151 protein-coding genes, 13 pseudogenes and 2 riboswitches (1 of these 166 cut by a window edge) are annotated in these 163,182 nt (G+C 72.3%); of the genes and pseudogenes, 72 read left to right on the top strand and 92 right to left on the bottom strand.

What is annotated here, in order from left to right:
- Both ABT154_RS09680 and istB read left to right on the top strand, forming a co-directional pair.
- Positions 1 to 893 (top strand): Mu transposase domain-containing protein (locus ABT154_RS09680; RefSeq protein ID WP_502969473.1); only part of this gene is annotated, 893 nt, incomplete at its 5' end.
- The gene (gene istB, locus ABT154_RS09675) at positions 890 to 1,687 is read left to right on the top strand and encodes an IS21-like element helper ATPase IstB (RefSeq protein WP_351855067.1); all 798 of its coding nucleotides are present in this window, start codon (positions 890 to 892) and stop codon (positions 1,685 to 1,687) included. The genes ABT154_RS09680 and istB, both read left to right, overlap by 4 nt.
- A gap of 341 nt (positions 1,688 to 2,028) precedes the next feature.
- Here the strand turns inward: istB and ABT154_RS09670 are convergent, their stop codons facing one another.
- On the bottom strand, positions 2,029 to 2,334 hold the full coding sequence (locus ABT154_RS09670; protein WP_351855064.1) for a DUF6404 family protein: 306 nt from the start codon (positions 2,332 to 2,334) through the stop codon (positions 2,029 to 2,031).
- A gap of 569 nt (positions 2,335 to 2,903) precedes the next feature.
- Positions 2,904 to 3,341 carry a DUF6228 family protein gene (locus ABT154_RS09665; protein ID WP_091285271.1) on the bottom strand — a complete coding sequence of 146 codons (438 nt, stop codon included), beginning with the start codon at positions 3,339 to 3,341 and terminating at the stop codon, positions 2,904 to 2,906.
- 160 nt (positions 3,342 to 3,501) lie between these two features.
- Between ABT154_RS09665 and ABT154_RS09660 the strand changes: the two genes are divergently transcribed.
- On the top strand, positions 3,502 to 3,753 hold the full coding sequence (locus ABT154_RS09660; protein WP_351855062.1) for a DUF7660 family protein: 252 nt from the start codon (positions 3,502 to 3,504) through the stop codon (positions 3,751 to 3,753).
- Between the two features lie 110 nt (positions 3,754 to 3,863).
- Positions 3,864 to 4,277, top strand: a complete 414-nt coding sequence (locus tag ABT154_RS09655) for a hypothetical protein (protein ID WP_351855060.1) — start codon at positions 3,864 to 3,866, stop codon at positions 4,275 to 4,277.
- Positions 4,278 to 4,328: 51 nt separating this feature from the next.
- Here ABT154_RS09655 and ABT154_RS09650 read toward each other — a convergent pair whose 3' ends face one another.
- From ABT154_RS09650 to ABT154_RS09625, 6 genes and pseudogenes are all read right to left on the bottom strand, one after another.
- On the bottom strand, positions 4,329 to 4,826 hold the full coding sequence (locus tag ABT154_RS09650) for a hypothetical protein (protein WP_351855058.1): 498 nt from the start codon (positions 4,824 to 4,826) through the stop codon (positions 4,329 to 4,331).
- A 19-nt stretch (positions 4,827 to 4,845) separates the two neighbouring features.
- Complete coding sequence (locus ABT154_RS09645) at positions 4,846 to 6,123, bottom strand: site-specific integrase (RefSeq protein WP_351855055.1); 1,278 nt, start codon at positions 6,121 to 6,123, stop codon at positions 4,846 to 4,848.
- On the bottom strand, positions 6,093 to 6,989 hold the full coding sequence (locus ABT154_RS09640; RefSeq protein ID WP_351855053.1) for a hypothetical protein: 897 nt from the start codon (positions 6,987 to 6,989) through the stop codon (positions 6,093 to 6,095). The genes ABT154_RS09645 and ABT154_RS09640 overlap by 31 nt, the downstream gene beginning before the upstream one ends.
- Positions 6,986 to 8,743: a hypothetical protein gene (locus tag ABT154_RS09635; RefSeq protein ID WP_351855050.1), complete on the bottom strand. Its 1,758-nt coding sequence runs from the start codon at positions 8,741 to 8,743 to the stop codon at positions 6,986 to 6,988. Before ABT154_RS09635 ends, ABT154_RS09640 begins: the two co-directional genes overlap by 4 nt.
- Positions 8,743 to 10,188 (bottom strand): site-specific integrase, encoded by a 1,446-nt coding sequence (locus ABT154_RS09630; protein ID WP_351855101.1) that lies wholly within the window; start codon positions 10,186 to 10,188, stop codon positions 8,743 to 8,745. The genes ABT154_RS09635 and ABT154_RS09630 overlap by 1 nt, the downstream gene beginning before the upstream one ends.
- Before the next feature lie 356 nt (positions 10,189 to 10,544).
- Positions 10,545 to 11,314: pseudogene (locus tag ABT154_RS09625) on the bottom strand (transposase family protein); the annotation flags it as partial.
- A gap of 119 nt (positions 11,315 to 11,433) precedes the next feature.
- On the opposite strand from ABT154_RS09625, the gene ABT154_RS09620 reads away from it, so the two are divergent.
- Positions 11,434 to 12,183, top strand: a complete 750-nt coding sequence (locus ABT154_RS09620; RefSeq protein ID WP_351855048.1) for a transposase family protein — start codon at positions 11,434 to 11,436, stop codon at positions 12,181 to 12,183.
- A 38-nt stretch (positions 12,184 to 12,221) separates the two neighbouring features.
- Here ABT154_RS09620 and ABT154_RS09615 read toward each other — a convergent pair whose 3' ends face one another.
- Positions 12,222 to 12,587 carry a hypothetical protein gene (locus ABT154_RS09615; RefSeq protein ID WP_351855046.1) on the bottom strand — a complete coding sequence of 122 codons (366 nt, stop codon included), beginning with the start codon at positions 12,585 to 12,587 and terminating at the stop codon, positions 12,222 to 12,224.
- Between the two features lie 302 nt (positions 12,588 to 12,889).
- A complete protein-coding gene (locus ABT154_RS09610) occupies positions 12,890 to 13,435 on the bottom strand; it encodes a hypothetical protein (protein ID WP_351855099.1) in 546 nt (181 codons plus the stop codon).
- Positions 13,436 to 13,947: 512 nt separating this feature from the next.
- Here ABT154_RS09610 and ABT154_RS09605 point away from each other — a divergent pair.
- Positions 13,948 to 15,351 carry a CLIPPER-2 domain-containing protein gene (locus ABT154_RS09605; RefSeq protein WP_351855044.1) on the top strand — a complete coding sequence of 468 codons (1,404 nt, stop codon included), beginning with the start codon at positions 13,948 to 13,950 and terminating at the stop codon, positions 15,349 to 15,351.
- A 228-nt stretch (positions 15,352 to 15,579) separates the two neighbouring features.
- On the opposite strand, the gene ABT154_RS09600 is transcribed toward ABT154_RS09605, so the two are convergent.
- Complete coding sequence (locus ABT154_RS09600) at positions 15,580 to 16,227, bottom strand: ribonuclease FAU-1 family protein (protein ID WP_351855042.1); 648 nt, start codon at positions 16,225 to 16,227, stop codon at positions 15,580 to 15,582.
- Positions 16,228 to 16,485: 258 nt separating this feature from the next.
- Between ABT154_RS09600 and ABT154_RS09595 the strand changes: the two genes are divergently transcribed.
- Positions 16,486 to 17,043, top strand: a complete 558-nt coding sequence (locus tag ABT154_RS09595) for a GNAT family N-acetyltransferase (protein ID WP_351855040.1) — start codon at positions 16,486 to 16,488, stop codon at positions 17,041 to 17,043.
- 37 nt (positions 17,044 to 17,080) lie between these two features.
- On the opposite strand, the gene ABT154_RS09590 is transcribed toward ABT154_RS09595, so the two are convergent.
- From ABT154_RS09590 to ABT154_RS09575, 4 genes are all read right to left on the bottom strand, one after another.
- A complete protein-coding gene (locus ABT154_RS09590) occupies positions 17,081 to 17,452 on the bottom strand; it encodes a fic family toxin-antitoxin system, toxin component (protein ID WP_351855038.1) in 372 nt (123 codons plus the stop codon).
- 13 nt (positions 17,453 to 17,465) lie between these two features.
- The gene (locus ABT154_RS09585; RefSeq protein ID WP_351855036.1) at positions 17,466 to 17,687 is read right to left on the bottom strand and encodes a hypothetical protein; all 222 of its coding nucleotides are present in this window, start codon (positions 17,685 to 17,687) and stop codon (positions 17,466 to 17,468) included.
- A 147-nt stretch (positions 17,688 to 17,834) separates the two neighbouring features.
- Positions 17,835 to 18,353: a hypothetical protein gene (locus ABT154_RS09580; protein WP_351855034.1), complete on the bottom strand. Its 519-nt coding sequence runs from the start codon at positions 18,351 to 18,353 to the stop codon at positions 17,835 to 17,837.
- A 6-nt stretch (positions 18,354 to 18,359) separates the two neighbouring features.
- Positions 18,360 to 19,025, bottom strand: a complete 666-nt coding sequence (locus tag ABT154_RS09575; protein ID WP_351855031.1) for an ATP-dependent endonuclease — start codon at positions 19,023 to 19,025, stop codon at positions 18,360 to 18,362.
- Positions 19,026 to 19,154: 129 nt separating this feature from the next.
- Between ABT154_RS09575 and ABT154_RS09570 the strand changes: the two genes are divergently transcribed.
- Positions 19,155 to 19,373 carry a hypothetical protein gene (locus tag ABT154_RS09570; RefSeq protein WP_351855028.1) on the top strand — a complete coding sequence of 73 codons (219 nt, stop codon included), beginning with the start codon at positions 19,155 to 19,157 and terminating at the stop codon, positions 19,371 to 19,373.
- A 111-nt stretch (positions 19,374 to 19,484) separates the two neighbouring features.
- A complete protein-coding gene (locus ABT154_RS09565; RefSeq protein WP_351855025.1) occupies positions 19,485 to 19,652 on the top strand; it encodes a hypothetical protein in 168 nt (55 codons plus the stop codon).
- A gap of 85 nt (positions 19,653 to 19,737) precedes the next feature.
- Here the strand turns inward: ABT154_RS09565 and ABT154_RS09560 are convergent, their stop codons facing one another.
- The 16 genes from ABT154_RS09560 to ABT154_RS09485 all read right to left on the bottom strand — a co-directional run bounded on the left by ABT154_RS09560 (position 19,738) and on the right by ABT154_RS09485 (position 38,299).
- Positions 19,738 to 20,562 carry an ABC transporter permease gene (locus ABT154_RS09560; protein WP_351855023.1) on the bottom strand — a complete coding sequence of 275 codons (825 nt, stop codon included), beginning with the start codon at positions 20,560 to 20,562 and terminating at the stop codon, positions 19,738 to 19,740.
- The gene (locus tag ABT154_RS09555) at positions 20,559 to 21,584 is read right to left on the bottom strand and encodes an ATP-binding cassette domain-containing protein (RefSeq protein WP_351855021.1); all 1,026 of its coding nucleotides are present in this window, start codon (positions 21,582 to 21,584) and stop codon (positions 20,559 to 20,561) included. Before ABT154_RS09555 ends, ABT154_RS09560 begins: the two co-directional genes overlap by 4 nt.
- 563 nt (positions 21,585 to 22,147) lie before the next feature.
- A complete protein-coding gene (locus ABT154_RS09550; RefSeq protein ID WP_351855018.1) occupies positions 22,148 to 22,984 on the bottom strand; it encodes a DUF4097 family beta strand repeat-containing protein in 837 nt (278 codons plus the stop codon).
- A 122-nt stretch (positions 22,985 to 23,106) separates the two neighbouring features.
- On the bottom strand, positions 23,107 to 23,637 hold the full coding sequence (locus tag ABT154_RS09545) for a hypothetical protein (RefSeq protein ID WP_351855016.1): 531 nt from the start codon (positions 23,635 to 23,637) through the stop codon (positions 23,107 to 23,109).
- Between the two features lie 165 nt (positions 23,638 to 23,802).
- Positions 23,803 to 24,999, bottom strand: coding sequence for an MFS transporter (locus ABT154_RS09540; RefSeq protein ID WP_351855013.1), 1,197 nt, complete (start codon positions 24,997 to 24,999; stop codon positions 23,803 to 23,805).
- Positions 25,000 to 25,079: 80 nt separating this feature from the next.
- Positions 25,080 to 26,111 (bottom strand): LacI family DNA-binding transcriptional regulator, encoded by a 1,032-nt coding sequence (locus tag ABT154_RS09535; protein ID WP_351855011.1) that lies wholly within the window; start codon positions 26,109 to 26,111, stop codon positions 25,080 to 25,082.
- 60 nt (positions 26,112 to 26,171) lie between these two features.
- A complete protein-coding gene (locus ABT154_RS09530) occupies positions 26,172 to 28,292 on the bottom strand; it encodes an alpha-galactosidase (RefSeq protein ID WP_351855008.1) in 2,121 nt (706 codons plus the stop codon).
- Positions 28,293 to 28,297: 5 nt separating this feature from the next.
- A complete protein-coding gene (locus ABT154_RS09525) occupies positions 28,298 to 29,113 on the bottom strand; it encodes a carbohydrate ABC transporter permease (protein WP_351855005.1) in 816 nt (271 codons plus the stop codon).
- Positions 29,110 to 30,171 (bottom strand): carbohydrate ABC transporter permease, encoded by a 1,062-nt coding sequence (locus tag ABT154_RS09520; RefSeq protein WP_351855003.1) that lies wholly within the window; start codon positions 30,169 to 30,171, stop codon positions 29,110 to 29,112. Before ABT154_RS09520 ends, ABT154_RS09525 begins: the two co-directional genes overlap by 4 nt.
- Before the next feature lie 2 nt (positions 30,172 to 30,173).
- On the bottom strand, positions 30,174 to 31,508 hold the full coding sequence (locus ABT154_RS09515) for an extracellular solute-binding protein (protein ID WP_351855000.1): 1,335 nt from the start codon (positions 31,506 to 31,508) through the stop codon (positions 30,174 to 30,176).
- Entirely contained in the window at positions 31,493 to 32,716 is a 1,224-nt protein-coding gene (locus ABT154_RS09510; RefSeq protein ID WP_351854998.1) for an aminotransferase class V-fold PLP-dependent enzyme, read from the bottom strand. Before ABT154_RS09510 ends, ABT154_RS09515 begins: the two co-directional genes overlap by 16 nt.
- Before the next feature lie 135 nt (positions 32,717 to 32,851).
- Entirely contained in the window at positions 32,852 to 33,454 is a 603-nt protein-coding gene (locus tag ABT154_RS09505) for a TIGR03086 family metal-binding protein (protein ID WP_351854996.1), read from the bottom strand.
- Positions 33,455 to 33,596: 142 nt separating this feature from the next.
- A complete protein-coding gene (locus ABT154_RS09500) occupies positions 33,597 to 33,890 on the bottom strand; it encodes a hypothetical protein (RefSeq protein ID WP_502969472.1) in 294 nt (97 codons plus the stop codon).
- A gap of 158 nt (positions 33,891 to 34,048) precedes the next feature.
- A complete protein-coding gene (locus tag ABT154_RS09495; protein WP_351854991.1) occupies positions 34,049 to 35,659 on the bottom strand; it encodes an FAD-dependent oxidoreductase in 1,611 nt (536 codons plus the stop codon).
- A 136-nt stretch (positions 35,660 to 35,795) separates the two neighbouring features.
- On the bottom strand, positions 35,796 to 36,758 hold the full coding sequence (locus ABT154_RS09490; protein WP_351854989.1) for an AurF N-oxygenase family protein: 963 nt from the start codon (positions 36,756 to 36,758) through the stop codon (positions 35,796 to 35,798).
- A 20-nt stretch (positions 36,759 to 36,778) separates the two neighbouring features.
- A complete protein-coding gene (locus tag ABT154_RS09485) occupies positions 36,779 to 38,299 on the bottom strand; it encodes a flavin-containing monooxygenase (protein WP_351854987.1) in 1,521 nt (506 codons plus the stop codon).
- A 315-nt stretch (positions 38,300 to 38,614) separates the two neighbouring features.
- Between ABT154_RS09485 and ABT154_RS09480 the strand changes: the two genes are divergently transcribed.
- The 5 genes from ABT154_RS09480 to ABT154_RS09460 all read left to right on the top strand — a co-directional run bounded on the left by ABT154_RS09480 (position 38,615) and on the right by ABT154_RS09460 (position 47,360).
- Positions 38,615 to 39,379, top strand: coding sequence for a TetR/AcrR family transcriptional regulator (locus ABT154_RS09480; RefSeq protein ID WP_351854985.1), 765 nt, complete (start codon positions 38,615 to 38,617; stop codon positions 39,377 to 39,379).
- A gap of 322 nt (positions 39,380 to 39,701) precedes the next feature.
- Entirely contained in the window at positions 39,702 to 40,679 is a 978-nt protein-coding gene (locus ABT154_RS09475) for a hypothetical protein (protein WP_351854983.1), read from the top strand.
- Positions 40,680 to 40,821: 142 nt separating this feature from the next.
- A complete protein-coding gene (locus ABT154_RS09470; protein WP_351854980.1) occupies positions 40,822 to 42,684 on the top strand; it encodes an HSP90 family protein in 1,863 nt (620 codons plus the stop codon).
- The gene (locus ABT154_RS09465) at positions 42,685 to 45,738 is read left to right on the top strand and encodes a hypothetical protein (RefSeq protein WP_351854977.1); all 3,054 of its coding nucleotides are present in this window, start codon (positions 42,685 to 42,687) and stop codon (positions 45,736 to 45,738) included. It abuts the gene before it with no gap.
- Positions 45,739 to 45,926: 188 nt separating this feature from the next.
- Positions 45,927 to 47,360, top strand: a complete 1,434-nt coding sequence (locus ABT154_RS09460; RefSeq protein WP_351854974.1) for a hypothetical protein — start codon at positions 45,927 to 45,929, stop codon at positions 47,358 to 47,360.
- Between the two features lie 8 nt (positions 47,361 to 47,368).
- Here the strand turns inward: ABT154_RS09460 and ABT154_RS09455 are convergent, their stop codons facing one another.
- Positions 47,369 to 47,938 carry a DinB family protein gene (locus tag ABT154_RS09455; RefSeq protein WP_351854971.1) on the bottom strand — a complete coding sequence of 190 codons (570 nt, stop codon included), beginning with the start codon at positions 47,936 to 47,938 and terminating at the stop codon, positions 47,369 to 47,371.
- A 177-nt stretch (positions 47,939 to 48,115) separates the two neighbouring features.
- On the opposite strand from ABT154_RS09455, the gene ABT154_RS09450 reads away from it, so the two are divergent.
- Both ABT154_RS09450 and ABT154_RS09445 read left to right on the top strand, forming a co-directional pair.
- Complete coding sequence (locus ABT154_RS09450; RefSeq protein WP_351854968.1) at positions 48,116 to 48,487, top strand: PadR family transcriptional regulator; 372 nt, start codon at positions 48,116 to 48,118, stop codon at positions 48,485 to 48,487.
- Positions 48,484 to 49,044 carry an HAAS signaling domain-containing protein gene (locus ABT154_RS09445; protein ID WP_351854965.1) on the top strand — a complete coding sequence of 187 codons (561 nt, stop codon included), beginning with the start codon at positions 48,484 to 48,486 and terminating at the stop codon, positions 49,042 to 49,044. Before ABT154_RS09450 ends, ABT154_RS09445 begins: the two co-directional genes overlap by 4 nt.
- Positions 49,045 to 49,173: 129 nt before the next feature.
- Here the strand turns inward: ABT154_RS09445 and ABT154_RS09440 are convergent, their stop codons facing one another.
- From ABT154_RS09440 to ABT154_RS09425, 4 genes are all read right to left on the bottom strand, one after another.
- Positions 49,174 to 50,055 carry an alpha/beta hydrolase family protein gene (locus tag ABT154_RS09440; protein WP_351854962.1) on the bottom strand — a complete coding sequence of 294 codons (882 nt, stop codon included), beginning with the start codon at positions 50,053 to 50,055 and terminating at the stop codon, positions 49,174 to 49,176.
- A 207-nt stretch (positions 50,056 to 50,262) separates the two neighbouring features.
- The gene (gene gap, locus ABT154_RS09435) at positions 50,263 to 51,261 is read right to left on the bottom strand and encodes a type I glyceraldehyde-3-phosphate dehydrogenase (protein WP_351854959.1); all 999 of its coding nucleotides are present in this window, start codon (positions 51,259 to 51,261) and stop codon (positions 50,263 to 50,265) included.
- Between the two features lie 126 nt (positions 51,262 to 51,387).
- On the bottom strand, positions 51,388 to 52,347 hold the full coding sequence (locus tag ABT154_RS09430; protein ID WP_351854956.1) for a GlxA family transcriptional regulator: 960 nt from the start codon (positions 52,345 to 52,347) through the stop codon (positions 51,388 to 51,390).
- Positions 52,348 to 52,489: 142 nt separating this feature from the next.
- On the bottom strand, positions 52,490 to 53,758 hold the full coding sequence (locus ABT154_RS09425; protein ID WP_351854953.1) for a ricin-type beta-trefoil lectin domain protein: 1,269 nt from the start codon (positions 53,756 to 53,758) through the stop codon (positions 52,490 to 52,492).
- 281 nt (positions 53,759 to 54,039) lie between these two features.
- Here ABT154_RS09425 and tpx point away from each other — a divergent pair, with 281 nt between their 5' ends.
- Positions 54,040 to 54,540 (top strand): thiol peroxidase, encoded by a 501-nt coding sequence (gene tpx / locus ABT154_RS09420; RefSeq protein WP_351854950.1) that lies wholly within the window; start codon positions 54,040 to 54,042, stop codon positions 54,538 to 54,540.
- Positions 54,541 to 54,623: 83 nt separating this feature from the next.
- On the opposite strand, the gene ABT154_RS09415 is transcribed toward tpx, so the two are convergent.
- A complete protein-coding gene (locus tag ABT154_RS09415; protein ID WP_351854947.1) occupies positions 54,624 to 55,034 on the bottom strand; it encodes a Fur family transcriptional regulator in 411 nt (136 codons plus the stop codon).
- Between the two features lie 169 nt (positions 55,035 to 55,203).
- Here ABT154_RS09415 and katG point away from each other — a divergent pair, with 169 nt between their 5' ends.
- Both katG and ABT154_RS09405 read left to right on the top strand, forming a co-directional pair.
- Positions 55,204 to 57,423 carry a catalase/peroxidase HPI gene (gene katG, locus ABT154_RS09410; RefSeq protein WP_351854945.1) on the top strand — a complete coding sequence of 740 codons (2,220 nt, stop codon included), beginning with the start codon at positions 55,204 to 55,206 and terminating at the stop codon, positions 57,421 to 57,423.
- A 285-nt stretch (positions 57,424 to 57,708) separates the two neighbouring features.
- A complete protein-coding gene (locus ABT154_RS09405) occupies positions 57,709 to 58,956 on the top strand; it encodes a serine hydrolase domain-containing protein (RefSeq protein WP_351854943.1) in 1,248 nt (415 codons plus the stop codon).
- Between the two features lie 20 nt (positions 58,957 to 58,976).
- Here ABT154_RS09405 and ABT154_RS09400 read toward each other — a convergent pair whose 3' ends face one another.
- From ABT154_RS09400 to ABT154_RS09385, 4 genes are read right to left on the bottom strand one after another with little or no spacing between them, the layout of a single operon-like run.
- Positions 58,977 to 59,510: a GNAT family N-acetyltransferase gene (locus tag ABT154_RS09400; protein WP_351854940.1), complete on the bottom strand. Its 534-nt coding sequence runs from the start codon at positions 59,508 to 59,510 to the stop codon at positions 58,977 to 58,979.
- 60 nt (positions 59,511 to 59,570) lie between these two features.
- Complete coding sequence (locus ABT154_RS09395) at positions 59,571 to 60,149, bottom strand: hypothetical protein (RefSeq protein ID WP_351854938.1); 579 nt, start codon at positions 60,147 to 60,149, stop codon at positions 59,571 to 59,573.
- 55 nt (positions 60,150 to 60,204) lie between these two features.
- Positions 60,205 to 61,200 (bottom strand): serine/threonine dehydratase, encoded by a 996-nt coding sequence (locus ABT154_RS09390; protein WP_351854936.1) that lies wholly within the window; start codon positions 61,198 to 61,200, stop codon positions 60,205 to 60,207.
- 45 nt (positions 61,201 to 61,245) lie between these two features.
- The gene (locus ABT154_RS09385; protein WP_351854934.1) at positions 61,246 to 62,022 is read right to left on the bottom strand and encodes an alpha/beta fold hydrolase; all 777 of its coding nucleotides are present in this window, start codon (positions 62,020 to 62,022) and stop codon (positions 61,246 to 61,248) included.
- 101 nt (positions 62,023 to 62,123) lie between these two features.
- Between ABT154_RS09385 and ABT154_RS09380 the strand changes: the two genes are divergently transcribed.
- Entirely contained in the window at positions 62,124 to 62,561 is a 438-nt protein-coding gene (locus ABT154_RS09380; protein ID WP_351854932.1) for a nitroreductase family deazaflavin-dependent oxidoreductase, read from the top strand.
- On the opposite strand, the gene ABT154_RS09375 is transcribed toward ABT154_RS09380, so the two are convergent.
- Entirely contained in the window at positions 62,558 to 63,517 is a 960-nt protein-coding gene (locus tag ABT154_RS09375; RefSeq protein WP_351854929.1) for a DMT family transporter, read from the bottom strand. The two genes, ABT154_RS09380 and ABT154_RS09375, sit on opposite strands and share 4 nt — an antisense overlap.
- 71 nt (positions 63,518 to 63,588) lie before the next feature.
- On the opposite strand from ABT154_RS09375, the gene ABT154_RS09370 reads away from it, so the two are divergent.
- Positions 63,589 to 64,467, top strand: a complete 879-nt coding sequence (locus ABT154_RS09370) for a LysR family transcriptional regulator (RefSeq protein ID WP_351854927.1) — start codon at positions 63,589 to 63,591, stop codon at positions 64,465 to 64,467.
- A 95-nt stretch (positions 64,468 to 64,562) separates the two neighbouring features.
- Here the strand turns inward: ABT154_RS09370 and ABT154_RS09365 are convergent, their stop codons facing one another.
- Positions 64,563 to 65,399 carry a class II fructose-bisphosphate aldolase gene (locus ABT154_RS09365; protein ID WP_351854924.1) on the bottom strand — a complete coding sequence of 279 codons (837 nt, stop codon included), beginning with the start codon at positions 65,397 to 65,399 and terminating at the stop codon, positions 64,563 to 64,565.
- Between the two features lie 40 nt (positions 65,400 to 65,439).
- Positions 65,440 to 66,363, bottom strand: coding sequence for an SIS domain-containing protein (locus tag ABT154_RS09360; RefSeq protein ID WP_351854923.1), 924 nt, complete (start codon positions 66,361 to 66,363; stop codon positions 65,440 to 65,442).
- A 149-nt stretch (positions 66,364 to 66,512) separates the two neighbouring features.
- Between ABT154_RS09360 and ABT154_RS09355 the strand changes: the two genes are divergently transcribed.
- Positions 66,513 to 67,319, top strand: coding sequence for a DeoR/GlpR family DNA-binding transcription regulator (locus ABT154_RS09355; protein WP_351854920.1), 807 nt, complete (start codon positions 66,513 to 66,515; stop codon positions 67,317 to 67,319).
- Between the two features lie 167 nt (positions 67,320 to 67,486).
- Positions 67,487 to 69,511, top strand: coding sequence for a phosphocholine-specific phospholipase C (locus ABT154_RS09350; RefSeq protein ID WP_351854918.1), 2,025 nt, complete (start codon positions 67,487 to 67,489; stop codon positions 69,509 to 69,511).
- 12 nt (positions 69,512 to 69,523) lie between these two features.
- On the opposite strand, the gene ABT154_RS09345 is transcribed toward ABT154_RS09350, so the two are convergent.
- A complete protein-coding gene (locus ABT154_RS09345; RefSeq protein ID WP_351854916.1) occupies positions 69,524 to 70,186 on the bottom strand; it encodes a DUF6197 family protein in 663 nt (220 codons plus the stop codon).
- 369 nt (positions 70,187 to 70,555) lie between these two features.
- Positions 70,556 to 70,712, top strand: a riboswitch (cyclic di-AMP (ydaO/yuaA leader).
- 4 nt (positions 70,713 to 70,716) lie between these two features.
- Here ABT154_RS09345 and ABT154_RS09340 point away from each other — a divergent pair.
- On the top strand, positions 70,717 to 71,646 hold the full coding sequence (locus ABT154_RS09340; protein WP_351854913.1) for a LysM peptidoglycan-binding domain-containing protein: 930 nt from the start codon (positions 70,717 to 70,719) through the stop codon (positions 71,644 to 71,646).
- Here the strand turns inward: ABT154_RS09340 and ABT154_RS09335 are convergent.
- The 3 genes from ABT154_RS09335 to ABT154_RS09325 all read right to left on the bottom strand — a co-directional run bounded on the left by ABT154_RS09335 (position 71,640) and on the right by ABT154_RS09325 (position 74,885).
- Positions 71,640 to 72,926 (bottom strand): phosphoribosyltransferase family protein, encoded by a 1,287-nt coding sequence (locus tag ABT154_RS09335; RefSeq protein WP_351854911.1) that lies wholly within the window; start codon positions 72,924 to 72,926, stop codon positions 71,640 to 71,642. The two genes, ABT154_RS09340 and ABT154_RS09335, sit on opposite strands and share 7 nt — an antisense overlap.
- A gap of 98 nt (positions 72,927 to 73,024) precedes the next feature.
- Positions 73,025 to 73,990: a universal stress protein gene (locus tag ABT154_RS09330; protein WP_351854909.1), complete on the bottom strand. Its 966-nt coding sequence runs from the start codon at positions 73,988 to 73,990 to the stop codon at positions 73,025 to 73,027.
- Positions 73,991 to 74,120: 130 nt separating this feature from the next.
- Positions 74,121 to 74,885, bottom strand: coding sequence for an alpha/beta fold hydrolase (locus ABT154_RS09325; RefSeq protein WP_351854906.1), 765 nt, complete (start codon positions 74,883 to 74,885; stop codon positions 74,121 to 74,123).
- A 133-nt stretch (positions 74,886 to 75,018) separates the two neighbouring features.
- On the opposite strand from ABT154_RS09325, the gene ABT154_RS09320 reads away from it, so the two are divergent.
- The 3 genes from ABT154_RS09320 (at position 75,019) to ABT154_RS09310 (ending at position 79,043) form a co-directional block, all read left to right on the top strand.
- The gene (locus ABT154_RS09320) at positions 75,019 to 77,616 is read left to right on the top strand and encodes a SpoIIE family protein phosphatase (protein WP_351854904.1); all 2,598 of its coding nucleotides are present in this window, start codon (positions 75,019 to 75,021) and stop codon (positions 77,614 to 77,616) included.
- Between the two features lie 215 nt (positions 77,617 to 77,831).
- On the top strand, positions 77,832 to 78,098 hold the full coding sequence (locus ABT154_RS09315) for a type B 50S ribosomal protein L31 (protein ID WP_351854902.1): 267 nt from the start codon (positions 77,832 to 77,834) through the stop codon (positions 78,096 to 78,098).
- Positions 78,099 to 78,206: 108 nt separating this feature from the next.
- Positions 78,207 to 79,043 (top strand): SDR family oxidoreductase, encoded by an 837-nt coding sequence (locus ABT154_RS09310; RefSeq protein ID WP_351854899.1) that lies wholly within the window; start codon positions 78,207 to 78,209, stop codon positions 79,041 to 79,043.
- Positions 79,044 to 79,162: 119 nt separating this feature from the next.
- On the opposite strand, the gene ABT154_RS09305 is transcribed toward ABT154_RS09310, so the two are convergent.
- From ABT154_RS09305 to ABT154_RS09280, 6 genes are all read right to left on the bottom strand, one after another.
- Positions 79,163 to 79,660 carry a peptidylprolyl isomerase gene (locus ABT154_RS09305; protein ID WP_351854896.1) on the bottom strand — a complete coding sequence of 166 codons (498 nt, stop codon included), beginning with the start codon at positions 79,658 to 79,660 and terminating at the stop codon, positions 79,163 to 79,165.
- A 124-nt stretch (positions 79,661 to 79,784) separates the two neighbouring features.
- Positions 79,785 to 79,997 (bottom strand): hypothetical protein, encoded by a 213-nt coding sequence (locus ABT154_RS09300; protein ID WP_351854893.1) that lies wholly within the window; start codon positions 79,995 to 79,997, stop codon positions 79,785 to 79,787.
- Positions 79,998 to 80,027: 30 nt separating this feature from the next.
- Positions 80,028 to 80,636, bottom strand: a complete 609-nt coding sequence (locus ABT154_RS09295) for a DUF6629 family protein (protein ID WP_351854891.1) — start codon at positions 80,634 to 80,636, stop codon at positions 80,028 to 80,030.
- A 116-nt stretch (positions 80,637 to 80,752) separates the two neighbouring features.
- Positions 80,753 to 81,256, bottom strand: coding sequence for an NUDIX domain-containing protein (locus ABT154_RS09290; protein WP_351854889.1), 504 nt, complete (start codon positions 81,254 to 81,256; stop codon positions 80,753 to 80,755).
- 139 nt (positions 81,257 to 81,395) lie between these two features.
- Positions 81,396 to 82,076, bottom strand: coding sequence for a response regulator (locus tag ABT154_RS09285; RefSeq protein ID WP_351854887.1), 681 nt, complete (start codon positions 82,074 to 82,076; stop codon positions 81,396 to 81,398).
- Complete coding sequence (locus ABT154_RS09280; protein ID WP_351854885.1) at positions 82,073 to 83,323, bottom strand: sensor histidine kinase; 1,251 nt, start codon at positions 83,321 to 83,323, stop codon at positions 82,073 to 82,075. Before ABT154_RS09280 ends, ABT154_RS09285 begins: the two co-directional genes overlap by 4 nt.
- 133 nt (positions 83,324 to 83,456) lie before the next feature.
- On the opposite strand from ABT154_RS09280, the gene ABT154_RS09275 reads away from it, so the two are divergent.
- Complete coding sequence (locus tag ABT154_RS09275; RefSeq protein ID WP_351854883.1) at positions 83,457 to 84,365, top strand: ABC transporter ATP-binding protein; 909 nt, start codon at positions 83,457 to 83,459, stop codon at positions 84,363 to 84,365.
- Positions 84,362 to 85,222, top strand: coding sequence for an ABC transporter permease (locus tag ABT154_RS09270; protein WP_351854881.1), 861 nt, complete (start codon positions 84,362 to 84,364; stop codon positions 85,220 to 85,222). Before ABT154_RS09275 ends, ABT154_RS09270 begins: the two co-directional genes overlap by 4 nt.
- A gap of 6 nt (positions 85,223 to 85,228) precedes the next feature.
- On the opposite strand, the gene ABT154_RS09265 is transcribed toward ABT154_RS09270, so the two are convergent.
- Both ABT154_RS09265 and ABT154_RS09260 read right to left on the bottom strand, forming a co-directional pair.
- Positions 85,229 to 86,098 carry a YhjD/YihY/BrkB family envelope integrity protein gene (locus ABT154_RS09265; protein ID WP_351854879.1) on the bottom strand — a complete coding sequence of 290 codons (870 nt, stop codon included), beginning with the start codon at positions 86,096 to 86,098 and terminating at the stop codon, positions 85,229 to 85,231.
- Between the two features lie 79 nt (positions 86,099 to 86,177).
- Positions 86,178 to 86,492, bottom strand: a pseudogene (locus tag ABT154_RS09260) (winged helix-turn-helix transcriptional regulator); the annotation flags it as partial.
- Between ABT154_RS09260 and ABT154_RS09255 the strand changes: the two are divergent.
- A pseudogene (locus ABT154_RS09255) lies at positions 86,479 to 86,832 on the top strand (PaaI family thioesterase); the annotation flags it as partial. The pseudogenes ABT154_RS09260 and ABT154_RS09255 sit on opposite strands and share 14 nt — an antisense overlap.
- Positions 86,833 to 86,922: 90 nt before the next feature.
- On the opposite strand, the gene ABT154_RS09250 reads toward ABT154_RS09255, so the two are convergent.
- The gene (locus tag ABT154_RS09250) at positions 86,923 to 87,288 is read right to left on the bottom strand and encodes a luciferase domain-containing protein (RefSeq protein ID WP_242427196.1); all 366 of its coding nucleotides are present in this window, start codon (positions 87,286 to 87,288) and stop codon (positions 86,923 to 86,925) included.
- 135 nt (positions 87,289 to 87,423) lie between these two features.
- The gene (locus ABT154_RS09245) at positions 87,424 to 88,692 is read right to left on the bottom strand and encodes a PP2C family protein-serine/threonine phosphatase (protein WP_351855096.1); all 1,269 of its coding nucleotides are present in this window, start codon (positions 88,690 to 88,692) and stop codon (positions 87,424 to 87,426) included.
- 235 nt (positions 88,693 to 88,927) lie between these two features.
- Between ABT154_RS09245 and ABT154_RS09240 the strand changes: the two genes are divergently transcribed.
- From ABT154_RS09240 to ABT154_RS09225, 4 genes are all read left to right on the top strand, one after another.
- Complete coding sequence (locus ABT154_RS09240) at positions 88,928 to 89,797, top strand: AAA family ATPase (RefSeq protein WP_351854876.1); 870 nt, start codon at positions 88,928 to 88,930, stop codon at positions 89,795 to 89,797.
- Complete coding sequence (locus ABT154_RS09235; protein ID WP_351854873.1) at positions 89,794 to 91,203, top strand: VWA domain-containing protein; 1,410 nt, start codon at positions 89,794 to 89,796, stop codon at positions 91,201 to 91,203. Before ABT154_RS09240 ends, ABT154_RS09235 begins: the two co-directional genes overlap by 4 nt.
- 168 nt (positions 91,204 to 91,371) lie before the next feature.
- Complete coding sequence (locus tag ABT154_RS09230) at positions 91,372 to 91,581, top strand: helix-hairpin-helix domain-containing protein (protein WP_351854870.1); 210 nt, start codon at positions 91,372 to 91,374, stop codon at positions 91,579 to 91,581.
- Between the two features lie 51 nt (positions 91,582 to 91,632).
- Positions 91,633 to 92,217, top strand: a complete 585-nt coding sequence (locus ABT154_RS09225) for a nucleosidase (protein ID WP_351854868.1) — start codon at positions 91,633 to 91,635, stop codon at positions 92,215 to 92,217.
- 38 nt (positions 92,218 to 92,255) lie between these two features.
- Here ABT154_RS09225 and ABT154_RS09220 read toward each other — a convergent pair whose 3' ends face one another.
- From ABT154_RS09220 to ABT154_RS09200, 5 genes and pseudogenes are all read right to left on the bottom strand, one after another.
- Positions 92,256 to 94,208: an alpha/beta fold hydrolase gene (locus ABT154_RS09220; protein ID WP_351854865.1), complete on the bottom strand. Its 1,953-nt coding sequence runs from the start codon at positions 94,206 to 94,208 to the stop codon at positions 92,256 to 92,258.
- Positions 94,209 to 94,385: 177 nt separating this feature from the next.
- Positions 94,386 to 95,525 carry a PP2C family protein-serine/threonine phosphatase gene (locus tag ABT154_RS09215; protein ID WP_351854863.1) on the bottom strand — a complete coding sequence of 380 codons (1,140 nt, stop codon included), beginning with the start codon at positions 95,523 to 95,525 and terminating at the stop codon, positions 94,386 to 94,388.
- A gap of 1 nt (position 95,526) precedes the next feature.
- Positions 95,527 to 95,961 carry an MFS transporter gene (locus ABT154_RS09210; RefSeq protein WP_351854861.1) on the bottom strand — a complete coding sequence of 145 codons (435 nt, stop codon included), beginning with the start codon at positions 95,959 to 95,961 and terminating at the stop codon, positions 95,527 to 95,529.
- Between the two features lie 307 nt (positions 95,962 to 96,268).
- Positions 96,269 to 96,517, bottom strand: a pseudogene (locus ABT154_RS09205) (MFS transporter); the annotation flags it as partial.
- 72 nt (positions 96,518 to 96,589) lie between these two features.
- Positions 96,590 to 97,258 (bottom strand): TetR/AcrR family transcriptional regulator, encoded by a 669-nt coding sequence (locus tag ABT154_RS09200; protein WP_351854858.1) that lies wholly within the window; start codon positions 97,256 to 97,258, stop codon positions 96,590 to 96,592.
- A 309-nt stretch (positions 97,259 to 97,567) separates the two neighbouring features.
- Here ABT154_RS09200 and ABT154_RS09195 point away from each other — a divergent pair, with 309 nt between their 5' ends.
- From ABT154_RS09195 to ABT154_RS09185, 3 genes are all read left to right on the top strand, one after another.
- Complete coding sequence (locus tag ABT154_RS09195; RefSeq protein ID WP_329286377.1) at positions 97,568 to 98,152, top strand: TMEM165/GDT1 family protein; 585 nt, start codon at positions 97,568 to 97,570, stop codon at positions 98,150 to 98,152.
- Between the two features lie 86 nt (positions 98,153 to 98,238).
- Complete coding sequence (locus ABT154_RS09190) at positions 98,239 to 99,534, top strand: M20 metallopeptidase family protein (protein ID WP_351854856.1); 1,296 nt, start codon at positions 98,239 to 98,241, stop codon at positions 99,532 to 99,534.
- A 104-nt stretch (positions 99,535 to 99,638) separates the two neighbouring features.
- Positions 99,639 to 99,956 (top strand): cupin domain-containing protein, encoded by a 318-nt coding sequence (locus ABT154_RS09185; protein ID WP_351855093.1) that lies wholly within the window; start codon positions 99,639 to 99,641, stop codon positions 99,954 to 99,956.
- Between the two features lie 43 nt (positions 99,957 to 99,999).
- On the opposite strand, the gene ABT154_RS09180 is transcribed toward ABT154_RS09185, so the two are convergent.
- Together ABT154_RS09180 and ABT154_RS09175 are read right to left on the bottom strand one after the other, a co-directional pair.
- Complete coding sequence (locus tag ABT154_RS09180) at positions 100,000 to 100,503, bottom strand: tetratricopeptide repeat protein (RefSeq protein WP_351854854.1); 504 nt, start codon at positions 100,501 to 100,503, stop codon at positions 100,000 to 100,002.
- A gap of 256 nt (positions 100,504 to 100,759) precedes the next feature.
- The gene (locus ABT154_RS09175; RefSeq protein WP_351854851.1) at positions 100,760 to 100,990 is read right to left on the bottom strand and encodes a hypothetical protein; all 231 of its coding nucleotides are present in this window, start codon (positions 100,988 to 100,990) and stop codon (positions 100,760 to 100,762) included.
- Between ABT154_RS09175 and ABT154_RS09170 the strand changes: the two are divergent.
- A pseudogene (locus ABT154_RS09170) lies at positions 100,904 to 101,593 on the top strand (ABC transporter permease); the annotation flags it as partial. The gene ABT154_RS09175 and the pseudogene ABT154_RS09170 overlap by 87 nt on opposite strands.
- A 63-nt stretch (positions 101,594 to 101,656) precedes the next feature.
- Here ABT154_RS09170 and ABT154_RS09165 read toward each other — a convergent pair.
- The 3 genes from ABT154_RS09165 to ABT154_RS09155 form a co-directional block, all read right to left on the bottom strand.
- A complete protein-coding gene (locus ABT154_RS09165) occupies positions 101,657 to 101,965 on the bottom strand; it encodes a CU044_2847 family protein (protein WP_351854849.1) in 309 nt (102 codons plus the stop codon).
- Between the two features lie 16 nt (positions 101,966 to 101,981).
- Positions 101,982 to 103,346 (bottom strand): L,D-transpeptidase, encoded by a 1,365-nt coding sequence (locus ABT154_RS09160; RefSeq protein WP_351854846.1) that lies wholly within the window; start codon positions 103,344 to 103,346, stop codon positions 101,982 to 101,984.
- A gap of 183 nt (positions 103,347 to 103,529) precedes the next feature.
- A complete protein-coding gene (locus ABT154_RS09155) occupies positions 103,530 to 104,015 on the bottom strand; it encodes an SRPBCC family protein (protein ID WP_351854844.1) in 486 nt (161 codons plus the stop codon).
- Positions 104,016 to 104,191: 176 nt separating this feature from the next.
- On the opposite strand from ABT154_RS09155, the gene ABT154_RS09150 reads away from it, so the two are divergent.
- From ABT154_RS09150 to ABT154_RS09120, 7 genes are all read left to right on the top strand, one after another.
- On the top strand, positions 104,192 to 104,812 hold the full coding sequence (locus tag ABT154_RS09150; protein ID WP_351854841.1) for a PadR family transcriptional regulator: 621 nt from the start codon (positions 104,192 to 104,194) through the stop codon (positions 104,810 to 104,812).
- 105 nt (positions 104,813 to 104,917) lie between these two features.
- Positions 104,918 to 105,367 (top strand): peroxiredoxin, encoded by a 450-nt coding sequence (locus ABT154_RS09145; protein ID WP_317875305.1) that lies wholly within the window; start codon positions 104,918 to 104,920, stop codon positions 105,365 to 105,367.
- Positions 105,368 to 105,484: 117 nt separating this feature from the next.
- Positions 105,485 to 105,886 (top strand): SHOCT domain-containing protein, encoded by a 402-nt coding sequence (locus ABT154_RS09140; protein ID WP_351854837.1) that lies wholly within the window; start codon positions 105,485 to 105,487, stop codon positions 105,884 to 105,886.
- A 36-nt stretch (positions 105,887 to 105,922) separates the two neighbouring features.
- Positions 105,923 to 106,894 carry a hypothetical protein gene (locus tag ABT154_RS09135; protein ID WP_351854834.1) on the top strand — a complete coding sequence of 324 codons (972 nt, stop codon included), beginning with the start codon at positions 105,923 to 105,925 and terminating at the stop codon, positions 106,892 to 106,894.
- Positions 106,895 to 106,930: 36 nt separating this feature from the next.
- Positions 106,931 to 107,374, top strand: a complete 444-nt coding sequence (locus ABT154_RS09130; protein ID WP_351854831.1) for an RrF2 family transcriptional regulator — start codon at positions 106,931 to 106,933, stop codon at positions 107,372 to 107,374.
- A gap of 119 nt (positions 107,375 to 107,493) precedes the next feature.
- Positions 107,494 to 108,681, top strand: coding sequence for a globin domain-containing protein (locus tag ABT154_RS09125; RefSeq protein ID WP_351854829.1), 1,188 nt, complete (start codon positions 107,494 to 107,496; stop codon positions 108,679 to 108,681).
- Between the two features lie 140 nt (positions 108,682 to 108,821).
- Positions 108,822 to 109,589 carry a rod shape-determining protein gene (locus tag ABT154_RS09120; RefSeq protein ID WP_502969471.1) on the top strand — a complete coding sequence of 256 codons (768 nt, stop codon included), beginning with the start codon at positions 108,822 to 108,824 and terminating at the stop codon, positions 109,587 to 109,589.
- 50 nt (positions 109,590 to 109,639) lie between these two features.
- Here ABT154_RS09120 and ABT154_RS09115 read toward each other — a convergent pair.
- The 8 genes and pseudogenes from ABT154_RS09115 to ABT154_RS09080 all read right to left on the bottom strand — a co-directional run.
- Positions 109,640 to 109,750: pseudogene (locus ABT154_RS09115) on the bottom strand (transcriptional regulator); the annotation flags it as partial.
- A gap of 804 nt (positions 109,751 to 110,554) precedes the next feature.
- Positions 110,555 to 110,926, bottom strand: a complete 372-nt coding sequence (locus ABT154_RS09110; RefSeq protein WP_351854824.1) for a peptidase inhibitor family I36 protein — start codon at positions 110,924 to 110,926, stop codon at positions 110,555 to 110,557.
- Positions 110,923 to 111,636 (bottom strand): hypothetical protein, encoded by a 714-nt coding sequence (locus tag ABT154_RS09105; RefSeq protein WP_351854821.1) that lies wholly within the window; start codon positions 111,634 to 111,636, stop codon positions 110,923 to 110,925. The genes ABT154_RS09110 and ABT154_RS09105 overlap by 4 nt, the downstream gene beginning before the upstream one ends.
- Positions 111,637 to 112,079: 443 nt before the next feature.
- Entirely contained in the window at positions 112,080 to 112,868 is a 789-nt protein-coding gene (locus ABT154_RS09100; RefSeq protein WP_351854818.1) for a polysaccharide deacetylase family protein, read from the bottom strand.
- A 193-nt stretch (positions 112,869 to 113,061) separates the two neighbouring features.
- Positions 113,062 to 113,439, bottom strand: coding sequence for a hypothetical protein (locus ABT154_RS09095; protein WP_351854815.1), 378 nt, complete (start codon positions 113,437 to 113,439; stop codon positions 113,062 to 113,064).
- A gap of 119 nt (positions 113,440 to 113,558) precedes the next feature.
- On the bottom strand, positions 113,559 to 115,106 hold the full coding sequence (locus ABT154_RS09090) for an ATP-dependent DNA ligase (protein ID WP_351854813.1): 1,548 nt from the start codon (positions 115,104 to 115,106) through the stop codon (positions 113,559 to 113,561).
- An 81-nt stretch (positions 115,107 to 115,187) separates the two neighbouring features.
- A complete protein-coding gene (locus tag ABT154_RS09085; protein WP_351854810.1) occupies positions 115,188 to 116,300 on the bottom strand; it encodes a DUF6397 family protein in 1,113 nt (370 codons plus the stop codon).
- A gap of 164 nt (positions 116,301 to 116,464) precedes the next feature.
- Entirely contained in the window at positions 116,465 to 116,878 is a 414-nt protein-coding gene (locus ABT154_RS09080; protein WP_351854808.1) for a roadblock/LC7 domain-containing protein, read from the bottom strand.
- A gap of 151 nt (positions 116,879 to 117,029) precedes the next feature.
- Between ABT154_RS09080 and ABT154_RS09075 the strand changes: the two genes are divergently transcribed.
- A complete protein-coding gene (locus ABT154_RS09075) occupies positions 117,030 to 117,455 on the top strand; it encodes a PPOX class F420-dependent oxidoreductase (RefSeq protein WP_351854805.1) in 426 nt (141 codons plus the stop codon).
- A gap of 30 nt (positions 117,456 to 117,485) precedes the next feature.
- Here the strand turns inward: ABT154_RS09075 and ABT154_RS09070 are convergent, their stop codons facing one another.
- The 5 genes from ABT154_RS09070 to ABT154_RS09050 all read right to left on the bottom strand — a co-directional run bounded on the left by ABT154_RS09070 (position 117,486) and on the right by ABT154_RS09050 (position 122,973).
- Positions 117,486 to 118,103 (bottom strand): GTP-binding protein, encoded by a 618-nt coding sequence (locus ABT154_RS09070; protein ID WP_351854803.1) that lies wholly within the window; start codon positions 118,101 to 118,103, stop codon positions 117,486 to 117,488.
- Positions 118,084 to 118,500, bottom strand: coding sequence for a DUF742 domain-containing protein (locus ABT154_RS09065; protein WP_351854801.1), 417 nt, complete (start codon positions 118,498 to 118,500; stop codon positions 118,084 to 118,086). Before ABT154_RS09065 ends, ABT154_RS09070 begins: the two co-directional genes overlap by 20 nt.
- A gap of 13 nt (positions 118,501 to 118,513) precedes the next feature.
- Positions 118,514 to 118,948 (bottom strand): roadblock/LC7 domain-containing protein, encoded by a 435-nt coding sequence (locus tag ABT154_RS09060; protein WP_351854798.1) that lies wholly within the window; start codon positions 118,946 to 118,948, stop codon positions 118,514 to 118,516.
- A complete protein-coding gene (locus tag ABT154_RS09055) occupies positions 118,945 to 122,022 on the bottom strand; it encodes a sensor histidine kinase (RefSeq protein WP_351854795.1) in 3,078 nt (1,025 codons plus the stop codon). The genes ABT154_RS09060 and ABT154_RS09055 overlap by 4 nt, the downstream gene beginning before the upstream one ends.
- A gap of 117 nt (positions 122,023 to 122,139) precedes the next feature.
- Positions 122,140 to 122,973: an MHYT domain-containing protein gene (locus ABT154_RS09050; protein ID WP_351854793.1), complete on the bottom strand. Its 834-nt coding sequence runs from the start codon at positions 122,971 to 122,973 to the stop codon at positions 122,140 to 122,142.
- A gap of 151 nt (positions 122,974 to 123,124) precedes the next feature.
- On the opposite strand from ABT154_RS09050, the gene ABT154_RS09045 reads away from it, so the two are divergent.
- From ABT154_RS09045 to ABT154_RS09020, 6 genes and pseudogenes are all read left to right on the top strand, one after another.
- Complete coding sequence (locus ABT154_RS09045; protein ID WP_351854791.1) at positions 123,125 to 123,733, top strand: class I SAM-dependent methyltransferase; 609 nt, start codon at positions 123,125 to 123,127, stop codon at positions 123,731 to 123,733.
- Between the two features lie 283 nt (positions 123,734 to 124,016).
- A pseudogene (locus tag ABT154_RS09040) lies at positions 124,017 to 125,107 on the top strand (serine/threonine-protein kinase); the annotation flags it as partial.
- A 22-nt stretch (positions 125,108 to 125,129) separates the two neighbouring features.
- Positions 125,130 to 125,549, top strand: a complete 420-nt coding sequence (locus tag ABT154_RS09035) for a type 2 periplasmic-binding domain-containing protein (RefSeq protein ID WP_351854789.1) — start codon at positions 125,130 to 125,132, stop codon at positions 125,547 to 125,549.
- 206 nt (positions 125,550 to 125,755) lie between these two features.
- On the top strand, positions 125,756 to 126,091 hold the full coding sequence (locus ABT154_RS09030; protein WP_351854786.1) for a hypothetical protein: 336 nt from the start codon (positions 125,756 to 125,758) through the stop codon (positions 126,089 to 126,091).
- 113 nt (positions 126,092 to 126,204) lie between these two features.
- Positions 126,205 to 127,107, top strand: coding sequence for a hypothetical protein (locus tag ABT154_RS09025; protein ID WP_351854783.1), 903 nt, complete (start codon positions 126,205 to 126,207; stop codon positions 127,105 to 127,107).
- 186 nt (positions 127,108 to 127,293) lie between these two features.
- Positions 127,294 to 128,670 (top strand): tannase/feruloyl esterase family alpha/beta hydrolase, encoded by a 1,377-nt coding sequence (locus ABT154_RS09020; protein ID WP_351854780.1) that lies wholly within the window; start codon positions 127,294 to 127,296, stop codon positions 128,668 to 128,670.
- Between the two features lie 53 nt (positions 128,671 to 128,723).
- Here the strand turns inward: ABT154_RS09020 and ABT154_RS09015 are convergent, their stop codons facing one another.
- Together ABT154_RS09015 and ABT154_RS09010 are read right to left on the bottom strand one after the other, a co-directional pair.
- On the bottom strand, positions 128,724 to 129,269 hold the full coding sequence (locus ABT154_RS09015) for an MOSC domain-containing protein (RefSeq protein ID WP_351854777.1): 546 nt from the start codon (positions 129,267 to 129,269) through the stop codon (positions 128,724 to 128,726).
- A gap of 97 nt (positions 129,270 to 129,366) precedes the next feature.
- The gene (locus tag ABT154_RS09010) at positions 129,367 to 130,455 is read right to left on the bottom strand and encodes a fatty acid desaturase family protein (RefSeq protein WP_351854775.1); all 1,089 of its coding nucleotides are present in this window, start codon (positions 130,453 to 130,455) and stop codon (positions 129,367 to 129,369) included.
- 251 nt (positions 130,456 to 130,706) lie between these two features.
- Between ABT154_RS09010 and ABT154_RS09005 the strand changes: the two genes are divergently transcribed.
- Positions 130,707 to 133,730, top strand: coding sequence for an SCO1167/SCO6262 family helicase (locus tag ABT154_RS09005; RefSeq protein ID WP_351854772.1), 3,024 nt, complete (start codon positions 130,707 to 130,709; stop codon positions 133,728 to 133,730).
- Complete coding sequence (locus tag ABT154_RS09000; protein WP_351854769.1) at positions 133,727 to 135,163, top strand: SWIM zinc finger family protein; 1,437 nt, start codon at positions 133,727 to 133,729, stop codon at positions 135,161 to 135,163. The genes ABT154_RS09005 and ABT154_RS09000 overlap by 4 nt, the downstream gene beginning before the upstream one ends.
- Before the next feature lie 87 nt (positions 135,164 to 135,250).
- Here ABT154_RS09000 and ABT154_RS08995 read toward each other — a convergent pair whose 3' ends face one another.
- Together ABT154_RS08995 and ABT154_RS08990 are read right to left on the bottom strand one after the other, a co-directional pair.
- Positions 135,251 to 136,135: a hypothetical protein gene (locus ABT154_RS08995; protein WP_351854767.1), complete on the bottom strand. Its 885-nt coding sequence runs from the start codon at positions 136,133 to 136,135 to the stop codon at positions 135,251 to 135,253.
- Between the two features lie 419 nt (positions 136,136 to 136,554).
- On the bottom strand, positions 136,555 to 137,409 hold the full coding sequence (locus ABT154_RS08990) for a bifunctional 5,10-methylenetetrahydrofolate dehydrogenase/5,10-methenyltetrahydrofolate cyclohydrolase (protein WP_351854765.1): 855 nt from the start codon (positions 137,407 to 137,409) through the stop codon (positions 136,555 to 136,557).
- 28 nt (positions 137,410 to 137,437) lie between these two features.
- Positions 137,438 to 137,543, bottom strand: a riboswitch (ZMP/ZTP riboswitch).
- Positions 137,544 to 137,636: 93 nt separating this feature from the next.
- Here ABT154_RS08990 and ABT154_RS08985 point away from each other — a divergent pair.
- Positions 137,637 to 138,286 (top strand): annotated as a pseudogene (locus tag ABT154_RS08985) (hypothetical protein); the annotation flags it as partial.
- Between the two features lie 177 nt (positions 138,287 to 138,463).
- On the opposite strand, the pseudogene ABT154_RS08980 reads toward ABT154_RS08985, so the two are convergent.
- Positions 138,464 to 139,065 (bottom strand): annotated as a pseudogene (locus ABT154_RS08980) (IS5 family transposase); the annotation flags it as partial.
- On the opposite strand from ABT154_RS08980, the pseudogene ABT154_RS08975 reads away from it, so the two are divergent.
- A pseudogene (locus ABT154_RS08975) lies at positions 139,063 to 139,696 on the top strand (transposase); the annotation flags it as partial. The pseudogenes ABT154_RS08980 and ABT154_RS08975 overlap by 3 nt on opposite strands.
- Here ABT154_RS08975 and ABT154_RS08970 read toward each other — a convergent pair.
- From ABT154_RS08970 to ABT154_RS08955, 4 genes are all read right to left on the bottom strand, one after another.
- Entirely contained in the window at positions 139,693 to 140,490 is a 798-nt protein-coding gene (locus ABT154_RS08970) for an FAD:protein FMN transferase (protein WP_351854763.1), read from the bottom strand. The pseudogene ABT154_RS08975 and the gene ABT154_RS08970 overlap by 4 nt on opposite strands.
- Positions 140,483 to 140,938, bottom strand: a complete 456-nt coding sequence (locus tag ABT154_RS08965; protein ID WP_351854761.1) for an FMN-binding protein — start codon at positions 140,936 to 140,938, stop codon at positions 140,483 to 140,485. Before ABT154_RS08965 ends, ABT154_RS08970 begins: the two co-directional genes overlap by 8 nt.
- A gap of 8 nt (positions 140,939 to 140,946) precedes the next feature.
- Positions 140,947 to 142,317 carry a ferredoxin reductase family protein gene (locus ABT154_RS08960; protein ID WP_351854759.1) on the bottom strand — a complete coding sequence of 457 codons (1,371 nt, stop codon included), beginning with the start codon at positions 142,315 to 142,317 and terminating at the stop codon, positions 140,947 to 140,949.
- A gap of 125 nt (positions 142,318 to 142,442) precedes the next feature.
- Positions 142,443 to 142,958 (bottom strand): DUF2231 domain-containing protein, encoded by a 516-nt coding sequence (locus ABT154_RS08955; protein ID WP_351854756.1) that lies wholly within the window; start codon positions 142,956 to 142,958, stop codon positions 142,443 to 142,445.
- Positions 142,959 to 143,132: 174 nt separating this feature from the next.
- On the opposite strand from ABT154_RS08955, the pseudogene ABT154_RS08950 reads away from it, so the two are divergent.
- The 10 genes and pseudogenes from ABT154_RS08950 to ABT154_RS08905 all read left to right on the top strand — a co-directional run.
- Positions 143,133 to 143,508 (top strand): annotated as a pseudogene (locus ABT154_RS08950) (response regulator); the annotation flags it as partial.
- Positions 143,509 to 143,935: 427 nt separating this feature from the next.
- Positions 143,936 to 144,628 (top strand): response regulator transcription factor, encoded by a 693-nt coding sequence (locus tag ABT154_RS08945; RefSeq protein ID WP_351854754.1) that lies wholly within the window; start codon positions 143,936 to 143,938, stop codon positions 144,626 to 144,628.
- On the top strand, positions 144,625 to 145,998 hold the full coding sequence (locus ABT154_RS08940) for a sensor histidine kinase (protein WP_351854751.1): 1,374 nt from the start codon (positions 144,625 to 144,627) through the stop codon (positions 145,996 to 145,998). The genes ABT154_RS08945 and ABT154_RS08940 overlap by 4 nt, the downstream gene beginning before the upstream one ends.
- A 155-nt stretch (positions 145,999 to 146,153) precedes the next feature.
- The gene (locus ABT154_RS08935) at positions 146,154 to 146,369 is read left to right on the top strand and encodes a hypothetical protein (protein WP_351854748.1); all 216 of its coding nucleotides are present in this window, start codon (positions 146,154 to 146,156) and stop codon (positions 146,367 to 146,369) included.
- Positions 146,366 to 147,325, top strand: a complete 960-nt coding sequence (locus ABT154_RS08930; protein ID WP_351854746.1) for an FAD:protein FMN transferase — start codon at positions 146,366 to 146,368, stop codon at positions 147,323 to 147,325. Before ABT154_RS08935 ends, ABT154_RS08930 begins: the two co-directional genes overlap by 4 nt.
- Positions 147,322 to 148,104, top strand: coding sequence for a ferric reductase-like transmembrane domain-containing protein (locus tag ABT154_RS08925; protein WP_351854744.1), 783 nt, complete (start codon positions 147,322 to 147,324; stop codon positions 148,102 to 148,104). Before ABT154_RS08930 ends, ABT154_RS08925 begins: the two co-directional genes overlap by 4 nt.
- Entirely contained in the window at positions 148,101 to 149,402 is a 1,302-nt protein-coding gene (locus tag ABT154_RS08920) for an NADH-ubiquinone oxidoreductase-F iron-sulfur binding region domain-containing protein (RefSeq protein ID WP_351854741.1), read from the top strand. Before ABT154_RS08925 ends, ABT154_RS08920 begins: the two co-directional genes overlap by 4 nt.
- Positions 149,399 to 149,644, top strand: coding sequence for a ferredoxin (locus tag ABT154_RS08915; protein WP_351854739.1), 246 nt, complete (start codon positions 149,399 to 149,401; stop codon positions 149,642 to 149,644). The genes ABT154_RS08920 and ABT154_RS08915 overlap by 4 nt, the downstream gene beginning before the upstream one ends.
- Before the next feature lie 908 nt (positions 149,645 to 150,552).
- Positions 150,553 to 151,296 (top strand): annotated as a pseudogene (locus ABT154_RS08910) (IS5 family transposase); the annotation flags it as partial.
- Between the two features lie 147 nt (positions 151,297 to 151,443).
- The gene (locus tag ABT154_RS08905; protein ID WP_351854737.1) at positions 151,444 to 151,824 is read left to right on the top strand and encodes an FKBP-type peptidyl-prolyl cis-trans isomerase; all 381 of its coding nucleotides are present in this window, start codon (positions 151,444 to 151,446) and stop codon (positions 151,822 to 151,824) included.
- A gap of 595 nt (positions 151,825 to 152,419) precedes the next feature.
- Here ABT154_RS08905 and ABT154_RS08900 read toward each other — a convergent pair.
- Positions 152,420 to 153,198: pseudogene (locus ABT154_RS08900) on the bottom strand (IS5 family transposase); the annotation flags it as partial.
- Positions 153,199 to 154,176: 978 nt separating this feature from the next.
- Between ABT154_RS08900 and ABT154_RS08895 the strand changes: the two are divergent.
- From ABT154_RS08895 to ABT154_RS08875, 5 genes are all read left to right on the top strand, one after another.
- Complete coding sequence (locus ABT154_RS08895; RefSeq protein ID WP_351854734.1) at positions 154,177 to 156,168, top strand: ATP-binding cassette domain-containing protein; 1,992 nt, start codon at positions 154,177 to 154,179, stop codon at positions 156,166 to 156,168.
- Entirely contained in the window at positions 156,165 to 156,353 is a 189-nt protein-coding gene (locus tag ABT154_RS08890) for a hypothetical protein (RefSeq protein WP_351854732.1), read from the top strand. The genes ABT154_RS08895 and ABT154_RS08890 overlap by 4 nt, the downstream gene beginning before the upstream one ends.
- Positions 156,350 to 156,874, top strand: coding sequence for an NUDIX hydrolase (locus ABT154_RS08885; protein ID WP_351854729.1), 525 nt, complete (start codon positions 156,350 to 156,352; stop codon positions 156,872 to 156,874). The genes ABT154_RS08890 and ABT154_RS08885 overlap by 4 nt, the downstream gene beginning before the upstream one ends.
- A gap of 223 nt (positions 156,875 to 157,097) precedes the next feature.
- A complete protein-coding gene (locus ABT154_RS08880; RefSeq protein WP_351854726.1) occupies positions 157,098 to 157,370 on the top strand; it encodes a GNAT family N-acetyltransferase in 273 nt (90 codons plus the stop codon).
- Positions 157,371 to 158,347: 977 nt separating this feature from the next.
- A complete protein-coding gene (locus ABT154_RS08875) occupies positions 158,348 to 160,231 on the top strand; it encodes a GDSL-type esterase/lipase family protein (RefSeq protein ID WP_351854723.1) in 1,884 nt (627 codons plus the stop codon).
- On the opposite strand, the gene ABT154_RS08870 is transcribed toward ABT154_RS08875, so the two are convergent.
- Positions 160,207 to 161,364, bottom strand: a complete 1,158-nt coding sequence (locus tag ABT154_RS08870; RefSeq protein WP_351854721.1) for an aminoglycoside phosphotransferase family protein — start codon at positions 161,362 to 161,364, stop codon at positions 160,207 to 160,209. The genes ABT154_RS08875 and ABT154_RS08870 overlap by 25 nt on opposite strands.
- Before the next feature lie 360 nt (positions 161,365 to 161,724).
- On the opposite strand from ABT154_RS08870, the gene ABT154_RS08865 reads away from it, so the two are divergent.
- Positions 161,725 to 163,182: the 5' portion of a ricin-type beta-trefoil lectin domain protein gene (locus tag ABT154_RS08865; protein WP_351854719.1), read on the top strand. 75 nt of this gene lie beyond the right edge of the window; the window shows 1,458 of its 1,533 coding nt (coding positions 1-1,458); it begins with the start codon at positions 161,725 to 161,727; its stop codon lies beyond the right edge, outside the window.

Below are 163,182 nucleotides of genomic sequence, written 5' to 3'. Positions count from 1 at the left end.
ACCCCGTCGAACCGCCAACTCCGCCTCTCAACGAACCCACAACACCCCAGGCCACCAACGACCCGGCACACCAACAAACCCCCCACCGAGCGTTAGTCGAGCAGTGGGACCGGCAGGACGACGCCCGCCGCATCGGTTGCAGGTCCAGGACCATTGCCGAGGACTTCGCGCTCGAACAGCCGCTGCTGATGCCGCTGCCCCAGGAGCCGTTCGAGACCGGCCGGCTGTTCACCCCGCGGGTCGACCGCTACGGGCAGATCCCGGTCCGCACGAACCGCTACTCGGTTCCGATCCGGCTGATCGGCAAGCGGGTGCGGGTCATCCTTCACGCCTCTCACCTGGTGGTTTACGACCAGAACGTGGAAGTGGCCCGGCATGAGCGGCTGATCGCCAAGGGCGCCGTCCGCCTGGAACTGGATCACTACCTGGAGGTTCTGGTCCGCAAGCCCGGCGCTTTCCCCGGTTCGACCGCTCTCGAACAGGCCCGTTCGGCTGGCAAGTTCACCCCGGTCCACGACGCCTGGTGGACGCAGGCCATGAAGATCCACGGTGAACGGGACGGCACCCGCGCGTTGATCGAGGTGCTGTTGCTGGGGCGGCATCTGCCGCACGAGCACGTCGTCGCCGGCCTGGCCGCGGCTCTGCGGGCCGGGGCCCTGACCGCGGACGCGGTCGCTCTGGAGGCCCGCAAGGCCGCCCAGGCCGAGACCGAGACCGCACCGGAGGCCCGGGTTCCCGGTCAGCCGTCGGCGACGGTGACGTCCCTGCACGAGTGGCGCCTCGCACACCTTCCGCCGGACACCAGGCCGCTTCCGTCGGTGTCTCACTACGACCAGTTGCTCCGACGTCGTCGCACCAGCGGCGGTGACCACCGAGAGGGAGAAGCCCAGTGACCATGCCCCGCCAGCGAGGCTTGACCGAGCAGGCCGCCGACGCCGCGATCGACTCCGCCTGCCGCCTGTTGCGGCTGCCGTCGATCAGGAACGAGTTCAACGAGATCGCCGACCGGGCGATGAAGGACCAGATGACCTACCGCGGGTTCCTCGCCGAGCTGCTGATGGCGGAGTGCGATGATCGGGCCCGCCGCAGGTCGGAGAGGCGGATCAAGGCGGCCGGCTTCCCTCGGGAGAAGTCCCTGCGGAGCTTCGACTTCGACGCCAACCCCAACATCGACGCGGCCACCATTCATACCCTCGCCAGCTGTGAGTGGATCAAGAAGAGCCAGCCGCTCTGCCTGATCGGCGACTCCGGCACCGGCAAGTCCCACATGCTCATCGCCCTGGGCACCGAGGCCGCGATGAAGGGCTACCGTGTCCGCTACACACTCGCCACCAAGCTCGTGAACGAGCTGGTCGAGGCCGCCGACGAGAAGCAGCTGAACAAGACCATCGCCCGCTACGGCCGCGTCGATCTCCTCTGCATCGACGAGCTGGGCTACATGGAACTCGACCGCCACGGCGCCGAACTCCTCTTCCAGGTCCTGACCGAACGCGAGGAGAAGAACAGCGTCGCCATCGCCTCCAACGAGTCCTTCGGCGGCTGGACCAAGACCTTCACCGACCCCCGCCTCTGCGCGGCCATCGTCGACCGCCTCACCTTCAACGGCACCATCATCGAAACCGGCACCGACTCCTACCGCCTCGCCAGCACCCGAGCCCGAGCCGAGGAACCCGCCAAGGCCGGCTAAAACCGCCCTCACCCCGACGGCCCACCGCCCTCACAGACGGCGGGTCGTCCACAGCATCGCCATCTTCAAGATGCCGGTTCATCCGGGTGCTCAGAAGACCTACGGCCACGGGCACGTCGCAAAAGGTGCCTCGTCAGCAGCATCACCCAGACCGCCAGAAGCAGCGTCGCGACAACCCTCAACCAGGGGGCGGTGCTGCTACTGGCCGCTGTCCACCCATAGAACACGATGCTCAGGCACATCCCGCCCGGGCCATTGAAGAACTCGACCCTCGGGTTTCGTGACATCCCCGCCCTCCTCCTGCTTTCGCATGTCCCCGCCCAGGCCACTCCGGGCCGTGCTCAGGATCCGTCCCATATCCCCAGACGCTTGAGCCTGCGCTGCCGGAGCCGCTCGGATGCTGCCGTGAGGCCGAAGACGACCCCCATGACCAGCCCGAAGAGCACAGCGAACAGGAGATCTTCGGGTTCCTCGCCGTCAGGCGACAGCACCAAGAAGAAGAGCACGAAGGGGGTGGCCATAGACAGACCGGCTTTGATCGGATGTCGAGCCGCCCACTTCTGGAACCGAGTCGGGCGCCGCTGCCCGCCCAGGGCCCGATCCAGAGCCCAGAACGCCTGCCCGAAAGACCGCCACCAGTTCGCCACGGAAGAAGGATATGGCAGCTGATCTGCTGCCCTTTGACCGAGGGCTCATGGCCGGTATCGGTCAGCCACCAGGCTCGGACACTGACGTCATTTCTCGTGGACATCCACGAGCCTCAAGATCGCCAACTGCTGCCCAAACCGGCCGACAAACGCTGTTGCTTGAAGTGAACGAAGCCATCCGGCCCGCTTGCCCGCGGTCGACCAGGCCGGGCAGGGCGGGGAGAGGTTGACACCGACGGTCCAGCGCAGCGCGGAGTGCTCGGGGTCGAGCCGGGTGATGTCGATGATGATGCGGCGGCGCCCTGCCCGCTCGGCGGTGGCGCAAGCGTCACCGGAGAGGTCGAGGCCGACGGCGTCATACCGGGCACCGAGGGCGGCGAGGCCCTCGTCCCAGCCGCCAGGGCCGTTGTGTCGGCAGACGGTGTGTCCCGCGCAGGTCGTGTCGCTCTACGGGAGGCCCGACGGTGGTCGGCGTGTCGCCTCTCTGCGCATCAGCGTGTTCCTTTGCGGAGCCTGGCATGTGACTGACGTCACGGCATGTGGTGCCCGGGGCACGATTACCTCTCGGCCTATCCCTGCCCGAGGAATGCCCGCAGATCGGCAGCGAGCGCCGTCATCTCCTCGCCGCCCTCGACCACGGTCGACACGGTGCACTCCCAGCCGTTGTTGAAGACATCAGCCCGGAGCGTCCAGCTCACGCGCACGTGGCCACCACGGTTGAAGGTGGCAGCGACAACAAGGTGGTTGTTCGTCCAGACCCTCTCGCCGTCCCAGCCGCGGAAGTCCTGCGCGAGGCCGTCGAAGAAGTCGTCCAGCTTGTCCCAGACCGTCACCCCGACGGTCTCGACGCGGGCCTGCACACCGGCATCTGCGGCCTCGACTCCGAATACAACGTGGTACTCGTCTTCCCTCGCCCAGTCGAACAGTCGTACCCGCGCATCCGGCGAACCCGCTGCTCCGCGAACGTCAAGCTCAACCCGGCCAGAACCCACCTCGATCAGACTCACGCCCGAAGGATACGCATGCAGCCGCAGCATGTCGGCCGTCGGCGTACTCGCGAATGTGCAGAGCCGAGTAGGTACGAACCGGGTCTGTCGCAGATCGTGTGATCGGGCCTGCGCTGGTGGTTGCTTCTGGCCACCGGCATCGGTCAGCTACGGTCCTCTCATGCCGCTTACTTCCGATGACGAGATCCGCAGCCGTGAAGAACTGGTCGCGTTCATTCGCGACCTGCACCAGGACTACCTCCGCCGAGGGCAGGACTGGGAGAACTCCACCCTCGACCGCTTCCTCGAAGCCCTGGCTGCCTGGACCGAGTCTTCCGACGGCTGGTACCGGAACTTCGGCAAGGACCTTCCGGCCAATGGGGACTGGACCTTCATCGCGCGGGCCCTCAGCGCGGCCACCGTCTACGAGTAGCGGAGTGAGTGGCCGCACCCACCACCACACGATCTGCGACAGGCCCTACGAACCTGCAGAACAAGGCAGGCACCTGAAGACCGTTGCTCGCCGTTCGAGATGATGGGGGTGTGTCCCTTCGCTATTTCAATCAGACTGGCTGGATCGCGATCTTCAACGGCACCGAGACCGAGATCGGTCGCATGGTGCGCGTAGAGGGCTGGGAGCCGACCACCGGGACAGCTCTGGTGGTTGACCGCAAGCGAGGTGCCCTGCGCCCGGTCACGGACTACGAGGACTTCTCTCACCTGGAGCCGGCCGACCAGGTCGTTGCGGCGGTGCCCGGCGGAGGATGGCGGGCTCACTGGACGGATCAGGGCCCCGGCGGGACGCCGCTGACCGAGCAGGTCCTCGCATGGCTCATCACGTCGAACGGGCGGGCGACCGCTATCACGGTCGACGCTTACGGCCATGTCGAGGACGCCGACAGCGCCGACATCTTCATCCCACCGGGCGAGGAACTGGAGCCGTCAGCGGAAGCCTGATCGGGCTGTAAACGATCTCACTCCTGACGGCCAACAGGGCGATTTCCCTTCTCAGTTGCATGAACCGAACTGTGCTGTGCTGCTGGGTACTGCCGGGAGTCGGCGGAGGTTGGTTACCTTCGCCGACTGCTGTCGCAGGCGCTGGATTTCGTCGTGCTGCGCGGCCAGCCGGGAGATGGCCAACTCCTTGAAGGCGGTCAGCTCGGCGACAGTCTCGTCACGTCTGGCGAGGCGCTCTTTCAGCTCGGCGACCTGGGTCTTGAGCCGTTCGACCTGGGCGGCCCGCGGATCGGTGACGTGTCCGGCCGCTTGCAGAGCTCGCAGACGCCGCTCGAACTCTTCGGCGAGGTGCTGGTAGGGGCCGGGGCGCTTCGTGCCGTCGCGGTTCTGCTTCGCATAAAACGCGGTGCGGGACACGCCGGCCTGGGCGGCCAGCGTCTTCAGGTCGCATCCGCCGCTGGGCGGGATGTCGCCGCTCAGCAGCCGGTCCATGGCCGCCCGGATGGCGTCTTCGTTGCGGGCGCGGGTCTGCGCGCTGATGCGTGCCATGTAGTGGTCGGTTTTCCTTTCACATGCTGGCGTCGATGGCGGCCAGTACCTTCATGTCCCGGTCCAGAGCGGCCTGGAGACGAGTCCTTTCGGTCTTGTGGGTGCGGCTGATCGATCCGATGAACACCTGCTTGGCTTGAACGCTCTCGGCCCAGACGGGGCGGTGGCAGGGGTGGTGGGTTGCCTGCGGGCAGCGTGCCGAGTCGCACATGCCGATCAGCGGTTTCGTCGCGTTCGGGGTGCCGGCGAGCTTGAGGCACAGGGCTCTGGAGGGGTCGGTGAACCAGCAGTAGTTCGCCACGCCGAGGTGCAGGACCTCGGCGCGTTCTGCCAGGAGCGCGCGGACCTCCTGCTCGCTGCCCAGGACATTGGGGTCTTGCGCGGCCGTGCGGGCGAGCTTCCCATCGACGCTGGCGAAGAAGGAGAGCAGGTCCCGGGCTCCGGGGCCCGAGGGCAGTCTGCCTTCCTGGTAGTGCCGGTACTCGGTGAGGAGGAGGTCCTGGTTGCGCTCGGTCTCCTCAGCGTTGACTTCCGCGAGGAACTTGGCCTGTGCTCCTCCCGGGCGGTTTGCGTAGCCCTCTGTTGTCACCACGGACAGGTGCTTGAGCTGCACCTTTGCTGCGAGCAGTCCTCCGGGGCGGTAAGCGATCTCCAACGCGAGCGTCCTGCGGAGCATCCTCGCGTTTATTGGTCCGGCCGGGATCGGATCCAGGCCCAACGCCCGGCCGGCCGCGCTGTTGACCCACTGGCGGAAGGTGGTGAAGCGCGTCCGTCCGAGGGGTGAGCTGAGCAACGGGTCACCGGTCACGGCCTCCGGACCCAGCAGCGCCTCGGCGACGCCTGCCGCCTGGTATGCCTCCCAGACGACCACCCACTCGTCGGGGACGCCGCCGAGCGGCTTGCCCTTGACGACGCGGCTGGCGAGCTTGTAGCGATTCAGCCCCGGGCCCACCTCGATGGGCGGTATCCGGCAGCCGACGTGCATTTCCAGCAGCTCGCTATGGCGCATCCCGGACAGGGCCAGGACCGCCAGGTGCGAGGCGGTCCTCACCACGCCCGTGAGTGTGCGCAATTCACGCTCGAACAAGGACGTCGACCAGGGAACCTGCCCTTGACCGTTGGCTCGCTCCACGAGATCGGCAGCGCGGCAGAACGGCTTCTCCAGTCCCACGATCGCGAGCGCTCGCTCCAGTTGATCGCGCACCTGCTCAAGGGCAGCGGCAGGAAGTTCTCCCCGTCCGGCCTCGGCGGCGAGCGCGTAGACGTTCACCTTCGCCAGCGGGTCATCCTTGGCCATCCACTCCCGAGGCTTCCCGGTCCCGGGGAGGCAGTCGAAGGGCTGCCCGAATCTTCGACGTGGCGCCGGATGATCTCCCTGAGCGCGTCCAGGTCCACGGCGCTCCTCGGTAGGCTCGCCCGCCGCGCGTCCCCCTCGCGCTTGGCCGCCAGCTCCCGCAGCAGCAGGGGCGCGATCGTCTGGACCAGATAGAGGGCGGCGGCCAGCATCGGCTGGAAAATCGTGTCGGGGACCGGCTGGGTCTTGTTCTCAGTCTTGCCGCCGGACACTTCACTGGCGGTCGCGGCGAACGGCCGCAGGCCGGGGTCGTAGCGGTCCATGGTGAACAGCTCGCCGTAGCGCGCCAGCCCAATGATCACCAGCTCGACCATCCGGCGCACGCTCGGGCGATCGCGGGTCTTCGTGCCGTTGGGCCGGTGGGTGGCCCGATACTGGGCGAAGGACACGCAGTGGTGTTCGGTCACCTCGCCGAGTTCGTCAATACCCTGGGCCGTGAGCCAGTTCAACCAGCGCACCAGCTCCAGAAGTTCTGCGTAGAGACCGCCAATGGCCCGCACCGTGCGGTTGGCGTGCGGGAGTGTGCGCACGGCGTCGTGGCCGGGCGCCATCTGCGCGGCGACGTACTCCTTGGCCACCGTCTTCCAGCGTGGGTTGGCGATGGCGGAGAAGTCCAGCCGACGCGCGCACCGAGACACGTAGGCGGGGATGCCGATGACGTGGGTGAAGTCCCACAGGTCGTCCTCGAACACCGGCCCGCGCGCCCCGAGGGGGACGACGAATCCGGCCAGGCCGCACACGTCCGCGCCGGCGAACGGCGACGGGGCGGCGGAGACGGCGTGGGGATGCGGAAGCGGGAAGTCGTTCACAGTGTGGCCTCCTCGGGCAGGAGCGGGAGCTCAGCGTCGGTGTCGGCGACCTGCCCGGCGAGCTGGGCCAGGTGCGCGGGGTCGTACTTGCCCAGCACCTCCTCGATTCGCTGGGCGTAGTGTCCGAAGACGGCCATGAACTGCGCGGCGGGCATCAGCTGCCACTGCCGGGCGAAGAACGCTTTCATCCGCAGCAGGTTCGCCGCGTGGCGCGGCGCGAACAGGGCCAGCGGACACAGCAGGCACACCCACGGGCGGGCCGGACACGGCTTGCCCTTCGGACCGTGCAGCCCGGCGGTCGGATCGGCGCACGCGGCCACGAACACATCGCGCTCGCCACCCACCAGCTCGGCGATCGCAGCATCGTCGAGCTCCAACTCGCTGACCAGTTGCGGAAACTGGTCAGCGAGCTCGGCGATCTGCTGATCGGTCAGCACCATCGGGGGCCTGGCCCGGCGCAACAGATCGCCTTGGGCCTGCTCGACGATGTCCTCCAGCGCGGCGCGCTGGGCCTTGGTCGTCGTGCTCAGGTAGCGGTCGCCCTCGATGGCTGGGGAGTGGTTGGGGTCGATCGTCGAGCGGCGGCTGCCGAACCAGGTGGCCCGGTCGCGGTGGGACTCGAAGGTCGTGCGGATCCGGTGCCGGTGCAGCTGGACCGTTGTCCCGTTCGCGTCCACGACACCCAGGTCGCGCATCCACTCGGTGACGGTGGTCTTGTAGGGGCGCCCGGACCGCCACGGTCCCCATCCCTCGCCGGCGGGGGGCTGCCTGCTGTAGGCCAGCCACAGCCACAGGCTGTTGTGCAGCTCGGGCGGGCAGTGCTCCCGCGCGATCGCCGAGTGCTCCAGCCAACGCTCCAGCAGGCGCACCGCCTTCGCCGAGAGGGTCAGGCTCTCTTCGGACGTGCGGCCCTTGATGTAGCGGACCAGCACGGCGCGGTCGCCCGCCCAGTCCAGGCCGTCGAGGCCGAGGTCGGCGATGCCGTCGGGCACGATCCCCGTGTAGATACCGAAGAGCACCTGGTAGGCGATCGCCAGCCGCGCTGTCGGGAAGAGCGCTTCGCGCGCTGCCGCGACGAAGTGGCAGCGGTCCCGCCCGATCCGATGGCGCATCTGCTCGTAGGACAGACCGACGAGCTCGCCCAGTTCACGGGTGTTCGCGGATCCGCGCCGGACCATGTGCCAGTGGACGTTCTCCTCGGTCCAGCCATGGACGAACGGGTCACGGCCTGCCTCCGCGACGGAACGCGCACGCTGGTAGGACGCCCAAGCCTCCTTGATCGCCTGGCGGCTCGCACTGGTCAGAGACTCCCAGGCCACCTCGTCGTAGGGCTGCAGCGGCTCGGATAGTGGGTACCGGTTGAAGTGGCGCCCGCCCACCAGCTGGCGGACATCCGGAGCCAGGACGGAGCACTCCGCGTCCAGCGCTTGCAGCAGCCGGCGGCTCTCCGACTCCCTGCGGTTGTCCGCCTCCCACCACAGCGCGGCCAGTCCCGCCCGGGTGAGCCCCTCCACGCCGCCTGCGTGGCCGCGCTGGCCGAGTGCCTCGACGAACCAGTCGATCGTCCCCTTGTACTTCTCCACCGTGCGGCGCGAATCGCCTGGTCCGTGGGGATGCATGAGGTGGACCAGGCCCGTCAGCAGTTGGCGGATCAGCACGGGGTTCGCGGAGTCATCGACTCGCACGGTCGCGGTTGTGCCGCGCGTGAACGCGCAGACCAGCCGCAGCGGGTTCTCGGCTATGTCCGCCGGCATCAGATGTCGTCCTCGTCGAACTCGGTGTCGGCCTCACGTTCGGCGTCGGCGAGCAGGCCCTGGTCGTGGCCGGCCCGCTCGTAGGCGTCGCGGTAGATCCGGGTGGTGTCCAGGCGCGAAAGGTAAACCTCCGTGGTCAAGGTGCTGCTATGGCCCAGTAGGTCACGAAGGATCATGATCGGGTCGTTCTTGCGCAGGTAGAGGCCCAGGGCCGCGTCCGCGTCGGTGTCCTTCACCAGCCTCGCGGCCTGGGCGTAGTAGCCGCCGACCAGGAGTTCGAGCGTCCTGATCGCGAACGTGTGCCGGCATCGGTGCGGGCTGGTGTGCGGGAAGCGGGAGTCGAACCGGTCCCTGATCCGCTCGGAGTTCCGCTTGAAGACCGTGGGCCAGTCGCGGAACGGGCTTCCGTCGCTCTGCACGGCCAACAGCATCGAGCTGCCCTCAGCCGTCACCAGGCACCGACGCTCTCGCGGCGTCAGCTCCGCCCACAGCACGCGCTCGCCGTTGACCCGGCCACCGAGAGCGTCGACCTCGGTCGCCACCAGCGGCTGCCCCCAGTGGGACGGAGGCGTCCACGAGGACCGCTCGACGGCCAGGGCCCGCTGCAGCCGTAGGTACTGGTGGAGCCTGGCGAGCGGCCCGTACGTCGTCCACGTGGTCCGGAACTTCCGACCCTTGGTGACGCCGGCCGGAACCGGCAGCCAGATCGGCAACGCGGTCGGGCGGGGCGGCAGGGGCGGCACCTCGCACTCCAGGAGATACGTGAACTCCTGCCGCCGCAGCCCGCTGGACAACACGAAGCCCCCGACCGCCGAGTTGCGGGCCGTGGTCCGGCCCCGATACAGGCAGTCCTCGCTCCCGTCCGGACGCAGACCGCCGAGCCCCTGCACGAACAAGTCCTCGAAGTCCTTCTCGAAGTACTTGATCGTCACGTGCGGCTTCGGCATCCGCCGCCTGCCCAGGTTCACCGCCTGCTCGCGTACTTGGTCGCCGTACGCGGTGAGAGCCTGCCGGTACGTGAACGGCACCGCGGACGTGTACTGCTCGGCCTCGGCCCAGCCGTAGAGCTGCGACAGAACGCTCACGTGCTGGTTCCAGGTCGAGGCGGCGAACCGCGCCTTCAGCGGCCCGTGCGAGCGGTGGACGGCGTACGCGCTGAGCCCGCGACGCAACTCCTCCCGGGAGTCGAAGAGTTGGATGCCGCGGTCTGCGAGGAAGACCGTCCAGTCACGAGCGATCCACGCATAGGCTTCCCAGGACTCCGGGGACTTGCAACCGTTCCCCGGAAGCTCCTGGAGCCAGCGGTTGAGCACCGTCGTGATCCGCGGGCCGGCCCCGTCTTCGAAGAGGAGATCGTCGTCGACGAGTACCGGCATCAGGTCCGGGATGATCGGCTTGCTCGCCAGACCCCACGACTCCCAGCCGGCGGATGAGAAGAAGGTCATCAGCACGCCCGGGACGGTATCTATGGGACGCGTCTCACCGCAAAGCACAAACGCCCAGCTCGCGGCCGCACAGACGTGGAAAGAGACGCGGCAGTTCTGCCCACAGAAGGGCCGGCGAAGACGCCGACGACGCGCTCGCGGTCGCCCTCGCAGGGGCGCAGGAGCCAGCGGCCCGGCCAGGGCGCGGCAATCTCGTCCAGCTCGGCGAGGACATCCGCGGGGATCTCGGCGCCGAAGTCGAGCGCGAGGTCGGCGAGGCACACGGGGCAGGTGCGCTCCTCGAACCAGTCGACACAGGTCACGTAGCTGTGCCAGTCAGTGAAGCCGCAGCGGGCGGTGGTGTCGCCATGGTCGGGCAGCAGGTGCACCAAGCCCTGGACGATGGTGCTGATGCGGCGGGTGGAGCATCTGGCTCGGCGGAGGATTCGCCAGGACTTCAGCAGGGCGAAGGCGCGTTCGCCGGGTGCCCGGAGTCGGGCGTGGTCGCGGTTGAATTGCTGGTAGTGCTCGGGTTGTTCGCGGTGGCGATGGTAGGGGGTGCGGACGGTGGCGCCGGCACCTTGGTAGGCGCGGTCCGCGAGTACGAGGATCTGCCGGGTGAGACAGGCCTGGACGATGCCGTGGGCACGCGCGGCGGTGAGGTCGTGGGTGCGGCCCGGTATGGCCCGGGAGAACCAGAGCGGTGTGCCGTCCGGCCGGGCGATGACCTGGACGTTCATGCCGTGCTGCTTGTGCTTTTGGGAGTAATACGGCTCGTCCGCCGCGATGCGGTCGGTGGGGATCAGGGTGCCGTCGACGATGACGAAGTCGCCCTCGCCCAGCCCGGTCAGGGCCTCATGCAGGCCCGGCGCCCACGCTGCGAGAACATCCAGGGTCTCGTCGACGTAGCGCCAGGCCGTCGCGGTCGAGACACCGAAGCCTGCCGCGAGCTGGGCGAACGTCTCGTTCTTCCGGAGGTGGGCCACAACGAGCAGTGCCTGCTTGAAGCAACCGAGCCGCCTCCACGGCGAGTTCAGTTCACGCCTTCGGGCGTAGATCAGCCAGGAGACATGCTCGACCAGCTCGTACGGGACGTCGAGCATCGAAGGATACGGAACCAACAGGGCCCCTCGGTCGCCGGTGTGATGAGTGAGCTCTTTCAGAGTGGCCACTGATCGGGTGACGGGCTTGGGTCCGCAACGCACGAGGCTCCCGTGCCGTTGAGAGAGGTGTTCGACGTCTCAACTCATCAGCTCAGGAGCCTCGTTGGTTCCATATCCTGCCGCACTCGACCTGCCTCACGCCCTGGTCGAGTGGGTAACCATGCTCATCGTCACCCGGGAGGGTGACCGCCGCTGCAAGCTCCCGCCTCACCAGCGAGCCCTCGTCGGCCTGGTCTACCTCCGCAGGCACGACACCCTCACGCAGATTGCCGCAGGCTTCGGCATATCCGTCGGCACCGCCCACGCCTATGTCACCGCCGCCGTCGACCACCTGTCCCGCCGAGCACCCGGACTGCTGCGGATCCTGCGGGAGACCGATCCCGAGTACGTCCTGCTCGACGGCACGCTCGCAGAGTGCGACCGCGTAGGTGACAGCCGGGCCGACTTCTCCCAGAAGCATCGCCGCCACGGGGTGAACGTGCAGGTCGTAGCCGATCCCTCGGGAAAGCTGCTGTGGATCTCACCCGCGCTGCCCGGCCGCACCCACGACCTGACCGCGGCCCGTACCCACCACATCATCCGGATCTGCGAACGCCAGGGCGTTCCCGTCCTCGCCGACCGCGCCTACATCGGAGCCGGCCCCTGGGTGACCACACCGCTCAGACGCCCGCCCCTCGGAGAACTCTCCCCCACCCAGCGGACGGTCAACCGAGCCCTGTCGGCAGCGCGGGCGCCTGTCGAACGAAGCATCGCGAGACTGAAGTCCTGGCGGATCTTCCGCCGGGCCCGGTGCAGCCCGAACCGCCTCACGTCAATCGCCGCCGCCATCCTCACCCTGGAGAGGCAGCGCTGAAAAGGCTCAGTGAACCCAATAAGTTTCTGATCAATAGGTCAGTCGCCAGCTGGGCGGAGGAAGTCGGCGCCGACCGAGCGGGCCGTTTCCTCGACCGCTTCTTGGTTCTTGTCCGCAGCCGTGAACAGGACCATGCCGAGGCTTCCCTTGTCGGCCCACACGCACATCGCCCGCAGCGTGCCGGTGGCCACCTCGGTGTACCGCAGACACCGCATCCAGCCCCCGTACGGGCAGGCCCCAGCAGGCCAGGTGTCGTGGACGAAGCCGACACCCGCCGTGTCCTCAGGCACGAGTCCGTTGCCGTCGTACACATAGGACTCCCGCATCTGGTGGAAGTCTCCGGTCGTGACGGCCACCAGGTACTCGGCGGCGGCGTCCGCAGGGGCGTCCTCGGCGACGTACACCCGAGCCGTCGATCCCTTCGGGTCACGGTCGAGCACAGTGCCGAAGGGGTCGAGCTCCTCCCGCAGGTCGAAGCCTTTCAGGCCTCGGAAGGTGTCGTGGGCGACGAGGCCGTAGCGGGGATAGGCGAGGGAGGAGACGTCTGCCGTGACGCCGACAGCCAGCGGGAGCGCGAGTCCGGCTCCGGCGAAGTGACGCGCGGCACGGGCTGAAGCTCCGGCGGCCCGAACCCTTCGCCCCTACTCCTGCTTCGTCACCGGGTGCGGGCTCGGCCACGGCTGCGGCCATCCGCTCGGCAGCCCGCTCACGGGCGGCCCGTAGCAGCCCGAGCAGCAGTCCCACTCCTGTCGCCACGCCGTAGGGCACCACCGGCAGGACGGTGATGCGCAGGGCGATCAGCGAGGCGACGACCGCGCCGACTGCGAAGCGGTACTCGAGGCCGCGGCGCAGCACGCGCGACCAGGTCCGGCCGGAGGCGGCGAGAGCTCTGGTCGTCTCGGCAAGCACGGTGAGCCGCCGATCGTGCGGGGTTCCTGGCGCTCGGGGAAACGGAGGTCCCCGCAGCCTCGACCTCCAGCAGCGTCGGAGAGTCCGGAGCGATTTCTCGCAGACGGGCGAGGAGCACCGGGCCCCGCGCATGCCGCCCCGGTCGGTCCAGCGCATCGGTGCGGGCGCAGAGTTCCGCGTGCCCGGCAATCAGGCCTATGTCGTCCGGGACGTCGTCCAGGCCCTCGCGGAGGACCCGCTCGGCGTCGTCGTCGTGGTCATCGTCGTCCTCGGCCATGTGGGCGCGGGCGAGCGCGAGGAGCAGGTCGGCGTCGGGCCCGTCCGCGTCAAGCGCACCCCGCACCACGGCCCGCGCGTCGGCAGGACGACCGGCGGCGACAAGTGCGGCCGGTCAGCGGCCCCGATCGGCTGCCGCTCGATCCGAGGCAACTTCCTGAGCCGCCCAGGCGACCTCAGCTGATGCTCGGCGTGTATCCAGCACGCCCTCCGTTCGTCGAGAGACGGTCCAGTCAGGGCCGAACCGTGCGTCAACTCGACAACCCTCGGTTCGTTCCTTCGGGTGGCGTGTGGGCGCCAGAGGGCGGTGTCATCCGGTCAGTGCGGGAGGTGTGCGCGTGGGCGGTGGTTCAGGGGTGGTCGGCGGGGTCCCTGGAGGTGGGGCCGCCGAGGGCGGTAAGGCTGTAACTCGTGGTGTTCGTGCGGGTAAACCCGCCGGTCGGTGGTGGCCGGGACCCCTCCGGCGCGGCTGTACCCGGTGCCGCGGGTGCGCTGAGCTACCGAGCGTTCCGGCCCCTTGCCCCGCGATCGAGGCTGGTGGGGTCCATCGCGTACCGTCGACCGATCGGAGACGTCACCATGAGCACACCTCCTTCCGTTCCGCTCCGGGTCGCCCTCGTCAACGGAAGTTTCGAGCAGCCGTCCGTCACCGACATGGCCTTCCTGCCGGACGCCTCCCAGACCCAGGCTCCGCGGCACGTCCCGGGCTGGCTCACCACCGCCACCGACCACATGGTCGAGGTGTGGCACTCCGGCTTCAACGGCGTCCCCTCCGCTGAGGGCGAGCAGTTCGCCGAGCTCAACGCCAACCAGGTCTCCACCCTCTACCAGGACCTGCCGACCACCCCCGGCACCAAGCTGTACTGGCGGCTCTACCACCGCGGCCGGCAAGGGCAGGACACCATGGCCCTGGACATCGGTGCCCCGGGCGGCGTGGTCGAGCAGCGCTCCTTCACCGACGGCAACACCGCATGGGGGTACTACACCGGCACCTACACCGTCCCGGCCGGGCAGACCACCACCCGCTTCGCCTTCCGGTCCGTCTCGGCGGCCGGCGGCAACCGTGGAATCGGCAACTTTCTCGACGGCATCTTCTTCGGCACCGCCCCGTACGTGGTGCTCACCAAGACAGCCGTACCGGCGGGTCCGCTGGACGTCGGCGATGTCGTCACCTACCGGATCACCGCCAGGAACGAGGGAGGCGGGGCCGCCGAGCGGCTCACCCTCACCGATGTCCTGCCGCCGGGGACGACGTACGTGCCCGGTTCCCTGCGGGTCATCGACGGCCCCAACGCGGGCGTCAAGACCGATCGGGACGGTGACGACCAGGCAGCGTACGATCCCGCGGCCAATGCCGTGGTCTTCCGGCTCGGCACCGGAGCCTCCGCCTCCCAGGGCGGCAGTCTCGCCAACACCGCCGCCCTGCCCGAGGGCACCACCGTCGAGTACCGGGTCACCCTCGGTCTACGGACGGCAGGCACCCGGGTGACCAACACCGCCGTCGCCACGTACGAGAACCGGCTCGGTTCCACCCCCGAACCACTGACCTCCACGTCAGACGAAGCCGTGACCCAGGTCCGGCCGGCCGCCGATCTCGACGTGACCAAGGCCGCCGACGCGACCACCGTGACCGTCGGACAGACCGTGACGTACCGTCTGACCGTCCACAACGCCGGCCCCAGCCCCGCGACCGGTGTCACCGTCGCCGACCGCCTCCCGACCGGGCTCGCCTTCCTGTCCGCCGACACCGACACCGGCGCCTACGTCCCCGAGACCGGACAGTGGTCCGTCGGTGAACTGGCCGTCGGCGCCCGCGCCACGCTCACCCTGCGGGCGAAGGCCACCAAGCCCGCCCGCCTCACCAACACGGCCACCGTCACCGCCGCCGAGAAGGACCCCGACCCGACCGACAACACCGACTCCGTCACCATCTGCGTCGAACCCGCACCGGCCTGCTGCGCCCCGTGCGTACCCCGTGGCTGAGTGACTGGCGGCCCGAGTACGGCTGGGCGGGAACTGCGGTGAACGGCTGTGGCCGGCAGCGGCTCGAGTCGCTGCCGCCCTCCAGGCGAGGTGTCCTCCGGAGGCGGGGTTGCGGGGGCTGACGCGCTCAGGGGCGTACGACGGACTCGGAGCCCGCTGGGGGCGGCTGCGGGACGTGCGGCGGCGAGGGCCGACCGGGTGGCCGGCGGGGCGCTCCAGAAACACCCGTCACAGCTCCGGCAGCGCCCAGTCCGGGGACCAGCGCCATGTGGCCCGTGCCTCCGACGCCGCGAACGGGCCCGTCCTGTCGGTGAGCATCGTGAGTGCCTGGGCGCGGGCGGATTCGACGGCCCGGTGCTCGGTGGCGGTGATGACGCCGAGGCGACGCAGGTGGGCGTACTCGTCTTCGTCCTTCCATCGCCAGTCGGTGAGGTCGGGGGTGATGACGAGGTCGACGGCCAGGTCGAAGGTGTCGTACCCCGCTGCCGTCCTGGTGGTGGGGCGCTCGAAGTTGACGTACCAGTTCCGCAACCGCTGCCCTCCTTCGCCGTCGGGGAGGTAGAAGGCGTTGATGCTGAACCAGGCGGTCGGGGGCTTCCACAACAGCAGGACGGTCTCCTGCCACACCGCGTCCGCGAGGTCCCACCGGCCCGTCGCGAGCGCGTCGATCGCCGTCCGCCGTACGACCGGGTCGTCTCCGGCCTGTTGGGCTTTCACATACAGGTCGGCCCAGCGGACCTGCGTGCCCGGAGCGCACGCGGTCACCAGTGCTTCGCCGGTGTCGGAGATCACGCGCAGCGCGTGCTCGCTCCATACCTTGCCGTGGCGGTGCACGTCCCTTCGTACGATCGAATCTCCTGCTTCGAAACGGCGCATCCTCGTCCCCTCCCCGCGAGACCGACCCCGTGGGCGCTCTCGGGCGTCGGCTTCGGCGTCCGGAAGCCCTCGCTCGGCATCGCGGCTGCCCTCTTCGCTTCGTACTGGCGTTGCCCGTACTTCTGCCCCGCGGAGGCCTGCGCCATCCGGTCGTCGGCCGTGGTCGCCGGAACGCCAGTGAGTCCGTGACGACACGGGCCTCATGTGTGGTCCGGCGGTTAGGTTGTTGATCCGGAGTCGAGTCGATCGGAGAACTGTGTGAGTGTCCGACTGTCCGTGGGGGCGACCCGCGCCCTGCCCGCCCTCGTACTGCGGCCCTGGGATGTCGAGGACGCCGGCGCTCTTGTGGCCGCTCATCGGGATTCCGACCTGCGTCGTTGGCTGACGACCCAGCTCAGTGGCGAGGTTGACGCCCGTCGGTGGATCGATGGCCAGCGGCAGGGGTGGGCCGACGGATCCCGGTTCGGTTTCGCCGTGCTGGAGGACCGCGGTGAGGGGTTGGGTGCGGCCGTCGGCCATGTGTCCGTGACGCTTCGGGAGGAGGGCTCCGCCGAGGTGGGCTACTGGGCAGCCGCCGAGGTCCGGGGACGGGGGCTTGCCTCCCGGGCCCTGGAGGCGGCCGTGGAGTGGATCTTCGCAGAGGAGCTACCCGTGCCGGTGGTGCGGCTGGATCTGTTCCATGCGGTGGGCAACGAGGCGTCCTGCCGGGTGGCCGAGCGGTGCGGCTTCGGGTTCGAAGCCGTTCTGCCTGCCCAGCCGCCCACGTTTCCGACCGAGGGTCATCTGCACGTCCGCCGCAAGCCGGCCCGGTTCTGAGAAACATGTCCGTTTCCTCAGGTGTCGCCGCCGTTCGTCAGCGGGTCCACTCCTTGAGGATCGCCGCCACCTTCCGGACGTCGACCCGGCCTTCCGCCACCCGCTCGACCAGGTCGATGGCCTCGTCGGACGTGACGCTGACCGGTTGCCCGCAGGCATGGAGGTAGGCCGCGGCCACGACCACGCCGTACAGCTCGTTCGAGTGCTCCAGGGCCGGGACGCGTACGAACTGTTCCAGGAGCGCCGCCGCGCGGTGGTGGGGGTGTTCGTACACGGGGATGTCCATCACGCGGAAGGCGTGGCGGGCGCGGGCGGCTTCGAGTGCTCCCCAGTCGGAGATCTCCGGGTCGCCGGGGATCTCCTGCTGGGCGATGTCGAGCAGCCAGGACAGATCTATCTGGAGCAGCACGCTTCGGCCGGGATCAGGCGGCGTCGGCGTCGGCGGGGCGGCCGTACCGCTTGGCGAAGGCCTGGCCGTGCTGGGTGACGAAGGTACGGGCGCCTTCGACGAACCGGGTGCGGGTCAGATCGGCGTCCAGCACGCTGCCCGCGTAGTCCTCGGCGGGCACGTGCTTCTCCGCTGCGGCGCGCTCCAGTGCCTCGTACGCCTCGTCGCTGATCTCGATGCGGATTTCTCGTGCCATGGGGCCACGGTAGCGGCTTGTCGCCGGGCGCGGCAGGGGGTGGGAGACGGCGTGGGGAGGTGGCGGGGCGGGTGGGAGCAGGGAGGCGAATGCGGGTTCCCTCTGTGGTTCTCTTCCGCTGTCATCCTGGTGGGGCTCCGCTGGAGGTCATTCCTCTTCGTCTTCGAGGCCCTCGACGTCGACGGGCTGTGTTCCGTCGAAGGTCACCAGGAGCCCGTGGGGGTCCGCCAGGGCGAACCGGCTCTCGGCGAAACGGATGGCCCAGCTACGGTCGGCCCACACCGTTGCTTCCGGCACTGCCATGGGGAGTTCCGGAAGTTCCAGCCAGGTCAGTTCCTCGGCCGTGAGGTGGAATCGTGGTTCCCGGAGGCGGATGCGGCAGTACTCCAGGGCCTGGTCCACGAAGGCGTCGAAACGGTTCACCACGTCGCGCGCCAGCCGGAGGGTGGATTCTTCCGGAAGGGCGGCCGGCTCGGTCACCACGCTCATTCCGGCCCGGTCCGTGCCCGCCGGCCTTGGCAGGTAGCCGGTCCAGCAGGCCAGCGACGGTGGGCTCTCCGTACGGCTCAGGGCAAGCCCCGCGATGTGCAAGGTCGCGGGCAACTCCGCATCAGCGCCTGGCCTTTCGGCACCTGAGCCGCTCGGGTTTACGCCGATCTCGGTCATCTTCTGTCATCCGTCCAGGTGCGCGAGAAGGCGGTCCAGTGGGCGTGGGACCTCTTCGAGGGCCAGGTCCTCGATGAGAGATCGTGCGTACTGGCTCTTTCGGCCGCTGATCGTACCCATGAAGCGCCGTAGTTGCTGTTCGACGGTGCGTTCCCGCTGGGCGGGCTGTTTCTGGAAGATGCCCCAGGCCCGCAGATCGCCCTGCGCCTCGACCACCTGTTGTACGCGGGCGGCGCCGAGGGAGCGGATCAGTTCCTCCTCCAGGTCGGCGACGCAGACGTAGAAGCCGAGCGGTTCCATCTCGGCGCGCGTGAGGTCGTGGCCGAGGCCCGTTCGTTCCAGGGCTCGTGAGAAGTGGCTCTCCTCTCCGGCGTCGCACAGGCCGGCCAGTCCCATGTCGAGCCCCTGCGGTCCGAGCAGGTTCAGGAATCTGCCGATGTTCGTCACGCCTCCGAGCGGGATGACGGCGATCCCCTCCGTGTCGAACGCGCGGCCGTGCCCTGCGGCCAGGGCTTCGAAGGCGACCTGGTCGCTGACTCCCTCCACCAGCACGGCCGTACGAAGGCCCGCTTCAACGGTCAGTTCTCGTGCGGCCACGGCGGCTTCCGGAGCCCTCGAACCGCCTGCCGCCCATTCGATCACCGCCTGACGGAACCGTGTTGTCGCATCCACGGTCCTGAGTCTGTCAGTTGTGGGCGGGAAGATCGAAGTGAGTTTCCCCTGCTTCTCCGAGGGCGCCGCTCCTCGTCGGCCGCCCTGCTGGGTGTACGGCCGCCTTCGGGTGATGCCGCTGATCCGCGGGTGCGCGTCACCGCTCTCCTCGAACCCCAGCCGATCAGCATCCTCGGCATGGCCCCGCGCCGCGAGGTCGACGAGGATTCCCTGCGGGCCGCCGGGTTCAGTGACGTGGAGTGGGTTCCGCTCCAGGTGTCCGACGCCGGCGTCCGTGAGTTCGGCGAGGACTTCTGGGCGGACGTTCTCGCGAGCCCGCCGCTGGAGATGCTGCGCTGCCGCGCCTGAGTGCTCCACGCGGTACGGACGCGTGCGTCCTGCGGCGAGCAACCCCGTGGGAGATCGGGGCGTCCTCATGATCGAAGTACGCCACGGGGGCGGACGCGAAAGGGTCGGAAGATGGAAGACATTGCTGGTTCCGCTGTCGTACGCGTACTGAAGGGTGTCGGCTGGATCACCTTTCACGTCGTCGGCGCCGTGGGGGACGTGATCGCCAACACCGTGCCGTGGAACACGCGGAGCGGGCGTTCCCCCGAGGAGGAGCAGCAGCACGGGCGCGGTGCCTGACAGTGGTGTCGGCGGCGCAGGGGCGGCTCCCGGTGGTTCCGGGGGCCGCCCCTGCGCCGTGTGCGACCGTTCGTCCGTACCCGGGTCAGAGCGTGACCTCGCGGTTGAAGGCGGCGCGCGACCAGAAGTAGCCGAGCAGGGCGATGCCCGTGCACCAGGCCAGGGCGATCCAGCCGGCGTTGCCGATCTCCGTACCGAGGAGCAGACCTCGCAGGGTCTCGTTGATCGGGGTGAAGGGCTGGTACTCGGCGAACCAGCGCAGTGCGGTCGGCATCGATTCGGGGGTGACGACGGCGCTGCCGAGGAAGGGCAGGAAGGTCAGCGGCAGCGGGGCGTTGCTCGCGGCCTCGACGGTCTTGGCACCCATGCCCATCGCGGCGGAGAGCCAGGCCATGCCGAAGGCGAGGAAGAGGAGCAGCGCCAGGGCCGCCACCCACTCGGTCGCCGACGCGTCGGGCCGGAATCCGATGGCGAGCGAGACGCCGGTGACCAGGAGGAGGACCGCGAAGACCTGGATGACGCTGCCGAGGACATGGCCGGTGAGGATGGATCCCCGGGAGATCGACATCGTACGGAAGCGCTTGACGATGCCTTCCGTCATGTCGGTGCAGACGGACACGGCCGTCGCCACGGCACCCGAGGTCGCGGACATCAGGATGATGCCGGGTACGACGTAGTTGATGTAGTCGCCGCGGTCGGTGCCCGCTCCGATGCCGGTGCCGATCGCGCCGCCGAAGACGTACACGAACAGCAGGAGCATCAGGATCGGCATGATGACGATCGAGATCGTCATCGACGGGTAGCGCCGCATGTGCTTGATGTTGCGGCGCAGCATCGTCAGGGAGTCGCGCAGCGCGTACGAGCGGGTGTCCTCGGCGGGCGCGGCCGGGGCGAGGGTGGCGGTGCTCATCGGTTCGACTCCTTCTGGGTGGTGGACTCGGTGGTGGGGGCCGGAACGGTGGGCAGGGCGGGGGTGTTCTGTCGGCCCGTGAGGGCCAGGAAGACGTCGTCGAGGTCCGGGGTGTGCACCGTCAGGGATTCGGCCTGCGCGCCCGTGGTGTCGAGCACGTCGATGACCGAGCGGAGGTTGGCGAGGGAGCCGTCACTGGGAATCTGCAGGGTGAGCGACTCGTCGTCGCGGGTGGCGACGCCGAAGATCGAGGCCGCCGTGTCGAAGTGCGCCTCGTCGGTGAACTGGACCCGGACGTGCCCGCCCGGGATCAGGCGCTTCAACTCCCGCGCTGTGCCCTCCGCCACGAACGTGCCGCGGTCGAGCACCGCGATGTGGTCGGCCAGGTGGTCGGCCTCATCGAGGTACTGGGTGGTGAGGAAGATGGTCACGCCCTGATCCGTGACCAGGTCGCGGATGAGTTCCCACATCACGCGACGGCTGCGCGGGTCGAGGCCGGTGGTCGGCTCGTCGAGGAAGATGATCCGCGGCCGGCCGACCAGCGTCATCGCCAGGTCGAGCTTGCGGCGCATGCCTCCGGAGAAGGTCGCGACGTTCTTGCGGGCCGCTTCGGTCAGCTCGAACCGGTCCAGGAGCTCGGCGGCACGGCGCCGGCCCTCGGCGCGGCTCAGGTGGTGCAGGTCGGCCATGAGGAACAGGTTCTCCTCGGCGGTCAGCAGGCCGTCGACCGCGGCGAACTGTCCGGTCACGCCGATCTGGCGCCGTACCGCGGCGGCGGCGGAGGTCACATCGTGACCGACGATGCGTGCCTCGCCCGAGTCCGCCTTGATCAGTGTGGAGAGAATCTCCACCGTGGTGGTCTTGCCCGCCCCGTTCGGGCCGAGCAGCGCGAAGATCGTGCCCTCGGGAATCCGGAGGTCGATGCCGTCGAGCACCACCTTGTCGCCGTACGACTTGCGCAGACCGAGCGCGGAGATCGCGGCGGCGCGGGTGGCGGTGGCCGCTGTGGTCGCGGAGTTCATGGGAGCGGTCCCTTCTGTTCCGAGGTTCTGGGGTCTGGAGGTTCGCGGGTTCTGGGGTGGGGCTGAGGTGGGAGCTTTCGGGGCCCCAGGCGCGCGTGCGAGTGGGTACGGGTGCGTGCCGCCGGTGGTCGGCGTGGAGGTTGCGCAGGATCTGCGGGCGGGAGGAGCGCCGGCGTATCTCGGGGTGTGCGTCGGTCGTGGCGCCGTATCGGGACTGCGGAGCACGTCTGCCGCTACGGAGCGTGGCACGCTTGGCGCCACCGGGCGCGTTCATGGCGCCATTCACTCAGAGGTGTGCCCGAGGGGTCGGGAAGGCTTCCCGCAGGGCGCTTTCGGTGGCGCCTCTCCGGCCGCCGCGAAGGCGGACCGGGCCGCTCGAAGGGGGCGCCGTCGGCGGCGAGGGCCGGGACGGCGCGGCGACGGTGGAGGGTGCTGCTGGTGATGGCGGAGGGTGGGGACAGCGGTGGAGATCGCCGTCCCGCCGGGGCGGGCGACGGAGGCCCGCCCGTGCCCGTCGCATGTCGGTCTTGCTCGGACTTTCGGACTATCGGGCTCTGCGAGGGTCAGGATCGGCGGATCACGATGTCGCCCACGTTCGTGCGGCCCCGGACCTCGACGGTCTCGTCCGACTCCCCCGGGCCCTGTGCCACTCCCAGTTCGTTGCGGACCCGTCCCGCCTTGGACCGGACGTCGAGCCAGGCCGCCGTGCCCTCGGCGATGCCGACCTCCAGGACTCCCGCGGAGGTCTCCAGGGTGATCTGCCCCCGCACCACCTCGTCGAGGCGGATGGAGCCGCTCGCCGTCTTGGCGGTGACCGAGTTCGCGGCGCGGACGACGCTGATGGAGCCGTTGGAGGAGTTCACGCGCAGCTCGCCGCCGGTCTCCCCGATCATGGTCTCGCCGTTGAGGTTCCTGACCTTCGCGTCGCCGCCGATCCGGCCTGCCCGTACCCGGCCCGAGCCGTGGATGTCGGCGCCGCCGGTCACCAGGTCCACCTGGATGTCGCCGTGCGGCGTCTTCAGCCGTACGGTCTCGGCCTCCTCCAGCCGGATGTCCCCGGTGGAGGTGGTCAGGCGGCAGTTGCCGAAGCGCCCCTCGGCGACGATGTCGCCCATCCCCGTACTCCCGGTGACGTCGGAGCCCGCGGGCAGCTCGACGGTCACGTCGATCACGCCGTACTTGCCGAACGGCGAACGCTTCTTCGGGCCCTTGACGACGAGTTCGCCGCCCACGCAGCTGACCTTGGTCTCTTCCGCGACCTGCATGTCGTGGGTGTTGCCGGGCTCGCTCGGCGCCACCTCGACCACGGTGTCGGTTCGCTTGCCCGCGATGATCCGGATTCGCCCGACCTCGATCTCTACGGTGGCGGAGAGGGGCTCGGGGGTGTCGAAAGTAGGCATGACTCTGCCGTCCCTTGGGTGAGTGGAGGTACGTGCGGTGGGTGGGAGTGCGGGCGGGTGCGGTGGTGCGGGGTGTGCGCGTGTCCGGTGGTGCGGGCCCCGGCCGTGGTTCCTGGTTGTGGCTAGCGGACCCAGCCGGTGAAGCCCTGCCCGACCGCCGAGCCCGCCTGGCCCCGTCGGCCGCGGTCCGCCGCGGGTTCGAGGGCGGCGGCGACGGCCCGTACCAACCAGGCGTTGACCGACAGGCCCTCGCGGCTCGCGGCCTCCTCCACGCGGAGCTTGAGCTGGGCCGGCGGCCGGAAGTTGATGCGTGCGGTGGCACCCTCCTCGGCCTCCGCGACAGCCGTCGCCGGGAGCGCCTGGGGTACCGGGGCCTGGGTGGTGGCGACCGCCCCGAAGGAGTCCGCCGCAGGCGGTGCGGTCACCACGAACTCGGGGTCCAGACCGCGCAGCCGCAGGTCGACCGAGCCGGGTGCCAGGTCCCGCGTCACCTCGCCCATCGCGTCGGACAGCGCGCTGAGCAGCGTCAGGCGGGCGGCTGATTCGAGCGGGCCGGTGAGGCGATCGGCCAGGGCGCGGGCTTCGTCCCCGCCCGCTTCGGCGGCAACGCCCAGCTCATGACGAAGGCGGTCGACATACGGAGTGAGGTCCATGAAGCAAGAATGGCACCATAATGGCGCCACCGCAACCCCCATGGCGCCATCTTGTGCCACGGGCGCGCCAGTGTGCGCCATCCCGGTGGCGCCGGTGCCAGCTCAGCCCATCCGGGTCGTGGCGTACGGCGGAAGCTGCCGCAGCGGCAACTTCAAGCCCCGAGCTCATCGGCTCCTCACCGGTGTCGGGCGCCGCCGGAGCAGGTAGGTCGCCGCGGCGGCGACCAGGGCCAGCATGCAGGCGATGAAGATCAGGCCCGCGTCTTCCAGGCCCATGGGGTCGGCCAGGAGACCGACTCCGATGACCGGGATCGAGATGCCCGCGTACGCCACCACGAAAAGGGCCGAGATCACCGCGGCGCGGCGGTCCGGCGGAGCCGCCGCCGCGACGGAGGTCAGTGCCGCACGGAAGGCCAGGCCCTGGCCCGCGCCGCCGATGGCGGCGGCGAGGACGACGAACACCAGGAGGTCGGTGTACAGCGCCGCCCCGAGGAACGCAAGGCCGACGAAGAGAACCGCGCAGCCCAGCGAGAGGGCCCGCTCGACGCCGACGCGGCCGACGGCCAGTTGCCCCGCGACGGAGGCGAAGAAGGCCAGGGCGACGATCACGCCGCTCACCGCGTGGTTGTCGACGTGGAGGTAGCGGGCGAGGAACGCGGGGCTGACGGAGGTGAACACCCCGAAGAGCGCGAACCCCACGAAGGACGCGATCGCCGCCGGGACGAACACCTTCCTGACCTGGGCCGGCAGGGCGGGGAGCTGCGACCGTACGGCTGTCATCGGCCGGCGCTCCCGGACGGTCTCGGGCAGGTACAGCAGGACCGCGGCGGAGAGGAGTACGAGGCCGAGATGGACGGCGAACGGGAGCACCAGGGGCTCGGGGGCGTACTCCGCGAGCAGTCCGGCGAGGAGGGGGCCGCATCCGAGGCCGCCCATGTTGGCGGCCGTCGCCACGAAGGTCGCCCGACTCCCGCCGCCGCGCGGGGCGAGCTCCATCACGTACGCGGTGGCTGCGCCGGTGAACAGGCCGACCGACACGCCCGAGAGCAGCCGTCCGCCGTACAGCCAGCCCACTCCGTCCGCCGAGAGGAAGCAGACGGCGCTGGCGGCGGAGAAGCCCAGGCCCCAGAGCAGGGTCGGCCGTCTGCCGATGGTGTCCGAGGCGTTGCCCGCGAGGAGCAGGACGGCGATGACCCCGAAGGCGTACACCGCGTAGACCACGGTCACGGTCAGCTCGGAGAACCCGAACTTCTCCTGATAGAGCGGGTAGAGCGGGGTCGGCAACGTGGTGCCGATCATGCATACGACGAACACGGCCCCGGCCAGCAGACAGCGGAGCCAGCCCTGACGTTCACCATCCATGCCGCCGACCGTATCCCCGCAGGCGTCCGCCCTCGCGGAGCGAATTGCAGGGCGGGCAAAGCGTGACTTTCCGGACATTCCTAGAGGATGTCCGGCGTGCTCGCGCGTACGACGGCCTCCGCCGGGAGGAGCAGGCCCTGCGCCGGGGTTTCGGCCGGGTTCTCGACGGCGGTGATGAGCCGGTCGACGAGCGCGTCGGCGATCGTGGCCAGGGGCAGCCGCACGGTGGTCAGGGCGGGTTGCAGGAGGGTGCCGAGCGGGAGGTCGTTGAAGCCGGTGACGGCGATGTCGGAGCCGACGCCGAGGCCCGCCGAGCGGACGGCCTGATAGGCGGTCAGGGCGAGCCAGTCGCCCGCGCAGACCAGAGCGGTGGGGCGGTCGGGCCCCGCCAGCAGGCGCTGGACCGCTCGGGCGAGGGCTGTCGGTTCGTCGTCGGGGACGCTGACCTCGAAGCCGCCGTCGGGCGCCGCCGCCACGGCCTGGAGGAAGCCCGCCCGGCGGTCGGCGAGCCAGGGCAGGGAGGCCGCGGAGTTCACGTAGCAGATCCTGCGGTGCCCCTGCTCGACCAGCCGGTCGACGAGGTCGGCGGTGGCGGCGGCGGAGTCGATGTCCACCCAGTTCTGTGGGCGGCCGGGGGCGGTGCGGCCGAAGACGGCGAACGGGAAGCCCGCCTCGGCGAGCACGTCGACGCGCGGGTCGTCGTGGACGACGTCGGAGAGGACGAACCCGTCGATCTGGCGGGCGGCGATCAGTCCGTTGAAGGAGCGGGCGACCGCCTGGGCGCCCTGCCGGGGGTCGCAGCGGAACAGCAGGATGCGATGGCCGACCGCGTCGGCCGCCGTGACCAGCGCCTGGAGGAAGCCGCCCATCAGGGGGTTGGGGTCGGCCGGGTTGTCGGCGGGGGCGGGGTAGCCGAAGACCTTGCGGGTTCCGGTGCGCAGGCTGCGGGCCGACTGGTCGGGCTGGTATCCCAGCTCCTCGATCGCGGCGGTGACCCGGGCGAGGGTCGTGTCGCGCAGCCGGTGGGGGGCGTTGAGGGCGTTCGAGACGGTCTGGCGGGAGACCCCGGCCGTGCGTGCGACGTCCTCGATGGTCACCTGTCGAGCGGTCATCGTTCCTCTGGGGCGGTGGTCGGCGGGCTGGGGGCGGTGACCACCCCCAGCCCCCGGTCGTCAGTGCTCGCGGGTCAGGGTGAGCAGGCCACCGGTCGGCACGGTCACCGGGTTCACTCCGGCGACGAGGTCGAGCACGGTCTCGGACAGGATCTCACCACGGCAGTCCTGGACGCGGGCGAGGGCCCTTTCCGGGCGGCGGGCGGCGAGGAGTACGACGGGGTCGCTGTCCGCGTTGGCTACGAGCAGGGTCCACCGCCGTCGTCGGCCGGTGTTGTCGGCGTCGCTTTCGGGGGGCTGGTCGCCGTCGGCGTTCCCGTCCCGGTCGGCTCCGGCCAAGTCGCTTGCGTCCCGGTCGCTTCCGTCCGGGAGGGGTACCGGCAGGGGTGCGTAGCGGGCGACCACCGTGGTGTGTCCGTCGCTCGCCCGCACCTGCGGGTAGCCGAGGTCGGGGCGTGTGGGTGTCAGCTCGCCGAGCTGGAGCACGCCAGCGTGGCCGCGGAAGACTCCGAGCCAGAAGCGCAGGGTCGCGAGCTGCTCCGGGGTCTGGGCCGCCAGGTCGACCGAGATCTGCGGTACGGAGAACAGGGCGTTGACCAGGTGGACGGCGACGGCCTCGGGCCGCTCGGCCGCGTGCCACATGATCATGTCGGCGTGGACCGCGAGTGGTCCCGCGATGAGCCGGCAGTCGAGGGTGCCCTGCCGGTTCTGGGCGGGGCTGAGCGGGCAGTCGACGGTACGGATCATGGTGGCGTACGGCCAGAGGCCGGGGCTGACGTACGGCTGGCGGTGCTCGACGATCACGTCCGGCCTGGTCCGGCGGAGCCGGGCGTCGAGGTCGGCGAGCAGCCGGCTCACTCCCTCGTGGACGGTCGTGTGGTCGGCGCCGGACGGCGCGGGCGGCGGGTCCGCGACGGCGAACTGGTCGATGAAGTCGAGCTTCACGCCGTCCATGTCCCAGTCCTCGACTGCGCGGGAGATCTTGTCGATCAGGTACGCGCGTACCTCGGGGTGGCGGGGGTCGAGGACGGCCGCTTCCAGCTGGGGCACCTCGCGCAGGATCATCCCCTTGAAGCGGTCCCAGGCGTCGTTGTGGCGGCCTATGTACGGCACCGCGTACCAGAGGAGGTAGGCGAGGCCGAGCCGGTGGACCTCGGCGACGTGGGCCGCCGGGTCGGGGAAGGCCTCGGAGTTGGGCTCCCAGTCTCCGCAGTGGCCGTAGCCGCGGGTGCGGTCGGCGGTCTGCCAGCCGTCGTCGACGATGATGCTGTCGCAGCCGAGGTCCGCGGCGAGGGCGGCCTGGCGCTCCACGACGGCGGCATCGAGGTTCTGGTGGAGGCTGTACCAGGTGGAGTAGGCGGGCATGCGGGCGGCCGGGGCGACGCCGGGGTGGGTCGGGGCCGTGGGGTTGGGTCCGCCCGTGGGGTTCGTGTCGTGTGCGGGCCGGTCTTCGCGGCCCGGTCCCCGTGCGTCCTCTCCCCACCAGGTGGTCACGGCCTCCAGTGCTCTCGCGAAGTGGCGGTCGCCGAGGTCGATCCGGAGCCGCAGCGGCGGGCCGTCCGGGGTGAGGTCCTGCTCGACGGTGAAGGCGAACTCGCCGCTCTCCTCCACCACTCCGGCGCCCACGCGTACCGGCGCGGCCGTCTCCCCCGCCGCGGCGGTGCACAGGGACCGGTCGCCGGTGCCGATCAGGGCAGCGACGGGTGCGCCCAGGGCGAGCGAGACGGTCCGGGGGGCGGTCCAGGACGGCGGCAGCCAGCGGGAGGCGTTGGTGGCCGGGGACCAGTAGGCGGTGGCGTCGACGCAGGCGATCCGCCATTCGGCGCGGACCGTGGCCGCGGTCGCCACCGTGACCTCGACGAGCGCGACACCCTCCTCCGGCGTGGTGACGACGGCGTTCGGGCGGTCGCAGCCGAGCACGGTGAGGTGGACGGTGACCGGGGTGCCGGTGGTGTCGGACAGGCCGGTGGCCACGGGGTGGTGGGCGACGGTTTCGGGGGTCTCGTCGGCGGGGGTGTTCGGTCGCCAGGCCGGGACGGGCTGGGAAGGGACGGGCTGCGCCTGGTCGAGCCGGGGCTCGAGAGACTGAGTCGGATCCGTGGGCGCCGGATCCGTGCGCGCCGGATCCGTGCGCGCCGCTCCGGTGGGCGCGCCGGCGGGGTGGCGCGGTGCGGTGGTCACGGGGGTCACTCCTTGGTGGCTCCGGCCAGCAGGCCGGAGATGAACTGGCGTTGCAGTACGAGGAAGAGGGCCATCACGGGGATGGCCGCGATGGCGCTGGCCAGCAGCACCTGCGCGTAGTTGGTGGTCGAGAGGCCCTGCAGGGTGGCCGTCGCCACGGGCAGCGTGTACATCTCGGGGCTGCGCAGCGCGATCAGCGGCCAGACGAACTGGTTCCAGCCGCCGAGGAAGACGAACAGCGAGAGCGCGGCGATGATCGGGCGGTTGACGGGGATGACGATCCGCCAGAGGACGCGCAGCTCGCCCGCGCCGTCGACGCGGGCCGCGTCGAGGAGTTCGTCGGGCATGGAGCGCAGTGCCTGCCGCATCAGGAAGATGCCGAACGGGGTGACGAGTCCGGGCAGGATGACGGACTGGTACGAGTCGATCAGGCCCAGGTCCATCATCATCTGGAAGATCGGGATCAGCATGACCGTGTCGGGGATGACCAGGGTGCTGAGGAGGAGGACGAAGAACAGGTTGCGTCCGCGGAAGTCGAACTTGGCGAAGGCGTACCCCGCCAGGACGGACACGGTGACGGCGCCGAGGGTCTGGAGACCCGCCACGAGCACGGTGTTGAGCAGGACCCGGCCGAGTCCGATCGAGTCCTGGAGGCCCTGGAGGTTCTCCATGAGGTGGCCGCCCGGGAGCAGCTTCGGGGGCCATGAGAAGACGTCCTTGTCGTCCTGGGTGGCGGCCATGGCGAGCCAGTAGAACGGGCCGACGCAGAGCCCGAAGGCGCCCGCGAGCAGCAGGGTGAGGAGGGGACCTCGGGATTTCATCGGCGCTCTCCCATCAGGCGGACCTGCACGATGCCGAGCACGGAGACGAGCAGCGCGAGGGCGTAGGCGAGGGCGGAGGCGTAGCCGAAGTCGAAGTACTTGAAGCCGTTGTCGTAGAGGTACATGGTGACCGTGAGGGTGGCGTTGTCGGGGCCGCCGCCGGTGAGGACGTACGGCTCGTCGAAGAGCTGGAGGGTGCCGATGGTGGAGAGCACCACGGTGAGCAGGAGGATCGGCCGCAGCTGGGGCAGTGTGATGGAGAAGAAGCGGCGGATCGGGCCGGCTCCGTCGACCATGGCGGCCTCGTACAGTTCCTTGGGTACGCCCTGGAGTCCGGCGAGGTACATCACCGCGTTGTAGCCGGTGTAGTGCCAGGTGAGGACGAGGACGACACCGACGCGGGCCCAGAAGGGGCTGCCGAGCCAGTTCACCCGGTCGATGCCGACGAGGGAGAGGGCCCAGTTCATCAGTCCGGCGTCGCGGTTGAGGATGACGGAGAACATCACGCCGGCGGCGACGAGGCCGGTCAGTGACGGGACGAAGACGCCGAGCCGCCAGAGCGGGCGCAGCCAGACCTTGGCGGAGTTCAGGGCGAGGGCGACGAGCAGGGCGAGGCCGAGCATCAGCGGCACCTGGACGACGAGGATCAGCGCGGTGTTCTTGAGCGCGGTCCAGAAGAGGGGGTCGTCCAGGAGACGGCGGTAGTTGGCGAGGCCGGAGAATCGGCGGTCGTTGCCGTTGCCGGTGGTGAGGCTGATCCAGAAGGAGGCCGCGATGGGGTACGCCTTGAAGGTGGCGAACCCGAGGACCGCGGGCATGATCAGCAGGTACGGCACGGAGCTGCGGGTCAGCCGGCGGCGGCCGGAGCCGTGCTGACGGCGGCGGCCGAGGGGGGATCCGGCGGGGTGGCCGGGCTGGCCGGTGGAACCGGTGGACCCCGTGGTCTTGGCGGTCTTGGCGTGGACACGAGCCGCCCCGGTGTCCGTCGTCGTGGCGGCCGTCGTACCTGCCGTGGCCCGGGGGTTGTCGGGGGCGCGTTCGAAGGGGGTGACGGACATGGTCAGGCCGCCTGCTGACGGCCGGTCTGCTGGGCGAGCCGCGCGGCGGCGGCCTTGAGGGCGCCGGCCGGGTCGGCGCCCTTGAGGAGCACCTGGCTCTGGGCGTCGCTCGCGAGCTTGAGGGCTCGGCTGTAGTCGCTGGTGAAGTTGGTCGCCTCGGATCCGGAGGAGAGCGAATCGACGAGCGACTTCAGCACGCGCTGGCCGCCGTAGAAGGGGTGGGGCGCTTGGAACATCGGGTCCGCGTAAGCCGCCTTGAGGGCGGGGAAGACGCTGCCGGAGGTGTACATGCGGTTGATCTCGGCCGGCTTGGTCAGCGCGTGCTCGATGAAGCGCCAGGCGGCCTTGCGGCGCTTGCTGGTGGCGGAGACCGTGAGGTAGGTGGAGTTGACGATGGCGCTGCGTCCTCCCCCGGGGACGGCCGCCGGCGGCTGCATGACGCGCCACTTGCCGCTCTGGGCGGGGAACTTCTCGGCCATGTACCCCACGGCCCAGGCGGCCTCCGCGGCGGTGGCGAGCTTGCCCTGGCTGATCAGCCGCTTCCAGGTGCCCTGGCCCGCGGTGTCGGCGAGCAAGCCGCCGTCGTTGAGCCGCTTGATGACGGTGAGGGCCTTGACGGCCTCCGGGGAAGCGAGGGTGACCTTGCCCTCGTGGTCGAAGTAGAAGGCGCCCTGGAGCTGCATCAGGTTCTGGAAGAAGTCCATGTCCTGGGTGGTGCCCGGCTTGTCCAGCCCGATCAGCTGGGCGCCGGTGGCGGCCAGGATCTTCGGTCCGGCGGCGATCAGGTCGTCCCAGCTGGTGAGGGAGGCGGGGTCGACGTCGGCCTTCTCGAAGAAGTCGTGGCGGTAGAACAGGCCGAGGGGGTTGACCTCCCACGGCAGGGCGTGGACGGCTCTGTCCTTCCCTGTGACGGTCGGCCACAGGCCGTCGGCGAAAGCGTCCTTGTACCTGTCGGCGCCGAACCGGGACAGGTCGGCGATGCCCTCCGGGAACTTGTCCAGGTAGCCGGGCAGGTAGTCGACGCCGATGTGGAGGACGTCGGCGAGGCCCTTGCCGCCCGAGGCGAGGCCGACCGTGATCTTGTCCCAGATGGCCGGTTCGCCGACGTCCTGGATCTCCACCGTGATGCCCGGGTTGGCCCGCTCGAAGGAGGGCACGACGCCGCGCAGGGCCTCCGCCGCTGAGGTCCAGCTCCAGACGGTGATCTTCCCGCTGTCACCGTCGGCGCCGGAGGCGGCGCCGCCGGATCCTCCGCTGCCGCAGGCGGCGAGGCCGAGTCCGGCGGCGGAGGCGGTGGCGAGCTGGAGGAGGTGGCGGCGGCTCAGGTGGTGGGACATGTCGGCTCCTGGAGAGGGGTCGTGCGGTGGGTGAGGGTGCGCAGCGCGTAGGCGAGCAGGTCGGCCGCGGCGCCGGGGGTGGTGACATGGGGGGACATGCGGATCCACTCGCCTCGGCGGGTGGTGATCACACCGGCTGCTTCGAGCGACCGGTGGACGGTGGCGGGGTCGTGGCCCGGGAGGCGGAACGCCCCGATGCCGGCCCGTTCCCCGGGGCCGAGCCCGTCGAGGAGGACCTCGGCGCCGGCCCGCCGGGCGCGGTCGAGCAGTTCGGCGAGGGTGGTGCGGATACGGGCTCCGACGGCGGGCGGGCCGCCCTGGGCGAACAGGTCGACGACGACCGCGCCGAGGGCCGCGGCAGCCGGGAAGTCGGGGTTGGTGGCGAGGTGGGCGGCGGCCCCGGGCAGGGGTGGCGCCGGGTGCCGCGAGGCGAAGGGGTCCGTGACGCCGGCCCAGCCGCCGAGGCCGGGCGTCAGATGGTCGGCGCAGCGGTCTCGGATCATCAGGAGGGCGGCGCCCCAGCCTGCCCGCAGCCACTTCTGGGCGCCGCTGACGAGGATGTCGGCGGCGTCGGTTTCGAGCGGTACGGCGCCGAGTCCCTGGATGGCGTCGACGATCAGCAGGCGGTCGGGCCCGAGGACCTCTTTGAGGGCGCCGAGCGGGGCGACGTGCCCGGTGAGGGAGTCGACGGCGCTGACGGCGAGTGCGGTGACGTCGGGGGTGAGGTGGTGGCGCAGGAGGTCGGGGGTGATGTGGCGGTGCCGTACGAAGTCGGGGGCGGCGCCTGCGGGGCTTGGCCGGGAGGGGGCGCCGAGGTGGTCGGTCGGGCCGATGATGCGGACGTCCGGGCCGCCGCGGCCGGAGAAGCGCAGCCACGGGTAGAGGTTGGCGGGGAACTCGCCGCGGGGCACCAGGAGGGTGCCGGGTCCGCGCAGTGCGGCTGCGACGGTGAAGAGGCCGTTGCTGGTCGACGGCGCGAAGGCGATCTCGTGGGGGCGGGCGTCGAGCAGGCGGCCCGCGACGTCCCGTGCGGCGTCGCTCAGCGCGAACATCCGGTCCAGGTCAGCGGGGGCCGCGCGGGTGGCCAGCGCGGTCGTGGCGGCCAGCGCGGCGGCGGCCGGCCGCGACAGCGGGCCGACGCGCGCATGGTCGAGGTAGCCCTCCGCGGGTCCCTGAGGAGCCTGGAGAGCATGAATTTGATCGTTCAAAATTTGCCTTAACAGAAGGTTTCCAGCAGCTGTCTCCGGATTTGAAGGTTCACATTAGGGCGGAGGCGGCGAGCCGACAAGGGTTCGGACGGCACAGAATCCCCCGCCGGCGTCGCCGCGCTCGTACCGGTCGCCCTACGGCGCCGAAGGCGGTGTCCAGGACGGGTTGCGGCCGCTCAGGCCCACCGTGCGGTCCAGCAGGGGGGCGGCGGCCGGGACCAAGACGACGGGGCCGAAGATGCCGCCACCTCGGTCCCCTTCCTCCGCCGCCGCCTTCAGGAACGCGTGCGAGGCACGCAGGGCCGTCAGGTCGGGTGCGTACTCCTGGCCCGTGGCCCTGGCCAGGTCCCAGCCGTGGACCACCAGTTCGTCGACGGCCACCACGCCCGCGATCTCTCCGGGCAGATCCACGCCGCCCGCACGGGTCATGCCCGTCCAGGCGGCCGGGTCCCGCCAGGCGTCCGCCAGTTCGTCCAGGACCCGGGGCAGTTCCACGCGCCAGTCGGCGGGCAGCGCCGGCCTGGCGGAGCCGGGGGCCGAGTTCGTCGTCGTGCCCAGCTCCTTGCGCGCCGCGTCACGGAACGCGGCGGCCAGGCCCGTCAGATGGCCCAGCAGTTCACCGACCTCGTAGTCCGGGCAGGGCGTTCGGTCGGAGAGCCGAGCGTCCGTGACGCCCGCCGCGAGGCGGGCCACGATCCTGGCCTGCGGTCCGAGGTCGAAGGTCGCCGTGTCGGTCATCTGCCGCTCCTTGGAGTGTGACGGTTCCGGAGGGTGGACCGGCGACGGCACCCGAACTCATCGGTCGGCGGGACGCGAGCTTCCCCGGGGCCGGGGAACACCGGGTCGCCCCCTCCGACGCGCCCCTCGGCCTCTGCTGCCGTCAGCCCTCGTCCGCCAGTGCCGAGAGACCCTTGGCCAGGTCCTCGGGGTTCATGACCGGCGAGTAGTGGATCTTGGCGTCCAGCCCGAGGAAGAAGGGCTCCGAGACCTTCGGCAGCTGGGAGGGCTCGACCAGGTCGAAGAAGATGTACGCCGTCCGACAGCCGTTCTCCACCGTGAAGTACGCGGCCTCGGGCTTGAGCGCCTCCATGGAGCTCTCCATCGCCTTCTGCAGGGTCCCCTGCCGGATGGCCTCGTTGGAGGCCTTGGTGTCCATTTCAACCTTCAGCAGCATGCGCATGATGCGGCCTTTCCCGACCGGGCAGGCGCTCCGTGCGGTACGCCCACAAGCCCCGGACGCTCCCTTCCAGCGTCCTCCTTCCCCATCGGACGGACCACTCGACGGACCGGCCCGCGCGCCGATTCATGGGGGCGCGTCCCCGGCGGCCCGGGTCAGCCGGTCGTGCGCCCCGGAGCGGAGGTGCGGGCCGCCGCGAGCAGCGTTTCCCGGTCCACGAGTTTGACGCGCGGGCGTCCCTGGCGGCGGCCCGCCGCGCGTTCGGCCTCGTCGATCGCCCGCCAGCCGTCGAGGCCGAGGGCGTCCCCGAGGTCCGAGGGGGCCGGCGCCGGGGCGGTGAGCCGGCCGGCTTCCCAGTCGTCGAGGAGCACGGCGACCGTCTCCTCCGCGCAGGACTTGTTGGTTCCGATGAAGCCCGTGGGGCCCCGTTTGATCCAGCCAGCCACGTAGACGCCGGGCTCGACGCGGCCCCGCTCGTGGGGCACCGTGCCGGTCGTCCCGTCGAACGGGAGCCCTGGGACCGGTTCGGCGCGGTAGCCGATCGCGCGCAGGACGAGTGACGCCCCGAGGGTCTCGGTGTCCTGGGTGGGTACCGCGCGTACGGTTCCGTCCTCGGTGCTCAGTGCGGTGCGTGCCACGGTCAGACCGGTCACCCGGTCGTCGCCGACGATCCGCGTCGGCGTGGTCAGAAAGCGGAGGACCATGCGGCGCCGTCCCGGCACACGGGGGCGGGCCGCGAGTTCGGCCAGCACCTTCGTCTTGGGCGTGGCGTCGGCGGGGACGTCCGCCGGCCAGCCCGCGACGACGACGTCGATGCCGTCGAGGGCGGCGACCGCCAGCAGCTCCGGCAGGGTGAACGCGGCCTGCGCCGGTCCACGGCGTCCGAGTACCACGACCTCCCGCACGCGGCTCGCGCGCAGCGCGGCGAGGGCGCGGTCGGAGATGTCGGTGTGCGCGAGCGTCTCGGGATCGGCGGTGAGCACCCGCGCCGCATCCAGGGCCACGTTGCCGTTGCCGACGACGACGGCGCGTTCGCCGTCCAGCGGGTAGGTGGCGGTGCTGTGGTCGGGGTGGCCGTTGTACCAGGCGACGAAGTCGGTGGCGGAGGCGCTGCCGGGCAGTTCCTCGCCTTCGATGCCGAGCCGCCGGTCCGTGGCCGCGCCCACGGCGTAGACCACGGCGTGGTGGTCGCGGACCAGGTCCTCGTGGTGGAGGTCGCGGCCTATCTCCGTGTCGAGGCGGTAGGTGAATCCGGGCTGGTCCTCGATGGCGCGGAAGAGCCCGGCGACGCGCTTGGTGTCCTGGTGGTCGGGTGCCACCCCGGCTCGGGCGAGCCCGTACGGGGTGGGCAGCCGGTCGTGGACGGTCACGCTCACCCCCGGGTGCCGCAGCAGCTCGTCGGCGGCGAACAGGCCCGCGGGTCCCGCGCCGACGACGGCGACCCTCAACCCGTTCGCCTCCACCCGGCGTTGGGGCGGCACGAGGGCCATGGGGGTGCGGTCGGGGTGCGGGTCGGAGGCGTAGTAGGCGCGGTTCAGTTCCAGGAAGGGCAGTTCCGCCTCGGTGAGCCGGGTGTGCGGCTTCAGCGCGTCCACCGGGCAGGCCGTGGTGCAGGCCCCGCAGTCGACGCAGGTGCGGGGATCGACGTACAGCATCTCGGTCTGTCCGAAACCGGGTTCGCCGGGGGCGGGGTGGATGCAGTTGACCGGGCAGGCCAGCACGCACGAGGCGTCGGCACAGCACGAGCGGGTGACGACGTAGGGCATGGGGAGTGGTTCTCCGTTCATGGGTGGCCGGTGTCGTCGGCGCGTCGGGCGGGACTTTCCGGGCACTGCCCAGGGGTGTCTTGTCGATCGGGCCGGATCAGGGCCCACGAGCCCTGCATGATCCGCCGGACAGGCCCTAGACGGTCAGCCGGGAGGGTTCGCCCCGGTAGCGGGACGGGCGGCCGTCGATGCGGAGCGCCTTCCAGACCGGGCGCGACGCCTTGTTCATCAGGCCGATGTCCTCGGCGAGCGTGCGGACGTCGGCGAAGAGGTCGCGCAGCAGCTTCTCGCCCTCGGGCGACTTCCAGAAGATGTCCTTGATCACCCAGTGGGGCACGCCGATCGCCTCGGCGGTCTTCCGGTCGGGGACCACGATGACGTCCCCCAGGACGCGCATGATCAACGGGAAGGCGATCGACAGGGCACCCTTGCGCGCCCTGCCGAAGCCGGGGACCTTCGCGCGCAGGAACTCGTGGGCGAAGGAGATGTGACGGGCCTCCTCGGCCACGTGGATCTGCATGAGGCGTCGCATGAGCGGGTGCATGTCCTCGCCGCTGCGCAGGATCGCCTTCTGGAGGTGGTCGATGGGCTCCTCGCCGGCGAGGACGCCGGTGAAGAACGACTCGGGGACGAGGGAGCCGGCGAGCGGCAGGAAGCGGCTCATCACGCGGAAGGAACGCCGGCCGCCGGGCACGTCGGCGCCCGAGCGGTTCACGAACTCCTGGAACATCTGGGTGTGGTGGCACTCCTCGGTGACCTCGTGGGTGAGGTAGCGGAACTCCGGGTTCTGGTTCCGTAGCGCGAAGAGGTAGTCCATCACCCCGCGGATCAGGACGTTCTCGAACTGCATGCCCACCTTGACGATGTTGGCGTACCGCCAGAGGCCGATCCTCGCCCGGACCTCCAGGGGCTGTTCCCGGTACCACGGGTGTCCGCCGAGGGGGTCGGCGGCCGGGAGGACCCAGCGGGGGTCCGTCGGGTCGATGGCGTGGTCGGGGTTGTCCCAGTCGATGTCGGTGAACGCGTCGAAGTGGATGTGCACCGAGGCTTCGGACAGGGTCTGAAGCCTCTCGTGGTAGGTCTCTCGGCCGGTCGTCATCGTCCTTGTCCTCACCCTCGTCACCCTCGTGCCGGTGATCGTCCCTGTGCCTGCGACTGTGCCTGTGCTGTTTCCGGGGTCGTACGGTCGAAGCGGAGCGCCCGGTCCTCGATCGGGGAGCGGCTCAGGGCGCGGCGGTCGCGGTAGTAGTCGTTCCGGATCCGCCACGGGTCACGGGTGCCCTGGCGGGGCATGATCGTGTCGCCGCGCGCGATGTATCCGGAGGCCAGCGACTCCCCCATGACGGACACCGTGGAGCGGTCGGCCTCGGCGGCGACGGGGGTGACGCTGGTGTGTCCGTGCCGGTCCATGTGCGCGAGCAGCCTGCTGACGTAGCCGCTGGCGAGGTCGGCCTTGAGGGTCCAGGAGGCGTTGGTGTAGCCGATGATCATCGCCAGGTTGGGCACGCCGTCGAGCATCACCCCCTTGTAGAGGAGGTGGTCGCGGGTGACGACGGGCTTCCCGTCGACCGCCATCTGCATGCCTCCGGCGAGCTGCATCCGCAGGCCGGTGGCCGTGACGACGATGTCGGCGGGGATCTCCTCGCCGGACCCGACTTTGACGCCGGTCTCCGTGAACGTCTCGATGTGGTCGGTGACGACGGACGCCCTGCCGCTCCTGAGCGTCGTGAAGAGGTCGCCGCCCGGCACGACGCAGAGCCGCTGGTCCCAGGGCTTGTACGCGGGGGTGAAGTGGCGCATGTCGACGCTCTTGCCGAGACGTGCGCGCACCCCGGCGAGGAGGATCCGGCGCATGGTCCGGGGCGCCTTGCGGGAGAGCGCGTACAGGCCGCGCTGGAGCGCGATGTTGCGGGCGCGCCCGATCCGGTGGACGAGCCGCGCGGGGACGCGCAGCCGGCGCAGGACGACCGAGACCGGGTCGTCGGCGGGCAGCGCCATGATGTACGTGGGTGAGCGCTGGAGCATGGTGACGTGGGCGGCGGCGCCGGCCATCGCGGGTACGAGGGTGATGGCGGTGGCGCCGCTGCCGATGACGACCACGCGCTTGCCGGTGTGGTCGAGGTCCTCGGGCCAGTGCTGGGGGTGCAGGAACGTGCCGCCGAAGCGTTCTTCGCCGGGGAACTCCGGTCGGTGGCCCGCGTCGTAGTCGTAGTAGCCGGTGGCGCCGACGAGGAAGCGGGCGGTGCGGACCTCGGTCGCCCCGGTGGTCTCGTCCACGGTCTCGACGGTCCAGCGCCCCTCGTCGCTCGACCAGTCCGCCCGGACGGCCCTGCGGCCGAAGAGGATGCGGTCGCCGACACCGTGTTCCTCGGCCGTCGCCCGGACGTAGCGGCGGATGTCCGAGCCGTCGGCGAGCACCTTGGTGCCGTGCCAGGCACGGAAGCCGTAGCCGAAGGTGTACATGTCCGAGTCGGAGCGGATGCCCGGGTAGCGGAACAGGTCCCAGGTGCCGCCGATCGCGGCGCGCCGTTCGAGGACGGCGTAGGTGGTGCCGGGGTTGCCGGTCTCCAGGTGGCAGGCGGCGCTGACGCCGGAGAGGCCCGCGCCGATGATCAGCACGTCGACGTGTTCGTACTCCATGTCCATCCCCCCTCTGTCGCCGACCGGCACGTGTCTCGTGGCGGGCGGTGCGGCGCGGGACCGGCGCCGCGGCCTCCGGGTGCGTTCCTACGGTACGGAGGTGGAGCGGCCGGCCCTGGGTCGGTGGGAACTCCCAGGCCGGTGGGAACTCCCGGGCCGGTGGGAACTCCCGGGCCGGTGGGAACTCCCGGGCCGGTAACGGGAATTTACCTGTGTCACCGCGTCCAGGGTACCGACGGTAACGTGATCTGCGCCACCCCCTTGCGGAACGGGGAGCCCAGGGTCGCGCCGGGCCCGCCGGGTACGATCCACGCCGTGGCGGAGAGACACATGCGCAACGACGGCAGGCCGGACGGCCGGGACACCCGCTGGACCGGCCACCGCGCCGAGCGGCGCGAGCGGATCCTCACGGCCGCACTCACCGTCATCTCCCGCGAGGGCACGTCGGTCAGCGTCGCGGCGATCGGCGCCGAGGCCGGGATGCCCCGCTCCGTCGTCTACCGGATCTTCCCCGGCCGCGAGGATCTGGACGAGCGGATCCGGGCCCGCATCCTCGACGACCTGATGGCCGCGCTGTCCCCCGCGCTCGACCCGAAGGGCACCATCCGGGGGGCGATCGAGCTCGCGGCGAGCACATACGTGGGCTGGGTGGCGGAGCACCCTCGGCTCCATCAGTTCCTCGGCACGGGCCCGCAGGGGCTTCCCGTCACCGGCTCCCCCGCCGTGACGGGTACGCGCACCGCCGTCGCGCGCGACCTGGCGCGGCTCCTGGACTCGTACGCCGTCCAGTTGCTCGACGGGGGGCGGGCGCCGGCGGGTTTCAGCCTCAACCTGGCGTTCGGCATGGTCGGGCTGGTGGACGGGGTCGTCAACCACTGGGCCGCCCATCCCGGGACGCGAAGCTCCCTCGACGACCTGACGCACTTTCTGAGCGACGCGCTGTGGGGCATCCTCTCGGCGGCCACGCCACGGCTGGGGCTGCGGCTCGACCCGGACCAGCCGATCGGGCCGAATCCGGAGGTGCCGCCCGGCACTCCCCCGCTGTCGGAGAGCCGGGCGGGCGGAGCGGGGCGGCGCTGACCGGGCCGATCGGGGCCACGGCGGCCGGGATGGGGGCCGGTCAGGGCGGGGCGGCGCGGAATCGGGGGCGGCCGGGGCGATCGAGGCCCTCGACGAGGCCCGGATCAGGATCCGGCCGACCACCCACTCCGAGGAGTCCCACCTCGCCCTCACTCGCGACCTGTTGGCGAAGGTCCTGTTCGCCCGGCGCACCGAGTGAATCCGCGCCGACGGGAGCGACGAGTAAACAGGTGTGCGATTGCCGGTCGCGCGTGATAGTCACTACCTCCACGGGGAGGGTGATCACTGGCCTCCCCGCTCGGACACTGCAAGGGGTGGGGACATGGCGTTGCTGGGTGACTGGGGGGTCACGCTGGGGAAATGGGCTGGACGGCCCCCCGCGCGCGTGGAGAAGGACTCCGGCGATCCCACCGTACGACAGGTGCGGGAGGCCGCCGAGGCGGCGGACTGGGCGACGGTGCGGGAGGTGCTGGAAGAGCGTCCCGAGAGCGAGGGCCGCGTGAGCCTGCTGTGGGCCGTCGGCGAGACCGCCGGGGCGGAGCGCTGGCTCTCGCGCGCCGTCGAAGCGGAACCGGAAGCGCCGCTCCCTCGACTCGTGGCCGGAATCCGTCAGATCAACTGGGGCTGGGAAGCACGTACCTCGGCCCGCGCCTCGCAGGTCTCGCGCGAGCAGTTCGAGGTGTTCCATTCCCGTCTGCGCACCGCGGAGGAATGGCTGTACGAGGTCGCCGAGCGCGAGCCCGGGTGGGTCTCCCCCTGGTACGCCCTCCAGGTGACCGGACGCGGCCTCGAAGTGGGCCAGGTCATGGCACGGCGCCGTTTCGAGGCGACCGTGCGGCGCGACCCCCAGCATCTGCAGGCGCACCAGCAGCAGTTGCAGCAGGTCTGCGACAAGTGGGGCGGTTCGCACGAGGAGATGCACGCCTTCGCCCGCGACGCCGCCTTCGGCGCCCCCGGCGGCACGCTGCTCGGCCAGCTCGTCGCCGTCGCCCACATCGAGGAGTGGCTCTCGCTCGACTCGGGGCCGGACGCCGCGTACATCCGTCGCGACGATGTGAAGGCCTCCCTGCACCGGGCCGCCGAGCACTCCTACCGGCATCCCGACTTCGTCCGCAGCGGCGGCTGGACCCAGGTCCTCAACACCTTCGCCATGGCCTTCTCCCTCGCGGGCGAGCCCTCCGCCGCCCGCGAGTGCTTCCGGGCCACCGAGGGCCGTGTCACCGAGTTCCCCTGGTACTACCTGGACGGGTCCGAACCCGCCGCCGCCTACCGAAAGCTCCGGTCCGCGGCCGGGCGCTGAGACGCCCACGGGGCCGGGCACACGCGCCTCCCGCCCGGCCCCCGTCGTCGGCGCGCTCCCGCGCACCACGCCCGACCACTCCCGTCCGTCCCGTCGCCGGCGCCCTCAACGCGCCGGCGCGACCACCGAAAGACTCCGCCAGGTGCCCCACTCCGAATCCGCTCACACCTTCCAGGTCGACCTGCGCGGTCTGGTCGACCTGCTCTCCCACCACCTCTACTCCAGCCCTCGCGTCTATCTGCGCGAGCTGCTCCAGAACGCCGTGGACGCCATCACCGCACGGCAGGCCCTCGACCCCTCCGCGCCCGGCACCATCACCGTGCGCACCGGTGACACCCTGACCGTCACGGACAGCGGCGTCGGTCTGACCGAGGCCGATGTCCACCGCTTCCTCGCCACCATCGGACGCAGTTCGAAGCGCACCCCCGACGGCGTGCTCGACGGCCCCGGGCTCGACGCCGCCCGGGGCGACTTCATCGGCCAGTTCGGCATCGGGCTGCTCGCCTGCTTCGTCGTGGCCGACGAGATCACGGTGCTCAGCCGGTCCGCGAAGGACCCGTCGGCCCCCGCCGTGGAGTGGCGCGGCCACTCCGACGGCCGCTACACGATCCGGGCCCTGCCCGCCTCCGCCGTGCCCGAGCCGGGCACCACCGTCCGGCTCACCCCGCGCGCCGACAACGCCGAGTGGACGCACCCGGACCGGGTCGTGTCCCTGGCCCGGCACTACGGCGGCCTCCTGCGGCACGAGGTCACCGTCGTCGACCAGCGCGGCACCGGACACCGCGTCAACGAGGCGCCGCCGTGGGACCGCACCCACCGCTCCCCGCTCGCCCGGCGCGAGGCGATGACCGCGTACTGCCGCGAGCTCTTCGACTTCACGCCGCTCGACGCGATCGAGCTGGACCTGCCGGCGGCCGGACTGCGCGGCGTCGCCTACGTCCTCCCCACGGCCGTGAGCCCGGCACAGCGCAGGGGGCACCGCGTCCACCTCAAGGGCATGCTGCTCACCGACCAGGCGCACGAACTGCTGCCGGAGTGGGCCTTCTTCGTACGCTGCGTGGTCGACACCACGAGCCTGCGGCCGACCGCGTCGCGGGAGGCGCTGTACGAGGACGGCACCCTGTCGGCCGTACGGGACGCCCTGGGCGAGCGGATCCGTGACTGGCTCACCGGGCTCGCCGCCAGCGATCCGTCGCTGCTGCACCGCTTCATCGACACCCACCACCTCGCGGTCAAGGCGCTCGCCCGGCACGACGACGAGCTGTTGCGCATCGTGCTGCCGTGGCTGCCGTTCGAGACGACCGACGGCAACGTCACGCTGGAGGAGTTCGCCCGGACGCACCCGACGCTGCTGGTCACCCGCAGCGTGGAGGAGTTCCGCCAGGTCGCGCCGATCGCGGCGGCGGCCGGCCTGGGCGTCGTCAACGGCGGGTACACCTACGACCGCGACCTGGTGCTGCGGCTTCCCGAGATCCGCCCCGGCACGGCCGTCACGGACCTCGATCCGGCGACCCTCACCGCCCATCTCGACGCCGTGGACCCGGCCGCCGAGCTGCGGGCCGCCGCGTTCCTCTCCCTGGCCAGGGAGACGATCGCCGTCCACGACTGCGATGTCGTCCTGCGGGACTTCCAGCCGGTGACCGCGCCCGCGCTGCTCCTCGACAACCGGGAGGCGCGGCACGAGCGGACCAGGTCGAGCATGGCCGCCGACAGCGACGGCCTCTGGGCCGACATCCTCGGCTCCCTGCGCCACGAGACCCCCCGGGCCCAGCTGGTCCTGAACCATCTCAACCCGCTGGTCCGGCAGGCGATCACGATCTCCGAGCGCGGGCTCGCCGTCACCACCGCCGAGGCCCTGTACGGCCAGGCCCTGCTGCTCAGCCGCCGCCCGCTCCGGGCGAGCGAGAGCGCCCTGCTCAACCGGGCCTTCATCGGCCTGCTCACCCACGCCATGCACGACCCCGACACGGCGGCGCCCGGCTCCGAGCCCCGGAAGGAACTGTAGATGCTGGACACCCCCGAGGCCGTCGTCGAGGCGCTGCGCGAGAACGACGAGCGCCCCCACGGTCTGCCGCGCACCGTGACCGCCGAGGAGCTGGTCGAGGCCGCCGAGGTCTTCGAGAAGCCCGATGTCCTGGTCACGGCCCTGCTGGAACTGATGGCGGCGTACGAGTTCACCGGTGAGCACCGCAAGTCGCCCGTGGTCTTCGCCCGGCTGCTGAAGCTGTGGGACACGGCCCCCGAGGCGTTCAGCGACTGGGAGACGCACCAGATCTTCTGGCGCTTCAAGTGGGTGACGACCTCGCTGCTCCAGGTCCCCGAGCTGCCGCTGACCGCCGTGCGCGGCTGGGTCGGGCAGATGCGCGAGCGGTACGCGGCGGCCGGGCACGGCATGCAGCCCGTCGCCGCGATGGGCTACCACCTCGCGTCCCACACGGGCACGGACGTCGCCGACGCGTACGACCTGTGGGTGACCCGGCCACGTACGCATCTCAGCGACTGCGAGGCCTGCGAGACCCGGCACCTCGCCCGGTACCGGACGGCGTCGGGCGACGACGCCGGGGCGCTCGACATCTGGCGGCCGGTCCTCGGCGGGGCCCAGAGCTGCACCGAGGAACCGCAGGTGAGCCAGGCGTACGCCCTGCTTCCGCTGTTGCGCCTCGGCCGGCTGGACGAGGCCCGCTCGCACCATCTCACCGGATACCGGCGGGTCCGGGGCAACACCGGCACGCAGGAGGAGGTCGGCCTGCACCTGGAGTTCTGCGCGCTCTCGCGGAACGAGGGCCGGGGCCTGGAGATCCTCGCGGAGAACCGTCCGCTGTTCGAGGCGACCGGCGCCCCGCTGGCGCACCTGGAGTTCCTCACCGGAGTCGAGGTGCTCGCCGTCCGGCTCGTCGAGGACGGGCACACGGACACGCCGGTGGCCGGCCCGCCCGGGCGGAACTGGACCGCGGGGACGCTCACCGCGCACGTCCGGGCCGAGGGCGACCGGCTCGCCGCCGCCTTCGACGCGCGCAACGGGACGCCGGCCGTGGGCGATCGGCGCCGGGCGCGTCTCGCCCGGCGGCCCCTGCTCGACGAGCCGCTGCCGCTGGGACTGCGTACGGCCGCCTCGCCGGGTTCGGCGGCTCCTGCGGCCTCGGTGAGGTCCGCGGCCGAGGTGGCCGAGGTGGTGGCGCCGGCCGGGACGAACGTTCCCGAGGACTTCTTCGAGCTGGTGACGGAGGCGCGTCGGCTGTCGCTGCTGGGGCATCCCGGGTCCACCCGGCTCTGGAAGCACGTCGCGGAGCGTTTCGCCGACGGCGGGACCACCTACGACGACCGGCTCGGCCCCGAGGACCGGCTGCGTGCGACGCTCGCCGAGCAGCGCGCGTACCAGCTCTCCGGGGAGAAGCGCGAGGCGGAGAGCATCGCCGAACTCGACCGTGCCACCGAGCTGTTCGAGCGGCTCTCGATGCCGTGGCACGCGCTGTCCACGCGGACGCGCGCGCTGGCGTGGGCGTCCGCGTCCGACGACGCCGAGGACCGTGCGGCGGCGGACGGCGCGGACACCGTGCCCGCCGACGGCACCCCGCGGAAGGACGCGGAGGCGCTCAGGGCCGCCCTCGACGCGGCTCTGGGCGAGGCCGAACAGCTGAAGGCCGAGGTGCCGTTCACGGGTGACCCGCTCGGCGAGGCGGAGGCGTCGTCCGGGGCCGATCTGGCGCAGGAACGCGTACTGGCCTACCTCGTCGTGCTGTACGCCGCGGCCTTCGCCGCCTACCACGAGGTGCACCGGCAGCTGCCCGACGCCTCCGAGGCCACGTGGGAGCGGTTCGAGGAGGCTGCCCGTACGCTGCGTACGGAGTCGGAGCGTCTCTCCCTGCCCCATCACACGGCCCGGGCACGCGAGTTCGTCGCGGACCTGGCGCTGCGGCGCGGGGACACGGTCCTGGCCGAGTCCGAACTGCGTGCGGCACTCCAGCACATCGAGGACTCCGGGCGGCCCTGGCGCGGTTCCCGCCCGCGCGCGCTGCTCGCGCAGGTCCTGCTCACCCAGGACGGGGCGGCGGAGGCCTCGGAGCTGCTGCACCGGTCGATCGCGGACGCGGTCCGCTACGACGACGTGGAGTTCCCGCTCGCGCCGACGTACTCGCTGCTCGGCCACGCCGCCTCGCACCTCGGGGACTCCGCCGGCGCGGTCCGCCATCTGTCCGAGGCCGCCGCGCGGTTCGACCAGGACGGGGAGCGCGAGGCGGCGACCGACGTACGGCTCCAGCTCGCCGACGTGCTCGCGCGCGGGGGGCAGCAGGCGGACGCGGTCGCCGTGCTGGAGTCCGTGCTCTCCGACGAGGCCGCCCCTTCGCTCGACGAGCGCATGCTGGCCCAGGCCCGGCTGAACCTGGCCCGGGGACTGCGGGAGCTGGAGGAGTTCCTGCCGGCCGCCGAGGAGTTCCTGCGGCTCGCGGACACCGTGGCCACGTGGGAGGGCGATCGCTCGATCCACACGCTGGTCGCCGCCGACGCGGCGACGGCCCTGGCGATGGGCGGCCGTTGGGAGGCGGCCGAACTGGCGTACGCGCGCGCCGTCGCGTCGCACGCCGAGGCGCCGAACCCCTCCCTGATCATCCACATGATGCGCGAGTTCGCCCGTCTCACCGTGATGGCGAGGGAGGCGGAGGGCGTGGACGCGGCGCTGCGGTACCTGGATGAGGCCGACGCCGTCCTCGCAGCCGTGCCGGAGGGCGGGGAGGGCACGGAGGAGTTCGCGTCCTGGTACGAGAGCGGCGAGGTGCACTACCGCCGGTCCCGGGTCCTGGCGGAGGCGGACCGTTTCGAGGAGGCCCTGGCCGAGGCGGAGGCCGCTGTCGCCGACCACGAGCGCGGCGGGCCGCGCGGTGAGCTTCCGCGCGCCGAGGCGGTCCGGTTCGCGGCGCTCGTCGAGGGGAACGGCCTGGGGCGGTTCCAGGGGGCCGTCGCCAGGCTCACGACGGCGGCGGAACGCTGCCGGAAGGCGGACCTCATGGAGGCCGCCGGGATTCTCGACTCGCTGCGCCGGGATCTGTCGTCGCGCCATTAGGGGCGAGCGGGGGCCGAAGCGGGGCCCGGCTCCGGGCAGCCGGCCCGTCAGCCGTCTCCGGGACCTCGTGGGTCCCGGAGACGGCCCCCGGTCGTCACCGTCTCGGGAAAGTTCGCAGGAACCCCTTCTCAGGCGCGGGTCCACCAAGAAGCATGATCCGGGGAGTGCCCGACCGAAGGAGGGTCCAATTGCGCGGCTACGGCGGCGTGCTCGTCGGCAGTCTGTTGCTCGCGCTGGTCAGCGGGCTGACCGGTCCGGCCTTCCTCCTCGTGGCGTACATCGCCTGGGCGGAGGGCGCCGACCCGGTCTGGGTGGTGGCCGCTGCCGCCGTGGGCCTCGTGGGTACGGCCATGATCCCCGTCTCGGCCGTGAAGGCGGCGCGCAAGCGGTTCCCGAGGATCACCTCCGGGGACCGCGCGAGCGAGCGGGGCGAGGCGTACGGGCCGGACAGCTTCGTGGTGTGGGCCCCGCGCTCCGGGCCGGGTCCGCTGGACGCGCGGCTGGTACGGGCGGATGTCCTGGAGGCGTCGTTCGTACGGTACGACCCGGACACGGAGGCCACGTACACCACGTACGTCGGCGACAACGACCCCTCGGAGGTCAAGCCGACGATCGGGCTGCGGCTCCGGGTGCACGACAACGGGGGGCGCGAAGGGGCGGAGTTCGGGGTCTTCGAGATCACCGAGGAGGTGCGCGTGCCGCCCCTGTGCCTGTCGGCGGTCACCGCGGGCCGGCTGGCCGTGCTCGTCGCGGACGCACCCCTCGCCGCCACCGATCCACCCGGCCGGAGGCCCGTGCCGCAGATCAGCGTCCTGTGGCCGCGCAGTCTGCTGCTCGCGGGGACGCGGACCTGCCGGGTGATCGGCCTGGACGGGGAGCTGACCGACGTGACCCGGCGGTCCCGGCGGCAGCTGGAGCAGATGCGCGTCTCGTGGTCGGTCGGCGGTGTCGTCATGGACGGCGACGTGATCGACCTCCGACGGCTGGACCCGGACACGGCGGCCCGTTACGCGGCCCTGGCGCACGGTCCCGGCGAGGAACGGGCGCCGGTGACCGCGCCGGGCGAGGAGGCCCGTCGGCTCGTGGAGTTCCTGCCCGGTCCCGGGGGCGCGTTCGGCTCCGTCGGCCGGCGGTGGTCCCGGCGGGGCGGCCGGCTGGTGCGGGCCCGGTTCCTGAGGATGTGCGGCACGACGACCTTCCAGGCGCACGGTCCGCGCCTGGACACCCTGATCCGGGTCGGTCCGGCGGACGGTGTTCCCGAGTTCGACGCGGAGCGGCGGGTCACGGTGCCGATGAACTACCTGGCGCTGCTCCACCACACCCGGGACGTGGTCCTCCGGGTGAGTCCGAACGGCCGCTCGTACGACGTCGACTGGCCCCGTACCAACCTGCTCGCCGGTGTCACCCCGGCGAAGGTCGTCACCCCCGACGGCCGGGAGCTCACGCTTCCCGTCCGCTCGGAGGCCCTCTGGCCGCTGATGAACCTTCTCGCCGGCCGGGCCGTCTCGGTCCCGGGCGCCGTCCTGGACCTGCGTCGGCCCCGGATGCGCGGGGTGGCGGACGATGTGATGGAGATCGTACGGGCCACGGGAGCGGACGTGGACGCGGCGCGGCTCCCGTAGCGGGGCCGCTACTGGCCGACCCGTCCGTCCACGCACTCCCGCAGCAGGTCGGCATGCCCGCAGTGACGGGCGTACTCCTCGATCCGGTGCACCATCAGCTCGCGCACCGCGATCCGCTCCCTCCCCAGGCGCGCGCCCAGATCCGGGTGCTCGGCCAGCGTGGTGTCCACCAGGGCCTGTTCGCGCTCCAGGTCGGCGAACGCCTCGTCGACCAGGGACTCTTCGGCGAGGGCTCCGTGGAAGTCCGCGTCCTTCGGGCCGTAGATCTTCGGAAGCGGTTCGCCGTCGGTGATCCAGTTGAACCAGTCCCGTTCGGCCTCGGCGAGATGCCGGACCAGACCGAGCAGCGACATCGTGGACGGCGGGACGGAGCGACGGGCCAGCTGCTCCGCGTCCAGGCCCTCGCACTTCATTCGCAAGGTGAACCGATAGCCCGTCAGGAAGTCGAGGAGCGTGGCGATCTCACCCTCGGGAGGGGGCCCCTCCTGCTCGCGGGGGTCGTCGTCCGGGTCGACCCACATGTCGGCGTAGACGGTGGCCCGGGTCCATCGCTCAGGTTGATCGCTCATGCGGCGCATGCTGATCCATCAGGCCCCCGGACCGCCACCGAATTTCGGCAGGGGCGGTCTCCGGACTCCGCAGGGCGGACGGCGGCGCGAACGGCGAGGCGTGCGAGCTGTGGACGATCTCCTTCACCGACGACTGGGAGGGCCGGCAGCTTGTCGGGGACCCCCCCTCCGAGTATCTTGCATTGCATGGTTCCTGGTAACGCAATGAACGAGACGGGCGGCAGGGTCCCCAGCCAGCTCCGCAAGGGAGTGCTGGAGTACTGCGTCCTCGCGCTGCTCAGGGACGAGCCGAAGTACGGTGTCGAGCTCGTCGCCGAGCTCTCCGCCGTGAGCGTCATGACCACCAGCCAGGGCACGATCTACCCCTTGCTGTCGAGGCTCCGGCGCGAGGGACTCGTCGACACCGAGCTGCGCGACTCGCCCAGCGGGCCGCCGCGCCGCTACTACACGCTCACCGGTGTCGGCCGGGCCTCCCTCACCGGATTCGCCCAGGCATGGCCGCTGTTCAGGGACGCCGTCGACCACTTCCTCACCGACCCACAGGGGGACTCCGCATGAACGCCATCGACCACCCGCTCGTCGCCGCGTACCTCGACGCCGTCGCGCGCGAGACCGCCCTGCTGCCCGCCGAGCGCCGGGCCGAACTCCTCGCGGACCTCCGCGAGCACATCGAGGCCAACGAGGCCCGGGACGACGACCAGGTCCGCGCGGTCCTCGCCGGACTCGGCGATCCCCGTACCGTGGCCGCGTCGGCCCTGGCCGAGGAGGCTCCGGCGGCGGGTACGGCCTCCCCGGCTTCCGGCTCCCGCGGTCGCACCCGGCTGACCGCGGTCCTGCTCTCGGTCTCCGGGCTGCTGATCCTGGTCGGCTCACTCCTGGGGACGGTCGCGCTGATCGCGGCCATGGTGCTGCTGTGGACCTCACCCCAGTGGGACAAGCGCGAGAAGGCCATCGCCACCGGCGCCTGCGTGGCCGTGCCGGTCCTGGTCTTCCTGGGCGCCCTGCTCGGGGCCGCAGGCCGGATCGGCCCGACGGAACTCCTGCTGGTCGCCGTGTTCTCGTTCGGCCTCCCGGTGGCCGGCGCCACCATGCTCGTCCGCGCGGCGCGCCGCTGAGCGCGGAGAGCAAGCGGAGCACCGGGAACAAGAGCAACATCGACGTCTCCGGCAACACGATCGGCTCCGGAGGGAGCCCCTTCGTCAGGGGCCCCCCGGAGCCGATCGCCGCCATCCGGACGGGGGCCGTCAGCCCGTGGGACCCGGTATCTGGAGGGCCTTGGCGTTGCGTTCCCAGCCGGACCAGAGGTCGCTGTCGACGCAGTAGCCGCATCCCGGGCCGAAGAACATCCCCCGGGCGTTCTCGTCACCGAGCAGCCGGTAGCGCAGCCACGCGGTGGTCGGCGCGCGGAAGTCCCCGCCGTCGCCGATGGAGCCGAGGTGGCCCGCGCCGCGGACCTCCCCGTACACGGCCGGGACATGGTCCGAGTCCCGGTACATCGCCTTCACCAGCGCGGGCCACACCGTCAGGTCGCGCTGGCCCGCCAGATAGAAGACGGGTTCGTCGATCAGGTCGGGGTCCGTCAGCGGCCCCGGCTGGATGGGCAGGGCCGTGTCGACCCGGGGGTCGACGGCGGCGTTGATCGCGGCAGCGCCGCCCTGCGAGTGACCGGCCGAGGCGATGTGCTCCAGGTCCACCTTGCCGTAGTACCTGCTGGAACTGTCCGCGTTGCGTTGCTCCAGGACGTCGATCCCCGCGCGCATGCTGATCGCGAAGTTCGACGTCGGCGTGTTGGCGGCGGCGACGATGAAGCCGTGGCTCGCCCAGTGCCGCAGCAGCGAGCTGTAGAAGCCGGGCACCGCGCCCGTGCCGTTGCCCCAGATGATCACCGGGTGCCGCTCGCCCGAGCGGCCCATGCCGGTGGGGCGGTAGAAGGTGTGCACCGCCTCGATGTCGACGCTCACCTCGTACGGGCCCGGCCGGCCCCAGTCGGTGCCGACGGAGGGGATGACCCCCGCCGTCGCCACCGCGTCGTCCACGGCCGCGCCCGCGCTTCCCGGCGTGGTGCACACCGCCAGCACGGCGGCGAGCAGCAGACCGCCGAGCAGGCGGCTCGTTCTCCCTGGCATACGAACTCCTTCACGGGTCCGGCACGTTGCGCGTCCTCGCAAGCGTGACCAGAGCCATGATCGAGCGCGCCGGGGCGGGTGTCTGTCCGCAGGAGCCCAGACCTCGCGCGGCCGGCTTGTGCAGTTGCCCATCGCGTGCGCGAACGCCCGCGGCCCCCGCCGAATCCAAGGTTCGGCGGGGGCCGCGGGCGCGAAGGGACGTCCGGCTCAGTTGGCGGCCAGCAGCTGGAGCGTGTCGATCACGCGGTTCGAGAAGCCCCACTCGTTGTCGTACCAGGCGACGACCTTGATGTGGCGGCCCTCGACGCGGGTCAGCTCCGAGTCGAAGATCGACGAGGCCGGGTTGCCGGTGATGTCGGAGGAGACGAGCGCGTCCTCCGAGTACTCCAGGACACCGGCGAGCGGGCCCTCGGCCGCGGTGCGGTACGCGGCGAGGACGTCCTCGCGGGTCACGTCGCGGGCGACGGTGGTGTTCAGCTCGACGATGGAGCCGACCGGGACGGGCACGCGGATCGAGTCGCCCGACAGCTTCCCGTCGAGGTTCGGCAGCACGTGGCCGATGGCCTTGGCTGCGCCCGTGGAGGTGGGCACGATGTTGACGCCGGCGGCGCGGGCGCGACGCGGGTCGCGGTGCGGGCCGTCCTGCAGGTTCTGCTCCTGCGTGTAGGCGTGCACCGTCGTCATGAAGCCGTGCTCGATGCCCGCGAGGTCGTCGAGGACCTTGGCGAGGGGCGCGAGCGCGTTCGTCGTGCAGGAGGCGTTCGAGACGATCGTGTGCAGATCGGCGTCGTAGGCGTCGGTGTTGACGCCGTACGCCAGCGTGACATCGGCACCGTCGGCGGGCGCGCTGACGAGCACGCGCTTGGCGCCGGCGTCGATGTGGGCGCGGGCGGCCTTGGCGTTGGTGAAGCGGCCGGTCGCCTCAAGGACGATCTCGACACCGAGCTCGGCCCAGGGAAGCTGCGCCGGCTCGCGCTCGGCGAGGACCTTGATGCGGCGGCCGTCGACGACGAGGGTGTCCCCGTCGACGCTCACCGGTCGGCCGAGGCGGCCGGAGGTCGAGTCGAAGGCGAGCAGTCGCGCGAGGGCGGTCGGCTCCGTCAGGTCGTTGACGGCCACGATCTCGAGGTCCGTGTCGCGCTCGAGCAGTGCGCGGAGCACGTTGCGTCCGATGCGGCCGAATCCGTTGATGGCGATGCGAGTCATGATTGGTGTCCCTTCAACTTCTGCGTCGCCTCCAGGTTCGCTCGCCGGGCGCGGCGCCGACAGAGGCGGGATCGCCACGGTCCGCAAGGATCGCGCCAAGAGCCCCGGGAAGCGGGGCCCGGGCGGCTATTCGCCCTTGGTGAAGGTGCGCCGGTAGTCGCTGGGCGTGGTGCCGAGGATGCGCTGGAAGTGCAGCCGGAGGTTGGCTCCGGTGCCGAGTCCTACGTCGGCGGCGATCTGTTCGACGCTCCGCTCGGAGCGCTCCAGGAGTTCACGGGCGAGGTCGACCCGGGCGCGCATCACCCACTGCATCGGCGTGTAGCCGGTGTCCTCGACGAAGCGCCGCGAGAAGGTGCGCGCCGACACGGCCGCGTGCTCGGCGAGCAGGTCGAGCGTAAGGGGTTCGCCGAGCCGGTGCAGGGCCCACTCGCGGGTGGCGGCGAACCGTTCGCCGAGCGGTTCGGGCAGGCTGCGCGGTACGTACTGGGCCTGGCCGCCGCTGCGGTAGGGGGCGGCGACGAGGCGGCGGGCCGCGTGGTTCGCGGCGGCCACGCCGAGGTCGCCGCGCAGGATGTGCAGGCAGAGGTCGATGCCCGAGGCCGCACCTGCGGAGGTGAGCACGCTTCCCTCGTCGACGAAGAGGACGTTCTCGTCGACCCGGACGAGGGGGCGTTTCGCGGCCAGGGCCTGGGTGTAGTGCCAGTGGGTCGTGGCCCGCTTGCCGTCGAGGAGTCCGGTGGCGGCGAGCGCGAAGGCGCCGGTGGAGATCGCGGCGAGCCGGGCACCCCGGCCGTAGGCGGCGACGAGGGCGTCGAGGACGGCCTGCGGCGGGTCTTCGCGGTCGGGGAAGCGGTAGCCGGGGACGAAGACGATGTCGGCCCAGGCGAGGGCGTCGAGACCGTCGGCGACGGCGTAGGAGAGGCCGTCGCCCCCGGCGACGAGACCGGGTTCCGCGCCGCACACCCTCACTTCGTACGGCATGCTCGCGCGGGTCGTGAAGACCTGCGCGGGGATGCCGACGTCGAGCGGCTTCGCCCCTTCGAGCACGAGGACGGCGACACGGTGGAGGCGGGGGGTGGGCGGCACGGGAAGAGCGTACGCGGGTCGGTGGACCGGCTGCTCGGCACGGCCGACGGCGGCGGATGAGCGGGCGGCGGGGCGGCGGCCGGGTGAACCGCCGTCGGGTCGGACGGTCGGACTCACCGCGCCCCTCCGCCCCGCCGTCGGTTCAGCGCGTCACCGTCCACTTCTGGTTCGCGGTGCCTGCGCACGTCCAGATCTGGAGCCGGGTGCCGTTGGCGGAGCTGTTGCCGCTGGCGTCCAGGCACTTGCCGGCCTGCGGGTTGACGATGTCCCCCGCGCTGTCGGCCGTCCAGCGCTGGGCCGCCGTGCCGTTGCACTCGTAGAGCTGGACCGGTGTGCCGTCGGCCGTGCCGCCGGAGGCGACGTCGAGGCACTTGCCGAGCGCGCGTACGGTTCCGTCCGCCGCGAGGGTCCACTGCTGGGCGCCGGAGCCGTTGCAGTCGTAGAGCTGTACGGGTGTGCCGTTCGCGCTGTTCGCGCCGGCGATGTCGACGCACCTGCCGCCGATCCCGGTGATCGGTCCCGTGGTGGTGGCGCCGTCCGTGGTGGTCACCCGGACGTGGTCGACGACGAGCTGCCGGGGGAAGGCGGTCGAGCCGTCCGGGTCGCCGGGCCAGTAGCCGCCGACTGCGAGGTTGAGGACGAGGAAGAAGGGCTTGTCGAAGGCCCAGGCCCTGCCGCCGAGGTCGGCGGGGGTACGGGTCTGGTAGACGGCGCCGTCCACGGACCAGCTGATCCGGCCCGGCGACCAGTCCACGGCGAAGGTGTGGAAGGCGTCGGCGAAGGCCTGGCCGCCGGGCAGGGTGGAGGCGGCGCCGATGCCACCGGAGCCGGAGTAGCCGGGGCCGTGCAGGGTGCCGTGCACGGTGGCGGGTTCGAAGCCGACGTTCTCCATGACGTCGATCTCCCCCGAGGCGGGCCAGCCGACCTGGCCGAGGTCGTCGCCGAGCATCCAGAACGCGGGCCACATGCCCTGGCCGCGCGGCACCTTCATCCGGGCCTCGACGTGCCCGTACCGGGTGGTGAACTTCCCGGCGGTGTTGAGCCGCGCCGAGGTGTACTCGCACCGGCCGTACCAGCACGGGTGGTTGCCCGGGTTCTCCTTGCGGGCGGTGATGACCAGATGGCCCTGGCCGTCGAGCGCGGCGTTGGCGTTGCCGGCCGTGTAGTACTGCCGTTCGTGGTTGCCGACGTTGTCGCCGGTCTCCGTCTGCCAGCGGGCGCCGCTCACGGCGGAGCCGGCGGCGCCGTCGAAGTCGTCGGAGAAGGTCACGGCGGCGGCTTCGGCCACCGGCCTGAGCCCGGCTCCGCCGGCGGTGGTGTCGGTGGGGCCGAGTCCGAGCGCCGCCGCGGCCAGGGCGAGGGCCGCCAGGGCGGTGAACAGCGGGCGTCGGGCGGAGCGGGAGGAGGACATGACGCTCTCTTCCGTCGAGTGTGGGGGAGCACCCTTTGTCGCATCCATGATTCAAGAAGTGAAATAAGGGGGCGTCAAGAGGCCGGTCGCGCCCCGCACATGGAGATCCGGCCGGATCACCGACGGGGTCCGCCGTGCGCGCCGCCGCTCCTCCCGGGCGTCCGCGTCGCGTGTCGCGGCCCGTCTCCCCCACCGCCGGACCCGTGGCCCGGTCCGGTCCGCTCCTCGGTACGCCGTACGATTCCCCCGTTGTCACTTACTTCGTCCGAAGGAGATCCCCCATGGCCCAGGTCACGCTGAAGGGCAGCCCGGTACAGGTCAACGGCACCCTGCCGACCCCGGGGAGCCAGGCTCCTGACTTCACGCTCGTCGCCGAGGGCCTGGCGGACAAGTCGCTGAAGGACTTCGCCGGCCAGCGCAAGGTCCTCAACATCTTCCCGAGCGTCGACACGCCGACGTGCGCGTCCTCCGTCCGCGCCTTCAACAAGCAGGCCGGCGACCTGGAGAACACGGTGGTGCTCTGCATCTCCGCCGACCTGCCCTTCGCCCAGGCCCGCTTCTGCGGCGCCGAGGGCCTGGAGAACGTGAAGAACCTCTCGACCCTGCGCGGCCGCGAGTTCCACACCAACTACGGCGTGGAGATCGCGGACGGCCCGCTGGCCGGCCTGACCGCCCGCGCCGTCGTCGTGCTCGACGAGAACGACAAGGTGCTGCACGCGCAGCTCGTGGGCGAGATCGCCGACGAGCCGAGCTACGAGGACGCGCTCTCGGTCCTGAAGTAGCCGCCGCGCGCCGCATCGCGGCGCCGTCCGGAAGGAGCCCCTCCACCGACCCGGTGGAGGGGCTCCTTCCGTGCGCGGAGGGCTCAGGAGCAGGCCGGGCAGAGTCCGCGGTACGTCACGTCGGCCTTCGCCACGGCGAAGCCGAAGCGCTCGGCGGGCGGCAGGACGTCCAGCGGGTCCCCGGTCGGCCGGACGTCGCGGATGATTCCGCAGTTCGAGCAGACCAGGTGCTGGTGCGGGCGGTGCGCGTTGGGGTCGTACCGCTTGGCCCGTCCGTCCGTGGAGAGCTCCACGACCTCCCCCAGGGCCACCAGTTCGCCCAGGGTGTTGTAGACCGTCGCCCGCGCGATCTCCGGCAGGCGCGCCACGGCGCGCACGTGCACCTCGTCCGCCGTGAGGTGGACGTGCTCGCCGTCGAGGACCTCCGCGACGACACGCCGCTGGGACGTCATCCGCCAGCCACGCGCACGCAGGCGCTCCAGCAGGTCGCTCATTTTCGGCTCACCTCATCCTATGATTGGCGTGGTTCTTGACTTGGACTCTGTCCATCGTAGGATCGCTTCCGGCAATAGCCAAGGCACACCACGGCTCCGGTCGGGCCCACACCCCTCTGGTGCCCGCCCCGGCTGAGCACCACGATCCGCCCCGTCCGGAAGGATTTGCATGTCCGAGAACCACGACGCAATCGTCACCGACTCCGCATCCCAGGAGTCGGGCGGCTGCCCGGTCGCGCACGGCCGTGCCGCGCACCCGACCCAGGGCGGCGGCAACCGCCAGTGGTGGCCGGAGCGGCTCAACCTGAAGATCCTCGCCACCAACCCCGCCGTGGGGAACCCGCTCGGTGCGGACTTCGACTACGCAGAGGCCTTCGGCTCCCTCGACCTCGCGGCCGTGAAGCGGGACATCGCCGAGGTGCTCACCACCTCGCAGGACTGGTGGCCCGCCGACTTCGGCCACTACGGCCCGCTCATGGTCCGCATGGCCTGGCACAGCGCCGGCACCTACCGCATCAGCGACGGCCGCGGCGGCGCCGGGGCCGGCCAGCAGCGCTTCGCGCCGCTCAACAGCTGGCCGGACAACGGCAACCTGGACAAGGCCCGCCGTCTGCTGTGGCCGGTGAAGAAGAAGTACGGCCAGAGCATCTCCTGGGCCGACCTCATGATCCTCACCGGCAACGTCGCCCTGGAGACGATGGGCTTCGAGACCTTCGGCTTCGCGGGCGGTCGCGCGGACGTCTGGGAGGCCGACGAGGACGTGTACTGGGGCCCCGAGACCACCTGGCTCGGTGACGAGCGCTACACCGGCGACCGCGAGCTGGAGAACCCGCTCGGCGCCGTGCAGATGGGCCTCATCTACGTCAACCCCGAGGGCCCCAACGGCAACCCGGACCCGATCGCCGCGGCCCGCGACATCCGCGAGACCTTCCGGCGCATGGCCATGAACGACGAGGAGACCGTCGCCCTCATCGCCGGCGGCCACACCTTCGGCAAGGCCCACGGCGCGGGCCCGGCGGACAACGTCGGCGCCGACCCCGAGGCCGCGCCGCTCGAGGCGCAGGGCTTCGGCTGGGCCAACTCGTACGGCAGCGGCAAGGGCGGCGACGCGATCACCAGCGGTCTGGAGGTCACCTGGACCACCACGCCCGCGCAGTGGGGCCACGACTTCTTCAAGCACCTCTTCGAGTACGAGTACGAGCTGACCCAGAGCCCGGCCGGTGCGAACCAGTGGGTGGCGAAGGACGCCGAGGCGATCATCCCCGACGCCCACGACGCCTCGAAGAAGCACCTGCCGACGATGCTCACCACCGACCTGTCGCTGCGCTTCGACCCGGCGTACGAGCAGATCTCGCGGCGCTTCTACGAGAACCCGGCGGAGTTCGCGGACTCCTTCGCCCGCGCCTGGTACAAGCTGACGCACCGTGACATGGGCCCGGTCGTCCGCTACCTCGGCCCGGAGGTCCCCTCCGAGGTCCTGCTGTGGCAGGACCCGCTGCCGGCGCGCGAGGGCGAGCTCGTCGACGCCGCGGACATCGCCTCCCTCAAGGAGCAGATCCTCGGCTCCGGCCTCACCGTCGCGCAGCTGGTCTCCGCGGCCTGGGCCTCGGCCTCCTCCTTCCGCGGCAGCGACAAGCGCGGCGGCGCCAACGGCGGCCGCGTCCGCCTGGAGCCGCAGCGCAACTGGGAGGTCAACAACCCGGACGAGCTGGCGCAGGTCCTGCGGACGCTCGAAGGCGTCAAGGCCTCCTTCGACGCCGAGGGCGCCAAGAAGGTCTCCCTCGCCGACCTCGTGGTGCTCGGTGGCGCGGCCGCCGTCGAGAAGGCCGCCAAGGACGGCGGCGTCGACGTCGAGGTGCCGTTCACGCCGGGCCGGGTGGACGCGGCGCAGGACCAGACGGACGTGGAGTCCTTCGCGGCGCTCGAGCCGCAGGCCGACGGCTTCCGCAACTACCTGGGCAAGGGCGTCCGGCTGCCGGCCGAGTACCTGCTCGTCGACCGCGCCAACCTGCTGACCCTGAGCGCGCCCGAGATGACGGTCCTCGTCGGCGGTCTGCGCGTCCTGGGAGCGAACCACCAGCAGTCCGCGCACGGCGTCCTCACCACGAACCCGGGCACCCTGACGAACGACTTCTTCGTCAACCTGCTCGACATGGGTACGGCGTGGACGGCCACGTCCTCGGACGCGAACACCTTCGAGGGCCGCGACAGCGCCACCGGCGAGGTCAAGTGGACCGGCACGCGGGCCGACCTGGTCTTCGGCTCCAACTCCGAGCTGCGCGCACTCGCCGAGGTCTACGCGAGCGACGACGCGAAGGAGAAGTTCGTGACCGACTTCGTCTCCGCGTGGGACCGGGTCATGGGCCTGGACCGGTTCGACACGGTCTGATCCCCGCCAGATCCCTCACCGACCGACCGGCCGACTCCCTCGGCCGGCCGGTCCGGCATATGGCCCCCACCCGAGCGGGTGGGGCTGCCGGAACCGTCTTCTCCGTATCCCGCGAGCCGTGACAGGAACCGACGCCGGGCGTTGGCACTCATGATCCATGAGTACCGGGACCCGGCCGTCACGGCCGGTGGCCCCGGTACCGGCGCACCCCGTCGTGCGCCGTGCCGAACGATCCGGAAGAAGTCGAGGATTCCCGTGCCCCTGTCGTCGCACCGACGCCTGGCCATGAGCGCCACCCTGATCACCGCGCTCGTGGCGGGCGTCGCCCCCGCCACGAGCGCGTTCGCCACTCCCGCCCCCACCACCGCCGCATCCCCCGCCGCCGCCGAGGCGCCCGCCGTCCCCTCCCCCGACATGGAGGGCGTGACCGCCGCCCTGAACGCGGCCATGGCCAACGGCGCGCCGGGGGCGATGGCCCGGTTCACCGGGCCCGAAGGAGTCCGGAGCCGGACCGTCGGCGTCCAGGACCGTGTCTCGGGTGCGCCGATGGACATCCACTCCCGCTTCCGGATCGGCAGCGTCAGCAAGACCTTCTCCACGGTGGTGCTGCTCCAGCTGGTGCAGGAGGGCAAGCTGGAGCTGGACACGCCGGTCAACACGTATCTGCCGGGTCTGCTCCCCGACGACCGCATCACGGTCCGTCATCTGCTGACCCACCGCAGCGGCCTGGCCGACTACACGAACGCGATGTTCGAGCACACCGTGCCGGGCTTCGAGGCCGTGCGGAACCGGGTGTTCAGCTATCAGGAGCTCGTCGACCTGTCGCTGAGCGAGCCCCGGACCACCGAGCCCGGGGTGTCCTACAAGTACTCGAACGCCAACTTCGTCGTGGTCGGCATGCTCATCGAGAAGGCGACGGGCCGGCCGGTGTCCGACGCGTACGAGCGCCGGATCTTCAAGCCGCTGAAGCTGCGCAAGACCTCGTACGTGCACCCCGACACCCGTATCGAGGGCGCGCACGTACGCGGCTACCTGCACCCCGACGAGGAGGGCGGGGCACTGGTGGACTCCACGGAGCAGACCGTGTCCTGGGCGCAGTCCGCAGGGGCCGTCCTCTCCAGCCCCGCCGATCTGAACACGTTCACGTCCGCGCTGATGCGTGGCCGGCTGCTCTCCCCGGCGATGATGGACGCGATGACGACGGTCACGCCGACCGACACCACCAACACCCGGTTCTACGGGCTCGGTCTGCGCCGCTACGACCTGTCGTGCGGTGCCCGGGTGTACGGCCACACCGGTACGGTGCAGGGCTTCTACACGTACACCTTCTCGACCCGTGACGGCAGCCGCAGCCTCTCGGCGATGGCGAACACCTCGAACCACGGAGCCGCGAACACCGCGCTCGGCGGGACGCTGGAGGCGGCGTTCTGCGGGAAGAAGCCCGCGGCGGCGGCCTCGCGCGCCGCCGCCTCGCCGACGGCCGGTGACGTGACGTCGCTGCCCGCGGAACGGGATCTTCCCGAGCGGTACTGAGGGGTGCCGGACCCGGACCGTCAGGCCTCGTACTCGGTGAGGTCGATCGAATAGATCCGCAGCGGCAGGCCGAACTCCGGGTGGGCCGTCTCGCGCTCCTCGGTCATGCCGAGCTTGCCGATGACGTTCTCGGAGCCGTCATTGCTGATGTGGGTGATGGCGACGACCCGGTCCAGACCGCGGTCCTGGAGGGCGAACTCCAGGACCGCGTGGGCGGCCTCGGAGGCATATCCCTGTCCCCAGAACGGACGGCCCAGGCGCCAGACGATCTCCACGTCCGGCATCACCTCGGGCAGGTACTCCGGCAGGGAGAGGCCCGCGAAGCCGATCAGCTCCCCCGAGGCGATGAGCTCGACGGCGAAGATCCCGAAGCCCTCCTCGTCCCACTCCTCCTCGTAGTGCTCGATGTCCTCGGCGGTCCCGTCCAGGTCGCGGACCGAGCCGTCCCCGATCCAGCGCATGACCTCGCGGTCGGCGTTGATCTCGGACAGCGGGACGAGGTCGTCGTCGCTCCAGCGCCGGAGGATGAGACGGGGGGTACGAATTTCGGTCATGCCCCCATCCTGACGCACCCGCCGGGCCCCTCACGCCACCGGCCGGCCTTCGCCCGGTGGTCAGACCGGTATCGGTGCCACGACATGGCCGGTGGCCGAGCAGACCCAGACCGCTCCGGCGGGGGTCCGCGTGGCGTGCGGGCCGGTGCGGTGGTCGGGGCAGAGCGGCCAGACCAGCCGGTCGCGGTCGGCGAGGAGGCACTGCACGCCCTCCGCCGCGTCGACGGCGATGTCGGCCGGCGCGACGCCCCAGACCGGCTCGTGGCCGACGGACACCTCCCCGACCGGTTCGCCGTACTCACGGTCGTCGCCGGGCCACTCGTGGACGACCGGGACATCGAGTGTGCGGCCGGTGTCCCGCCGCACCTGTGCCAGCAGCGCCGTGACGGTCCGCTCCGCGTGGACCCGACGGTGTTCGTCCAGGAGCGGGACGAAGTACGGCGCCGGGACCGCGCCGTTGACGGTGAAGACCTCTTGGAAGAACGCGAGGGCCTCCGGCGAGCCGAAGTGCCCGTCGAGGTCGGTGTGCAGCGCTCCGGAGAGTCCCCGCAGCCAGGCCCGGAACGCCAGGTCGTCCGCGGGTACCGGCCGCGGGCCGCTGCCGGCATCGATCAGGGGACGGCTGTCGGGCGGGTGCATCGCGGCTCCGTTCAACGGTGCTGGAGGGTCCCGATCGTACGGGCGGGTGCCGCCTCTACACAGGCGCGGCCCCGGGCTCGGGGGCCCTGACGAGGTCGGTCGGGTCGGTGTTGGCGCCGCAGAGGACGACGCAGATCCGCTCTCCCGGGGCCGGGCGGTAGCCGGGGGTCGTCGGGTCGCCGTGGTCCGGTGCGGTGAGGGCGGCCAGGGCGGTGGCGGCGGCGTGCTCGACGGCGAGACGGCGGTCGGTCCAGAGGGCGCGGCGGGCGCGCAGGATCTCGGCGTCGGTCACGAGCAGGGTGCGGACGTCGTCCTGCCGGGCGGCCTCCAACGAGGCGGCCGAGACACGGCGGGCGCCGAGCGAGTCGGCGGCGACGGAGTCCACGGTGACGTCGACGGGGTGCCCTGCTTCGACGGCGGCGTCGAGGGCCCGGCAGTTCTCGGGCTCGACGGCGACGGTCCGGATGCCGTGGTGCCGGGCGGCGGTGGCGACGCCGGTGAAGAGTCCGCCGCCGCCGACCGAGACGACGACGGTGTCGAGGTCCGGGATCCGCTCGTGGATCTCGTCGAGCAGGGTGCCCGCCCCGGCGGCGATCAGGGGGTGGTCGTAGGCGTGGGAGGCGAGCGCGCCGGTGTCGGCCGCGAAGGCCTCGCAGGCGGCGAGCGCCTCGGCGTACTCCGACCCGACGAGCCGTACGTCCGCGCCGTAGCCGGCGAGCTTCTCGACCTTGACCCTGGGGGCGGTGGTCGGGAGGAAGACGGTGGCGGGGACGCCGTGCCGCAGGGCGGCCCAGGCGCAGGCGAGGCCCGCGTTGCCGCCGGAGGCGATAGTGACGCCGGCTCCGGGGAGGGTGCCTTCCTCCCGGTGGGCGAGGAGGAAGTTCTGCGCGCCGCGTGCCTTGAAGGAACCGGTGTGCTGCATGAGTTCCAGGGCGAAGTGGAGTGCGTACGGCCGCGCACCCGGGTCGGCCGGGGTGACCGTCACGGGTCGGACGTGGCCGCGGATGCGGTCGGTGGCGGTCTTGACGTCGGCGTACGCGAGGCTGTGCACGGGGTCTCCAGGAGGCGGGAGGGTGAGCGAGGAGGGGGCGGGGCGTCAGTTCCCTGGCGTCGGGGCCTTCGTGAAGGCGTGGCCCAGCGCCGTGGCGAAGTCCTCGGGGTTGTCCAGCATCAGGTTGTGTCCCGCGCGGGGGATCTCGACCACCGGGATCCCGAGCGCGGCCGCCTTCTCCGCGTCGGCGTCCGGCAGGCTCAGATCTCCCACCAGGTAGGTGCGGGGTGCGGTGAGCTCACCCAGGAGGTCGCCGGGCGCGGGGGTGCTCCCCTCGACGAGGGCGACCGCGCTGCGGTGGACGGCCAGCGGGTCGGCGAGGCGGAGCCTGGCCGCGTAGTCGGGCCGGTCGGTGGTGTCCACCATCCGGGCGAAGCCCCGCGTCACGAAGGCGGCCTCGTCCTGGGCGGCGACCGGTGTGCTGAACACGCCTCCCCCGGCGTAGAGGTTGGGCTCGGCCACCACCAGCCGCGCCACCAGGTCGGGGCGGGACGCCGCGAGGTGGATGGCCACGGCGCCGCCCATGGAGTGTCCGACGAGGTCGACGGCCGTGACGCCGAGGTGGTCCAGGAGGCCGGCGACCACCGCCGCCTGGGACTCCATGCGGTAGTCGAAGTCGGCGGGCCGGTCGCTCAGTCCGTGGCCGAGCAGGTCCACGAGCAGGGCCCGCCCGCCGCCGAGGGCGGGGTGGGCCGCGATGTGGGCGAAGTCCGACGCCGCCGTGCACCCGAGTCCGTGGACGAAGACCCGCACGGGTCCCTCCCCGGGCAGCTCGATCCACCGGATGTACGCCTTCGCGTCCGTCAGGAACAACTCCCGCATGTCGCCCGTTCTCCCCTTTGTCGCGCCACTTTCCTGCCGTCATGAGTCACTGTAGGAGGCGGTACTGACAGCGGTGCCGGAGACGACGAGAAAGGACTCCCATGCCCCTCCAAGGCGAGTACGAGCCCAGCCCGACGAAGTGGGTCCGTGACCAGGTCGAGCTGTACGAGTCGTCCGGCGGCACGGAAGGGACGACGATGCGTGGCATGCCGGTCGTCCTGGTGACCAACGTCGGCGTGCGGAGCGGCAAACTCCGCAAGACCCCGCTCATGCGGGTCGAGCACGAGGGGGCGTACGCACTCGTCGCGTCGAACGGCGGGGCGGTGGAGCACCCCGTCTGGTTCCACAACCTGATCGCCTCACCGCTGGTCGAGGTGCGTGACGGCCCGCAGGTCTGGGACATGAAGACCCGTGTGGTCTCGGGCGAGGAGCGGGCGGAGTGGTGGGAGCGGGCCGTGGCGGCCTTCCCCGACTACGCGGACTACCAGGTCAGGACCGACCGGGAGATCCCGGTGTTCGTCGCGGAGCGGGTCGACTAGTCGCGGAGCGGTTCGGCCGAGGCCGCCTGGCGGGTGTTCGGGGGCTGCCGGGGCGCATCAGCCCCGGGCTCCCTCCCCCCGTCAGCCGCTCCGGTGCGGGGCCGGGCCCGTGTGAGTCCCACCCCCACCAGGACCACCGCCATCCCCAGGGCGACCCGTGACGTCAGCGGCTCGCCGAGGACCAGCGCGCCCAGTGTCACGGACACCACCGGCAGCAGATAGCCGACCGTCGCGGCGGAGGTGGGGCCCTCCTCGGCGATCATCCGGTAGTTCAGATGGAAGGTGACTCCGGTGCCGAGGACACCGAGAGCGAGGACGGCGAGGATGCCCGTCCAGGTCACCGCCGCGGGTCCGCCGCTCGCCGTCAGGGGCGTGCTCAGGGCGGTCGCGGCCAGCAGTTGCGCGGCGGACAGTGCCAACGGCGCGGTGCCCCGGTCGGCGAGCCGACGGGCCATGTAGGCGAAGGCCACGGCGTAGCTCGCGGCGGCGCCGAGGAGCGCGAGGGCGCCCCGGCTCATGAGGCCCGAACCGTGGCTCCAGGGGGCGAAGATCAGCAGGACCCCGGCGAAGCCGAGTGCGAGTCCGGCGGCTCGTGCGGCGCGCAGCGGGCGTTCCGTGCCGAGGGCCAGGCCGATCAGGAGGGACCAGAGCGGGGTGGTGGCGTTCAGTACGCCCGCGACCCCGCTGTCCACGGTCCGCTCGCCGGCCGAGACGAGCAGGAACGGCAGCGCGTTGCAGAAGAAGGCGGCGACGGCGAGCCGCGCCCAGGTGCCCCGGTCCCTCGGCAGCCGCTGCCCCGCGCCGTGAGCGAGCGCGAGGAGCACCGCCGCGCCGAGGAGGCAGCGGATGAAGGTGATCCAGCCGGGGGTGAGGCCCTCGTTGAGGGAGATCTTGATCCAGAGGAAGCCCGAGCCCCAGAGCAGGGCCAGGACGCCCATGCGCGTCGCCGATGTCATGGGTTCACGCTCCCGCGCCCCGTCGTGCAGGACAAGCGATGACTTGTGCATCGAGCATTAAGCTCTGCTACATGCTGGATGTGAGACGTTTGCAGGTGCTCCGGGCCGTCGTCACCAGTGGCTCCGTCACCGCCGCCGCGGCGAACCTCGGTTACACGCCCTCCGCGGTGAGCCAGCAGATCGGTGTCCTGGAGCGGGAGGCCGGCATCGCGCTGCTCGAACGGTTCGGCCGGGGCGTGCGGCCGACCGCCGCCGGCCGGCTGCTCACCGAGCACGCCGCCGCCCTCGGGCGGCAGCTCGCCGAGGCCGAGACCGCGCTCGCCGATCTGCGGGCCGGCCGCACCGGGCAGATCTCGGTCCGGTACTTCGCCACGGCGGGCGCCGAGATCGTCGCCCCGGCCCTGGCCCGGTTCCGCACCGAACACCCAGGCGTGCGCGTCGATCTGAGGATCGCCGACGGCCCGCCCGACGCGGAGGCGGACGTCACCCTGGTCGTCCAGCCCCGGGACGGCGGTGCGCACGGGGTCGGGGACGGTCTCCGGCTGGTGCATCTGCTGGACGACCCGTACCGGGCCGTGCTGCCCAAGGGGCATCGGCTGGCCGACCGCCGGGGCGCGGTCGAGCTGGCCGACCTCGCGGCGGAGCCGTGGGTGGGCAGCGAGCGGCCCGGCCCCTGTCTGGACCCGGTCCTGGAGGCGTGCGCCGCCGCCGGGTTCGCTCCGGACATCGCGGTGGAGTGCGAGGAGTACGCCACCGCGCAGGGCTTCGTTGCGGCCGGTCTCGGCGTCAGCCTGGTCCCGTTGACGGGGCTGGGCAGCCGCCACCCGAACGTGGTCGTCCGCAAGGTCCGCGGCCCGGAGCCGGTCCGCTCGATCCACGCGGCGGTACGGGAGTCCTCGCTCACCCTGCCCGCCGTGCGCGGCCTCCTCGCGGCGCTCCGGGAGAGGTGAGCGGGCGCGGTCGGGTACCCACGGCGGGCGCCCATCCCTGCGCGGACGCCCCCGGTGCCTGCGCGGCACCGGCGGCGCCCGCCCGTCGCCGGCGGTCAGGCCGGGGAGAGGACCGTCAGGAGATGGGCGACCTCGCGGGCCACGGCGGCGCGGGCCGGGGTGAGGTAGTGACGGGGGTCGACCGCGTCCGGGTGTTCGGTGAGGTGGGCGCGGACGGCGCGGGTGAAGGCCTTGTTGAGGTGGGTGGAGACGTTCACCTTGGTCATGCCGGCCGCGACGGCGGCGGTGAGGTCCGCGTCCGAGACGCCCGAGGAGCCGTGCAGGACGAGCGGGGTGTCGACCGCCGCGCGCAGACGGGCGATCAGATCGAAGTCGAGGACCGCGTCACGGGTCAGCATCTGGTGGGAGCTGCCGACGGCGACCGCGAGGGCGTCGACGCCGGTGGCCTCGACGAAGGCGCGGGCCTCGTCGGGGTCCGTCCGTACGCCCGGGGTGTGGGCGCCGCCCTTGCCGCCGACCTCGCCGAGTTCGGCCTCGACCCAGACACCGTGCTGGTGGCAGTGCTCCACGACCTCGCGGGTGGCGGCGACGTTCTCCTCGTAGGGCAGCTTCGAGGCGTCGAACATGACCGAGCCCAGGCCGAGTCCGACGGCCTCGCGGACGAGGCCGGGGTTCTCGGCGTGGTCGAGGTGGACGGCGACCGGGGTCTTGGCGGCGCGGGCGAGGGCGAGGGAGGCGAGGGCGACCGGTTCGAGGGCTCCGTGGTAGCGGACGGTGTTCTCGCTGATCTGGAGGACCACGGGGCGGTCGGCGTTCTCGGCGCCGGCCACGATGGCCTGGGCGTGTTCGAGCTGGAGGACGTTGAACGCCCCCACGCCGGTGCCCGCCGCACGGGCGCGGCGGACGATCTCATCGGTCGGCGTCAACGGCATGGTGTTTCTCCGGGGTGTGAGCGGGTGCGGGCGGCGTCGGTCAGGCGGGTGCGTCGGTGAGGACGACCGAGCGGGTCAGGTTCCGGGGGGTGTCCGGGTTCAGGCCCTGGGCCTCCGCGACGGACACCGCGAGCCGCTGGGCCCTGATCAGGTCCGCGAGCGGGTCGAGGTCGCTCTCGGAGAGAGTGCCGCCGACCTTGCGCACGTCGTCCGCGAGTCCGGCAGGCAGGGTGCCGAAGCCCCAGGTGACGCGGCCGGGGCCGGTGATGCTGATGGGGCCGTGGCGGTACTCCATCGCGGGGTAGGCCTCAGTCCAGGCGCCGGCCGCCTCGCGCATCTTCAGCCCGGCCTCCAGGGCGAGTCCGTAGGTCCAGCCGGTGCCGAGGAAGGTGAACTGCTCCGCCGTGCGGATGCTCTCGTCGAGCGGGGAGGCGAGGGCCAGTTCGGCGTCGCGCGCGGCGTCCTCCACGGTGGCGACGCCCTCGGGCAGGGCGTCCTCGGACTCCAGGTGCGCGCGGAACAGGGCGAGCACCGTGGTCGCGAAGCGGGTCTGGACCACCGACTCCTCGTCCGCGAAGTCCAGCACGGCGACCTCGTCGGCGAGGTCCATCACCGGGGTGGTGGGGTCGGCGGTGACGGCGCCCGTGGGCACGGTGCCGCGCAGCCGGGACAGGACGGCGAGGACCTCGCTGGTGGTTCCGGAGCGGGTGATGGCCACGACCCGGTCGTAGTGGCGGCCGTAGGGGAACTCCGAGGCGGCGAAGGCGTCGGTCTCGCCGTGGCCGCCGGACTCGCGCAGTTCCGCGTAGGCCAGGGCCATGAACCAGGAGGTGCCGCAGCCGATGACCGCCACGCGCTCGCCCCGCCGAGGCAGGGCGGCGGTGTGCTGGGGCAGGGTGCGGGCCGCCTGGCGCCAGGTCGTCGGCTGGGAAGCGATCTCCACGGCGGTACGGGTGGTGCTCATGGCCGGTCTCCTTGCAAGATGAGTGCGATGTGATGACTGAAGTTGTCCTAAGTCAGGCTTATTCAAGCAGAAACTTGCATTCTCTTTCCAGATCCCGCACACGTCGGCGGATAGAATCGGACGCGCGCACGAGCCCGAGGGAGGGACCCATGCCCAAGCACGAGCGGTGGAACACGCTCCTTGAACTCCTCGCAGCCTCGGGGAAGCTGGAGGTCGAGGAGGCGGCGTCCACGCTGGACGTCTCCGCCGCCACGATCCGCCGGGACCTCGACGAGCTGGCCGAGCAGCAGTTGCTGGTACGGACCCGGGGCGGCGCGGTCGCGCACGGCGTCTCGTACGAGCTGCCCCTGCGGTACAAGTCGACCCGGCACGCCCCGCAGAAGCGCCGCATCGCCGAGGCGGCGGCCGACCTGGTCGCGCCGGGCGAGGTCGTCGGCCTCAACGGCGGCACGACCACGACCGAGGTGGCCCGCGCGCTCGCGCTGCGCTTCGCGGGCGGTCGCCCGGAGGGCCCGGGAAGCACCGCGCCCGCCGGGCCCGCCCTGACCGTGGTCACCAACGCGCTCAACATCGCGGGCGAGCTGGCGGTGCGCCCGCAGATCAAGATCGTCACGACCGGCGGGGTGGCCCGCCCCCAGACGTACGAGCTGGTGGGGCCGCTGACGGTCGGCGTACTGAACGAGGTCGTCCTCGACGTGGTGGTCCTGGGCGTCGACGGGGTCGATCCGCACCTGGGCGTGATGGCCCATCAGGAGGACGAGGCGAGCATCAGCCGGCTCTTCGCGGAGCGCGCGAGCCGGGTCGTCGTGGTGACCGACTCCTCCAAGCTGGGCCGCCGGGCGTTCGCCCGCATCTGCGGTCTGGATCGGATCGACCTGCTCGTCACCGACACCGGGATCAGCCCGGAGGCTGCCGCGCAGCTCACCGAGGCCGGCGTGGAGGTCCTCACCGTCTGACAGATCCGATGCCATTGGTATGAAGTCGGACCAATTCCTGCCCCCTTGCCACTTGGCCCTGGTGTGTTAATCCAGTAATTACCTCGCAGGCGTATACCTTTAAGCCGCCCTCCCCCATGATGTCCCCGACGTGCCGCAGGGGCACAGCGTGACAGGAGGGGCGGGGCATGCTTCCCATCAGCCGCAGAGGGTTCGTCGGGATCGGCGCGGGGCTCGTGGCGGGGGCGGCCCTGCCGCCCGTACGGGCCTCCGCCGCCGCGACGGCGGCCACCGGCACCCTCACCGACGTCAAGCACGTGGTGATCCTCATGCAGGAGAACCGCAGCTTCGACCACTACTTCGGCACCCTGCGCGGTGTGCGCGGCTTCGCCGACCGCGCCGCGGGCAACCTGCCCGGCGGCTGGGGCATGTTCAACCAGCCCAACTGGGGCGGCCGTCAGTACCCCTGGAAGCTCAGCGACACCCCGCCCGCCGGCGGCGTCGACGGCGAGACCCTCGCCCAGTGCAACGGCGACCTGCCGCACAGCTGGACCTCGCAGCACGCCGCCTGGAACAAGGGGCGCATGGACAACTGGGTCACCGGCGTGGGCAACACCCGCTCGCTCGGCCACCTCGGCCGTACGGACATCCCCTTCCACCACGCCCTCGCGGACAACTACACGATCTGCGACGCGTACTTCTGCTCCACGCTGAGCGCCACCGGCCCCAACCGCACCTTCCTGTGGAGCGGGAAGGTCGACGGCTCCAGCAAGGACGGCGGCGACGAGTCGGGCCTCACCTGGGAGACGTACGCCGAGGCGCTCCAGCGGGCCGGGGTGAGCTGGAAGCTCTACCAGAACGCGCAGGACAACTACGGCGACAACGGTCTCGCGTACTTCAAGAAGTTCACCGACGCGCGCCCCGGCGACCCGCTCTACGACCGCGGCATGGGCTCGGTCCCCAAGGTGACCGGTTCGACCCCGGACGACATCGCGGCGGCGATCCGCGCCGACGTCGTCGCCGGGACGCTGCCGCAGGTGTCGTGGGTGGTGGCGAGCGAGGCGTTCTCGGAGCACCCGTACGCCCCGCCCGGGGACGGCGCACACTTCGTCGACCTGGTCTACCGCGCGCTCGCGGCCGACGCCGAGGTCTTCGACTCGACCGTGCTCTTCCTCAACTACGACGAGAACGACGGCTTCTTCGACCATGTGCCGCCGCCGGTCGCCCCGCCCGGCACGCCGGGCGAGTACCTCGACGGCGTCCCGATCGGCCTCGGCTTCCGCGTCCCCATGATTGTCATGTCCCCGTGGACCCGGGGCGGCTGGGTGAGCTCCGAGGTCTTCGACCACACCTCCGTGCTCCGCTTCATGGAGAGCTGGACGGCGGCCCTCGGCACCCCGGCCACCTGCCCCAACATCAGTGCCTGGCGGCGGAAGGTGACGGGCGACCTGACCGGCGTGTTCGACTTCGCCCACCCGGTGTACGGGGTGCCGGCCGGCCTTCCGGCCACGGCGAAGGTCATCGGCCAGTCCACCTGCGGCCCGCTGCCCAACCCGGCGCCGCAGAACAACGCCCTGCCCGCGCAGGAGTCCGGCACCCGGCCGGCCCGCGCCCTGCCCTACCAGGTGAACGGCAACCTCGACCGCTTCGAGTTCGGCGCCGCCGGAAAGATCCTGGCCTGGTTCTCGATGACCAACCAGGGAACCGAGGCCAAGCGGGCGGCGCACTTCTCGATCCACCCCCACCAGTACCGCGACACGGCCGCCTGGCAGTACACGGTCGACGCCGGCGCCACCGCGTCCGACTACTTCAACATCGGCCTGGGGTCGGGCTCCGGCAAGTACGACATCTCCATGATGGGCCCCAACCGCTTCCTGCGCCGCTTCATCGGCGACGCGTCCAAGGCGGGCAAGGCCATCGAGGTGGCGGCCCGGTTCGCGACCGAACCGGGCACGGGCAGGACGGCCCTGTACTTCAAGCTGAGCAACACCTCGGCCGGGCCGGTGACCTTCACCGTCCGCTCGAACGCCTACCGTACGGACGGCCCGTGGACGTACACCGTCCCGGCGAACTCCACCCGCGAGGACTTCTTCAACGCGGTGGCCTACACCAACGGCTGGTACGACTTCACGATCCTCGCCGACATCGACGGGACCTGGTCGCGCCGGTACACCGGCCACATCGAGACCGGGGCACCGAGCATCAGCGGGTGAGCCGGGGCCGCGTCAGCGGCCCGCGAGCGCGGCGCGGTGGATCGTGGCATCGAGCAGGGCCACCGCGTCGGCCGCCGTACGGCCGGGAGCCCTGTTCCACGGTCCGATCAGCTCGTGCCAGCCGCGCGAGCGCAGCTCGGTCATGATCCAGGCGGCGGCCTCGTTCATCGTCGTCGCCCCGCCGTAGCCGAGGCGGTGGGCGGCGAGCAGGGCGCCGCAGACGCACCGGGCCCCCCGGGCGTCGCGCAGCTTGTAGGGGGCGTTCTGCCAGCCCCACTCCGTCAGCACCAGGCGCGCGTAGCCGAGGTGGACGGAGGGGCGCAGTTCGGGCTGTCCGATGCGGCGCCAGGAGTGCAGCCGGTCGGGCAGGACCGCCCCGAGCCGGCCGGGCAGGCGGCGCTCGACGGGCAGGGGCGGGGGGAGCGCGTCGAGCGCGTCGGCGACGAGACGGTCCACCGGGACGGTGAGCAGCCGTCTCCATCTCTCCACGTGCGGGGCCGGTACGGCCGTGGGGGCCGGGGCAACCGTGGGAGCCGGGGCAACCGTGGGAGCCGGGGCGGCGGTGGGGGCGGCGGTCCAGTCCGTGACGATCCGCTGCCAGGTCGCGCTCTCGTAGAGCGCGACGGCCTCGCGGTCGAGGGTGTCGGGGCTGAGCAAAGGGGTGGAGGGCGACATCCGGGCGGCTCCTCGGTCGGGGTCGCCCCCATCTTTCACGAAGAATGTCCGGTTTGCGACTTTTACCCCGCCCTGCACACACCTCTGGTGGGGCTTTACGGCATGATTCCCTATTAACCGAATTACGTCGCATATTCGGACATTAGGCACCTGGTGACGCGACTCACTTTTCCGGAGACACCCATCCGGCCGTCGCCCGCCGAGGCCGTACCGGACAAGGGAGTTCCGCGGCGCGGAGTTCCCGTCGATCTTGAATTGCGTGAATTCCGTGATCCTTTACGGAGGCCATCGCTCCGGCCCTCTTGTTATCCATCGCATTACTGGCCTACGGTCACCTCCATTCGAGCGGATCGCCGAATCCTGCCACCGCTCGAAATACCTCTATTTTCACCCGACGGCAGGAGCGGGGGACCCACGAATACGCCGGCCCGGATTCCGGGACGGCTCGGGGTGCAGCCGCGTGTGCGCGGCCGGACATCTCCCGTCCGAACCCGACAGCTCACCCCGCAGGCGCCGGAGAGGACACCGTCATGCCTGCAGTCGCCAAGCACCGCCGCTCCCGCCGCAACCCCGTCTCCCGTGGATGGGTGCTGGTCGGGACGGGTGGGGCCGCCATCGCCCTGCCCCTGATCGCCCCCGCGGGAGCCAGTGCCGCGCCCGTTTCGGCAGCACCGGAAATCGCCGTCCGTGTCGTCGCCGCCCCCGCCGCTCCGGCCGCCCTCGCAGCACCGGCCAAGGCCCCGGCAGCCCCCGCCGCCGCACGCACCTACACCGTCGTCGGTGGCGACTCGCTTTCCCTCATCGCCAAGAAGAAGGGAATTCAGGGCGGCTGGAAGGACCTTTACCGAGCCAACAGGGCGACCGTGGGTGACAATCCGTCACTTATTCATCCGGGTCTTGAACTGACGATTCGTCGGGATTCCGCGAAGCCCGCCCCCGCGCAGGCGAAGAAGACCTCCGCGACCACCGAGCGGGCGAAGAAGTCCTCCGCCACCACCGAGCGGGCGAGTCGCTCCGAGCGCCGGACCGCCCCCGTCACCGCCGCCGTCGCCACCGGCACGGGCGCCTCCGCCGCCCAGGCCGTGCCCGTCGCCGCTCCGGCCGCCGTCCAGGCCGCCCCGGCCGCGGCCACCCGGTACGCCGACAACCTCGACGGCTGGATCCGCGAGTCGCTGGACATCATGGCCCAGCGCGGCATCCCCGGCTCGTACGACGGCATCCTCCGCAATGTGATGCGCGAGTCCTCGGGCAACCCCCAGGCCATCAACCTCTGGGACTCCAACGCGTCGGCCGGCACGCCCTCCAAGGGTCTGCTCCAGGTCATCGAGCCGACCTTCCAGGCCTACCACGTACCCGGTACGGCCATGGACCTGTTCGACCCGGTCGCCAACATCACCGCCGCCTGCAACTACGCGGCCGACCGCTACGGCTCCATCGACAACGTCAACAGCGCCTACTGATCCCGGAAATGCCTGGTGAACCAGGAGGTGGCGAGCTCCGCCACCTCCTCCAGGGCGCCCGGCTCCTCGAACAGATGGGTGGCGCCCTCCACGACCTCGAGCCGGCTCTCGCAGCGCAACAGCGACCGCGCCCGCCGGTTGAGGTCGAGGACCGGCACGTCCCTGCCTCCGACCACGAGCAGCGTCGGCGCGCGGACCCGCGCCAGGTGGTCGGCCGCGAGGTCCGGCCGGCCGCCGCGCGAGACGACCGCGGCCACCGGCGAAGCCGGGTCGCCCGCCGCCCACAGCGCGGCGGCCGCTCCCGTACTGGCCCCGAAGTACCCGAGCGGCAGGCCGTCGCTGACCGGCTCCCCGGCCAGCCATTCCGTGGCTCCCGCGAGCCGGCCTGCGAGCAGCGGGGTGTCGAAGACATGGGCCCGGTCGACCGCCTCGGCCTCCGTGAGCAGGTCGAACAGGAGCGTGCCGAGGCCCGCCCGGTTGAGCGCGGCGGCGACGGCACGGTTGCGCGGACTGTGCCGGCCGCTGCCGCTCCCGTGGGCGAACAGGACGATGCCGGTGGCGCCTTCGGGCACCGCGAGCCGCCCGGCGAGGGTGACCCCGGGGAGCGGGACGCGGACGTCCGCGTCCTGGACGACCGGGTCGTGCGCGGCACGGATCCGGTCGAGGCAGGCGACCACCTCGGCGTCGGGGGTCTGGGAGAAGTCCTGGTAGAACTGGCCGATCGCGTAGAACGGCTCCGGCGTGCGGACGCTCACGGTCTCGTCGGCCTCGCCGCCGAGCCGGGCCGTCCAGCCGTGCGGTGCGACCGGGACCGCCAGCACGATCCGGGCGGCGCCCCTGGCCCGTACCACCCGGCAGGCCGCGAGGGCGGTGGCCCCGGTGGCGAGCCCGTCGTCGACGATCAGGACCGTGCGCCCCTCCAGGGGCACGGCCGGTCTGCTCCCCCGGTAGCGGCGACCGCGCTGCTCCAGTTCGAGGTGCTCGCGCTCCTCCACGGCGGCGAGTTCGCGCTCGTCGACCCCGGTCTCCCGCAGCACCCGTTCGTTGAGCACCCGTACGCCGCCCTCGCCGAGCGCGCCCATCGCCAGCTCCGGCTGCCGGGGCACGCCCAGCTTGCGTACGAGACAGATGTCCAGCGGTGCGCCGAGGGCGTCGGCGACCTCCGCGGCCACCGGCACTCCCCCGCGCGGAAGACCTAGCACCACGACGTCGTCACCCTTGAACCGGTCGAGGCGGGCCGCGAGCCGGCGTCCCGCGTCCGTGCGATCGCTGAAGAACATCCTCGGCCGCCCTTCCGTCACGCGGCTCCGGGCGACAGGGCGAAACGATCCGTCCGTCCCCTGGCCGTTACTCCAGGGTAGACACCTCGGCGCCGGGGTCACCCCCGGACGACGGCGACCGGGCACTCCGCGTGGTGCAGCAGGGCCTGGCTGACCGAGCCGAGCAGCAGTCCCGCGAATCCGCCGCGCCCCCGGGCGCCCGTCACCACGAGCTGGGCATCGGCGCTCTCCGCGAGCAGGACCGGGCGGGTCCTGCCCCGTACGAGGCGCCGCTCGACCGGGAGGCCGGGCCGGCGGGCCACCGCCGCCGCGAGCGCCCCGTCGAGGACGCGCCCCTCCTCGCCCCGGATCTCCTCCGTGCCGTGGAAGAGCGGGGTGAGGTCGGCGGGGCCGGTCGTCGGGGTCCAGGCGTGCACCGCGAGCAGTTCGGCGCCCCGGGCCGCGGCCTCGGCGAAGGCGAACTCGACGGCCGCGTCGGAGTCGGCGGAACCGTCGACGGCGAGCAGGACGGGCCCGCTCGGCCGCTCGCGGCCCCGGACCACCAGCACGGGGCAGGCGGCGTGGGCCGCGAGGTGGACCGCGACCGAGCCGATCAGGAGGCCCGTGAACGCGCCCGCGCCCCGGCTTCCGACCACCGCGAGCGCGGCCGAGCGGGACCGGGTGGCCAGCACGGTGAGGGGTTCCCCCTCGATGACCTCCCCCGTGACGTCGACCTCCGGTGCGCAGGCCCGGGCGCGGGCGACGGCCGTGTCGACGACGTCCTGGGCCTGCTGGCGGAGACCACCGCCGGGCGGACCGTACGCCGAGGGGCCGAGGGGAACGTGGAGCAGCGGCCAAACGAAGGCGTGGACGACGCTCAGTCGCGCTCCGTGCGACCGGGCCTCCTGTGCGGCGGTCTCCACCGCGCGCAGCGCGGACTCGGAGCCGTCGACCCCGACGAGCACATGACCGCGCGCTCCGTCCCGGCCGTCACCGCCCGGTTCGTGCGCGCCCTGTGCCTGCCCGTCGTGCCCCTGACCGCCCCGCTCCTGCTCGCCGTGCCCGTGACCGGTCCGCTCCGTCATCGGTCTCCCGCCCTTCCGTCCCTCCGGCCGGTGCGCTCGCGCACCCTTCACCCGTCGGATGCCCGGTGGCCGGGCCGTCACCCGGGACTTCGGTCCCTGGTGACGGCGCGGAAGGTCCCTTCTTCGCCGGTCAGGCGGCCAGGAAGGCCTCGATGGCTCCCGCCAGGGCCTCCGGGGTCTCCTCGGGGGCGTAGTGACCGGCGTCCTTGAGGACTTCGAGGCGGGCGTTGGGGTACCAGCGCAGCCAGGTCGACTCCATCGCCTCGCTGCCGAGGGCGGGGTCGTGGGCCCCGACGACGAGCAGCACCGGGGTGGGGTTGTCGCGGACCCGCTCGTGGAAGTCTGCGCGGGACCAGGAGTCGAGGTAGCTGCGGAAGGCCGTGGCGGAGGAGCGGGCGACGGAGCGCTGCACGAGGGCGTCCAGCCAGGCGCCGTCGTAGCGGTTGCCGGTGGTGTTGTCGATGATGGCCCGCCGGTTGGCCGGTTCCGCGGCGGCGCCCGCGAAGAGTTCCCAGGTCTCGCCGTCGAGCGGGAAGCCCGCGGCGGAGACGGGCGAGACGCCGATGATCGAGCGGACCCGGTCGGGGGCGTCCAGGAGCATCAGCTGGGCCGCCTTGCCGCCCATCGAGTGGCCGATCACGGAGAAGGTGTCCCAGCCGAGGTCGTCGGCGACCGCGAGGGCGTCGGCCGCGACCTCCTCCATGGTGAAGGCGCCGACGCGGTCGAGGGCCTCGCCGTAACCGCGGCAGTCGACGAAGGCGTACGAGCCGGTGGCCCCGTCCAGATGGTCCCGCAGCGGGGCGAAGCTGGTCCGGTCGCCGAACCAGTTGTGCAGGAAGAGCGCCCGCGCGGGGCCCCCGCCGTGTACGTCGTACGGAAGAACCCGGTCCGTCATCGTGCCCCCTGGTCGCGAGGTGGTTCCGGCGCCGCGCCTCCGGCGGCGGCCGACCACCGAGTGTGACGGGACGGACGCGTGGGGTCAACCTCCCCGGGGGGCGTGCGGGCGGGACCGGGCGCATCCTGGCTGTGTGACCTCGCACGGCACGTCCGGCACCGGCCCGGCGGACGACACCGGGCGTCCGTCCGGGAACGGAGCCGCAGACGGGCCCGCTTCCGGCGCTCTGACCTGGGCCCTCGCCGAGACGGCGCTGCGGACCGTCGAGGAGGTCGGCGGATACGCGGGCGGGGTGTACCTGCGCTCGGGAACTCCGGGGCTGTTGCGGCTCGCAGTGCTGGTGGGGCTGCCGGGGCCCGTGTTCCAGCCGTGGTGGCGGATGCATGAGAACCGGCCGTTCCCGGTGGCCGAGGTGCATCGCTCGGGCCAGCCCGTCCACCTCCCTGACGTCGAGGAGGCCATGCGCCGGTTCCCCCAGCTGGTGGCGAGTCTGCCGTTCCCCTTCGCCTCGCTGTACACGCCGGTCGTCGCGGGCCGTGAACGCTTCGGGGTGCTCGTGGCACTGCGGGCACCGACCCCGGGGATACCGGTCGACGCACGGGACCGCCGCCGCATGACGCGCGAGGCACTCCGCCTCGGTGGCGCCCTGGCAGACCTGACCCGCCGGGGGACGCCGGTCGAATGGCCGGGCGATCCGGTCTGCGTCCAGCTGTCCACGGCGGGGGCGCCCCCGGTCCGCTTCGGCACCTTCGACTGGGACCTGGACACGGGCACGGTGACCATGGACGCCGGTCTCCTGGACATCCTCGGCGCGGAGGTGACCTCGCCCTGTTCGATCGAGATGCTGACGTCCCTGCTCGAACCGGAGGACGGATACGCACTGTGGGCGGCGGCCCGGCAGGCCACGGATCCGGGCGGGCGGCCGGTGGTGCGCCGGATACGCCTGAAGGGGCCGGACGGGGGGCTGCACCTCCTGGAGGTCTCCACGAGGGCGCGCAGGAGTCCGGCGGGGGCGGAGGGCGCGGGGCGGCCCGACGCGTTCGGCCGGTACGGCGCGCCGCCCGGTATCGGTACCTCCGACGGGTTCGCCGCGTCCGCCGCGGGCGTACGTCTCATCTGCACCCTCGTCGACCTCGGCACGGGTCTGGTCGGCTCCGACGCCACCGACCGGCTGCCCCGGGCGATCCTCGCGATCGACCGCCTGGGCCGCGTCACCTACGTCAACGAGCGCACCGAGCAACTGCTCGGCCGGCCGCGCGGGGCGCTCGCGGGACGGCCGCTGTGGGAGGCGCTGCCCTGGTTCGGTCTCCCCTTCCACGAGGAGCAGCTGCGCGCCGCGCTCCTCTCCGGCGAGCCGGTGCGGTTCCTGGCCCGCCCCGAGCGGGGCCGGTGGCTTTCGGTGTCGCTGCATCCGGGGCGGGACGGGGTGACCATGGTGCTGGTCCCCGAGGACGGTCCGACGGCGCGCCCCCGGGGCCCCGGGGCACCGGGGCGGCCGGCGTCGCGTCCGGACGCCTCGGAGGGCCGGATCACCGAGCTGTACCGGCCGGTGGCCCTGGCCATCGCGCTCTCCGAGGCGGTGACGGCGCGCCAGGTGTCCTCGGTGGTGACGGAGGAGTTGCTGCCGGCGTTCGGCGGGCGGCAGCTGGCCATCTATCTGCTCAGCGACCGCCGGCTGTACCTGGCCTGGGAGACGGGCTTCCCGCCGGGGTTCCTCGAACCCTTCGACGGGGTGGCCCTGGACGCCCGGGTGCCGGGGGTGGAGACGCTGACGACGGGCCGGCCGCTGTTCTTCGAGTCGATGGAGCGGCTGGGACGGGCGTATCCGGACCTCCCGCTGGACGCCCACTCGGGGGCGCGGGCGTTCCTGCCGCTGATCGCCTCGGGCCGGCCGGTGGGCTCCTGCATCCTGGGCTTCGACCGTCCGCGCGGGTTCAGCGCGGAGGAGCGGACCGTGCTGACGGCGCTCGCGGGCCTGATCGCGCAGGCCTTGGAGCGGGCGCAGCGGTACGAGACGGAGTCGGCGGTGGCGCGGGGCCTCCAGGACGCGCTGCTGCCGCACCGGCTGCCGGTGCGCGACGGCGTGGACACGGTGGGCCGCTACCTGCCGGGGACGGCGGGCATGGACGTCGGCGGGGACTGGTACGACGTGATCGAGACAGGGCCGAAGCGGCTCGCGCTGGTGATCGGCGACGTGCAGGGGCACGGGGTGGCCGCCGCGGCCACGATGGGTCAGCTGCGGAGCGCCGTACGGGCCTTCGCGCTGGCCGGGCACCGGCCGCAGGACGTGATGCGGGGCACCAACCGGCTGCTCATCGACCTGGATCCGGGGCAGTTCGCCAGCTGTTGCTATGTGTCGCTCGACCCGGAGTCGGGGGAACTGCGGGCGGTGCGGGCCGGGCATCCGCCGCCGCTGCTGATGCGCCCCGACGGGACGACGGAGCGGGTGGAGCTCGCGGGCGGGATGGTGCTCGGGATCGACGGCCGTGCCTCGTATCCGGTGACACGGCTGCGGCTGGCTCAGGGCGCGGTGCTCGCGCTGTTCACGGACGGTCTGGTGGAAAAGCCGGGCGAGGACATCGACGACGGGATCGAGGCCCTGCGGCGGGCCCTCGCCGCGACCGCTTCGCTGCCGCTGGCGGAGGCCGCCGACCGGGTGACCCGGGAGGCCCGGGAGGCCACGGCCCGCCCGGACGACATCGCGCTGCTGCTCGCGGCGCGCTGGCCGTAGTCCGTGCGCGGAGAGTTCCACCGGGGCCGTGCCCGGAAGGCCCTGCCCGGCCCGATCGGCGGGGCGCCCGCCGGGCCCTGCCCGACGCGGCCCGGTCCTGTCGGGGGTCACCCGGTCGGACCTGTGGCGCTGGTCGGCCGCCGCGCGCGCGGGGAGGCTGGGGGTGCCGCGCCGATCCGGCCGGTCGAGCCAGGGCGTCAGCCCGAGGAGGACACGTGCAGCAGGACAAGCAGCCCGAGTACGGCCCGGTGGTCTTCCGTGACCGCACGGCGGGGTACGCCTTTCTGACCCGGTCCACCGCGACCAGCGAGCGGACCATCGACTGGGACGACGGCAACACGTACCCGGTGATCGACGTCGAGATCTCCTCCGAGAGCCACCCGTTCTACACGGGCAAGGCCCGGACGGTGGACTCGGAGGGCCGGATCGCGAAGTTCGAGCGGCGGTACGGCGAGGGCGAGGGTGCATCCGGGTCGAGCTGAGGAGCTCGGGGAAACTGGCCGGAAGGTGGCCAGTTCGCCTTCCAGGATGAGGTCACGAAGACGGCGGGGCGTTCGCGCTCCGCCGCGGACTCCCTGGAGGGAAGAACTGTGATCGTGGTGACCGGAGCGACCGGAAACGTCGGACGACCGCTGGTGGAGCTGCTGGCCGAGGCCGGCGAGGAGGTCACGGCGGTGAGCCGCCGGCCGGCCGAGGGGCTGCCCGCGGGGGTGGCGCACCGGCGGGGTGATCTGGCCGAGGTGGACGGTCTCGGCGGCCTCTTCGAAGGGGCGGAGGCGGTGTACCTGCTGGTCGCCGGCCTGGGGGACGAGCTGAGGCCGCGCGAGATCGTGGCGGCGGCGATGGCCGCCGGGGTGCGGCGGATCGTGCTCCAGTCCTCGCAGCTGGTGGGCACGCGGACGGACTCCGTGTCGCACGCGATTCTCCGTACGTTCGAGGAGGCGGTACGGGAGTCGGGGCTCGACTGGACGGTGTTGCGTCCTGGGGGTTTCGCGTCCAACGCGTTCTTCTGGGCCGATCAGGTGCGTGCCGGCCGTGCGGTGGCGGCGCCGTTCGCCGATGTGGCACTGCCACTGGTGGACCCGGCGGACATCGCGGGGGTCGCGGCGGAGGCACTGCGCGGTCCGGGGCACGCGGGGCGCACCTATGTGCTGACCGGCCCGGTGGCGGTGTCGCCTCGCGAGCAGGTGCGGGCGCTCGCGGGGGCGCTCGGTGAAGCGGTGGAGTTCGTGCCGCTCAGCGCGGCCGAGGCCAGGTCCCGGCTGACGCGGTTCCTGCCGGAGGACGCCGTCGACGGGATGCTGTCGGTCATGGGCGAGCCCCGTCCGGAGGAGCAGCGGGTGAGCCCGGACGTGGAGCGGGTGCTCGGGCGGGGTCCGAGTCCGTTCTCGGCGTGGGCGGAGCGGAACGCGCCCGCCTTCGCCTGAGAGCCTGCCCCGCAGCCGGCGGAGACGGGGACGCGTGTCGCACGGACGGCGTCCCCGCCCCGGCCGGGTGGGTTCGAGGGAGGGCGCGCGCGGCGCCCCCGCTCAGCTCCGGAAGGCGATCAGGCCTTCACGATGCCGGAGTCGGAGACCTTGATGGCCTTCTTGGTGGCGCCGGAGGAGGAGCCGAGGCCCTCGATCTTCGTGACCAGGTCCTGGCCCTCGACGACCTCGCCGAAGACGACGTGCTTGCCGTCGAGCCAGCTGGTGACGACCGTGGTGATGAAGAACTGCGAGCCGTTGCTGTTCGGGCCGGCGTTGGCCATCGAGAGCAGGAACGGGCGGTCGTGCTTCAGCTTGAAGTTCTCGTCCGCGAACTTCTCGCCGTAGATGCTCTTGCCGCCGGTGCCGTTGCCCCGGGTGAAGTCGCCGCCCTGCAGCATGAACTGCGGGATGACGCGGTGGAACGGGGAGCCGGCGTAGCCGAAGCCGTGCTCGCCGGTGGCGAGCTCACGGAAGTTCCGGGCCGTCTCGGGGACGACGTCGTCGAACAGCTTGAAGGTGATGCGGCCCGCGGGCTCGTCGTTGATGGTGATGTCGAAGTAAACGTTCTCGCTCATGGGGACATCCTGTCATTACTCGCCCACGGCGCGCGCACGGGCCGCCTCCTCCCGTGTCACGGCGCGCCGGTGCCCCGCGGCCCGTCGGGGGCGCGGGGCACCAGTGGCGGCACGGTCGCCGGTGTCAGAGCACTCCGCCGGTCCCCGGGTCCTGGAGGGCGCCCTCGGCGCCCTCGACGGTCTGGTGGAGCACCGGCCCGACGCCGTCCTCCTGGAGGAGGCCGGTGGCACCGCCCAGCGGGCTCTCCACGGCGTTCGCGTGCGGCGGCGGGGTGATGAGGGCGGTGACGACGCCTGCGGCGAGGGAGGCGATGGCGAGCATGCTGCGCTTCTTCATGACCGGGTCAACTGCTGAACGGCCGAGGAGTTACGGCCGTCTCCGGATCCAGACGAGGATCAGCACCGAGGCGACCGCCGCGAGGGCGCACCAGGTGGAGAGGAAGGCCGTGCGCCAGAGGAGGGCGCAGACGGCCGCCCCCACCCCGGTGACCAGCCCGAGGAGCCTCAGGAGCCGGTCGCGGGCGAGGAGGAGGGCGCCGACGGTGGCGAGGAGGTAGGCGGCGAGGAGGAGGGGCGCGTACGGCACGCCCACGGCGTAGCCGACGGTGCGGCCCCGGATCTCGGCATCGACGGTGCGGGTGGCGAGGGCGTACGCGAGGAGGCCGGCGGTCGCGGTTCCGGCGGCGAGCGGGACGAGCAGGCGCGGCCGGTCGGCGGGGCGGGCGGCGGTCAGGACGCCGAGCGGTACCCACAGGGGCAGCATCGGGAGGGCGATCACGGCCCAGGCGAGGGTGGCGGGTCCCGGTCCGCCGCCGGCGTGCCGGACGGCGGCCTCGACGACCTGGTGGACGCCGAGGAGCAGGGGCAGGGCGGCGAGCGGGGCGTCCCCGGGACGCCGTACGGAGGCGAGGGAGGCCACGCCGACGGCGCCGATGCCGAGGCCCGCCCAGAGGTCGACCGTCGCACTCCAGCACATAGCGCCCTTCTACCCCATATCGGATGGAACCGTAGGGTCGTGGGGGATGTCCCGGGGTCTCCGGGCCCGGGAGCGTCCGTACGGAGGAACAGTCCCCGGGCCCGCGCCTCCGGTGCTCAGTCCCCCTCGGGACCGCTCTCCAGGTACACCGGTGTGCCCGTCCTGCGGGCCCGGTCGATGCCCGCGAGCCGGGCGAACTCCCTCGGTTCCATCTCCCGCTGCCACTCGTGGAGGGTGCGCAGGCTGTACGCGCTGTGCTCCTCCGGGTCGAGCACGACGCCCGCGATCTGCTCGTCCGTCAGCTCACCGCCGTCGAAGACGAAACCGATGTGGTTGGCCGGCCACTCCTCACCTCGGTCGACGACGAAGTGGGTGCCGAGGAGGCGGGGTTCGCCGGTGAAGGTGATCCCGGTCTCCTCGTGGCACTCCCGTACGGCCGTCTCCCAGGGGGTCTCCCCCGGGTCCATGTTGCCGCCGGGCCACTGCCACAGCTCGGTGCGGTAGGTGGCACGCAGTTGGAAGGGGCGGCCTCCGGTATCGGTGAAGTAGAGGCAGGCGTAAGCCGTCGCTCTCGGCAGGGTCGCGACGTACTCGACGGTCGGCAGCCAGATGTTCGCCATGGGCGGCTCTCTTTCGACGGGCCGATGGGATCAGCACCCATCCAAGCGGTCGCGGGCCCGGCACCCGGCCGCTCGCGGGTGGATCACCGGATCGTGTGATCACCACCGCCTCTCGTGACCGTCCACCGCCGGCCGGAGGTCAGGCGGTGAAGACCAGCCCCGCCTCGTACGCCATGATCACCAGCTGCACCCGGTCACGGGCCTCCAGTTTGGCGAGGAGACGGGTCACATAGGTCTTCGCGGTGGCGACGCTGATGTGGAGTTCGGCGGCGACCTCCGTGTTGGAGAGGCCCCTTCCGACGAGCGTGAGGACCTCGCGCTCGCGGTCGGTGATGCCCCAGGTCCCGCGGCGTTGCGCGCCCGGGGCGGTCCGGGGGCGGCCGGTGAACTCCTTGATGAGGCGGCCGGTCACGCTGGGCGCGATGAGCGCGTCGCCGGAGGCGACGACGCGGACGGCGGCGAGTATGTCGTCCAGTGCCATGTCCTTGACGAGGAAGCCCGACGCGCCCGCGTGCAGCGCCCCGTACACGTGGTCGTCGTCGTCGAAGGTGGTGAGGACGACCACGCGGGCGCCGCTGGGGCCCCCGGTGATACGGCGGGTCGCCTCGATGCCGTCCGTGCCGGGCATCCGCAGGTCCATGACGACGACGTCGGCGCCGGTCTCCTCGGTGAGGCGCACGGCCTGGGCCCCGTCCGCCGCCTCGCCGACGACGACCAGGTCAGGGGTGTCGGTGATGACCATGCGCAGGGCCGTCCGCACCAGGGGCTGGTCGTCGGCGAGGACGACCCGGACGGGCCGTTCGGTGGTGGTCTCGCTCATCGGGTGGTGACTCCTGTGGGGAGGGGGATGCGGGCGGTGACGCGGAAGCCGCCGCCGGGGCGGGGGCCGGCGTCGAACTCTCCGTGCAGCAGGGTGACGCGCTCCCGCATGCCGACGAGACCGTAGCCCGCCCCGTCGGCCCCGGCGCGGGCGCCGACGGGCGCGGCGTCGCGCGCGGGACCCCGGTCCTCGACGCTGACGAGGAGGATGCCGGGGTCGCGCCGGTCGACGGTGACGGTGCAGGAGTCGGCGCCGGAGTGCCGTACCACGTTGGTGACGGACTCCTGGACGACGCGGAAGGCGGACAGGTCGACGTCCTGCGGCAGTGGCCGGGGCTCCCCCACCCGGCTGACGAGGACGCGGACCCCGGCGGACGCGGTGGTCTCGGCGAGCCGGTCGAGCGCGGTGAGGCCCGGCATCTCGGGCAGCCCGGCCTCGTCGGCGGCACGGGGTCCAGGGTCACCGGGCTCGTCGGTGCGCAGGGCGCCGAGCATCCTGCGCAGTCCGGCGAGCGTCTCGCGGCTCGCCGTCTCGATCTCGGTGAGGGCCTGGCGGGCCTGTGCGGGCTGGGTCTCGATGACCCGCCGGGCGGCACCGGCCTGGAGGGCCACGATGCCGATGCTGTGGGCGACCGTGTCGTGCATCTCGCGGGCGATGCGGAGCCGTTCCGAGGTGACGGCCTGTGCGGCGGTCTGGGCGCGGGTCCGTGCCGCGTAGGCCCGGCTCTGGCCTTCCGAGCGGCCGAGCAGCCAGGCGACGACGGCGGTGAGGGCGACGGCGAGGGTGCCGGTGGTGCCGACGGTCCAGCCGGCGAACAGCCGGGCCGCGAGGTAGCCGACGAGGAGACCGAGGGCGAGCAGGAGCGCCCGGCCGGCCTCACGGGGCGGGCGGGTGGCGGCGACGGTGTACAGCACGACGTCCACGGCGAGGTACTGCTCGAACGGGATGGCGGTGACGCCGAGCGGGGTGCTGCAGACCACCGCGGCCACCAGGAGGTACACGAGGGACGCGGTCGGACGGCGGGTCAGGAGCGCGCAGCCGCGCAGGGCGAGGGCGGTGGCGAGGAGCAGCATGGCGACGCCGTCCCAACGCGGGATGATCACGCCGGCCAGGACGTCCGCGGTCGCCTGACCGGGCAGCCGGAGGCGGAGGAGGAGGGTGAAGAGCATGCCCGCGAGCCAGGCGACGGCGGCCCACCCACCGGGGGTGACCCTTCTGAGGAACGGGACTGACGGGGTGGCGGACATGCGGTGATCGTAGGGGGCGGGGTGCGGGACGGGCATCGGACCGTGGGTGTACGACCCGGGGTGACAGGGCGGGCGCCGATTGTCGGCGCTGGTCCGATGTCAGGGACGGGGGCAGGGCGGCACGGTGGTGTGCATGATCGAAGTCAGGGAACTCACCAAGAAGTACGGCTCCGCGACCGCCGTGGACGCGCTCACCTTCACCGTCCGGCCGGGGCTGGTGACCGGTTTCCTCGGACCGAACGGTTCGGGCAAGAGCACCACGCTCCGCATGGTCCTCGGGCTGCACGCGCCGACCCGGGGATCGGTGACGGTCGACGGCCGGCCGTTCGCGGACCGGCCGAGGGGGCTCCGGCACGTCGGCGCGCTCCTCGACGCCGGGGACGCGCAGGCCGGGCGGACCGCGCGGGCCCATCTGGCGGTGCTCGCGCGGAGCAACCGCGTCCCGCTCGCCCGGGTCGACGCGGTCCTGGAGGAGGTCGGCCTCGCGGGGGTGGCCCGGCGCCGGATCGGGGGCTACTCGCTCGGGATGCGGCAGCGGCTCGGCATCGCGGGGGCGCTGCTCGGCGATCCGCCGGTGCTGCTGTTCGACGAGCCGCTCAACGGGCTCGACCCGGAGGGCGTGAAATGGGTGCGGGGGCTGTTCCGGCGGCTGGCCTCGGAGGGCCGGACGGTCTTCGTCTCCAGTCATCTGATGACCGAGATGGAGCACACGGCGGACGAGCTGGTCGTCATCGGCCGGGGTGCGCTGATCGCGGCGGAGAGCCTGTCGGAGTTCGCCGCGCGCGGGGCGCGGCCGAGCGTGACGGTGGGCGCCCCCGGCGTCGCGGCGCTGACGCCTTCGCTGCTGGCCGAGGGGGCGCGGGTGGTGACGGAGCGGGGCCGGCTGACGGTGACGGGGCTCTCGGCCGCCCGGATCGGCGAACTGGCCCTGGCGCACCGGGTGCCGCTCGACCAGCTCACCTCGCACACCGCCTCCCTGGAGGAGGCGTTCATGGAACTGACCGCCGACCGTGTCGACTACCTGGCTGGAGACGCCCGATGACCGATCTCGCCGTTCCCGTCGTGGAGCCCCGCGGCGCGGGCTCCCGTGTCGTGGAGCCCCCTGCCCGGTTCCGCGATCTGCTCGCGTCGGAGTGGCTGAGGCTGTGGTCGCTGCGGTCCACCGGCTGGTCGCTGCTGCTGAGCGCGCTGGCCGTGATCGCCTTCAACGTCGGCACCGCGTGGGACCACTACCGGTACTGGTGGCAGTTCGGGCCGAAGGGCCGTGCGGAGTTCGTGGCGAACGAGATGGCCCTGGGCGACGCGTTCACCGGGAACGCCTCGACGGTCCTGATCCTGTGCGCCGCCGCCATGGGCGCGGTGGCGGTGGTAGGCGAGTACGGCAGCGGCATGATCCGTACGAGCTTCGCGGCGGTGCCGGCACGGAGCGCGCTGATGTCGGCGAAGGTGCTGGTCGTCGCGGTGGTGCAGACCTTGTTCGGGGCCCTGGTCGCGGGCGCTTCGTTCTGGCTGTCGCAGGCCGTCCTGTCGGTGCGGGACGCGGGGCTGCCGATCACGCATCCGGGGGCGCTGCGGATCGTGGTGGCGTCGGCGCTGCTCGCGCCGGTGTGCGCGGTGACGGGGATGGCGCTCGGTGCGCTGCTGCGGCGCAGCGCGGTCTCGATCGTGGGGTCGGTGCTGCTGCTGCTGTTCGTGCCGATGGTGGTCAGCGAGCGGCGTCACCTGACGGCGGTGCTCGCGCACACGACACCGCTGAAGGCCTGGCAGCGGCTCGCGGCACCGGGGACGTTCGAGCAGCCGTACCCGTGGACGGCGGGGGGCGCGTGGCTGGTGTACGCGCTGTGGGCGGTCGGCGCGGCGGTGGTGACGGTGCTGGTGGTGCGGCGCCGGGACCAGTGAGCTCCGCTACTCGGCGGCCGGGCCGCTCCCGCCGAGCCGCCGCTCGATGAGGACCTCGTGGACGAGGCGCCCGGCCAGGGCGCCTCCGTACACGACGAAGCCGACGCCGACGAGCCAGGACTGGAGGACGAGCACGGTGCCGAACTGGCCGTACGTCACCGCGTTGGAGGCGATGAGGGGCGAGAAGACGAGCTGGGAGAAGATCCGCAGCCCCAGCAGTCCGAGTGCGGTGAGGACGGCTCCGGGAGCGAGGGCGCGCCAGCGGATGCGGCCGCAGAGCAGGAAGCGCTGCGACCACCAGAAGAAGACGAAGGTGCCGACCAGGTCGGCGAGGGCGACCAGGGCGGTGATCGCGGCCGGGGACTCGGCGGGTGCCGGGGTGGCGACGAAGAGGAGGAGGCAGGCGACGAGCACGGCGAGCCAGACGACGTGCCGCCACATGGTGTGCCAGCGGGCGGTGGGAAGGTCCCAGGCCCGCTCGTACCCGGTCTGTACGGCGGATCCGAAGGTGACGCCGAAGGCGGCGAGGGCGGCGAGACCGAAGGCGGTGGTGCGTTGCAGGGCCGCTCCCGGCTGGCCGAAGAGCCGCTCGATCTGCTCCTGCGAGACCTCCGAGACGCCGAGGCCCTGGACGAGCCAGCGGGCGAAGCCCTGGCCGCTGGCGAGGTCGGCCGCGGCGACCACGATGAGGAGCGGGACGAGGGTGAGCAGGCTGAGCGCGGCGAAGCCCATGGCGCGGTGCATGAGTTCCATGGCGCGGCCGCGGTTCCAGGCGAGCCCGAGGGGCGAGGCGCTGACGCGGGTGTACAGGCGCTGGAACCAGTGGCCGTTGTCGGTGGGGGCACCGTCGTGCGGCGGACCCGGTGTGGAGGGCATGCCTCGTTCGCTACCCGGCCGGGCGGCGGGACATCTCCCGGTGCGGCCGAACGGGTGCAGGACGGGCGTGCGTCAGGCGTCAGGCGTCGAGCGGGCGGGCGCCGGGGCCGGGGCGGACGGTGACGTCTCGGGCGGTGAGGGTGGCCCGTTCCTCGCCCTCGCACTGGACGACGACGCGGACGGCGGCGTCGCAGTCGGTGTGCCGGATGTCGAGGACGGGCCCGTCGGGCTCCCCGGCGTGGGTGTCGCCCCACTGCTTGAGGGCGAGCAGTACGGGCCAGAGGTCGATGCCCTTGGGGGTGAGCCGGTACTCGTACCGGGTGCGGGCGCCGGGTTCGCGGTAGGGCTCGGCGCACAGGACCTCCGCGGTGACGAGCTTGCGGAGCCGGTTCGTCCTGGAGCCGGGCGAGGAGCACTACAACCCCATCGGGAGCGTGCACGGCGGGGTGTACGCGACCCTGCTCGACTCGGCGACCGGCTGCGCGGTGCACTCCACGCTCCCGCAGGGGACGGCGTACACCTCGCTCGACCTGTCGACCCGTTTCCTTCGCCCGCTCACCACCGCCACCGGCAAGGTCCGTGCCATCGGCACGGTGATCTCGCGGGGCCGCAGGACCGCGCTGGCCGAGGCGGGGCTCTACGACGCGGAGGACCGCCTGCTCGGGCACGCGACGAGCACGTGCATGCTCTTCCCCGTCCCGGCGGAGAGTGCCGCCGGGGGCACGCGCGCGTAGCCAGGCACGGAGGGGAACCTGCGCACGCGCGCGTGGCCGTGCCTCGCCCGGGTACGCGCGCGTGGAGCCGGATGCCTGCGGGGGCTCCGGTCAGCGGTGTCCGGGGACCGGCCGGGTGCGGGTGCAGCCGTCCGGGGCGACGTCGGGGACGCCGTTGGCCTGGAGGGCGGCGCTCACCAGGGTGGCGAGCAGGTCGATGTCCGAGCCCATGTCCAGACGGACCGTCACCCATCCGGAACCGGCGCGGAGCCGTACCGCGCTCGACCCGAGGAGCGCGTGGCGCAGTTTGGCGACCATGGCGCGGGTGAGGTGGACGTCGGCCTCGTGCTCGCCGTGGAAATGCACGATCTCCTGCGTCGCGGTACCCAGTCCGAGCGCGGCGCCGCAATGGGCGCGGGCGGGGGTCAGCGAGGGCCAGCTCATCAGACGTTCACTGGCATGCCTGGCCGTGTTCATACGAGGAGCGTGACGGTCCCCGGGGCCGCGCACAAGCGTCCTGCGGGAAGAATCCCGCCCGGGCGGGAATCCCGTCGTACCCGGCGGCGGTGTGACCGTGCGTCACATCCGTCCGTGGGGCGGAAGTGACCCGTGTCACTGGGGTGCACGCGCGCGGATGCGGGCCGCGAGCACGGCCACGTCGTCCTCCGCCGTGTGGGCGTCCAGCCGCCGCAGGACCTCGTCGACGACGTCGCGCGGACCGGAACCGGCGGGGAGCCGGAGGGCGGCGAGTCGGGCGAGCGACACGTCGATGTCCTCGCCCCGGCGTTCGACGAGGCCGTCGGTGAAGATCAGCAGGGTCGCGCCGGGGGCGAGCGGGCGCGTCGTCGACTCGTACCCGCCGATGCCGGTGCCGAGGGGCGGGCCCACCGGGAGGTCGACGAGTTCGGCCGAGCCGTCCGCGCCGAACACGGCGGGCGGCAGGTGCCCGGCGTTCGCGAAGGTCGCCGCGCCGCGGGCCGGGTCGACCCGGACGAGCAGACAGGTGGCGGGACGGCGGGCGTCGTCCTCGGCTACCACCGAGTCCAGGTGGCGCAGCACCCGGTGCGGCGGCAGGTCGGTGGCGGCGACCTCGCGCAGGGCCGTGCGGTAGGCGTTCATGTCGACGGCGGCGTCCAGGCCGTGCCCCATCACGTCGCCGACGACGAGCAGGCTGCGGCCGAAGTGGAGCCGTACCGTCTCGAACCAGTCACCGCCCACGAGGGTGCGGTGCCCGGCGGGCAGGTAGCCGCCCGCGATCTCCAGGTTCGGGTGCGGCCGGCCGGGCTCGCCGACCAGGGCGCGCTGGAGGTGCAGCGCGGTGTCCTCGGTGGCCGCGAGCCGCCGCGCGTGCCCGAGGTGCCGGGCGGCGAGCCGGGCGGCGTGCCGGAGCAGCGCCACGTCGTCGGCGGAGAAGGGCCCGCCGGCGGTCCGTGCGACGGTGACGGTCCCGAGGGTCCCCTCGTCGTGCACGGCGAGGGGAACGGCGAGGCGGTGGGTCCCGGCGCCGGTCGAGGCGGGCGGGGCGGGGAGGACGGAGCCGGGCGGGGCGGAGCCGGGCGGGAGGGGGCCGGGCGGGGCGGGGCCGGGTCGGAGCGGGCCGTACCGGGCGGAGCCGGGCGGGAGGGGGCCGGGGGCGCCGGAGCCGTAAGGACCGGAACCGTGCGAGACGGAGCGGGGCGGGCCGGAGTCGTGCGGGCGCCGGTACCGCGTGACCGTCCCGGCCCTCGTCCGCGCGTCGTCCGGCTGTGGCCGCTGCGGCTGTTCTGCCGCCAGGTCGACCGTCACCGAGGCACTCACGTGCTCGGTGGCGAAGCGCACGAGTTCCCGGCACGTGGTCGTCTCGTCGAGCGTCGTGCCTATCTCGCCGGTCGCCTGCTCCATGGCCCGCACCCTGGTCACGAGCGCCCGGACCCGTTCCGTGTCCCGTTCCGCCACGACACCTCCACCGCCGCGCGGTCACCGGGTGTGGCGCACCCGGTCCCCCCATCGCACCAGCGGGTGGCGCCCCGCGCGGCACGGACCTTGCGCGGAGCGGTTGTGCGGCGGTGCGTGATCTGATCAAGTACGACCGAGGCTACTGGTCAGTACGCGATTTCGCTCCCCGGGGGGACAGCCCATGACGACCGGATTCTTCAGCTCCGTCGACGACGTCGCCGACAAGCTCGCCACGACCGGCTATCTGGCGTCGCCTGCCGTCGCCACCACCGTGTTCCTCGCCGACCGGCTCGGCAAGCCGCTGCTCGTCGAGGGTCCGGCCGGCGTCGGCAAGACGGAGCTGGCCAACGCGGTCACCGAGGTCACGGGCGCGCGCCTGGTCCGGTTGCAGTGCTACGAGGGCGTCGACGAGTCCCGCGCGCTGTACGAGTGGAACCACGCCAAGCAGCTGCTGCGGATCACGGCCGGCCGGGGCGAGTCCTGGGACGAGGCGCGGACGGACGTCTTCGGCGAGGAGTTCCTGCTCCCCCGGCCGCTGCTCACCGCGATCCGCTCGGACGAGCCGACGGTGCTCCTCATCGACGAGACCGACAAGGCCGACGTCGAGGTGGAGGGCCTCCTTCTCGAGGTCCTGAGCGACTTCCAGATCACCGTTCCCGAGCTGGGCACGATCACCGCCACACGGCGCCCGTTCACCGTGCTGACCTCGAACGCGAGCCGCGAGCTGTCCGAGGCCCTGCGCCGACGCTGTCTGTTCCTGCACATCGGTTTCCCCGAGGAGGGGCTGGAGCGCCGGATCGTCGGCCTCAAGGTCCCGGAGCTCGACGCCGCGCTCGCCGCGTCCGTGGTGCGGGTCGTGGGGGCGCTGCGCGCGATGGACCTGCGGAAGGTGCCGTCGGTCTCGGAGACCGTCGACTGGGCCCGTACCCTTCTCGCGCTCGGCGCGGACCGCCTGGACGAGCGGGTCGTACGGGAGACCCTGGGCGTCCTGCTGAAGCACCAGGAGGACATCGTGAAGGCCGCGGCCAAGCTCGACCTGGACGCGGTGTGAGCCCGGCGGACCCGTCCGCGGCTCCGGCGGACCCGTCCACCGCCTCCGCGGCCCATCGGCTGACCGGGCTGGTGGCGGCGCTCCGCGCGCACGGGTTCGGGATCGGCACGGGCGAGACCGTGGACGCCGGGCAGGCCCTCGAAGCGGTCGGTTTCACGGACCGGGAACGAGTGCGGGAGGCACTGGCGGCGACGCTGCTCCACGGGGAACGCCAGCGGGCGGTGTTCGACCAGGTCTTCGACCTGTACTTCCCGCTGGGGCACACCGGGACGGCGGGGTCGTACGAGAACACCCCGGCGGACCTCGCGGCGCTGCGCGAGCGGCTCACCGAGGCCCTCGGCGACGCCGACGGCGCCGCGCTCGACCGGCTGGCGGCCGAGGCGGTGAGCGGCTTCGGCGGCTTCGGATCGACGGCCGGTTCGGACGGCTGGTCCTCGTACCAGACGCTCGCGCGGGTGCGCCCCGAGACGCTGCTCGCCCGGGTGCGGGAGCGGGGCGGAGCGGTTCGCGGCGCGGAGGACCCCGAGTTCACCGAGCGCCTGCTCGACGACGACATCCGGCGCCGCATCGAGGCGTTCCGCGAGCGGGTGCGGACCGAGGCCCGGCGGCGCGTCGCCGAGCGGCAGGGCCGCGACCGGGTCGCCCGCCGCGCGGTGGCGGGCACGGCGGACGGTGTGGACTTCCTGCTCGCCGGGCGGGCGCAGCTGGACGAGTTGCGGCGCACGGTACGGCCGCTGGCGCGGAAGCTGGCCACCCGGCTCGCGGCCCGGCGGCGCAGGGCGGCGCGCGGGGAGATCGATCTGCGGCGGACGCTGCGGGCCTCGCTGTCGACCGGGGGCGTGCCGGTGCGTCCGGTGCTCCGGCGGCGGCGCCCCCGGCGGCCCGAGCTGGTGCTGTTGTGCGACGTGTCGGGGTCGGTGACGGGCTTCGCACAGTTCACGATGCTGCTGGTGCAGGCCTTGCACGACCAGTTCAGCCGGGTGCGGGTGTTCGCCTTCGTCAACCGGGTGGACGAGGTGACCGGGCTGATCGCGCGGGACGCGGCGGACCCTGCGGCGCTCGGCGACCGCATCCTCGCGGAGGCCGAGCTGACCGGGTGGCACGGGCAGAGCGACTACGGGACCGCTCTCGGGGAGTTTGCCGACCGGTACGCGGAGGCGATCGGTCCGCGCACGGTGGTCTTCGTCCTGGGGGACGCCCGTACCAACGGCTCCGACCCGAATCTGGCGGCATTGAAGCGGATCGCGGACCGCGCCCGCAGGGTCCACTGGCTCAACCCCGAGGAGCCCTCGCTGTGGGGCACGGGTGACTCGGTGGCCCCGGCGTACGCCGGTCTGGTCGAGATGCGCCCGTGCCGCAACGCCCGCCAGCTGGGGGCACTGATCGGCCGGCTGCTGCCGGTATGAGGCGGTGACCCCGGCCGCGCGGGCGACGGCGGCGGCGCGTACGCGCGGCGGAAGCCCCGCCTCCGCGAGAAAGCGGGCCCGGGGCCGCGCCTCCGCGAGAGCGCGGGCCCGGAGCCGCGCGCTGAGAGAAGACGGGCCGGGAGCCCCGGACCATGGCACGATCGCCCCATGGCCAAGGCGTCCGACCGCCCCGAGACCGAGTTCCCCCGTGCCATCGGCGCGCCCGCCACCCGCGCGCTCACCGCCGCGGGCTACACCCGGCTCGACCAGCTCGCGGGGGTCCCCGCCGCCGAGCTCGGCGCCCTGCACGGGGTGGGCCCGAAGGCGCTGCGCGTTCTCGGCGAGACGCTCGCCGAGCGGGGCCTCTCGCTGGGATGAGCCCAGGTCCCGGTTGTACGGCGGGCGGGCCCGCGAACTAGCGTGGCCTCCATGGAACTCTTGGGAGAGATCGCCGTCGGCCGTCCGCTGCTCGTCCTCGCCGTCAAGGAGGAGGCGCAGTACCTGGACACGGACCAGCCGGTGCTGCTGACCGGCATGGGCAAGGTGAACGCGGCGACCGCGCTCGCGACGGTCCTCGCGCGCGGCCCCCGGCCGTCCGGGATCGTGAACCTGGGGACGGCCGGGGCGCTGCGGCCGGGCTGGACCGGGACCCATGTCGTCGGCACCGTCGTGCAGCACGACCTGGACGGCGAGCTGCTCGCCACGCTGACCGGGGAGACGTACGGAGCGCCGCTGGCGCTCCCGGACGGCGGCGACGTGGTGCTGGCCACCGGCGACGCGTTCATCTCGGACGAGGCCGCCCGCGCCCGGCTCGCGGAGCGGGCCCCGCTGGTCGACATGGAGGGGTACGCGCTCGCCGCCGCCGCCGGGCTCGCCGGGGTGCCGCTGCGCATCGTGAAGCACGTCAGCGACGAGGCCGGGGACGGGGCCGCGCGAAGCTGGCGCGAATCGGTCGCCGAGTGCGCGCGGGCCCTCGCCGACTGGGCGGAGGCGAACACCCCGTACCGCTCCTGAGCGGAGCGGTCCCGGACCGGTCACCCGCTCCCCCGGGGTCAGCCCAGTGGCAGTTCCAGGAAGGACGGCTCGCCCGCCGGGGAGCCCACGGCGGTCTGCGTCCAGGTGACGGAGGCGTCGCCGTACAGCGGGTCCTTGCTGTCGACGACCAGCATCAGCCGGTGGCCGGAGGGAATGTCGTACGCGGCGGCCTGGAGCCGCCAGGTGACGGTGGTGTCCTGGTCGGGGGTCAGGCCGTAGACGTTGAGGGGTTCGTGGCTGATGATCCGGGCCGTGTCGTCCTCGGCGACGTCCAGGAGATGGGCGTAGAGGCTGGCGGAGGTCGCGGTGGAGCGGACCGTGAGGCGCAGTCGCGGGATGCCCCGGACGCGGCGGCCGGCCGTCTCCTCCCCGCCGGACGGCAGCAGCGGTTCGGTGGTCCAACAGAGCGCGTGCCTGCGGTCGATCTTGCGGGTGTCGTAGATCTTGGGGTTGCCCGCCCACTCCGCGCGGCCGGTCTTCATCAGGGCGTCCATGGCGGTGGCCTCGGTGTCCACCCCCGCGAGGAACGCGCGCCGCCAACCGGTCCCCTCGGCCTCGGCCGCCTCCTCTCCGCCGACGGAGACGAGGCGGCCGTCGGCGCCGCCCGCGCCGTCGCCGGTGAGGCCGAAGACTTCGGTGGCGCGGGTGACCTCGCTCCAGTCGGAGCGGAGCTCACGGCGGGCGGGCGTGACGATCCGGTTCTCGCCGGTCGGCTCGCCGGTGCCGGGGGCCAGGGCCGGTTCCGTCGTGTACGTGAACATCACCTGGTTGCACACCTTCGGCCAGTCCGCCACTCCGTTGGGCTCGCCCTTGAGGTGGTGGTCGAGCCAGGCGTACGCCTCCGCCATGGGGAGGTTGACCTCGCCGGGGGCGGCGGGCGGGCCGATGAGCGCGGGACCCTCCGGGGCGGCGTGGTCGCCGATCCACATGTTGAGCCGCTTGGGCACTTCCAGGCCGTTGAAGGTCTCCAGGACCTGGTTGACCGCGAAGAGGCTCTCGTGCCAGGTGTTGGAGAAGAAGGTCGGCGTGCCCTTGTCGTTGGTCAGTTCGAGGTACGACTCGGGGGCGCGCAGCCGGCCCCAGTCGACGACGTCCTCCAGGTTCCGGTCGGCCTGGAAGTCGGCGAGGATCCGCTGGTTCTCCTCGTCGAACTTGGACTCCACCGGCCCGCCGGTGAGGGCGAGGAGGGCCTTCACCGCGGCGAGGTGGCGGGTGTCGTGGTCGTACAGGCTGGTCGCGAGGTTGCCCCAGGTACTGAGCGCGACGACGGCGGCGACCCGGTCGTCGTGGGCGGCGACGAGCTGGCTGATGCCGGAGCCGTAGGACTCCCCCATGAAGCCGACGGCGCTCGGGGCGAAGTGGTCGACGGCGAAGTCGATGACGGCGGAGCCGTCGGCCCAGTCGTGGGGTCCGGCGACGTCGACGCAGCCGCTTGAGGTCGAGGGCAGGCCGGGGATGCCGAGTCCTCGGGGCGTGTAGGCGAGGACGTGGTAGCCCTTGTGGGCGAGGACGAGGTAGGACCAGAGGAACAGCGGCCAGCCGAACGGGGTCCAGCCGGCCGGGACGACGACGAGCGGGTGCGGGCCGGGGCCGAGCTGCCGGAGGCTGAAGGCGGAGAGCCGGACGTCCTCCGTGGCGCCCTCGACGCGGTGGTACGCGGGCACGGCGAGGCCGCGCACCTCCCTGACGTAGGCGGCGAGTTCGGCGGGGAGCAGGTCCCCCGCGCCGCCGTCTCCTTCGCCGCCGTCGGTTCCTCCGCTTCCTTCACCGCCGTCGGCCGTGCCGCCGAGGAGCACGTTGGCGAGGGTCTGGCCGAGCCGGACGGCGCCGGGGTCCACCGTTCCGTCGGCGGCCCAGAGGCCGCGTCCGGTGATCCGCGAGGTCTCGGCGGCGGTCAGCCTCGCCGTGACGTCCGGGAAGCCGGGGAAATGTTCGGACGAGCCGGTGGTGAAGGGGTTCTCCTGGGGCACGTGCACCCGTTCCTCTCGACTGGACTGATCACTGTCCGCGATGCGAACGATGGCAAGCCTCACCTATGTGGGGCGGAGCGGCCAGAGCGCACGAACGGCGCACGTGTCACGCAACCGGCCGGGAACGACACAAGGCGCCCCGAACGCGATGTTTGGGGACACCGCGGAACGGCCCCGTCACCCGGATCGGGTCGAGACGGAGCCGACCGTGGCGTACTCGGGCGGGTACACCACGACCAGGGCGGCGATGTCGTCGTCGAGGCCGCCGGAGCCGTAGCGGGTGAGGTCCTTGTGCAGGATGTCCGGCAGGTCCCGGGCCGGTTCCCGGGCCCACCCGCGCAGCCGCGGTTCGAGCGGGTAGAAGGTGCCGGTCCGGTCGCGGGTCTCGCTGACGCCGTCGGTGTAGAGCAGCATCCGGTCCCCGGGGCCGAACGGCACCTCCTCGATGCGGTGCCGGGAGTCGGCGAGGCCTGCCAGGTTCACGGGCAGGGAGGGATCGGCGAAGTGCACGGGCTCGACCCGTGACCCGCGCTGGACGAGGGGCGCAGGGTGGCCGCAGCTGAGCAGCCGGGCGGTGTCCCCGCCGTCGGGGAGCTCCACGAGGACGACGGTGGCGAAGCGTTCGGCGGCGTCGGAGTCGGGGTCCCAGGCCCCGTACCGGGCGAGGCACTCGTCGAGCCGGTCCGCTAGGACCGCCAGGTCGGCGGCGTCGTAGACGGCGGCGCGGAAGGAGCCGAGGAGGGCGGAGGCGGTCTCCACGGCACCGAGGCCCTTGCCCTGGACGTCGCCGAGCATGATCCGGACCGCGCCGGGGATCCGTACGGCCTCGTAGAAGTCTCCGCCGATCCGCGCCTTCGCGGCGGCCGCCACGTACAGCAGGTGGAGGTCGTAGCGGCCGAGGTGCTCGGGGAGGGGGCGCAGGACGACCCGCTGCACCACCTCGGCGACGGCGGTGAGCTCCCGCAGGTCCTGTTCGTAGCGGATGCGGACGCGGCTGACCCAGGCCGCCGCGGCGGTGACGGCGGCGATCACGGCCTCGCTGGCGACGAGTTCGGGGACGAGCTGTTCGCCCCGGATGACGCCGAGCAGCAGCCGGGCGGCCATGGCGAGCAGGCCGATGCCGATGGTCCCGCGCACGCTCCAGGTGACGGCGGCGAGCGCGGGCGCGGCGACGAGGAGCCGGTCGAAGCGCTCCCGGTCGGGGGTGATCACGTCCGCGAGGAACGTCAGGACCAGGACCAGGAAGGGCAGCGCGCGACCGAGGTTGAGCTGGGTGCGCGCCGCTGTGCCGGGACGGCCCCGGTGACCTGCGGGCATTTCATGATCGTACGCACGGTCGACGCCGGGGCCCCGGTGCGGCGGGACCCGGGCGTGTCCGCTCCCGGTCCGCCCCGCCCGACGGCGCCGGTCCCGCGGAGGCCACGGCCGTGCCGGGGAGCGCGAGGGCCGCGGGGAGGGCGAGGGCGGCGAGCACGGCGAGGACCGGCAGGGCCGCCCCCCTGGCCGGTACGAATCCGCCGTGCGGGACGAGGGCGACGAGCAGGGTCGCGGTGGCGACCCGGAACGCGGGGCCGATGTTCATCGCGGTCTGCTGGAGGCCGCCGGCGACTCCGGCGTGGGCCTCGGTGGCGCGGTGCACGACGACCGAGGTCGCGACGACCATCAGCGTGACGAACCCGGCGCCGAGCAGGGCGACGGCGAACCCCACGGGGAGCGCACCGGCGGTGGTGTCGAGCCGGGCGAGACCGAGCACCCCGAGCGTGAGCAGTCCCGCGCCGGCGGCGGCCGTGCGCCGGGGGCCGAAGCCGCTGGAGCGGTGGGCAGAGCGGCGCGCCGAGCACCATGAGGAGGGCGATTGGCAGGACGCGGAGCGCGCGGCCGAGGGGTCGAGCCGCTGGACGTCCTGGAGGAAGTACGTCACGACGAACCGGCGCGGCCCGGCGGCGCGGGAACCGGAGTGCTCGCATTCGCCGGAGCCGTGGCCGCCGGGATCGCCCTCGCCCGGGCTGGAGGAGCGCCCCGAACACCCCCTGGAGCACGCGCAGCGCGATGACCGTGCCGATGCCCGGGGCGAGGGCGATGCCGGTGGAGGCGGCGGCGAAGCCGAGGGCACCGACGGCGAAGACCCGGCGGTGGCCGTGGCGGTCGCGGAGCCGCCCGGCCAGGACGAGGAGGCTCGCGACGGCCACGAGGTAGCCGGTGCTGGTCCACTGGACCTGGCCGACGTCGGCGTGCGGATCGTCCTGGAGGGGGCTGGGCGACGGTGAGCACGGTGCCGTCGAGGGCGACGACGGCCGCGCCGACGACACTGCGCGCGAGGACCGGGGTGCGGCGCGCGGCTCCCGAGGGCGCTGCGACGGCGTCGGCTCCGCGGTGCCGCGTCACCGCGTCGGCTCCGCCGGGCCGAGGTGGGCGTCGAGGGCCGCCGTGAGGAAGGGGGCGGGGTCGTCGCCGCCGGTCGCGAGCCGGAGGCTGCCCCAGTGCCGGAGCTGGGCGATGCCGTGCAGATTGGCCCAGAGGGTGCCGGTGATCACGACGGGGTCGGCGCCGGGGCGGACGCGGGCGACGAGTCCGGTGAGGTGGGCGAAGAGCGGCAGGCTCGTCTCGCGCAGCCCGAGGCGTCCGCTCTCCAGGAGGTCGTGCCGGAACATCAGCTCGTACATGCCGGTCCGGGTCGCGGCGAAGTCGAGATACGCGCGGGCGAGGAGCGCGATCCGTTCGCGCGGGGCGGCGGTCTCCCGGTCCTCGGCGGCGGCGCGGGCGCCCAGTTCGGCGAAGCCCCGGCGGGCGATGGCCGACAGGAGGTCGAGATGGGTCGGGAAGTGGCGGCGGGGGGCGCCGTGGGAGACGCCGGCGCGGCGGGCGATCTCGCGCAGCGTGAGGGCCCGGGCGCCTTCGGCGTCGACCAGCTCGACGCCGACGCGGACGAGCCGCCCGCGCAGGCCGTCGTCGGCCGGGCCTCCGGCGCCGTCGAGCGCACCGCCGTCACCCGGGCCGTCGCCGCCGCCGTCGCTTCCATGGAGCTGATGATCTTCCGCCTCTTCACGCATGGACAGTGTGTCTACCAAGACGAGTAGACACTGTCTACCCACGCTCGCGCTCCGGTCGGTTACACTCGGGGACAGCGAAGGGGAGTAGCCCTGCAAACCGGTCGTCGACATACTGGAACCTCCGGGTTCCCGGTGACCGGGTCCGCGTCCAGCACGTACGGAGCGGACGGGCGAGACCTTCGGCCAGGCAACAACCGCGTCCGCGCTTCCGTGGGCGTGGTCCGTCATGCCGGGCCGAGTGGTCCTTCCGTCGCCCATCGAGGTGTCGTGCCGGGTCCACGGGGCCCGGACCGAGCAGAGAGCCCCGGTATGCACCTCGACCCCTTGGCGATCCTCACCGCCTTCGGGCTGATCTTCCTCGCCGAACTTCCCGACAAGACGATGTTCGCGTCCCTCGCCATGGGCACGCGCATGCGTCCGCTGTACGTCTGGTTCGGCACCTCGACCGCCTTCCTCGCGCACGTCGCCATCGCCGTGGGCGCCGGCAGCCTGCTCGGGCTGCTCCCCGGCTGGTCGGTGAAGCTGGTCTCGGCCCTGTTGTTCGGCTTCGGCGCGTTCATGCTGCTGCGCGGCGGGGGCGACGACGACGAGGCCGACGAGGGCGGCAAGACCGTCACCGGCTTCCTGCCCGTCTTCTCGACCGCCTTCATGGCCGTCTTCATCAGCGAGTGGGGTGACCTCACCCAGATCACCACCGCCAACCTCGCCGCCACCAACGGCACCTGGTCGACGGCGATCGGCTCCCTCGCCGCCCTGATGAGCGTCTCCGCGCTGGCCCTGGTCGCGGGCCGGTTCATCGCGAAGCGCGTACCGCTCAAGACCGTGCAGCGCATCGGCGGCATCTGCATGGCCGGTCTGGCGATCTGGTCCCTGACCGAGGTCTTCACCGGCTGACATCCCGCGCCCGCGCGAACGGCGCACGCCCCCGCCCTTCCCGGCAGGGGCGTGCGCCGTTCGCGCTCCGGTGCGACGATGCCCGCATGGGCGGCGAGACGATCCACGGCGAACTGGACGAGCGGGCGGCCTCGGTCGCGGACCGGGTGGTGGCCTGGCGCCACCACCTGCACCGGCATCCCGAGCTGTCCAACCGTGAGGTGAACACCGCCCGCCTCGTCGCGGACGAGCTGCGCGCCCTCGGCCTCGACGAGGTCCGTACGGGCATCGCCGGGCACGGGGTCGTCGGCGTCCTGCGCGGGGGCGGGCCCGGTGAGCGGGTCGTGGCGCTGCGGGCGGACATGGACGCCCTGCCGGTCAAGGACCTGTGCGGGGCGGAGTTCGCCTCCGCCACGGTCGACGCCGACTATCCGGGCGGCCCCTTCCCGGTCTCGCACGCCTGCGGACACGACTGCCACACGGCGGCGCTGCTGGGCGCCGCGACCGTCCTCGCGGGGGTGCGCGAGCGGCTGCCCGGCACCGTGCTGTTCGTGTTCCAGCCCGCCGAGGAGGGCCCTCCGGTGACCGAGGAGGGCGGGGCCCGCGCGATGATCGCGGCGGGCGCCTTCGCCGACCCGGTGCCGACGATGGCCTTCGGGCTGCATGTGACACCGCATCCGAAGGGGTACGTGGGGTACCGGATCGGCAATCAGTACGGCGCCTCCACGCTCGTCCGGATCGTCGTCACCGGCAAGCAGACCCACGGGTCGACCCCTTGGGAGGGCGTCGACCCGATGCCCGCGGTGGGGGCCGTCCTGACGGGCATCGGTCAGCTGTACCGGCAGGTCTCGGCCTTCGACCCGGTCACGGTGTCGATCGGGCACCTCGAGGACGTCGGCCGCTTCAACATCATCGGGCAGACGGTGACGCTGTGGGGCACGGTCCGCTGCGCCGTCGAGTCCGACATGGCACGGGTGCAGCAGCGGCTGACGACGCTCGCCGAGCACTCCGCGGCTGCGTACGGAGCGACGGCCCTGGTGGAGTACCTCCAGCCGGTGCCGCCCGTGCACAACAGCCCCCCGTGGGTGGAGGCCGGGCTTCCGACCTTCCGGCGGGTGGTCGGTGAGGAGCGCGTGGTGGAGACCGGGGCGACGCTCGGGTACGACGACGTCTCCGAGTTCGTGAACCGGTTCGGCGGTCTGTACGTGATGCTCGGCGTGCAGGACGCGGTCCTGGACGCCGGGGGGCGGCCGGTGCCCGCGCCCGGCGGGCGCGGTCTGGTCACCAACCACAACCCGCACTTCTACGCGGACGACGACACCCTCGTCACCGGCGTCCGGCTCCACGCGCACGTGGCGTACGACCATCTGACGGGAGCCCTGGTCCCCCGGGTCGGCGGCTGATCCCCCACGGGCCGGTCCGCACGGCCGGCGGTCCCGAGTTGCGTCCCCGACGCCACGCGGGAGGCTGGGGGTATCCGGCCGCGCACCACGCAGGGAGAGACATGATCCTGGACCTCGCCGCCCTCGCCGACGAGCACCTGGCCGCGGCCCACTCCGCGCCGCACGGACGCAGCGCCCATCTGATGATGCACGACGGGGTGCTCCGCCAGACCGTCATCGCCCTGACGTCGGGGACGTCCCTGGACGAGCACAACGCACCGCCGGCCGCGAGCCTCCAGGTGCTCCGGGGCCGGGTGAGGGTGACGGCCGCCGGCTGGGCGGAGGAGCTCCCGGCGGGCACCCTGCGGATGATCCCCAAGGAGCGGCACGGGCTCACCGCCCTGGACGACGCGGTGGTGATCCTGACGGCGGTCAACGACTGAACGCCCGCGAGCCGGAGACCGAGCAACTCCGGCCCCCGCGCGTTCACCCGGTCGCGTCGAGATCCTCCGCGTAGTGCTCGATGGCCGCGCGGTACTCCCGTACCGACGGGTCCCCGCTGGTGGCGGCGAGCAGCCGGAGCAGCAGCCGGACCGACTCGTGGTGACCGCCCGTGTTGTAGTGCGCCATGGCGAGGAAGGCCTTCAGCGAGCCGTCCTCGGGGAACTCCTCGACGGCGCCGGTCAGGAGGACGACGGCGTCCTCGTACCGTCCGAGGACCCGGTAGGTGCTGCCGAGGCCGAGGAGCGCCCCGCGCCGGTCGTCGGCGGTGAGCCCGGTGCCCGCGAGGGCGTTCTCGTAGTACGGCACGGCCTCCGCCTCCAGGCCGAGGACGTCATGGGCCCAGGCCGTCTGGTAGGCGATCCCGGCGTCGTCGGGATGCTCTGAGGCGAGCGCGACGAGCCGCTCGCGGGCCTCCTCCTGGCGGCCCGCCCCGCGCAGGGCGACGGCCTCGGCCAGCCGGCCGTCCTTCGTCTCGTGATGATCCATGGCGGCATCATCGCAGCTCGGGGCGGGTGCTCCGGGGGCGCCTTCCAGGTGACGAGCCGCCATGGCGGGCGGGCCCGGCCCTGGCGTCCCCGCACGAGGAGGGCGGCCCGCGACCGCCCGTAGCCTCCCGGCCGCCCCTCCGTCAGGTACGAGCCGTCCGGGAGACCCGATGCGGTTCTCCCCGTCCCACCAGTCGCCGCGAGCCTGCTCCCGCACGCGGTCCCCGCCGGGCGGGCCCCGGCCGCCGCGGAACTCCTCAGACCCGGGCTCGGCTCTCGGTGGTGACGCGGACCAGCGGGGTCCCCGCACACGGCAGGCGCAGCCCGTCCGCGCGGTGCCCGGTCCGCGGTCCCGCGAGGACGGCGCCGAAGTCGGGGCCCCTGGTCAGCGATCCGACCAGATGGGCCGGGTCGGTGGAGGCGGCGACCCGGCAGCGCGCGTTGACCGGCCAGGCCGGACCGGGGAGCGCCTGGAGCGCGGGCAGCACGGCCACCTCGAAGTGGCGCAGATAGACGTCGGCGGCGGCGACCCCGACGAACGTACCGTCGAGGGCGACCGGCGCGGAGAGCGTGAGGCTCTACTCGTCCGAGCAGAGGTAGTCGACATAGGGCCCGGCGGCCGGTCTCGCGGGGCAGGGTGTACCAGTCCCAGTGGGTGTAGTCGGAGTACGCCGAGGCTCATCGCCTCCGGCGACGCCGCACCGGTCAACACCGCGCTCGTACCGAACCACGCCGATGTCTTCGCCGGGCTCAAGAACAAGGACTGGAACTCCGTCAAGGGAGTCGCCTACGGCATCCCGCACGGCCGGGGTCCCGGCATCGTCACGGGCATCGCGCTCAACTCGGCCTTCGGTACGGTCTTTGAGCCGCTCGGGATGGGCCTCGGGATGTTCACGGTGGTGGTGGGCCACGCGACCTTCTGCATCGTGGTGGTCTTCAACAACGTGGTGGCCCGGCTGCGGCGGCTCCCGGGCTCGTACGAGGAGGCGGCGACGGACCTCGGGGCGCACGCCTTCCGCGCCTGCTGGGACGTGACCTTCCCGCTGCTGCGGTCGGCGCTCCTGGCGGGCGGGCTGCTGGCCTTCGCGCTGTCCCTCGACGAGATCGTGGACCTGCGGGGCTCTGAGGGGCGTGTGCGGACGGGGTCGCCCGCCTCAACGGTCCTGCCTCACCCATTCGAGGGTGACGCGCAGACTCGCGGTCGTGCCGCCCTGGACGACGAGCGCGGTGAGCACGCCCGCGTCCACACCCAGTTGGCAGCCGAACTCGACGGTCGCCCGGTCCGGGGCCGCCTGGTGGAGCGCGTCGCCGATCTGTGCGGCGAAGGAGGAGAGGGCCCGGGTGACCGCCGACAGGTCGGGCGTACGACCACCGAACCCTTCGAGTTCCGCGTCGGGGCCGATCCGCCGTGACTCCACGAAGAGGGTGCCGTCGCCGAGGTCGACCCGGGTGATGTCGGTCATCGAAGCTCCTGGTGGTTCAGAGGGCCGGGCGCAGGCCGGGCGCGGCAGTCGCGGAGCGCGGCCGGGCGGCGCCCGCGTCGAGGGCGCCGGGGCCGAAGGCGCTGCCGCGCCGCCACTCGGGCCAGCTGAGGTTCCAGTCGCCGAAGCCGTTGTCGAAGGGGGTCATGGGTGCGCCGTAGCCGTTGACGACGCGCACGAGGTCGCCCTCGCGGACGGTGCCGAACAGCCAGGCCGCGTCCTCGGTGCTCATGCCGGTGCAGCCGTGGCTGACGTTCTCGCTGCCCTGCGCGTCGAGCGACCAGGGGGCGGCGTGCAGGTACTCCCCGCTCCACGTCACCCGAGTGGCCCAAAGGACCTTCAGATCGTAGAAGTCGCTGCTGCCCCGGGCGATGCCGATGGAGTCGCCGCGCATCCGGACCATGGGTTCCTTGCCGAGGACGACCTTGGTGCCGCCGCGGGTGCGGTAGCCGGCCTTGCCGGTGGTCACCGGCAGGGTACGGAGAAGACTGCCGTCGCGGGACACGGTCATCTCATGGGCGGCGATGTCGGTGACGGCCTCGATCCGCGCCCCGGTGGTGAAGGTCAGGGGCTTCGAGCGGCCACCGTAGAGACCGCCGGTGATCCAGGCCCCTTCGAGACCGCTGCGGACCCGGACCGTGGTGCGCGGGTGCCAGTAGTGGCGGGGCCGGTAGTGGAGGGTGGCGGAGTCGACCCAGTACCAGGAACCGTCGACGTGGGGCTCCGTCCGTACCTCGAGGGCGCGCTCGACGACACGGCGGGCCTCGGGGGCGGAGGCCGGCACGGGGTGGCTGAGTTCGGCGGTGACCGGCTGCCCGACTCCGTACGTCCCGCCGTCGTCCGGCCCGAAGGCGACGGTGAGCCGGTCCCCGGCGGGAGCGGCGACGGTACGGAAGTCCAGCCGGGCGACGTGCCGGAGCGTGCCCGCCGGGTCGGCCCGCTCGACGACGAGGCGGGCGGCGAACCGGCTTCCCGCGGGCAGCGGCGCGGCACTGGTCCACCGGCTGCCGTCGGCGCTCGGCGCACCCGCGACGCGCCGTCCGCGGTGGTCGGTGACGGTGATGTCGGCGAGCACGCCCTGGGTGCGCAGGGCGAGCTCCACGGGCCCCGACATCCGGGGGTCCAGGGTGAACGGCCGCCCGGTGAGGACGGGGCCGCCGCCGAGCGCGAGGGTGTGCCGGGGCGCGGAGCACAGGCCGCCGGCGGCGCAGCCGCCCACGGAGACGACCGCGGTGGCCGACGGGCCCGCGGCGGGCGGTGCGTCCGGGCCGGACGGCGGCGACTGCGCGGCCGTACCGACGAGAACGGCTCCCACCGCGAAGGACAGCGCTGCCCACCCCCGTACGTATCTGCGTGACGACACGTAGGACACCCTCCCCTTCCGTACGACGATGTCGGCGGCCGTTACCGACCGGAGCATCAAATCGGATGAGAGGAGGAAGAGATGATCAAGGCGTCGGGCGTGGCGGCGGACTCGTGGGCGAGACGACTCGAATGGATCAGCGGCCGGGGATCAGCGGGACGCCGGGGAATCAGCCGCGAGGGGTCAGCGGGCCGGCTCCGGGAGCTCCTCGCCGGTCTCCAGCAGGGACTTGAGGCTGGACACCAGCGCGGGCCAGCCCTCGCCGATCAGCCCCTTCATCAAGCCGTCGGCCGCCAGGTCGTCGTGGGTCACCGTCAGTTTGACCGTGTCACCGGAGGGCTCGATCACGAAGGTCACCCGCGACCGGCGCTCGCGGGCGAGGCGCTCGTACACATCCCGTCCGAGGCGCACGGCCTCCGCCCATTCCGGGGTGAAGGTGTGCCAGGTGTACGAGAGGCGGCGGCCGGGCTCGGCCTCGAGGACGACCTGCTCGGGGTCGGCGGTCCTGCGGCCGCCCTCGTCCCAGACCATGGGGGCGCCTGGGGTCCACTCGGTCTCGAAGGCCACGCCCCAGAACCGGCGGGTGGACTCCGGGTCGGTGAGCGCCTTCCACAGCTCGTCGGGGGTGGTCCGGATATAGGTGGTGTAGACGAACGTGTCGCTGTCCATCGCGCTGCCCCTCGGATCTGCCGTCCCGCCCCGCGGATCTGCCGTCCCTTGCCTCCAGCCTAGGCAGGCGGCGGACGGACGTGCCAGCGTAGGACCCCGGTACCCCCCTCCGACCCGCCGAAGGGCGGTTGATTAGGTGCGGAGGAAACTATTCAACGTGCTGCTAGCGTGTCCGGATGTCCCTCAAGCACGCCGTCCTCGCAGCTCTCCTGGAGGGCGAGGCCTCCGGATACGACCTGGCCAAGATCTTCGACGTGTCCGTCGCGAACTTCTGGGCCGCCACCCCGCAGCAGCTCTACCGCGAGCTGGACCGGCTCGCGGTGGCCGGTCTGATCACGGCCCGCGTGGTGGAGCAGGAACGGCGCCCCAACAAGCGGATGTTCAGCCTCACGGAGCCCGGTCGGCGGGATCTCGCCGCCTACACGTCGGCGCCGCCGCGCCCCAGCGCCGTACGGGACGAGCTGATGGTCCAGGTGCAGGCCTGCGACGAGGGCGACACCACGGCGGTCCGTGAGTTCGTGGCCCAGCGGATGGAGACGGCGCGGGCGAAGCTGGCGCGCTACGACCGGCTGCGGGAGTGGATGCTGAACGGCCGGGACGAGGACACCTACCTCGGCGAGGCCGAGCGGGTGGGCCCGTACCTCACGCTCATGCGCGGCCGGTACTTCGAGGAGGAGAACCTGCGCTGGGGCGAGCGCGCCCTCGCGGTGCTCGACCGGCGTGCGGAGGCGCGCGGCCGGGCCGGGGCGCCGGGCGGAGCCGCCGTACGGGGCGGGGTCGCCGCGCGGCAGGCCTGAGCGTCACCCGGACGGGTGCGGCCTCCTTCTACTCTGCGGTAGCGTCACCGGCCCGGCCACCGGACACACCGGCGGCGCACCAGGAATGATCGGGGACGGGCCGCGATGAACATCGGTGACCTCGTGGAGGACTTCACCCTTCCGGACGAGACGGGCGCCCCGCGCTCCCTGACCGGGCTGCTCGCCGAGGGGCCGGTCGTCCTCTTCTTCTACCCGGCGGCGATGACCCCCGGGTGCACCGCGGAGGCCTGCCACTTCCGGGATCTCGCGGCCGAATTCCGAGCCGTCGGGGCGCTGCCCGTGGGGATCAGCTCGGACGCGGTCGAGCGGCAGCGGGAGTTCACCGAGCGGCACTCCCTCGGGTACCCGCTGCTGTCCGACCCGGACGGCGCCGTGCGTGACCGGTTCGGGGTGAAGCGCGGATTCTCGCTGGCGCCGACGAAGCGGGTCACGTTCGTGATCGGCCAGGACCGGCGGGTACGGGAGGTCGTGCGCAGCGAACTCCGGATGAGCGCGCACGCCGACCGGGCGCTGGCCGCACTCCGCACCCCCTGAGCAGCGTCTCCCCCGGGCCCGGCCTCGTCCGCACGACATGCGGCGGCGCCGGGTCTGGGCGAGACTCGCTGAAACGCCCGGTCCCTCCCGGCCGGCGTGGGATCGGAGTGTGCAGGAATGGACGACTACCCCCTCCTCAACCTCTTCTGGACCATGCTGTGGTTCTTCCTCTGGATCATGTGGTTGTTCCTGCTGTTCAAGGTGATCACCGACATCTTCCGGGACCACTCCCTCAACGGCTGGGCCAAGGCAGGCTGGCTGGTCCTCTGCATCGTGCTCCCGTACATCGGCGTGCTGATCTACGTCATCGCCCGGGGCAGGAGCATGGGCGAGCGTGACGTCAAGCAGGCCAAGGCGAGCGAGGCCGCGTTCCAGGACTACATCCGCAAGACCGCCGGAACCCCGGGCGACGGCGCGACGAGTCCCACCGACGAACTGGCCCGGCTCGCCGAGCTGAGGGACAAGGGCGCGATCACTCCCGAGGAGTTCGACAAGGCGAAGGCCAAGGTCCTGGCCTGACGCCGTCGAGGCGGTTCGGAAGGAGCGCGCACCGGCGTGCGGAAGAGGGCGCGGGCGGCACCGGCCGCCGGGCTCGCGGGTTCCCTGCTGAGGGAAGCCCTCGCGGAGCCCGGCAGACTCCCGGAGTCGCTCGCGTCCTTCGCGTTGCGCCATATGGGTCCGACTGCGGCTGCCGTCGTCGCCCGCCTCCGCTCGGACCACCCCGAGGCCGACGCCGCCGCCCTGCGGGTCATGGTCATGACCCGGGGGCGCCGGTCGGTGACGGCGGAAGGGGCGTTCGTGGGCGGGCCCTTCCTGCTGCTCGTGCCGTTCGCGTTCTGCGCCGCCCTGCTCTCCCAGGCACGCACGGTGCTCGAACTCGCCGCCGTCGAGGGCCTGGACGCCACGGACCCGGAACGGGCCGCCGAACTGCTCGTCCTGCAGGGCGTCTACGCGGACACCGGGGCCGCCCGAGCCGCGCTGGAGCCGGCCGGGGGCGAGCGCACGGCGCCTCGGAGGGGCGGCCGGACGAGGACGGCCGCCCTCTGGGAGCTGACTTCTCGGATGGCCCGGCTGCTCGGGCTGCTGACCCCCGAGGAGGAGCCCGCCGGGCGGTTCACCCGGATCGGCCGGTGGGCGCTGCTCGGGGTCGTGTTCCTCGTCGGCCTGGTCGCCCCGCTGGTCTGGCTGCCGTACATGGCCGTCTCCTACCAGCGGGCCACCACCCGACTGCTGGACCGGGCCGCGGTCTTCTACGTCGGTGAACCCGGCACGCGCTCCCCCCGCTCCCTCCGCTCCCCGCGCGGCCTGCGGGTCGACCCGGCCCTCGCGCTGTCGGGCCTGCGCGCGCTGGGTTCACTGATGCTGCCGGCCGTCGCCCTCTTCCTGGTGCTCGCCACGGACATCCGGATCGCGGGTGGGCAGTGGCCCGTAGTCGGGACCGTCCTCACCTGCGGCTGCCTGATCACCGGCGGCTGGTGGCACTGGCGGCGCCGCAAGCGGCGGCGGAGCCAGGAACCCACCCCTTAATGCGTATGCCGCATACCTCTTTGATACGGTCACGGTGTGAGGCTGACAAAGTTCACCGACCTGGCGCTCCGTGCCGTGATGCGCCTGGCGGTCACCGCTCCGGAGGAATCCGTCACCACCCGCGAGGTGGCGGAGTCGATGGACGTGCCCTACGCCCACATGGCGAAGGTGGTGACCCGGCTCCAGCACCTCGGCGTGGTCGAGGCGCGGCGGGGCCGCGGCGGCGGCCTGGCCCTGACGGAGCGGGGACGGCATTCCTCGGTGGGCTGGCTGGCCCGCACCCTGGAGGGTGACGAGGAGGTCGTCGCCTGCGAGGTCGACCCACCGTGCCCCCTGCGCTCCGCGTGCCGGCTGCGCGGGGCGCTACGCGAGGCGCAGGAGGCCTTCTACCGGGCGCTCGACCCACTCACCGTGGCGGAGCTGGTGAAGTCCCCGACCGGTCCGCTGCTGATCTCGCTCAGCCCACGCCCTTCCCCCTGAGATCCCGGGGTCCCGAAGCCTTTCGACCCCCTCTCCCCCTGAACCTCCGAGTCGTCATCCCGTCGGCTCGCTTCCCTCGGCTTCAAATAGGTAGATCATCTACCAGATTGAGAGTTGTCATGCTGTCCGAACAGGCCGCCCCCGTCGTCCGCGCCACCCTGCCCGCCGTCGGCGGCGCTCTCGGCCAGATCACCGAGCGGTTCTACGGGAGGCTCTTCGCCGCCCACCCCGAACTTCTCCGCGACCTGTTCAACCGCGGCAACCAGGCCAGCGGCGAGCAGCGGCAGGCGCTCGCGGGCTCCATAGCCGCGTTCGCCGGCGCGCTCCTCGAGCACCCGGACGCCCGGCCCGACGTCATGCTGTCCCGGATCGCCCACAAGCACGCCTCGCTCGGCGTCACGTCCGAGCAGTACAAGGTGGTGCACGAGCACCTCTTCGCCGCCATCGTCGAGGTGCTCGGCGAGGCAGTGACCCCGGAGGTCGCCAGCGCCTGGGACGAGGTCTACTGGCTGATGGCGAACGCCCTGATCGCCATCGAGGCCCGGCTCTACCAGGAGACCGGGGTCGCCGAGGGCCAGGTCTGGCGGTCGATGGAGATCGCCGAGCGACACGAGGAGACGGCCGACACGGTCTCCTTCGTCCTGCGTCACACCGATGGGACCCCCACGGCGGCGTTCCGGCCCGGCCAGTACGTCAGCGTCCAGGTCACCCTGCCCGACGGCGCCCGCCAGATCCGCCAGTACAGCCTGTCCGCCGCTCCCGGCCACCCGCAGTGGCGGATCACCGTCAAGCGCGTCGACGGCGACCCGGCGGGCGAGGTGTCCTCCTGGCTGCACGCCCAGGCCCGCACCGGGGACACCGTGGAGGTCTCCGCCCCGTTCGGCGACCTGGTCCTGCCCGAGGGCGACGGTCCCCTGCTGCTCGCCTCCGCCGGAATCGGCAGCACGCCGATGCTGGCCATGCTCGACCACCTCGCGGCCACCGGCTCGACCCGCCCCGTCGTGGTCGTGCACGCCGACCGGACCCCGGACTCGCACGCCCACGCCGCCGAACTCCGCGGCCTCGTGGACTCCCTGCCGCAGGGGGCGCTGCACCTCTGGTACGAGGAGCCGGGCGACTCCGGCGCCCGAACCGGCCGCGCCGACGTCACCGCGCTCGACCTGCCGGCCGGCACGACCGCGTACCTCTGCGGCCCCCTCCCCTTCCTCCGCACGGTCCGCGGCGACCTCGTCGGGCGGGGAACCCCCGCCGCCGACATCCACTACGAGGTGTTCGGCCCCGACCTGTGGCTGGGCGCCGAGAGCTGACCCACCCCCTGACAGGGGCCCGGCAGGCCCTTCGATCCCCAAGCGTCATGGCGCTACCGCCACGGATACTGCATAGTGAGGGCGGTATTCGGCCTCGCAATCAGCGGGTCCGTGGCGGATGGACGGAAGCGACGGAAGCGATGGGATCGTTCGTTTCAGCAGGCGGTGGCGGGGCCACGAAACGGCCGGTGCGGGGCATCGCCCTCGACATCGGCAGCTCCAGGACCCGCGCCTGGGCGCCGGGTGCGGGGGTCTTCGCGGACGTGCCGAGCGGTCCGGTCCGGCGTGGGCGCGTGGCCGGGTCGGACTCCCAGCTCCAGCTGCTCCGCCGGCTCACCGCCTCGGCCCCGGGCGGCGACGGGCACGACACCGTCGTGATGCTGACCCATCCCGTGCTCGCCGCCCCCGAGGAACGAGCGGCGGCGCGGCGGCTGGTGGACGCCCTCGGCCCGGTGCGGGTCATCGCGGTGGACAGCGCCCGCGCCGCGGCGGCCCACGCCGCCCCGGCCGGCGGCGGCCCGCTGCTCGTGGTCGACCTCGGCGCGCAACTGACCGAGGTCACCCTCGTCGTGGACGGCCTCGTCGAGGACGCCCGGCTGGCCGAAGTGGGGGTCGACGACCTCCCGGCTTCGGGCGGCGTGCCGGAATCGGTCGCCGGAACAGCCGCGGACATGGTGAGCGACCTGTGGCGGCGCGACCGCACGGGCGCGGTACGCGGGGCGCTGCGGCGTGGCGTCCTGGTCACGGGCGGCGGCGCACTGCGTCTCGACGTGACCGGCCGCCTCGCGCATCTCCTCCGCGCCCGAATCCGCCTGGCGAACGACCCGTCGACCAGCGTGGTCCGAGGCGCCGGCCTGATGCTGGCCTCCGCCCTGCGCCACCCGACGGGCACCGTCCCCCGAACCTGACCCCGGGGCCGTCCGCCACCCGGTCACGGAAGCCCGACCTCGACTCCGCCTCAGGCGGCGAAGCCGAGGTTGCTCACGTACTCGTACTTGCCCCAGTCGGACCCGAGATCGGCGATCTGGTCGATCCAGGCGTCGTCGAGGGCGCGCTCGTCCCCGGCGGCGCCGCCGGCGCCGCCCGGTCCGCCTTGGGCCGCTCCCGCTCGGAACGCTTGCCCTGCGAAAGGGCACGCTCGGGCAGCTCACGGCCGCCGGGCGGCGTTGCGGATACACCGCCTTCACGGTCGGCGGCGGTCGGCGCGGGCTCACCGCCCTCGGCGTCGGCTGGGGTCGGTACGGTGCCGCCGCCCTCGCGGTCGCACGGGGTCGGGGCGGCGCCACCGCACTCCGCGGGATCGAGGTGCTGCGCGAATCCCTCGACCTCATGACGGGCCGGGTGTCCGCACAAAACACACGGCTGAGGTACGGCGAGCTCGTCGCCCTCGTCGCCCCCGCCCGCCGGCCCCGCCGCGACCGCCGCTGAAGGCGACGCCGGAACCGAGGACGGGGTCGGGGACGACTGCGGGGTCGGGTCCGGCTCCGGGGCCGGGTCCGGCTCCGGGGGCGCCGGTTCGTCGGCGGGTGCGTCGAGCTTGGCGCTGAGGCCGTCGAGCAGGTAGGCGTACCGCGGCCTGGTCTCTCCGGAAGGCTCGCGGCCCGATTCCCAGGCGGCCAGGGTCGTCGGGCTGACGCCGAGCGCACGGGCCACCTGCGCCTTGGTCAGTCGCCGGTCTCCCGCAGCCGTACCCGCTCCTCGGGGGCGGGCAGTTCCGCCTCCGGTGCCACGCCCGCGAGGAGTGCGTCGACCGCGTCGAAGTCCTTCACTGCCGCCCCGCCTCCACAACCCGCTCCACGTCCGCCACCCTACCCGTCGCCCCGCAGCGTCGGCGGTTGCGGGGAGGGGTGGGTGGGGTGGCGGCGTGGGTCGGTCAGCAGCCCATGGACCAGGTGTGGGAATCGCCTCGGTCGTTGGCGGCGCCGTCGTAGCCGACTTCCTGGCCCGGGGCGAGACAGATGGTCATGCTGCCGCCCTGCCAGGCGCTCTCGTAGACCTTGACGTGGTCCTTGATGCCGGGGCCGGAGATGCCGTGGTTGGCCCAGGAGGAGTCGGTGTCGGAGATCCAGCTCTCCCACCAGCCGTCGTCTCCGCTCCAGTTGGCGCGCTGGCCGCTGAAATTGGCGTCCTGCCAGACGCAGAACTCGCCGTTGGGGCAGTCGGCCGCCCCCGCGGAGGCGGCGAGGGCGAGTCCGGCGGTCGTGGCGAGCAGTGCCGCGGTGGTGGTGGCGAGGAATCGCTTCACGAGTGGCTGGCGCCTTTCTGCGGGTGAGTGGGCGCGGGCAGTTCGGCTGCCCTCAGCAGTGCGTGGTCGCGCAGCTGCCGGTACGTGGTGAGCTCGTCGCGGTGCAGGGCGCGCACCGTGGTCAGCTCGGCGGCCTCCAGGCGGGCTCGGACGGCGCCCAGTCCGCTCTCGCGGTCGCAGCGGGTGGCGACGGCCGGGGCGGGCCGGTCGGGCCGCAGTCGCCCCGGCGGGGTGACGCACCGGGTCCAGCGGGCGAGTGCCGCGCGATGGTCGGGGTCGTCGCGCATCCGGGCCTGGGCCTCGGCCCGGAGGTTGTCGACGGTGACCTGAACCCGGAACCAGCGGCGCTGGTCGCCGTACAGCCGCTGGCGGGCGGCGGCGAGGCAACCGTCGGAGTGGGCGGTGACGGTGGCGCCGGTGGCGAGGGTGAGGGAGAGTTCCCGCGGTCCGGCGCCGAAGAGCGCCGCTTGCAGGGTCCTGTCCTCGTCCGGGGCGCGGGGCCGGGCCGCGAGGGCGAGGCCCCGTTCGTCGAGGCAGTCGACGACGAGCCGATGCTCGGCCGCTTCGAGAAGGGCGTTCTGGGCCGCCGCGCCGGAGGGTACGCCGGGGGTGGCGGGGCTTCCTGGGGAGACCGTGGCGCAGCCGGACAGCAGGAGCGCGGCGGCTGCGGTCAGCAGAGCGCGGCGGGTGCGTGAGGTCACTCGGAGCATCGGGTCCCCCTTGGATCGTCCCTGGTCGGAGCTGCCGCACGAGGTGCGGATCGGCGGCTCGGGATGATCACTGCCCGAGGCGACCACCACCATGCGGGACCTCACTCGAACGGGTCGAACGCGCCGGAGCGCGCGCCCCCCGGGCGCCGTTCTCGCACCGCCGGGCAGGGGTCACGCGAGCGGCCTGCCGCGAGGAAGGAGTGCCGTACGCGGGGTCGTACGCAGATCGGGGACTCCCCTGGAAACGACTGAGCCCCGGTTGGACGGGGGATTCCAACCGGGGCCGATCGCCGTGACGCGGAGGGCGGTCACCTCTGGGGGGGGACCTTGGGGACCGGGCCCCTTCGCAGTCACATAAGTAGGAACGACGAACCTTTCCCGAATGTTCCGAGCGTGCCCGCGTGGGCGGTGTGAGCCGCCTCACCCGATTTCGGCGGGTCTCGTCAGTCCTTCTCGGGCCGGTAGACGGCGCCCGGCTCGGCCTTGCCGGGGGCGAGGAGCTCCGGCACCGTCACGAAGGTGAAGCCTCGCCGCTTGAGTTCGTCGATGATCGAGGGGACGGCCGGGACCGTACCGTCGTAGATGTCGTGCAGCAGGATGATGCCGTCGCCGTGCGCCTGCTCCAGCACGCGCTGCCGGATGAGGTTCGAGTCGGTGGTGGAGTAGTCCTTGGCGGTGATGCTCCAGAGGATCTGCGCGAGTCCGAGTTCCCGGCTGACGTCGGACACGGTGTCGTCGGTGCGGCCCTGCGGAGGGCGCATGAGCGTGGGCTTGCGGCCGGTGATCTTCTCGACGGCGTCCTGGGTCCGGGACAGCTCGTCGCGGACCTGCGCCTCGTCGAGGTCGGTCAGGATCCGATGGGTCCAGGTGTGGTTGGCGACCTCGTGCCCCTCGTCGGCGATGCGCTTGACGACCTGGGGGTAACGGTCGACGTGCTTGCTGCCGAGCAGGAAGAAGGTCGCGGGGACCTGCTTCTCCTTGAGGATGTCGAGGAGCCGGGGGGTGTCCTTGCCCGGACCCGCGTCGAAGGTCAGCGCTATGCACTTGACCTTCGCGCAGTCGACGCGGCGAGCCGGGGCCCCCGCCTTGTCGTCGGCTCCGCCCTCGCCCCGGGCGTCCTTCGGGGTGACGGTCTCCATCCCGCAGCCCCCGAGCGTCAGCATCAGCGAGGCGGCGGCGAGCAGCGCGACGGCCGGTCCCCTGCGTCGGCCCAGCCTGGATCGGAACGTCATGGAACCCGCCTTCCCCGTGGTGTCTTCGGTACAGCCGAAAAGACCGCCTGGTCAGGGCGGCGAGAACGGCCGAACAGGCACTCTACATACGGTGTATACCGGAGGCGTCGGCGGGGGTCGTCGACCGCTCGCGGGCACATGTGAACCCCGGACGGCGCCCGTCCGCTTCGTCCGGGGGGTTCGGACCTTCCGCTCAGCGGGAGGCGAGCAGCAGTCGGGCCTCGGTCTCCTGGTCACCGGAGACGGACTGCATGGACTGGATGTCGAAGCCTGCGGCGAGCACCTTCTCGACCTCGTCGACGGCGTGATAGCCACCAGTGAGCGTGGCGCCGACCAGGGCGGACAGATGGGTGGGCCGCACCTCCTGGTGCCGGCCGCCGGCCGTGTCGAAGGTGGCCGTCCAGACGGTGGTGACCGGTCCCGTGGCCATCTCCGGGCTCGGGTTCGTCATGTCCTCCAGCTGGTAGACACCGTCGAGAACGTCGAAGACGGCCTGGGCGTCCTCGCGGCAGCATTCGCTGAGCTGCACGCTGACGTCGGTGTCGATGTGCGTTTCGTACACGTCGCTCATCTCCTCACGGCCCACCGGTCGCGCGGGACGCCCCCGCGCCCGCCGTACCGGCCGCTCGTCGTGCCACGTGTCCAGCATCCCTCTCGGCGCCCCGTCCCGCGAGGCCCGCCCTCCCCGGGTCAGCGGCGCCCGGTGATCTCCTCGATCGTGTCGGCCTCGGCGGCCGGCTTGTCGGGGCGGTGGCGTACGACGCGGGCGAAGCGCAGGGTGACCCCGGCCGGGTAGCGCGTCGAGGCCTGGAGCCCGTCGTACGCGATCTCCACGACGAGTTCGGGCCGCACCCGCACGGTGAATCCGTCGTCCTCCACGGCGAGTTCTCCGAGCCGCTCGGTCTGCCACCGCAGCATCTCGTCGGTGAGACCTTTGAACGTCTTGCCGAGCATGACGAACCCGCCGTCGGCGGTGCGGGCTCCGAGGTGGAGATTGGAGAGGAGCCCCGTCCTGCGCCCGTGGCCCCGTTCGACGCCGAGGACGACGAGATCCACGCTGTGGACCGGCTTCACCTTCAGCCAGGTGCGCCCCCTCCGGCCGGCGACGTACGGCGCGTCGAGGGCCTTCACGAGGACGCCTTCGTGCCCCCGGCCCAGGGTGTCGGCGAAGAACCGCTCGGCGGCCTCGGTCTGCGCCGGTTGAGCGGGATCGCTCACGACCAGGCGGCGGACCCGTTGGGAGGCGGGGAGCAGCCGGTCCAGCACGGCGTGCCGTTCCCTCCCCGGCCGGTCGATCAGGCCCTCGCCGTCGACCGCGAGGACGTCGAAGAAGACGGGCGTGAGGGGCAGCGCGACGCTGGCACCGATGACGTCGGAGCGGGAACCGACCCTGCCGGCGATGGACTGGAAGGGGACCGGGCGCCCCGTGTCCGGGTCGAGGGCGATCACCTCGCCGTCCAGGATGAACGCGTCCGCGCCCACGGCGCGAGCGGTCGCGACCACCTCCGGGAGCCGGTCGGTGATGTCGTCGAGGGAGCGGGTGTGGACGCGGACGTCGTCACCGCTCCGGTGGACCTGGATCCTGATGCCGTCGAGCTTCTCCTCCACGACGCAGGGACCGAGCGCGGCGACCGCCTCGGTGACGGACGCGGCGGTGTGCGCCAGCATGGGCTGCACCGGGTTGCCGACCCGCAGGGTGAACCGGTCGAGCGCGGTCACCCCCTCGGCCAGGACGGCCTGCGCGACCGGAGGCAGCGACCCCTCGACCATGACGGCGCGCCGGAGTTCCGCCGCGGACACGGCGGCCGCCCGCGCGACGCCCTCCAGGGCGACGGCGTCGAGGGCCCCCTGGCGCACCTCGCCGGTCAGCAGTCGCAGCAGGAGGTCCTGCTCCTCGCGGGTGGCGGCGGCGAACAGGCTGTGCACCAGCCGGGACCGCTGTGCCCGGGCGCCCGCTCCTGAGACCCCGGCGAGTCCCGCCATCACCCCGTCGACCTGCCGGAGTGTGAGCCCCGGCTGCTCGACGGCCGGAACCACCGGGGGCACGACGTCCTTGAGGACGCTCCACCCGATTCCGATCCGACCCTGCGGGAGGCGCCCCGAGAGGTAGGCGATGACCAGCGGGCTCTCCTCGGGCGCGGCCTCCGCGAACAGCTCGGCGAGCAGCGCGATCTTGCGTGAGCGCGCGGAGGTCGCGGCGACCTCCCGGGACACCTCAGCGAGACGGGCGAGCAGCATGGACCCATCGTCCCCACACCCCGTCCCCGCCGCATGCCGACCCGCAGCATCGGCACCATCGTGCTCCGTCGCGCGGGGGCCTCAGGGCCAGGACACCGGGCGACGCCTCCTTCCTTCGGCACGTCGGGCGGCCCCCTCGGTCCTCCTGCGCCGGAGCCGGTCCAGCAGCCTGACCCGTGCCGCCGCGCGGCTGGGTGGCCGCTCGCCCCCCACCGGCCGCTCGTCCGACACCACCGCCTCCGCCACCGAAGACGCAGGCGCAGGCCCAGGCAGAGAGAGGGACGGCGGCGAAGCCGTCAGCGCCGCCGGCGCTCCCGTCCCCTCCCTCACCCCGGCGCGTGCCCACCGCGCCGCGGAGACCCACGAGACTTCCGCGCCCCGCTCCCGGGGAGCACCCGGACCCCCCGCTCCGCGCGATGGGACCACCTCACCGGGGTACGGAGCTGGCCGGCCTTCGCGTGCCTCGTCCAGGGCCAGGGCCAGACTCAGCCGGTGCCAGAGGATCTCGTCCGGGTCGTCGGCCCGTGTGAGCCGATCGGCGACCTCCCGTGCCGCCGCCCGCACGGGCAGCCCCGGTGGCGGTGGTGGGCGCAGCAGGTCGAGGTGATTGCGTTCGTAGGGATCGTCGACGACCTCGGCCACCTGGACCGGGTCGAGGAGGGAGGCGATGGCCGCCGCCCGTGCCCAGGGGTCGTCGGCGGCGCGGAGCTGCACCGCGAGCCTGCGGGCCCGCCAGTTCCTCGGCCTCCGGTCCTCGTGCGCGGCGAGTCGCTCGCGGAGTCCCAGGGGGAGGCGGCCGGTGAGCAGCGCCGGGCAGGCCAGGCCGAACTCGGCGACCTCCTCCGCCAGGTAGCTCCACACCACCGCCCGGTAGCGGTTCAGGGAGAAGCGGGCCGGGCTGAGGTGCCCGGTCCGGGCCAGCTTCGTGAAGCGCTCCGGAGTGATGTCCAGGAGCGCGGCGGCCTCCCCGGTGCCGACCGCCCGCACCCGTTCGCGGAGGCCGGAGGGGAAGTCCGGCGCGGCCCTGAGCCGGTCGAGCTCGCGCTGCTCGATCCTCGGCCGCCCGCACTCTCCCAGCGGCACCGCCCTGACCAGGCCGAGCTGGACCGCGAGCTGGAACTCGTCACGCCTCAGTTCCAGCTCCAGCGCGGCCCGCCCCGGCGTCACCGTGTTCGTACCTTCGTCGACCGTCACCCTGTGGCCCTCCCCCGTACATCCGTGTTCTCTCCGTGGTCCGAATCCCTCGGATCCATCCCAACGAAGGTAACTCAGAGTGACGACAGTCGCACGGTCTGTGGATAACTGCCTGTGGACAACGGTCGTGCGACAGCTGATTCAGGAGAAGTGCCCCAGGGACGTCAGAGCAGGCCGTCGGCCGGTCCCCCGGGCTGCCGCGCCGCCACGCCCAGGTGTTCGCCCACCCGGTTGACCAGCAGCGTCATCTCGTACGCCACCTGGCCGACGTCCGCCTCGGCCGCGCTCAGGACGCACAGGCAGCTGCCCTCGCCCGCCGCCGTGACGAAGAGCAGTGCCTCGTCGAACTCCACCATCGTCTGCCGCGCCCTGCCCGCCCGGAAGTGCCGGCCGGAGCCCCGGGCGAGGCTGTGCAGGCCCGAGGAGACGGCTGCCAGGTGCTCGGCGTCCTCCCGTACGAGTCCGCTGCTGGCGCCCGTCACCAGGCCGTCGTTCGACAGCACGAGCGCGTGTCGTATGTACCCGACGCGTTGGGTCAGGTCGTCGAGCAGCCAGTCAAGTCCCTTGTCCAGTGCCATCAGTGGTCCTCCCCCTAGCCGTTGCGTCCCCTTCGGCCGGATTTCCCGTGGTCCCGGGCCGCCGTGGTCCGCCGTATCGCCGCAAGCCTTACGCACTGTCGTGAACGGGGCAAGCACTGCATCACGCCCGCGCGTGCCGCAGGATGGGGACATGACGAGGATGAGCGGCGATCAGTGGCGGGCCTTCGTGTCCGAGGGGACCCGGACGGGCAAGCTCGCGACCGTCCGCGTGGACGGCAGCCCGCATGTCGTGCCGATCTGGTTCCTGCTCCACGGTGACGACATCGTGTTCAACACGGGCAAGGACACGGTGAAGGGCCGCAACCTCGCCCGCGACGGGCGGGCGTCGCTGTGCGTCGACGACGACACGCCGCCCTTCGCGTTCGTCTCGCTGCGCGGTCGTGTCGAACTCGACGAGGACCCCGTCGCGTTGCGCCACTGGGCCGGCCGCATCGGCGCGCGCTACATGGGCGAGGACCGGGCGGACGAGTTCGGGGAGCGCAACGCGGTCCCGGGCGAACTCCTCGTCCGCTTCCACATCGAGAAGGTGACCGCCGAAAGCGGCGTCGCCGACTAGGCGCGGCCCCGGTCGGGTCCCGGTGTCCGTTCAGCTCACCGTGTCCAGAAGTCGGGCCGTGTGCATGCGGCCCGCGTATTCGACCAGGCGGATGAGAACTTCCTTCCCCGAGTCCCGGTCACGTGCGTCGCACAGCACCACGGGTGTGCCCCGGTCCAGGTCGAGGGCGCGGGAGACGTCTGCCGCGCCGTACGTACGCGCGCCCGTGAAGCAGTTCACTGCGACCACGAAAGGGATCTTCCGGTGCTCGAAGTAGTCGACCGCCGGGAAGCAGTCCTCCAGGCGGCGGGTGTCCGCGAGGACGACGGCTCCGAGGGCGCCCTGTGACAGCTCGTCCCACAGGAACCAGAACCTGTCCTGTCCGGGCGTGCCGAACAGGTAGAGGGAGAGCCCCGAGCGGATGGTGATCCGGCCGAAGTCCATGGCGACGGTCGTGGTCGTCTTCTGGTCGACTCCCCCGGTGTCGTCGACCGACTCCCCCGCACGGCTGAGCTGTTCCTCGGTGCGCAGGGGCCGGATCTCGCTCACGGCGCCGACCAGGGTGGTCTTGCCCACGCCGAACCCTCCGGCGACCAGGATCTTCAGGGCGAGGGCGGTGGTGTCCGCTCCCTCGTCCGCGCCGCTGTTCTCAGAGCGCTCGTAGGCCATCGATTACTTCCCTCAGGATTCTTTCGTCGGGGAGCTGTGCGGGTGGTACGGGTCGGCTGACGCGCACGAAGCCCGATTCGAGGAGGTCGCCGAGGAGGACCCGGACGACGCCGACGGGCAGGTCGGCGTCGGCGGAGAGTTCGGCGACCGACTGCGTCTCCGCACAGCACAGGGCCAGCAGGGAGCGGTGCTCCGGTCCGAGGAGGGACTCCTCGGCCGGTCCGGGCGGATCGTCGTCCACGACGACGAGCGCGATGAGGTCGAAACGTACGTTGCTGGGGCCCGGCTTGGTGCGTCCGCCGGTCATCGCGTACGGGCGTACGAGCGGTCCGGCCTCGGCGTCGTACCACTGGCTGCCCGACGTGGTCGGGACGACGCCGGCGCTGTCCTCGTTCATGGTTCTCTCCGGGTCAGCCGGCGGCCGGCGGAGTCACCGTGAGCCGCGGCGGGGTGTGGAGGTGCTCGCCGACACGTTTGACCAGGCGTGCCATCTCGTAGGCGATGAGGCCGATGTCGGCGCTCACGGAGCTGAGGACGGCGAGGCAGGAGCCGTCACCCGCCGCCGCGACGAAGAGGAAACCGTCGTCCATCTCGACCATGGTCTGCCGGACCCCGCCGGTGTGGAACTGCCGTCCGGCGCCCTTCGCGAGGCTGTGGAAACCGGAGGCGATGGCCGCGAGGTGCTCGGCGTCCTCACGGCTGAGTCCGCTGGAGGCTCCGACGGCGAGGCCGTCGTTGGAGAGCACCACGGTGTGGTGGACCTCCCGGACCCGCATGACGAGGTCGTCGAGGAGCCAGTCGAGCTCGCCGGACCGGTGGTGGGAGATCCTCTCGTGGTCGATCATGCGTGGTCTCCTTCAGAGCCGTGGTTGTCGAGGGGGGTCGTGCCGGGGCCGAGGGTGCGTCTGCTTCCGGGCGCCGGGCCGCCGCCCCGGCGCCACCCCTCCCGGTAGGCGGTCATCCGGTCTCTGACCTGCTCCGGGGTACGCGTCTCCGTGTCGGGCGCGACCGGGACGAACACCGGTGCCGGGGAGGGTGCCTCGCGCAACTGCGGCACGAGGCTCGCCTGTCGTACGCGGCGGGGCAGTTCGCCCTCTCGGTCGCCGTGACGGGTCGGGCCGGACCGCGACACGGGCCCCTCCTCCCGGGTCGACGACGGTACGGAGGGACCGCGCCGGCGCAGCTCGGTGACCCCGGCCGGCGGCGGCCCCGACTCCGGCGGCGCGAGCGCGGGCACCGCGGTCGGACGCGGCAGGGACTGCGGGCGGGAGACGGGCGGGGTCCTCGGCGCAGCCGGGGCCTGCGGGGCGGTCGCGTCCTGGGGCCGGAATCCGGGCCGCCCTCCGCCCGGCGGTTGCGGGGCGGCCCCGCTCGGCGCCGGCACGGAGGCTCCGGGGGCTCCCCCGGTGATGGCGGGGCCGACCCCGGCCGGTGGACCGGCCTGACCCGGCGGACGCGGCACCTGGGGGCGGCCGAAGCGGCGGGCCTCGGCGCGGTGCGCCTCCTCGCGCTCACGGGCGGCCCGCGAGGCATCCGTACGGGGGTCGTCTGACAGACGGGGGAAGGGAAGGCCGGGAGAGCCGTGAGGGCCGGATTCGGAGCGGCCGGAGACGGAGCGTTCGGAATCGGGCGCCGTGCCGGTGCCGGAAGCGCGGGTGTCGCGCGGGTGCGGGCCGTCGGGGCCGGGCGCCGACGCGCTGCGGCCCGGCGGCAGAGCGCCCTGGAGGAGGTTCGTCGGAAGCAGGACGACCGCCGTCGTGCCGCCGTACGGGGAGGTCCTCAGCTGGACCTTGATGTCGTGGCGGGAGGAGAGCCGACTGACCACGAACAGGCCCAGCCGGTCGCTGTCGAAGAGGTCGAGGGCCTCCGACTGGGCGATGCGCGCGTTGGCCTCGGTGAGGGTCTCCTTGCCCATGCCGAGTCCCCGGTCCTCGATCTCCAGGGCGTAGCCGTTGCCGACGGGCTCGCCGCTGACGCGCACCTTGGTGTGGGGCGGGGAGAACTGGGCGGCGTTCTCGATGAGTTCGGCGAGGAGGTGAGTGAGGTCGGCCACCGCACCGCCGACCACGGCCGTCTCGGGGAGCCGACGCACCTCCACGCGCGCGTAGTCCTCGATTTCGGACACGGCGGCGCGGACGACGTTGGTCAGGGGGACGGGCATCCGCCAGGCTCGGCCGGGAGCCGCTCCCGACAGGATGATGAGGCTCTCGGCGTGGCGGCGCATCCGGGTGGTGAGGTGGTCGAGCCGGAAGAGGTCACCGAGTTCGTTGGGGTCGTCGGCGCGCCGTTCCATGCTGTCCAGAAGGTTCAGTTGGCGGTGGACGAGGACCTGGCTGCGGCGTGCGAGGTTGACGAAGACTCCGGAGATGCCGCTGGCGAGTTCGGCGCGTTCGACCGCGGCGGATAGTGCCGCTCGGTGGACGGTGTTCAGGGCCTCCCCGACCTGGCCGATCTCGTCCGGGGAGAGCGGGCCCCGGGGTGCCTCGGCATGGACGTCGATCTCCTCGCCGGCGCGCAGGCGGCGCATGGCGGCCGGGAGTTTGCCGCGCGCGATGCCGAGCGCGGTGTTGCGGAGGCTCACCAGCTCGACGACGAGGCCGCGGCCGATCCGCACGGAGATGACGAGGGAGGCGGCGACGGCGGCGAGGCCGAGGACGACCGCGGCGCCGCCCGCGCTGAGGACACCGTCGGCGAACGGTTCGACGCGATCGGTCTCCGAGGTGCGCGCGTCGGTCTCGATCGCGGTGAGTCCGCTCCGTACGGCGCCGAGGGCGTCGTCCCAGTCCACGGAGGTGACGGCCTGGGCGGCGGGCCGACCGGGGCCCGCGGCGCGGACGCGGTCCTCGGCCTTCGTGAGCCGGGTGTGGTCGCCGCCGGCGGCGAGCCGGGCCCAGGCGGCGCGTGGTGCGGCGGGCAGGTCGGCGGTGGCCGAGGCGGTGAGCGTACGCCGGGTCTCGACGGCGCCGGAGAAGGCGCGGAGGTGCTCCTCCGTGAACCGGCCCGCGAGGTGCGCGGAGGTGATCAGGGCGTCCTCGCGGGAGAGCATCTCGCCCGCTCGGCCGAATTCCAGGAGTACGCGCGCGTCGGAACCCTGCTGGGCGTCCTGGATGCCGGTGAGGGCGCCACCGACGGCGAAACCGGCGGAGACGGCGGTGGTGTACTCCGCGTACACCTGGTCCCAGTCGGCGCGTCCGTCGGCCGCGGCGGTACGGAGCCGGGCGAGGCCCTCCACCCCGCCGACGAACGCGGACACCCGGTCGCCGACATCGCCGGGCAGGTCCCCGGAGTCGCCGACGGTGTGCGTACCGTCGAGGCGGAGGCGGTCGACGGCCGCGTCCGTGCGGCGGATCCGGTCCTTGAGCTCGGCCGCCCGGGCGGCGCCGGGGGCAGCGACCTGCCGTACCGCGGCGCGCCGCTCGGCCTGGAGCGCGCCGATGGCCGCCGTCACGGGTTCGCGGATCTCGGCGTCGACGCGCTGGAGCTGACGGAGCCGGGCGATGTCCTGGGCGGTGGTGACGGTGGCGAAGCCCCAGAGCGCGAGGAGCGAGACCACCGGGACCATCAGGAGCGAGACGATCTTGGCGCGGACGGTACGGGGGCGCAGGCCGTGGCGCATGGGGCGCGGGCGGCGGGCGGTGCCGACGGGTGAACCGACGGAGACGCCGGAGACGGCCCCGTCGGCGGTGTAAGCGGCGCCGTCGGTCCTGAGCCCGTCAGCGTCCTCGTCACGGCGCTCGCCGCGGAGTCCGTCACCGAGCCCGGCCGGCACGGGGTGTCCAGCCGCTCCGGCCGGTGCACCGGGGGCGTGTTCCCCCGGTTCGTCGGCGGGCGGCCCTGCGTGCGCGCGGCGCCCGCGTGCGGTCGCCGACGGCGGCGGCGCCGACGCCTCGGCGTCCTTGGTCCTGCGGGGAGTTCGCATGGCCTCCTCGTTCCGGCTGCGGCTGGCTCTGGTGCGGTGTTCCTGCGGTTCAGGAATCGGCGAGATCTCCCGCCTCGGCGGGCCCCATGGGGCGTCGTCCTCGGACGCCCGGGTCGGTCAGTTCGTGGGCGTGCGGAGGGGCTTCGCGGTGCGGAAGCCCGGGGGCGCGACGTCCACCGCGCGCTCGTCGGGCTCGGTGAGGCGGCCGGCGGAGGCGTAGGCGGCCCGTTCCTTGGCCGTCGGGGAAAGCGCGACGAAGGCGGAGGTGATGAAGAGGTACGAGCCGAGGCCGACGGCGAGCGGGAAGATGAACTGCATGACCGTGGCGCCGGACAGGGCCGCGCCGGAGGGGGCCACGTCCACGCGTACGGCGAACATGCCCGTGTAGTGCATGCTGCTGACGGCCGCGCCCATGACGAGCGAGGCGACGGCCACGGCGGCGGGCGAGTGGATGTTGAGGGCCGCCCAGAGCGCCGCGGTGGCGGCGACGACGGCGATGACGACGGAGAGACCGACGAGTACGGGGTCGAACCGCACCTCGCCGTGGAGCCGGAGCGCGGCCATGCCCATGTAGTGCATGCTCGCCACGCCGACGCCGGTGGTCAGCCCTCCGATCAAGAGCGAGCGCACGCGGTCGCGGCCGTAGCCGACGGCGAACACGCCGACGCCGACGACGGCCATCGCGATGACGAGGCTGACGATGGTGAGCGGCACGTCGTAGCGGATGTCGGTACCGGTCACGCCGAAGCCCAGCATCGCCACGAAGTGCATCGTCCAGATGCCGGTGCCGATCGCGGAGGCCGCGGTGAGGAGCCAGTTCCGGCGCGAACGGCCCCTCGCGTCGAGTGCCCGTACGGTGCAGCGCAGCCCGAGGGCGGCGCCGACGCAGGCCATCGCGTACGAGAGTGCAGGTGTCAGCCAGCCGAAGGCAGCGTGGTCCAGGTGTCCCATGGCTCAGAGACGCTAGTGCGCATCAGGGGGCGCATCAGGGGCGCATTTCGAAAGCTGCTGGAATATGACAGAGAGATGGTCCCGAACGATCGGGCCGGGCTCGAACGTGCACACAGAACGTTCACCCCTCCGGGTACGGAATCATGTGCGCATGAGCGATGACCCCGCACACGTACGAGAGTTCTTCGGTTCCCTCGCCGCCGACTGGGACACCCGGTTCCCCAGCGACGGGCCCGCGTACGCCGCCGCCGTGAACGAGCTGGGGCTGCGTCCCGGAGACGCCGTACTGGACGCCGGTTGCGGGACCGGGCGCGCCCTCCCGCCCCTCCGTGCCGCCGTGGGTCCCACAGGCATCGTGCTCGGCGCCGACCTCACCCCCGAGATGCTCGAACAGGCCGCGCTCGCCGGGCGCGGAGGGTCGGCCGGAACCGCCACGCTACTGCTCGCCGACGTCGGCCGGCTGCCGGTGCGCGACGGCGCGCTCGACGCGGTCTTCGGGGCGGGGCTGGTCTCGCACCTGGCGAACCCGGTCGCCGATCTGCGGGAACTCGCCCGTGTCGTACGACCCGGCGGCCGGCTCGCGCTCTTCCACCCGATCGGCCGAGCCGCGCTCGCCGCCCGGCACGGCCGCCGGATCACCCCGGACGACCTGCGCGCCGAACCCCGGCTCGGACCGGTGCTGGCCGAGGCGGGCTGGCGGCTCGTCAGCTACGTCGACGAGGACGCCCGCTATCTGGCGATGGCCGTGCGGGAGCACTGAGCCGCGCGCGGCCCTCCCGCGCCCGGAGCCCTCTCTCCCACGCGACCCGAGGTCACGTCGGGGGTGTGCCGGCAGGTGCGCCAACCGCCGGACCGGCCAGCCTCGTTCCGGCCGGATCCCCCTGCCGGGTGTGGCAGATGTGGCAGAGTCGGGCGGGGCGAGGGCCCGACGGCGCGGGACCCACCACGTCGCCGCCGGGGTCCGCATCGGGGCGAGGGGGCTGCGGGTGGCACGGGTGGTCGACGATCGGTTCGAGCTGGTGGCACGGCTCGGCGGGGGCGGCATGGGAACCGTGTGGAGGGCGCGGGACCTGGCGCTGCACCGCGAGGTGGCACTCAAGGAGGTACGCCCGCCCGACCCCGCGCTCGCCGAGTACGACCCGAAGGCGCCCGGGAACTCCGCATCCGGGTCCTGCGCGAGGCACGCGCGCTCGCCCGCGTGGCGCACCCCCGGTGGTGACCATTCACCACATCGTGGACGGCGGCGAGGGCACGCACCCGTGGCTCGTCATGGAGCTCGTCTCCGGCGGGTCGCTCCAGGACCGGCTGGACCGGGGTGCGCCCGACGTCGACGAGGCGGCCGTGCTGGGGCGCGGCATCCTCGACGGGCTGCGGGCCGCCCACGCGGTGGGCATCCAGCACCGGGACATCAACCCCGCGAACGTCCTGCTCAGTCCGGACAGCCTGCCCGTCCTCACCGACTTCGGCATCGCCGCGCTCCAGGGGGCCACCGCCCTCACGGCCGCCGGTTCGATCACCGGCACGCCCGAGTTCATGGCGCCCGAGCGGGTCGGCGGCGAGGAGGCGACCGGCCGCGGATCTCTGGTCGCTGGCCACCCTGTACGTCGCCGTGGAGGGCCACCATCCGCTGCGGCGAGCCAACACCCTCGCCACGCTCGCGGCCGTCCTCGGCAAGGACGTTCCGGCGCCCCGGCGCGCCGGGGCGCTCACACCGGTCCTGACGCGGGTGCTGGTACGGGACCCGGCGGCGCGCCCCGACGCGGAGTCGTTCGACCGGATGCTGGCGGAGGTCGCGGCGGTCCGCACCGGGGTGCCGTCGCCCCCGGTGTCTCCACCTGACGTTCACCTTCACCCTGGACCTGAGGTTCAGGGTCCGGGTGGCAACGGCGTGCCCCGAGGCTTCAAAGGCAAGCCGAGGGACGCGGTCCCGCCGGGCTCCGAGGCTGTCGGAGCGGTGCCCTTCGCCTACGCCGTCACCCATACCGCGGCGCCGCACCGCCCCGCGCCGGGGCCGGTGTCGGCGCCGGGTCCGGTGCCGGAAGGTCCCATCGGGCCGCCGGTGCCTGGCGGTCCCCCCGGGCCGCCCGCGCCCCGGAAGCGGCGCGCTGCGGTGTTCGCGGGCGCCGGGGCCGTCGTCGCCCTGAGCGGACCTCGTCGTGGCCACGTACACGATCAACGAGGCACGGAAGCACAAGATCGACTTCGTCGGCCCCTATCTCGTCGCCCACCGGGACGTCGTGGTGCGGGCGGACGACGCCTCCGTGACGACGCGGACGGACCTCAACGGCAAGAAGGTCTGCGCGGCCACCGGCTCCACTCCCGCGCTCCTGATCCGGACGAACCTCGCGCCCCGGGCCGAGGTCGTGACGCACGACACCTACTCGCGGTGCATCAGCGAGCTGGCCTCGGGCGGCGTCGACGCCATCACCACCGACGACGCCCTGCTGGCCGGCCACGCGGCACAGGAGCAGTTCAAGGGCCGGTTCAGGCTCGCCGGTTTCCCCGTCAGCGAGGAGCGCTACGGAATCGGCCTCCCCAAGGGAGCCCGCTCCGCGGGCGGCTCACCACCGCGCTGAAGCGGATGATCGAGGACGGTTCCTGGCGCAGGGCCATGGAGAAGAACCTTCCGCTCGTGCGCACCGACACCCCTCCGAACCCGGAGTAGGCCACCCGGGGCGACGCACGGTCCCCGGTGTTCACGACCAACGCACCCTTCTGTCACGGCACTTCACTGTCTACGGTGGACGTGCCGGGCAGTCCTGCCCGGGAGAGGCGGTGGGGCGTGGCACGAGTACCCGAAAGACTGCGCAGGCTCCTTCCCTCCGCCCGCAGGGCACCTGAGGCCACCGCCTCGGCGCCCGTGCGGCCCCGGCAGGGACACAACCTCTTCGAGGCCGCGGCGGAGTACGTGGCCGCGTGCGCCGAGGACGACCCTGCGCGGGCCGAGGAGGCGGCGAGCCTGGTCTCCCCGGGGATGCTGTCGTTCGGCGTCAACGAGTTGGCCTGCCGGGCCCTGCTCACGCTCGCGCGGGAACGGGACGAGTCCCCCCGCGCGGTGGCTCGCTCGCTGCTCGGCCTCAGGGAGGAGCCGGTACGCCGCACGACGGGTGACGCGTAGACCGTGGGCGCGCGGGGCGCCGGGTCGGCGACACAGCTCACGGTGCCGGGCTATGGACAGGTCTCCCTACTGACTGGTTAAGGTGCGCCCGACGACCAGATGGGGAGGCCTCTGTGGCTGGCACGGACCCGATCGCCGAGGCCGACGGCGACGACGACGCGTTGTTCGTGCTGACCGCGGCGCTGCTGACGCCCGCGCGTTTCCCGAGTGTCCTCGGTGACGACTACCCGTCGGCGTGCGCGGCACTGGGATTGGCGCCGTACGAGGAGGGGTACGGGCTCGTGTTCGGTCAGGACGGGCTCGGGGCGCGGTGGACAATCGTCGTCGACGACGTGTCGCTTGTCGCGGTGGCCATCTCCTCCTGGGACTGCGGCATGGCCTACGACCTCTCCCCCGACGAACGCTCGGTGGTCGCGGGGCTGCCGGGCTGGCCGCTGCCCGTGGCCACCCGGGCCCCGGGTGTGCCCGCCCCGCACGACCCGGAACCGGAGGAGGGCGATCCCGCCCCGCTGTCCCCGCCCTCGGGCGCGGAGTGGGGCGCGGCCCAGCGGAGGCTGGGCGCCGACGAAGTGGCGCTCCAGTGGTCGGCGTGGCGATCCCAGGTGAACGACGACGGGACGTTCGCGGAGCCCGCGGGCAGCCCAGCGGGCGCGGCAGGTACGGCGGGTGCGGCCGGCCCGTCGAGTGCTGCGGGTACGGCGGAGGCGTCGGAAGCGGCTTCCTCCGGCGACGCCGTTCCGGACCCGTACGACGGCGTCCGCAGGGCGCTCGACGAGCTCCACCGTTACCTGGAGGAGCCGCCGCCGGTCGGCCGGGTGCGGTGCGACTCGGCTGCCGACGCGGGCGTACGGACGCTGCGCGCGGACGGGCCCGGCTGGTCCCTGGTGGCCCGGACCGGCGACATGGCCTTCGTCCTCCTCGACGAGCTGCCGCGCGAGGTGCTGCCGGTAGCCCGAGGAGCACGGCTCCCCGCGCTTCTCATGGCGCTCGACGCGATGGCCGTACGCCCGTCCTGAGCGAGCCGCGTCCAGGACGCGGCTCGGCCCGACGGTGCTCATGGAAGCCCCATGGGACGGCGCTCAGAGATGTGGTCCCAAGACATGGCCCGGTGGCACGGGCGCGCCGCACGATGTGGCGCCGCGTGATGCGCCGCCGCCTCCTGTGGTGCCGCATCCTTCCCACCGTCCCACCGGAGGTCCACCATGCGCCTGTTCCCAGGCGTCTCCCTGCTCGCCGCGCTCCTGACCGGGGTCACCGTCCTGGCCCCCGCGAGCCCCGCCGGGGCGCAGGAGCGGCCCACCGCGCACTGCGCCGGGCAGGACCGGCTCCGGGTTCCCGGCGCCGAGCACCAGCGGTCCGCCTGCCTCGACGACCTGACGACCGCCGGGCTCGCGGGAACCCCGTACACCGACATGGCGGACCAGGCCGGGCTGGCCGCCCTGGGGACCCGTAACCCCTCGGGCGTGCCCGGCGTCCAGGTCGACGGGTACTTCCCCGACGACTCCCGCCTCAACGCCACCCACGGCTGGGCCCACGACGCCCAGTTCGTCATCCGGCTGCCCGACCACTGGAACGGCGGGCTCGTCGTCACCGGCGCGCCGGGCACCCGCCGTCAGTACTCCACGGACGCGCTCATCTCCGACCAGGTGCTCTCCCGGGGCTTCGCGTACGCCGCGACCGACAAGGGGAACACCGGTCCTGACTTCTTCACCGACGGCCGGGGGCCCGGCGACGCGGTCGCCGAGTGGAACCGCCGGGTGACCGAGCTGACCCGAGCCGCCAAGAAGGCCGCACGCCAGCGGTACGGCCGGGCGCCCGAGCGCACGTACATGACCGGGATCTCCAACGGCGGCTACCTGACGCGCTGGCAGCTGGAGAACCGGCCTGAGCTGTACGACGGCGGCGTCGACTGGGAGGGCGTGCTGTGGACGACGCGCGGCCCCAACCTCCTGACGAGCCTCCCGGTGGCGGTGGCCAGGTCCCTGGGTCGGGCTTCCGACGAGGATCTGATCGGGGCGGGCTTCGCGCCGGGGTCGCGGTTCCTGTGGCCGTACCACGAGAAGGCGTACTGGGGGCTGACACAGAAGATGTTCCGGGCCGAGTTCGACCCCTCGTACGACCCTGCGTGCCCGGGTGCGACGGCCGGCGGGACCGTGGAGCATATCTTCGCTCCCTGCGCCTCGGACGCCTCGTACGACTACGCCTCCCGGCCCGCGTCCGTCCACCGCGCGGTCGCGAAGGTCGCACTCACCGGGCGGATCGGCAAGCCGCTCATCACGCTCCACGGCGATCTGGACACCCTGCTGCCCATCACCACCGACTCCGACGTGTACGCGCGGATGATCGACGGTCGGGGCCGTGCCCCGTTGCACCGGTACTACACGGTGCAGGGCGGGACGCACACCGACGGCCTGTACGACACCCATCCGGACCGGCTGCGTCCGATCCTGCCGTGCTACCGCTCCGCGTTCGAGGCGCTGACGCAATGGGTCGAGGAGGGCGCGAAACCGCCGGCCGACCGGACGATCGCCCGGCCCACGAGCGGTGACGTGGTCAATTCCTGCGCGCTGGAGGGCTGAGGGCGGCGGGAACGAGTCTCCAGACCGGTCCGGACCGCGTGAGTCCGGTCCGGTCAGACCCTCCGCAGCGGCCGATGCGGCTCCGCCGGAAGCTCGACCCGGATGGGGTCGCCGGGCCTGACCTCACCGCCGGTCAGGACGACGCTCATGATCCCCGCCTTGCGCACGATCTCGCCGTTCTCGTCCCGGCCGAGGACCTGCTTCAGCAGTCCGTGCCGGAAGTTGTCGATCTGCGCGCACGGATTGCGCAGTCCGGTGACCTCGACGACGGCCTCGGCCCCGAGGTGGAGGAGCGTGCCGGTCGGCAGGGCGAGGAGATCGATCCCCCGGGTCGTGACGTTCTCGCCGAGGTCACCGGGAGCGACCTCGAAGCCGGCGCCGGCGACCTCGTCGAACAGTTCACCGTGGATGAGGTGGACCTGACGCAGGTTCGGCACGGTCGGGTCCTTCGCGACGCGGGACCGGTGCTTGACCGTCACACCGGCGTGGACGTCGCCCTCCACTCCCAGCCCGGCGAGGAGGGTGATGCCCTCCCTGTTGGGCTTGGTGAACGAGTAGGTGCCGTTGCTGCTGACCGTGGTGACCCTGGCGTCGCTCATGGCGAGGAGCTCCCCTTCTCCGCTTTCCGTCGGCCCGTTGCGCCGACACAGCCGGGCACCGAACCGATGATCACACCACCGGTGATCGACTCCGACCCTACTCGGCCCACTCGGACCGCAGCGGCGCGCCCACCTCGTGCAGATGGCCCAGGGCCTGGCGGTACGACTCCACGAACCCGGTCTCCGTGTACGGGACGCCGAGCGCGGCACAGTGCGCCCGGACGGCCGGCTGGGCGAGGCGCAGGTGCGGGCGCGGCATGCTCGGGAAGAGGTGGTGCTCGACCTGGTAGTTGAGACCGCCGAGGAACCAGTCGGTCAGGACGCCGCCACGGATGTTGCGCGAGGTGAGCACCTGGCGCCGCAGATGACCCCAGCTGTCGCCGTCGGCGTGCTCGTCGGGCCGCTCCATGCCCTTGTGGTTGGGGGCGAAGGCCATGCCCAGGTGCACACCGAACAGCATCTGGTGGAGAAGGGCGAAGACGAGGGCCTGGGCCGGGGTGAGAAGGGTGAGCAGCAGGACCGCGTACCCCGCGAAGTGGGCGAGGAGCAGCCCGCCCTCGACGAGCCGCTCGCGCCGGGTGCGGCAGGGGCCGTCCTTCGCGAGCAGGGCCTGGACCCCGTACACCTTGAGCGCGAAGCCCTCCAGGGTCGTCAGCGGGAAGAAGAGCCAGGCCTGGTGGCGGGTGAGGAAGCCGCGCAGGCCCGAGCGGCCGGCCGTCTGGTGCTCGGCGAAGACGAGGATGTCTGCGGCGACGTCCGGGTCCTTGTCGAGGTGGTTCGGGTGGGCGTGGTGGCGGTGGTGCTTGTCGTTCCACCACTCCCGGCTCATGCCGAGGAGCAGGTTGGCGTGCACGAGCTGGACGATCCGGCTCACCTTCCGGTCGGCCGTGATCTGGGCGTGGCCGGCGTCGTGGCCGACGAAGGCGACCCGTGCGGAGAGCAGCGCGAGGGGTACGGCGAGGGGCAGGGCCCACCAGGAGGGGCCTATCAGGGCGAGTCCGGCGACCACTGCGGCGATGCCGAGGAGGTTGACGGCGATGCCCCGGGCGTACCACCAGGGGCGGTGCTCCAGGAGGCCCTGTTCCCTGACCGTCCGCAGGAGCGGGGTGAACTCGCTGCCGCCCCGGACACGGGCGGGCGCCGCGACGGGGGCGGCGGGCGGGGGCAGAACGGTTGCCTGGGACATGGCGGGCTCCGGATTCGTCCGTGGGTGGATCAGCGGCTGGGCGCCTGGAAAGAACGTACGGATCGGTGATCGTCCCGAGCCATGGCGTCACCACCCGTCCCGGGCGGGGGACGTCCCGGGGGCACGGGGTGGGGCGATCCCCACCCCTGGGAGCAGGTGGCGTGGATCACGCGGAAGTGCGGCACATCGGATGGTTCCGATGAGGTATCCTCGGCCGCTCAGTCTTCAGGTAGTCAAATTTGAGGAATGCGTTGTCGCTGTCGCACGGACCCGATGATTCGGCCCGCGAACCCGTCCAGGAACCCACCCGCGAACTCGCCCGCCACTCCGCCGTCTTCCTCCCCGCCGACCCGCCCCGCGCCGGCCGGATCGCCTTCTGGTCCCCGGACGGCGAGCCCCTGCCGGACGCCGCCGCTCACGACGCCGCCGAGCTCACCGTCGTGGACGGCGAGAGCGTCCTGGCCGTGACCGTCCCCGCGTACACCCTCTCCGTGCGGGACGCCCTACCGCTGCTCGCCCGTGCGCGGTTCTCGGACACCGCCTCACCCGCCGCCGCCTTCTGGGGTGCGGCCTCCCTCCTCTCCCTCGACCTCGTCGCGCGCGGTCTGCTCCTGCCCGGCCTCACCCCCGGCGACCACGACGCCTGGCGGGCCGGTCCGCTCGGCCCCGGCGAGCTGGCGGAGCTGCGCACGCTCGCCGCCTCGATGCCCCCCACCGCCCACGCAGTACCGCTCTCATCGAGCACCGCCCCGCTGTCCCCGGCCACCGCACCTCCGTCCCCGGAACTCCTTCCCGAACCCGAGGCGCTGCTCCGTGCCTTCGCGGACGCGGTGGCGGACACCCTGCCCCGTACTCCGGCGGCCCCCCTCGCCGCCGGCGGGGCGGCCTTCGCCGCCGAGGAACCGCAGACCGTCCCCGAGCAGCGGGCCTGGGCCGCCGACGTGGCGGCCGTGCACGACGCCGGCGTGCGGCTCTCGCTCCGGCTCGAACTCCCCGGCTTCACCGCCGAGGCGCAGGACGCGCCCGCCTTCCGTGCCGTCCTGCAACTGCACGACGTCGCCGACCCGACGCTGGTCGCGGACGCGGCGGAGGTGTGGGCGGGCTCCGGACGGACCGCCGCCGCATTCGGTCCCCGGGCCCGGATGGACGCCCTCCTGTCGCTCCGCCGCGCCGCCCGAGCCTGGTCGCCGCTGGCCCCGCTCCTCTCGGCGGCCGTACCCGACACCGTCGAGCTCGCCGACGAGGAGGTCGCGGAGCTGCTGGGCCGGGCGGGCCCCGCGCTCGCGGCGGCCGGCGTCCAGGTCCACTGGCCGCGCGAACTCGCGGACCGGCTGACCGCGAGCGCGGTGATCGGCCCGGTGGACGGCGCTACGCGCGGCGCGGGCGACGGTTCGGGCACGGGTGAAGGCGCGGGCACAGCCGCAGGTGCGGACACGGACGACGGTTTCGGCGACGGCACGGGGAGCGGGAACGGCTTCTCCTCCGGTTCCTCCTCCACCGTCCTCCCCTCCTTCCTCTCCGCCGACGCCCTTCTCGGCTTCAACTGGCGTTTCGCCGTGGGTGACCACGAGTTGACCCGGGCCGAGCTGGACCGGCTCGCGGAGGCCGGACGACCCCTCGTGCGGCTCCGTGACCGCTGGGTGCTCGTCGACCCCGCCGAGGTACGCCGGGCCCGCTCCCAGCAGGACCGGAAGCTCACCCCGGTGGACGCCCTCTCGGCCGTTCTCACCGGCACCACCGAGATCGACGGGAAGCCCGTCGAGGTGGCGGCGACCGGCTGGCTCGAGCGGCTGCGGGAGCGGCTCGCCGAGCCGGAGGGCGGCAGAACCGAGGTCGCCCAGCCCCCGGCGCTCGCCGCGACGCTGCGCGACTACCAGCTGCGCGGACTCGACTGGCTGCACCGGATGACCTCCCTCGGCCTCGGGGGCTGCCTCGCAGACGACATGGGGCTCGGCAAGACCATCACCGTGATCGCCCTGCATCTGCACCGGCAGTCCGATCCGGCCACCGCCGGGCCCACCCTGGTCGTCTGCCCGACCTCCCTCATGGGCAACTGGCAGCGCGAGATCGAGAAGTTCGCGCCCGGCACCCCGGTACGCCGCTTCCACGGCACCTCCCGCACTCCGGAGGACCTCGCCGACGAGGGTTTCGTCCTGACGACGTACGGCACCATGCGGCTCGACGCCGCACGGCTCGCCGCGCGGACCTGGGGGCTCGTCGTCGCGGACGAGGCCCAGCACGTCAAGAACCCGTACTCGGCGACGGCCCGTCAGCTGCGGACCATCGGGGCACGCGCACGCGTGGCGCTGTCCGGCACACCGGTCGAGAACAACCTCTCCGAGCTGTGGGCGATCCTCGACTGGACCACACCGGGGCTGCTCGGTGGTCTGGGCGCGTTCCGGACCCGGTTCGCCTCCGCCGTGGAGGGCGGCACGGACCCGGCCGCGGCCGGGCGACTCGCCACGCTCGTCCGCCCGTTCCTGCTGCGCCGCCGCAAGTCGGACCCCGGCATCGCACCCGAGCTGCCACCGAAGACGGAGACCGACAGGGCGGTCTCGCTCACCCCGGAACAGGCCGGCCTGTACGAGGCGGTCGTACGGGAGACCCTGGCGGCCATCGCCGAGGCCGACGGCATGGCGCGCCGCGGCCTCGTCGTGAAGCTGCTGACCGGTCTCAAGCAGATCTGCAATCACCCCGCCCAGTACCTCAAGGAGGACAGCCCGAGGATCGAGGGCCGTTCGGGCAAGCTCGAACTGCTCGACGAACTCCTCGACACGATCCTCGCCGAAGGCGCGTGCACCCTGGTCTTCACCCAGTACGTGGGGATGGCCCGGCTGCTGGAAGCACATCTCGCGGCGCGGGGCGTACGGACGCAGTTCCTGCACGGCGGGACCCCGGTGGCCCAGCGGGAGGCGATGGTCGCCCGCTTCCAGAACGGCGAGGTGCCGGTCTTCCTGCTCTCCCTGAAAGCGGCGGGCACGGGCCTCAACCTCACGCGCGCCGAGCACGTGGTGCACTACGACCGCTGGTGGAACCCGGCCGTCGAGGCCCAGGCCACCGACCGCGCGTACCGGATCGGGCAGGACCGGCCGGTGCAGGTCCACCGGCTGATCGCCGAGGGGACGATCGAGGACCGGATCGCGACCATGCTCGACCGCAAGCGGGAGCTGGCGGACACCGTCCTCGGGACGGGCGGGGACACCCCGCCGGAGCTGACCGAACTGACCGACGCCGAACTGGCGGAGCTCGTACGACTGCGGGGGGACGGACGATGAGCGGGTACGGACACGAGGGCGACGAGCGGACGTTCGCGGCGCTGCCGCCCGCGCGGGGCGCTGCCTTCGCCAGGACCTGGTGGGGCCTGGCCTGGCTCAAGGCCCTGGAGGACACCACGCTCGACGGCCAGCAGCTCAAGGCGGGGCGGCGCCACGCGCGCGCGGGAGCGGTGGGCGCGGTGTCGGTGCGGCCCGGCCGGATCACCGCGGTGGTCAAGGACCGAGACGGCACGGCGTACCGCAGCGACGTGCTGGTGCGGGAGTTCTCGGAGGAGGAGTGGGATCGGCTCCTCGACCTGGCCGTGGACAGCGCGGGGCACATCGCGGCGCTCCTCGACCGGGAGATGCCGCCGCACCTCGTGGAGGACGCGTCCGGGGTCGGACTCGACCTGCTGCCGGGGATCGGTGATCTGGACCCGCAGTGCGGCTGCGAGGCGTGGGACCACTGCCGGCACACCACCGCGCTCTCCTACCAGGTGGCGCGCCTGCTCGACGAGGACCCCTTCGTCCTGCTGCTGGTGCGGGGACGCGGCGAGCGCATGCTGCTCGAGGAGCTCCAGGCGCGCAGCACCTCCCGTGCGGTGCGGGGCGCGCGTGGCGGAGACGGGGCGGACGGGGGCGACGACACGCCGGGGGCCGACGCTTCCGAGGATGTGGGTGGCATGCCCGGTGTGTCGGCCGAGGAGGCCTACGCGGCCGAGTTCCTGCTGCCGCCGCTGCCCGCGCCGCCGGTCGCGGCGGGCTCGCCCGGCCGCTCGCCGTCGCTGGACACCGAGACGGACCCCGAGCCGGGGGTCGACCCGACGGCGCTGGAGTTCCTGGCGACGGACGCGGCTGCCCGTGCGCACCGGTTACTCGGGGAACTACTGGGGGGCGAGGCGCACGGGCCTGTCGTGCCGGGGCCTGACAGGACTCCGACGGCGGCAACTGCGGTAGTTCTGCCGGGCCGGGTACCGGCACTGACGGTCGCTCAGGACGCGGTGCGGCTCGCGGCCGACTCCCCCGTGCCGTGGATCACGGCCCGGCTGGCCTCCGGTTCGGGGCGGTCGCGGACGGACCTGGACCTGGCCACGCGCGCGTGGCGGTTCGGCGGCGCCGCCGCCCTCGCTGTACTGGAGGAGGAGTGGGCGCCGGACGCCGACGCGCTGGCGCGGGCCGGGGCCCGGCTCGCGGAGGCGTGGGAGGACGGTGACCGGCCCGCGCTGCGGCGGGCGGGCGGCGCGCGGTGGACGGTGGTGGGCGCGGAGGCGCAGCTGCGGTTCGGCGAGGACGGGCGCTGGTGGCCCTACCTCAAGTCAGGTGCCCGCTGGTCGCCCGCGGGGCCGCCGGACCGTGACCCGGCGACGGCCCTGGCGACGGCGTTCGCGGCGGGTGCGCCTGGAGCGGGTCCTGGTGCGGGTCCTGGTGCGGGTCCGGGTGGAGCCGCCGGGTGACGGGAATCGGTGCAGGTGGGGCCGGTGTTGCGGGTGCCCGTGCCGGTCGAGCCGGTGCTACCGGTGCCCATGCCGGTCGAGCCGGTGCTACGGGAGCCGTCGGCTGAGAGTGCCCCCGGAGGGCGCGGCCAGGCTGCACGCGACGCTCTCGGAGCCGAGGAGGTAGCTCGTACGGAACGGGTACTGGACGAAGGTGGTCCAGCGGGTGCCGAGCGGCTGGCGTGCGGCCTTGTGGCGGAGCGGGTCGCGGCACAGCATGGTCGCGGCTTCCCGGACGGCCAGGTCGCTGGCGAATCGGCCGCTCAGGCGGGGCCGGGCGACGAGTTCGGCGTTGTGCGGCGTGTCGCAGGCACGGCGGAGGGCCGTACCCGGCGCGGCGCGGTCGATGTCGAAGCAGTCGCCGACGCGCAGGGCCTCGAAGGAGACGATCCGGCCCCCTCGGCGGTCACCGGCCGGGCGCGACGAAGGGCTCGACGTGCGTCCGGGTGAGTGGTTCGTGGCGCGGGAGGGCGTCGGTGACGCACTCCCGCCGGTACGGGCCGGCCGGTCCGAGGGCCTGGAACCGCTCGGCGCGCCGCTCGGGGTCGAACCGGGCGGGGTCGGCCCGGACGGCGGCGTGTCGGAGGTCGGCGTGTCGGACGTCCGGGTGCCGGTGGTCGACACGCCGTCGGTCCGCCCGCCGTCCGTACCGGCATCGGTGGTCGGGGTCACGGCGGACCGGCCGTCGTCGGTGACGACGGGCGGATCGCCACCAGGCCGTCCGTCGGCGGTCAGCTGCTGCCCGGCCCCGCCCCGGGCGGCCAGGAAGGCCGTCGCCACGAGGGTGGCCACGAGCAGCGGGACGAGCGGTACGCCGAAGCGCCGGACCCGCCGCGCGGCGGGTCCGGGCCGGGCCGCGCCGAGCCGGACGATCCGGGGCGACCACCCCGACTCGGAACCGGTGGGTCGCGGTGTGCCGGGGACGGGTGTCACGGGCCCGGGGGTCCCGGACGGGGGTGCGGCGGGCCCGCGTATGGCGGTGCGAGCGTCGGGACCCGTGCCGGACGCCGGGCCCACGTCGGACGGGCCGACCGACTCGGGCGCGCCGAACGGATCCGACGCACCGAACGAGTCCGACGTGCCGACCGGGTCCGACACGCCGACCGCTTCGACCGCGTCACCTGGCGTGCACAGGTCGTCCGATGGGCGCGCGGTGGCCGGTTCGGGCGCGTCCGGCTCTCGGTCCGGGGGCGGGGCGGCGGTCGACGGGTGTGGCACGCGGTCCAGAGTCGCCCGTCGACGGCCGCACGGCCACCCCTTTTCGGACCCCGGGCCCTGCCCGTACAGAACCGTGACAATCGCCGACCGCGCCCCCGCCCGCCCCGGCCACGACCGCCCCGTCATCAGTCGTCCTACAGACCGAGCTGGCGCTCCGCGCCCTCGACCGTCTGGGCGAGGAGCACGGCGATGGTCATGGGGCCGACGCCACCGGGCACCGGGGTGATGAGGGAGGCGCGCTCGGCGGCCGGGGCGAAGTCGACGTCACCGATGTTGCCCGGGTTGTAGCCGGCGTCGATGACGACGGTGCCCGGCTTGATGTCCGAGCCCTGGATGAAGCTCGGCTTGCCGACGGCGGCGACGAGGATGTCGGCCTCGCGGACGACGGAGGAGAGGTCCTCGGTGCGGGAGTGGCAGTAGGTGACGGTGGCGTCGCGGCCGAGGAGGAGCAGGCCCGCCGGCTTGCCGAGGATCGCGCTGCGCCCGACGACGACGGCGCGCTTGCCGCGCGGGTCGACCTCGTACGCGTCGAGGAGCCGCATGATGCCGCCGGGCGTGCAGGAGACGAAGCCGGGCAGGCCGAAGCCCATGGCGGCGAAGGACGCCATGGTGACGCCGTCGACGTCCTTCTCGGGGGCGATGGCCTCGAAGGCGGCGCGCTCGTCGATGTGCGGGCCGACGGGGTGCTGGAGGAGGATGCCGTGGACGTCGGGGTCCGCGGAGAGCGCGGTGATCGCGGCGACGAGCTCCTCGGTCGTCGTGGCGACCGGCAGTTCGACGTGCTTGGAGCGGATTCCGGCCTTCGCGCAGCGGTTCTGCTTCATTCTCACGTACGTCACGGAGGCCGGGTCCGCGCCGACCAGGACCGTCGCGAGACACGGGGTGACGCCGGTACGGCGGGTGATCTCGGCGGCGCGGGCGGCGGTCTCCTCGACCGTGCGGCGGGCGAGGGCCGTACCGTCCATGAGGGTGGCGGTGCTGGTGGACATGGCAACTCCTGGGCGTCGTCTCTGACCGGTGGTTCGCCCAGGCGCACGGCATCGGGACGGTCGCGCGTCCGCGCGCTCCCGTCGGACCGCTCCCCGGTGGTGATCCACCTCAAGCGCCAGTCACGGCCCGAGCCCCACTCTACGTGAGCGGCCGGGGGCGGGTCCCGGACAGGGGTGGGCAGGCGCGGGCGTCCGGGAGCTTGTCGCCGGCCCGCCCGCGCCTCACGATGAGCGCGAGGGGCCGGGGCCGGCGGGCCCCGCCGGGACGAGCCGGGACCGGGTCAGCACGCGACGGGACGGGCCCGGCGGAATCGGGCCGCACCGGTCCGCGAAGGAACGACCTCGACGAGGACGCCGAGTTCAGCGAAACGTGGGTGACGGGACAGGCGCGCACGGGACCCGGATCGCCCCCGAGGCCCGGGACCGGTGGCACAGGTATCGGCAGTACCTCCGGCGCCTCGGATGTCGCCGGTGGCCCCGCCGGCTCCGGCCCCCTCCCCATCCGACCGCTCGTCGCCGCCTCGTGGCGGCGCTCCACACACACACACGCGCGCGCGTGAACCAGGACGGGGCGGCGCGGTTCGAACTGGCGGAGGACGAGCTCACCGCGTACCGGGACGGCCATCCGCTGGCGGCGGCGATGCCGGTGATCCGCGAGCGGATGGGGGCGTACGCGACGGACGGGGAGCATCTCCTCGCGCTCTGCGACGCCGCCGGGCGGATGCTGTGGGTCGAGGGCCACCCCACGACCCTCCGCAAGGCGCGCGGGATGAACTTCGTGGCAGGCGCCCACTGGTCGGAGGCGGCGGGGACGAACGCCCCGGGCACGGCGCTCGCCGTCGACCGGCCGGTGCAGGTCGTCGCCGCCGAGCACTTCCGGCACTCCCTCCCGTACGGGCTCGGCCGGACTCCCTGGAGGCCGAACTGACCGCCGGTGCAACCCTCTTGCAACCTCCGGGTCCGCACACTCGCGGGTGAGCGCCGGCCCGGGACGGCCGGCCCGTCCCAGGGAGGCCATGCCCATGACCCGATACGCCGCACCCGGTGCCGAAGGCGCGGCCCGGTCGAGGCGGCAGCGGCTTTCGCCGCGGCGGATGAGTCCGTTGATCTGGTCGATCCGCTCCGGGATGGTGCAGGCGATTCCTCGTCGGTGCAGGTGGGCGCGGATCTTGCGGCTCGAGTGGCCCTTGTCCGCGACCACGCGGTCGGGCCGGGTCCGGGGCCTGCCCGGCCCTGGCCGGGCAATGCGGATCCGGTCCATGACGGCCTCGAACTGGGTGCAGTCGTTGGCGTTCCCGCCCGTGATCGTGAACGCGAGCGGGCGGCCCCGGCCGTCGCAGGCCAGGTGAGTCTTGCTGGTCAGACCGCCGCGCGACCGGCCGAGGGCCTCGCCTTCCCGGAGCCCCCTTTTCGGGCCCCGGCCGCGTGCTGATGCGCCCGGACCGTCGCCGAGTCCACGCAGACGACCGACCAGTCGACGGTCCCGACGGCGTCGGAGTGTTGCTGGACATGGGCCAGCAGCCGGTCCCAGGTCCCGTCGGCGGACCAGTGCCGGAAGCGCTCCCAGACCGTCTTCCACGGCCCAAAGCGTTCGGGCAGGTCGCGCCAGGCCGCACCGGTGGACAGCTTCCACAAGATCCCGTTCATCACCTGCCGCGTCCTGGACGGCCCCGCACGGTGATGGACGAGCAGGTCGCCGATCTGATCGCCCGGACCTGGAGTCGAGGCCGGAGAACGCCACGCACTGGTCGAACCGGTCGATGGCGAAGAAGACCGGACTGTCGCAGTCGACCGTTTCCCGGGTGTGGCGGGCTTTCGGGTTGCAGCCGCACCGCTCGGAGACGTTCAAGCTGTCCACGGACCCGTTCTTCGTCGACAAGGTCCGTGACGTGGTGGGCCTGTATCTCGATCCGCCGGAGCGGGCGCTGGTGCTGTGTGCGGACGAGAAGTCGCAGATCCAGGCACTGGACCGGTCTCAGCCGGTGCTGCCGATGATGCCCGGAGTGCCCGTCAAGAAGCGGCTGCTGGCCCATCCCAGGTTCCACATGCACTTCACACCCACCAGCTCGTCCTGGCTGAACCTGGTCGAGCGGTGGTTCGCCGAGCTGACGAACAAGCGGAAACGGCGAGGCGTCCACAAGCCGGTCCAGGCGCTGGAGAGGACATCCGCACCTGGATCGACTCATGGAACGAAGACCCCAAGCCGTTCATCTGGACCAAGACCGCCGACCAGATCCTCGAATCCCTCGCCTTGCACAGCCGACGAACTACCGGCTCAGGACACTAGGCCGTTCCCCGCAAGATCCTCGGCGTCACGGGCTCCGGGCCCGTCGTCCCCCGCGCCGTCCACGTCGTGCCGTCCCACTCCACCCCCAGCGCCGCCACGTCCTGCTGCCCCTCCAGCCAACCTCGCGCGCCCGCGGCCCCTCCGGCGTACACGGCGGTCGCCAGTGTGTCGGCCCGGGTGAGTCCCGTCGCCAGGACGGTCAGTGACGCGAGCCCATCCTCGGGCGGGGCCTGCGTGTGCGGGTCGACGATGTGGCAGCCTCGTTCGGCGGGGCCGGACGTGGCGATGGCCAGCCGGCCCTCAGCGGACTCGACGATCGCCGCGTAGCTGTCCCGCAGCAGCGGATGCGCGATGCCCACCCGCCAGGGGCCGCCGTACAGCTGGATGTCGCCGCCTCCATTGAGACAGACGTGTTCGGAGCCGGCCTCGTGCAGAAGCCGCGCCGCCCGTTCCACCGCCCACCCCTTGACCAGCCCGCTCGGGTCGTACTCCCCCGCGTACCAGGCGTCGAAGCGGCCCGCGGTGTCACGGTGAGCCGTCTCGCACAGGGTGCGGATCTCGTCCACCTCCGCCTGCCACTCGTCGGGGACCTGTACGCCGACGCGCAGCAGCGAGACCGCGCTGTCAGTGCGGTACGGGGAGAAGACCTCGTCCACGTGGCGCAGCAGTGCTTCGGCCGCGTCCAGCGCCCTCGTCAACGCGGGGGTCGGCGCGTCGCGCACCGTGCACGAGAACACCGTGCCCATCGTGTGCACCACGCGACGCAGTCCGGGAGCTTCGGCCGGTTCAGGCATGGGCCTGGTCCAGTGCGCTCTGGAGCGAGGTGACGTAGCCCTCGCTGGTGTAGGTCGCCCCGGAGACGGCATCGACGTGGGAACTCTGCGCCTTGACTGTCTCCCGGACGAGGGTGGGTATCGCGGTCGAGTTGATCTCCACGCTGCGGTGGTCGCTGTCGGGATGCCGAAGCGCCCGGGCGGACGTGATCTTCGAGCCGTCGAGGGTGAGCTGGACCTGAACGGGGCCGTAGCGGGTCTGGACCGTGGACCCGGTGACGGTCCGGTTGCTGGAGGCCGAGCCCGGGCCCGCGCCCGGACCCGTCCCGCTGCTGGAACTCGACAGCGGCGGCGTGACGGGCGCGGCGACGGAGGGCACGTGGTGCGGCTTGAGGGACAGCGCGAGCACCGTCACGGTGACGGTCCCGACGCCGGTCAGCAGGGTGCGACGGAGCGAGTGGGCGCGCATGGCGGGTCTCACAGTTCGAAGGACTCGTGGTGGATACGGGACGCCGGTACCCCCGCGTCTCGCAGCGCGTCGTACGCGGTCTGCGAGAGCCCGGGCGGCCCGCACAGGTACACGTCGTGCCGCTCGATGTCGGGCAGCAGCGCGCGGAGCCGGTCCGCTGTGAACTGGGCACGGCGGCCGTCGGGGGTGTTGAGCGCGTACACGAGGCGGGCCTCGCGCCCGGCGGCTATGGCCTCGAGCTCGTCGCGCAGCACCAGCTCGTCCTCAGTGCGGGCGCGGTAGAGGAGGGTGAGGTCGCCGGGCCGGGCGGGCAGGGTCTCGAAGAGGGTGCGCAGCGGGGTGATCCCGGTGCCGCCGGCAATCAGCAGCACCTTGTCGCGGCTGCGCCGCCGGGCGGTGAGCGCACCATAGGGGCCCTCGGCCCAAACGCGCGTGCCGGGACGTAGTCCCGCGACGGCGCCGCTGTGGTCACCCTGCTCCTTGACGGTGATGCGCATCAGATCGCCGCGGGGCACGGCCGACAGGGAATACGGATGGCTGGCGAGCCACATCCCGGGGGTGAGGAAGCGCCAGCGCAGAAACTGTCCCGGTAGGGCGCCGATCCGTTCGAGGTGGTGGCCGCGCAGCCAGACGGAGTAGACGCCGGTCGCCTCCTGCACGACGGTGTCCACGCGGATGCGGTACCGCAGATTGAGCCGCACCGGAGTGATGACGCGGAACCAGACGACAAGGCAGGCGACACTGATGTACAGGATGTACCAGGCAGCCTGCGCGCCGGTGCTGCTGACGAAGTCCGCGCCGGTCGACAACTGGTGGAAGAAGGCCAGGAACACGGCGCCATAGGTGAGCAGGTGCAGGTGGTACCAGGTCTCGTACCGCATGCGGGCGCGCACGGCGCGCATCGAGGTGTAGCCGACGGCCAGCAGGATCACGGCGCCTGCCGTGGCCTTGAGCATGTCCGGCATGTCGAAGACGATCGTGCCGAGCTGTGACAGGAGGCCCGTGCGAGCCTGGGCCGCGTAGCCGAGGGTGATGAAGACGATGTGGCAGATCAGCAGGCTGATCGTCCAGCGGCCCGCTGAGGCGTGCCAGCGGGCGGTACGGTCACTGCCCACACCTGCCTCCAGCCAGGGCACACGGGCCATGAGGGCGACGAGCACGGCACACATGTAGCCGCACATCAGGCCGGTGATCCGGCCGACACCGGTCAGCCAGCCGGCCGCGCCGACGACGGCGTCCGTGTTCCGCCACCACAGGGCGAGCACGGCGAATCCGCCGGCCCAGGCAGCACCGAGGAGCAGCGCGGCGGTCGCCCGGTGCCGCGGCGGGCCGGGCGCGCGGTGTGTCACCGGAGGCGGACGATGAGTCGCGGCAGCCATGACGGTCTCCTCAGGGCTGGACTTCATTTCACTGTGGTACGGGAACCTCTGAGCGAGCTCTGAGCGGCGCGCCACCGCAACCGCTGACACACGGATGCACGGCGGCGGTCGCCCCGGAGTTCGTATCAGCCGCCGTCGGAGTGGGCGGCGGCTGAGTAGCCATCGCGCCAGGCGGCTTTGGCGCCGGAGTCGCCGATTCGGTAGACCTGTACGCCGGCACCGACTCCGACGATGAGGGACAGCACCACGGCAGCGACGCGCAGAGGGAGGGCCACCGTGCTGGTGGTTCCGACAGCGTCGGGTGTGCGGTGGACGGCGCGGCGGTAGGACCACCACACCGCCGCGGACAACAGGAACAGCGCGATGACCCAAGGGAGCAGTCCGTCACCGAGTTCGATGTGCTTACGGACCATGGCATTGCTGTCCACATGCCCCTCCAGCCACTCACCGGCGCTCGTTGCGACCGGAACGCTGATCAGGGAAACCAGGGCGAGAACGGGCAGCGCCAGTCCGAACCGGCGCATGGTCGACGGGAGGCCGGCGCACAGAATCAGGGCGAGGGCGGTGAGGGGTACCAGGACCACGACGATGTGCACGAACAGGACGTGTGCGGGTATGCCGTTGATCAGGTCTAGTCCCACTGGGGGGGCTCCTTCGGGGTTGGTGTTCGGCTCCGGACAGGGCAGCCTCACAGCCCAACCTCTGAGTAGTTTCTGAAAAACACCCCCGAGGCAGGACCTCAGCGCAGATTCAGAGGAAACCCAGAGACGCGGCTCGCCCTGCCGTGGCATGTGCCGGGGGATGCTGAAGGAACCATGGACGAGCCACGTGCGACATCATTTCTGCACCGCCCCGACGGAGAACCCGTGCGGATCCTGGTCGTGGACGACGAACCCGACGTCACCGACGTCCTCAGTCATGACCGACGAGGGGTGGCAGGTCCGCACAGCAGCCGACGGTGCGACCGCGCTCGCCACCGCCCGTGAATTCCGGCCCGACGCAGTGGTCCTCGACTGGATGCTGCCCGACGTCAACGGTCTGCAGGTTCTGCGCGCCCTCCGGCGTGAGGCACCTCGCGTGTGTGTCTTGTTCCTGACCGCCCGCGATGCGGTCGAGGACCGCATCGCGGGCATCACCGCAGGCGGCGATGTCTATGTCACCAAGCCCTACAGCCTGGAGGAAGGACTCGCCGCCCAGGCCCTCGACCTCCCGTGGCAGAGGTCCCGCTCCTCGCCCTGCTCGCCGCCCAGCTCGGTGTCGTTCTGGGACTGCGGACACGGCTGCTGACCCGCGGGACGTTCCTCCCCCTGCCTGTCCTCGCCTCCGCCATGCTGGCGGCAGCGGCGCCGTACGTACCCTTGCTGAGCTCGGTCCTGGAGACGGAACCTCTCGGATGGATGGCCATCGGCCTCGCCTGCGCCTGCGCACCCACCGGTTTCGTGGCGGCGCGCTTCGTCCGAACCGCTTTTCCACCCGAGTGCCTGACAGTGCCCCCGGCCGCTTGCCCGCCGCAGATCTCCACCACCGGTGACCTCACCGCCGGGCTCCTGCTCGTGCAAGTGGCCGAGGCCATGGGTGTCGCAGGCACCCGTGCCGGTCAGCGCACTAGGCTGAGGGGATGCGGGTACTGGTCGTCGAGGACGACACCGGGATCGCGGACCTCCTGGTGCGTGGACTGCGGCGGGCCGGTTACACGGCTGAGAGCGTGTCCACCGGTCGGCAGGCGCTCGCGGCGGTGCCCGAGCCCGATGTGGTACTGCTGGATCTGGGGCTGCCCGATCTGGACGGCGTCGAAGTCTGCCGCCGGCTGCGGAGCCGCTCGGACGTGGCGATCATCGTCGTGACGGCACGGGGTGAGGAGGGCGACCGGGTCGCCGCGCTCGACGAAGGGGCCGACGACTACCTCGTCAAGCCGTTCGGCCTGGCGGAGTTGCTCGCCCGGATCCGGGCCGTGCTGCGCCGTGTGCACCCGGTCGGCCCGGCGGGCCCGGAAGTGCTGCGCCATGGGTCCTTGGAGATGGATCTACGCACCCACAAGGTCACCGTGGGGCAGCGGGAAGTGGCACTCACCCCCAAGGAGTTCGACATTCTGGAGGCGCTGGCCGTCGATCCCGGCCGGGTGGTGACCCGGCAGGAGATCCTGGAACGCGCCTGGGACGCGCACTGGTACGGACCGACGAAGGTTCTGGATGTGCACATCGCCGCACTGCGGCGCAAGCTCGATGCTCCGGGACTGGTCGAGACGGTGTACGGCAGGGGCTTCCGCCTCGGCCCGCCCGACGGGGACGCGGCAGGACCGGCACAGCGATGACCCGGCGAATCGCGCTGGCCGTCATGGCCCTGGTCATCGTGCTCCTGGCGCTGGCCGTCGTACCGCTCGGAGTGTCCCTGGCAGGCCGCGAACGCACCTCCTTCCGGGACAACGCCGAGGCGGCGGACCGGACGATCGCCGCCGCGGCGGAGGAGCACCTCTCCGACCAGAGTTCCCCCGCCTCCATGCGACAACTGCTGGAGCGGGCGCGGCAGACCGGGGACTGCGCCGCGGTCTTCGACTCCGCCGGGACCAGGAAGGCATCCACCCCGTGCCCGGAGCAGACCGGGAAGGAAGCAAAAAGGACCGTCGAAGGGTGGGCCGCGCTCGCGCGTCGGGTGATCGACCATCCGGAAACGGTCGCCCTGCAACGCGACGACCGGTTTGTCGTCGCGGTGCCAGTCGGCGACACCACGCACCCCGTCGGCGTCGCGGTGCTCTCCCGGTCGGCGGAGCCGATGAACGAGCGGATCTCCACGATGTGGGGGCGGCTGGCGTTGATCGGAGTGGCCGGTCTCGGCGCGGGCGCATTGCTGGCCGTGGCGCTCGCCCGCTGGGTCGGCCGTCCGCTGCGAGCCGTGGACGCCGCCGCCCGGCAACTGGGAGAAGGCGACCTGGAAGTGCGGGCGCCCGGCGGTCGGGGGCCCGACGAGGTACGCAGGCTATCGGCGACCTTCAACACCATGGCCGCCAGGCTGGAAGCGCTGATCCACGGTCACCGGGTTGTCGTCGCCGACGTGTCGCATCAGTTGCGCACGCCGCTCGCGGCGCTGCGGCTGCGTCTGGATGTCCTGGCAGCGGACGCCGACGACGAGACGGCGGCCGAACTCGCCTCCGCCCAGGAGGAGCTGGCTCGCCTTTCCCGGCTGGTGGACGGGCTGCTCGCGGTGGCCCGCGCGGAGAACGTGGTGCCGCGGCCGGTTCCGGTCCGGGTCGACGAGGTGGTCGCGGACCGGGTCGCCGCCTGGAGCCCGGTGGCACTGGAGCGGCACGTCTCGCTCGCGGATCACTGCCGATTCGGACTGACGGCGCGTCTGGGGGCGGGAGATCTCGAGCAGGTGCTCGACAATCTGCTGGCCAACGCGCTCGACGCGCTGGGCGAGGGCACGCAGGTGCGAGTCGAGGGGCTGGCCCGCCGCGACCGCGTCGTGCTGACGGTGGCCGACGACGGCCCGGGCATGAGCGAGTCTGCACGCGATGCGGCCTTCCGCCGGTTCGGCAATCCTGAGGCGTCGGGTACCGGCCTGGGGCTGGCCATCGTGCACCGGCTGATCACCGCCAATGGCGGCACGACGCGGCTGGAGCAGACCCCGGGCGGTGGCCTGACCGTCGTACTGGAACTGCCCGCCGGGGATCTTAACCAGTTCTGAGGACTTCCTGAACCGGTTCCTGATCGGCCACACGGCACTCTGGGAGAGGAAGCAGTGCCTTTGCAGTTGAGGAGTCCGCCATGTCTCAGCCAGACCCTCGCTCTGGCCCTTCCGTCACGGCCGCCGTGAACCGCCGTGGCCACGGACGGCGCCGAGTGAGCAAGGCCACCCGCTGGATGATGGCCGCTGCGGTCGCGGGTACGGCCACGCTCGGCACCGCCTACGCGCACCTGATTCCGGGTGTTCACTCGACGCCTTCCTCCACCACGTCCGGCAGCGGCACCAGCGCCACGCAGGGCGGTTTGCGCTCCCCCGGGCAGGCCCCCGGCGCGACCTCGCAGGCGCCTCAGACCCAGTCGGGTGCGTCATGACCGCCGTTACGGGGCACCTGCGACGGGAGCCCGCGTGCACCTCACTGCGCGCGCTGGGCACCACGGTCGTCCTGCTCACCTCCGACCCGGCCCGGGAAGCCGCGGCCCTTGACGTGCTGCGAGCCGAACTCGCCGCCATCGACGCCGCGTGCAGCCGGTTCCGCCCCGACTCGGAGCTCAGCCGTGCCAACGCCGCCGCGGGCACCGGTCGTCCGGCTCCGGTCGGGCCACTGCTGGCCGAGGCCGTGGACGTGGCACTGCGCGCCGCCGAACTGACCGGCGGCGCGGTCGATCCCACCGTGGCTCCGGCCGTCGTGGCGCTCGGCTACGACCGCACGTTCTCCGATGTCGCCAGAAGCGGGCCGCCGCCCGTGCTCAAGCCCGCCGCCGGATGGCGCACCATCGGCTGGGACCCGGCCCTGCGCCTGCTGTGGCTGCCCGCCGGTGCCGCGCTCGACCTGGGCGCCACGGCCAAGGCGCTGGCCGCCGACCGGGCCGCCCGACAGGCGGCCCAAGTGGCCGGCTGCGGAATCCTGGTCAACCTCGGCGGTGACCTGGCTGCGGCCGGCCGGTCCCCGGACGGCGGCTGGCGTATCGCCCTGACCGACAACCACGCAGCCCCGCCCTCGCCGACCGGACCGGTCGTCACGGTGCGGGCAGGCGGCCTCGCCACCTCGGGCACCACGGTCCGTGCCTGGCGGCGCGGGGGCCTGGACCGGCACCACATCGTCGACCCGGCCACCGGCGACTCCGCCGACGAGGTCTGGCGCACCGTCAGCGTGGCCGCCGCCACCTGCGTCGACGCCAACACGGCCAGCACAGCCGCGATCGTCCTGGGTGAGCGCGCCCCGCACTGGCTGCGCGCCACCGGGTTGCCCGGCCGACTGGTCCGCTCCGACGGAAGCGTCCTGCGCGTGAACGGATGGCCCGCCGACCCGACGGGAGGCCCCCGATGACCGGCTCCGCACACGCCCTGCTCGCGCTCTCGTCCGGACCGAGCCCGCTCTGGTATGCCACCCGGGCCTCCGGCACGGTCTCGCTCCTGCTGCTCACCGCCACGGTCGTGCTCGGTGTCGCGGCTGGCGGACGGTACGCGCCCCGGCGGATCGCCAGGTTCGAGGTGTCCACGCTCCACCGCAACCTTTCCCTTCTCACTCTGGCCTTTCTCGGCCTGCACATCGCCACCGCCGTGGCCGACAGCTACGCGAGCATCAGTCCACTGGCCGCCATCGTGCCGTTCGCGTCGGCGTACCGGCCCCTGTGGGTGGGGCTGGGCGCGGTGGCCCTGGACCTGCTGCTGGCCGTCGGGATCACCAGCGCCCTGCGCCACCGACTGGGTCGCCGCCGGTGGAAGGCGGTGCACTGGCTCGCCTACGGGGCGTGGCCGGTGGCCCTGTTCCACGCGGTCGGCACCGGCACGGATACCCGTCTCGGCCCGCAACTCCTGTTGTACGCGGGCTGCCTGGCAGCCGTACTCGCCGCAGCGGGGTGGCGGCTCGCCCACGCCGCCACGGACGCGGGACGACGGGTCCGGATCTGGGCGGTGCCGGCCATGGCGCTGATCCCGGTGATGCTCACCGCGTTCCTCGCCGTCGGGCCGCTGCGGCCGGGCTGGGCGCACCACGCCGGCGGCTCGGTGCCGGCCACCGCGCCGGACCGGCCGGGCACGTCGCCACCCGCGACCCACCAGCCGCCATCCGGCGGGGACGACGCGGAGGGAGGAGACGGCGAGTGAACCCGGAAACCGTCACCACGTCCGCCGCACCGGACATACGACCGCCGGACGGCCCGCACGGCACCCGCCTGCTGAGCGGCTGGTACGAGACCGGCGGCCCCGCCGGCCTCGCCGAACACCTGGAGCGGTACAGCCCCGCGCCACTGGCCGCCGCGCGCAGCACGCTGGTGAGCGCGGTCCAGCAGGCCGGGCTCATCGGCCGGGGCGGCGGAGGGTTCCCCACCGGGCGCAAGCTCGCCACGGTCGCCGGGAAGCGAGGGACGGCCGTCGTGATCGCCAACGGGATGGAGAGCGAACCCGCCAGCCACAAGGACCAGACGCTGCTCTTCCTCGCCCCGCACCTGGTCCTGGACGGAGCCGTGCTCGCCGCGGAGGCGGTCGGCGCCCCCACGGTGCACGTCTGCCTGGCCCGCACCCGCGAGGAGCAGTACCGCGGACTGGCCCGAGCGCTGGAGGAACGCCGGCGCGCCGGCACGGACCGCATCGCCCTGCGCCTCCACTCCCTGCCGCACCACTTCGTCTCCAGCGAGGAGACCTCGCTGGTGAACTGGCTGAACGGCGGCGAGGCCCGGCCCCTGGCCACCCCGCCCCGGCCCTTCGAGAAAGGAGTGGGCCGGCACCCGACCCTCGTCGACAACGTGGAGACGCTGGCCCACCTGGCGCTGATCGCCCGCTACGGTCCCGGCTGGTTCCGGGAGCGCGGCAGCGCGCAGGCGCCGGGCACCACCCTGGTGACGCTCTCCGGCGCGGTCCGCTCCCCGGGGGTGTACGAGGTGCCGATGGGCAGCTCCGTCGCCGGTGCCCTGGACGCGGCGGGCGGGCCCACCGAACGGCTCGGTGCGGTGCTCGCGGGCGGCTTCTTCGGCAACTGGCTGACCGCCCCGCTGGACGGTACGACGCTGGGCCGGGGCGCCGGGGTGCTGGCGGCGCTGCCCGAGGACGCCTGCGGACTCGCGGAGACGGCCGCCGCGCTGGCCTATCTGGCGGCCCAGAGCGCCCGGCAGTGCGGTCCCTGCCGATTCGGACTCCCTTCCGTGGCCGAGGACTTCGCCGAACTGGCCTGGGGATGGCCCGGGGCCTCGGTTCTGGACCGTCTGAACCAGCGGCTCGGCCTTCTCCCCGGCCGTGGCGCATGCCGCCACCCCGACGGAGCCGCCCGGCTCGCAGCCTCCGCGCTGCGGGTCTTCGGCGACGACGTGCTCCGCCATGTCCGCCGCGGGCCATGCGCCTTCGCGCACGCCCCCCTGACGCTGCGGGTGCCGTCCGCGCGGCCACCGGAAGACGAGGAATGGCGATGACCCACGACCACGCGCTCGCCATCGACTTCACCGCGTGCGACGGCCACGGGCTGTGCGCCGAGCTGCTGCCCGAACTCATCGGGCTGGACGAGTGGGGCTATCCGGTGTTCCGTACCACCGCCGTGCCGGCCACCCTGGTACGCGATGCCCGCCGTGCAGTCGCGGCTTGTCCGATGATGGCGCTGCGGCTGGTCAAGGTTGCCCGCCGGACGCCTGCGCCAGGCGGCAAGGTCCGTACGTGACCGGTCGTCCGGGCCCGCATCGAGCTCGGCGCGCCGATGGCGCAGGTCTGGACAACGAGGCTTGTCCGACCTGAAAGACCGGCGACGGCGAGCGAAGATCACTCCTGCCGGTCCCGTTCCACAGCTCGTTCGTCGTAGTACGTGCGCCAGATCAACCGGTACACCCGCGTCCAGCGCGGTACGGATCGCACTCCAGGGATGAAAGGCGCAAGCATCAATCCCAGACTGAGCACCCCAGATCAGGGCGTCGGCGTTGCCGGAGCACTTGAAGGGGTCGATCTGATACCAGAAGGTGTAGAACCTGCCCTCCGCCTGGAGTTCGCCATCCAGTGCGCCGCTGCGGGCCAGACCGAGAAGGCGTGCGACGGGGACAGGGACCGGGCCGTAATCGCCCTTCGCGGGGGCGCCGCCGCCGGGCTTTGGTCAGGGCGTCGGAGTAGGCCGAGGTCCATGCCTGGCGCTGGGCCGCCGGAGCGGCATCCCAGGTGGCGAGGCCCGCGCAGAACGGCGGGTGGTTCCGGGGCGTCGCGCAGTGGACGCAGCACGAAGTCGGTTGCCGTGTCCACCGGGATGCGGACCCCCGCGGCGCTCTGCAGCCCGACCGGCCCGAGTTTCTGCGCCGCGCCAGGCGCGTGGTTGTACGGCGGCCCGTACACGGCCGTTCCGCTGGTGCCACCGAGCTCGGTCACGGCCGTCGCGGTGAAGTCGGCGCCGTCGGCCCGCGCCCAGGAGGCCAGGGTCACCGGCTTGACGTCGGGCGAGGAGAAGACGGCGGCCAGGCCCGCGGTGAGCAGCGCGACCACGACCAGTGCGATCGTGAACTCCTTGACCAGGTCGTACGGCCTTGCGGGGAAGGCAGCCGGGGGCCTTGACCCAAGGCCCCTGGGCCTCGGACAGCACATGGAGTTAGGGTGCGGCCGCAGGGCGGCGGGACGCAGGACACGCCTGATGAGACGCTGTTCGCCGCGATCATCTACGTCCTGGTCAGTGGTTGCGCCTGGCGGGCCCTGCCACCCTGCTTCGGAGTCTCGAAGTCGACAGCCCATCGCCGGTTCCTGATCTGGTCCCGGGCCGGTGTGTGGGGCCGGCTGCACGAGGAGATCCTGCACCGCCTCGACGACGCCGGCCTGCTCGACCTGTCCCGCGCGGTGCTCGACTCCGCCCACGTGAGGGCGAAAAAAGGGGGTGAACTCACCGGTCCAAGCCCTGTGGACCGGGGCAAGGCGGGTTCAAAGATGCACGTTCTGTCGGACGCGAACGGGCTGCCCCTCCTCGTCGGCGTCTCGGCCGCCAACACCCACGACAGCCAAGCCCTGAAGCCCATGGTGCTCGGTCACCAAACGAGACACGACCCCCACCGTGGCCGCCACTTCAAGCCCCAGCGTCTGCATGCCGACAAGGCCTACGACATCCCTGAGCTGCGGAAATGGCTCCGCGGTAAACGCATCGGCGTCCGCATTGCACGTAAGGGCATCGAGTCCAGCGAACAGCTAGGGCGGCGCAGATGGGTGATCGAGCGGACCATGTCCTGGCTGACCGGCTACCGCCGGCTCAACCACCGTTACGAGCGTCACCCCCGCAACTACCTGGCCTTTCTCGGCCTGGCCGCAGCCATCTGCTGCTACAAGCGACTCCTCCGCCTCACCACATAGGACACGGTCTAAGAATCCCGAAAATGTCGGAGTCTACGTGGACAAGTCAAGATCACTCCGGGGGCTGCATGATGGTCTACTACGTGGAGTGATCTTGCGGGCGGCCGGTCCGTGCTAGGGCTTTTGACAGAGAGTATTGAGGTTGCGATGAGTGAACTGACGAAGCCCGAGGTCGGCCTCCCGGAGGGTGACGCTCCGGCCGAGCTGACCATCCGGGACCTCGTCGTCGGGGACGGGCTCGAGGCGAAGCCGGGCAGGGTTGTCCGAGTGCATTATGTCGGAGTCACCTTCGAGTCCGGAAAGGAGTTCGATGCCTCCTGGGATCACGGTCAGCCATTCAAGTTCGCCCTGGGGGGTGGCAGGGTCATCAAGGGGTGGGACCGGGGGGTCAGGGGGATGAAGGTCGGTGGTCGGCGCGAGATCATCGTTCCTCCGCGCCTCGGCTACGGCAACCAGTCGCCCTCGCCGTTGATCCCGGCGGGCTCGACGCTCGTCTTCGTGGTGGATCTGCTCTCGGTCTCAGTCTGAGCCCTGCTGCTGCCCGGCCGCCCCGTTCGGGGCCACGGCCGGGGTAGTGCTTGCTCCGCTGGCCACTTCACCCCTGAGAGGGCGGGTCTGAGCCATCAACCGTGGCCGAACTTTTCTCATGGACCGCTAATGTGCGCATTCACGTAGCCCCCAGGTTCTGGCTTGCGAGGGCTAGGTTGCTCCTGGCAGCCCCGGGGGTGCCAGGGGGCTGCGGAGAGCTCCTTCCGCGGACAGAGCCGGCCCTGTGAGGGCTGCCGGATTGTTTCCTCGTCGGGTGTCAGTCCGGCTGTGGCCGACCAGGCGAGTGCGCCAGCCACAGCGGGTTCGCTCGCGACGTGCTCCAGAGGTACCTCGTAGCTCTTCGCCATCTCGCGATTGAGCAGGCCGCCTTCCAAGCTGCTGCCGTCCGGCGTGAGGGCCTCGATGAAACCGACACCGCCTTTGCCGGTCGCTGACCCCATTTGCTGGACGAGGTGCGACGGGCTGTTCCGTTCGGCTTCGGCGAAGTCCGCGATCTGCCAGCCCTCCGCCGACGTCTCTGTGTCGTCGATGCCTGTGAATCCGGCTGCCCGTATGAGAGGTCCTGACAAAGACGTTGGACGCGGCGGTGGGTGATGAGGCAGGTCGCGAGACCGAGAAAGGCCTCGTGGATGTCGTCGCGTCGTTCCCAGCGGACGCGGAGACGCCGGAAGCCATGCAGCCAGGTGATCGTCCGCTCGATGACCCAGCGGTGGACGCCGAGGCCGGAACCATGCGGGACGCCACGTCGGGCGGTCACCGGTTTGATGCCCTGCGCCCAGACGAGACGGCGGTATTTGTCGTGGTCGTAGTCCCGGTCGGCCAGCAGCATGTCCGGACGTCGCCGCGGCCGGCCGACCAGGCCCGCGACGGACGGGATCTTCGCAAATGGAGGCATCAGCTGGGTGACGTCATTGCGGATTCCGCCGGTCAGAGACACGGCGAGCGGGATGCCCTGCCTGTCGACGAGGACGTGGTGCTTGCTGCCCGGACGTGCGCGGTCGACCGGGCTGGGACCACTCTTGGGCCCCGTCGGGCGGCCCGGACGTGGCTGGAGTCGATCACCGCCCGCGACCAGTCCAGCTGCTTCGCAGACCTCAACTTCGTCAGCAGGACGACATGGAGCCGGTCCCACACACGGGCCTCGTTCCACGCGGCAAGACGACGCCAGCACGTCATGCCGGACCCGAAGCCGAGCTCCTGGGGCAGGTACTCCCACTGGATCCCGGTGTGGAGGACGAACAAGACCCCGCACAGAGCCTGCCGGTCAGGAATCCGCAGCCGTCACAACGCCGGTTCCGGCGCCGGGACGGGCAGCAACGGCTCTACCAGCAGCCACAGTTCATCGGACACGATCCACGGCCGAGAGTTCCTCTCCGCCACGAACGGATCAACGAGCAACCAAGCCGAAAGTCACACCATCGGCGGCTTCCGTGAGGACCTCTGAGCCCGTGTAGTTCCCTGGTGGACCGGGTCGCCAATGATCCGCCCGAGTTTCCCATGGTCCGCAAGGTAGCCGGTGCCTTTGCCAAGCGAACTCGCGCCGTTGAGCCGTCGGCAGGATGCATCCCGGGACAGTAGGTCCCAGTTGTCGGGCCGGAATCATCCACCGGGATCTGAAGCTGTCGAACGTCCTGCTCACCGAGGACAGTGCCTGGGTTTCGGTTTCGGGATCGCATCGGGGTAATGCCACACCAGTAGAACCGCTGGTGCAGGGTCCCCCGTTTGCGGCTTGGCCGGTGCGGGAGCGGCAGCGTGGAGACGTGACGGCAGGCGACGGCGGGTAGTGAAGGCCGAGTGCCCCGTCCGCTCGGTTCTACGGACCCGCGCCGGGCCGCTCCCCAACGGCTGCCCGCCGAGCTGGGCAGGGGCGGGGGTTCCTCGCCGGCGCGCCGGACACGCGGCTCGCCGCAGTGACGCGAGCCCGCCTCGGGACACGGGCTGGGCTGCGGTGGTGCTTCCTCCGCATGTGGGAAGGCGCCCGCCGGTGATTCGCCGAAGAGCCTGGGCTTCCCCTCTCCCGCCCTCGGCGTTTCGGCCACACCCGGCTTCGGTCAGAGTCCTGTTCCCGTACGGATCGGTGCACACGGCACGAACTCATTTTCGCCTGCCTTCGGGGTTCGAACGCCGTCCGAATCGCATGTGCTCGACACCGAGCATTCCGTCGTTGAGCCGTCCGACACCCCCACTCGTCTGCCTGGAGGCCGCGATGTATCCCCGTCCTGTGGTTCGGACCGTTCTTCTTCCTGTGCCCCGGCTCCTGGCCGTGTCGGTGCGGGTTCGACGTGGTGCCGGTGGCTGTTGTGCGGCGCGCACGGATGCGAGGTGGGTGGCATGAGTGCCGCTTCGGACGAGGCAAGCGCGGAGGCTCCTTCGGCGTCCGAGCAGTTGTTGTTCGGCGGTGAACTCGCGTACGACCACGGCTGGAATGTGCACCGCGGTACGTGGGTGAAGCTCGGTATGTGGAGCATGGCCGTGAGCTTTCCCCGGCAGGTCGGGGTTGCCGTACGGCTGTCTCGGCAGGCTGACCGGCGAGCGCTGTACACGGTGGCCGGCAGTGAGATCGGCCGCGGTGTGGCGCAGGCGCTGTCTCTGGTGGCGGTCAACTCCTTGCTGACCGAGTTGTTGGCGTCGGGCCTCCTGTCCGACCGGCTGCGGGCGGCTCTGCCGGCCTTGGTGTTCGTGTCCGTGATGGCGGTCGTCTCCTCCCTGCTGAAGTCGGCTTCCACCGCATCGACCGGGGTTCTGGAGCCCAAGGTCCAGCGTGTCGCCACCGAGCGGTACCTGGGGCTTGTCGCGCGGGTGGAGATGGACGCGATCGAGGACGACTCGTTCCACAAGCTGATGGACTCGGCTCAGTGGGGCGCCGACGCGGCGCGGCGGATGGTGGGCTACTGCACGGCCGTGGTCGCCTCGGGGATCTCCCTGATCGCCGCCGCGAGCGTGCTGACGGTCCTGCACGTGGTGCTGCTGCCGCTGCTGGTCTCGATGGCGCTGCCCAGCGCGTGGGGTTCGCTGACGATGGCCCGGGCCCGGTACACGAGCTGGCACCGGTTCGTCCAGCATGCCAGGGCCGCGCAGCTGATCAGCCGCCTGCTGATCGATCAGCAGGCTGCGGGGGAGGTCCGCGTCCACGACGTGGGTCCGTTCCTGCTGGAGCACTTCCGGGGCATGGCGGAGACGAGCGAGCGGGAGCAGACGCGGCTCGCGTGGGTAGCGGCTCGTACGGGGTTGTTCGCGGACGGGGCCCGTGGTGTGGCCACCGTGGCCGCCTACGCGGTGCTGGGCCTGCTGCTGTGGAATGGGCAAATGGCGCTCGCGGTCGGCGGAACGGCGGTTCTCGCGATCCGGGCGGGGTCGGCGAGCATCACCGACCTGGTGCTACGGGTCACCGACATCCAGGAGGAGTCCCTGTTCGTCGCCGACCTGGAGCGGCTGTGCGTCGAGGCGGAGCGGCGGGCGATCCCGGAGGCGGGCGTGGACGTACCGGAGGACTTCGACGCGATCCGTTTCGAGAAGGTCTCCTTCACCTATCACGGTGCCGACGAACCGTCGCTGCGGGAGGTGGACCTGGTCATTCCCCGTGGTAGGACCGTGGCACTGGTCGGGAAGAACGGGTCGGGTAAGTCGACTATTTCGAAACTGTTGTGCGGGATGTATCTGCCTTCTGCGGGTCGGGTCATGTGGGGGGATGTCAGTGCCTCCGACGCGTGCCGGGCCCGGATCTTCTCCCGGGTCGCGATGGTTGCGCAGGACTTCCAGAGGTGGCCTTTCACCGCTCGGGTCAACATCGGCATCGGCCGCAGCAACGCGGCGATGGACGACTCGGCCATCGAGGCCGCGGCCGCGTACGCGGGAGCTGATGAGGTCGTCAAGGGACTTCCCCGCGGCCTGAACACGCTATTGGCCCGCGGTTACAAGGGCGGGCAGGGGCTCTCCGGTGGGCAGTGGCAGAAAGTCGGGCTGGCCCGGGCGAAGTTCAGGAACGGACAGGTCCTGGTCGTCGACGAGCCGACCAGCGCCCTGGATCCGATGGCCGAGCAGCGGGTCTTCGACCAGATCCACCAGCTCGCGGGAACCGGTCAGACCACTGTTCTCATCACTCACCGGCTGCACAGCGTCCGGCACGCGGATCTGATCTACGTCCTGGAGGAGGGACACGTCATCGAGCACGGGACGTTCGAGGAGCTCATGGACCCTGCATGCGGTACGAGTGCGTTCCGCGAGGCGTACCAGCTGCAGGCCCGTCAATTCCTTTCGCCTGTGGTTCCAGGACAGTCAGCGTCCCCCGGCGCGGGGAACGTAGCTGAGGGGACGACCGCGTGAAGGGTCGGGGCACCGGGGGCGCCGGGTTCTTCGGCTCGACGATCGGCTCGTGGTTCCTGGGCGGCGCCGCCGAGTTCCTCGGCCGGTGGCCGGGCATGGTCTTCGAGCAGGGCGTCGTCGGCTGGCCGGTCTTGTGCGAGCGGGGCGACGCCTTCCTCACCCGTCGCGAAGGAGCCGGCGCGTGAGCGGCACTGTGCGGCACACCGAGCCGCTGGATGTTCACCTGCTCGCGATCCGTGACGGGGACAACGGGGGCGAGGTACTGCTCTCCCGCCGAGCCGGTGCCGTCTATGCCCAGGGCCACTGGCATCTTCCGTCCGGTCACCTGGACGGTCCGCACGAAGACGTCGTCACCGCGCTCGTCCGGGAGACGAGGGAGGAGACCGGCCTCCTCGTCGACCCGGCCGACGTCCACGCCGCCGTGACCGTGCACCACCGCTCCCCCGGCGGCGGCGCGCGCGTCGGGTTCTTCTTCGAGGTCCGGCGGTGGAGCGGCGTACCGAGGGTCATGGAGCGTGAGGTGTGCGACGGGATGGGGTGGTTCGCGTTCGACGCGATGCCGGAGCCGATGGTCGCGTACTGCCGGGCGGGGATCGATGCCTACCGGGCCGGGGCCCGGGTCGCGGTTCACTTCCAGGAGCCCGGCGACCTCATCGGGTATGACCCCAAGATGGACCGAGTCCGTCTTGTCCCCGGGACCGGATAGGGACGGTTACGGCGTGGGGCGGTCCGTACGCCTGGCTGTGGCGCGCCGCTTGGAGAGGACCCGGTCCGTCTGGAGCTGGGAGATGCGGAGTACCTGAGGGCGTGGCGAAGCTTGCTGCGATGCTGCCGCCGACGGTCCTCGGGGGCACCCATGGGGATCTCTGGTTGCTCAACCCCAGGCTCGTTCTGGTCATTTTTGAGACCGTTTGACGGAGGTACTTCCCATGGGCCACAGAACGGACGCTCCGGTCGAAGCTGGATCAGCCGCGAGGCCGGGCACGCCGGACGATGCCGACGAGATCATTCGGCTCCGTTCGGAGTTGATCCTCTCGGAGCCTCTCGACGCGGAGCGCCTCGAACGCGATGGGGTGACGCTCTTGGAGCTGCACGCGAGCGTGGACGCCGCGCCGCTGTACGAGCAGTTCGGGTTCCGGAGCGATCCCGCGCTGATGCGGATGACGAGGCTTCCCTCCCCGCCCGAGGGGGAGGGGGTGTGAGCGCGGGCGGATTGCTGCCGCCGGCAGATCGCTGATCTTGAGACTGTGCGGATGGCTGCCGCCCGAGGTTGCCGGGCAGCCGCCGCTGAATACCGCGCCGTTGTTCGTCCAGGCCTGGACCGAGCCGTCCACGACCACCGACAGGTAGTCCGCGTTGAGGTCGACCTGATGGTCGGCAAGTCCGGCGCTCCAGGCGCCGGGCGCACCGACACCGCTCGCTCGTCCGATCGGCTCGGGCAGCCGTTTCGGGGCCTCCGGCGACAGCGGTGGCCGTCTTGCTGTAGCCGGCCGCTCGGGTGGAGCGCGGGCGGTCGTGTCGGCGTTGCCACGGCCGATTCGGCCGGCTGGTCGGGGCGGGGGCCGTGGCGTGGTTCGGCCCTTGTGTTGCCACACCTGCGCCTCCGGGCCGGAGACGTTCCGGTTCCGTGGACCAGTTCCCGCTCGGGTCATGAGGTTGGTCACGTCCTACGGGGCTCAAGGCCCCATGGATTCGGGCAATATCTTACTTTCTGCGCGAATCCATGACTCGGATTTCAGCGGGCCTTGAGATTCCTATGAGTTTCCTTTGACCCTTCGACGTCGGCGTGGCATGTTGTTCAGGCGCGCCCGCACCACTGGCTAGCTCCTATTGAAATCAGGGCCTGGAAACGTTGACGAATCGCGACGACGGAATCGCTGCGGCGAGATTCCGGATTGCCCCGAATACCGGGCTGCGGGTGACGTCGAAACCTGACGGACCTCGAGTCATGGTCGGGTGACCTGCGCCGTAGCGCGCACGAACCGGCTCAACGTTCAGCCTCAGCACTGCCAGTGCCTCCGCACACACCGCAAACCCATGGTCGAACCGACCTCGTTCATAACAAGTCCCCTGTTCGCATCGGAGCGTTCTCGTCATGTCCCCCGCATCCACCCAGGGTTCCATAACGTCAGCTTCCGGTGAGGCGAGCCCTACGCCGAAGGCTACGGAGTCAACTGCTGTGGCCGGCATTCTGCGTGACGCACCGCAGGACGACGCGAGCGGACCGCGCATCCTTGTTCTGAGCGACTCGACCGCTGCGGTGAATCCCAAGCAGCATCCCCTGCAGGGCTGGGGGCAGGCGCTTTCCGAACTGCTCGTCGGGCACATCGAGGTGCTCAACTTCGCTCTGTACAACGCCTCTAGCCGCAGTTTCTACACCCACCCCTTCATCCGGGTGCTGAACGAGGCGCGCCCGGGCGACATCGCGCTGATCTCCTTCGGGCACAACGACCAGAACATGATGGAGCCCGACAAGTACACGAGCGCCGATGAGTTCCGGGCGTACCTGGAGCTGTACGCGGAGACGCTGCGGGAGCTCGGGGTGTCGCCGGTGTTCGTGACGTCGCTCGCGCGAGGAACGTTCCACGCGGACGGGCAGGTGTCCAACGGACTGCGCGAGCGCGCCGACATCATGGTCAAGACCGCCTCCGACGTGGGCGTACCGCTGGTGGACCTCAACCGGTGGTCCGAGGAGCTGTGGCAGGATCTCGGCCCGATGGCGGCCGTGCGGCTGCTGGGCTGGTTCGAGCCCGGGCAGCACCCCGAGCATCCGCAGGGCAAGCGGGACTGGACCCACCTCAACACCCGCGGCGCGCACGCCACAGCCGCCTGGCTGCTGGCCCAGCTGTCCGACAACGACCTGCTGACGGCGGACGTCATCCCGCAGCGCGCGGTGGGTGCCGTCCTGACCGACGACGAGCTCGGCGCCTTGAAGGACGCCGCCGCCGAGCAGGAAGCCGCCCTCCTCCGGGCCGAATCGTGGCTGGGACAGCGGCCCGAACCGCAGCGCAAGCGCCAGTGGTCGTGGCGTGCCCAGCCCGAGCCGGAGCCCGTCGCCCCGCGACCCGTGACGATCACGGCCCCTCGCGCGCAGGCGATCGTCGGCCCGCTCGTGTCCCTGACCGGCGCCTGCCCGCCGGACACGGACACCCTCTACTTCTTCGTCGGCACCCGCTGCATCGGCACCACCCCTCCTGGCCCGAACGGGGCCTGGAACTGGCGCCGCGAAAGCGGTTGGCCGGCCGGTGAGCACACGCTGCTCGTCGCCGCGGGGCGCGGCGAGGACCTCACCAACACGGCGACCGTCGACTTCGTCGTGGTCACCCATGTCGAGCCCCCGGTGATCACTACGCCGTCGGACGGTTCGTACACCCACCCTCGGCCCGAGTTCCGCGGCACCGCCCAGAAGGGCGTGCGCGCCGTCCACCTGCTCGACGACGGCGTCCGGGTCGGCGAATCCCCCGTCGGCGCCGACGGTCAGTGGAGCTGGAGCCCTCCGCGGACCTGGTCCCCCGGCCCTCGCAAGATCGAAGCCGTCGCCTGGGTCGCCAGCAACCACTCCGAGCCCGCGACCGTACGGATCCAGGTGCACGGGATACCCTCCGGGCACCTCGCCGAACAGCTGCGCCGGCAGGCCGACGCCCCCTTCACCGAGGGCACTCATCGCCCCCCGCTGCTCATCTCGAGCCAGCGGACCGCGCCCGCCTGCGACCGGCTGGAGTCCTCGGTGGACTTCCCCGTCGCCGACTGGGCCCCCATCACCTTCACCGTGCCGTCGTCCGGCGCCGCGTACGTCACCATCTCGGCTGCCCTCCACACCACCGCGGGCCCCTCCGCCACCGTATGGGCGCTGTGGCAGGCCAGCGGCGGGTACACCCCCGCGAGTCCTGCCCGCGGGCTCTCCGCCCACGGTCCCAGCCGCGTCTACGCCTCACGCCGTCACCTGCTCAGCGGTATGAAGCCCGGTGAGCGCGTCACCATCACCCCGCAGTGGAACATCAACGCCGGAACCAAGGCCCAGGTTCATTTCAGCGGCGGTCAGCTCCTTGTCGAGCCCGCCTGACGAGGGGCTCGCGCGTAGTCGGCCCGGGCGAGAGGCTGCTCCGTGGCCGTCGAGCGCGTCTTTGGGGGCGGGGCTTCGATCCAGGAGTGCCACCCTCTCCAGGGTCGCTCCGTCGGGACCGGTCGAAGTGTGGGCCATCGCGCCAGCATTCGTTCGCGCATGTCGGCGGTGAGGCCGCTCACCTCGCTCAGTGAGGTGTGGTCGGTGGTCCTCCGGCTGACGACGCCCAGCCGGTGGACGAGTCGTTGCCTCGCCGTCGCCGTGCCCCATTCCCAGTCCTCATGCGGAATCCGGGCGAGGTGGTCGGTGCCGTCACGGTGTGCTCGCTCCACCAGTGCGTCGCCGCGGAGCAGCCAGCCGGTGCACGCGTCGGTGAGGTCGTCCTGGTTTTCGTGGTCGGAGCCGGTCGCGGTGAGCCAGGCGGTGCGGTACGCGCTCTCCGCCCGTTCCAGTAGCGGCTGGGGTGCCGTGGTGACACACCAGCAGGTCGGGAAGCCGATGTACAGATAGGCCAGCTCCATCAAGCCGCTGCCCAGGGACGCCTGCTCGAAGTCGACGAATCTGACCCCTTCGGCGGTGTGGAGGTCGTTCCCGGGACAGGGATCGCCGTGGAGGAGGGCGTGGCCGGGCGCTTGGTCGAGTCGCTTCACCAGCTCGCCCAGTTCGTGGGTGACGCCGGGCCCGACGGGCACCTGGAGGGCGGCGGCCAGGCTGAGGAAGGAGTCGATGTCGGCGTTGTCCGGGCCCTGCCATCGGGGTAGTACGTCGGCGTCCTCGGGGCCCGCGGTGGCGTGCAGGCGGGCCAGCGCGGCGGCGTAGTCGACGATCCAGTCGCCCGACGGGTGCCGGTGTTCCAGGTGTTCCAGTACCAGCACGCGTTCGCCGGGATCGGCGGCCAGCAGTACGGGCACCACGGGCGGTTCGGCTCGGGCGGCGAGCCGCAGGGCGGCCACCTCGCGGGCGTAGCGCTCGTCGGCGTCGGGGCCGTCGACGACCTGTTTGACCACCGCCGTCCTCTCTGACAGTTCGACGCTCCACACGAGGGAGCGCGGGCTGCTGTCCAGGCTGCGGGAGCTTTGGGGGGTTCCCAGCTCCGCCCGCAGTTCGTCCCCGAACGTCAGTGGTGACGGCATGGGTTCTTCCTTCCGCGCGGCCTGCCGTGACCGCGTTCGGCCGGCGGCCGGTTGTCTTTGGCTTGCTCTCCGTCGCATCGCGGACGAGGGTGATGCCGTACGCGACGATCCCGGCCACCCGCATCAGCCAGCCCGCGAGGCCGAGGAGGACTGCGTGCTCCGACGGCGGCGATGGCTCCGTGCGCGTGGGTGGCCGGGACGCAGTGTAGTGGGGCGGTCGGCACGGCCCCCGGCTGGGCGCCAACGGGACCCGGCGCGACTCCCGCGTTCCGGAAGGTTGAGCACTTGTCATGTCCAGGGGCTTCCCAGGGCGCATACCGGCTAGTAGATACCGGGGGTAACACCAACCCGGGAGGCTTCATGTCACATGCCAGGCCACGTATGAGAGCCTGCGCCGCCGCAGCGGCGGCGGCCCTCTGTCTCGCCGCGCTCGCCATACCCTCCGCGAACGCCACCCCCCTCGCGGCCGCCACCCCCGTCGTGGTCGCCGACGCCACGGCGTCCACGCCGCTGCCCGCCGAGCTTGAGCAGATCCGCGCGGCCGAGGCCGTCAGCCTGTACGGCAGTCCCGAGGAGCGCCCGCAGGCCGAGCGGAAGACCTCGCTCGTGTCGATCGGTGACTCGGAGATCTCCGGCGAGGGCGCAGGCACGTACTGGCCCGGGACCGACGGACCGACGAACTGGTGCCACCGCTCGCAGGACGCCGCGATCTACCGGACCGGCATCCCGGCCGACGCCCCCACGAACATCGCCTGTTCGGGCGCGGCCACGTACCACGTCAAGGTCGGCGGCGTGAAGCAGTACCCCGATCAGCTCGTGCAGAGCGACCACCTCGCGATCAAGGCGCGCAACACCCGCGTCAAGATGGTGGTGGTCGTCGTCGGCGCCAACGACGACGTCCAGTTCGGTCCGGTGATGACGGACTGCGTCACGCGCTGGGTCCTCAGCCAGGGCACCTGCGAGCCGAAGTACGCGCCGGGCTGGCAGGCCCGTGTGGACGGCATCGTCCCTAAGGTCTCCGCGACCGTCACCGACCTCAAGAAGGTCATGCGCGACGCCGGGTACACGGACGACGCGTACAAGCTCGTGCTCATGAGCTACCCGTCGCCGATCAGCCCCGACATGGCGGACAACCCGAACTTCCCCGGGAAGCTGCCCGGCGGCTGCCTAGGCTACGACTCCGACGCGGGCTGGGGCCGCAACACCGCGGTCCCCGTCTTCGAGCGCGGCATCCGCAGGGCGGCACAGCTCTCCGGCGCCGACTACCTGGACGCCTCCCGCCTGTTCCACGGGCACGAGGTGTGCACGGAGCAGACGTGGGCCCGCGGCTTCTTCTACGACGGGTCGTTCCCGCCGGACGAGAACTCCGTCCGGCAGTCGTACCACCCCAACGCCACCGGCCACGCCGCGTTCGCGTCCTGCTTCACCCAGTTCTACAACTCCGGTCTGCGCGAGGCGTCGTGCGCCGACCCCGCCTCCACCAACGCACCGAAGCTCTACACCGGCGCATGGGACGACATGTTCAAGCCGGTCAAGAACGTGGCCACCGGACAGTGCCTGGACGCCGTCGGAGGCTCCTCGCGCAACTACACGGCGGTCGTGGGCTGGGACTGCCTCGGTGGCCGCAACCAGACCTGGTGGTACGACTCCGAGCAGGGCTCGCTCCACGTCGGTCTGTCCCACGACCGGTGCCTGGACTCCCGTGACATCGCCGCTCCCACCGCCGCCATCCTGTGGAACTGCCACGGCGGCGCGAACCAGAAGTGGACGCGGCCCTCGGACGGCACGATCCGCCCGGCGACCGCCACCGGCCTGTGC

This window comes from Streptomyces sp. NPDC001728, assembly GCF_040297565.1.
Lineage (GTDB): Bacteria > Actinomycetota > Actinomycetes > Streptomycetales > Streptomycetaceae > Streptomyces.
This window is presented reverse-complemented; position numbering and strand designations above follow the sequence as displayed.

Bases quoted from the DNA above. Each gene is read 5' to 3' on its own strand.
- ABT154_RS09660 (WP_351855062.1), top strand. From the start codon at position 3,502: ATGCCGCTTACTTCCGATGACGAGATCCGCAGCCGTGAAGAACTGGTC.
- ABT154_RS09650 (WP_351855058.1), bottom strand. From the start codon at position 4,826: ATGGCACGCATCAGCGCGCAGACCCGCGCCCGCAACGAAGACGCCATC.
- ABT154_RS09645 (WP_351855055.1), bottom strand. From the start codon at position 6,123: ATGGCCAAGGATGACCCGCTGGCGAAGGTGAACGTCTACGCGCTCGCC.
- ABT154_RS09635 (WP_351855050.1), bottom strand. From the start codon at position 8,743: ATGCCGGCGGACATAGCCGAGAACCCGCTGCGGCTGGTCTGCGCGTTC.
- ABT154_RS09630 (WP_351855101.1), bottom strand. From the start codon at position 10,188: ATGACCTTCTTCTCATCCGCCGGCTGGGAGTCGTGGGGTCTGGCGAGC.
- ABT154_RS09605 (WP_351855044.1), top strand. From the start codon at position 13,948: ATGAGCACACCTCCTTCCGTTCCGCTCCGGGTCGCCCTCGTCAACGGA.
- ABT154_RS09600 (WP_351855042.1), bottom strand. From the start codon at position 16,227: ATGCGCCGTTTCGAAGCAGGAGATTCGATCGTACGAAGGGACGTGCAC.
- ABT154_RS09585 (WP_351855036.1), bottom strand. From the start codon at position 17,687: ATGGCACGAGAAATCCGCATCGAGATCAGCGACGAGGCGTACGAGGCA.
- ABT154_RS09580 (WP_351855034.1), bottom strand. From the start codon at position 18,353: ATGACCGAGATCGGCGTAAACCCGAGCGGCTCAGGTGCCGAAAGGCCA.
- ABT154_RS09565 (WP_351855025.1), top strand. From the start codon at position 19,485: ATGGAAGACATTGCTGGTTCCGCTGTCGTACGCGTACTGAAGGGTGTC.
- ABT154_RS09560 (WP_351855023.1), bottom strand. From the start codon at position 20,562: ATGAGCACCGCCACCCTCGCCCCGGCCGCGCCCGCCGAGGACACCCGC.
- ABT154_RS09555 (WP_351855021.1), bottom strand. From the start codon at position 21,584: ATGAACTCCGCGACCACAGCGGCCACCGCCACCCGCGCCGCCGCGATC.
- ABT154_RS09550 (WP_351855018.1), bottom strand. From the start codon at position 22,984: ATGCCTACTTTCGACACCCCCGAGCCCCTCTCCGCCACCGTAGAGATC.
- ABT154_RS09545 (WP_351855016.1), bottom strand. From the start codon at position 23,637: ATGGACCTCACTCCGTATGTCGACCGCCTTCGTCATGAGCTGGGCGTT.
- ABT154_RS09540 (WP_351855013.1), bottom strand. From the start codon at position 24,999: ATGGATGGTGAACGTCAGGGCTGGCTCCGCTGTCTGCTGGCCGGGGCC.
- ABT154_RS09535 (WP_351855011.1), bottom strand. From the start codon at position 26,111: ATGACCGCTCGACAGGTGACCATCGAGGACGTCGCACGCACGGCCGGG.
- ABT154_RS09525 (WP_351855005.1), bottom strand. From the start codon at position 29,113: ATGAAATCCCGAGGTCCCCTCCTCACCCTGCTGCTCGCGGGCGCCTTC.
- ABT154_RS09520 (WP_351855003.1), bottom strand. From the start codon at position 30,171: ATGTCCGTCACCCCCTTCGAACGCGCCCCCGACAACCCCCGGGCCACG.
- ABT154_RS09515 (WP_351855000.1), bottom strand. From the start codon at position 31,508: ATGTCCCACCACCTGAGCCGCCGCCACCTCCTCCAGCTCGCCACCGCC.
- ABT154_RS09505 (WP_351854996.1), bottom strand. From the start codon at position 33,454: ATGACCGACACGGCGACCTTCGACCTCGGACCGCAGGCCAGGATCGTG.
- ABT154_RS09500 (WP_502969472.1), bottom strand. From the start codon at position 33,890: ATGCTGCTGAAGGTTGAAATGGACACCAAGGCCTCCAACGAGGCCATC.
- ABT154_RS09495 (WP_351854991.1), bottom strand. From the start codon at position 35,659: ATGCCCTACGTCGTCACCCGCTCGTGCTGTGCCGACGCCTCGTGCGTG.
- ABT154_RS09490 (WP_351854989.1), bottom strand. From the start codon at position 36,758: ATGACGACCGGCCGAGAGACCTACCACGAGAGGCTTCAGACCCTGTCC.
- ABT154_RS09485 (WP_351854987.1), bottom strand. From the start codon at position 38,299: ATGGAGTACGAACACGTCGACGTGCTGATCATCGGCGCGGGCCTCTCC.
- ABT154_RS09475 (WP_351854983.1), top strand. From the start codon at position 39,702: ATGGCGTTGCTGGGTGACTGGGGGGTCACGCTGGGGAAATGGGCTGGA.
- ABT154_RS09465 (WP_351854977.1), top strand. From the start codon at position 42,685: ATGCTGGACACCCCCGAGGCCGTCGTCGAGGCGCTGCGCGAGAACGAC.
- ABT154_RS09455 (WP_351854971.1), bottom strand. From the start codon at position 47,938: ATGCGCCGCATGAGCGATCAACCTGAGCGATGGACCCGGGCCACCGTC.
- ABT154_RS09450 (WP_351854968.1), top strand. From the start codon at position 48,116: ATGGTTCCTGGTAACGCAATGAACGAGACGGGCGGCAGGGTCCCCAGC.
- ABT154_RS09445 (WP_351854965.1), top strand. From the start codon at position 48,484: ATGAACGCCATCGACCACCCGCTCGTCGCCGCGTACCTCGACGCCGTC.
- ABT154_RS09440 (WP_351854962.1), bottom strand. From the start codon at position 50,055: ATGCCAGGGAGAACGAGCCGCCTGCTCGGCGGTCTGCTGCTCGCCGCC.
- gap (WP_351854959.1), bottom strand. From the start codon at position 51,261: ATGACTCGCATCGCCATCAACGGATTCGGCCGCATCGGACGCAACGTG.
- ABT154_RS09425 (WP_351854953.1), bottom strand. From the start codon at position 53,758: ATGTCCTCCTCCCGCTCCGCCCGACGCCCGCTGTTCACCGCCCTGGCG.
- tpx (WP_351854950.1), top strand. From the start codon at position 54,040: ATGGCCCAGGTCACGCTGAAGGGCAGCCCGGTACAGGTCAACGGCACC.
- ABT154_RS09415 (WP_351854947.1), bottom strand. From the start codon at position 55,034: ATGAGCGACCTGCTGGAGCGCCTGCGTGCGCGTGGCTGGCGGATGACG.
- katG (WP_351854945.1), top strand. From the start codon at position 55,204: ATGTCCGAGAACCACGACGCAATCGTCACCGACTCCGCATCCCAGGAG.
- ABT154_RS09405 (WP_351854943.1), top strand. From the start codon at position 57,709: ATGAGCGCCACCCTGATCACCGCGCTCGTGGCGGGCGTCGCCCCCGCC.
- ABT154_RS09400 (WP_351854940.1), bottom strand. From the start codon at position 59,510: ATGACCGAAATTCGTACCCCCCGTCTCATCCTCCGGCGCTGGAGCGAC.
- ABT154_RS09395 (WP_351854938.1), bottom strand. From the start codon at position 60,149: ATGCACCCGCCCGACAGCCGTCCCCTGATCGATGCCGGCAGCGGCCCG.
- ABT154_RS09385 (WP_351854934.1), bottom strand. From the start codon at position 62,022: ATGCGGGAGTTGTTCCTGACGGACGCGAAGGCGTACATCCGGTGGATC.
- ABT154_RS09380 (WP_351854932.1), top strand. From the start codon at position 62,124: ATGCCCCTCCAAGGCGAGTACGAGCCCAGCCCGACGAAGTGGGTCCGT.
- ABT154_RS09375 (WP_351854929.1), bottom strand. From the start codon at position 63,517: ATGACATCGGCGACGCGCATGGGCGTCCTGGCCCTGCTCTGGGGCTCG.
- ABT154_RS09370 (WP_351854927.1), top strand. From the start codon at position 63,589: ATGCTGGATGTGAGACGTTTGCAGGTGCTCCGGGCCGTCGTCACCAGT.
- ABT154_RS09365 (WP_351854924.1), bottom strand. From the start codon at position 65,399: ATGCCGTTGACGCCGACCGATGAGATCGTCCGCCGCGCCCGTGCGGCG.
- ABT154_RS09360 (WP_351854923.1), bottom strand. From the start codon at position 66,363: ATGAGCACCACCCGTACCGCCGTGGAGATCGCTTCCCAGCCGACGACC.
- ABT154_RS09355 (WP_351854920.1), top strand. From the start codon at position 66,513: ATGCCCAAGCACGAGCGGTGGAACACGCTCCTTGAACTCCTCGCAGCC.
- ABT154_RS09350 (WP_351854918.1), top strand. From the start codon at position 67,487: ATGCTTCCCATCAGCCGCAGAGGGTTCGTCGGGATCGGCGCGGGGCTC.
- ABT154_RS09345 (WP_351854916.1), bottom strand. From the start codon at position 70,186: ATGTCGCCCTCCACCCCTTTGCTCAGCCCCGACACCCTCGACCGCGAG.
- ABT154_RS09340 (WP_351854913.1), top strand. From the start codon at position 70,717: ATGCCTGCAGTCGCCAAGCACCGCCGCTCCCGCCGCAACCCCGTCTCC.
- ABT154_RS09335 (WP_351854911.1), bottom strand. From the start codon at position 72,926: ATGTTCTTCAGCGATCGCACGGACGCGGGACGCCGGCTCGCGGCCCGC.
- ABT154_RS09330 (WP_351854909.1), bottom strand. From the start codon at position 73,990: ATGACGGAGCGGACCGGTCACGGGCACGGCGAGCAGGAGCGGGGCGGT.
- ABT154_RS09325 (WP_351854906.1), bottom strand. From the start codon at position 74,885: ATGACGGACCGGGTTCTTCCGTACGACGTACACGGCGGGGGCCCCGCG.
- ABT154_RS09305 (WP_351854896.1), bottom strand. From the start codon at position 79,660: ATGAGCGAGAACGTTTACTTCGACATCACCATCAACGACGAGCCCGCG.
- ABT154_RS09300 (WP_351854893.1), bottom strand. From the start codon at position 79,997: ATGAAGAAGCGCAGCATGCTCGCCATCGCCTCCCTCGCCGCAGGCGTC.
- ABT154_RS09295 (WP_351854891.1), bottom strand. From the start codon at position 80,636: ATGTGCTGGAGTGCGACGGTCGACCTCTGGGCGGGCCTCGGCATCGGC.
- ABT154_RS09290 (WP_351854889.1), bottom strand. From the start codon at position 81,256: ATGGCGAACATCTGGCTGCCGACCGTCGAGTACGTCGCGACCCTGCCG.
- ABT154_RS09285 (WP_351854887.1), bottom strand. From the start codon at position 82,076: ATGAGCGAGACCACCACCGAACGGCCCGTCCGGGTCGTCCTCGCCGAC.
- ABT154_RS09280 (WP_351854885.1), bottom strand. From the start codon at position 83,323: ATGTCCGCCACCCCGTCAGTCCCGTTCCTCAGAAGGGTCACCCCCGGT.
- ABT154_RS09275 (WP_351854883.1), top strand. From the start codon at position 83,457: ATGATCGAAGTCAGGGAACTCACCAAGAAGTACGGCTCCGCGACCGCC.
- ABT154_RS09270 (WP_351854881.1), top strand. From the start codon at position 84,362: ATGACCGATCTCGCCGTTCCCGTCGTGGAGCCCCGCGGCGCGGGCTCC.
- ABT154_RS09265 (WP_351854879.1), bottom strand. From the start codon at position 86,098: ATGCCCTCCACACCGGGTCCGCCGCACGACGGTGCCCCCACCGACAAC.
- ABT154_RS09250 (WP_242427196.1), bottom strand. From the start codon at position 87,288: ATGAACACGGCCAGGCATGCCAGTGAACGTCTGATGAGCTGGCCCTCG.
- ABT154_RS09245 (WP_351855096.1), bottom strand. From the start codon at position 88,692: ATGGAGCAGGCGACCGGCGAGATAGGCACGACGCTCGACGAGACGACC.
- ABT154_RS09240 (WP_351854876.1), top strand. From the start codon at position 88,928: ATGACGACCGGATTCTTCAGCTCCGTCGACGACGTCGCCGACAAGCTC.
- ABT154_RS09230 (WP_351854870.1), top strand. From the start codon at position 91,372: ATGGCCAAGGCGTCCGACCGCCCCGAGACCGAGTTCCCCCGTGCCATC.
- ABT154_RS09225 (WP_351854868.1), top strand. From the start codon at position 91,633: ATGGAACTCTTGGGAGAGATCGCCGTCGGCCGTCCGCTGCTCGTCCTC.
- ABT154_RS09215 (WP_351854863.1), bottom strand. From the start codon at position 95,525: ATGCCCGCAGGTCACCGGGGCCGTCCCGGCACAGCGGCGCGCACCCAG.
- ABT154_RS09200 (WP_351854858.1), bottom strand. From the start codon at position 97,258: ATGCGTGAAGAGGCGGAAGATCATCAGCTCCATGGAAGCGACGGCGGC.
- ABT154_RS09195 (WP_329286377.1), top strand. From the start codon at position 97,568: ATGCACCTCGACCCCTTGGCGATCCTCACCGCCTTCGGGCTGATCTTC.
- ABT154_RS09190 (WP_351854856.1), top strand. From the start codon at position 98,239: ATGGGCGGCGAGACGATCCACGGCGAACTGGACGAGCGGGCGGCCTCG.
- ABT154_RS09180 (WP_351854854.1), bottom strand. From the start codon at position 100,503: ATGGATCATCACGAGACGAAGGACGGCCGGCTGGCCGAGGCCGTCGCC.
- ABT154_RS09165 (WP_351854849.1), bottom strand. From the start codon at position 101,965: ATGACCGACATCACCCGGGTCGACCTCGGCGACGGCACCCTCTTCGTG.
- ABT154_RS09155 (WP_351854844.1), bottom strand. From the start codon at position 104,015: ATGGACAGCGACACGTTCGTCTACACCACCTATATCCGGACCACCCCC.
- ABT154_RS09150 (WP_351854841.1), top strand. From the start codon at position 104,192: ATGTCCCTCAAGCACGCCGTCCTCGCAGCTCTCCTGGAGGGCGAGGCC.
- ABT154_RS09145 (WP_317875305.1), top strand. From the start codon at position 104,918: ATGAACATCGGTGACCTCGTGGAGGACTTCACCCTTCCGGACGAGACG.
- ABT154_RS09140 (WP_351854837.1), top strand. From the start codon at position 105,485: ATGGACGACTACCCCCTCCTCAACCTCTTCTGGACCATGCTGTGGTTC.
- ABT154_RS09125 (WP_351854829.1), top strand. From the start codon at position 107,494: ATGCTGTCCGAACAGGCCGCCCCCGTCGTCCGCGCCACCCTGCCCGCC.
- ABT154_RS09120 (WP_502969471.1), top strand. From the start codon at position 108,822: ATGGGATCGTTCGTTTCAGCAGGCGGTGGCGGGGCCACGAAACGGCCG.
- ABT154_RS09105 (WP_351854821.1), bottom strand. From the start codon at position 111,636: ATGCTCCGAGTGACCTCACGCACCCGCCGCGCTCTGCTGACCGCAGCC.
- ABT154_RS09100 (WP_351854818.1), bottom strand. From the start codon at position 112,868: ATGACGTTCCGATCCAGGCTGGGCCGACGCAGGGGACCGGCCGTCGCG.
- ABT154_RS09095 (WP_351854815.1), bottom strand. From the start codon at position 113,439: ATGAGCGACGTGTACGAAACGCACATCGACACCGACGTCAGCGTGCAG.
- ABT154_RS09090 (WP_351854813.1), bottom strand. From the start codon at position 115,106: ATGCTGCTCGCCCGTCTCGCTGAGGTGTCCCGGGAGGTCGCCGCGACC.
- ABT154_RS09080 (WP_351854808.1), bottom strand. From the start codon at position 116,878: ATGGCACTGGACAAGGGACTTGACTGGCTGCTCGACGACCTGACCCAA.
- ABT154_RS09075 (WP_351854805.1), top strand. From the start codon at position 117,030: ATGACGAGGATGAGCGGCGATCAGTGGCGGGCCTTCGTGTCCGAGGGG.
- ABT154_RS09070 (WP_351854803.1), bottom strand. From the start codon at position 118,103: ATGGCCTACGAGCGCTCTGAGAACAGCGGCGCGGACGAGGGAGCGGAC.
- ABT154_RS09065 (WP_351854801.1), bottom strand. From the start codon at position 118,500: ATGAACGAGGACAGCGCCGGCGTCGTCCCGACCACGTCGGGCAGCCAG.
- ABT154_RS09060 (WP_351854798.1), bottom strand. From the start codon at position 118,948: ATGATCGACCACGAGAGGATCTCCCACCACCGGTCCGGCGAGCTCGAC.
- ABT154_RS09055 (WP_351854795.1), bottom strand. From the start codon at position 122,022: ATGCGAACTCCCCGCAGGACCAAGGACGCCGAGGCGTCGGCGCCGCCG.
- ABT154_RS09050 (WP_351854793.1), bottom strand. From the start codon at position 122,973: ATGGGACACCTGGACCACGCTGCCTTCGGCTGGCTGACACCTGCACTC.
- ABT154_RS09045 (WP_351854791.1), top strand. From the start codon at position 123,125: ATGAGCGATGACCCCGCACACGTACGAGAGTTCTTCGGTTCCCTCGCC.
- ABT154_RS09020 (WP_351854780.1), top strand. From the start codon at position 127,294: ATGCGCCTGTTCCCAGGCGTCTCCCTGCTCGCCGCGCTCCTGACCGGG.
- ABT154_RS09015 (WP_351854777.1), bottom strand. From the start codon at position 129,269: ATGAGCGACGCCAGGGTCACCACGGTCAGCAGCAACGGCACCTACTCG.
- ABT154_RS09010 (WP_351854775.1), bottom strand. From the start codon at position 130,455: ATGTCCCAGGCAACCGTTCTGCCCCCGCCCGCCGCCCCCGTCGCGGCG.
- ABT154_RS09000 (WP_351854769.1), top strand. From the start codon at position 133,727: ATGAGCGGGTACGGACACGAGGGCGACGAGCGGACGTTCGCGGCGCTG.
- ABT154_RS08990 (WP_351854765.1), bottom strand. From the start codon at position 137,409: ATGTCCACCAGCACCGCCACCCTCATGGACGGTACGGCCCTCGCCCGC.
- ABT154_RS08970 (WP_351854763.1), bottom strand. From the start codon at position 140,490: ATGCCTGAACCGGCCGAAGCTCCCGGACTGCGTCGCGTGGTGCACACG.
- ABT154_RS08965 (WP_351854761.1), bottom strand. From the start codon at position 140,938: ATGCGCGCCCACTCGCTCCGTCGCACCCTGCTGACCGGCGTCGGGACC.
- ABT154_RS08960 (WP_351854759.1), bottom strand. From the start codon at position 142,317: ATGGCTGCCGCGACTCATCGTCCGCCTCCGGTGACACACCGCGCGCCC.
- ABT154_RS08945 (WP_351854754.1), top strand. From the start codon at position 143,936: ATGCGGGTACTGGTCGTCGAGGACGACACCGGGATCGCGGACCTCCTG.
- ABT154_RS08940 (WP_351854751.1), top strand. From the start codon at position 144,625: ATGACCCGGCGAATCGCGCTGGCCGTCATGGCCCTGGTCATCGTGCTC.
- ABT154_RS08930 (WP_351854746.1), top strand. From the start codon at position 146,366: ATGACCGCCGTTACGGGGCACCTGCGACGGGAGCCCGCGTGCACCTCA.
- ABT154_RS08925 (WP_351854744.1), top strand. From the start codon at position 147,322: ATGACCGGCTCCGCACACGCCCTGCTCGCGCTCTCGTCCGGACCGAGC.
- ABT154_RS08915 (WP_351854739.1), top strand. From the start codon at position 149,399: ATGACCCACGACCACGCGCTCGCCATCGACTTCACCGCGTGCGACGGC.
- ABT154_RS08905 (WP_351854737.1), top strand. From the start codon at position 151,444: ATGAGTGAACTGACGAAGCCCGAGGTCGGCCTCCCGGAGGGTGACGCT.
- ABT154_RS08895 (WP_351854734.1), top strand. From the start codon at position 154,177: ATGAGTGCCGCTTCGGACGAGGCAAGCGCGGAGGCTCCTTCGGCGTCC.
- ABT154_RS08880 (WP_351854726.1), top strand. From the start codon at position 157,098: ATGGGCCACAGAACGGACGCTCCGGTCGAAGCTGGATCAGCCGCGAGG.
- ABT154_RS08870 (WP_351854721.1), bottom strand. From the start codon at position 161,364: ATGCCGTCACCACTGACGTTCGGGGACGAACTGCGGGCGGAGCTGGGA.